We start from the raw sequence: 173,116 nt of genomic DNA, 5'->3' as shown, positions 1-173,116 counted from the left end.
AGAGTGCTCCCTGCCCCTCACCGGCAAGGGCTGCGTCGACCGCATCATCACCGACCTCGCCGTGCTCGACGTGACCAACGACGGCCTCGAACTGGTCGAGTTGGCGCCCGGCGTCACCGCCGAGGAGATCGTCGAGAAGACCGCCGCGAAGGTACGCATCCCGGAGGCAGCCAAGTGAGCCGCAACGTCAAGGACGTCTACATCGTCGACGCCGTACGCAGCCCCATCGGCCGCTACAACGGCGCCCTCTCGGCCGTCCGCCCGGACGACCTCGCCGCGCACGCGATCCGCGAACTGGTCGCCCGTACGCCTCAGTTGGACCCGTCCCGGATCGAGGACGTGTACTTCGGCAACGCCAACGGCGCGGGCGAGGAGAACCGCAACGTGGCCCGCATGGCGGGTCTGCTCGCCGGGCTTCCGACGTCCGTGCCGGGCGTCACCGTGAACCGGCTGTGCGCCTCCGGCCTGGAGGCCGTGATCCAGGCGGCCCGCGCCATCGCGGTCGGCGACGCGTCGATCGCCGTGGCGGGCGGCGTCGAGTCGATGACCCGCGCGCCCTACGTCCTGCCGAAGAACGACAAGCCGTTCCCGGCGACCAACACCGAGCTGTTCTCCACCACTCTGGGCTGGCGCATGGTCAACCCGAAGATGGAGCCGCAGTGGACGGTGCCGCTCGGCGAGTCCGCCGAACTCATCGCCGACAAGCACCGCATCACGCGCGAGCAGCAGGACGAGTTCGCGCTCGCGAGCCACCAGAAGGCGGCCGCCGCGCAGAAGAACGGCCTGTTCGACGCGGAGCTCGCCTCAGTGAGCATTCCGCAGCGCAAGGGCGAGCCGGTCGTCGTCGACGCCGACGAGTCCGTACGGGCCACCACCACCCTCGAAGCGATGGCGAAGCTCAAGCCGTCCTTCCGCAAGGACGGGGGCACGGTCACGGCGGGCAACGCCTCGCCGCTGAACGACGGCGCCGCCGCGCTGCTCCTCGTCGACGAGGAGGGCCTGAAGGCCACCGGACGCGAGCCGCTCGCCCGGATCTCCGCGACCGGTGTCTCCGCGATCGAACCGCACTACTTCGGACTCGCGCCGGTCGAGGCGACGAACCGGGCACTCGCCAAGGCGGGCAAGGGCTTCGGTGACCTGTCGACCCTGGAGCTGAACGAGGCGTTCGCCGCGCAGGTGCTCGGCTGCGTCGCCGAATGGCCCGAGTTCGACCCGGCGGTCCTCAACCCGCAGGGCGGCGCCATCGCCCTCGGCCACCCGCTCGGTGCCTCCGGCGCCCGGCTCGCCGGGACGGTCGCCCACCAGCTCGCCCGCAAGGGCTCCGGCGTCGGCGTCGCCACGCTCTGCATCGGCGTGGGCCAGGGCCTCGCCCTCGTCCTGGAACGTTAGGAAGGACCGCCCCATGGCTCTCACCCAGCACGACATCGACGCGGAGATCGCCGCCGCGCACGCCGCGTACGAGAAGCGGCTCGCCGACGGCGGTCCCGTCGAGCACCAGCCGCGCCGCGACTACGCGCCCTACCGCTCCTCCGTTCTACGCCACCCCAAGCAGCCGCCGGTCAACATCGACGTCTCCAAGGACCCGGAGCTGGTGGAGCTGGCCTCCCCCGCCTTCGGCGAGCGCGACATCACGGAGCTCGACAACGACCTCACCAAGCAGCACGTGGGCGAGCCGATCGGCGAGCGCATCACCGTCGCGGGCCGGCTCCTCGACCGCGACGGGCGGCCGATCCGCGGCCAGCTCGTCGAGATCTGGCAGGCCAACTCGGCGGGCCGCTACGCCCACCAGCGCGAGCAGCACGACGCCCCGCTCGACCCGAACTTCACGGGTGTGGGACGCACGCTGACGGACGATCAGGGCAACTACCGGTTCACGACGATCCAGCCGGGCCCGTACCCCTGGGGTCAGCACACCAACGCCTGGCGTCCGGCGCACATCCACTTCTCGATGTTCGGCTCGGCGTTCACGCAGCGGCTCGTGACGCAGATGTACTTCCCCGCCGACCCGCTGTTCCCGTACGACCCGATCATCCAGTCCGTGACCGACGACGCCGCGCGCCAGCGCCTGGTCGCGACGTACGACCACAGCCAGTCCGTCCCGGAGTTCTCCATGGGCTACCAGTGGGACATCGTGCTCGACGGCCCGAACGCCACCTGGATCGAAGAAGGGCGCTGAGCGACCACCATGACGAAGATCGACACCAGCAACCCGGACGCGGTGCTCCCCACCCCCTCGCACACGGTCGGCCCGTTCTACGGCTACGCGCTGCCCTTCCCCGGCGGCGCCGACATCGCGCCCGTCGGCCACCCGGAGACCGTCACGGTCCAGGGCTACATCTACGACGGCGCGGGCAATCCGCTGCCCGACGCGTTCGTCGAGATCTGGGGCGCCGACCCCGAGGGCAACCTCCCGCAGGTCGACGGCTCGATCCGGCGCGACCCGACGACCGGCGGCTACCTCGGCCGCAACGGCGTCGAGTTCACCGGCTGGGGTCGCATCCAGACCGACGTCAACGGCCACTGGTACGTGCGCACGCTGCGGCCCGGCGCGCGCGGCGACAGCGCCCCGTACCTGAGCGTGTGCGTCTTCGCGCGCGGACTGCTCGTGCATCTGTTCACGCGGATCTACTTCGCCGGCGACGAGGCGGCGCAGGAGGCCCTGGCGGCCGACCCGGTGCTCCAGCAGGTGGACCCCGGGCGGCGCGACACGCTGATCGCACAGCGGCAGGCGGACGGCACGTACCGTTTCGACATCCGCCTTCAGGGCGAGGGCGAGACGGTCTTCCTGGAGTTCACGTGACGTTGTTCGACCCCGGCAGCGAGGGCGCGCCCACCGAGCGCACCACGTCCGAAGAGGCCTTTCTGCAGGCCCTGTTGGATGCGGAGGCGGGCCTGACGCGGGCGCAGTCCTCGCTGGGCCTGGCGCCCGCCGAGGCCGCCGATGCCGTGACGGCGGCGGCTGTCGCCGAGCGGTTCGACGTGCGGGACCTCGCGCGTCGCGCGCGCGGTGGCGGCAATCCGGTGATCCCGCTGGTCGCGGACCTCACGGCGGCGGTCGACGCGGAGTACGCGCCGTACGTGCACCGGGGCGCGACGAGCCAGGACATCCTCGACTCGGCGCTGATGCTGGTCGCGGCGCGGACGCTGGACGTGCTGCTCGACGAGCTCGCCGTCACGGAGCGCGCGCTCGCGGGCCTCGCGGCGGACCACCGGGACACGGTCATGCCGGGCCGTACGCTCACCCAGCACGCCGTGCCGACGACGTTCGGCCTCAAGGCGGCGGGCTGGCGCTCGCTGGTCCTCGACGCGCGGGACCGGCTGCGGGGCGTGCGTGCGGCGCTGCCGGTTCAACTGGGCGGCGCGGCGGGCACGTTGGCGGCGTTCGGGGCGTACGGGGCGGACGACCCGCTCGCCCTCGTGGCGGCGTACGCGCGTGAACTCGGCCTTGCGGAGGCGGAGTTGCCGTGGCACGTGCTGCGGACGCCGGTGGCGGACCTGGCGGGGGCGCTGGCCTTCGCGGCGGGCGCGCTCGGCAAGATCGCGGCGGATGTGCTCGTGCTGTCCCGTACGGAGATCGGTGAGCTGGCCGAGGGTGCGGGTGGCGGTTCCTCCGCGATGCCGCACAAGGCCAACCCGGTCCGTTCCACGCTCGTCGCCGCCGCGGCCCGCCGTGCGCCGGCGCTCGCCGCGACGCTCTACGCGTCCGTGGCCGCGGAGGACGAGCGGCCCGCGGGCGCGTGGCACGCCGAATGGTCCACGCTGCGCGAGCTGCTGCGGGTGGTGGGCGGCGCGGCACGGGATGCCGCCGAGCTGGTCGACGGGTTGGTGGTGCGAGCGGATGTGATGCGGGCGCATCTGTCGACGACCGGTGGGGCGATCGTGTCGGAACGTCTTTCGGCGGAACTGGCGGGCCTGCTCGGGCGCGGCCCGGCGAAGGAACTCCTGGCGTCCGCCTCGCGGCGGGCCCGTGAGGAGGGCCGCCCTCTGGCCGACGTGCTGGCGGCCGAGCCGCTGCTCAAGGACGCGGACGTGAACGTGTCCGAACTGACCGACCCGTCGCGCTACGTCGGGGCGGCGGGTGCGTTGGTGGACCGGGCGCTGACGCGCCGGTGACATTCCCCCACCCCACCCCTTCCCGAATTCCCTGCGGGCGCGTGGCAGGGGTGGGGCCGCGTCGCACTGATAGCGATGACGCGCCACCCCGTGGTCGCGCTCGCGCAGTTCCCCGCGCCCCTGAAGGGGCGAACTGCGCGCACAGCCACGTATGACCCGTACCCGACGACGACCGAACCCCGCCAGCCCACGTCGACCCCTCGACCCACCGGGAGCCCACCCATGACCGCACCCCGTCTCCACCACCACGCCGAGGGCTCGCCCACCGCCCCCGCGCTCATCCTCGGGCCCTCGCTCGGGACGAGCCTCGCTCTGTGGGACGGCGTCGCGCCCGAACTCTCCAGCGCCCACCGCGTCGTACGGTGGGACCTGCCCGGTCACGGCGGGTCGGACGCCGGACTGATCAAGGCGGGCGCCACCGTCGGGGACCTCGCCGACCTGGTCCTCGCCCTCGCCGACGACCTCGGCATCGACCGCTTCGCCTACGCGGGCGTCTCCCTCGGCGGCGCCGTCGGCCTGCACCTCGCCGTGCACCACCCGGAACGCCTCACGAACCTCGCCGTCATCTGCTCCTCCGCCCACTTCGGCGGCGCCAGGAACTGGGAGGACCGGGCGGCCCTGGTCCGCAAGGAGGGCACCGCGGGTGTCGCCGAAACCGCGCCGTCCCGCTGGTTCACCCCCGGCTTCACCGTGGAACGGCTCGTGCGGGACAACCGGGACGCCGCCCCTGAGGGCTACGCCGCGTGCTGCGACGCCCTCGCCGCGTTCGACCTGAGGGACCGGCTCCCCGACATCGCCGTGCCGACCCTCCTGGTCGCCGGCCGCGAGGACCCCGCCACGCCGCCCGCCCACCTGCGCGAGATCGCCGACGCCGTACCGGATGCCGAGCTCGTCGAACTGGCCGGGGCCTCGCACCTGGCCCCCGCCGAGCGGCCGGAGGCGGTCGTCGGGCTGCTGCGCACCCACCTCGGGCAGTCGGCGAAGCGCGGCATGGAGGTGCGCCGCGAGGTGCTCGGCGACGCGCACGTGGACCGGGCGCAGACGCGGCAGACGCCGTTCACGGCCCGGTTCCAGGACTTCATCTCGCGCTATGCGTGGGGCGAGATCTGGACCGACCCGACGCTGACCCGCCGCGAGCGCAGCATGATCACGATGACGGCGCTCGTCGCCCACGGCCACCTCGACGAGTTCGGCATGCACGTCCGCGCCGCGCTGCGCAACGGCCTCACCCCGGACGAGATCGGCGCCGTGGTGCAGCAGTGCGCCGTGTACGTGGGCGTGCCGGCCGCCAACTCGGCGTTCGGCGTGGCCCAGCGAGTGCTCGCCGAGGAGGGCCTCGCCTGACCCCGACAGGCGTACGACCAGGGGGGTCACGTCCGGCGAACGGCCTGGCCCCTAGCCTGGACGCATGGCCACAATCCTGATCACCGGTGCCACCTCCGGCCTCGGCCGGTACCTCGCCTTCGAGCTCGTCCGCGGCGGGCACGTCGTGCTGGCCCACGGCCGCGACGAGAAACGTACGGAGACTCTAGTCGAGGAGTTGCGGGCAGGCGGTGGGCGCGCCGAGGGGTTCGTCGCCGACCTCGCCTCACTGGACCAGGTCCGCGATCTCGGCGCGCGCGTCGCCGCCGCCCACCCGGACCTCGACGTCCTGGTGAACAACGCGGGTGTCGGCACCGGTGCGCCCGGCTCGGGCCGCGAGGTGAGCGCCGACGGGCACGAGCTGCGGTTCGCCGTCGACCTGCTCGCCCCGGTGGCCCTCACCCGCGCCCTGCTGCCCACGCTGCGCGACAACGCACCGTCCCGTGTGGTGAACTGCGGCTCCCTCGGGCAGGCTCCGGTCGACTTCGACGACCTGGACTTCCGCAACGACTACAGCGGCACCGAGGCGTACTGCCGCGCCAAGTTCGCCCTCGCCGCGCACACCTTCGCCCTCGCCCGCGAGCTGTCCGGCACCGGGGTCAACGTCAACGTCATCCACCCGGCGACGTACATGGACACGGCGATGGTCCGGGAGGCCGGGGTCGGTCCGCTGAACACCGTCGAGGACGGCGCGGCGGGTGTACTGGAGCTGGCCGTCGGCGCGTTGGGCAGCGAGGCCTCCTCGGGGTTCTTCGACGGGGAGCAGCCGACGCTCGCCCACGCGGACACGTACGACCGCGAGGTCCAGGACCGGCTCGACGCGGAACTCGACCGGATCCTCGGCCCGTTCGGACTCTGAGCCCCCTTCAGGAGGCCCCCGCCACAAGGGAAAGCCGCTCGGCCTAGCGCAGTCCCCGTCCCGTCTCCAGGACCTCGCGCGCCCGTGCCGCGAGGCCGTCCGCACCGCAGGCGCGGGCCAGTTGCAGGCCGCGGTTGAGTTCCGACAGGGAGCGGGCCGCTATGCCGTACTCGACGCGGGCCACCGCGTGTTCGTACGCGGCGGGCGACGCCTCCAGGTACGCCAGGGCCTTCGCGTACAGCATGAGCTGGGTCTGGCCCGTCTCCAGCGCCGCGGCGCAGCGCAGGGCCTCGCCGATGGCGGTGTCGGTGCCGAACCGCTCGGCCTGCATGCGGGCCTCGGTGGCGAGTTGGGCGGCGCGGCGCGGGTCGGTGGGGGCGAGGGCGCGGGCCAGGTCGCAGGCCCAGGGCGCCATGATCGTGTTGTGTCCGCCGCGGGCGGTGGCCGCCTTGGCGGCGGTCTCCAGCTCGTTGATGCCCTCCTCCACCTCGCCGGTGGCCAGGAGCAGCCGGCCGCGGACGGAGTGCGCGTCGGGCAGCACGACGGTGGACGGGTAGGGCGGGCCGAAGGAGTACCGGTCGGCGACCTCGCGCGCCTCCGCCGCCTTGCCGCGGGCGAGCAGGGTGTCGATGAGCATGCAGGCCGCGTCCCAGTGCATGGGCAGCCCGCGGCCGACGCGGTCGGCGAGCCGCAGCCCCTCGCGCAGGAAGGCCTCGGCGTCGGTGAGCCGGCCGCGCCTGCGGTGCACGTATCCGACGAAGGCGTGGGCGAGCGCGAGGTGTCCGCCGCTCCAGCCCGCCGTCTCGTACGTGCGCAGCGCCTCGCTGAACATGCTCTCGGCGCGGTCGAGCCGGTCCGCGTAGACGTAGCTGACGGTGAGCATGGCGAGGACCTCGAAGCCCCACTCGGGGTCGGTCCAGCCGAGGCCGGGCGCCAGGCGGCCGTTGAGCATCGCGCGGTCGCAGCGCTCGACGACCTCCTCCGCGTTCTCGCCGCGCGTCATCGCGTCGAAGGCGCGCAGCGCCAGCAGGACCCGCTCCGGGTTGTCCCGGCCCGCGAGCCGGTCGGCGAGTTCGGCGAGGCGGCGCGAGCGGCCCGGCGAGTCCTCCTCGCCGGAGTGGATGCCCTCCCACATGAAGTGCATGGCCTGCAACCGCAGCCGGGCGGGGCCCGGTGCGAGCCGCTCCGCCTCCTCGTCGATCAGCCGCAGCGACTCCTCCAACTGGTCGTTGTGGACCAGCGCCTGGGACAGTCGGCACACCGCGTCGACGCGCAGGTCCCCGTCGAGCCCCGGCGTCGTGTCGAGCGCCTCCCTGAGGTGGCCGATGGTGGTGGCGGGCGAGGTGAGGAGCGTGGCGCAGCCCAGCTCGTACAGCACCTCGGGGCGGATCTCGGGCAGCGGCGGTTCCTGCAGCGCCCGCTCCAGGCAGCGGCGGGCGGCCTCGGGGGCGCCGACGGCGAGGTGCTCACCGGCCGCGGCGCGCATCTGCTCGACGAGCTCGATGTCGTCGTCCGGGTGCACCTCCAGCAGGTGCCGGGAGGCCGCGGCGGGCCCGTGCCCGGACGCGGTGACGGCCCAGGCGGCCTGTCCGTGCATCGCGGTGCGGGTGGCGGGCGGGATCGCGTCGTAGACGGCGGAGGCGATCAGCGGGTGCACGAACTCCAGGGTGCTGGCGTCCCCGTACGTGTCACCGGTGAGGATGCGCGCCGCGACCAGGCGCTCGGCGCACCGCCCCGCCTGCTCCGGGTTCATGCCGGCGAGCAGCGCGGCGAGGCCCGGCTCGATGCGGGTGCCGAGGATGGCGGCGGCCCAGGCGAACCGGGTGGCCTCGGTGCCGAGTCCTTCGAGCCGGGTGACGAGGCCGCGGCCGCGCGCCGACCTGTTCAGGACGCGCAGTTCGGCAGCGCACTCCTCGTCGGGGCTCAGCGCCGCGTCCTGCACCTTGGCCAGCAACTCGACGGTCTCGTACGGGTTTCCGCCGGTGACCGCCCACACCTCGCGGCAGAACGGTCCGTCGGCGTGCGGGCCGAGGGTGACGCGGGTGAGACCGGCGACGGCTTCGGGGGTCAGTTCGCGCAGCCTGGCGGCGCCGGGGCGGGCGGCGGCGGCCACCGCGTCCAGGCAGGCGGCGGCGCGCTCGCTCGGGGCCTCGCGCTGTGCCACGACGACGAACACGGGCAGGTCGTCGAGGCGCTCGGCGAACGCGGCGAGCCACTCCAGGGTCTCCAGGTCGGCCCAGTGCGCGTCGTCGATGAGCAGCACCAACGGCCAGTGCAGTCGCGCCAGTCGGGAGGCCGCGACGACGAGGCCGTCGCGCACGCCGTGCGGGTCGGCCTGCCGGCCGGTGGGCTCGGCGATGCCGAGGGCGGGGCCGGCGATGTCGTACCAGTCGCCGAAGTACTCGCGGGCCTCGTCCTCGGAGAGCGCCACGAGGGCGGGCTGCAGGAGCTGGCGTACGACGTTGAAGGGGACGGAGGTGACGGTCTCGCCGCCGCGCGCCTACCACACGGTGGCGCGGCCCGCCGCCATCTCGCGCACGTGCGAGAGCAGGGCGGTCTTGCCGATGCCGGCCTCTCCCTTGTAGACGACGAGGCTGCCCGCGGCCGCGGAGCCGCCGTACAGGTCGTCGAGGGCGCGCGCCGCGACGTCGAGCTCGGACTCTCGCTCCCACAGATGAGGGCCAGAGGGCGCGGCGCCGGCGTGCCGTCCCTGGGTCATCCCGCAGCCTCCCTTTCGTCTTCGTCTGATCTCTGTCCGTCTTCGTCTGTCGTGGTCGCAGCCGATCACATGGGGCGATCGACGTACTGGTCACGAGACTAGACCGCGCGGCCTGCGCTTCGTGGGGCGTCGCGACAGCCGGTGACATTTGGCCGGACTTGGGGGCCGGACGACCGCCCGGTAACGATCCCGACAGCGGGGCGGCCCCTCTCATCGCGTTTTCAGCCACGCCTCATACTGTTCCGTCCATGACGTCGCAGACTCCCGCAGGCTGGTATCCCGATCCGGGGCAGATATCCAACGGCCCGCGCACCGAACGCTGGTGGGACGGCGCCCGCTGGACCGACCAGACCCGCCCCGCCACCACCCCGCCACCGCAGGCGGCGCCTGCCCCGGCCCCCGCACAGGCACCCGCACAGGCGCCCGCCCAGCCCCCGGCACAGTTCGCACAGCAGCCGACCGCGCCCGGCGCGAATCCGGTGTATCCCAACTATCCCGGATATCCGGGCCAGTTGCCGCCGAAGTCGCGCGGGCGGGGGCGGATCGCGATCGCCGCGGCGATCGCGGTCGTGGTCCTGGCGGGCATCGGCACCGGCGTCTACGCGCTCACCTCGGGCGGTGGCGGCGACGGCAAGAACGACAAGGCGGGCTCCCGGTCGCAGAGCCCCGCGGAGCCGAAGGGCCCCGGCGCCCCCGACGACGGCGGGAGCGGCGGGAACGGCGACACCGGCGAGAGCCCGGCCCCCGACGCGCCACAGTCCTCCCCGCAGGCACCGCTGGACGAGGGGTACGCCACCGACGTCGGCAACGGCGTCGCGATCCCGGTCATCAAGGACTGGACCGGCACCGACGGCGCGGGCGTCGCGGGCATCACGGTCGGCCCGTACCCCTGCCCGAACTCGAAGGACGACGTCTGCGTCAGGGGCGGCGCGTCCACCTCGTCGGCGAAGCGCCTCAAGCTCGACGCGAAAACGGCGAAGGCCGCCGCGAAGGAGGACATCGCCAAGAACGCGAAGTCGTCCTACGGCGGCAAGATCTACCAGGGGATCACGAGCCACAAGCAGGTGTTCGCGAAGGCCGTCACGGTCGCCGGGCAGAAGGGCTACCGGGTCCGGTGGAGCGTCGAGACGAAGGCGGGCGTCGACGCGTGGGTCGAGTCGGCCGCCTTCCCCTCCCCCGCGAACCCCGACAAGCTCGTCGTGCTGCGCGCGGGCGTCGACGTCCCGCGGACCGCCGCGGAGAAGGCGAAGGGCCCGGACGCCGCGTCGATCGACAAGATCCTCAAGGGCATCAAGAAGGCCACGGTCACCGGCGACGGCGACGCCGGCGAGAACGTCTGAGCACCGTCCCGGCGCACCCGGCAGGCATGCGACCGGGCGGGTCCCCCTCCGCTCAAGGAGGAACCCGCCCGGCCGGGGGTGCGCGCCGCCCCCGTCCCCACGGTGCGGCGCGGGCAGACCACCGGTCGGTCATCCCTGCGACCGGCGGCCTCCCGTTCAGGTGGCCCGACCCTCCGGGGTCAGACCGAGCTGCGGAACCAGCGCGTGCTCGACGAAGCGGACCAGATAGCCCGCGTCGGCGTCGCGCCCTTCCAGGATCGGTCGGCTGCGCATGACTCCGAAGAGCTGCGCGGCCACATAAGGCAGCGCGGGATGGTCCGCGGCGATCTCGCCGCGCGCCACCGCACGCTTCACGATCTCGTCGATCGACGCCAGCTCCGGCTCGATGAGCGCCTCGCGCAGCGCACGCTTCAGCTCGTCGTCCTGGAGCGCGGCGTGCCCGAGTGCCTGCATGAGCGCGGTGTCCGGCTTCGCCTGCGCCGCCGCGTTGCGCGCGGCGGCCACGAGGTCTCCCGCGAGCGTACCCGTGTCGGCCGAGGCGAACTTTCCGCAGCGTCCCGCCCGCAGTGCGGCGGCCACGAGCTGCGGCTTCGTCTTCCACTGCCGATAGAGCGTGGACTTGCTGCAGCAGGCCTGCGCCGCGACGCCCTCCATGGTGAGGGCCCCGTAGCCCTGCGCCCGCAGCTGGTCGAGGACCACGTCGAAGAACTCCTGGGCCCGCTCCGGGCTGATCTTGGAGCGGCGCGAGGCAGTGGGCGCGGCCTCGGTGTCCTGTTCTCGCGTCGTCATGGCCCTCACTCCTCGGTCGGCTGCGGTGTAGATGAGATCACACCGGCCTATCGATACGCCAGTGTACCGGTACGCCACCGTATCGGTACACTGGCGTATCGATGAACGGGAACACGCGGGAGCCGGAGCAGCACGCAGTCCGGCCACCCCTGATACGCGAGCTGCTGCTGGTCGTGGGACTTTTCCTCGTCTACAAGCTCGGGCGGCAGCTGGCCAACGGCCACACCGCCGAGGCCTTCCACAACGCCGACCACGTGTGGAGCTTCGAGCGTGCCGTGCACCTGCCCGGCGAGGGCGCGGTGCAGGACATGCTGCTGAGCAGCGACACCCTGGTGCGCGTCGCGAACACCTACTACGCGTCCGTGCACTTCCCCGCCACGATCGCGCTGCTCGTCTTCCTCTACCTGCGCCGGCCGCGCCACTACCTGTGGACGCGGCGCGCGCTCGCCGTGCTCACGGCCGCCGCGCTCGTGCTGCACCTGACGTTCCCGCTCGCCCCGCCGCGGATGCTGCACGCGGCGCACCTCGTCGACACGGCGCAGGTCTACGGCCCCTCGGTGTACGCCGCGAAGCCCGCCACGGACACGATGGCCAACCAGTTCGCCGCGATGCCCTCGCTGCACTTCGGCTGGGCCCTGATGGTCGCGATCGGCCTGATCGCGGCCACCCGCTCGCGGTGGCGCTGGCTGTGGCTGCTGCACCCGGCGCTCACCCTCCTGGTGATCGTGGGCACCGCCAACCACTACTGGCTCGACACGATCGTGGCGACGCTGCTGCTTGCCGCCGCGCTCGCGGTGATCCGGCTGCCGCGCGCGGTCGGGACGACCGGCTTCTGGCGCCATCTGTTCCCGGTGCCCGCTCCCGCGAGCGCGCCGCGCGTCGTCGAGTCGCACCGCACGCCCACACCGTGGTCCCCGGCCCCGGCCGCGTATCGCACGCCGCCGGGCTCGCTGACCGTCGCCGACGTCCTCGACGCGGCGACCCCGACCCACATACCGGTCCCGGTGCCGACGACACCGGGCTCCACCTCCGCCGCGAACGCCCCGCGACCCGTACCGACCGGAGCGGCACGATGACCGCCACACTGCTCGCCGTAGCGCTCTCCCTCGTCTCCGCCGTCGCCTACGCGGCCGCGGCCGTGGCCCAGGAGCGGCTCGCCGCCACCTCCGGCTCGGGCACGCTGCGGCTGCTCGCGACGGGGGCCTGGTGGTGGTCGGTCGGCCTCAACGCCTCGGCCGCGCTGCTGCACGTCGCCGCGCTCAAGTACGGGCCGCTCACCCTCGTCCAGCCGCTCGGCGCGCTCACCCTCGTCGCGGCGGTGCCGCTGGGGGCGCGGGTCGCGGGGCGGCATGTCACGGCGGGCGAGTGGCGGGGCACGGCGCTCACGCTCGCGGGCCTCGCCGCGCTGCTCGTGACGGCGTCGGGCCCGGCCCCCGACGACACGCTCTCGCTGCCCGAGGCGCTCGGCGTGGCCGCGGTGACGGCGGCGTTCATCGGCGTGCTCTCACGGCGCGGCGCGAAGCCGGGCCTGCGGCACGCCACGGCGTCCGGGGTCGCGTCGGGCGTGGCGTCCGCGCTCACGCAGACCATCACGGTCGCGGTCACCGACCGCACGGGCCCGCTGCTCGACGTACGCGTCATCGCGGTGGCGCTGCTGGTGGCGGCGTTCGCGGCGGGCGGCCTCCTGCTCTCGCAGACGGCCTACCGCGGCGGCCTCGGCGCCCCGCTCGCGATGGTGACCCTGGCGAACCCGGTGGCGGCCTCCGTCATCGGCCTGGCCCTGCTGGGCGAACATCTCCAGGGCGGGATGGCAGGCCTGGGTCTTGCGGCAACCGGGGCGCTGCTGGCTACGGGCGGCGTGGTGCTCCTGACGCACACACACGAGACATCGGTGGATCAAGCAGTGCCGCCACATCAAGCCCCTGCGGCGATTGAGCAGCGGGGTCCGGGGCAGAGCCCCGTGGCCGCAACCCCGTAGGACCGCGACGAAGCCCGGTCACCCGAACCCGCGGGAGTCCTGCTTCAACGCCGTGTCCACGGTCAGCGCCGTCGCGACGACCAGGCTCAGCAGCGGCTCCGGGAGCTGGTAGTGCAGCTGCAGCACATAGTTGTCCGCGGTCGTGAACATCGTCTTCGCGAGCCCCTCCCACGTCTTCGTGATGCGCGCGACCTCGTTGTCCGCGTGGTCGACGATCGAGAAGTTCCAGGCCCGCCAGTTCTCCGCCTTGATCGCGCCGATCTGCCGGCCGTCCACGTTCATCGCGAAGTTGATCTTCCCGATGGCGTTCTGCTGGACGATCTCGCCGACCGGCGTGCCGTCCGGGCGCTCCACGAGCACCTTCGACTTGATGAACTTGGCCGGCCGTGTGAGCACCATGTGCGGCTGCCCGTACGCGTCACGGATCTCCAGCTTGTGCGTCATGAACTGGTCGACGCTGGAGACGAAGCGCAGCGCCTTCTTCATGGCGCTCTGGCCGATCTGGACGACCGAGCCCAGCTGGTTGCCGTGCTGGTCCATGACGCCGTACTCGTTCGTCAGCTCGATCAGCTTGGCCTTCTGGTTCACGACGAGGACCGGCTCGGTGAACAGCGTGCCGCCGCCCTGCCCGGCCCCCGCGACGCCCGCCTGGTGCTGCACCTGACGCTGGACGTCGGCGGCCCGCGCCTGTGCCTGGGCCGCGAACTGCTGCTGGGCGGCGTGCTGCGGCTGGGCGGCCTGTTGCGGCTGGGCCGGGGCCTGCGGCTGCGCGGCGTGCGTGTGCTCGGTCCACTGGGCGCCGTCCCACCACCGCAGGCTCTGGGCCGTTCCCCGGGGGTCCGGGTACCAGCCTGCAGGGGTGTTCGATTGCGTCGTCATCCGGGCACACTACCGCGCCGCGACACACAGGAATCCGGCCTCACACCGGCCTCACCGTGAGCCTTCCCACAGCTTCCGCTCGGCCTCCCGCGGGTCCGCCTCGGTGCGGCAGTCGCCCGCGTCGAACACCATCGTCGTCCGCTCCCCCGCAGGGTCGTACGCCGCCCAGCCCGGGTCCCCGGACGTGGCGAACGCGACCCACGCGCCGTGCACCGCGCGGGCCAGCTCCGCCGGGGCGTTCCCGCCGACGAGCGCCGCGTAGTCCGGGTCGTCGGCGCGGTCGAAGACGAAGCCCAGCTCCAGGGCGTGGCACGCGCCCAGCTCGCCGTCGAACTGGGGCGACCGCCAGGCGAACTCGTACAGGTGCGAGCCCGGCACGGCCTCCGCCAGGCGCACCGCGGGGATCCGCCAGAACCAGTCGGTGACGATCGCGTCGAGGAGTTCACCGGGGCTCGCGCCCGGCCGGCTCGCCCGGTACCCGTCCAGGTCGGCGCGGAAGGCCTCGGCTCCCCGCTGCACGCGCCTCTCGCTGATGGTGTGGAAGCGGCCGGTCGGCACCATGTAGAGCCGGTTCTCCTCGCGGTTGCTGCCGACGAGGAGGTCGACGCCCAGATCGGGCCCCGGCAGGGTGTGCTCGTCCGCGACCGGTTCGAAGACCATCCCGTTGAGCGCCGCGTCGCCCCACACCGCCGGGTCGGGCCGCTGCCGGAACTCGTCCGTCAGCGCCGCCTGCGCCGCGATCAGCTCCGGCAGCGGCACCGCGGCGAACGCCTCGGCGGTGTGCGGCACGCCGAGCCGCTCCGCCATCCGCTCCCCGATGCGGCGCGCGGTGTCGGGTCGTACGAAGTGGTGGCAGGCCCCGCTCTGCAGCACGGCGCGCCGGAAGAGGCCGCGGGCGCGCGGCTCGACGAGCAGCCGCCCGATGGCCACCGCCCCGGCCGACTCGCCGAAGACGGTCACCCGGTCCGGGTCGCCACCGAACGCCGCGATGTTCTCCCGCACCCACTCCAGGGCCGCGATCATGTCGAGCAGGCCGCGGTTGTCGGGCGCCCCCGGCAGGTGCAGGAATCCGTCCACGCCGAGCCGGTAGTTGACGCCGACGAAGACGACGCCGTCGCGGGCGAAGGCGTCGCCGCGGTAGCCGGAGGAGTTCGCGGAGCCGTTGGAGAAGGAGCCGCCGTGCAGCCACACCATGACGGGGAGGCCGGCGCCGGGGCCCGGTTCCGGGGTCCACACGTTCAGGTTGAGGCAGTCGGGCCCGTCCTGGCTCGTCTCGGGGATGAGCGCGTCGAACGGCGGGGCGTACGGGGCCTTGGGCGCGGTCGATCCGTACGCCGTGGCGTCCCGCTCCCCCGTCCACGCCTCGGCGGGATCCGGCGCGGCGAAGCGGCGCGGGCCGAACGGGGCGGCGGCGTACGGCACTCCGAGGAAGGCGGCGATGTCGTCCTCGGTGCGGCCGCGCAGGGTTCCCTGCCTGGTGACTGCGGTGGCGTCGGTCATGCGGTGGGGCTCCTCGGCGCTGTGGTGGGCGGTCGGCCACTCTTCTCGTACCCGCCGTCCACCGCCCCGTAAAGATCGCCGACGCGTCGTGTCGGCCACATCCGCCGTCGTCCGCACCCGTCGTCCGCACCCGTCGTCATCCGCACCCGGCGCCGAGGACCCATTCGCCGTCCTCGCCGCCGTCGGGCAGCGGGCCGAGGGGTTCGCCCGCGAGCCACTGCGCGACGGCGCGGCCGATGGGCTGCCCCGTCTCTATCTCGACGAAGCCGAACTGGCCGGACTGGTTGCACTCGAGGAACCACCAGATGCCGTCGGCGTCCTCGGCGAAGTCGAAGGCCCCGTACGCGAGCCCGGCACGGGTCAGGTAGGCCCGCACCGCGTCCGCGACGCGCCGGGGCACGGGTATCGGGCGCCAGGGTCCGGCTGCGTCGTCGAAGCGCACGTCGTCCACGCCGGGCTCCTCCTCGGGCCGATCCGGCGAACTCGCCGAGCGCGCGGCGAACAGCCGGTTGCCCACGCAGGTGAGCCGGATGTCCGCGGCCCTGCGCACCCTGCGCTGCAGCAGCGTCGGCCCGTTCGCGACGTCCCGGTAGTCCTCCCCCGGCCGCACACGGGTGGTCGGCACGGCGAGCCCGACGTCGTCGGGGTGCTTCCCGGAGACGGGCTTGACTATCAGGTCGGGGTAGCGCTCGGCGAACTCGCGGGCGGCGCGCGGAAAGGTGGTGATCAGCGTGGCGGGGACGGGCAGTCCGCAGGTGCGCGCCAGCCACAGCTGCCACGGCTTCTGGCGGGCCTGCCGGGCGGAGTCGGGGTGGTTCATCCAGCGCGCCTCGGTGCACCGCAGCATGCCGTACAGGGACTGCGAGGCCTCCTCGGTGAGCCAGAGCGAGGGAGTGAGGGAGCGGGCGGCGGGCTCGCCGGGGCGGCGCACCCAGATCGAGCGCAGTCCGCCCATGCTGACGACCCTGCCACCGACGGAGAGGTGGCCGTGGAACGCGCCGTGCGCGAACTCTCCCGACACGCCTACGCCGCCCGGCAGTTCGGCGGGGTCGAGGCGGAGCACGGGGATTCCATTGGCGTTCAATTCGACGACGGCCATGTCGGCCGTCACATCCTGTTCACTCGTCAGGATCAGCACGGTCATTTGCGCTGGGCCGTTCAGTCGTCGAAATGGGTTTTCGAACCCGCGGTGGAGGTGGTGGCAGCGAACTCTCGCAACACTCCGTAGTCGCGTGCAGCCACTGCGCCGTCGGCCAATACGTTCAACTGCAGCGTTGCGTCGTACATGTACGGTGCCCTGACCTCTGCCTCTGACGTGGGGCGGGCATAGTTCAGTGCGAACGGTCGCATGTGCTCTCCTAGTTGGGGGTCCGCCAAGTCAAGCGCATGGTGACTCTCCGGCGTCACACCTCCGGCCGTTTTCCAGGTCTCGTTTTGAGTAAGACGCATCACACCCCCGAAGAGTTCATTCCGCCACGCAGCGTGATGACGACACGTCAGCCAGGTATTGAGGGGCATTGCAGGGGCCTTTGTGGTCACTTCACCTATACGGCGCCTTTACAAGGCTTTACATCTCAGGGCGCGTTCATGCGGCGACAATCCGTCAGGATGCTCGAACGCGCCTTGTGCGCCCCCCTCATGAGGCAGGGTGATCTCCATGACCCGGCACAAGAAAAGGCACAAAAGACGTATTGCGCTGACCCTCGCGGCCACCCTGGGCGCCCTGACGCTCGGCGCGACCACGGCGTCCGCCGCGCCGACCTGGACCGAGACCGGCACCTCGCGCGTGAACTCGCTGACCGGCAGCCAGGGGCTGGCGAGCCGCGCCGACGGCACGCTCGTCCACCGGGGCCTCGCTTCGGTCCCGCTGGCCCTGCGCGCCAAGGGCTGGACGCACGTGGGCGACCCGGACGTGGCGGGTGGCTACACGTTCGACGCGTACCAGGGAAGCGACACGGCCACGAAGAAGATGTTCGCGGCGACGTCACCGGCCGGCGAGCGCACCACCTATGAACACGCCCTCGACCCGGGCGAAATGCTCAACAATTCGTTCGCGTCCGTCTCCCCCGACGGGCAGTGGCTGGTCTCCGGCGAGTGGGGCACGCGCGACCGCCTCCAGGTCTTCCCGACCCCGGTCCTCAACGCATCGGCGCCGAGCCCGGGCGCGAACCTCCCGCAGGCCGGGCAGATATCCCTCGACAAGCCGGTCACGAACATCCAGGGCTGCGACTTCACCGACGCGACCCACCTCCTGTGCTCGTCGGACGCCGCGACGAAGGAGGTCCTCGACATCACCCTGGACCGCCCCGTGGACGGCGCTCCCGTCACCGGCCACGTGAGCAGCGCGTTCGCGATCCCCCAACGCAGCGTCTGCAAGGGGGCGTTCGAGGCGGAGGGCATCGACTACGACGCGCAGCGTGGAATCCTGCGCGTGGAAATGGTGCCGCCCGCTCCGTGCCTGGTGACCACGGCCGTGATCGCGTACAAGCGGGGCTGAGCCGCCGTCACGGCCGTTCGCGGGAGCGGCGGCGTCCGGCGGGCACCGGCACGGGCGCGGCGCCGGGCACGACGGTGTTGGTGAGCGTGCCGATGCCCTCGACGGTGAGGGTGACCGTGTCGCCGGGCTCGATCGGCGGCGGGGTCCGCTCACCGCGCCGGCCCCACAGTTCGGCGAGGCAGCCGCCGTTGCCGCAGGTGCCGGAGCCGAGGACGTCGCCCGGCACGACGCGGGTGCCGCGCGAGGCGTAGGCGACCATCTCCTCGAAGGTCCAGCTCATGTTGGAGAGCAGGTCCTTGCCCACGGTATCGCCGTTGACCTCGGCGGTCAGCGCGAGGCGCAGAAAGCCGTCGGCGTCCCGGTACGGCTCCAGTTCGTCGGCGGTGACCAGGTACGGGCCGAGCGTGGAGGCGGTGTCCTTGCCCTTGCACGGGCCGAGGCCGACCTTCATCTCGCCGGACTGGAGGTCGCGGGCCGACCAGTCGTTGAAGACGGTGTAGCCGACGATGTGCTCGCGGGCCTGTTCCGGCGTCAGGTCGCGGCCCTCGCGCCCGACGACGGCGGCCACCTCCAGTTCGAAGTCCAGGACGGCCGAACCGGGCGGCACGGGTATCGCATCGCCCGCCGCGTAGATCGCGTGCGGGTTGGTGAAGTAGAACGTCGGGGCCGCGTACCACTGCTCGGGGACGCCGTCGGCGCCGTCCACGGAGCGGCGCACTCCCTCCACATGCTCCTCGAAGGTGACGAAGTCCCGTACGGACGCGGGCCGCAGCGGAGCGAGCAGGCGTACCTCGGACACCTGCGGTCCGGGCGGCCCGTCGAGGGCGGCGGCTCCCGCGTCCAGGAGTCCCGGCAGTCCGCCGGCCGCCGCGAGCACCTCGGTCAGCGGCCGGCTGCCGGGCAGCGGGTACAGCGTGCCGTCCTCCGCCACCACGGCGACGTGGCGGCGCTGTTGGTACTCGTACGAGGCAAGGCGCATGCCCGTTCTCCTTTGCGGGGGCGGATGTGTGGGGGCGGATGTGCGGGGGCGGACTCAGACCGGCGGGGCGACGAAGCAGCCGCGGTCGGGGTCGTTGAAGGACTCCTTGGCGACGAGTTCGTTCATCGGGTTGGCGGTGCCCCACTGGTCGGTGACCTCGGGCTGCGAGAAGTCGTAGACGTGCGGGTGCCAGGTGTCCTCGTCGAGCAGCTCCAACTCCGTCGTGTACTCGACGGTGTTGCCGTGCGGGTCGAGGAAGTACGTGAACGTGTTGTCGCCCGCCATGTGCCGTCCGGGACCCCAGATCTTCTGGTACCCGGCGCGCATCACACGCCCCGAACCCCTCATGTACTCGTCCAGTCCGCGCATCTCGAAGGAGACGTGGTGCAGGGCGGTGTGCGGGCCTTGGGCGATGGCCATGGAGTGGTGCTGGTTGCTGATGCGCATGAAGTGCATGACCTCACCCATGTGCGGGGAGCTCAGTGTGTCGGAGAGGGCGAAGCCGAGGTGGCGCTCGTACCACTGCCGGGTCCGGTTCAGGTCCGGGGAGTTGAGGACGACGTGGGACAGCTTGACCGGGATCGCCTCCTTCTCCTCGATCTTGCGGTGCTGTCGCACCTCGACGTCGGCGGAGACCTCGACGGTGCGGCCGTCGACGTCGAAGAACCGGAAGCCGTAGCCGCCGCCGGGGGTGTCGATCCGGCCCGGTTCGCCGAGCAACTGCACTCCCCCGGCCAGCAGTTGCTCGGCGAGCGTGTCGACGTCGCCGGCCGAGGCGGCCCCGTAGGACACGAGGTCGAGGCGCTTCTCCTCGGCCTTGCGGAGCCGGACCACGTACCGCTCGGGGCTGCCCTCGGCGGCGAGGAAGGAGATGCCGGAGTCCCCCTCGGTCCTGGTCAGGCCCCAGACACCGGAGTAGAAGTCGAGCTGCTTGTCGTAGTCGGGCACGGCGAGGTCGACGTGCCGCAGGTGGGTGAGCAGGCGTGCGCTCATGGTGGGGCCTCCTCAGGCGAGGTCGAGCAGGGCGGCCGCGGTGGCGCCGCGCACGGAGTGGAAGTCGTTCTCGGGCAGCTCGGCGTCGCGCAGCGCGCCGACGGGGTCCTCGGCGCCCATGTCGAAGGGGAAGTCGGAGCCGAGCAGCACCCGGTCGGCGCCTGCGACGCGCACCAACTCCCGCAGCACGTGCGGGTCGTGGACCAGCGAGTCGAAGTAGAGGCCGCGCAGGTAGCTGCTGGGCTTGCGGGCGCAGGCCTGTGCGTCGGGGCGGACCTTCCAGGCGTGGTCGGCCCGGCCGATGTGGGTCGGCAGGTAGCCGCCGCCGTGCGCGGCGATCACCTTGAGGCCGGGGTGGCGGTCGAGCACCCCGGAGAAGATGAGATGGGACAGGGCGACGGCGTTCTCGGTGGGCTGGCCGACCGAGTTGGACAGGTACCAGCGGTCGAGGCGCTCGTCGAGGGTGCAGCCGAAGGGGTGCAGGAAGAGCAGGGCGCCGGTCTCCTCGGCGCGGGTCCACAGCGCCTCGTAGGCCGGGTCGGACAGCTCGTGTCCGGGTGCGTGGCTGGACAGCTCGACGCCCACGAGGCCGCTGTCCAGGGCGTGTTCGAGCGCGGCGACGGCGAGGTCCGGGTGCTGCAGCGGTACGAGGCCGAGTCCGCGCAGCCGGTCGGGGGCGGCCGCGCAGTGGGCGGCGGTGGCCTCGTGGGCGAGCCGGTACACCTTCTCGGCCGTCTTGTCGTCGGCCCAGTAGTGGTAGTGCGAGGGGGACGGGCTGACGAGCTGGACGTCCACGCCCTGGGTGTCCATGGCGGCGAGACGGGCGGCCGGATCGGTCATGAGGGTGACGCGGGCGCCGACCATGGGGCCGTTGACGGCGAGGGCGTCGGGGCCGTTGCGGCGGGCGTCGAGGGCCTCGGCCTCGGCGTGTCCCGGCAGGCCCGCGACGAGGGCCTCCACCTCGGGCAGCAGCAGGTGGGCGTGGATGTCGACGGTCGGCGCGGTGGCCGGGGCGTGCGCGGTCGTGGCGTTCGCCGGATTCTTCGTGGTCACGGGCGGTCCTTCAGAACGGTCATGGTGCGGGCCATGAGCCCGGGCACGTCGGCGTCGCGCTCGCCGTCGAGCAGCCACTGCCCGAGCTGCACGGAGGCGTCGACGACCTGGCGCACGCGCGGCAGCCGGCGGGCGTGGAAGTCGGTCAGGAGCCGGTCGCCCCAGTCGGGGCGGGCGGTGAGGAGTTCGGCGAGGACCGAGGCGTCCTCCAGGGACAGCGCGGCGCCCTGGGCGAGGGTGGGCGGGCAGCAGTGCGCGGCGTCGCCGATGAGCACGGTGCGGCCGCGGTGCCACGGCCCCTCGATCAAGTGCCGGTCGAACCATGTGTAGTTGACCGCCGCCGGGTCGGTGATGTGGCGGACGATCTCGGGCCACTGGCCGCCGTAGCCCTGGGCGAGGCGGCGCATCTCGTCGGCGTACGACTCGGGCGGGATCGAGGCGCGGTCCCGCTTGTCCTCGACGACGTAGGCGTACAGGGTGTCGGGGCCCGTGGGGCAGTAGCCCGCGATGTAGGCGGTGCCGCCGTAGGCCAGGTCGGTGCGGCGGACGCCTTCGGGGCGCGGGGCGGCGATGCGCCAGATGGCCATGCCGGTCGGTTCCGGCCGGTCCTCGATGCCGATCATGGCGCGGGTGGCGGAGCCGAGGCCGTCGGCGCCCACCACGAGGTCGTAGCGGCCCTCGCCGCCGTCGCCGAACCGGGCCAGCACGTGGTCGCCGGACTCGGTCAGGGAGGTCACGGTCTCGCCGAGGCGGACGGTGGCGCCGCTCGCCCGGACCCGCTCGATCAGGAGCTGTTGCAGGTGCGGGCGCTGCATCCCGACGGTGGCCGGGAGGTCGTCGCCGCCGGTGTTGATGTCTTCGGCGACGTGCAGGACGGTGCCGTCGGGCGCGGTGACACCCACCGAGCCGAAGGCGAATCCGGCCTGCTCCACCTGCTCCCACACGCCCAGTTCCCGCAGGACCCGCAGGGCGTTGCCCTGGAGGGTGATGCCGGAGCCCGTGGTGGCGTTCCAGTCGCTCCTGGCCTCGACGAGGTCGACGGCCACGCCGGCGCGGCGCAGCAGAACGGTGATCGCGCTGCCGGAGGCACCGCCGCCGATGACGAGGACGCTACGGCTGCTGGGGTCGGTCATGGCAAGGTCTCCGGATTCACTTGACGGCGATCGGGTTGACGGGTGACCCGACGGCGCCGGTGATCGGCAGCGGTGCGGCGGTCAGCCAGAAGTCGTACGCACCGTCGTCGGCGCAGTCGGCGGCGAGGGCGTCCAGGTCCCACATCTCGCCGATGAGCAGCCCCATGTTGGGGATGACGACCTGGTGCAGCGGCTGGAAGGCGTGCTCGAACTCGTTGGGGCGCACCTCGAAGCCCCAGGTGTCGGTGGCGATCGCGGCGATCTCGGTGCGGTGCAGCCAGCCTGCGGTGGTGAAGGACAGTCCGGGGGCGGGACCCCCCGCGTAGTCGCCCCAGCCCTCGCGGCGGGCCCGGGTCAGCTGCCCGGTGCGGACGAGGACGATGTCACCGCGGCCGATGTGCACGCCGTGGGCCTCGGCGGTGGCGGTGAGGTGTTCCTCGGTGACGGCGAAGGCGTCGGGCAGTTCGCCGTCCGTGCCGATCGCGCGGCCCACGTCGAGCAGGACGCCGCGCCCTGCGACGTGCGGGGCCAGGTGCTCGATGCCGGTGACGAGGTCGCCGTCGGAGGTGACGACCTGCTCGGCCGGGCGGCCGTTCCAGGCCTTGCCGTGGTCGAAGATGTGGCCGAGTCCGTCCCACTGCGTGGAGCACTGCAGCGGCATGGCGATCACGTCGTCGGCGCCGCCGAGGCCGTGCGGGAAGCCCTGGTTGCCGAGGGCGGCGTCGGTGCCGGTGTCGAGCATGGTGTGCACCGGGTTGGTGCGGCGCCGCCAGCCCTTCTGCGGGCCGTCCATGTCGAAGCGCTGGGACAGGGAGAAGCTCGCGCCGCGCCGGACGAGGGCCGCGCCCTCGCGGCGCTTGGCCTCGGTGAGGAAGTTCAGGGTGCCGAGGACGTCGTCCGCGCCCCAACGCCCCCAGTTGGAGCACTGCTTGGCCGTCCGGGCGATCTCGCCCTCGGGGTCGGTGCGGTCGACGGCGCTCACGACGCGGCCTCCGCGACACAGCGGGTGCGCTGGGCGCCGAGCCCGGTGATCGAGGCGTCCATGACGTCGCCGTCGCGCAGCAGCCGGCCCCAGTGGATGCCGTTGCCGGCGGGCGATCCGGTCAACACCACGTCTCCGGGCAGGAGTTGGGTGGTCTGCGAGATGTAGGAGATGAGCCGGTCGACGCCGAAGAGCATGTCCTTGGTCGACTCGTCCTGCATGGTGTCGCCGTTGAGCTTCAGCGTGACCCGCAGGTCGTCGGGGTCGGCGACGGATTCGGCGGGGACGAGCCAGGGGCCGAGCGGGGTGAAGCCGGGGGCGTTCTTGGCGCGCAGCCAGTCCGTGCCGATCGCCTTCATGTCGCGGCGGAAGACGCTCGCGCGATCGGTCAGGTCGTTGGCGATCGTGTATCCGGCGACGTGGTCGAGCGCGTCCTCCCGGGCGACGCGGTGGGCGGGCCTGCCGATGACGACGGCCAACTCCAGTTCCCAGTCCGGCTGTTCGGCCCAGGCGGGCAGCACCACGTCGTCGTAGGGTCCGGTGATGCTGCTGGGCAGGCCGATGAAGACGTACGGCAGGTCCTCAGCGGCGCGCCGGTCCATGATCTCGGCGATCTCCGCGCGCGCCTCCTCGACGGTGCGCGGGTCGTCGGGGGCGCGGTGCGCGACTTCGAGGTCGATCACGTGCTGCCGGTAGTTGGCCCCCGACTGGAAGATCTGCCGCGGGGCGAGCGGCGCGTGCACGCGCAGACCGTCCAGCGGCTGCCAGTCGCGGGTGCCGTCGGCGGCCAGGGTGTGCAGGAGAGGCAGGTACGTGTCCCAGTCCTGGACGACGTCGAGCAGCGTCCCGGGGGCGGCGTCCAGGGAGCGCCGCAGGTCCAACACCCGCTCCGCGACCAGCAGTCCGGGGAAGTGGGGGCCGTCGTGGGCCGAGAAGGTGCCGAGGGCGAACGGGCCCGCGGGCCGCGCCGGTGTTGCCATGAGATTTCCTCCCGCTGTGGTGTGTCTACTCTGTCCTCCGAGGCAGAATCATGGAAATCAATCTTTGTTATGAGAAGCATCCACGCCATGGATACCCCCGAGCGGCAGCACACGAGAGGTGCGTGAGAGGCACGTGACGAACTCGCCCCGACTCGACCTGAACCTGGTCGTCGCCCTGCGCGCGCTGCTGGAGGAGCGCAACGTCACCAGGGCGGGGGCGCGCGTCGGTCTCAGCCAGCCCGCGATGAGCGCGGCCCTGGGGCGGCTGCGGCGGCACTTCGACGACGAGCTTCTGGCCCGCAGCGGCGGCTCCTACGACCTCACCCCGCTGGGGCTCGCCCTGCGCGAGCGCAGCGCGTCCGCCTGCGATCTGCTGGACCGCCTCTTCTCCACGCAGGCCGACTTCGACCCGGCGGCGGAGACCCGCGAGTTCACGCTGCTGACCTCGGACTACGGGGCGTTCATCTTCGGGGCCGCGCTGTCCAGGCGGCTGCACAGGGAGGCGCCGGGCGTCCGGCTGACGTTCCAGCAGACCGGCCCGACGGTGGTGGAGAACCCGGCGACGGCCCTGTCCACGGTCGACGGCCTGCTCATGCCGCACGGCATCATCGACGGCTTCCCCACGGTGGAGCTGTACGAGGACCGCTGGGTGTGCATCGTCGCGGACGACCACCCGGGGATCGGCGACACCCTCGCCCTCGACGATCTCGCCCGGCTCCCCTGGGCCGTCTACCAGCGCCCGTACGACGCGCCGGCCGCGCGCCAGCTCAACATGCTCGGCATCAGCCCGCACGTGGAGGTCTCGGTGCAGTCCTTCCAACTGCTCCCCCGCATGGTCGAGGGAACCCGCCGCATCGCGATGATCCAGGAACGCCTCGCCCGGGACGTCACGCAGTCCGCGGCCGTGCGCGTCCTTCCGTGCCCGTTCGAGGCGGTGCCGGTGCGGGAGACCATGTGGTGGCATCCCCTGCACGAGCAGGACGGCGCCCATGTCTGGCTGCGCCGGACGGCGATGGAGGTCGGCGCGTCACTGGACCCGTCCCGGGCCTGAGGGCCGGGCATCGTCGCCCTGTCCGGCCGCCCGGGTCAGATCATCTCCCGCATGGCGTCGATGACCTGCTGGAGGGTGGGGCGTTCGGTGGGCTTGTAGCTGAGCATGTGCTCGATCAGCTCACCGAGGGGGCCGTCGATGTTGACCGGCCGCCGGTTCCCCTCGACGACGGCCTGGCGCTGTTCGCGCAGTGAGGCGTCGTTGGGGTAGCTCACGGCGCGCCGTTGACGGGCGGCCATCAGCAGGCTCGCGCCGAATCCGTAGATGTCGCTGGCCTGGGTCGGGGACGCGAGACCTTCGTCGAGGATCTGCCGGGACAGTTCGGGGGCCTCGTAGTGCACGAGGCAGCCCTGGTGGGGAAAGTCGACCTCGTCGGGGACGGGCTTGCCCTGCGCCAGGGCGAGTTCCACGAGGTGGGTGCGGGCGGGGCCGATCAGGAAGTTCATCGGCTGTACGTCGCCGTGTGCCCAGCCCTCTGCGTGGACGCCGGCCAGGGCGCTGGCGCACTCCAGGGCCGTCACCACACTGGGGACCGTACCGTCCACGCGGTGCCGCTCCCACAGTTGCTGCAGGTCGGGACCGTCGCGCCACGGCTGGATGCACCACGTGCCCTGCTTCCAGCTGCCGCTGGGCACCGACGTGCCCAGGTGGTGGAGGACGGCTGCTTCCCGGCCGGGCTCGAGCGCGGTCCAGGTCCGGCCGGGAAGCCCGTCGGCGGCGGCGACGGGGAAGCCCAGCTTGACGGCGTAGCGCGCTGTGTCAGTCCTGATGTCCCACAGTGTCGAGCCGTGCCGGTTGCTGACCCGCGTGGCCTCGACGATGGGCGGGAGCGCATTCGTGATCTGGTCGGGAAGCTGCACGGCGGTGCGGTCCTTTCAACGGACTTACGGGCGAGGGCAGTCCGAGTAGCAGTGGGCGATACAGCTCGGTCATGAGGGGAATTCACCTCCTGTCGGCCGATCGGATGCGCCCCGACGCTGCGAAGATGAGCGGTTGCCTCGCACCGCCCCGTCCCGTCCGTGCCGGGCTCCTCAGCGGAGCGCGGTCGCGTTCGCCGGGGAACCCACGCCGCCCACGAGGTTGAGCGGCTTGACCGTCAACAGGCAGTCCCATACGCCGTGTTGACGGCTGTCATGGGTGAGGGCCGTGAGGTTCCAGAGCTCGCCGAGCGGCAGGCCCAGTTTCGCGATCAGTTCCTGGTGCATCATCCCGGCGTCCTCGGGTGCGCTCTGCCGGAAGTCGCTGTCGGCCGCGACGGGGAGGACCTCGACCGCGAACGTGTCGGTGGCCATGAGCGCGATGCGGTGGTCCCAGCACCACGCGGCGAACGCACGGCTCTGCGTGAAGCCGGTGGCGCGGCGGTGCTCGCGGGCGGCCGCGCGCTGTTCGGGGCTCGTGGTCAGATACCACTCGGCCCAGCCGGTGTGGACGAGGACCAGGTCGCCGGGTTCGACCGCGCAGCCCTGGACCGCCAGTGCCTCGTCGAGCAGGTCGGCGGTGAGGGCCGGGCCTTCTCCGTGGTCGAGCGGGGTGCCGCGGTCGCGCAGCAGTCCCTCCACGTCGATCACGAGACCGCGCCCGGCCAGCGGGTGCTCGGCCCACAACTGCACGCCCAGGGACGGCGTTCCGACGGCGATGTCGCTGTCGGGGACCCCGTTGTAGAAGCCGTGGCCCGAGGCGCGGCGGTGGCGCAGGCCGTCGATCTGGCTGGTGGCCTGGAGGTGGAAGTTGTCGAGGGAGTCGTCGCGCGCCTGGTCGTGCTTGGCGGTGATGTGGTGGTGCGGTACGCCGCGGGCCTTGGACATCGGCGGGTCGAAGGCGTCCAGGGCGTGGTCGAGGTTGAAGGCGCTGCCGCGCCGGACGCAGTCGGCGGCGCGGCGGATCTGGTGCGGGCCCGCGAAGTTGGCCATGCCGCGTTCCGGCGTCGTGGGGAAGAGATGCCAGCTGGAGCCGGGCGGGGCGTCGGTGCGACGGCTGAGTTCCTGGTACGTGGGCAGTGGCACGGGCGCACGGCTTTCTGTCAGGGGCAGCGGGCCGCGACGGCGGCGGCCGCCCGGCGTACCTCGCTGATGAGGTGCGGGTGGTCGTCCTCGGTGAGTTCGGTGCTGGAGCCGGTGACGCTCAGGGCGCCCAGCACCTCTTCCGGGGTGCGGATCGGCGCGCTGACGGCAGCGACTCCGAGGGCCCGTTCGTTCAGCGAGAGGGCGTACCCGTCCTCCCGGACCCGGCGCAGGTCGGCGGCGAGTTCGTCCGCGGTGACCTGCTCGCCCGCGATCCGGGTGAACGGGGTGGTGTCGTTGATGAAGGTGTCGAGTTCCGGCTCCGGGAGCCAGGCGGCGAGCGCCTTGCCCGCGCCGAGGTGGAGCGGGAGCTTCTCGCCGATGGGGAGTTGGTAGCGCAGCGGGTTGCGTCCCTCGACGCGTGCGATGAGTACGCGGGCCGAGCCGACGCGTACGTACAGGCTGGCCGCCAGGTGGGTGGTGGCGGCGAGTTCCTGGAGGACGGGGAGGGCGACCTGGCTGAGCCGGTTGGTGACCAGGAACGCGTGGGCGGTGGCGAGGGATGCCGGGCCCGCGGTGTAGCCGGTGTCCTCCTTGGCCGCGTAGCCGCGGTCGACGAGCACGTTGAGGATCCGCTGCGCGGTGGCGACGTGCAGGCCGGCGCGGCGGGCCACCTCGCTCAGGCGCAGGGGCTGGCGGCTGTCCTCCAGGACGCCCAGGACGTCGAAGGCCCGGTCGAGGGAGCGCATGGTGGAGGAGGACTCGGCGGGCATGGGGGCGGCTCCTGGATCGTCGGTCGGCACGCACGGACCCGATAAGACTTATCAGTCCGCGAGTGCGCGCCGTGCGTCAGGAGCCCGTTGCAGGTCAGTGCGTGGTGGCGGACGCCGCGGCCCGGGGCGCCTGAGCGGCCGGCTCGTCCTGCTGTCCGGCGTCCTGCTTCCCGTACGAGAGGACGAACGAGAGCATGCCGCTGATGCTCGCCGCGATGCAGGTGGCCGGTCCGGCGTCGGCGGCGACACCCTCCACCCAGGCGGCGTCGCCCATGACCATGCCGAGGGCCTGGCCCACGACGGTCACGGTGCCGCCGACGAGGAAGACGACGATGCTCAGCCGGAAGAGCGGTTGAAGGAGTCGTTGGGTCATGGGTCGGGTCATGAGCGGGCCTCCGGTTCGGGCGGGTTGGGGACGGGTCAGACGGGGAGGACGCCGGTGGCCACGGCGGCGCCGACGAGCAGGATGGGGACGCAGTAGTAGGTGGCCAGCGGCAGGAACGTTCGGGCCGGGTCGATGCCCGCGATGCCGCTGGCGACGTAGATGGGCGCCCCGGACGGGGGTGAGGCGCCTTCGGTGGACGCGAAGATGAGGACCGCGACGCAGGCGGTGGCCGGGGGCACCCCGGCCCCGACCAGCGAGGTGACGGCGACGGGCCCGATGGCGGCCATGGTGGCGGACGCCGTCAGCGGGATGGCCACGCCGACGACGAGCACTCCGACGATCAGCGCCATGACCCACTTCGGTGCCTCCACCCCGGCCAGCAGATGGGTCAGCTGCTCGGGCAGCCCGAGCTCGCCGAGGACGTTGGAGGCGGAGAACGCGGCGACGATCGTGACGCCGATGACGCCGAAGTGCGGGGCGGCGCCGCCGAGCACGTTCCACCACTCGCGGCCCGAGCGGGGCAGGTGGCGCCGCCCGAGGACGAGGACGGTGGCGATCAGGAGGACGGGGATCCAGGTGATGAGGCTGATCGCGTCGGACAGTTCGAGGCCGACGTGCAGATCGAGCGCGGCGCCGACGGGCCCCTTGGCCAGGGCCAGGGGTATCGCGATCGCCACGAACAGGAACAGGCTGGTCCAGCCGGCGCCCAGGCTGGCGCGCAGGGGCAGCAGGTCGGCGCGGTCGATGGGCTGCACCTTGTGGCGGCGCACCATGACGAAGGCGGCGACGAGCCGGTACCCGAGACACCACAGGCCGCCGATGGCCAGCGGAAGGACGATGTCGTCCGTGGTGGCGAGGGAGGCGACACCGGCGGAGCCCATGAGGATGAACATGGTGGAGCTGAAGGGGAAGGTGACCCCCATCCCGGCGCCGCCCGCCGCGACGGTGGCCGCGAGTTCACCGCTCACGTTCGACCGCTTCATCCACGGGATGGTGACCGAGCCGACCGCCGCGGTCACCGCGGCCCCGACGTGCGCGATGGCGCCGAACAGGCCGGCCGCGACGGTCGAGGTGTAGACCGGGCCGCCGCGCAGCCTGCCGAGGACCGAGTTGAGGATGCCCAGGAGGTGGTCCAGGACCGGGGTGCGGGCGAGCAGGTAGCTCATGAAGACGAAGGCGAGGGCGGCGAAGGTGACTTCCTCCTGCATCGCCTCGACCAGGCCGCCCCACATCACGTGCGCGATGTCCCCACCGGCGAACAGGCCGGTGACGAGGAAGCCGACGATGAGGGCCTCGCCGATGTTCCGCTTGAACACGGCGTTCCACACGATGATGGCCGCGATGTAGCAGCCCAGCGCCCATACGGCGATCACGATGTTCCTCCTGGCGTGGCCGCGGCGGCGGCGCGGATGTCGGTGCGCCGTCGCGCCTCTTCGGCCTCCACCTCGCGGGCGGCGGCCAGGACGGTCGCGGCTCGCTCGGCGGGGACGACGGCCACACCGTCGCCGTCGGCCGCGACGAGGTCCCCGGTCCTGCAGACGACTCCGCCGACCGCGACCGGGACCCCGACGTGGCCGGGACCGAACTTGTAGGGGCCTGCCGGAGTGACCGCGCGCGCCCAGACGGGGAAGCCCATCTCGGCGAGCACCTCGACGTCGCGCGCGGCGCCGTCCAGGACCATGCCGACCACGCCACGCGCTCGGGCGCGCTCGGCGATCAGCTCTCCGACCAGGGCACGGGAGATGTCCCCCTCCCCATTGACGACCATGATGTCACCGGGCTCGGCGATCTTGATGGCCTGGTGCAGCGCCTGGTTGTCACCGGCGCGGGTCCACACGGTGAGGGCGCGGCCGACGGTCCGGGCGCCGGGCCACAGGGCGCTGATGCCGGAGTCGAGGAGGCCGAGGCGGTCGGTCGCGTCCCCGATGTTCGCCGTCGCCAGCCCCGCGTACCCGGCGAGCAGTTCGGCGGTGACCCGAGAGGTGTCCCGCAGCCCTTCGGGGCGTGCGGCCAGGGTGTGTACGTGACCGATGGCCTTGGCGAGGTTCGTGTCGAGCCCGAGTTCGCCGACGAGGTCCGCGGCGGCGGCCGCCTCGCGGGCCCGCCGCTCACCGTGCTTGAAGGTCCCCTGGTAGAGGCGCTCCAGTGTGGCGTCGCCGTCCGCCAGTTCCGCCGCGACCTGCTGCCGTACCCACAGTTCGTCGCCTGCGGCGCGGCCCGCGTCCACGGCCTCGACGATGACGGCGCCGAGCCCCTTCATGAACAGGCTGCGCAGGAGCTTGCGGGCCGAGGCGGCGCCGGGGTCTCCCCCGAGGTCCTCGACGGGCGCACCCAGCGCGCCGAAGTAGTCGGCGATCACCGACGCACCCTGCCCGCTGGCCATCAGGGCCGTACGGTGCCGGTACTTCGGCACGGAACCGATCACCGACACATCGGCGAAGACCGCGGCCGAGGCGGCGCCGACGACCTCGGCGATCTCCCGCTTCAGCTCCGGTGCCGCGGCGTTCATGTCCGCGTAGACGGCGGTCGACGACAGATGTGGGGCGGCCTCCCGCGCCACGGCGAGCGCGGCCTTCGCCCCGGTCAGACCGAGTACGAGGTCACTGCCCCGCACGGCCTCCGCGAGGCTCGCGGCCCGCTCGACGCCTTCCGGCGTGGGCGCGTCGACCGGGTCGAATCCGACGACCTGCCAGCCCTGCTCCACGAATCCGGCCGCATAGAGCGCACCCGCCTCGCCCAGACCGATGATGCCTGCCCTCACCTGAACCTCTTCTCATAGAGTGATAAGGTCTATCACTAGACGCAGGAGGATGTTGCTTGGGCATGACGAGCACGTCAAGAGTTGACGAATGATCGATCAAAAGAGGCGTCGGGACGGCGCGGGTGGCGGCGCGATGCCGACCCGGCGCCGGGCACGCAAAAGGCCACCAGCGCGGCCCGGTGCGGTGCGGGCGCGGCTGGTGGCCTTGATCCCTGAGCAGCGCGTGGGCGCGCCGCTCACACGAAGTTCAGCACTGGTTGGGCACGTTGCCCGTCTCGCTCCCCTTCAGCAGGCCGCCCCAGATCCAGCTCGAACCCGAGCCGAGCAGGACCCACTTGTCGTGCGAGTAGCCGTTCTGCGTCACCCGCTGGCCGTGCGCCCAACAGATGGCGCTGAGCTGGTAGTTGGCGGGGACCGAGTAGTTGATGCCGCACTGGGTCGACGCGCAGCTGCGGATGTTCGCACTGGTCCACGTGTAGACCCACGTGTTGGCGACGGCCCGGTCGGCCGCCGCCGCCCGACCGTCCCCGCCGGCGGACACCGCCGCGGCAGTGGGCGCGGACAGGCCCGCGACGGCCAGCAGCCCCGCCGCGACCGTGGTGACGACCTTGGCTCTGAAACGCATGAGGAAACCCCCCAAGTGAACGCGATCCGCTGGGACATCCAGCGTGAAAGACGCTAACCGGCCCCAGTCGACCCAGTTAGTCATGTACTGGCCAAAACCTGACGGGGCGCGGCACCCCGCCCGGGAGGCGTGCGCCATGAGGCGGAGCAGGACGGTGGCGTTACTGGCGAGTTACGGATCGGGAATCTGCCCAATCCCTCGGCCAGGCCGACCGGTCGGCAGGGCGGGCTGCTGGACGTACGGAGACGGCGCCGGAGGGAGCAGCTCGTGATGCCGGCGGGGGGCGTGGGAGTGGGCAAGACCCGGCCGACGCTGGGAGGAGGCCCGCGGCGCCGGTCGTCGCACGGCGCGCCTGCGCGGACCGCGCACGGGCCGCGCCTCGGGGAACCCGGCGCTCCGGTCGGCGTGGACCGTGTCATCGATCCGGCCATCCTCTCCGGAACCCTCCACCTCCGGCCCTGAAAGGCCACACCATGCACTGCGACGGCTGCACCGCACCATCCGCCCCGACCGCCACGGCCACTACTACTGCGAACCCTGCACCTGCAAACACCACCGCTTCAAACGCCGCGCCAGTGAGGACTGACTCATGACCCGCGCACTCCGCACCGCCCGCGCCTACCTCCTCGCCGCGACCGCGCTCGCCGCCGGCGCCGCACACGTGGGCGTCACCGAATCCGCGTGGCACTGCCTCCCCGGCCTGTGCTTTGCCGCGGTCCTCGTCTGGTGCGCGCTGCGGTCGTACGCCGAGCACCAGGCAGTCCTCGCCGAGTGCAAGCAGGCTCGGCAGGCCGCGCTCATCGAGGAGTTCGACACGGTCCTGGCGTGCTGTCGCCTCGCGCACCACTCGGGCGGCTACGCCCATGGCCCGAACTGCATACTGTCCGCGGACGCGTTCGCCGAGCTGTACACCGCGTGCTGCGCCGAAGGGTTCGTATCGCGCGGTGTCCGGCACGGGCCCACGTGTCGGGTCAAATCGGCGCACAGCAGCGCCATATGAGCGGCCGAGCCCCCTTGGTGCGCGGCCTGACGACCGGTCGGCGCGAGTCCGGTCTCGATGATGTCGCCCGACTCGGCACGGCGGTTTGTGCAGCGGTCCTCGGAACCCGCCCCCAACGCAAGGAGCGGCAACTACCGTGAGACCGGAGGCGACCACCAACGGGGAGGACGTGGCATGCTGCTCGCAGCCGAAAAGGGCGACATCACCACGATCATCGGCGGCATCGCCCCGGACTGGGGCCCCTTCGGCGCCTTGGGTACCGAGGCCAAAACCATGATCCAGGTCGTCATGGCCGTCGCGATCCTGCTCTGCCTCGCCATCGCCATCTGGGGCGCCGCCAAGCAGCGCGTCGGCGCCACGGCCCTGCGCGACACGTTCAGCGCCGAGCAGGGCAAAGGCCTGATCATCGCCGGTCTGACCGGAGTCTTCATCATCGGCTCACTCGGCACGGTCTTCACCATCGTCTACGGCATGGCCGTCTGACCTGCACGAGGTGGGCCTTCGGCTCAGGGTCCGCGCCAGAGGTTGGCGAACGCCGCGTTCTCGATGGTGCGCCTCTGGCGTACGGCCTCCAGCTCCATCACCGCGTCGTGGACGGCGGCCAGCACCGTCGTCACCGCCTCGTCGTCGAGGTCGGGCTCACCGTCGCCGGATCGCTCGTCATCGATGCCGACGGTCGAGGCGAGGGCCGTCAGGACGGGTTCCTTCTCCTTCAAGCGGTCGGCCGCGCGGCGGCGCGCGGGCGTGTCGACCGATGCCAGGCGTTCCGAGCCGAAGGGAAACCGGCCGCTCCGCTGCGGCTTCAGCTCATTGTCCGCCTCCAGGGCGGCCTGGTACGCGGCAGAGAGGTCTCGGCCCCGGCGCCACAGCCAGTCCTCGACCCGCTCGTAGGGCGCCTGCCGGGTGAGTCCTGCCGCAGCCTCGCCCATCAACCGGTCGTCCGGCACCGGCTGTCCACCCGGCACGATGCGGTCGCCGTCCAGGTCGACCGCCCCCGCGCCGATGAGATCGATCAGCTCGGCTCCCGCGAGCGCGAGGGAGAGGTCGCCCTGTCCCACGGATTGCTTCAGGTCCATGGCGATGATGAACAGGTCCTTCGCCGTGGTCATGAACGGCTCCCCTCGGAGACTTCGACAGACAAAGGTACGCCCCCACCAACACGGCGGGGCGACTGTCACCATCAGTATCGCCCCACCGCGCGAGCGAAGCCCTCTGGCTGGAGTTGGGCCGCATGCGCATCGGCCGAGCACTCGCGGGCAGAGCCATGACCGCTCTCGTCACCGCGGGCTGCGGCGGGGCGGGGTCGCACGACGACGCCTCCCGCCCGGCGGCCACGGCGCCCCCGAGGAACGGCAAGCAGCTCCCCGTCGCGATCACCTCGGCAGAGCCAGGGCTTCTGACGGTGAAGACGCTGCTCGGCTCACTGCCGCCGGAGCCCGCCGCCGACGCCGCGTTCACCGAACGAGTGCTGTGGACGATGCGCAAACACACGGTGGCCATGGCCGGGGTACCGGGGCGGACCAGCGCCGAGTGCGAGGGCGGCAAGGTGAGCGAGCGGCCGGGCACGACCACGCGGTGCACCGTCACCTACAACGGCGTGAAGGTCCCCTGGTCCGTCCGTTTCGACGAGCCGGCCGGTGACCTCAAACCGTACGAGATCACCAACGCCGGCCGGGCCGTGCTGACGGCGAAGTCCGTCCACGGCACGTTCTGGAGGGAGTACCACCGGGTCAGCAAGCACCTGCGCTGCGGAAGGGTGCCGGACCTCGAACTCGTCGCATACGAACAGGACACCGGCCACCGCTGCCAGTACGCCTCGTCCGCCGACGGCAAGGCCCGATGGGTCAACGTCCCGGTGAGTGTGGGCGAGCACGGCGTCGTCTTCGACAACGGCCGCCCGGCCGGCAGCACCGCGAATTGATCCCGGAGCTGCTAGCCGTGGGTGATCAGGCTGCCGTCGGTGCAGTGACCGGCGTGATGGCCCACGTAGTCGCCGAGCACCGGGACGACGGCGACCTCCTGGAGGCAGGTGGCGGCAGAACTGAAGTTCCAGTTGTCCGAGATGCCGACCCCGGAACCCAGGTTGCTGTCGGCGTGGGCAGGTGCGGCGAGTCCGGTCGCGGCGAGGGCGAGACCTGCAACGCTGATGATCTTCTTCATGCCCGGCGAACGACGCAGCACACCGGATGGGCACGGGGACACCACAAGGGTTCACCTTCCAGAGCACCCTCACGACTTGTCCGGCACACCCGGGCACGGACGCCCCGCCACGGCTCGGGGGCTCGTGTGCTGCTACGGAACACCCCCTGCGCGGGATCCTGTCCGAGCCGTGCAGGGGCGGCGACGCCGGTCCGGGCCTGGCGGCTCGTCAGCGCAGGGTCTCGCCCTTGAGGTCGAGCAGCTCCGCCGCCGCGATCTCCAGTTGGGCCGGGTCGTGACGGGGGACCTCATCCGCGGAGACGGCGCCGAGGTAGAAGGTGAGGAAGGTGTCGAGCACGATCCAGTCGGGCCCGAGCTCAGCGATCTCCTCCAGGTCGCGCCGAATCTGAGCGACGGTGCCGTGCCCGGCGAGTCGCCCCTCCTCCGGAACCGGCTTCTCGGTGATGTGCAGCGGGATGCGCGGCGCGAGGGCGGGGGTGGGACGACCGGCCTCCTCGGCGGCGGCCCTGAGCTTGGGCAGCCGCTCACGCAGCTCGGCCGGGCCGAGACCGAACGGGTGCCAGGCGTCGCCGAAGCGCGCCGCCCGCCGCATGGCGGGGCCGTTGAGGCCGCCGACCCACACCGGCGGGTGCGGGTCACGGACCGGGGCGGGGCCGGTGGTGATGTCGGTGTAGTCCAGGTGCTCGCCGTGGAAGGAGATCAGCGGCTTGGTCCAGTGGTCCTTGATGGACGTCAGATACTCGTCGGTGATCCTGCCGCGGGCGGCGAAGTCGACGCCCAGCGCCTGGAACTCCTGCTCCGACCAGCCGACGCCCACACCGAACACGAACCGGCCGTTGCTCATCTGGTCGATGTTGGCCGCGACCCGGGCCGTCTGCAGCGGGTGCCGGTACGGGAGAACGATGACCGTGGTGCCCAGCTCGATGGTCGAGGTGCGGCCGGCGAGGTAGGCGAGGGTGGTGAACGGGTCGTAGAACGGCGGCGGGAAGACCGGCAGGGCCTCCTGTGGGAGCGTCACGTGGTCCGAGATCATCGCCAGGTGGTACCCCAGCCCCTCGGCCCGGAGAACCCAGTCCTCCATGGAGGCGGGGGTGGTGCCCGGCCCGTAATTGAGCACATTGATCCCGAACTTCACCGACGGGTCTCCTCTCGACGGGCGCACGGCATCACCGAGTGGCGAGCCCACGCCGTAGTTTTTTGGTCGGAGACGCCAGGCTAACCACGGGACGAGTCGCGGCACGAAGCGGGGGCGGGGAGCAAGATCCACGCAGTCGACTCCGGCAAGCCCGAGTTGACCTGCGGATACGCAAGAAGTGACGACTCGGTCAAACCGCGTGTGAGCAGGGAGTTCCCGCGGTTAGCGTCAGGATCATGACAGAGACGATCAAGACCGGGGCCCCGCCCGCTCGCCCCGTCCGCCAGTTGCTCGCCGCCTCCGTGGGCAATGCCGTCGAGTGGTACGACTGGTTCTCTTATACGGGCGCGGGGACAGCATACGACGGGGCGCTGTAGCAGCAAGTTTGCAGGTGAGGACACAATCTGGTGCTGCGCCCCAGTCGCACGTGTCGCAGGGTTTGACCAGCTCTGGCAGTCTCGATGCTGACCGCTTGCTGACTTTTGTGACATAGCGTCAGCTCAGGACGTGCGCCCCTCTTGTGCAGCACGGCCGCCCAAGTCGTCAGCGGCCCGCGAGGGCCGAAGTAGCCGGTCCCGGTACCGATCTCCAGCACCGTGCACCCCTCGATGGTCTCGACGTCGGACCGCATTCATGCGACGAGCGACGGAATCGTGGACGACGAAGCCGGTGCCCCGCTGTGCCGGAGGGCGAGCTGTTGTACGAGAGAGCAGTCATCGCTGACCGGCATGGCCACGATGGCTAACCCGAGTGTGACGCTCCGGCTTGTCTGCGGAACAGCTCGCATCAACCTTGGCCAGGTGTGCCTCTGCGCCATGGAATCGACTTGCGACCGGGGAGTGCCACTCGCGTGCCATACTCAACAACCAACTCACTTCTGTGAAGCATGGGTTGAACGCCTTGACGAAGGGACTGGGGGGATGGCGCTGGAGTTTCCCAAGTGGCGCGTGATCGTCGCGTCAGATTCGCGTGCGGCGGAGGACGTACACGGCGAACTGAGCCGCAACGGTTCCTGGGACTCACAGATCTCGGTGGAGTTGGAACAGTCGACATCGAGGTTCCGTACGGGGGACGCCACGATTCTCGTGGCCACCATCGCCGCAGTGAGCTCCGCCCTGACCGCGTTGGTGACCGGCCTCCTGGGACGCGGCGCGGCCAAGGAGGGGCAGCGCATCGTGATCGAGCTCGCGTCCGGGGCCAGGCTCGAGGTACCGGCGGGCATGGAACCGGCCGAACTGGACCGGATGCTCAGTCTGATTCGCGAGGATCCCCAGCGGATCCTCCTGCCGTGAAGCGAAAGGGGGCCCTGGGTGTACCCCTCCAAAGAAGCGAACTCGTACACGGAGGCGGGCGATTCCGCCTGGGACCGGTTCGAACGAACCCGCTCCCCGGCGGAGCTGAACAGCGCGATCTCCTCGTTCCGCGCCGCCGTCGCGGCGCTGCCGACCGACGACCCCGGACGCGTACCACATCTCTACCGGCTTCTCAGCGCGCTGCATCTGCGCTTCACGGAGACCAGGGACGCGGCGGACCTGGAACCAGCGATAGCCGCCGCGCGCGAGGCCACCTCCCTGGCGCGGAGGGACACCTCCTGTCTGTCGGCACTGGCGGCCCTACTCCTCGATCGGTTCAAAGTGGCCGAGCGAAAGGCGGATCTCGACGAGGCGATCGAGGTGGCCCGTACCGCGACGCGCCTGCCGCCCTCGCGACCGTCGGACGGCAGTGTCGCGCTGGCGAAGCTCGGCTCGACGCTGAGCGAGCGGTTCGAGTACCTCGGATCGGTCGAGGATCTGGAGGAGGCGATCGACCTCGAGCGCACAGCTGTCACACTGAGCCGGCCCGGTCCCACGCGCAAGCACGCACTCCACAACCTGGTCCAGAGCCTCCGTCGGCTCGGCATGGAGACCGGACGCCCCGAGGCGTTCGAGGAAGCCATTGCCGTCGCCCGGCGCGCAGTCAACGCCCGCCCGCGTGAAGGCAGCGACCAGGCCGTGAGCCTAGGCGGTCTTGGCGCCGCTCTGGCGGACCTCTGCGAGCTGACCCACACCGCGGAGGGGCTGGACGAGGCCCTAGCCTGCAGTCTGAAGGCCTTCGACATGACTCCCGCGGGCCATCCGGAGCGGCAGGCGTCTCTGGTCGGTCTGGTGACCCAGTTGGCCCTCAAAGCCCGTTTCTCGGGGAGCCCCACGCATCTGGACGAAGCCGTACGCCTCGCGCGCGCATCCGCCGCGAGCGCCCCCGCACGCACTGAGGCGCCCGACGAACTGATCCTCGTGGGGGCCTTGGTGAACAGGTACCAGGCGACCGGCACGGTCGAGGACCTCGACGAGGCCATCGTGCTCACCCGGGCCGGTATAGCCCGGATGAAGGACTACCGGCCCGGCCCCGAGCATTTCTCGAGCGTACTGTCCCAACTTCTGTTCCTGCGCCACCGGCAGGCCGGGGCCGTCGCGGACCTGGACGAGGCGATCCGCCATGAGCAGGCGCGACTGCAGGACCCGTCCCTTGACCGCAGGAGGCGTGCCAAAGTGCTCAATGCGCTGGGCCTGCTGCTGTGGGCTCGGTCCCGGCGGACGCGGGACCGGGACGGCATCGAGGCGTCGATCGCCCTCTGCCGTGAGGCGGTGGCGACCGGGGTCCACAGGTCAGACCAGGCGGTGCACCTGTCCAATCTCGGCAACGTCCTGTTGGCGCGGTTCGAGTACGTCGGCCGGCCCGAGGATCTGGACGAGGGGATCGACGTGGCGCGTCGTGCCGTGGTGGCGTCGACCGGTCAGGAGCCCGACGATCTGGCCCGATACCTCTCGAACCTGACGCACGCCCTGACCCAGAGGCATGCACGGACCAGACGCCCCGAGGATGTCGACGAGGCGATATCCGCGGGCCGCAGAAGCGTGTCGCTGATCTCCAGCAGCCACCCGGAACGCACCCGGTTCCTCGCCAACCTGGGTGACGCCCTTCGCGCCCGGCACGCGTCCACAGGCAACCCGGACGATCTGAGCGCCGCGACTGCGGCGGACGTCGAGGCCTCAGCCGTGGACACGGCTCCGGTGTGGCAACGTCTCGGGGCCGCGAAGACAGCCGCCGCCGACCTGGTCGCCGCATCCGAAGTACTGCGTGCGACGGACTTACTCCAGAACGCTGTACGACTCCTGCCGGACGTCAGCCCCCGCCGCTTGGCCCGCAGCGACCAAGAGTACGCTCTGAGCGGCCTGGCGGGACTGGCCGGCGAGGCGGCCTCGCTCGTTCTAGCTGATCCACGACTGCCGGCGGCGGACCGGCCGCGGCAGGCCCTGAGCCTGCTGGAGACCGGACGCGGGGTCCTCATCAGCCAGGCGCTGGACGGCCGCGACGACCTGTCCACCCTGCGTCTCAGACATCCGGAACTCGCCTCCCGTTTTGTCGAACTCCGCGATCTGCTCGACCAGCCCTGGGAGGCCGGCCCGTCATCGCGCCGTGCAGAGGCCGGCATTCCCACGGCCGCGCCACAGCCCGGAGGCGGCCGCGAACGTTACGAACTCGCCGCGGAATTCGCCGACACGCAGGCCAGGATCAGGGCGCTCGACGGCTTCGACTCGTTCGGTTTGCCCCCCGTCGCCGATGAGTTGCTCCGCGCGGCGCAGGCAGGACCGGTGGTCGTGCTCAACGTCAGCTCGTACGGGAGCCATGCCCTCTTGGTCACCCGGGACGGGGTCACGGCCATCCCGCTCCCGCAGGTCGACGAGGACGGTGTGGCCACCAAGGCCTCGGCGTTCCTGGCAGCCCGGCAATCGATCCTGATGGGGGACGCGGCGGCGGAGGAGCGGGGCGGGGCCCGGATGCTCACCGTACTGGAGTGGCTGTGGGACGCCATCGCGGCCCCTGTGCTGGAGGCGCTCGGCCACCGCACCAGGCCCTCTACCGACACGGAGACCTGGCCCCGTATCTGGTGGGTCCCCTGCGGCCTGCTGAGCCTGCTGCCGATCCACGCCGCGGGCCACCACACCACCGCGGACCGCGAGCGGTGCCCGCGCACAGTCATCGACCGCGTGGTCTCCTCCTACGCCCCGTCCCTGCGCACACTCATCCACACCAGGCAGACAACGTCACCCGCGCGACGTGGGCCGACGCTCCCGGCGCTGGTGGTGGCGATGCCGGCCACGCCGGGACTTCCCCGTCTTGGCCGCCTGCCGTACGTCACGGAAGAGGTGCGGGTGCTGCGCAGCCACCTGCCCGACCTCACCGTGCTCGCCGACCAGGACGCCGCGCTGAACGCCGTGGCGAAGCCGACGAAGGACTCCGTCGTCTCCCGCCTTGCCCACCACCCGATCGCCCACTTCTCCTGCCACGGCGCCACCGACCCGCACCAGCCCTCACTCAGCCGACTCCTGCTGCAAGACCACGAACACGATCCGCTGACGGCCGCGAGCCTGGCTCCAGTAGCACTGGACCGGGCGCAGCTCGCCTACCTGTCTGCCTGCAACACCGCGGCGACCCAGCCGGTCCGCCTGCTCGACGAGTCGATCCACCTGGCCTCGGCGTTCCAGATCGCCGGTTTCCCGCATGTCATCAGTACGCTGTGGGAGATTGACGACCAGCTCTCCGTGCGCGTCGCCGACGACTTCTATGCCCGGCTCCGTACGCCGGAGGGCGACTTGGACGTGAGCCGCGCAGCACAGGCCCTTCATTGGGCGGCCCTTCGCGCCCGCAGAGGGGACGGCACCGCGAACGCACCCCAGAACCCGTTCCTCTGGGCGTCCTATGTCCACATCGGCATCTGAACCCCGACGCCCCGGAAGTCAGTCGTCCTCGGACCGTGCCAACTGCTCCTCGAACCAGGCACGCCGACCCTCAGGACATTCCGTACGGAGATGCACCAGTGCCTGGTGAACCGAGTGCGTGTCGTAGCTGGACGTAATCACGCCACGCGACAAAAGGACGGTGAGCGTGTAACGGACCGATCCATCGCTCAGCCGCCAAAGCGTCTTGGACGCCTCCTCCTTGACGCGCGGCTCGGCCGTGGCCGAGGCCAGCAAATCGGCGAGGGACGGCAAAGTCAGCATCCCGTCGGGCGGCGCGCTGCGCAGACACTTCAGCACCACCTCGGGGTTGGGGTGGTGAAGGAAGATGTTGATCCAACTGGCGCGCAGGAGCGCCTGAGCCTGATCCCCACTGCCGATGTACCCGGTGTGACGAACGTCCCCTGGCCACACATACGGCAGTGTGCTCTGCCCGAAGAACCGTTCCACATCGATGGTCCAGGGTAGACGCAGCGGCGCCAAGCCCCACAGTTCGTCTCCCTCAGGGTTTGGGGGCAACGTGACCATCTGCTCCGCGTCGGGCCGGTCCGAAGCGGCAGCGCGCTCGACAGGGCCGATAGCGGTATGGACCACCGACTTCCCACCACAAGCCCGGCAGACGGTCGCAAGTGCCGTGCCGCCAGTCTGCGTGATGCCACTGCACACGGCGCACTGCAGCATCGAACAGGTACCGCAGCGCAGCCCTCCGCCCCTCTTCACCAGGACCGCGAGCTCGGCGTACGTCAGAATCAACGACACCGAGCCGACGTTCTCGTTGTCCTCATTGATTGGCAGCTTGTACGGGACGACGAAGAAGCCGCACCAAGCACACCGCGTGCCCGAAGGCGACGGGCTCCGGCTCTGCGGCCGCTCTCCAAACTCGATCAGCTCACCGTCGGACTCGCGGAACAAGTAGATGAGGTCCCGGCCAAAGTTGCCTTCCGGGGTCTCCACGATGTTGTAGACCAGCTCGTCCTTGACGTGAGCCCCACGAAGAAATTCCAGTGCGGCTCGCCGGCTCGGCCCGCCATAGACGTGGTAGGTGGCCTGGGCTGTCCGTTCGGTCTGCTTGAAACGAACGCCTCCCGGCAGCCGCTCGCCCTCCTTGCGCTCCGCCAACGACATGCAACCCCCGATGCAAGCGTGAACCCCGAACACTCCTAGTTTTAAGGGCAATTGAGATGCAGTCAACAACTCTCGACACCGGGAACCCATAGAGCACGCCGAGAGGTTGCCGCGTTGACCACGGCCGCACCGGGGGCCGGGCTGTCAATGCAGCGAAGAGACCTACGCCCGAGGCACGATCCCCAGGGCGACCTTGCCTTTGGTGGTGTTCAGCTCCTGCAAGAAGGCCTTGGAGATGTCCCCGCCGGGAAGCTCTCCCTTCCGGTCCATCCTGACCAAGATCGCCATCATCAGGTCGTTGCTCGGGACTGACGAACCAATCCGTGACACCGTGAGCTGGGCACCTTCGGTGTCGTGCCCCAAGTTGTTCTGTACGTACTCGGCAAGCGCCTGAACCTCATCGGGCCGAGGCGCCTCACCGTTGTGGATCACTATGATCTTGTACACCTTCATCGCATACAACCTTCTGTGGTCATAAAGGGCGAGTAGGTGCACAGTACCGTGATGGCCTTGCTACTGGAGGTGCCAACTAGCCTCAAGTTCGGGGGAGTTGGTGAAGGCTACTAGAAGAAGCCGCGAGTGGCACGGGGCAGCGCCTCGGAGGGTCGGACACTCCGCACCACCGGGACGGCCCACCGTCGGCGGCAAACACCCGAATCGTCTCCACCCTCATGGGGAATACGAGCTCCCCCGACTCGATTGATCACCTACGAAGGTCAAGTACGTCGGGGGAACAAGATGAGCAATCTGAAGGTCTTCAAGGTCAGAGGCCGGGGAGTCATCGAAGTGCCCGGGGAGACCGTCAGCGTGGAGGTCGAGCTGCAGCGGCTCGTCGAGACCAACATGGAGACGATGCTCGGCATCCGTTTCCTGGCCACCGAGCACCGCACCGGGCGCCACGGTGGCCGGATCGATTCGCTGGGTCTTGATGAGAATGGCACGCCGGTCGTCGTGGAGTACAAGCGGACCCGGGACGAAGCGGTCCTTGTTCAGGCGCTGTCGTACCTCTGCTGGCTGCAGGATCATCACCACGAGTTCGAGAACCTGGTGAAGGCCCGGCTCGGCAACGAGGCTTCCACGGAGATCGACTGGAGTGCTCCGCGGATCGTGTGTATCGCCGGAGCCTTCACCCACCACGAGACGGTGGCGGTGGAGATGATCCCTCATCAGATCGACCTGATCACGTATCGGCTCTTCAATGACTCTGTGGCCCTGCAGCTCATTGCGGCGACTGGCGGTACCAGGATCACGGCTCGCGGCAAGGCCTCGTCGTCAGCGCGAGCGGGCTCGGTGGCTCCCCAATCGGTCCAGCAGCGCCTCGACTCGTCACCCATGGAGCTGCGCGAGTTGTACGCGGATCTCGACTCTCTGCTCCTGTCGCACCGTGATGTACAGATGGAGCCACAGGTGCACTACTTCTCATACCGGCGGATCAAGAACGTCGCTACGGTGCGCGTCCAACCGAGGAACAGGCTGCTCGTGGTGAATCTGCGCCTCGACCCCGATTCCGTGGATCTGTGCGACGGATTCACCCGCGACATGAGAGGGCTTGGCAGCCTGGGCCTGCAGGGTGATGTCGTGGAGGTGCGCATCGCCTCCCGCGAGGATCTGGACCGCGCGACGGCCCTGATCCTGCGCAGCATCGAGGCCGATTAACTCACATCAAAAGGGGTGGCTGTTGTTCCACTGTGCAAGTGGAACAACAGCCGCTCCTGAGTTCCGTCCTGGTGGCCCCGTCTCACTGTCACTTCTCGGGCCCGGCCAGTTCAAGGTCGTCCTGCGTGAGGGCCCCACGCAGCCGGCCTTCAGCGATGTCGGCATAGTGACCCGACAGTTCGACGCCGATGAACTGACGCCCCTCGCGCAGAGCGGCCACTCCCGTGGTGCCTGATCCGGTGAACGGGTCAAGGACCGTGCCACCCCGCGGGCAGATCCTCACCAGTTCCTGCATGACCTCCACGGGCTTCTGGGTGATATGGACACGGCCCTTTCGGGGCTGGCTCGCCGTGTAGAGGCCGGGTAGATAGACAGGATTGCGGCTGGCGTCGACCGGCCCCTTGGTGCCCCAGACGATGTACTCACAGGACTGCTTCAGGCGCCCCTTCTGCGGGCGGGAGACCGGCTTGTGCCACGCGGCGATGCCTCGCCACGTCCATCCAGCGGCCTGCAACGCATCAGTGGTGGTGGGCAGTTGCCGCCAGTCGGTGAAGACGAGGGCGGTGCCGGACTCGACGGTGGCCCGGTAGGACTCAGTGAGCAGGAGGGTGAGCCAGAACCCGTAGGAGCGCTGGTCCCGGTTTTCGCCGGGGAAGTTGGCGAGGTCGTGGTCGGCGTCGGCTGAGGTGTATTTGGCGCGGGCGCTGCGGCCGGTGCGTTCGCCGCTGGTACGGCCTCCGCTGTTGTAGGGCGGGTCGGTGATGACGGCGTCGACGCTGTTGTCGGGAATGCTGGCGAGGGACGTGAGCGCGTCGCCTCGATGCAGGGTGTATGACATTGCGCGGTTCTCTCTGTTCGCAGGGGCCGTACGCGACCAATATTCATCCGCGGCCGCGCGGGACCGCCCATGTCGCACATAGAGGTGCGAATAGATCTACCGGGCGGGGAACCAGCGGGAGATTAACCGCGCGATCCGGCCGTACCTAACTACTACTGTCCCCACTCGCGAAGAACTGCTCCCGCAATTTGGATGCGTTTGGTGCGGACGGAATTCGTTCATACAGTCTCGCCATGTTCGACGGACGCGGCTGCGCTGCAACCCAGTTGAACTGTACCGATGTGTCCCACAATACGCAGCGGGCGTCCTTGCAGCGCCTCGAAATCAAGCACGATTGGCGGGGAGTTGATTGTCATGTGGTCTCTGAGATTAAGAGGGCGGCTGGCTGCCGTTCTTCCCCTGGGATGGTTCGGGCGCGCGGGATCTGGCCGATCCCGCGCGCCTGGGACCCCCGCCCCGATTCTCGGACTTGCATTGTTCCGACCGGCTCGGTCTGGGTGGCCTTCGACGAGAACGCCCGCACTGCGCCGCCTACGAGTTAGGAGTTGCTGATGCAGCATGTCCCCGCGCAGTTGTCTCCGGCATTGTCCTTTTCAGCTTGTGCTCCACCCCCGGGGCCTCAGCCGTGAAGACGGCCCCGGTCATGGTCGGCGCCGTGGCGCTCGCTCCACTCCTGCTGGTCGCGCCGCTGGGCATGGCGCTCGCGGGCGCCAAGTCCTCGCAGGCTGCCACTTGTTCACCGGGCGACGCGCAGGGGGTGAACCCTGCAGCCGTGGCCAAGCAGGTGAAATCGGCCCTTGCGGGACGCGGACGGGATTCGGCTTCGGTCCCGGGGCTCGACGATCCCGCCGAGCAGATCCCAAGCGCCAAAACCATCCTGGCCACTGCAGCTGCCATGAAGATTCCGCCTGAGGGGCAGGTGATCGCGCTCGCAACGTCTCTGCAGGAATCGGGACTTCGCAACCTCGACTACGGGGATCGAGATTCCCTCGGCCTGTTCCAGCAGCGTCCCAGCAAGGGCTGGGGAACGGCAGCACAAGTACGCGACCCGGTCCATGCCTCGACGAAGTTCTACGAGGCCCTGCTCAAGGTTCCGGGGTGGCAGTCCATGACGGTCACGCAAGCCGCGCAGGCGGTGCAGCAGAGCGGGTTCTCCGAGGCGTACGCCCAGTGGGAGCCAATGGCGAGGGCCCTACAGAAGGCCATCGCCTCGTCGCTGTCGACACCATCGAGTTCCGGTTCCGCAAGGACCGCAGGCGCGGACACGGCGAGCGCCCCTTCGGAGGAGCTGTCCGCCGAGTCCGCCAAGTGCGGCACCGGTGACGACGGGACCAAGTTCGGTGCCATCCCGGCCGGGTCTGTACCCGAGGGCTACAAGATCCCGGCCACTGCCCCGAAGTCGGTTCGCACGGCCATCCGTTGGGGTCTGGGGCAGCTGGGCACGCCGTACCAGTGGGGCGGCCAGTGCAGTGATCCGCGCGGCCAGGACCCGATGGGGCGCTGTGACTGCTCGTCCCTGATGCAGGCGTCGTACAAGGCGGGTGGCATCTCGCTCTCGCGGACCACGTACACGCAGGTCAAGGAGGGCAAGGAGGTCAGCGTGGATGCCCCCGAGCCCGGTGACCTGCTCTTCACCGAGGGGACGGCCGAAGTGCCGGAGCACGTCGGCATGTTCATCGGTGACGGCCTGGTGCTGCAGGCCCCGCACACCGGCGACGTGGTCAAGATTTCGCCCCTGGCCGACTGGCGCCCGGACGTGCTGGCTGCCCGCCAGATCGTCTGACCAGCGCCCCTCCTTCTCCTCTCCACCACTTCCGGGCCTTCGCGTGCCCGCGCCCAACATCTGACCCTGGAGTCCCAGTGAAGCTCATGCAGCACGCCCAGATCCTGGCCTACAACCCCGGCGTCACTCCGAGCGAGGGAGGCCTGCCCGGCCTCGACGTCCTGAAGAAGGTCATCAGCAGCATCAACCTGTTCGGCATCATCGCCGTGGTCGGCGCCCTCGCGATCTCCGCGATCGTATGGGCCTGGGGTCACCACAGCGGCGGCCACCAGGCCGAGGCCACCGGCAAGAAGGGCACCGTGGTGGCCGCCGGATGCGCGCTGCTGCTGGGCGCCGCCAACGGCATCGTCGCCTTCTTCTCGGCGATGGGGACGCAGGTCCACTGATGCCGAAGAAGTTTCCCGCCTCCACTGGTGAGCAGCTCTGGCGAGGGCCGTCGTCGGTGGGCCGTCGCGCGGCCATCGGGGGTGCCGTGCTCGCGGTGCTGCTGGCCGTCGCCTGCCTGGCCGCCTACCTGACCCGCGCCGAATCTCCGTCCACACCGAGGGCGGCGCCGCGGCCGTCGTCCGCATCGTCAAGCGCCCCGTCTCCCAAGCCGGATTCCGGTTCGGCGGTGACCGAGCCGCCGCGGACACGCGATCCGGTGACCTTCGCCAAGGCCGCTACCAGGGCCCTGTGGAGCTACGACACCCGCACCTCCTCCCATGCTCAGCAACTCGCCGCTCTAAAGCGGTGGATGACCGACGAGGACAAGGTCGCCGACTGGAAGTCGGTCACCGAGCAGGTGCCCAGCCCGGTGCTGTGGTCGCGGATGCACGACAACCACCAGCACGCCGACGCCGCCATCGGCGAGGGCCACTTCCCGCAGACCTTCAAGAGCGCCCTGCGCGAGGACCCCGGCGCGATCACCGACGCATACGTCTACGCGGTCACGGTCTCCGGCAAGCAGTCCATCGCCTGGAAGAGCTCCGGTGCCGGAGCCGAGTCCCGCTCCACCACCCTCGCCATCCAGTGCCGCCCCCACTACGACTGCGCGCTGGTCGGGGTTCTGCCGAACACCTCGCCGTGATCACGGCCCTCAACTCCGAAAAGGAGGTGCCCTCATGGGGGCGTGTGACCTTCCCCTGATGAACACGGTGTGCGACACCGTGGGCGGTGTCGCCGGCGCCACCGGCGAGGCCGTCACCGACGGCATCGGCGCCTGGATCGCCAAGTCGATGGGCGAAATGGCCCAGGCCGCAGCGGACTTGGCGACCAAGGCCGTCGACCAGACCACGGCCATCGACCTGAACGCCGAGTGGTTCCGGCACAACTACGAACTACTGCTGCCCATCGGGCTCGTGCTGACCGTGGGCACGTTCTGCCTGCAGCTCACCCGGGCCGCCTGGCGCCGCGACGAGCGTGCGCTCGCCCAGGCCGTCTACGGCACCGTGGCCGGCGTCCTGTTCGCGTTCGCCGCCATCGCCTGCACCACCGTGGCGATCACCGTGGTCGACGCACTCAGCACGGGCCTGTTCCAGGCCGCCAACACCTCGGCCGTTGAAGCGGTGCGCCGCATCATCAGGGTCAACGAGTTGGGCGCGATGTTCGGTCTGGGCTGGGGAACTCCCGCTTTCATCGCACTCGGCTGCGCCGTGGGGGCGTTCATGTACTGGGCGGTCATGATCGCCCGCAAGGTCGGCGTCCTGGTCCTCGTCTCGCTCGCCGTGTTCGCCGGGGCGGGCGGCGGCTGGGAGGGCGCCCGCCGTTGGCGGCGCGGCTGGATCGAAGCCACCAGCACCCTGATCGTCTCCAAGCTGCTGATGACCATCGTGTTCCTGCTCGGAGTGTCCGCTATGGGCAACACGCACGCCAACGACGGACTCGGCGCCCTCTCCGATGCGCTCGCGGGCATGGTCGTCATGGTGCTCGTGCTGCTGTGCCCGTACGCCACGTACAAGTTCGTGCACTGGGCGGCCGACGGCGGCGGCCACGACGACCTGCACCGAACCGGGGTGGCGGGTGTGGCGGTCGCGGCGGGCGCGGCGAAGACGGCGGGCCAGCTCGCCATGCAGGCCGGCACGGGGGCGCCCGCACCGCAGGGGCCGACGAATGTGCCGGGCCAAGGGGCGGGCGGGGCGGCCTCCGGGATCGACCCGACCGGTGGCTCGAGTGGTGGCTCGAGCGGCGACGCCCAGCCGAAGCAGACCCACTTCCGTTTCGGTGAGGACTCGAACGCCACCGGCGACAAGGGCCAGGCCCTGATACGCCGCCCCCAGACCGACGGCGACCGCGGTGTCCCCCTCATCCAACGCCCCGGCCAGGCAGCCGGAGGCACAGCCCCGGCCGCCTCCGCCCCCACTCCCTCGCGTGCGTCCGTCGCACCATCCCGGGTCCTGCACGAGGACCCGCCAGCGCCACGCTCCAGCTGGCCCGCGCCGCAGGGAGACGCCACACCGCAGAGCTGGGTCTATCCCACGCCCCCGAATGGACCTGGCTCCTAGCCCGCAGTGGACGTGGCGGCCGCAGACACCGCACCGTGCGGCCGCCACGCCGGGTCCTCTCCCCCACCGCTCACCGCTTCCGCTCTCCACTCGTGTTCCAAGGACGCCCTCGCAATGCTCTCTGACGCTCCGCACCCCGACGGTCCGGCGACCGTGAAGTTCCCGCACCGATCGCGCCGCGGCATCCTGCTCGGCCTCACCGCACCCCAGTTGATCGTCGTCGCGACCACCGGACTCCTGCTCCTCGCCGCCTTGCTCTCCTCCGGCGTGACCGGGGCCCTCGAGCTAACCCCACTGTGGCTGCTCGTCCTGGCCGGGGTATTCGTCCGGCACCGCGGGCGCGCGCTCGCCGACTGGGCACCGATCGTGACCCGTTACGTGCTGCGCCGCTTCCGGGGCCAGCTGCTCTGGCTCGCCCGACCCGCCACCCGGCCCCGCCGCGAGGGACTGCTGCACCTGCCGGGCACCGCCGCCTCATTGCGCGTCATCACCGCGCCGAACGGACGCTTCGGCGCGGTCCACGACCCACACGCCGGCACGCTGACCGCCGTGGTCAAGGTCTCCTCCCGCGCGTACGCCCTCCTTGACCCGGCAACCCAGTCCGGCAACGTCTCCGGCTGGGGCCGCACCCTGGCCGCGCTCGCCCGCACCGGACACATCGCCCGCGTCCAGGTCCTGGAGCGCACCGTCCCCGACTCCGGCGACGCCCTCAACCGCTACTGGACCGAGCACGGCGACCCGCAGACCCCGCTGGCCGGGCCGATCTACACCGACCTGCTCTCCGCCGCCGGCCCGGCCGCTGCCCCGCACGAGGCCTACGTGGCGATCGCTCTCGATCTGAAGGCGGCCCGCCGCCTCATCAACCAGGCCGGCGGCGGACTGACCGGCGCCTTCGCCGTCCTCGCCCAGCTCACCGCCAACTTCGACCAGTCCGCCCGCAACTCCGGGCTCGCACCGTCCGGCTGGCTGCCCGCGACCGAGATCGCCGCCGTGATCCGCACCGCCTACGACCCTGGGGCCTCCGCCGCCCTCGACCGCTGGTCCGACTCCGGCCGGCCACAGGCCGACCCCGCCGCCGCAGGCCCGGTCGTCCTCCTCGAGAAGGCCGACCGCATCCAGACCGACTCCGCCCACCACGCCACCTTCTGGATCGAGAACTGGCCCCGCATCGAGACCAACCCGGGCTTCCTGCACCAGCTTCTGTTCACCACCGGAGTCCGGCGCAGCCTCTCCCTCACCTACGCCCCCAAGGGACTCGATGCTGCCCTCAAGGACGTGCAGCGCAAGAAGGCCACCGTCATCGCGGACGCCACCGAGCGCGCCCGCAAGGGTCAGGTCGACTCCGAGGAGGACTCGGTCGAGTACGCCGACGTCAAGCAGCGCGAACGCCAGCTGATCGCCGGACACGCCGATGTCGCCCTGTCCGGCCTGCTCACCGTCAGCGCGGACAGCGACGAGCAGCTCAACGCCGCCTGCGCAGCGATCGAGACCGCGGCCGTCGCCGCCCTGATCGACCTGCGCCCGCTGACCTGGCAGCAGGCCGAGGCCTTCACCACCTCAGCCCTGCCGCTCGCCCGCCCGTAGCGCACCCGCACCACCGTTTTCCGCGCTCAACCGAAGGGCATCCCTCATGCCACCCGAGCCCCTGCCCGAACCGGCTGCGGACTTCGTCCCGTTCGCCACCGCCGCGCTCGACTTCCACCGGGCCATCAACATGCCGGTCGCCCAGGTCGCTGCCGAGCGCACCGAACTGGACGCCCTGCACGCCCACCTGATCGCCCTGTACGACCTGCTGGACGCGCACGCCGTACGCACCGCACCGGTCGCCCGCGCCGAGGGAGACCACCTGAGGGCCTGCCGGGTCCGGCTGTGGCAGGCAGGCGACCACCTGCACACCGCCTTCCACGCTGCCCCGCGCCCGGACTCCGGCCATCTTCCCAGCCGGGAGGCGTGCCGGGCCCGGCTACCCGAAGGCGCCCCCGCCTTGAGTATCTGCCGACGCCACCTGGCCACCGCCGCCCGCGTCCGCCGGGACCACACACCGGCCGATCTGCGCGACCCCTTCACCGGACTGACCCGCCACTGACCACCGGAGCTCCACCGCCATGCCCCTCAACTCGCCCCGCGCCAGCGCCAGCGCCAGCGCGCTATTTGTCCCCCGCAAATCCGACCGGCGCACTGCTCGTACGGCCCGACGCCAGTTCACCGCCGCCCGCGAAAAGGCCCGCGACGCCAGCCGCCCCGAAGCCCGCCGAACCTCCCCCGGCCACGACCCCGACCTGCGCGCCACCTATCCCCCCGCCGGCCGCCCCGGCCTCGCCTCAGCCCGCGGCGGCAAACTCGACCTCCCCGCCCACCGCATGACCACTGCGGTCGCCGCCGGCGCCTACCCCTTCCTCGCCGAAGGCGGACTGGGCGCCCAGGGCATCTACGTCGGCCGCGACGTGCACGCCGAAGCCGCCTTCACCTACGACCCGTTCGCCCTCTACGGCAGGCTCGACGGCTTCACCAACCCCAACATCCTGCTCGCCGGAGTCATCGGCATGGGCAAGTCCGCCCTCGCCAAGTCCCTCGCCGTACGCGCCGTCGCCTTCGGCTACCGCATCTACGTACCCTGCGACCCCAAGGGTGAATGGACGGCCGTGGCCCATGAGTTGGGCGGGCAGACCATCGCCCTGGGCCCCGGTCTCCCCGGCCGCCTCAACCCACTCGACGCCCCGGCCAAGCCTGCCGGCATCAGCGACGAGGACTGGGCGAGCGAGGTCCGCAAGCGCCGTCTCCTCCTGCTCGCATCGCTCGCCAAAACCGTCCTGCGCCGCGAGTTGCACCCCATGGAGCACACCGCCCTCGACGTCGCCCTCGACGAGGTCGTCACCCACGCCGAGGCCACCGGCACCACTCCCCTGCTCGGCCAGGTCGCCCACGTCCTCGGCTCCCCCGAACGCCTGGACGCCGCACTCGGCGAACCCTCCGGCCGCATCGGCCAGGCCTCTGAAGACCTCGCTCATGCCCTGCGCCGACTCATCCATGGTGATCTGGCCGGCATGTTCGACGCCCCCTCCACGGTGACCTTCGACCCGTCAGCGCCGATGCTCTCCATCGACCTGTCCCGCCTCGGCAGCGCAGGCGATGACACCGCGCTCGTGCTCGCCATGACCTGCGCCTCCGCCTGGATGGAATCCGCGCTCGCCGACCCCGATGGCGGACGGCGCTGGGTCATCTACGACGAAGCCTGGCGGGTCATGCGGCACGTCGCGCTGCTGGAACGGATGCAGAGCCAGTGGAAACTCTCCCGCGGCCTCGGTATCGCCAACATGATGATCGTCCACCGACTGTCCGACCTCCTGACCGCAGGCGACGCTGGGTCGCGTGGCCGCGCACTCGCCGAGGGCCTCCTCACCGACTGCTCAACCCGCATCATCTACCGCCAGGAAGCAGACCAACTCGCCGCAGCAGCAGCTCTCCTGGGTCTGACTGGCGTCGAGACCCAAGCCGTATCCGCTCTGACCAAGGGACGCGGACTGTGGAAGGTGGCCGGCCGCTCCTTCATCACCCAGCACCTGCTCCATCCCCGCGAACGCGAGCTCTTCGACACCGACTTCCGCATGGCGGCCTGACCCACTCAACCGCCGAGGGCCACGCCCTCTTTGGTCCCGCTCCTCCGGCTCACCCGGACACACTCTCTCCCCCGAGGACGGCTCTTCTTGTCTGCGTTTCTCGTCCTTCGCCGTGCTGCACGACGACTGGCCCGGTTCTACGTCACCGCCATCACGACCGGTTCCACCGAACGCCCCATTCCCTTGGCCACCGGCCCATTCGGCGCCCTCGATGAATCGCACCGCCTGGCCGACCGGGCGCTCGCCACACGTGCCATCGCGAGCCACCGTGGCTGACTACGCATGGATCACGCTGACCCGGCACGCCTACCTGGGCGTGACAGCCAGCGTCTCTGGTGACGACCACGAAGTGGCGCACGGTCTTCTCCTCGAGGCCGGGTTCTCCACGGAGCATCCCGAGTACGAGTACGCCTTGGGCGACGCGGAGCCGGATGTCGTCCAGCCCGCCCTCGACCAGCTCCACGCCGATGTCGTCGGCCACCATGTCGTCATCGATGACGTCGATCTCGGCCGGCTCCCGCCGATCGCCACGACGGCCCACCCACACATCGCCGTCGGCCATCACGCCCGCTACGGAGTCATCGCCTCAACCTCCCACAACAATCCTGTCGCGGAGCACATGCTGGGGCGGGTCGGCTTCAAGCGCCTGGCCGGCAGCAACATGTACACCCTGGCCGAGCCACACCGCGAACCGGTCCGGCGCGGCAGCCAGGCGGTCCAGTCTCTGCGGGCTGCGCGCTACAGCGTCACGTCCGATGCGGCCTATGACCTTCAGCCCGTAACCCGTCAGGCGCCGGCTTCGAACATGCCCTTCGACGCCTCCCCCGACATCGGCGATCACGTTCAGCTCAAGCCGAACTGGGTGCTCCGGCAACGGCGGGCGCAAGCCGCAACCGGTGTGTCCCCGGCGCGCAGCTCCGCCACGTCCCATCGGCCTGCGCTCGCTGCTGAGCAACGCTCCGCACCGACGCCCGCATTGCGAGCCCGTGCGCGCTGACCACCCACCGACACCGAGGAGTCCCGATATCAACCCGCACCAAGACCCCGACGTCGCTTTCGGCCTGATCCCGGATCTCGGCGTGGCCGCTGCCGTCGCGGACGACCGCCCTGTCCTCGACGAGATCCTCCGCGAGCACCGCTTCCTCTACTCACTTACCCGCGACGTCTATTTGCTGCCGAGCGACACCTCACACACCACCGCCGTCCGCGCGGTGGCCAGGGCAACCCGGGACTTCCAGGACAACGGCTTTTCCGTCGCCGCCGATCCCAAGATCCTGCGTTCGTCCGCTCCGCCGGTCGGCCTACTTGAAGGCACCTCCACTTTGAAGGAAGCCCCTGTGCAGGAACGCAGCGATGACTCGGCACCCGCGCCGTCCATGCGCGCGCGAGCCGCGATCGTGCCCTCACCACATCGGCGCGAAGACGGCCCGGACACCAACGCTCCGGCGAATCCTTCCGCCATCCGTCCCACCACACGACGCCGCACCCGTTAACCCGCCCCCTCTCTGCCTACAAGGAGTCCTGCACATGACTGTCAAGAAGGTGTGGACCATCGATCACGCCTGTGGCCACACCGCCGAGGCCGACCTGTCGGACCGTCCGGCCGATCGCAGGGCCGGCTATGCCCGCTGGCTCAGCGAACGAGACTGCGCCGAATGCTGGCACGCCTCCCGCAACCGGGACGACGCAGGCAAGGCCGAGTGGCTCACACAGAAGCGGGCGGAGGAACAGCTGGCCGCCGAGGAGTGGTCCGAGCAGTACCGCATGCCTCCGCTGGAGGGCACCGAGCGAGCGGCCGATTGGGCCTTCCGGTGCCGCCACCAGCTCGCGACCGCCGCCTACACCGCACTTGTCGTCGAGGGCACGACCAGCGAGGCGGAGTGGGGGGCGGTCGAGAACCTCATCCGGCAGGTGTCCAGCGCCAGTTGGTGGCTGGACCAGCGTGATGCCGCCCCCTCCGATCTGCCCGAACTGCTGGAAGCGGCCTCTGACTCCGGTCGGCCGACTGAGAACCCGCACTTCTGAAATCCCCACACCCCGGAGCCCTGTCGTGTCCGACACACCGACCATCACGATCACCCGCGAAGACGACGGCAGTGTCATCGCCCATGGCGGCGACGCCCTCGCCAACGCCCTGCTCGACCGCGCCGGCTTCATCTACGAACAATCCATCCGCACCTTCTGGCACCGCCTGCACTGGGACACGGGCCAGCAGCGCGAGAACCAGATAGCCAGCCACGCCGCACGGATGCTCACCGCCGTCGGCTACCGCGTCGATATCAGCCCCGACCTTTTCGTCGACACGGTGACGACGCCGTCCGGCCCACTGGGCAATCGCGTTTACGGCCATCAGATCCTCGCTCTGACCGATCAGCTCAACGGCGCCGAGACCTCCGAGGCGGCGGCCGTCCTCACCGACCACGTCCTCGATCCGCACGACGGAGTACTCGTCCGCCTCGGCGAGTTCTTCGAGGCCGCCGCAGAGAAGGCCAAGGAAGGCGGGAGCCAAGAGGGCTGGGACCTCGCGGACGACTTGACCGAGGCCGCCGCGACGCTGACCTCGCTCGGCGAGGACCTGCATGTCGCGACCGACCGTTTCAGGGCTCTCGACCGTCCGCCCCGTCCCAATTGGCAGGCCCAGCTCGTGAACTACTACACCGCCGCCTCGACCACACACCATCCCGGCGCCACCACGCCCAGTGAAGCTGCCGCAGCCACTCCACCCTCCGCCCCCAAACCTGGCCGAACCCGCTGACCTCCCTGGCTCCGACCACCCGCCACCACACCAGGAGATGCCCATCGTGAGCGCCAGAAGCCCCCGCCGGCCCCAAACCCCGCTCCTCTCCGCACCACCTCACGGGACCGCGCCTTGCCTCGTCCAAACACCACCAGCACACCCTCGACCACCACCGGCACCGACACCCTGCTGTATCTGCTGATCGCGGTCGCAGCGCTCGGCCTCGGCGGAGGAAGCCTGGCCTGGCTCTTCGGCAACCTCGCCAGTGCCGCGACCGGCGGTGGCCCTTGGCCTCCCTACGCTCCCGCAGCGGCTCTGCTACATCCGGTCCGGCTCTGGCCGCACCTCCCCCACCCGGCCGTTGTCGTGACGTGTTACGTCCTGCCCACGCTGGTACTCCTGGCTGTCCTGCTACTCGGAGCCAAGGTGTGGCTGCGGGTGCGCGGCAACTCGAGCGGCCTGGCCGACCATCGTGCGCTCGCCGATCTGCTGCCCCAGAGGATTGCCGCCAAAGCGATCGACCTCCGCCCAGGCCTGAAGGACACCAAAACGAAGCACGTGCCGCCGGACGACCGTGGCGTCCTGCTCGGGACACTTCTCCAAGGCACACGAGAGGTCCGGTCCTCCTGGGAGGACGTGATCGTCGCGATCATGGCTCCCCGGTCCGGGAAGACATCGGGACTGGCCATCCCCGCAATCCTGCGCGCGCCCGGCCCGGTCCTGCTGACCAGCAACAAGGCAGCTCGTGATGCCTTCACCGCCACGGCCGCCGCCCGCGCCGAAGCCGGCACGGTGTGGACGTTCGACCCGCAGCAGATCGCCCACGCACCACAGGACGTGTGGTGGGACATCCTCGCCGACGCCCACGACCTGACCGGCGCCCGGCGCCTGGCTGGGCACTTCGTCACCGCGTCCGTAAACGAGTCGAGCGCGGGTGACTTCTGGTCAACTGCCGCCGCGAACACCCTCACCGCGCTCTTCCTCGCCGCGGCCCGCGGCCGTCGCCCCATCACCGATGTCCTGGCCTGGCTCGCCTCCCCCGCAGACCGCACCCCCATCGACCTTCTCCAGGACGCCGAGCTCGACGCGGTCGCCGCCCAACTGCACGGCACGGTCGCCGGCGCGGTGGAGACCCGCGACGGCATCTTCGAAACCGCCCGCCAGTACGCCAGCTGTCTCCTCAACCCGTCCATCGCCGCCTGGGTCACTCCGCCCGACAAGACGTCGAAGATCCGGGAGTTCAAGCCCGAGGAGTTCGCCACCAGCAAGGACACCCTGTTCCTGCTCTCGAAGGACGGCGGCGGATCCGCTTCTGCGATCATCGCGGCTGCCGCCGACGCCGTGATGCGTACGGCTGTCATTCAGGCCGAACGCGACGGTGGACGCCTCGACGCACCCATGCTCGCGATCCTCGACGAGGCCGCCAACGTCTGCAAGATCGCCGACCTGCCGGACCTGTACTCACATCTCGGCAGCCGCGGCATCATCCCCATCACGATCCTGCAGTCCTACCGTCAAGGTGTACGTGTCTGGGGCGAAGCCGGCATGGACGCCCTCTGGTCCGCCGCGACGATCAAACTCATCGGTTCCGGCATCGACGACGCGGACTTCGCGGACAAGCTCTCCCGCCTTGTCGGCGAGCACGACGTACGAACCGTCTCGGTGTCCACCAGCGAATCCGGCAAGTCGACGTCGGTGTCCACGCGTCAAGAGCGGGCACTGCCGGCCGACGCGATCCGCGCCCTCCCCAAGGGATCCGCGCTGCTCCTGGCGACCGGGATCCGACCCGCGCTCCTCGACCTCAGGCCCTGGTACCGCGAGCCCGACGCCGACCGGCTCAGCGCCGCGTCCGCCGAGGAGACAGCAGCCATCACCGATCGCGCCCTGGCCAAGAGCCTGCGCCGCAGCCACTTCGGTCCGGCCGCGTGAAGCCGCTGCCCTGCCGCACTGAGCGGGCCAGACCCGGAGCTCCGCCCCGCTCCCCCGCCCCCGCATCTCTTAAGGCACAGTCTTGACCCACGTCGCCCCGCTCCACTCGTCCGCCCGAGGCTCTGGACGCCTCGCCGATACCCCCGTCGTACGCCACGGAGCCCACTGGTGGCTCGTCAGCTCGGCGGGCGCACTTCGTACATCGGACAAGGACTTCACCGACGAGCTCGATCGCCTCGCCGCCGACTTGCAGGCGGCCGACCGTGCCGTCGCCGCACTCCGCACCGTGCGACGCCCCATCCGCAAGGCACGGCCGTGACACCGCTCGCTCACGCCGAACAGGCCGTCCTGGGCGCGCTCTTCCTGGACCCCAGCCAGCTCGAGCGGCTCTCCGACTGGTTGCGACCGGAACACTTCGATCGTCCTGTGCACGCGACGTTGTACGCCGCGATGCTCAAGCTCCGGACGGAAGAGCACCCCGCGACCGCAAAGAAGGGCACGGGCCCTGTACCACTCTCCTGGATCACCGACACCGTCCACGAGGCGAGCCTCCACACCCGGGGCCTGACCGCGGTCTATCCGCACCTGCTGGTGTCGGCGTGTCCGCGCTCCGAGCACGCCCCCATGTACGGCCGCATGGTGCTGGAGGGCGCCATCCACCGCAGCGTCGCGCAGCACGCCGATCGCCTGCACCGGGTCGCCCTGGCCGACCTGGACGCCGGCACGGCCGACGAAACCGTGCACCAGACCCAAGTCCTTTCGCACGTGCTCGCCAAGATGGCCCGAACCTGGGGTACCGAAGCACGTCCTCTCCAGCCGACCGACGACCACCCACTTCTCACCCCATCGACGCCTCCGGTGACGGAACAGGTCCTTGCAGACGAGGAGTTCCTCCTGGGGTGCCTGGTCTCCCAGCCCGAGCAGCTGCTGGATATGGTGCCCTGGCTCCGCCCCGCCGACTTCGCCGATCGAGGTCATCAGCACATCTATCGTGCGCTCGGTGCACTGCACCACCGGGGCGAGCCGATCGACCAGCTCACCGTGCTGTGGGAAGCCCAGCGCCGCGGCGCACTGACCGACGGGACGCTGGATACCGAGCGGGTCCTGCGCATCTGCGACCCCCTCGCCCCTGGCGGCCCCGCCGCGCACTACGGCGAACAGGTCGTCACCGCCTCACTCGCCCGTACAGCCGCCACGGCAGCGCAGCAGGTGCGAGAGCTCGCCAGCCAGGACGAGTTGGCGCCGGGGCAGTTGATCAACTACGCGCTGTACGCTCTCGGCCCGCTCGACGACGCACGCCGCCGCCACCGCATGGCGAGTGGTACCGAGCCCGACCCGTCGCACTCCGGCCGACAGGACACTTCGCCTTCTCGGACGGAAGCAGCACGTTCTCGCAGTCGGTCCCATCATTCCAGCAGTCAGAGGCCGAGCCCTGCCGCAGCCGTCCCGCCGAACCCTCCACGCCCCACCCACCGGAGCCCGTCATGACCACTTGCAGCGACAGTCCGCCGGGGCCACTGATGGGCAGCCTCTGCTCCGGCTACGGCGGCCTGGACCTCGGTGTCCAGGCCGTCCTCGGCGGCGCTCTCGCCTGGCACGCCGAGCTCGATCCTGGGCCGGCCCGGATCCTGTCGCGACACTGGCCCACCGTTTCCAACCTCGGTGACATCACCACGGTGAACTGGACGGACGTTCCGGAAGTGTGCGTCCTGACAGCCGGCTTCCCCTGTCAAAGATGTCTCGGTCGCCGGCCGTCGGGCCGGACTGGTTGATGGCACCCGGTCCGGCCTGTGGTTGCACGTCGTCCGTGCCATCGAAGCCCTCAATCCCTGTCTGGTGGTCATCGAGAATGTCCGGGGACTCCTCTCCTCCCCCGCCGATTCCCCTGGCGACGTGGAACCCTGCCCGTGGTGTCTGGGAGACACCACAGGTCAGCCTGCTGTGCGCGCACTCGGTGCCGTACTCGGCTCCCTGGCCGACATCGGGTTCGATGCGCGCTGGTGCGTGCTTCGCGCCTCCGACGTCGGTGCCCCGCACCGCCGCGAGCGAGTCTTCCTCGCTGCCTGGCCTACCCAGCGAGGAACCCCTGCTGAAGACACCAACGAGCAACTTGGCGATCATCGGAGGCAGCCAGCATCCAGCGAAACGGAAGGAAGGTGGCCACGGCCCGAACCTCGCCGACGAGGTGGAGTGGCTGCTGCCCACCCCGAAGGCGACCGACGGAACGAAGGAGTCACCGAACCAGCGGCACGGCAACGGGGACTTGACCTTGCCGTCGGCGGCGGCCTCCCTGCAGAACACCGACCTCCCGTCCACGCCCTCCATCTACACGGGGCGACGACGTCGGAGGAGTCGGTCCATGGGCTCTTCTGCCGAGACACCCACTTTGTTCGAGCCGGAGGAGCCCAGAGCTGGGGGTCGTACGCGGCGGCCATCAGGCGTTGGGAGCGGGCGACACGTCCGGCGCCTCGGCCCACCGACGCGGATGGCCGACTCAGCCCGCTGTTCGTCGAGTGGATGCAGGGACTCGACGCGGGTTGGGTGACCGACACGCCGGGGCTGGGGCGACCTGCCCAACTGACCGCACTTGGCAACGGCGTTGTCCCGCAGCAAGCCGCGCACGCCCTACGGCATCTGAGGCCTCCGACCCCGGTCTGCTGCTCACACCGCACCACGACTGTGTGAGCAGCACGCGCTCTACCTCACCATCCTGGCCTGGCCAAACCCGCTCTTTCGCGGACCATCACCACCCCGAACATTCCATCTCGCAGAGGAGTAGCGATGGTTGACCCTGCTCAGGAACCCGAGCCGGTGCGCGTACCTGATCACGATCTCAACGATCTGGTCGCCACCGTCACGGGACTGGTCGCGGAGAGCCGCAAGCAGAGCGAGACGCTCGCTCGACTCACGGACGAAGGCGTCACCGTCGAGAGCGGTCAGGGCCCGGATACTGGCCTTTCTGGTGCGTCCGGCCCGGCGGATGCCAACGCGTCCGCCGGGCCCGTCCCCACTCAAGACGGCTCGTCATCGATCTTCATCCTCGCTCTCGACGGCAAGGCGTACGACGAGGAACTCGCCGCACTGACCCGCTGGGTTCATCACCTGCTGATACCGGTGTACGGACGCGAAGTCAGCACCTCGCGCCCGTGGTGCCGCCGGTGGCACGAGCACCCCGAGGCCGTCGCCCGCCTGCACGCACTGTGGCTGGCCTGGCAACAGCTCACCGACGTCGAAGCCGGCCTGGCTGGCCCGGCGATGTGGCACCGCGACCATCTCGACCCCACCATGTTCCAACTCAGGTCTCCCGACGGGCCGTTCGCTGCGTGCACTACCAGCTCCGCCCGCCCCAACCACCGGCTGCTCGCCGCACCCGACGGTGACCTGGCAGCCTGACATGGACGCCCCTTACGAGAGTCTGGAACACGACTACCGCCTCGCCGGCTTCCAGGCAGTTACCGAAGACGTCGAGGACAGCTTCGCCCGGGCCACCCTCTCGGACGACATGTTCGTACCCCTGGCGGCCCACCACACCGACGCCGGGCAGAACAGCTACCTCCTGTTCTACGACCGAGCTGCCATCTGGGGCACCCCTGGGGAAGCCGAATACGTCGCGTTTCACATCACCAAGCACCCCGAGCAGCGAACCTTCGACTTCGCCTTCGAGCGCGCACCCGTGCTGCCGCTCGCCCAGAACTGGCTCATCCGGCAGGGCTGTCCTCCTGACGCAACGCTCGCCGCGGACATCCATGGGCCTCGTCCTGCGGATGCCCTCACCGACCGACTCGAGGACCTGCTGCGCACGAACCCAGGCGACCGCTACGAGGTCCTCGACCACTACACCCACAACCCAGGTGCATCCGACTTCGGCACCGAGGTACGCACACTCGTCTACGACCATCACGTCGACTCGGCACCCGTCCCGTACCGACTGTTCCTCGAAGAGACCGACAAGAACTTCCACGCGTACACCGTGCGCGAGGGCGCCTTCCCCACCGTCACGGCTGCGCACGCCTGGGTCGCGGCCCGCGACACCTCGCTGCCTCCGGCCCCGGCACCAAACAGCACCAGCACAACGGCGCCGACGGCAACGGCGCCGACAACGCTCGCACGCCCGACTCCTCCGGCCGTGCCACCGACGACCGCCGGCACTACACCCCGGCCTGCCCCAGTACGCCCACGGCACGCACGCGGAGGTAAGCGGTGAAGGCAGCCCGATTCGCATTCGCCGCACACCCCGAAGCCCTCGCCGACCTGCGCAACATCCCAGAGAACATCCGCGACCTCGCGCTCTTGGAACTCCAGCACCTGGTCCATGGCAATGAACGCGGCGCACCACTGACCCGCGAGCTGGTCGGCTGCCACAAGGTGTACGTCGATCCCCAGACCCGCTGGCGCATGGTTGTCCAGTTCCGTGACGCCCCCGCCACGTCCCAACACCACCGGGAGATCTACCTGCTGGCCGTCGGTGAACGACAGGATCACACCGCCTACCGCCTGGCCGCACACCGCCTGCTACAAGAACGATCCACCACACCGACACACCAGCACAGGGCGCACGCAGCCCGCAGCCGCTCTCCGCGCGGCCCCCACGACAGTCCCCTCGGAGGCCACGTCGTCGACGCCTTCACGGTCTCCTGCCGCCGCGCACGCGCGCCCGCTCTCTGAACCCGCCCTCGGCGTACAGCGGTATCCAGACGTTGATGCCGCTCCGCCCTCACGCACGAGGTGACTGCATGCCCACCAGAGCTCCGTTCCGTCCTCTCACGCACGCTCGCGGCCCGCCCCTGCCGCCGCGGCGACGTCCGCGAGCGCCCTTCCTCGGAGGCCGTGATGTCCTCACCAGACCTGAACAAGCTGGCCCCTGACACTCAAGTCCTCGTCAGTCCGATCTACCTTGCAGGTCCCGGTTCCCGCGCGACAGTCCTCGACGTGCTCGACCACGCACCCGGCTGGACCAAGACCACCCCGTTCGACAACACCGATACGTACTACACCAGCCCATGCCAGCGCGTTCGTATCGCCAACACCGCCAACAGCTACTTCGGCGGCTGGACCATCACGTACGCGGAGGATCCTCTCGGCGTTCCGGACTGGATCACCACCTTTGACCGGGGAACACCGCAAGAGATCGTGGCCGGCTTCGCATCAACACTCGTCGACAGCCTGCCGAGCAACTTCCGGGACTACTTCAGCGACGGCCCGCACTACTCCGGCGACAGCCACGAAGACGTGTTCCGCCGCCACGACTGGCAGCTCGTGCGCGGCAGCCGTCCCTACTGGAACATCGCCGCGGACGGCCACGCAGGAGTCCGTACTCGTAGCGGCTGGATCCACGAGTACGACGAGCTGGTCTCCCCAGCCAATTCCATGTGGCGGTTCTCCGGTGGCGCGGACCCACGTCTCACGCCGAGCTGGCGAGCCTTCCTCACTCGCACCACCCTCCCGCATCTGCGCGCAGCAGCCGCAAACGTCATCACCAGCAGCCGGCCCGTCGCCCGACGTATCGACGAAATCCCGGAACTCCACCGCACGCTCGTGAACATCCAGGTGCCGGAGTCAGCGCCGGCCTCCCTGCTCAGTCAGGCCGCCTTGGAGCGCAGGTCCTCCGGGCAACAGCCCACAAGGTCAAAGACGACCGCTGCCCCAGCCCACTACATGCTCGATCACGGCCGATCCCGCCGCCATCGATAGATCCTCAGGACGCCACACTATGCCCCCACACGCACTCGACGGCGACTGCTTTGTGTCCCCGGTCTACCTGGCCGGCTCTACTCACACCGGCGACCCCGCCCTACAGCCCCTACTCGCCTGCGGCTTCTTCCTCACCGGCGACGAACTTGGCAACGTCTACGTCAACTCACCAGATCAGCGCCTGCGGCTCGGATACATGCCAGAGGGAGCGGACTACACCCTTTGGAAGGTCACCGCCCACCGACTCCCATTCGCGGAGCCAGAGTGGACGGCAACCTTCGATGCATCCACCCCCACGGAGCTGGTCACCGTCTTTACCTCGACGCTCGCCGACCTCTACCAAGGCGACGCGAACACCACACTCTTCAACCCAGGCCGCACGCCCCAGAACGGCTGGCGCCCACTGGAAGACACGGGCTGGCGGCACACCACCCACCAACTCACCAGGTTCCTCACCGCTCCTGACGGGCTGGCCGGTCTCACCTACTCGGGCAGGCAACTGCCTCGCTGGCACGAACTCATCGGTGAGCGACAGCGCTGGCTGCTGTGGGGCGGCGAGGACGGGTACCTGGATCGCTGGTACGCCACCTTCACTTCGAGGACGCCTACATCGCTCATCACAGCCACAACCACACGTCTGGCCAGCCCGGATCCTGTACTTCGCTATGCGCACGAAATCCCCCGCCGCAACCGTTCCACGGCGCGCATACGGCCCCTACGGCCGCAGACACCGACCCCGTTGGATGTACATCGTGCCGCTGCGGCCCGCGCCCACTCCCGTGGCCGTGCAGCCGTTGAAGCTGGCCCCCGCTCCCCTTCGGTTAGTCCCGGCTTCGCCTCGCCCACGAACGTCCACAGGCAACGTACTGGCACCATGCGCACCTGAACCGTCAACTCGCAGGGAAGCGATGGCTCCTTCAGAGGGAGTGTCGACACATGGGCCCAGCGAGCTCCTCGCCCGGCTTCACGGCAGAGGATCGGCAGTAAGTTCACGGTTCGCCCACAGCAGACCTGTTCTGCTGCTCTGGACTGGAGACGAGCCGCACGAGCATGCCAACGTACGAGCGGTTCGAAGAGCGGCAGGCCGAACAACGAATTTCTGTGCCACCGCATGTCGGATCACGTCTGTCCGTACGCGCGCTTCTCCCCACCCTGGAGGTCTTCTTGTCGAATCGACTCACCGTTGGACAACTACTCCGCGAGCTCCAGGAACTCGACCCGGATCGCGCCGTCTACCTTGCGATCAATCCCGACTGGCCATACGCGCACCACATCGACTACGTCCTTGAGGGCCCTCACCCATCCGCGACGGGTCCCGTGTACCTGGCAGAGGGTGGCCAAGCGTGGGTATTGCCCTCGGACGTGCGCGCCCAGCTCGGCTGGTCCTAGCCAAGAGGCGGATGCCGTCGACGACGAACACTGCCGAAAGCTGCAAAGCAGGGCGTCTCAGCGGCCGTGGGGCAGTGGAGGCAGTGGAGGCAGTGGCTCGGATTACACCTCGTCGTGCTCGTGCGCGCGCCCGCCCCGCCAATGGATGAGCGGCGAACCCCCGAGCACCATCCGCTCCGCATCATCCAGCCCGGCCCGGCGCATGAACTCGATCAAGTCGTTCTCCTTGTGCGCCAGGCCGAGTATGGCGCTGCCGACCGTAACCCGACGGCCTCCGGTCGATGACGGCGGGTGCACGACTATTTCTGGTGCCACACAGCCACCATGCCGCCGAGATCTGCGATTCGCGAGTCAGCATCACCGTTCATGCAGGGCGCATCGCCCCCCTTCGGTGCAGTTCTGCCCGCTGAGTAGCGCGCGCTGTTGGCCAGCCAGGACCCACGACAGATGTAGCAACCAGAGTCGCAGGTCAGGACGGCCGGGCCACTTCGCGAGCTGCCGGTAGGCCGGGGTCCGCTCCTGCATGTCATGAGGAAAGTGTCGCGATAGCAGGGCCAGAAATCTTCGGCGGAGACAGTCTTGCCATGAAGACGGCAGCATCGCCGCGCTCCTGCCTTGCCCAGATTCTCCCAGACTCACAGGAGGGTAGGGGTACCTCTCTGGCGGCACGGAGTTCCATGCTGCACCGGTCTTCTTGACGAGAGGGGCTGTCGGGCGATGTGTGCGCCATGTAAAGATCAGTGGCGCACATTAGTCCGATGAGAACTGGGGGGGAAATGGCGGACACGACAGCTCCGTTCGAGGCATCGGCGTCCGCGGTTGGTTACGTATACCAGCTCCGTAAAGCCCTTCATTCCTGCGTCGACCAGCACGGCCGCGGGCTGGACTGGTGCATCGCCATCGAAGCCGGCGACGACGTCGAGGAAGTCGTCGAAGGCGGCAGGGTCCTGTACCAGCTCAAGCACCGGGGCGCCGGCATCACCATGTCGGACTACAGCACGGACCTGTGGAAGACACTGCGAATCTGGGCACACGGGATCACCAACAAGCAGCTGGAGCTGGACGAGACGGACCTGTTTCTACTGACCACTGCCGACCTGACGGCCGGTTCCGCCGGTTATCTCCTGCAGCCTGTCGCCTCCGGCATCAGGGACGAGAGCGGAGCGCTCAAGGCGCTGGATGCGGCCCGGAAGGCTTCCACCAGCAAGGACAACAAGAAGGCGTACGAGGCCTTCGATCAGCTCTCAGCTGACGAGCGGCGCGACATGCTGGCCCGAATACAGGTCATCGGCAACGCTCCGGATGTCGACGAGGTAGAGCACTTGTTGCTGGAACGAGTGGTCTCCGCTGTGGGTCATGCCTACGCCAAGCCATTCCTGCAGCGCCTGGAGGGCTGGTTCTACCAACGCACGATCCGGCAGCTGCGCACGGACGAGATGGATGCGATCACGGGCGACGAGTTCGACCAGATCTTCACCGACCTACGCAATCAGTTCCGTCCGGAGAACCTGCCCATCGACGAGGACATCGCCGTCCTCGAACCCGATCCGTCGGACTACGCGAGCATGACCTTCGTCCGCCAGCTGGATCTGATCGACATCGGCAAGACCAGGGTCGGCATCGCGGTCCGCGACTACATCCGTGCCTTCACCCAACGATCCCGATGGTCGGACGACAATCTGTTGCTGCCCGGAGAGATCAGCAAGTACGAGCGCAGACTCGTCGAGGAATGGCAGGACCTCTTCGCGGAGATGGAAGACGACCTGGGAGCCACGGCGACGGACGCGGAGAAGGTGTCGGCCGCGAAGGAGATCTATCGGTGGGCCACGCGTGAGGCACGGCCACGTATCCGTATCGGATGCGACGAGCCGTTCGTCTCCAAGGGCTCCTTCCACATCCTCGCCAACGATCTACAGGTGGGCTGGCACATCGATTTCATGACGCGGCTCATAGCCGTCTTGGAGCCCGCAGGAGCAACCCAGTCGTGAACACGCTCACTGAATTCAGCCGGGAAGAACGTGCCCTGTACAATCCGGCGTTCACCGCACTCATCACCTGCCGTGCCGTCCAAGGCCACGAAGTCCAGTACAGCCGGCCATGCCCGATCGCAGTTGCCGTACTGTCCGCCGTAATGGCCCTCCAGCCGGCCGTGCGCCGCACCCTCCCGAGAACCCTCAACAGCGGGCTGAATCGTTGGCTGGAGGAGAACAAGGGCGTCAAAGTGACCATGGCGCAGAACGCCACCGCGTTGGCCGCCGTGGTCCGCCCAGGCTTGCTCCTGGCCCTGCAGAGCAACAGCCTGCGCTGCGACGAAGAAGGCCAGCTCACCGTGGCGCCGGGACGGCTCACCAAAGCGATCAACAGCGCGACGGACGAAATCCAGGCCATCCAGAAAGCGGCCCACTTGCTGGGGCGCTGGCTCCCCAGCACGGGCAGCCTCAGCACCGTCATGACACTGCTAGGAGTCCGGCCTTGACGTTTCAGATCAGCGCCATCTCGATCTACAACGAAGACGGCCGTATCCGCACCGTCCCCTTCAAGACCGGCAAGCTCAACATCATCACCGGCGACTCGCGGCGCGGAAAGAGCGCTCTGCTGAACATCGTCGACTACTGCCTGGCCAGCAAGGACTATGTCATCAAGGGCGCGGCCCTGCGCAACTTCGTCCAGGTCTTCGCCGTCACGCTGGTCAAGGGTCAGCAACAACTGTTCGTCGCACGCCCCGCCCCAACGGGCAAGGCCGCCACCGCCACCACCATGTGCATCATCTCCCAAGCCCTTGGTGCACCGCCGCCGCAGCCCTCCGAGCTGTCCTTCTCCACGCCGCTCGACATAGCCAAGGATGTCCTGTCGGAATTTTCCGGTATCGACAGGACAGTGCGAATTCCGGCTGTCCGCAGTGCTACCCCGATCTCCCCATCGGTGCGCCATGCACTCTTCTTCTGTCTGCAGAAACAGAACGAGGTCGCCAACCCGGACCTGCTGTTCCACTCACAGGGCGAGGAATTCCTGCCGGCGACAATCCGTGCGATGATCCCCTACTTCCTCGGTGCAGTCGATCCCGAACAGGCTCTACTGGAAAACCGGCTCCGTCTGCTGCGCCAGGAACTCGCGCAGATGGAAACGGCGGTGGCTGCTGCCCGCAGTCTGTCGCCAGCTACCGGGCAGGCACTGGCCCTAGTGACCGAAGCCATCGAGGCAGGTCTGCTGGAACCGTTGTCGCCAGAGGAAACGACGGCAGAGAGGGCGTCGGAGCATCTGCGCCGCGCTGTCGCCGAGGCCACCCCCACGCAGACGCCTGAGGCCGGAGAAGATCCGGTCGCGGCTCTTGTAGAGCAACGCCGGGAACTGCGCGAGCGGCATGGACGTGCGCGCGCTCGCATAGCCAATCTAAAGCGGGCCGCACGGGAGAACAGCGATTTCCTCGTCCAGGCGGCAGAGCAACACGCCCGTCTGGCCACGCTCAGCCTCTTCACTCCTGCCGACACTGCGGACCAAGAGCCGCGCTGCCCGGTGTGTGACAGTCGTCAGCCGCAGTTGAGCCAGGTCGCAGAGGTCATCAACCGTGACCTCGGCCGACTCGACGCCGACATGACCGTCATCGGCAGCGACACCCCCGAGATCAACGCTCTGATTGCAGCGGAGGAAGGCACACTCCAGGAGATCCGCAACGCTATGAGCCGCAATCAGGAGCAGCTGGATACGCTGACCGCTGGCCAACGCGCCGTGCAGGGCCAGGGGGACGCCGCGCGACGTGCCGCGCTCGTCCAGGGCCGCATCAGCCTCTTCCTGGAGACGGCCGGACGCCATGTACAAGGGCCTCAAGTCGTAGATAGGCGCGAAGAAATCCGCGCGAAGATCGCAGAACTTGAGGAGACCATCGGAGCCGGATCACGAGATGATCGGCTCAACAGCTTCGTCTCCCGGATCAACACGAAGATCAAGGACAAGGCCGTCGCTCTTGACCTCGAACACATGGAGTCGCCCATCCGCCTAGACCCGCGAGGTCTGACCGTGGTCGCGGACACATCGCGCGGACCGGTCCGCCTGGCCGACATGGGTGGCGGAGAGAACTGGCTCGGCTACCACGTCGCCACCTTGCTCAGCATGCACGAGTGGTTCTGCGAACAGCGAAATCCCGTGCCCCGTCTCCTTATCCTCGACCAACCGTCCCAGGTCTATTTCCCCGAAGACGCACCAGACGGCACCGCCTTGGCCGGACCCGACAGAACTGCCCTACTCAACCTCTATAAGACGATCCAGGACACGATCGAAGCCCTTGACGGAGACTTCCAAGTGATCGTGATGGAGCACGCAGACCTAGACGATGAACTCTTTCGCAGTTCGGTCGAGGCACGTTGGCGACGCAGCAACGGCCAGGCTCTCGTACCCCAAGACTGGATCACCGAAGATATCGATGACGACTGATGGTTCCGCTCGATCTTCGTGCAGTGCTCAGTTCCACCGCCATCAAGCGGTGTGTCTCTGGCGGCTGTTGGGGCAAGGACGGCAAGAGACGAACGCACTTACCGCCGCTGCCTGGAGTAGCACCACCAAACAGCACTTCAGCCACCGAATCGCTCATGATCGGTCGGTAGGGCCCCTGCGGTTCACCCGACTGAAGCTCCACCGCTGGTGGCTCCACTCAGCAGCCCGTCTTTCAGTGTGGGACCGGGACGGCAAGATGGAGCCCACCGATAAGGCCTGTCAGTTCATGTATTCAAGCGCGCACGCTACTGGGTAGAACGAATCATCACGGTGAGCCGCGGAGATGCCGGTGACGGCTGGCTGTGGCCGATGTCCTCGTACCCCCACGACCGGTACAGGGCGTGCACCTTCCCGTCCCCTGCCGCCTCGTTGACCATGAGCGTGACGTACGGCTCTTCCCGACCGGCCAGGAGCTCGTCGTGGATGCGGCGCGAGACCCCCGTGCCTCGCCAGCCCGGGCGTACGCCGATCTCCTTGAGGGCGATCGCGGGCCGTGCCGTGAACTTCTCGCCCGGTGGCGGGCTGGTGCGCTGCCAGTAGCGGTCGCCGTCCTCGATCCGGTTGCCGTAGGCGTAGCCGACCGGGTGGCCGTCCTCGTAGGCGAGCACGGCCTTGAAGCCGGGTTCCGTGCCGTGCCGGTCCAGGCGTTCCCCGAAGGACGTGACGGCGTAGTTCGGTAGGTGCAGGAGTGGGGCGCGTACTTCGGCGTACACATCGAGCAGGTCGCCGCGGGCAGCGTCCAGGTCGGTGAACGTACGGAGTTCGATGGCGGGTGCCGAAGTCATGCGGTGGGCCTCCATGCGGCGGTGTGCTCGGTCCAGTTGTGCACGCTGGTGCTGCCCGGTGCGGTGGCGCGCAGGGCAGCGCTGAACTCTTGCAGCATGCGGGAAACCCTCGCGTGCTGGGTAGCCGCTTCGGCCGGCACGCTCATCGCGGTGTGCGTGGCGGCCTCGACATCGCCTTGGGCGAGTTGGGCGTGCGCCAGGCGGCTCGTCGCGATGGCGCGGGAGCGGCGCATGTGGGGTCGCAGGGCGACCAAGCATCGGTGCGCGTGGAACTCGGCCGTGGCCCAGTCTCCTGCGGCGAGGTAGGCGCTCAGGGCGAGCGAGTGCAGCTCTGCTTCGTCGTAGAAGGCGGTGAGCCAGACGGGGCGGCGGTCGTCCGATGCGCGCGCGAGTGCTTCCTGGGCCTGGTCGAAGGTGCGGCGGAGGTTGCCGCGCTCGTGGGCCACGCCCTGGATGGCCATCTGCCGGGCGATGCCCAGCGAGGCGAACATCGGGTCTCGGCGGTTGATGTGGAGGCTGCGCGCGACGTCGTTGGCCGCGCGGGCGTCTGCGGGGCGCCCGAGGTGCCGGTAGAGGCTGCCCGCGTGCGACCAGATGCGGAACTTGATCGCCTGGTCCCCCGACAGCTCGGCGAGCGTCTGTGCTTCGCGCATGTGGGTCATGGCGTCCTGGAAACGACGACCGTCGATCGCCGCCCACATCGCCGAAGACCGGAACGACGCCGCCGCGGCGTACAGATTGGACCGTACGCGCTGGGTGGCTGACCCGGAGTTCTGCAGGTTCAGGGCTTCGTCGGCCATGCGTGCCGCGCGCTGCTCGATGTCGCGCTGACCGCCACGCTTGTGATCGCTGGCGATGACGGCCGAGAACTTGTCCTGCAGCCCCTGGACGTCACTCATGCCGATCCTGCGTGTTGAGCTGTTGCCGGGTGCGGCGGCGGCTACGGCAGCAGAAAGCGTGCCGGCGACCAGCGTGCGACGGTGCATGGGGTCCTCGTCCTCCTGCCATGGGGCGGCCGTGGACGAAGGCCGGCCCCGTGGCATGAACCCTAGTTCCATTGCGTCGCGGCCGGTGACGTCCTCCAACGCCTTGCGCGTAGCAGCATTGGGCCACTTCACTCGCCCGGACCGCCAGTCCCTGACTTGCCGTCCGTCGCATCTTCCATGCCGCCCAGTGAGGCGCTCCAGGGCCAGATTTACCGCGTTCGCAAGGCTATTGGCGCTGTAGCCGTGCTCGTCCATCCACGCCTCAAGGACCGCGTTGCGCGTGGTGTCCATGCCCGCACCGTAGCCCCGGCACGTACGCATCGTCAGGTAAATGGGGAGTCAAAAGCCCCTAGGTTGCGCTCCTGAGTGGCGGCCCACATCCCCTAACTCTGAGCACCTGTAGGGGAGTTCTGTATGGGGCAAGGCGCGAAGAGCCGCTTCTCGACGACCGCGCGACACCCTGACGAGCAGGAGCCCCCACATGACCTCCTCCCATCGCCGACCGGGCTATATCGCCACGGTCCGCAGCCGTCAGCCGCACTCCCCCCGTTCCGCCACAGGGCAACGGCCCCACGCGTGCCGGTTCCGGGATGGTCGCCGACCACCGACGCAGTCGCGTCTCTGCGGCCGGCTACTCCGGTCCGCTCGCCACCTCTGGAGGGGACACCGATGATCACTGATACCTCCAGACTCGCCGTGGCGAACCCTGCGTACGCCCACCGCGCCTTCGAGGCTGCGTTCGTCCCCGATCCTGCGTTCGTCAGCTCCTGTCGACGGATCACGGCCGTCATGCTGCGCCTGTGGGAGGTTCCCGAACCTGCGGTTGAGAACGCAGTCCTCATCGTGTCCGAGCTGGTCACGAACGCCATCGAGCACGGTGGAACCGAGACCGCGCTCCGAGTGCGCCTGTCACCGAACGAGCTGCACGTCGAGGTCAGCGACGGCAGCTCGAACCCGGCGGTGCTGCAGACCCCCGCGGACAACGACGAATCCGGGCGCGGCCTGTACCTCGTCGCGCTCCTCACCGATCGTTGGGGAACCAGCGACTGCGGCACGACCACCTGGTGCACGCTCCGCCTCCCGACAGGGAGGACTTGATGACTACCGCGACCACCACCTGGCCTGAGCGTCCCCCACTCCCCCTGCGGGAGCCGGACTTACGGCGGGTCATCAACGCACTGGCCCGCTCACTCGCGGACGACCGCATCAGCGACACGATCTATGACGCCCTCAACGAAGCCTTCGACGAGGCAGCCAATCTCACCCCCGAACAGCTGCTGCCACTCGCCAACGCCTTGCGCAGCGCGGCCCGCCAACTCATCCACATGGCCCCGTACCGGACAGTGTTCTGCCCCGCCGCACAGCTCGCTCACCTGCGTGACCTGCACGACGATCACCCAACCCATGAGCACGCTCTCTCGTACGTTCGTCGCTTCGCCGTCGCCATCAGCGCGCTCCTCGACGAGATGGAGGAGGACGCATGAAGAACCTACGTTCCTGCCCACGAGGTCCGCGTGAGCGCCTAATTCCGTGCGCTCGTGTGCGTGGATGCGACGAGATGGCGACGGCTGCCCCACTCACCCCGACTCCTGTCTGGCGGCCTGACGCCTAGCCAGGCCGCCAGACAGGCACCAGCTCTCGAGGCCGACGGCCTCCCCCGGCCTCGGGCATCTCCTGCCCCATCGCACGACCGTCCGCCAGCGCACCTCCCCCACAGCTCTCCACACGTACGGACTCCCCCCTGATCTCCGGAGGTCTCCACCATGCCCTTGCCCGTCGAGTTGCCCACCCCCACTGTCCCCGAAGGCCGCGCCGACCAGACGGCGCTGCGCAACTTCGCAGCGCTACGCGGGCAGTTGCGTGTGTCGTTCACGCCCCACTGCAACGCCGCCTGCTGGTTCTGCCACAACGAGGGCGACGTGCCACCCCCAGAGACCCGCCGCGACCGCACTCACAAGCCCCGCGCGAGGCAGTTCGACGCCGACGCATTCGTGCAGACCATCACCAGCCTCATGGCGTCCGGCCTCAAGCGCGTGTACTTCACCGGCGGCGAGCCCCTGACCTCCCGCTGGGCGCGACCGGTCCTGGAAGCACTCCCGGAACCGGCCGCGGACGCCTCGTACACGCTCATTACCAACGGGATCCTGGTCCGCCGCAATCAGGAATGGCTCGCCCAGACACCTCTCGACAAGGTGAAGGTGTCGCTGCACTACTTCTCCGACGAGTCGCTGCTGGAGATCGCGCAGGTGCCGCAGGGCATCGGCGTGATCCTCGACGGGATCGAGGCCGCCCGCGAGGCCCTGCCGCGTGTCGAACTGAACTGCCTGATCCAGCGGCAGAACGCGCACGAGGTCCGCGCGATCCTCGACTACGCACTCGAGCGCCGCATGCCGGTGCAGTTCATCGAACTCGTCGACACCAGCTACAACCAGCCCGGCGCGTCCGCCGCCGTCTCCGCCGACGGCGTCATCCGCTACCTGCGCACCCTCACCAGCGACGAGCACACCGAGATCGCCGGAGTCGGACAGGGGCGCCGCGTGTTCCGCGTCGACGGCATCGAGATCGACGTCATCCACCGCGACCTCGGCCGCCACCACGTCGGCCAATGCGGCACCTGCCCGGCTCGCTCCCAGTGCATCGAAGGGTTCTGGGCGCTGCGCGTCGACCACGCCGGCGGGCTCCAGCCGTGCCTGCTGCGCGACGACCTGCGCATGGACCTGCGCCCCCACCTCGACGACCCGCAGGCCCTGTCCGCGGCCGTCGCCCGCCATGTCACCGCCTTCACAGAGGGAACCCTGTGACCCAGCCGCTGCCCGTGGCGTACCAGCCGCGCACGTACGAGTACGACGGCCCCGACCAGCCCTTCATCGTCCTGGAGGGCGTCTCCGGCATCGGCAAGTCCACCCTGGCCACGCGCCTCACCCACAAGCTCCAGGCGACCGGCCTGCACACCCTGCCCCGGCCCCACAACGACTGGTCGAAGGACATCAACACCCGGCTGTCGCCGCTGCCGCAGCTCTGCTTCTACCTGTCCGGCCTCCTGCACGCCTCCGACCGAGTGCGTTCCTCCCTCAAGGTGAGCCCGGTCATAGCCGACCGCTACGCGTCCTCCGTGCTCGCCTGCCACGCCGCCGTGCACAACATCGGCATCGAGCAGGTGCGCCAGCTCGCCGCCCCGTTCCTGCCCTACCTGATCCAGCCCACCCACACCTTCTACCTGCACTGCTCGGAGGAGACGCTGCGCGCCCGCATGCGCACCAAGCGGGACCTGAAGCAGGACGACACCGACCTGTTCGAAGTCCCAGGCCGCCTGAAGCAGTTGCTCTTCAACTTCGAGGCCGCCGCCAAAGAAGACCCGAGCGCCGTGTGGATCGACACCGAGGGCAAGAACCCCGACCAGCTCGTCCACGAGATCACGCAATCCCTGGAGAAAGTCCGTGCTTAACCCCATCGACGCCGCGGCCGTCCTGCGCGACGGCCGCGCCGCCGGCCTTCACCCGTCCCAGATCCACCCGGGTGTCGCCTGGTGGCTCGGCGCATGTCTGGTCGTCACGCTGGAGGCAGACCAGGTCGCCGTCGCACACGACGGCGGGAACCTCGGCACCGAGTACGCCCGCCGGTTCGTTCGCGGCGCGATCAACGCCCGGCACTACCGATGTCACGTCACCTTCTTCGTCGAGGCGACCAGCCGGGAGACGCTGCTTCAGCAAGCACAGGAGATGGGCGGGATGCCCAGTGCTCACATCACTACCAGCGCGGCCGGCGAGGTTTCTGTCGCCTTGTTCGACGCGGAGGGCAGACCCCTCACCGAGGAGTCGGGCCTCGCTGCCATCCGAGGCCTGATCGAACACGATCGCGTCCCCATCCCCGTCAACGACAGCAGCCGGGGGACCTACGAGATCAGAGGAGAGGAGGGCAACGCATGACCATCGACGCCACCAAGGTCATCACCTCTGGCACGCCGATTCTGTTCGTCACCCTGGACTCGCTGCGCTATGACGTCGCCGCCGCGGCGCTCGAAGAAGGCCGCACGCCTCAGCTCGCCCAGCTCCTGCCGGGCGGGCAGTGGGAGCGCCGCTGGACGCCCGGCACCTTCACCCTGCCCGCGCACATCGCGTTCTTCTCCGGGTTCCTGCCCAAGCTGCCCACCCCCGAGCAGCCACCCCGGCTGTGGGAGTGCCGACCACCCGCCTTCAAGACCGTGGACCCGCGCACGTTCGTCTTCGACGCTCCCAACCTGCTGTGCGGGCTCAACACCCACGGATACCGGACCGTATGCGTGGGCGGCGTCACCTACTTCTCTCGCGAAACGCCGCTCGGCAGCGTGCTGCCCGACATGTTCGACGAGGATCATTGGCGTCCCGAGTTCTGCTCGCCCGACCCGGACTCCACCCGACACCAGGTCGAGCACGCGCTCACGCTCGCCAAGACGCGCACCGCGACGTTGTACCTGTTCATGAACGTCAGCGCCACGCACGTCCCCCACGGCCACTACCTGGGCCACAGCGCAGACACCGCCGCCTCCCAAAAAGCCGCCCTCGCCTACGCCGACGCTCACCTCGGCCGCCTCATCACACAACTCACCGCAGACGAACCATGGCTGATCATCTTGTGCGCCGACCACGGCGATGCCTTCGGTGAGGACGGCTTCCACGGACGCGGCATAGCTCATCCCGTCGTCACAACCGTGCCTTACTCAGCTTGGCTGGCCTGACCGCTACGCTCTCGCTCCATGAGCGATGCACCCATGCGTGACGCCTCCGTGGTCGTAGCGATCGACGACATGAACAAGGTCGCGATCCTCAGTGCCGACTTCCCCGATCACGGGGGCGAGTTTCTGTTCTTGCCCGGCGGCCGACGCGAGGCTGGCGAGGATTCGGAAGCATGCGCGCGGCGTGAGCTCAAGGAGGAGGCAGGCGTCACCGCGGCATCCTGGGCCCACCTGGGTGGCTACGCCATGACGCTCGCCTCAACCGCCAGGATTGATCTGTTCCTGGCGAGCGGCCTATCTCTCGGGCCGCAGGAACTCACCGACAGCGAGCAGGACTTCAAGCTGGATTGGTGGCCCCTTGACGCAGCTCTCGCTGCCGCCGAGAAGGGCCGCTTCCTGCTGCCCGCGGGGCCACTCGCCCTGCTGCTCGCCGCCCGTGCCGTTGCTTGACCGCCCACCTAAAACTCACCACGTCGCCATCCGTGATGAGGGGGGTTCTCCTCGGCCTCGACGACGCACGGTGCGTGCGCGAGGACGGTGACCACCACGACGCGGCGGAGAAGGCCCTCACGGTCTGGCAGGGCCTTCCGGACGGCAAGAGCGTCCTCGGGCCCGCAACGAGCTGATCCGCGACACGCTCCCCGGGCTGCCGCTGCCCGCCTGGGGACGACCGCAGGACGTGGAGAGCACCACTTGCCAAGCGAGGATGCTGTCTGGCGAGCCCCGATAGGCCTAGCAGACACTACTTCCGCGCCACGGCCCAGACCAGGCCCATCTGCGTCCGTCCACGTAGCCAACCATCAAGCACCATGCTGTTTGGCCTCCGCTGCCGCTGATGTCATCCGCCATCGTTCGGCTCCCGCTTCAGAAGGCGTTCCTCAAAATCCCGACCTCAGATCTCCCATGGAAAGGATCAGACTCTGGGGCCTATTTACTAGTGCAGGCACATGTAGACCTCACGGTAGACGTACGACCCGGAGACCCAGCCCGTGACGCCGGTGGCCTTGTCGGTGATGTAGTGCCAGTTGCCGTGGGTCTTGCGGACGGTGAACTTGTGGCCCTTGTAGAGCACACCGCGCGCCGTGGAGTTGCTGGTCGCGTGGGCTCGGATGGTCACGGCCTTCGCGTGGACCATCCATGGTCCACGACGGTCGCAGTCGCCACCGGGAGACGGCGAGACTGTGGGGTGGGACGGTGCGGCGATGGCGCTCGTGGCGGAGACGACGGGGGTCGCGAGTGCTCCGAGGATGGCGACGGAGGCGGCAAATCGGGAAGTGCGCATGCGGATTCGACCTCTGCGTAGAGATGAGAACTTGCCTAAGCAGCCGCAGGCGGTTGCCGTGCGGACTACGGGCAAGAATCCGGAGGATCCGCGGTTTCTCGCGACCGGTGATTGCGTGATAGCTTCCGCGCGCTTTCGGCTTGGAAGGCACACGAGCCCGGACTGCGAATCGAACCGTTCACGAGTTTCGACAGCACCGACCGATGCCGGCGGTCTACGCACGGCGAAACGTGATTGGGGGTAGCCGCAGAGCTGCCTTTGTCCGATGATCAGCGGATGCATCCGCTAAAGCACGGCTACACCAACCGCACTCTCGCCGACGGTGCTGTCGTGGAGAAGACCTACGAGGGCCCCGATGCTGAGCTCAGGCTCCGTCGTGAGCACGCACTGCTGACCCAACTGCAGGGCCGGGTTGCCCGTGCTGCCGGTGCGGGCAACGACCGCGGCCACGCTTACTCTTGGCTTCCTGGCCGGTGCGCCCGGCCAGGAACTTCTGGGTGCCGGTCAACCAGAAGCTGTTTTGGCGAGCTGTGGAGAGCTGCTGCGCCGTATCCACAGAACTCCACCGAGCGTGTTGCCAGAAGACACGCAAAGCACAACCAAGGTGCTTGTGCACGGTGACTTCGGCCCCAACAACGTGCTGATCGATCCCGACACCTTCAAGGTCACCGCGGTGGTCGACTGGGAGTTCGCCCACCTCGGGGATCCGGTCGACGATCTGGCCTGGTGCGAGTGGATCGTCCGCACGCACCACCCCGCGCTCCGCGCTGCACTCGGTCACCTCTTCCGGGCGTACGGCGGGGAGGTACCGCCCTGGCCTGTCCGCAGGGCGGCCATGCTGACCCGGTGTGAGGAGCTGCGAAAGTTCTGCGACCGATGGGAGCCGGACGGTCCAGGTGTAAGGCTGTGGCAGAAGCGCGCCGCCGCAACACCGGACTGGCAGGAGTAGTCCGGGGTCCGGCCCCGGCGAAGCGGACCGACACTGTGACACACCACTTGCTCTGGAAGCGCTGCCGGTTCTCGTGAACATCGAACACCTGGTTACTTGAGTACCTCCCGAAGTCATGAACGACTGCTGCCGACACTCGTGAAAAAAGCCACAAGGGGGATGTCTTGAGCACTCACATCGCTCCCCAAGCATTCGTAAGAATTCCTTGAAGGCACAGGACTGAGTGACTACACGGGACGCGGCTCGGTGAAGTATGTACCAGCAAGGGAGCCGTCATAGCCCATGGCCTGCGCACCTGCCTCCAGGCTTGGATGACTCCGGCCACCAACGTCAATCATGGCTTCGTAGTCCGCGCGGGTCAGCTCGGGCTCAACCCATTCGTGGGCGCAGCGGCAGCGAATGCGGATGGTGCTGCGGTCGCAGATGACCATCCAGTCACGTCGCGCTCCGCAATTCGAGCACATCACCGGGATGCCCGTGACGCGGATTTCCTCGGGGTGGTTGGTGGCACGCAGGCGGATGATGCCGTCCCCGAGTTTGGTCTCCTGCCGCAGGCGCAGCAGCAGATCCTCGGGGCCGGTATCGGGCGACGCAGCTGGTCTGGGTGTCTGGATGTTCTCGCTGAGCATGGGCCTTGCTCTCCTCGTTCTCTTGTTGACCAGCCGTAACAGGTTTTGACCGACGCAGTCCAGCCCTTTGGTGTGCCGTCAGTTCCGGTGCCCGGGACGGCGGGGATGCTCTGTGTCAGGACGCGGCGTTGCGGTCCTTATCGGGACGTCGGTGAAGTGCGACGGTGCAGATGGTTGCGCACGGGGCGCCGCCGTAGGTGGTGGCGTTGGTGTGGCGGGCAAGTGGGCGATGCGGCGCAGGCGCCACACGAGGACGTCGGAAACGCTGTCAGCCGTGACCAGCTCACGCCATTCAGCGGCTTGGCGGAGGAGTTCCTCTGCGTGATGACCTGCCTGTTCGGCCTGTTCCAACGTGGCGGCGAGGGCGCCCCAACCGGGCTCGCGGCGAACGGAGTCGACGTGTTCGGGCAGGGCCTCCTCGATGGTGCGTGCATAGCGGTCTCGTTGGGGCGTGGGGAGTTGACGACCACGTTCCCGCATCACGGACATGGGCGTGGTGGCGGCAATGCGGTAGGCGGCGCGGAGATGCTCGGCGGCCTGACGGGCGGCGGCGGCTTGCTGGGCGTGGCCGCGGGCCGAGTGCCAGCGCATCGCGGCGACGGAGGCGAGGACCAGAGTGGACAGGAGCATCGCGGTGGTGCCACCGTCTTCGCCCTTACCGAGGGCGTTACCCGCGTGGATGATGCCGCGTGCGGCTGCGCGCAGGGCTCGATGGTCCGCGTGTTCGGCGCGGATGTGGGAGCGGGTTGCTCGTTCGAAGGCGCGGGCGGCTTTGGCGAGTTCGTCGCGCGTTGGGGTGGATGCCGTCTGGGCGACGGCGTCCAGGAGCGTGCCGACTCCGACGAGGTGTGCCGCCCCGCTGGCGCCCTCTTGGCCGGCGAGTTGAGTGACGGCCTCCTCAACGACAGGCGTAGCAACATGGCGAGCATGCGCTGGACCGGCGACGAGACCCGCTGCCGAGGACAAGTCCTCTTCAGCCACACCGTCCTGCAGCCGTCGGCGGATCTGCGGCAGCGAGAGGTCGGGCGCGAGACGCGAGCCGGGGAACCAGATCGGCTCTCCCATGCGATTGCGGTCACCTGGCAACGCGACCTTGTAGCCGAGGGCATCACCGGAAGGCCCGCGGCGAACTTCGAGGCGGAGTCCGGCCTCTGCAAGGCGATTGAGAAACTCGGCTTCGTCCGCGGCTCCAGCGAGTGCCTGGCGGACGCGTTCGCGGAGGGTTTCACGAACCGGTTCGCGGCGGCCGGTTCGTTCCGCCTTGGCACGTTCAGCGCTGGTGGGCCGCTGGGCGGCAGTGCGGTCGCCCTCGTTCAGGACCTGCAGGCCCCACTCCTTTTCGATCTTGCGGCATTTGGCCTGGGCTCGGATGCCGTCCTGGTGACGCCGTGGGCTGCGCCCGTCCTCACGTTTCAGGGTGGCGACGATGTGGATGTGGTCGTCGGCGTGGCGGACGGCGACCCACCGGCAGGCTTTGTCGTCGCCGTACTCGGCGATGCCGGTGGCGTGGACGATGCGGCGGGCGACTTCGGACCACTCGTCGTCGCTGAGGTACCGGTCCCCGGGAGCGGTGCGGACGGGGCAGTGCCAGACGTGCCGGGCCGGACGCTGATCCTCACGTACTGCGAGGACCGGGAGGTCCAGCGCGTCGGCGAGTTGCTTCAGCGTGGCAGCTGATTCGCGTCCTGGATCGGGGGCGAGTTCCGGTATCCAGGCGGTCACAAGGTGCGGGTCGATGTGTTCGTCTCGGCGGCCTGGGCCGTAGAGATAGGCGAGGAGGCCGTACGTACGGCCTCCGGTGGAGATGTCTGGGACCACCGCCTTTACCGCCGGGCCAGCTCGATGGCAGCGGCCTCGACGCGCGCAGCCGCGCGCAGGACACGTGCAATCGCGTCGTCCGCGTACTCGGCGTGGCCACCAGAGTTCAGGACGCGGGCCACTTGGTTGAGGTTGTTGCCGACGCGGGCTAGTTGGGCACTAGCCGTCATCAGCTCTTGGACGCGACCTCGCTGACCCAACAGCCAGGTTTTCGGACCGCCTTGGGCCTGAGCGACAGCGACTGCGGCGTCCGCGATGAACCCGGCGTCCTTGAGGCCTACGTATTCGGCTGCGCGGTGGACGAGTTCGAGTTCGTCGCGCGTGAGGCGGACGCTGCGGACTTGGTCGCGGTAGATGCTCTGGCGCAGGCGTGGGCGCGTACGTACGGGGGCGTCGTCGCGGTCTTCTCCGCCCGGCTGCGATCCGCCCTCGGTCGCAGCCCCATCGTCCGACGCCTCCTGGTGCCGGGCCTCCCCCGCCTCCCCTGGGGCGGGGGCAAGCCCTTCCGAAACTCCTCCGCTGCCCGTGGCTGCGGAGGAGTTTCGGAAGGTACAGCTTGCTCGGCTTCGTGCCGGGCAGCATCCCTCGCGCAGCTCGGAGGGGGTGCGGGAGCTCTCGCCAGCTGTCATCGGCGCAGTCCGGGAGCAGTTCGGCGTACATCGCGCAGGACGTCGATGACGAAGTCCATGGCGAGGGCGGGGTGGTGGAGAGTGAAGGGCCTGCTCTCGAGCGTGCGTTGCACCGTCCAGGCGCCTTCCGGGCCTGGTTCGGCGCGGTACAGGTGACCGTATTTCGTGAGCACGCTTATCCAAGCGTTGGCTTCGGCGCGGCTGGCCGGTGTGGTGCGCATGGGGGGCGTCTCCCAGGATCGAGTGATTGGGCGGCAGGGGCGGGGCGCGGGTTCGGTGGTTGATCCAAGGCGCCCCGCTGACCGACAGGCGGTGTCAACCGCTCGATGCCTTCCTGAGTTCGGCTTCCTGCCGCAGGAGTCGCATCAGATTGGTCAGCCGGTCATTTCCCAGGCCGAGATCGTGGCTTCGGATGGCGTCCCCGACGACCTTCCGGGTGAGGCGTCCAGCCTGAGTGACCGCGGGACGAGCGATCAAGAGCAGTTGCTCGTCCGTTACCGCCGGGGGCTTCGGGTTCGGGTCATGGTTGTCCAGGCGGTTGGTGTGTCCGGCCTTCGGCAGGGTCAGGGGCATCGGCGTGTGGGGTGGGACGGCGGCCGGGCGGGGTCTGGTGGGCGACTGACCGCCCATGTCACCCAGGTGACCGTCGTGTTCCGGCTCAGGTTCGGTCCGCTTGTCCGTGAGGTGTCCGGACGGTGAGTTGTCCGGCGCGGTGACCGACTCGGTGTCCAAGCCCCCGTGGTTCAATGTGCGACCGGTGTCCGGAGAGAACCGTCCGGCCGTGACCGGCGCCAGGGTGTGGCTGGCGTCTGCAGGGCCTTCGGACGCTCGGTGTGCCCGGACAGTCGCCCTGTCCGGAGACCCGGACACCTCAGCTTCGGTCACTCGGCGGGCGATCAGGATGTAGAGGTGGACGGCACCGGCCAGGGCGAGTGGGGCCAGCGTGGACAGGACTCCTACCGTGACGTCGCCGAGACGGAGACCATCGCCTTCGCGGTGCTGCTGGTTGAGGCGGACCGCGTGCAGCGCGTTGGCCCAGATACTGGCCGCAGTTGCCGTGCCGAACAGGAACCACACGTAGCAGCGAGCCGCGAGCGGGGCTGTTCGCAGGACCAGCAGGGCTCGCACCCCGTAGGCGATGAATCCGTCGATGACGAGAGGGAAGATGAAGGTCAGGATTCCGCGGATATGGATAGCGGTGGCCATCTGCTGCAGTGCGTCGTAGGAGAGGGCGCATCCTGCCGCGCCGAGAGCGACGATCGCGGCGCGGTCCCAGCTCGTTATCCGCGTGTGGAGGAAGTTGGCGTCGTTCACGCGGCTGCCCCGAGGCCGTCCTGGTAGGGCGGCAGCGTGGACGCGGCCGTCCAAGGTGCTCCAGCCTCCCCCGCCGGACCGTCGAGTTGGGCCTCCTCCACCGTCCGGTTGCGGATCTCCCGGCGCGTACGGCGGTACAGCTTGTCCGCGTGCTCGTCAGTGATCTTGAGCAGCCAAGCGAGGCGCTCGGGCGTGACGCCGGACTGATAGGCGGCTCGGACGACGGCCCGGCGTTCGCTCTTGGTGAGGTGGACGTCGCGGCCGGCCAGGGTGGCATTGACGCGCGCGTAGTCCTGGCGGTGCTCCAACTTGCTGTGCAGCAGCTCGCGTTCCTCTTCGGTCATTCCACCGCGGATTCCTTCACGGTCTCCGTTCTCGAGCGCCGCGTCGAGGCAGGTGCGGCGCACGGGGCACTGAGCGCAGTAGGACTTGGCCTCGCGGATGCGGTCCATCTCGTCGGGTTCGGGAAAGAACAGGTCGAGGTCGACCGGGTGGTGGTGTGTCGATCGGCAGGCGGCGTTCTCGTGCCAGGACTGGTCGCCGAGGAGGCGGGGCGTGCTGGGCTGGAGGGGGTCCATGTGGGCGTCTCCATTCGGTCCCGAGGCAATTTTTGGCAAGGCGGGACCCGAGCGTTGGTGCGTGGGGCGGCGAACGAGGTGCGTTCGCGGGTGGGTTCAGCGGGGGGCGGAGGCGCGTAGGCGCTCGGCTGCCAGGGCTCGTCTGCGGTCGGGGCCGTCGAGGATGACCTTGTCGGTCATCTCGGTGAGGCGCGATGCGACCCGGTCGCCGATGTGTGCGCGGAGGTCACTCATGCCGAGGTTGGTGGTGATGAGGGTCGGGAGCATCTCGTTGTAGCGGCGGTTGATCAGCCGCATCGTGAGCTCCTCGGTCCATTCGCTGTTCTTGGCGGCGCCGAGGTCGTCGACGAAGAGGAGCGGGCAGCGGGCCAGGTCCATGAATTCGCGCTCCCCGTCCTGGCCGGGGCGCGGGCGCAGTTCCGCGTACAGGTCTGCGGCGGTGATCGCCTTCCAGCGGAGCCGTACTCCGGCGATGAGGAGCGAGCGGATCGCGCCGTACGCCTGGTGGGTCTTGCCGGTTCCGGTCGTTCCCGCGATCAAGAGGGAGCGGCCCTGGGCGATGCCGGGCCGACCACCGGGGCCCGGGCGTCCGGCCTGGGCGACTTCCCGCACCCATGAGGTGACGGCCGGGTGGTCGGCGAGTGCGCCGCGGTAGCGGGGCGGGATGCGGGAGTCGGCTGCCTGGAGGGCCGGGAGCGGCTCGGGGCCTTCGTCGGGTTCGGCGGCCGGGTCGATGCCCTTGGCGGTGAGGATGCTGGCGAGGCGGCGCGCGAGGCCGCCGACGGGCTGGGCGTCGTAGTCGCGCATCACAGCTCCTCGGCGTAGGCGGCGGCAGGGTCGGCGGGGTTGGCCCAGGGCCGGTGGGCGGGGACGTTAGGCCGGGATTCCGGCCGGGCAAAACCTTCGGCTGCGGCGTTCATCGCCTCGTGTGCCAGGCTCGGCAGGGTGCTGGGGTGCAGGCCCTTGGCGCGGTGTCGGGCCAAGGTGGCGCGTATGTGGTCCGGGCGGATCCCTTCGGTGAGGAGCTTGGCGGTCTCGCGGCCGAGGTGTCCCAGGACGTCGCGGGGTGGCCGGTGTGCGCAGCCTGCGACGTACTCGGCCATGAGCTGCTGGGTGGTGGCGGTGCTCTGCGCGGGGACGCTCGCGTCCCCCGAAGGGGATGTAGTTCCTAGATCCAGGTTCCTAGGTCCAAGATCCGGGGTGTGAGTGCTCATCGGGTGCTCGTCGAGGGCTCCGTGAGGGCTCACTGAGGCCTCAGCAGCAGGCTGTTGACCTGCGTCTTCGGGATGGCCTTCGCAGCTTCTTGCTTGGTGTGATGTGTTGGCCGGTGTTCCCCGCCCGCTCGCTGAGTCCTCCATGAGGGCTCCGTGGACGGTGAGGGGTTCGGGGGTGCCGACAGATGGTGCGTCGTGTCGCGGGCATTGCGGGGTGCGTACGCCGCTGGGGCGGTTGATCTTCTGGTGCTTGGACCAGGTGACGACGTGCAGATACGCCTTGCCATCTTCTCCGGTATACCGGCAGATCAGATCTTCGGCGGCCAGTTGGATGAGGTCGTCCTCGACGCCCATGGGGCCGTGGCCGGGCCGCAGGGACCAGAGCATTCCGGCGATGACGGCGGGCTGGTCGCGGATGCGTCCGCGGTCGTCGACCTGGGTGAGCAGGCCGAAGAAGGTCCGTTCGGCGCTGACGGAGACGGCGGCCAGGGATTCGGAGGCGAAGGCCTCCGGCTTGATGGTGCGGATACGGGCCATGAGTCAGCGGGCTCCGCTCGCGACAAGCCTCAGGCCTGTGGCGCGCAGGAGCGGGCCGGTTGCCAGGGCGAGGACGTGGTCTTGCGTCCAGTCCGCCTCGGGGCAGGCACGGATGATCCAGCGGGCCGCCGTACGCGCTCGGAGTCGGTTCAACGGTATGCGGCAGCCATCCGCGTCGTAAGCGCTCGCGTAGGGGCTCGGCCAGTTTCGGGCGGGCTCGCGAAGGGTGATGCGGAAGGTTCGGGCGCCGGGGACCATCTCCGCCAGGAGCCGGGCCAGACGGTGACGGCCAGCGCTGACGTGTGCGGCAGCGTGCTCGGGTACGCGGGCGGTGCGTGCACTTCCTGTGTGTTGTTCGGGCATGCGAGAATTCCTCACTCGTAGGTGGAGTGGGACGGCCGTTCTCGTCGAAAAGGCCAGCCGACCTGCTCCGGTTATGAATCCGTCTCCCCTATGGGGTGGCGGCCTCGGCGTCCGGAAGGTGCGAACTTCTGGGCGCCGGTTTTATTTCCCCCCGGCGGGGGCGCCCTGGCGGGCGTCTGGGTAACTCCAGTCGGGCTCCTTCACGTTGGGGCGGCTCCGCGTTCGCAGCCGAGGGACCAGCAACATATGCGTGGTGCCCTCGACGCTCCAGCGGACAGCCCGCCTCGATCCACTTCGACGCCAACTCGACATCTCCGCCCCATCGAACGAGGGGGTGCAGGCGTCAGGCAGCCGGTACTGCCCTCGTCGGAACGAGTCGCCGCGCGCGGCGTAGGACACGGATCCGACATGGGCAGGCGGGCGGCGAAGGGTGTAGGTTGAACACCTTGATTCGCCAAACTGAACCTATCCCGGTTTGAGCGTCGGATCAACATACTGAAATTTCCGCGATTTAGAGAACCAGCTTCGGGAGAGCCCTCCGATGGCCCCTCGTCACTTCGACCGCGACCGGGTGCGCGCGCTGCGGCGCGCTCGGAACATCACCCAGAGTGAGCTGGGCGAAGCGGTGGGCGTCGGCGACTCGACGGTGGCCAGCTGGGAACTGGGTTCCTCCGCACCCGACGGCGAGAAGCTCCCCGTTCTGGCGAAGTTCTTCGGCCTACCCCTGGACGAGCTCTTCCCCCGCAGGTCGGGCGATCTCCCCGATCTCGCCGACCTGCGCTGCGACGCCGGCTACAGCCAGTACCAGACGAGAGAGCTGATCGGCACAAAGAGCTCAGGTCCGGTCGCCAATGCGGAGCGCGGCAAGCGCCGACTCAACGAGAAGTTCCAGGAGACGCTGGCGAAGGCCTACGGCGTGAGCCTGGACGAGCTGCTCGCGGCACAGGAGCGATCGTTCGGAAACGAGGTGCCGGCCCCGGCGAGCACCCCGGTGATGCCCCGAACGGTCGCCGAGAAGATCACGTATCTGCTGGAGCACTCGTATCCGGGCACCCAGACACCCCCCTCGGACGCGGAAATCGCCGAGGCGGTCAACGACCACGCCGGGGCGCAGATCCTGACATCAGACGGCTCCCGGGCCCTGAGATCCGGGGACGACACCGACCTGTCGCCAATCGTCACCGAGGGCCTCGCCGAGCTGTTCGGCGTCTCCCCCATGTACTTCCAGAACGACGACACCGTTGCCCGTCAGGTCGTCGAAGGATTGCGCATGCTCGCCGCTGTACGCACAGGAGCCGTGGGGCGGGTCGCCACACGAGGGCTCGGCCCCGAGGGCATGTCGGACGAGCTGCTGGCCTTCCTCAACCAGGTCGTCGAGGAGATGGCCGATCGAGAAGTGCCCGGGACCGACGGCCCCAGGCACTGAGTAACCCCACTCTTTTTGGTGTCTCCCGCTTACGCGTTGGCGCCGAACTCGTGGTGCCTGCCCGCCGCGACGACCCTCTCGACAGACTTCAGCGCGCCCAGATCGGCGAGCGGATCGCCGTCGACCACGAGTACGTCCGCGCTGTAGCCGACGGTGAGCTGCCCGGCGACATCGCCAACTCCCAGCGCCTCAGCGGCATCCGCAGTGGCCATCGCGAGGATGCGGTCATTGGGTACGCCCAGGTGCGCGTAGAAGGTGAGGCTGGAAGGCAGGCCGTCGAAGCCCGCCCGCTGCACACCCGCGTCCGTGCCCGCGATGAGTCGCGCACCCGCCGTGGCCATCTGCCGCACCGCATCGAACATCGCCTCCGCGCGCTCCTCACCGAAGAACTTCGGCAGCATCGGCCAGTGCGGACTCACCGCGGGGCAGACGTAGATCCCCTTCTCGACGATCTGCTTGAGCACGTCCTCACGGACCTCGAACCCGACGGCCGTCATCCAGGTGCAGTGCTCGATCGTGTCGACGCCGGCCTCGACCGCGGCGGTAATGCCGTCGACGCCGTGCGCGTGTGCGGCGACAGGCAGTCCGGCGCGATGCGCCTCCTCCACCAGGGCTGCCAATTCTTCATGGGAGAACTGGGATTCCCAGCTCTTGGCGCCGCCCTTGGTGAGGCCTCCGCCAGTCTCCATCACCTTGATGACCTTGGCGCCAGCGTCGATATTGCGCTGCACAAGACCGCGCACTTGGTCCGGTCCGGAGACTTCGCCACCGAGGAACCAGCAGTGGCCATCGGGCGGGGTGACGGGCGTGGCCGCCGAGACGATGCGCGGACCCATGGCCCGGCCCGAGGCGACATCCTCCGCGAGACGCAGAGCGAGGCCGTTGCGGTCGCCGAGGTCGCGAGCCGTGGTCACACCTACGCCCAGAAGTTGCACGGCATGGGCCCGCATGTCGGTGAACAGCGCCTCGTCGTCCTGCCCCTGGAGGGTGGCGACCGGGTCCGCGCCCGCGTCGAAGCACAGGTGCACGTGGGCGTCGATCAGGCCGGGCAGCACCGTCCCGTTGGGGTGGATGAACCGGGACTCGTCGGGCCGGGCCTGGCGCTCCACCTCTTCGCGCGGACCGACGCAGGCGATGACACCGTCACGGACGAGAACGGCTCCGTCGGCGATGACGTGCCGGTCGGCTCCGGCCAGAACGCGGGCGGCGGTGATGAGCATGTGGGGGTTCCCTTTCGCGAGTGGGGGCGGTTCAGTGGGTGGAGCGCAGGGCGTCGGACAGGGCCAGGAGTTCCTGAATTTCGGCCTCGCGGTTGCGCTGTCTCGGGATGACGGCCAAGGACCGGGCGGGCATAGGCTTCTCGGTTGAGTTCATGTGGTCACGTACGGCGCTGCGCACGCGTCGCGCGACGAGTTGAGGGTCGTCGCTGAGCGGACGGCCGTCGCCTGGCACCAGGTAGGGGCTGATGGCGACGAGCCCGTCACGGCATTCGACGATGCGGCGGTGGTGGCGCCGATGAACACCACGTGCACGCCATCGATCCCGGAGGGACGACGACCGGGGGCTGAGCACTGTGTGCGGGGCGGCCTCCGCCATCAACATCCACAGCGGTTCGAGCCGCGCGAGTTCGCGTCGATGCCGCAGCCACAGCCGACAATGCGACAGTCGGGCACGGACACCCGGATACGTAATGCCGAACACGAAGAGGAGGGTCGAGATCACGAGAAGCACGGCGACCGCGGCCAGCACCGATTCGGCGATGTCGCCCCCGCGCCACCTCACCGTGACGATGACGGCCCGGATCGCGCATGCGACCGCCATACCGAACATCCCTGCCCCGGCCGTCCACAGCCCGGTCGAGTGCGGCTTCGCCGACGCCCGCGCATAGCGACGCGTCCACAGCGCGGCGGCGCTCAGGGCGTACATCAGATACAGGCCGGTCACGAGGTAGAAGAAGGCGACCTGCCCAACCGTCATGTCAGTGGTGGAGAAGCTTCCGGCCAGGGCCTGGTGAGGAACGGTCGCAGCGGCGACGCAGACGGACGCCGCGACCGCGGCGACGACGAGGCCCTCGACGCGGGCCCGACGCCGCCCGCCGCCCTCATCTGCGGACGCGTACAGGTAGAAGCACATCAGGAAGTACACGGTGGCAAGGAGCAGTACGTTCTGCACTAGTTTGGCAGTGCCGTGTCCGGCCACTGTGTCGAATCCGGTCGCCCCGCCCGGCATCGCAAACGGGTACGACATCGCGGCGCACGCCAGGCAGAGGGTCACCGAGCGCAGGGACCGGTCCTGCGGCGCCTTGGACAGCTGGTAGAACTTCCAGCCGACGGCCGCGACCAGCCCAACCAGGAAGAGGACGGCCATCTACAGCCACCCCTGGTGATCTCCGAGGGCGGCCTGCACTCGGCGCACCGACGGGTCGGTGCTCCTCTGGTCAGGGGAGACGCGGTCGAGGATCGTCGCCCACTCCCCCACGATCGTCGCGACGAGTTCGGCCTCCTGCTCCTCCTTGGTGTCGTACGAACACCGGTGGAGCGCGCGGTGGATCGCATCCGCCTTGAGCCCGGGAAGGAGCGCCTCCCATACTGCGGTGCCCGGCGGCCCCGGATGGTCGGCCAGGATGTGCCCGAGTTCGTGCAGGACAATGTGGTCCTGGTGATGCGGAGTGGTCTCCTTCTGGAACACGATCACGTCACTCGCCGCCATCTCGAGCCACGCGCCGAGCGGCCCGCCGCTCGGCAACGGAAAGGCCCGCAACTCAATGGGGCGGCCTCGGCGACGGGACAGCGCCGCGCACAGGTCCGACACGCTCAACGGCGGCTGGACATCGAGCGAGCGCAGAAGTCGGCGAATCCGCCGCTCCAGGTCACGACCACGGACGTTCCCCTCGGGACCCCGCTGCCGCAGGCCAGGGAGTGATCGCGCCGTGTTGCCGTCCTCCGAGTCCTGCCTGCCAAGCAGACTCTGCAGCGAATCGGTTCTGGCTGTACGCCACCACATGGACATGGCCGGTCAGGCTCCCTTACTCATGCTGCTGTGCATCAGTAATCCTGCACATCCACTTCCGCCACTAGCGGTGGCGCTACTAAGAGCACCCATTCTCGCGATGACCGACACGCATTCGGGATGTCGCTCTCTGCATATGCCAACCCGCACACATAATTGGACATAGCACCCATATATGTCCGTTCGAGAGGCAGGTAACGCCAACACGTGAGTGACGCAGCCCATACACGCAAGCACTCGCTGTCCCCCGAGCTAGGCCCCTTGCTCCGCCGTTGGCGAGAGCGCCTGGACCACCGCCGCATTCCTGGTATCGATTCGACGCGCAGGCGCTTGAAACCGGGGCTGACCCAGGATGAGGTGGCTTCCCTCACTGGCGTTGCGAGCTCTTGGTATCGCCAGCTGGAGGGCGGCAGCCCCCGCCCCGTGTCGGAGCAGTTCGTACAGCGTCTGGCCATGACGTTCAGGCTCGACGAAGCCGAGCGAGTCGTCCTCTACCAACTGGCGCTGGGACACGCGCCACCTCCGGCGGAGGGCGGACTTGACCAGCAAGTCGATGCGCATCTACAGGCGGTACTAAATACGCTGCTCCCGCATCCTGCCTACGTTTCGAACCTATGGTGGGACATCGTCGCCCACAACCAGCCTCAGGAGGACTGGTTCCCCTGGTTGCCGTATGAGCGCAACCTGATGCGGTTCGCGTTCTTGTACCCGGAAGCGCGAGATCAGCTCGTCAACTGGCGCGAAGATTGGGCTATTCCCTTTCTCGCACAAATCCGGTTCGCCATTGCCACGCATCCCGACAACCCGCAACTCGCCCGGCTCCGCGACGACATCCTTGAGCGAAACGCCGAAGCTCGCGAGCTCTGGTCCACACAACAGGCGCAGGCCCACCCCGACGGCGACGAGCGTCGATTCTCGCTGCCCTACCACGACGGCGAGGAAATTCGTGTTCGTATCATGGCCTTCGCTCCGATGAGCAAGCAGGATCAACGCCTTGTGGTACTGCTGCGCTTGTAAAAGCAGCAGTCCACCGTGGACGGCAGACGAAGAGCCGGCCAGCATCGGCTGATTCCGTCTGTCTACTTCGCGAAGCAGGACGCCGCGTCACCAAGATCTCGTTAACGTTCCGTGCCGCTATCAGCTCTCGGCACAGTAGGTGTGACTCTTCGTTCTCGCCGCCGGGCAGAGTCCCAGCGGGCACACCCCTGTGCCTACTGGGTCCCGCTCTCCTCAAGAACCGGCGCTGACTTCGCCTTCGGCACCGACGGGGACACTGCATCATCCGCGTCACCATGGCCGCGCCTCGGCCCACCTCAAGGTGCGCACCCGTCGGCAGCATCTGGGCGTCTGTCGGCCTTCCCACTCGCCCTCCAGAGCGACCTCTGCCATCAGGCGGCTCCGCGGACCGTTTACTACACCCAGAACCGAAGTCTTAAGCACGGGTTAGATCTGCCCACGAGGCCTTGGTTGCCCGGCGGACAATCAGTCAAGCTGCCTGCGACCTGCGGTGATGCGGGATCACTTCAGGAACCCACACCAAACAGACGGGAGAGCTCTGTGTCCACGACAGGCGCGCGGGCCGCTACACGCAGTCCGTGGAAAGCCATCATCGGTGGCTCGGTCGGCAACATGATCGAGTGGTACGACTGGTTCGTCTACTCGACCTTCTCCGTCTATTTCGCTTCGGCGTTCTTCCCCGAAGGCGACGCGACATCCCAACTCCTGCACACCGCGGGCATCTTCGCGGTCGGCTTCTTCATGCGTCCGGTCGGCGGCTGGCTGCTCGGACGCCTAGGTGACCGCAAGGGGCGCAAGACCGCTCTGAACGTCACCGTTCTCCTGATGTCGCTCAGTGCCCTCCTCATAGCCGCCGCCCCCACACACGGCCAGATCGGCTACTGGGGCGCGGTCATCCTGCTGCTGGCACGGATGCTCCAGGGTTTGTCCGTGGGTGGGGAGTACGCGGCCAGCGCGACATACCTGAGCGAGGCAGCCCCGGCCCATCGTCGCGGCTTCTTTTGCAGCTTCCAGATGGTGTCGATGAAGGTCGGCCAGCTGATCGGGCTGAGCCTGCAGATCGTGCTCCAACGGACCATGTCGGACGAGACGCTGTCCTCCTGGGGCTGGCGCATCCCCTTCATCCTCGGCGCTCTGGGCGCCGCGGCCGTGTTCTACCTCCGCCGCAGTCTGGTCGAGACCGAGTCCTTCGAGCAGGCCGTCGAGGAGACGGGCCGGGAGAAGGAGCGCGGCACGCTGCGCGGCCTGTGGGAGTACCGGCGCACGGTGGCGCTCGTCGTCGGGTTCAGCATGGGCGGCACTCTGGCTGACTACACGTACTCGACGTACATGACGAAGTACCTGTCCAACAGCGCCGGGCTGAGCAGGACCGAGGCCTCCCTCGTGAGCTTCGTCGCGATCCTGGTCTTCATCGGGGTCCAGCCGCTGGCCGGCGCCCTGTCGGACCGGATCGGCCGCCGGCCGCTGCTGATCACCTTCGGTGTCGGCGCGATGCTGTTCACCGTCCCGCTCATGACGGCACTGGGGCATGTCTCGACGATGAGTGGCGCACTGCTGCTGATGATCGCCGGGTTGCTCATCATCAGCGGCTACACCTCGATCAGCGCCCTGGTGAAGGCCGAGTTGTTCCCGGCACGTATTCGCTCGCTGGGCGTTGCCTTGCCCTACGCACTGGCCAACGCGCTGTTCGGCGGCACGGCGGAGTACGTGGCGCTGTGGTTCAAGAACGCCGGCATGGAGTCCGGATTCTTCTGGTACGTGACCGGCTGCGCCGCCATCTCACTGATCGTGTATCTCACCATCCGCGAGACGAAGGGGGTTTCGTTCTCCAAGGCCGAGGATCCCGGGTCCCGTACGACTGAAGTCGCGGCATAGCCTGGTCGCCATGCGTGTGCGTGTGCTGCTGATCGAGGACGACGAGCGGCTCGCCGACGCCCTCTCCTTGGCCCTCTTCGAGCGCGGCTACCTGGTCGAGCGGGTGGTACGCGCCGAAGAGGGCCTGCGCCGCAAGGACATGGCGGATTTCGTGCTCCTCGACCTCGGACTTCCCGACATGAACGGCCTGGACATGCTCAGAAGACTGCGCCGTGTCTCGGCCATTCCCGTAATCGTGCTGACCGCGCGAGGTGACGAACGAACCGTGTTGCAGGGCCTGAGTTCCGGGGCAGACGACTACCTCACCAAGCCGTTCCGCGTGAAGGAACTCCTCGCCCGCATGGAAGCGGTCCGCCGCCGCACCCGGCAGGCTCCGCCGATCGCGCAGGAGGCCGAACCTCAGACGGTGGAGGTGGGGGACGTCCTGATCGACCTGGCGGCCCGCACCGTCACCGTGGCGCATCAGGGTGTTCCACTGACGGCCCGTGAGTTCGATGTGCTCGCCCTGCTGGCCCGCACCCCAGGGGTGGCCCGGAGCCGCGAGGAGATCATGGATGCCGTCTGGGGCGACGCCTTCCTCGCCGCCTCGCGTTCGCTGGACGTCCATGTGTGGGGCATCCGCACCAAGACGGGCCGGCCCGATCTGATCGAGACGCTGCGGGGCGTCGGCTACCGCCTGGCACAGTGATGCGTCGTCGGCTCCTGGTCACCTATCTCGCCCTCATCGGCGGGGTGCTGCTCGCCCTGGTCCTGCCGTTCGGTCTGGCCTACGCCCAGGAACGCACTGCCGAGGTGCTGCTCTCGAGGCGCGCGGACGCCACGCGTCTCGCCGACCTAGCCGAGCAGGCCATTCAGGAAAGCGACACGACCGTACTGCGGTCCGAGGTCACCCGGTACACGGCGCTCTACGACGCTCCGGTCGAGGTCCGCCGCGGCAACGGCCGCATCCTGGTCGAAGCGGGCGGAGGCGTGGCCAACAGTGCGGGGCCGTTCCGGCGCGCGCTGGCCGGCCGGACCACCGAACGCCTCCCGCTGATCACGCTGTTCGGACCGGGCCGGGTGGTGATCGCCGAGCCAGTGGGCAGCGACGCACGGGTGACCGGCGTGCTGCTGCTGGCCGCTCCTACCTCCGATGCACGGTACGACGTGGCCCGTGTCTGGCTGCTGCTGGCGGGCGGCATGTTGACGGCCTTCGCGGTGGCCGTCGAGGCCGCCCGCCGGCTCGCACGCTGGACGCTGCGGCCGGTCGCCGAACTCGATGCTGCCACCGAGGCCATCGCGCGCGGGCGCATGACCGCGCGTGCCTCCGGCTCCGGTGGCGGACCGTCCGAACTGCGCCGGCTGGAGAACCGTTTCAACGACATGGCCGATGCCGTGGCCGCCGCCATGGAAAAGCAGCGCGCGTTCGTCGCGGACGCGTCCCACGAGCTGCGGACACCTCTGGCCGTACTGTCACTGCGTCTGGAGAATCTGCGGGCGCACGTGGCCGCCTCCGGTGCCGAGCGCTACGACGAGGTGATGCTGGAGTTGAACCGGCTCGAGATCCTCCTGGAGGATCTGCTCACACTCGGACGGATCGAAGCGAACGGGCCGGCGCAGGCCGGGCATGGGGAGCTCGTGGCCGACCTCAAACGCCGACTCGACGTATGGCAGGAGGTTGCGGACGCCAGCGGACTGAGTCTACGGACCGAACTGCCGAGCGCGCTCCACGCCCGTGGCCCGGCCGAGACCCTGGGACGGATCACCGACATCGCCGTCGACAACGCGATCAAGTTCGTTCCGCGCGGCGGGCACATCAGCGTCACCCTGCGGGCCGGAACCGCCGCTCACGGGGAGTTGGTACTCACGGTCGCAGACGACGGGCCGGGGCTCGATGACGAGGAGCTCACGGCCGCACGGAACCGCTTCTGGCGCTCCTCACGGCACGGCGGCATCGACGGCAGCGGACTGGGCCTGGCGATCGCCGACGAACTGGCCCGCGCGGCAGGCGGCACGCTGGACCTGCTCCCGGCCCAGCCGCAGGGCCTGGTAGTCCGGTTTCGGCTCCCTGGCGGCCTCGACTGAGCGGACATCAGCCGTAGGCGGTGCGGTAGTAACGCGCCGCACCCGCGTGCAGCGCCACCGGACCGGTACCGATGGCATACCTCTCATCCAGATAGGCACCAGGCACCTCCGGCCCGGGCAGCGTCAGCCGCGCAGCGAACATCGCTCTGATGACACGGTAGGCCACCTCGGCCGGCAGACCGGACCGGGCCATCAGATAGGTAGCCACCCCGACCGTCGGAACTTCCGTACGCTGCCCGTAGGTTTCTGCGGGCACAGACACGTCGACGTAAGCTGGCCCGTGCTTGTGTCGCAGGCCCCTGGCCAGCCCGCCGAGCGGCACGAGCACGCCGCGCCGTTCGTCGGCCAGTTCCCGCACCGCGCGCGCGGGCACCGCGCAGGATGCGAAGAACGCGTCGATCTCCCCGCGCCGCAGGGCACCGGCCGAGTCGTCGAGCCCTAGGTAGCGCAGTTCCCGGGGCTCGACACCGGCTGCCGACAGCACCCGCTGCGCGACCGTGACGGTGCCCGATCCCCTCACGCCGACCGACACCCTCAGTCCGGCGAGGTCGGACACGGTACCGACTCCTGCACGCGTATCAGCCACTAGATGGGTGTAGTTGAGGTAGATCCGGGCCAGCGCCGAGACCGGTTCCGCGACAGGGAAGGCGCCGGCCCCCTCGAAGGCGTCCGCGGCGCTGTCGCCGAGCGCCAGAGCCAGATCGACGTCGCCGGTGCCAAGCAGCCGTAGGTTGTCGACGCTTGCAGATGTATTGCGGACGCGGAGGTCCAAGGACCGGTCGTGTGCGTTGATTTCCCGCGTCAGACGCCTGCCGAAGACTCCGTACGGCGCGCCCGTCACCCCCGTGGCCATGACGATCGGTCGCCGACCGCGCCACGAGGTCCGTACGGCAGGAATGGACGCGGCACCCACTGCCGCCAGGACAAGCAGCGAGCGCCGGGCTGTCGGGGAACGAGCGGTCACGCGGTGAGCGTAGCCCTGCGAACCGGCGCCCTCCCCCCTGTGGGTGCCGAATATTACGTTGGTGCAGTTCAGCCCTGCTATCGCGCCGACGACAGCGGTCGGCAATGGTCTCTGCCCATGCTCGTTCGCCTGGCCTGCATCGCCGTCTCCCACGTCTTCACCGCCCTGCGGCTGATCCCGATGAACGACCACGGCAAGGACATCGAGATCCTCGCGCTGCGTCACCAGCTCGCCGTCCTGCAACGTCGGCGGCAACCAACGCCCCGGTTTTCAGGCGGCCGACCGCGCCTTCCTGGCCGCTCTCCTCGCCCCACTGCCACGAACCGCCCTGCGCCGCCTACTCAAGGTCCTCGACACCCTGCAGGACCTCCTGACGTGCTGGACCGGTACCTGCACCACCTGCGGCCAACCACTCACCAGAGCAAGAACCTAACGAAGCGCTAGTAGACCCGACACCACGCAGCTTCAAGATCTTCAAGGCAGTACCCACCCGCAGCAATCAAGCACACACCCACGGAGTGAAAACAAAATCGTTGACAATTCTGTTCGCCTAGATTTAGCGTCGACACGCACTCACTCAGGGAGGGCACATGCCGGAGGAAGCCCGTCCGGGCTCCGGAGAGCAGGCCAAGCAGTACGCGCTCGATCAACTGCGGAAGGCGATTCTGCGCGGCGAGATGTCACCGGCCCAGCGGCTGGTGGAGAACGAACTCGCCGAGCAGTACGGCGTGACGCGGGCGAGCATCCGGGCGGCGCTGCTCGAGCTGGCCTCGGAGGGCCTGGTCGAGCGGATCCGCAACCGCGGCTCGCGGGTGCGGGTCGTCACGGTCGAGGAGGCCGTGGAGATCACCGAGTGCCGCATGGTGCTCGAGGGGCTGTGCGCGGCCAAGGCGGCTCAGGAGGCCACCGACGCGCAGCTCGACGAGCTCGCCGGGCTCGGTGACGCCATGTCCAAGGCGGTGGAGAACGGTGACCCGCTCACCTACTCCGACCTCAACCACGGGCTGCACGCCCGTATCCGGGAGATCTCCGGCCAGCACACGGCCGTAGGGCTCCTGGAGCGGCTCAACGCCCAACTGGTGCGCCACCGCTTCCAGTTGGCGCTGCGTCCGGGGCGTTCGCAGCAGTCCCTGAGCGAGCATCTGGCGATGATCGAGGCGATCAGGGCCAGGGACCCGCAGGCGGCCGAGAGGGCCGTCCGCGCCCACCTCCGCAGTGTGATCGACGTGTTGAGCGCCGACTGACGCCGCATCGGGGGCGGGTGCACACCTGTCACCAAGGAGATGCAGCATGACCAACGGCCACGCGCCCGCCACCGGGACACCACGATCGACCCTGGTGGTCACCGCGCACGCCGGGGACTTCGTGTGGCGGGCGGGCGGTGCCATCGCGCTCGCCGCCGCCCGCGGCGAGAAGGTGACCATCGCGTGCCTGACCTTCGGGGAGCGCGGCGAGTCCGCCAAGGCGTGGCGGGAGGGCAGGAAGCTCGACGAGATCAAGGCGCTGCGCCGCGACGAGGCGGAGCGCGCCGCCGCCACCCTCGGCGCCGACGTCCGTTTCTTCGACGCCGGTGACTACCCCCTCGTGGAGACAGCCGAGCTGACCGACCGGCTGGTCACGGTCTACCGCGACACCCAGCCCGACGTCGTCCTCACCCACCCCGTCGAGGACCCGTACAACGGCGACCACCCGGCCGCCAACCGCACGGCGCTGCAGGCCCGCATCCTCGCGCAGGCCATCGGCTACCCCGGCGAGGGCGAGATCATCGGCGCCCCGCCCGTCTTCTACTTCGAGCCGCACCAGCCCGAGATGAGCGGCTTCATGCCCGAGGTCCTCCTGGACATCACCGAGGTCTGGGACACCAAGCGCAAGGCCATGGAGTGCCTCGGCGCCCAGCAGCACCTGTGGGAGTACTACACCGACCTCGCCGTGCGCCGGGGTGTGCAGCTCAAGCGGAACGCCGGGCCCAACCTCGGGCTCGCCCACACGACCATGGCCGAGGCGTACATGCGCCCGTACCCGCAGATCGCGAAGGAGCTCGCCTGATGCCCGGCGTCATCGTCACCGACCCGCCCAAGGCCGACCCCAAGGACGTCGAGGCGCTCGCCGGATACGGCGTCGCCACCATCCACGAGGCCATGGGCCGCACCGGACTCCTCGGCCACCACCTGCACCCGAACCAGCGGGACACCCGCATCGCGGGCACCGCCGTCACCGTGCTGTCCTGGCCCGGCGACAACCTCATGATCCACGCGGCGATCGAGCAGTGCGCCGAGGGCGACATCCTCGTCGTCACCACCACGTCCCCGTCCACGGACGGCATGTTCGGCGAGCTGTTCGCGACCGCGCTCCAGAAGCGCGGTGTGCGCGGCATCGTCACAGGCGCCGGGATCCGTGACACCGCCGAACTGCGCGAGATGGGCTTCCACGCCTGGTCGGCGGCCGTCTCCGCGCAGGGCACGGTGAAGGCGACCGCCGGCAGTGTGAACGTGCCGGTCGTCATCGGGGGCGAGACCGTCCGGCCCGGTGATGTCGTCGTCGCCGATGACGACGGTGTGGTGGTCGTGCCGCGCGAGCGCACCGCCGAGGCCGCCGAGAAGTCGCGGGCCCGCGAGGAGAAGGAGGCCGCCACCCGCGCCGCCTTCCTGGAGGGCCAACTGGGCCTGGACCGCTACGGGTTGCGCGACACGCTCGAGCGGCTCGGCGTCGAGTACCGCACTTACGAGGAGCACACCTCGTGACCGGGGCCGAGGGGCTGCGCTGCACGCTGATGCGCGGCGGCACCTCCAAGGGTGCCTTCTTCCTCGCCGACGACCTGCCCGCCGACCCGGCCGCCCGCGACGACCTGCTGCTGCGCGTGATGGGCAGCCCCGATCCGCACCAGATCGACGGCATCGGCGGCGCCCACCCGCTCACCAGCAAGGTCGCGATCGTCAGCGCCTCGCAGGACCCGGACGTCGACGTCGACTACCTCTTCCTCCAAGTGGGCGTCGACGAACCGGTTGTGTCGGACCGTCAGAATTGCGGAAACATCCTTGCCGGCATCGGCCCGTTCGCCGTCGCGCGCGGACTGGTGCCCGCGGGCGAGGAGGAGACCTCGGTCCGCATCCGCATGGTGAACTCGGGCGACCGGGCTACGGCGACGTTCCCCACGCCGGAGCGCCGGGCCCTCGGCGTGCCGGTGGCCGTGGCCGTCGAATTCCCGCCGGGCGAGGGTGCGTTGCTGTCCACCGGGCACACCCGCGACACCGTCGCCGGTATCGAGGTGACCTGCGTCGACAACGGGATGCCGACCGTGCTCGCCCCTGCCGAATCCCTGAAGGTCACCGGATACGAGGATCCAGGGGAGCTGGAGGCGGACGCCGAGCTGGCGGCACGCCTGCATGAAATCAGGCTTGCAGCGGGTGAGTTGATGGGTCTCGGTGACGTCTCCGAGGCCACCGTCCCCAAAGTGACCCTGCTCGCCCCGCCCCGGCACGGCGGCGCCGTCACCACCCGTACGTTCATCCCCGTGCGCTGCCACACGGCCATCGGCGTGCTCGGCGCGGCCAGTGTCGCCGCGGGCCTGCGGATCGAAGGAAGTGTGGCGGCCGGCATCGCCCAACTCCCCACCAAGGGCGACCGGGTGCGCATCGAGCACCCCACCGGCTCCACCGACATCGAAAGCAGCCTCACCCACGGCCCGGACGGACAGCCGGTCGCCGAGCGCACCGCCGTCGTCCGCACGGCCCGCACCCTCTTCGACGGCACGGTCTTCCCGCGCCCCGCACCCACCACAGGAGGTTCCCGATGACTCCGCCGCTCGGCGACATCGCACACATCGGCCACGCCCAGCTGTTCACCCCGGACCTGGACGCCAGCGTCGGCTTCTTCACCGACTTCCTGGGACTGGCCGTCTGCGGCCAGGACGGCAACAACGTCTACCTGCGCGCGTTCGACGATTACGAGCACCACAGCCTGGTGCTCACCGCCCGCGAGCAGCCCGGTCTCGGCCGACTCGCGCTGCGCACCTCCAGCGAGGAGGCGCTCCAGCGGCGCGTCAAGGCGGTCGAGCAGTCCGGCGGCACCGGCCACTGGGTCGAGGACGAGCCCGGCATCGGCAAGCTCTACGTCACCACCGACCCGGACGGCCACGAGCACGCCCTGTACTGGGACAGCGAGCACTACCGAGCCCCCGAAGAACTGCGGCCCGCGCTGAAGAACCAGCCGCAGGCCAAGCCCAACCGAGGCGTGGGCGTGCGCCGCCTGGACCACATCAACTTCCTGGCCTCCGACGTCCTCGCCAACGCCGAGTACCAGCAACAGATCCTGGGCGCCCGGCCCACCGAACAGATCCGCCTCGACACCGGCCGCGTCGCCGCGCGCTGGCTGACCTTCACCAACAAGTCGTACGACGTCGTCTACACCGAGGACTGGACCGGCGCCAACGGCCGCCTGCACCACATCGCCTTCGCGACCGACAACCGCGAGGACATCCTGCGCGCCGCCGACCTCGCCATCGACAGCGGCGTGTTCATCGAGACGGGCCCGCACAAGCACGCCATCCAGCAGACGTTCTTCCTCTACGTCTACGAGCCCGGCGGCAACCGCATCGAGCTGTGCAACCCGCTCACCCGCCTTGTCCTCGCGCCCGACTGGCCACTGATCACGTGGACCGAGGAGGAGCGCAAGAAGGGCCAGGCCTGGGGCCTGAAGACCATCGAGTCCTTCCACACCCACGGAACCCCACCGATCAAGCCCTGACCCGAGCCTTGGCCCCAGAGGTGGTGGCTGACCGCCCCTGGGGCCAAATCGTTGCCGAAATTGTTAACAAAAGCGTTGACGAAGCAGTCATGGCTTCCTAACGTCTACGCCACAGCGAGCTCGAGGCTCCCAGCGGAGTCAGCAGCTCAGGGGCACGCTCCGGCCGTCTCGCATCCGGCCGCGCGAGCCGCACCGCCACGCTCCCTACGCCCTTGCAGCCTGGGACCAGGCCTCGTCCTGTCGTCCCGCACGAGAGGAAACAACGATGTCCTCCTCCGCCACCTCCCCGCTCGCCCAGGCGAGCAGGCCAACGGCCCGCCGAAGCCGAAACGCTGTCGTCGCCCTGTGCTGGGGACTCGTCCTCCTGGACGGCATCGACACGTTCATCTATGGCTCCGTACTCCCCAAGATGCTCGGCAGCCACAGCCTCGGGCTCGCACCCGACGTCGCAGGCACGATCGGCAGCTGGTCCAATTTCGGCATGCTGCTCGGCACGATCCTGTCGGGTATGGCGTCGAACTGGATCGGGCGCCGCGTCACCGTTTTCGCCAGCGTCGCAATTTTCACTCTGGCCACGCTCGGCACCGGCTGGTCACAGTCCACTGGCCAGTTTGGCTTCTTCCGCTTTGTGTGCGGCTTCGGCCTCGGCGCGCTGCTGCCGATCGCGATCTCGTACGGCATGGAGTTCACCTCGCGCGGCCGCCGCGCCCTCGCCACCGGCATCATCATGACCGCACACCAGACCGGCGGAGCCCTGGCCCCGCTGATCGCACTGTGGCTGGTCGAAGACTTCGGCTGGCGCTCGGCCTTCATCGCCTCCGCGATTCCGGCCCTGATCCTGCTGCCGATCGCCTACAAGATGCTGCCCGAGTCGCCCACCAACCTGCTCACCCGCGGCCGTCACGCCGAAGCCGGGCAGCTCGCCGCCGACTTCGGCACCGAGCTGCCCGAGCCGAAGGAGCGCAGCACCGACAAGCTCGACGCCCTGAAGAATCTGTTCCGCGGCGGCCAGTGGACTACGACGCTCTGCTTCTGGCTCACGTCCTTCGCGGGCCTTCTCCTGGTCTACGGGGTCGGCCAGTGGCTGCCGAAGATCATGGTCGACCTCGGCTACGACACTGGTGACTCGCTCCTCTTCTCCACGTTCCTGAACGTCGGCGGCATCTGCGGCATGCTCATCGCGGGCCGCACAGCCGACAAGATCGGCCCGCGCAAGGTCGTCATCGCCTGGTTCATCCTGACCGCGGTCTTCGTCTACCTCATGGGCGTCAAGATGTCGATCGGCCTCCTGTACACGGTCGTCTTCTTCGCCGGGCTGCTGCTCTTTTCCGGCCAGACCATGGTCTACGCGACGGTCGGCACCCACCACAACGACGAGGACCGCCCCACCGCCCTGGGCTGGGTCTCCGGAATGGGGCGCTTCGGTGCCATCTTCGGCCCGTGGATCGGCGGTGCGCTGATCGCGGCGGGCAACGCCGACATCGGCTTCACGATGTACGCCTGCGCCGCTCTGATCGGCGCTGTGATGATGTCGCTGGCCGCCCTCACAATCAGGACGCGCTCGGCGCAGCGCTGACGCCGCATGGCGGGCCGCGTCACTTCAGCGATCCACCCGACGGAGCCCGCAGCGCCCGCTCAAAACCAGTGAGACCGCTGTCGCAGATGCCCTATCCGGAACCTCCGCAAAGGCGCCCCGGATCGTCGAATCCGTGGTCGAACCCTCGCGACGCGAACCGGTCGGCGGTGACGCGCTCCTGAGCCGACCGCGCCCCCTTGAATAGGCGTCGCCGAACGCGAGCGCTCGGCCACTGACGCCGACAGCACAGGTTGCGCCCACCACCACCTCCCGGCCGGGTACGCCGGAGGGCAGTCGGTCCACCGCGATTCGAGGTGAGGTCGGGTTTGAGTGCGGCCAGACGGTGCCGTCGGCGTCCCGCCGTTTCAGATTGCCGGCCCAGCCTGGCATCACCCCTCATCACGATCGCCACCTCCACCGTCTGCAGACGCGGCGAGGGGAGCCCCTCGGCCAGGTCTCCTCGCCCCTCGGTATCGCGACCTCATCGGCCTTCCTGAGAATGTCAGCACAATTGTTGTGCAGATTGTTAACACAGCTATAGCGTGCACGACGCCTTGCACCCGAGACATCCGGCGAACCACTCGGTACTCAATGAGGAGACTTCATGCAGCGGCTCTCCGCGTCGCCACGACGCACCGCTCTTGCCCCCACGAGACGTCAGGAGGGGCACACTCCGACCCGCAAGCGCCGCCTGCGCGGTATGGCGATCGTTGGCTCGCTCGCGCTGACGGCGCTCGCAACGCCGGCCTCGCTCGCGGTCGCGTCCGGCTCGCACGAGCGCGGCCATGTCGTGGACTCACAAGACGCGGCGCTGGCGTTCGACAGGAGCGCCTACACGACGATCACCGTCACGGTCGACGACCAGCCGGTGAAGGTGCGTTGGTACAAGGAGCTCTGCTACGTCGCCAACCCGGTCGCCGCCGCCGCGCAGCAGCCCGGGATGGGCGGCACCACCACCATCAGCAACACCCGCTGCGGCTACGAGAGCATGAACGTGTTCGTGCCCGAGAGCGCCTTCGGCGACCAGCGGGCGCCGATGTACTTCGCGGTGAACAACTCCGGCTGGATGGCCAGTTACGTCAGGTCGAGCGTCACCGCCGGCGCCACCTACAACAGCTCGACGAGCAACGTCGGTGCGGCGCTGAAGGCCGGCTACGTCTTCGTCGACGTCGCGAACCGCAGCCGTGGGCTGGTGGGCGCGGACGGTTCGTCGCCGGGCAAGGCGCCGGCGGCGGCGGTCGACGCGAAGGCCGCGGTGCGCTATCTGCGTCTCAACGACGCCGCGATACCGGGCAGTTCCGAGCGGATCGTCGTCAACGGCACCAGCGGCGGCGGCGCGCTCTCCTCCATCCTGGGTGCCTCCGGCAACGACAGCGAGTACGACTCCTACCTCAAGGCGATAGGTGCGGCCGGCATCGATGCCAAGGGCCACAGCACGCTGCGCGACGACGTGTTCGCGGTAAACGCGTACTGCCCGATCACAGATCTCGGCAACGCGGACGTCGCCTATGAGTGGCTCTACAACATCCTCGGCAGCCGAGATGAGACCAGCTCGAACGCGCACCCGGCGGACGCGGCGGCGATCGCGGCCAAGTTCCCCGCATACGAGAAGAACCTCGGCCTGCGCAACCCGGACGGCTCGAAGCTGACGGCCGCCACGATGCTGGACACCATCAAGAAGGAAGTCGTCCGCTCGGCGGAGACGTATCTCAAGGCCGACTCTGCCAACACAATCCCGGCGCTAGGCGAGGACTTCGTCATCACGTCCGGCGGTCCCGGCGGGGGCGGCACGAAGTCGTACGTCAATGACTGGCTGGACGTCGACAACGCCGCGAACAAGGTGCGCTCCGTCGACATGACGAAGTACCTGAAGTTCGTCGCCACCCAGGCCACACTGAAGACGACGCCGGCCTTCGACGCGGTGGGCGTGTACGGCAACACCACGAGCGGCACCGAGACCAACCTGTTCGGCCCGTACGCCCAGAAGTACATGAACTACACCGAGTTCAGCTGGGACCACAACAACGTCCCGGGCGACGGCAGCGGCCTCGACGACACCGGACTGACCTGGAAGCAGTACACCGCCAAGAAGTCCACCACCGTGGACGACCAGATCCACCTCATCAACCCGATGGACTTCATCGGCACCAAGGACGCCGACACGGCGCCGCACTGGTACGTCCGCAACGGCACGCGGGACCGCGACACCTCCTTCATCATCGGCATCAACCTGGACCGCGCGCTGAAGACGGACCCGCAGGTCGGAGACGTGGACTTCCAACTCGCCTGGAACCAGCCGCACGCCGGCAACTACGACGTGCCCGAGGCCATGGCCTGGATCGCCAAGGTCGTGAAGAAGGCCGGAGACCCGCTCGCCGGCGGAGACCGCAAGTAGGACCGGTGCTCGGCCGGTTCCCCGGCCGAGCACCTCTCGTCCCGTCAGGCGCCGGTCCAATCGGGCAGGAACCGTGTGACGTCGACGTCCTGGAACGGGGCGCGGACGAACTTGTCGCGCAGTTCCCAGGGCACGGTGCAGTCGAAGATGACCTTCGTCGAGATGCCGTGGTCGGCGTTGGTCCACAGGAACTCCGGGTCCGCCGACGGATCCAGTGGATGGCAGCGGACGCCGGGGATCGGGATGACGGAGCGTTCGGCCTGGAAACGGGTGGTCATCGCCCACAGCACGTCGTCGGTGTCGAAGATGTCGACGTCGTCGTCGACCAGGATGACGTGTTTCATCTCCGGGAACGCCCCGAACGCCACGATGGCGGCCTGGCGTTCGCGGCCCTGGTCGTTGTGGTCGCGCTTGTGGATCTGCAGGATCCCGACGTACTTGCCGCCGCCCGCGGGGTGGGCGTAGACGTTCTTGACGAGGCCGGGCAGGGCGTCGTCGAGGGCCTGGGTGAGCGAGCCCTCGGTCGGGATGCCGGCCAGGCTCACGTGCTCCTCGCCGGGGCCGACCAGCGTCTGCAGGATCGGGTCGGTGCGGGTGGTCACGGCCTTGACCTTGACGACGGGCAGCGAGGGGTTGGCCACCCCGTCGTAGCCGGGGAACTCGGGCATGGCGAAGCCGGTGCCGGAGTGCTGGTCCTCCGCGACGCGGCGGCCAGGAAGGATCTCGCCCTCAATGACGATCTCGGCGGACGCGAGGGCGTACTCCTCGACCGTCCTGGCCTTGACCAGTTCGACGGGCGAGCCCTTCAGGCCGCCGGCGAACTCGAGCTCGTCGAACCCGTACGGCGTCGACGGCGGCTCGAACGAGATCGCCATGTACTCGACCGGCGAGATGCCCATCGAGATGGTGATCGGCATCGGTTTGTCCATCGCCTCGTACTTCTCGTACATGAAGCCGATGTGCCGCCCGGTCTGCATGAAGACCGACAGCTCGTCCTTGTCCTGCACGCACAGACGGTGGATCGTCACGTCGTGCTTGCCGGTCTCGGGATCCGTTCCGCGCAGCACCGCCATGCAGAAGTACGGTCCGGAGTCTTCGGGGGTGTTGGTGGGCGCGGGCAGGAGTTTGCGGATGTCGAAGCCGGGGTCGGAGGCGAGGTGGACCTGTTCCTGGCACGGGGCCTCGTCGACGATGAGCGGGTCCTTCGCGTGCTGCATCGCGTTGAGCATGTGCCGCCCGAGCTGTTTCACGTCCGCGCCCAGGAACGTGGCAATGCGTTGGCGCGCGGCGAGCACGCCGACGATCACGGGGATGTCGTAGCCCTTGACGTTCTCGAACAGCATGGCCGGGCCGACCCTGGTGGGGCGGGTCACCGTGCCGCCCGCGCCGACCTTCTTGTAGACGCCGGCGAGTTCGGCGGTGGGGTCGACCTCGACGGAGGTGGAGACGAACTGGCCCGGCTGCCGCTTCAACAGCTCGATGCCCTCACGCAGGTCCTTGATCGGTGCCTTCGGCGCGGGCGCGGTCCTGTCGCTCATGCGTCCAGCCTTTTCGTGAGAGCGGTCAACTGGTCGAAGAGCGTGGCAAGTTCGCCGTCTCGCCGCTCCAGGGGCGCAAGTCCGTCCTCCGCGAAGTCGGTGAAGAGCGAGAGCGCCACGCAGGCGCGGACGTCGAGCATCTGAAAGTTGGCCACGATCTGGCGCCACTGCTCCACCGCGCGCACGCCGGCATCGGCGCCGTACGAGACGAATCCGACCGTCTTGCCTGCCCACTCCGAGCCGAGCGAGTCGAACGCGTTCTTGAACGACCCCGGCACCCCGTGGTTGTACTCCGGAGTGATGAAGACGAAGCCGTCGCATGCGTCCACCGCCCGGCTCCACCGGGTCACGTGGGGGTCGTCGTACTGCTTGTTCGCCGCACCGGGAACCGTCGCCGAGGTGAGCGGCGGGACGCCGAACTCCTTGAGGTCGAGGAGTTCGTACTCCGCGTCGGCGCGCTGGGTGACATGCGCCTGGACCCAGTCGGCAACCGTCTTGCCCCTGCGTCCTTCGCGGACGGAACCGATGATGATCCCGATCTTCATGCGTCCTCCCCCGCGGGCTCGCCCTGCGGGCCGCTCCTTCGGGCGCTGTCCCGAAGGTCCTGATCCCAGCGCGGGAAGACGTCAGTGCGCAGACCGAACTGGTCGAGGGCGCGGCCCACGGTGTGGTCGATGATCTCCTCGATCGTCGACGGCCTGGAGTAGAAGGCCGGGACCGGCGGGAAGACGGTCGCTCCGGCCTCGGTCACAGCCGTCATGTTGCGCAGGTGGATCAGGTTGAGCGGCGACTCCCTGACGAGCAGGACCAGCGGTCGTCGTTCCTTCAGCGTCACGTCGGCGGCGCGCGACACCAGCGACGACGTCACCCCCGAGGCGATCTCCCCCAGGGTGCGCATCGAGGTCGGGGCGATCAGCATCCCTGACGTCTGGAAGGACCCCGACGACAGCGGCGCACCGACGTCCGTGTGGTGGTGCACGACGTCCGCACGCCCCTCGAGGTCGTCCTTGCTCAGGTCAGTCTCGTAGGCCCGCGTCAGCGCAGCCGACTTCGACACGACCAAGTGGGACTCGATCCCCAGCTCACGCAGGATGTCGAGCGCCCGCACGGCGTAGACGATGCCCGTGGCGCCGGTGACACCGACTACCAATCGGGCGGGTTCCTCGGTCCTGGCCACCATGCGGCGCTCCGTTCTCGCTGGGTCGGGCGGCGTCCACCGCACCGGGGGCGAGGAGCGGAATCAACCATACCCACCTTGTCCACATTTACCCCACTTCTTCAAGGCGGGCGTGCGGGCATGTACGGAGCGGGGAGCTCCCGAAGGGTCAGATTCCGGCCGACCCCGCGCACGAGGCACCGCCGCTCCCCCTGCCTCCGGGTACGGCGGTGGGGTCGGCGAGGATCCGCGCGCGACCCGCGGCGATGGCACCGTGCAGCGCCGCATCAGGGCCGAAGACGCCGGGCGAGACGGCCACGGGAAGCGAGGGGAACGCGGCGCGGCGGGGATCCATGCGGACCTTGACGCCCGGCAACAGCCAAGGCAGCCACTCGGCGAGATGACCTCCGAGGACAATGCGCTCGGCGTCGACCATGCCGATGATCGACTGAATCGCGGCACCCAGGGCACGCCCGGCCCGATCCAGAGCGGCCAAGGCCCGAGGCTCTGACGATTGCAGGCGTCGGCCGAGTTCGGCCAGGGCGGCGCCACTGTCGTGCGGTGCGGCACGTTCGCCGAGCCCGGCGGCATCGAGGACGGCGCGCGTGCTGATGTATGTCGTCAGGCAGCCGGTCGCGCCACACCGGCAGGCAGGCCCGTCGAGGGAGACCGGGATGTGGCCGAGCTCCCCGGCCAGGCCATAACTGCCGTGATGAATACGTCCGTTGATGATCAGGGCCCCTGCGACACCGGCGTCGGACTTGACATAAGCGACAGTGCCGCCGGGATCGTCGCCCGCCGCAGTGAGGGCGTGCTGCTCGGCCAATGCCGCCATGTTGGCGTCATTGACCACATCGACGGGGCAGGACTGCCCGGACAGCCGGTCCGCGACGAGCGCAGCCAGCTCCGGCGCGTGCCAGCCGCGACCCGGGTCGTCAGCGCGCGCATCCGTGACCGGCCCTGCCATGGCGATCACCAGGCGGCCCGGGTGCACACCGGGGGCCGCGGGCACGGACTCCGCGACAGCGGCGGCGACGGCGTCGGCCATCTCCTCGCGCGGCCCGAACGGCCCCTGGTGGTGCGCCAGTTGTCGAGCCCCGTCGGGCGGGCCCGCGAGGCCCGCCGTCATCACGGTGATGTGCTCCCAGGTCACGTGAACAGCCGTGGTCCGTACCCTTTCGGGCACCAGGCGCAGCAGTCGGCGCGGCCGACCCCGGGCGCCCGTGACGGCAGCGCCCATCTCCTCCACCAGCCCGCGTGCGACGAGGTCGGCGACGAGCGCGGTCACCGAGGCGTGCACCAGGCCGGTGCCGGCCGCGACCTCGGTGCGCGCGCAGGGGCCGTGGTCGGCGATGTGCCGCAGGACCAGGGCGAGATTGCCGCGGCGGACGGCCGCGGAGTCGGCGGGGATGTTCACGTCCTCGATTCTGCCTGCTCGCGGCGGGTGCGCGTACCTTCATCGTCTTCTAATTTTTCAACCATTGAAAATAATGGGTCGGGTTCCGCACACTCGACTCGGACGGGCCCAGTACCTCCGTCCCGGCCGCACATCGTCCGACCCATGTGACCCCCGCACACGCAGCAACGCGTTTGCCGCGATGAGGAGACAACCGTGAAGCACAGGGCAGTGAACCGCAGGACCGTCGTCATGGGGATCGGCGCCACCGCCGGCGTCGCAGCCATCGGCGGTTTCGCCCTGAACGCACAGGCGGAGAACAGCGACACCGAGAGCGGATCCGGCGCCTCGGGGGCGTCGGACGCGCTGGTCTTCGACAAGGACGACTACACCGAGAAGACCGAGACCATCGCCGACGCCTCCGGCACCGACCGCGAGGTGACCTATCGCTTCTACAAGCCGCGCAACTACGTGACCCACCCGGTCGACGACACCCACCAGAGCCTGTGTGTCAGCGTTCCGGTGAAGATCGACGGCAAGGCCGTCGAAGCGAGTCACGCACCCATCGTCCTCGCGAACGCGGTGGGCGCCTACATGTCCTCCAGTGTCGCGAAGGCGACCGGCGTGGGGCAGAACGCGCTGGAGATGACCGGCATGGGCGGCTCGTCCGGCGGGGCGCCGAGCGGTATGCCCAGCGGGATGCCGTCCGACGGTGCCGGCGGCGGTCCGGGCGGCGGCGCCGGAGCCATCAACGGCATGGTCAACCTCGCCGAGCTGGCCCTCACAGCCGGTTACGTCGTCGTCGAACCCGGAGCCCGCGGTCGCAGCCTGACCACGTCGGACGGCACGTACTACGGCACCGCGCCGGCCGCCATCGTCGACCTCAAGGCCGCCGTGCGCTACGTACGCTTCAACAGGGGCCGCATTCCCGGGAACACCGACCGGATCGTGTCCACCGGCACCAGCGCGGGCGGCGCCCTGTCCGCGCTGCTCGGAGCCTCCGGCGACAGCAAGCTCTACGACAAGTACCTCAAGGACCTCGGCGCGGCCGGCGCCTCCGACGCGATCTACGCGACGGGCGCGTGGTGCCCGATCACCGACCTGGAGCACGCGGACGGTGCCTACGAGTGGAACTGGGGCAGCAACGCCACCCAGTCCACCGGCAAGGCCGTCGACCAGAGCATCTCCAAGCAGTTGCAGTCGCAGTTCGCCGAGTACCAGGCGTCGTTGAAGCTGCACGGTCTGCACGGCTACGGCCCGCTGACGGCCCGCAACTACGAGGACTACCTGCTCAACCAGTACATCCAGCCCTCGGCCACGGCGTACCTGAAGGGCCTGTCCAGCTCCGACCGTGCCACGTACCTCGCCAAGAACACCTTCATCACCTGGAAGAACAACAAGGCGACGTTCACGTGGGAGGACTACCTCACGCACGTGGGAGCGCGCAAGAAGACCGCGCCAGCCTTCGACACCTTCGACCTGTCCGCCGCTGAGAACAACGAGTTCGGCTCGGGCACCACCGAGTCCCGCCACTTCACCGCCTACGGCCAGAAGAACGACACCACCGGGCTCACCACCAAGCGCGTCGACAGCGACATCCCGGCACTGCTCGACCTGATGAACCCGATGCACCACCTCGGGAAGAGGAACCCGGGCCGCTCCAAGCACTGGTGGATCCGGCTGGGCACGAGCGACACCGACACCGCGTTCACGGTGTCCGCCAACCTGGCCGCCGCCGCGGCAGGCCTCGGCGACACCGTCGACCACTCCTTCTACTGGGACAAGGGCCACGCCACCAACGAGGACCCGGGAGATTTCCTCACCTGGGTCGCCCAAGTGACCGGCTACCAGGGCTGACCTGGGTACGGGTCAGGCTTCGCCGAACGACCGAGCGATCACCAGGGCCGACCGCACCGCATGCGCCACGCTCGTGAGCGTGGGGTTGCCGGCGGTCGGCGTCGGGATGACGCCATTGCCTCCCACGAAGAGGTTGTCGAAGCCCCAGACACGGCAGGAGGGGTCGCACACCGACGTGCCGTCCTCGGCGACACCCATGCGGAACGTGCCCTGGTAGTGCAGCGAGGACCCCGGAGGCATGAGCATGGGCTCGCGCCCCGGCGCGAACCGGCCGAGCGTGTCGGCGACGCGTTGCTGCACGGCCGTGACGCGCGCGATGTCGGCGTGGTCCTTCTCGGTGAGGGTGTATTCCGTATGGACCTGCGGCAGCCCGAAGCGGTCGGTCTCCGTCTCCGAGAACACCAGCCGGTCGTCGGCCGAGATGTCCTTCGGTACGAAATAGCCCATGCCGATGACCTGCGTGCCGTCGTCCTTCGGCCCGTCCGCGAGCGCGATGGGCGAGAGGTCCATCTGCATGAGCTGCCCGTGGTAGGGGTGCTCCTCGGAGAACGGAACCCAGTGCACACCGACGAGCGGATCGGCCACGCGGTTCGCCGCGTAGGCGCCCGGCACCTTCTCCGGGTCGAGGGCCACCCCCGCCATCACCTGGGTGTGGTCGTTCAGATAGCGGCCCAGTGCGTCCGGGCGGACACCCGAAGCCCACAGCAGCTGGGGGGTTCGGATGCCGTCACAGGCGACGACCACCACCTTCGCCTCTTGCGAGTAGGTCTCCCCCGTGCGCAGGTCCTTCAGGCGCGCACCGGTCACTCGGCCTTCCTCGACGAGGAGTGAGCGGCACAGTGTCTCGCTGCGCAGTTCGAAGGTGTTGGGCGGGTCGGTCGCGAGGCGGTCCAGCACGATGTCCGTGCCCGTCCAGTACAGCGTCCCGTCGGGCTTGACCGTCACGGCCAGCGGCATGGGCTGCACTCGCCGGTCGAGGGGCAGTTCGGCGTCGAACTCCTTGACGAGCGCGGAGCACACCGCCTCGCCCACGGGGCTGGTGGCGAAAGCGTCCTGGGTCACCTGCAGGATGTGCTGGGCCCGCTCCAACGCGGTGCCCCATTCCTGCGGGTCGATGAACTCGGGCAGCTCTGTCCCGTGCGGCCACGGGCACGCGCCGGTCCAGTGTGCTGCCATCCCGCCGACGCATGTCGACATGGCGGCGGCGTGCATCGCGGTCGGCAGCATCGAGGCGGCCGCCCTCGGGTCGAGGTAGGCGGTGCCGGGCCGGGCCGTGTCGGGCGTCGGAGGTCTGCCCTCCGTGGCGATGATGCGGGCGATCTCCGCCTCGTCGGCGTGCTCGGACTGGGACTTGGCCTGCGCCCAGCGGCGCTCTTCGACTCCGGCGATGTTCTTCACGTGCACGCCGGGCACGGAGGTGAGCTGTGGGCCGGCGTCCACGAGCAGGATCGACAGGTCCGGGTTCTCCTCCGTGAGCACGCGGGCGTAGGTCGATCCGATGGGACCGCTGCCGATGATGAGTACGTCCGGCATGAATCTTCTCTCTGTCCGCTCTCTGTCCGACGGGTGGAAGGGGCTGTTGCCGGCTCAGGCGCGCAGCAGCCTGCGCATGAAGGCGTGGTGGCGGCGCACCTGCTCGCAGCTGTCGACCTCGAAGGCGTCCTGGATGAGGCGCTGGCCCTCGTACTCGCTGTCGAGGGAGCCCGTGTAGCCGCTCGCGGCGATGGTGGAGAGCACGTCGGCGTAGGGAATCGCCGCCTCCGCCCCGTCCGCGATCTCGTAGAACTTCGCGTGGACGTTGCCGACGTAGGGCATCAACGCCTCGAGGTCCGCGACCGAGTTGGCGCGCGGGCCGAACGCGCCGGAGTGACCGGCGAGGGTCCGTGCCGCCTCATTGCCGCCCATCTCCCGTACGTGCGCGACGACTTCGCCGGTGGAGCGTGTTTCGGCGAACGCGCCGGTGATGTAGTCGAGGATCTCCTCGCCGACGCCGCGGCGGCGTGCCTGGGCCAGCAGCGCCTGCGGCATCTGCTGGCAGAACACTCCGAGGTCGAGCGTGAAGCCGAGGTGCTTCGTGCCGGTCTTCTCTATGAGGTCGACATAGGACGTCGTGAGGGGTCCGCCGAGTCGCACCGGCGCGTGGATCTCGGGGAGGATGCGGATGTCGAGGCGCTCCGCGTCCGGCAGCGCGGCGCACACGAGTTCCGGCGCGGCGTCCTCGACCGGCCCGGTCGTCGGGCGGATGGCCGGGAACCCGAGCCGCTTCGCGAGCTCCATCTGGGTCACGAGCCGGCCGACCGCCTCCTCGTGCGAGAGCTTTCGGTGACCGGCCTGGGCCACATCGACGAAGGTGTCCATGACGGTCGGGGTGAGGCCGTGCAGCTCGATCAGCCGATGCCACTCGTCGATCCACGCGGTCGACGGCTCCGGGTATCCGGGCATCATCTGCTCGGGCAGCAACTGCACGCCCGTGGCACCGATCGCGGCGACCTCCGCGACGGCGTCCGCGAGCGTCATCCGGCCGAGGAAGTACTCGTACTGGTAGCTGTAGAGGCTCACTCCGAGACGCTGCGTTGCCGGCTCCTGCACGGGGTCGACGATCGTCATCGAGCGCTCACCGTGGCTGACGAACCCGGGGGCTGGCATGTAGGAGGGGAACACCGTCTCCGACAGACGGATGGCGTGCGGTCCGGGTGGGAGCGCCGTGCCGCTGAGCACGCTGATCGTGGCCCGTGCGCCGTACTCCCAGCGCACCTGCTCCTCGCCCGCCATCTCGTCGAGGGTGTATTCGCGGCCGTCGACGGTGAATCGGATGTCCTCGCGGCGGCATGGCTCGCCGTCGACGCTGACCGCCAGGTTGCTGACGATCGTCAGCGGCACGCCGCGGTAGTAGCCGATCCGGGCCTCGAAGGCGAAGCCGACCACGCGGCCGTCGCGGGTGACCGGGCGGAAGCCCTGGGTCTCGATGAGGTGGTTCTCGTTCATTTTCGGCTCCTGGTTGGTGTGTCGGTTCTCCGTGCCTCCGCGGGCGACCGGCGCTACGCGTCGCCACCGGCCGCCGTCGCACGCATCGCTTCGAGCCGGGCGGTGTTGGCGTCGTTGTGTTCCTCGCTGATGCGGTAGAACGCGAGTGGGACCACGGTGAGGATGAAGGCCGCGGCGGGGAACACGTTCGCGACGACGTTGATACCGTCCAGCACCTCGGCCGTGGGATGCGTGCCCGCGGCGTAGCCGAACGCGCCGAGCAGAGCAACGCCGACGGACGCGCCGACTGCGGTTCCGACCTTCTGCGCGAAGCTCACACTCGCGTAGCCGGTGCCGTCGCTGCGGATGCCTGTGCGCACCTCGCCGTCGTCGATCGCGTCGGGCACCATGCTCATCATGATCGCGATGCTGAAGTTCGCGATGCCGTAGACGGCCGACAGGGTGACGACCACCCACAGGTTCGACCAGCCGACGATCGTGAGCAGCAACAGCGCCGCGGCCGATCCCAGCGAGCCGATGATCGCGAGGCGCTTCTTGCCGACGCGGCGTGCTATGGCGGGGTTGGCGAAGGCGACGATGCCGACCACGCCGGCGAGCGACGGCACCATCATGAGTGGGCCGATGAGGTCGGGCCTGCCCACGTTGTTGATGAGGTAGTAGATCACCGTCGACATGCGGCCGAAGAAGCCCAGCATGACGAGGAGGAAGGCGACGGCGAGAGCCAGCAGCGAGCGGTTGCTCATCAGTGCCGTCAACGTGGACTTCGGCGTCGCGCGCTCGCGGCGTACCGGCGTGACGACTTCCTTCGTGCGGAAGAACAGTGCAAGGAACAGCACGAGCGAGAGCGCGCCCATGACGAGCGCGGTCAGCGTGTAGCCCCTGACCGTCATCGCCCCGCCCTTGCCGCTGAATTGGATGATGAGCGGCGCCGAGACGAGAGAGATGAGCACCGCTCCGACGTTCGTCCCGATGAGCCGGACCGAGTTGAGGGCGACACGGTCCCGCGTGGATGGTGAGAGCACCATCGAGAGCGAGCCGTAGGGCACGTTGACGACGCTGTACACGACACCGAGCACCATGTACGTGCCGATCGCCCACCCGAAGCCGGCGCCGCCGTTGCCGAACGGCGCCGTGAAGGTCAGCACGACCATGACGGCGAGCACCGGCGAACCGAACAGGATCCACGGGCGAAAACGCCCGAACCTGCTGCGGGTGCGCTCCGAGAGCCCGCCGATCAGGGGGTCGACGACGGCGTCCAGAATGCGCGCCGCGAGCATGAGGACGGCCACCGCGCCCGTGGCCAGGCCGACCGAGTCCGTGTAGAAGACCGTGAGGTAGCTCGTGCCCAGCGACCACGCGAGCTGGCTCGCGACGTCACCCATCCCGTAGATGGCCTTGGTGCCGAAACCGAGATATGCCCGGTCGTTCACATCTGTTGAAACTCGGCCTTCGTCGGCCTGGCTTTCGATGGTCATTGGCCTCACCCCATTGTGGTCGCGTTACCGGTTTCGGCCGCGTAACTGTCAATTCCGATGTCTCGCCCAGGCATGGACGCAGAGGGAATCTGCGATCCATCCGGGCACCTTCCGCATGCCGAGCAGGACGACATGCGGATCAGGGCCGGGATTCCGGCACACGCATTTGGTGGATTTCCGCCGACGGCGGGCTATCGCCGGGCTTCGATCAGGCTGAGTTGTTCGAGTATCGATCCTGGCCTTTTGCGCCCCATGAGGTGCTGCAGGAACGAGGTGTGGTCGAGGACCAGGTCCCGGAACGGCTGCAGCGGGGCAGGTGTGTGGTGGAACAAGCGCCCGTTGCGGTAGGCCAGTTCGGTCTGCCACGCGGTGTGCGCCTTGCGGGGTTCCTCGTACTCCGTGAGCGCCGCCGCCACCTGTGAGAGGTCGGTCAGGTTGCGGCCCGCGAGAGCCCTTCCGAGGAAGTAGCCGTCTTCGATGCTCATGCCCGCGCCGTAGGCGGCGTACGGAGAGGTGGGATGTGCGGCGTCCCCGACGAGCGTGACGCGGCCGAGCGACCATGTGGGGATCGGTGGCCGGTCACGGAGCAGCCACGTCTGCACGCACGCGCTGTCCGTGGAGGCGACGAGCTTCGGCATCGGACCGGGGAAGTTGCTCATCAGCCGCGCGGCGTGGCCCTTCAGGTCCGCCGGAGCCGGCTCTGCGGGGTCTTGGGCGCCGACCACCCACCACTGAAAGCCGTCCCGGCCCTCGTGCCGGATGCTCGTGTGGGACCCCTGCACGGCCCGGTCGTGCATGATCACCGCTTGGCCCGGCACCGCGCCGGTGTCCTCGGCGAAGGTGTAGCCGCCGATGAGGCGGAGGCGGTGTTCGCGCACGGGGCCGTCGTTCCAGAGCGTCTGCCGCACGATCGAGTTGATGCCGTCCGCGCCGACCAGGACGTCGAATTCCTCGGCGGCGTCGTCCTCGAAGTGGAGGACCACCTTCTCGGGGTCCTGCTCGACGCGGACGACGTTGCGGCCGGTGTGCAGGACGCCCGTAGGGAGCGCGGCGAGCATGCGCTCGTACAGCTCCGGGCGGAGCAGCCCGATGAAGGTTCCACCGAATTCGCGCTCGATCTCGGGCGGAAGTGCCACCTTCGCCCTCAAGTGGCCGCGAGCGGAGCGCAGCTCCTGGCGGCACGGCGCGCCCAGGTCGTCGGTGTCGACGCCGAGGATCTCGAGCGCTTTCAAGGGCGGCGGCCAGAGGTTGAGAATGTTGCCGGCCGGCTTGGCCTCGGGAAAGCGCTCGAAGAGCGTGACGTCGTGGCCCGACTGCGCAATGGACATCGCCGCTGCCATTCCCGCCGGCCCGCAGCCGAGGACTGCTACGCGCCCGGATGCTTCTGAGGTGCTCATGGCGGCTCCATGTCGGTGAAGTTTCCAGGAACTTACAAAGCCGACGGTTCCCCGACTATCCCGAACGTGCGGCACCTGGCCACATCCTGCAGTGGTGTCCGCCCACTGCTGCCGGGCCGCGGTGACTCCGTCAGGCCATGGGGCGCAGACGCTCCGGGGGCTCTCCGTTGAACGCTGCCGTCAGGATCCTGTCGAGGCTGCCGCCGCTCACGCGGCGCGGGTTGGCGTAGGGCGCGGAGAGCGCCTGCTCCCTGACCGTGGCCAGGCCCGCCGGATCTGCGCCCAGCTCGCGCAGGGAGGCCGGTGCTTGGAGTTCCTGGTTGAGCTGCCACAGCCGGGCCGGCGGATCGTCGTGGCCCAAGGCCTGCCTCATGCGGGCGCGGGCTTCCGGTGCTTCCTCCAGGTTGAAGGCCAGTGTGTGTGGCAGCAGCACGGCATGGGTCTCGGCGTGGGGCAGGTCCAGGCTGCCGCCCAGGGCGTGGCACAGCTTGTGGTGCAGGGACATGGTCGTCAGGCCCAGGCATGTTCCGCTGAGCCACGCCGCGTAGAGGGCTGCTGACCGGGGCCCGTCGGCCGTCGGGTCGGCGACCACGGCCGGGAGGGCGGCGGCCATCGCGCGCACCGCTTCCTGGGCCATGAGATCGGTCAGCGGGGAGCGGTCGGGGGCGTAGAGGGCTTCGGCCGCGTGGGCCATGGCGTTGAGTCCGCTGGTGACCGACACGCCGGCGGGCAGGGTGTGCGTCAGGTCGGGGTCGTACAGCACGGAGACGGGGCGCACTCTTTCGGCGCGTCCGGTCGTCTTGGTCTGCCCCTCGGTGATGCCCCACACGGGTGTCATCTCTGAGCCGGAGTAGGTGGTGGGGATCGCGACGTACTGGAGATTCGCCTCGAGTGCGAGGGCCTTGGCCAGGCCGATCGCCGAGCCGCCCCCGACGGCGACGCATGCCCGGGCTCCGAGGGAGGCGGCAGTCTTGCGTGCGGCCTCGACGGTGGGCCGGGGCACGTGCATGCGTGCCTCGTCGAAGACGCCCACGACCGTATCGGGGAGTTCGGCGGCAAGCCGGTGGGCGAGTTCGCGACCACTGTTCGAGCACAGCAGGAGTACGGGGCTGAGCACCGATGCGGCCAGTTCGTCGCCGAGCGTGCTCAGGCTCCCCGCGCCGAAGCCCACGTGCGTGGGCTGTGCGGGGACGGTGAAGTGGCCGCCGCCGACATCCCCGTTCATGCGGGCTCCCCACCCCGGGCCGGTTCGAGCACCAGGTCGATGTCGGCATGGGCGAACGGTCCGGGCAGGCCGTGCCGGGCGGACTCCTCCGCGTCGTCGATGCGCCGGAACTCGCGGATCAGGCTGCTCTTGACCGCGAAGACCGCGTCCGACTCCAGGTAGGGGCTGTCCGCCACGAAGATGTGGGTGGTCACGGGAGAGTGGCCGTCGGCCGTCGCGATGAAGTGGATGTGCGCCGGGCGGTACGGGTGGCGGCTGGTGGCCAGCAGGAGCTGGCCCACGGGGCCGTCGGTGGGGATCGGGTAGTGGGAGGGGACGACCGTGGTGAACCGGAACCGTCCCTCGTCGTCCGTGGTGAACAGGCCCCTCCCGTTGCCGGGCGGCAGGACGTCCGGGCGTTGCACGTCGTAGAAGCCGTCCTCGTCGGCCTGCCACACGTCCACGCTCGCCCGTGCCAGGGGCGTGCCGTCGGCGGACAGGACGCGCCCGGTGACGAGACACGGCTCGGTCTTGCCGACCTCGTCGATGCTGGCGCCCAGTTCCCGCCGCGGCGACTCGGTCATGTGGAAGGGGCCGAGGACCGTGGCTTCGGTGGCTGCGGACGACTTGCGGTGGTTGATGTTCTCCACCAGCGAGGAGACACCCAGCACGTCGGAGAGCAGCACGAACTCCTGACGGGTGTCGTCGCAGGTGTGTCCGGTGGCCGTGAGGAACTCGACGGCCTTCTCCCATTCGTCGAGGGTCGGTTCCATCTCGCGGACCGCGGCGTGGAGGTGTTTGACGAGGATGGACAGGCAGTCGCGGAGCCTGGGGTCGGGTGTGTCCACGAAGCTGGCGACAGTGGCGTCCGTGAGGGTGGTCTCGTCGAGGTCGGCGGACGGTGCGGACCCGGTCATGATGTTTCTCCTGTCGGTGTGCTGGGCGCGAGCCGGCCCGCACCGCATGCAGGGGAGGCCTGACAGAAGCGGTGCGGGCCGGCGGTCTCACATCGGGGGCGCGACGAACAGGCCGGGGTCGACGTCATTGAAGGAGCGGCCGGCGACGAACTCGTTCATCTGGTTCGCCGTGCCCCACTGATCGATGATCTCGGGGTTGGTGAGGTCGTGGATGGAGGGGTGCCAGGTGTCCTCGTCGACGAGTTCGAGCTCCGTCGTGTACTCCACGGTGTTGCCCACCGGGTCGAGGAAGTAGCTGAAGGTGTTGTCGCCGGCGTGGTGGCGGCCGGGGCCCCACACCTTCTCGACGTCGCCGCGCAGCATGCGGCCCGTGCCGCGCATGAACTCGTCGAGGCCGCGCATCTCGAACGAGGCGTGGTGCAGGGCGACATGCGGCCCGCGGGCGATGGCGAAGCTGTGGTGGAGCGCGTTGCAGCGCAGGAACCACATGAACTCGCCCTTGGAGCCGATGCGGAGGGTGTCGGACAGCCGGAACTCCAGGTGCTTGACGTACCAGGCGACGGTCTGTTCCGGGTTCGGGGAGTTCATCACCACGTGCGACAGGCGTACGGGGATCGACTCACGTTCCTCGATCTTCCGGTGCTTGCGGGTGGCGACGTCGGCCGAGACCTCGACGACGCGGCCGTCGCCGTCGAAGAAGCGCACGCCGTATCCGCCGCCGGGGGTCGTGAGGGGCCGCGGTTCGTGCACCATCTTGACGCCCTGGCCGATCAGCTTCTCGGTGAGCGTGTCGACGTCGGCGGGGGTGGCGGCGCCGAACGAGACGAGGTCCATGCGCTTTTGGGCGTCGCGCCGCAGCCGCACCACGTACTGCTCGGGCGAGCCCTCGGCCGCGAGGAAGGAGACCCCGTTGTCGTTGTGGGTCTCGGTCAGGCCCCAGGTGCCGGTGTAGAAGGCGTGCTGGGCCTCGAAGTCCGGCATCGCGATGTCGATGTGCCGCAGGTGTGTGATCAGGTGTTCGGTGCTCATCTCAGGAGCCTCCCTTGGTCAGACGGGCGGTGAGCCAGTCGGTGATGGTCGGCATGACCGGTCCGGTGCCCATGTGGCCGCCGGGGAAGAGCCGCGCGGTCTTCGGGTCGCCGTGGCGCAGGCTGAGGTGGATGTCCTCGGCGCTGTTCTGCCGGTCGTCGATTCCGTTGACCAACAGCAGCGGGGCGCTGGGCCGTTCGAGGATGCCCTGGTCGAGGAGGGAGAGCCGCGGGCAGGCCGCGACGTAGTCCTCGAAGGTGCGGCCGCCGAAGATCCGCGAACGGGCGGCCATCAGGTCCATGAGGTACGAGGAGGCGTTGCGGGACTTCTCCTGCCACTCGGGCTGGAAGGTGAGGTGCACTCCCCCGCCCCAGTTGACGGCCGCCGTCAGCTTTTCGCGGTGGGTGTGGGCCAGTTTCATGGCCCAGTAGCCGCCGAAGGAGAGCCCCAGGGCGGCGCAGCGCGACGCGTCCAGGTCGCTGTTCTCCAGCCAGGCGAAGACCGGGTCCCACTGCCGTTCGGCGTCGGGTCCGGCCAGGACCGGGGACTGCCCGACACCGGGCTTGTCCATGTGGAGGGTGGCGAAGCCGCGCTCGCGCAGCTTCCGGCCGCGCGCGTACGTCTCTTCCTTCCAGACGTCGATGCCGCCCCACATCATCACCACCGGCGGCCGCTCGACACCGCGGGGCCTCGCCACGAAGAAGGAGACGGTGTCTCCTTCGTTCTCCCGCCCCTCGAAGGGGACGGTGACGTGCTCGACCGGCGGGTCGTCCAGTGCTGTCGCGTGTGCGAAGTAGGTCCGTGCCTGCACGTAGGCGTCGAGCTTCGCGGGGTGGACGGGCGAGGGGTAGCGGCCCAGGAAGGCGAACTGGTAGGCCTGCCACCAGGCTTCGCGTGCCTCCGTCAGGTCACCGGTCTTCTCCTGGTTCCTGGCGCGGTCGGCGAAGTCGGCGGCGATGCCGGTCCAGTGCCCGGCCCAGGCGACCGGGTCGGTGCCGGGCAGGGCGTCGATGGCTCGGCGGGCCGCGGCCTCGTCGATGGCGTTGAAGGGGTTGCGGCGCTCCGCGAGATGGGTGCGGAGCCAGTCCTGCGCGTCGGGCAGGGTTCGGGTCAGGTCAGCGCTCACGGGGAATCACCGGCAGTAGCAGTCGGGACGGGTAACGGGTGTTGTGGTGGACGTGGTGCAGCGTGGTCCGGGAGCTGCCGACGTGGTACGGCACGTACTCGGCGTTGGTGGCGCCGGCCACGCCGGTCGGGGTGTCCATGCTGGAGATCTCCAGGCAGATCCGGTGTCCGCGGCGGAACTCGTTGGCGGTGGCGAGGATCTCGATGTCGTACTCGACGACCTCTCCCGGCTCCACCGGACGGCGTGCGGCGCGGGTGAGCTTGTGGAACGGCTTCCACTGCGTGGAGCGCTGCTCGTCCAGGGCGCGGTTCGACGCCTTGAGCCAGCCGCGGGTCAACTCCCGCTTGGGCAGGTCCTCGTCGATGTCGCGTTCGCCCTCGCGGACCGTGCGCACCGAGGGATCGGGGCCGACGTCGGAGAGGGTGACGATCCAGTTGGTGTCGTCCTGGTCGATGGCGGCGAACAGTTTCAGCACCGCGGGGCCCGCGATGGTGAGGTCCTCGCTCAGCGGTTCCGACAGGTAGCGCAGCGTCGATACCTGTCGGGTGTGGGTGAGGGGCATCTGTACGAACGAGTCGGGCGGGACGGTGTCGTCGGCGGAGGCGGGCGTGAAGGGTGTGGGCTTCAGCCGCTCCCAGCTGTTGAGGTAGAAGGGCGTCCACTGCGTCTCGGGCAGCGGCCAGTCCTCGCCGGTGCGCCACTCGTTGGCGCCCGTCACCCAGTAGCGGACGGCCGGCTCATCCATGACGCCGGTGTCCATGCCCTTGAGCCAGTGGTCGTACCAGCGCAGGATCTCGCCGTGCAGGCCGTGGAAGGGGCGCTCCAGGTGGGCGGGGCCCGCGAAGAGCATCTTCTTGGGCGACGTGTCGAGGTGGCGCCAGTAGGTCTGCGCGCCCTGCAGATGCGTCTTGTACGTGTAGGCGTACCAGCCGGATCCGGTGTAGACGGGGATGTCGATGTCGGCGATCTCGCGCTCGCTGCGCTCGACGGTGCCTTCGGGCTCGTACGGGTCGATCAGCACGTTGAAGTAGGCCGGCAGGTGCTGGCCCTTCATCGTCAGCACGTTGTACAGGTGCGGGTGGAGCTTGTAGTCGTCGTTGTTCATCGCCTCCTTCCACAGGCTGTCCTTCTCGGCGCTCAGTTCACCGGGGGCGCCCTTGTCCTGGTGGAACACGCCGAAGTGGGAGACGAGGTAGCGGAACAGGTGGACGACGCCGCCCGGGTACTCCTCGCGGAAGCCGCCCAGCGTGCCGTACGCGCCGCGCGGGTCGAACGGGAAGATCGCCTTCAGGTGCGGGGGCCGCTGCCGGGCCACGTACATCTGCTCGGCGCCGAAGCCGGAGATGCCGACCATGCCGACCTGTCCGTCGCACCAGGGCTGCTGCGCGATCCACTCGATCAGGTCGTAGGAGTCCCACGTCCGCTCCCCGCCACCCTGTGACTTGCCGATGGCGCGCGGGGAGCCGATCACGTGGATGTAGCCGCGGGCGGTGAGAAAGCGGGTGTCGCCGGCCTCCTGCGGGCCGCACCACAGCGGGGACCAGGAGGGCTGCGGCGGAATCGTCTCCGCGATGTCCGGGCCCTGCAGGTCCTTGTTGTAGATGGCGAAGGCCAGCAGGGCGGGCAGCGGCGTCTCGGTGCGCGGGCGGTAGATGTCCACGCAGAGTTCGACGCCGTCGCGCATCGGGACCCGCACGTCCCGCTCGGCGATGAAGTCGTCGTACTCGGCTGGGCGGTCGTAAGTCGTCGGCAGGGTCTCGGAGTTGAGCGGCAGTGCGACAGGCCGGTGCGAGGCGGTCATGGGTAGTACACCTTCATTTCTACGGCCCCCGGCTCAGGGGGCTGGCATCGGCTCGGGATCAGATGGGCTGAGCCATCACCTGATGGCAGCGGTCCTGCACCTTGTGGGCTTCACCGTGGTGGCCGTCCCGCTCCAGCTCGGCCACCTGCACGGAGGTCTCCACCACGAGTCGGCAGCGCTCCCGGCGGCGTTGCTCGAACGCGTCCAGCGCGAACTCGACATCCTCGTGCGATCCGAGTTCCTCGGCCAGCACGAGGCTGTCCTCGATCGCGAGTGCGGCGCCGCTGACCAGTTGGGGGGACGGCGCGTGCGCCGCATCGCCGATGATCACGACGCGGCCCTGGTGCCAGGGAGCACCCACCACGCCGGCCTGCACCGGCCTGCGCACCACGAGCTCCGGATCCTTGATGGTCTCCGCCATCTCGGCGACCTTGCCGGAGAACACGCCCAGCAGATCCCGCATGCGGTCGGCCAGTTCCTGCTGCGGAAGGACACCCTGGTCCGCGTAGTTCTCCGTGACGAAGGCGTACGCCTGGTCACGGGAGATCGGGATCAGTCCCGCGTTGTGCACGGGACCGGCGAAGGTGTGCAACATGGTGGCCCATGCCGGACGGGGCACGATCGCGCGCCACACCATCTGGTTCGTGTACTCGGCATGGGGCGGGATGCCGAGCATGCCGCGTACCTTGGACCGGATGCCGTCCGCGCCGATCACGAGATCGACGTTTCGGACGGTGCCGTCGGTGAGCCGCACAGTCACACCGTCGGCGGTCTGGTCCATGGCGTCGATGCTCATGCCCGTGCGCAGCACGGCGCCCCTGGCGGACGCTGCCTCGCGCAGGATCTCGTGCAGCGCCCCGCGGCTCAGACCGGCGAACGCCGGCAGCTCGGGGCCCAGCAGCAACGGGAGGTCGATGACGCCCCTGGCCTCGCCCGTGGCATCACAGTTCGCGATCTGCGTGATCCCGAAGCCACGGGCGATGCAGGATTCCGCAAGCCCGAGACTGTGCAACGCCCGCAGCGAAGGACCCGTCAGGCTCAGCCCCCAACCGGTCACGGTCCAGTCGGAGTTGCGCTCCGCCACCTCGACGGAATGACCCCGGTCGGCCAGCGCGATGGCCGCGGCCATCCCTGCGATTCCCCCTCCCACTATGAGGACTTGGCGGCGTGCGTCGTCGCGCGCATTCATTCGGCCTCCATCGGCTGATTGCTTGATGGGCCGACCGTAGAACCGCGTGAGCGTCACAACTATCCGGATCGTGTGGCGGCTGTCCGCATCGTGCGCCGAGGTTTCCTGCCCTCTTTACGCAGGTCAGAGCAGTAGCCGGGGGGCGGCTTCCCACCCTGGCCGCCCCTGTGCGGAAACCGGAGCAGTGCCGCACATTCGGGATAGCGGGGAATTCGTGCCCCGATGTAGCGTCTCGCCCCGACCACCTCATTTGGAGGCTCTCTGAATGCTTTGCCGTCCCACGGCACGAGGCCCTCGGGAGATCCGGGCGGGCCCGGGACACGTTCCCGTCACGCCTTCCGAGCGGTGTCCGAAGGCAGGACGCCGTAGCGTTTGCGATAGACGGCGGAGAACCGGCCCAGGTGGGTGAAGCCCCAGGCGAACGCGACATCGGTGACCGAGCGGCCGCTGGTGCACAGCTCCTCGTGCACGTGCCGCAGACGCTGTTCGCGGACCCATCCCATCGGGGTGTCGCCCACGCCCACCTGGAAGTGCTCGTGGAGTGTGCGGACGCTGCACCCCACGGCCTCGGCGATGTCCGAGACGGTGAACGGCTCGGCCAGGTGCCGCTCCGCGTACTCGAGCGCGAGGCGCAGGATGCGCGAGCGGCCGGACGAAACGGCCGGTCGGGCCAGCGCGTCGGAGTAGTTGTGCTGATGCATGGTCAGCAGTGCGGCCACGAGCGTGCGGATGTGGTGCAGTTGCACGGTCGGCTGGTCGAAGAGGCCTCCGGGCAGCTGGCTGGCCTGGGAGAGCATGAACCGTACGAGCGCCGCGATCCCGGCGCCGGCGGTGCCCGTCAGGTCCAGCGCGGGAGCGAACTGCACAGGGCGTCTGGGCTCCCTGCCGAGCAGTGCCGTGAGTTCGGCGTCGACCACGGAGCGATCGATCTTGATCCCGATGGACTCGGTGGCGTGCGCGCCCGGTGTCAGCCGCTGCCGGGCACCGGCCGGCATGATGACGGCTGTGGTCGGGTCGTTGACGATGCGTGCGTCGCCGGCCTCCGACAGCACGGCTCCGCTGGGTGCGAGGTTGAGGTAGTAGGGGCCGGTGCCGGCCGGTGGGGCGATGCTCACCGCCAGGCCCGAGCGAAGGTATCCGACGGTGAAGCCCTCACCGACTATCGCCCGCAGTTCGTACTGCTGCCCCTCGCAGCCGGGCGCGGTCAGCGCCACGGTCGGCGCCCCGTACGCCTGGTTGATGGCCGCGACGAACTGCTCGGGGTCGGTCGAGCGCACCAGGGGGAAACGGCCGAGGATCTCGGTGTCCGTGTCGGGACGCTCCGTCGGCGGGTGCGCGTAGGCGTTCGTCATCGGAACTCCTGTGGTGCTTCTGCGTGCCGAGGCGACAACCGGTGTCCTGCGATGCGGTGTCGCGACTCCTGGAGAGCGTGTTTCAAGCAAGTTATGCTGTTAATAAGCGCAAGTCAACGAAACAGAGACGGAAGCCTCGCGAGGGGCCGACGGACGGACCCGCCCCATGCCCCTTCAGACCGCAGGATCACGGGCCGTCTCCCGACGCCTCACGGCTCGCATGCTCGAGCACATCCGCACGGAGACGGCCACCACACGCAGCGAGTTGGCGGAGCTCACGGGACTGAGCCGCTCCAATATCGCGGAGCGTGTGGGTGAACTGGCCGCTCTGGGACTGGTCGTCGAGGCGGGCACGGCGCGCTCGACGGGAGGCCGCGCTCCCGTTCGGCTCCGGTTCAACCACCTGGCCGGCTGCGTCGCCGCCGTGGACATGGGGACCACCCGGGTCAGAACCGCGATCACCGATCTGCACGGTCGCACCCTGGTCGACGACCTCTTCGAGTGCAGGGTGTCCGAGGGGCCACAGGCATCGCTGGCCGCGGTCGAGAAGTCCCTCGAGGCCCTGCTCGAAAGCAGTGCCGTGGCGGGGATCCCGCTGACCGGCATCGGTCTCGGCTTCCCGGGGCCTGTCCAGTTCGCCAGCGGACACCCCACCTCGCCGGCATCTGCGCCCTCCTGGGACAGCTTTCCCGTCCGTGAACAGTTGGCCCGGCGATTCGGGGTCGATGCGTGGGTCGACAACGAGGCCAACATGCTCGCGCTGGGAGAGCTTCGCCGCGGTGCCGCCCGTCGGGCCTCGGACGTCGTCGTCGTCAAGCTCGGCACCGGCATCGGGGCGGGCCTCGTCTCGGGCGGACAGCTGCAGCGGGGGCACCTCGGAGGGGCCGGGGACATCGCGCACGTCTCGGTACCGGGGGCCACGTCCGCCCGCTGCTCGTGCGGCAGGGCTTCGTGCCTCACCACGGTCGCCAGCGGTGCGGCCCTGGGCCGTACGGCCGTGCTGCTGGCCGAGTCGGGCGCCTCACCCACGTTGCGGGAGCTCGTGACGGCGGGCCGTACGCCCACCGCGGACGACCTCGCGCAGGCCGCGGCCGGCGGAGATCTTGCCTGCATCCGGGCCATCGAGGCGTCGGCCGGCCATCTCGGCCATGTCCTGGCCACGCTCGTCAACGTGCTCAACCCCGAACTCGTCCTGCTGGCGGGCCGGGTGATGGAGTCCGCCGACCTCGTACTGCCGGTCGTACGGCGGACGATCTATGCCGAGAGCACACCACTCACCACACGGGCGCTGCGCATCGAGCGCTCGGCGCCGGACGGCCACTTCGGCATCTGCGGCGCGGCACTGACCGTCGTGGACAAACTGCTGGAGCCCGAGCGCCTGGGGGCCTGGCCCGCAGAGCGGAGCCAGGCCCTCGAAGCGATCAATCACTGAGCATCCGTGGTGTTCCCCACCGGCTCCGCGGGCGCGACCCCACCGTGCCCCGGCTCCACCTGTGCGTTCACCGACAACGGACGGCGCCGCAGCAGGAACACGGCCGCGACACCCGCCAGCAGGCCCGCGAGGGCGCAGCACTTGATGGCACCGTCCAGCCCACCGGGCACGGAACCCAGCGCCCCGACGGCGATGGGCGAGAGGAACTGGCCGAAGTAGAAGGCCGAGGTCCAGGCCGCCGTCCCCCTCCCCCTCTGGTCGAAGGAGAGCCGGGCGGTAGTGCCGATGAGCAGGGACGGGAGCAGAAAGCCGCAGCCGACGCCGGCCACGAACGCCCCGACCGTCACCGCGACCCAACTGCTCCCTTCACTGATGAGCACAAGCCCGAGAGGGCCGACGACGAATGCCGCGATCAGGAAGCGCCCCGCGCCGTGCCGGACCCACCGCACGAAGGCCAGCGACCCGGCCACCACTCCGGCGTTGGCGATGGCCGCCGAGGCCCCGATCGAGCCACTGCCCACGTCGAGGTCGTCGAGCACGAAACTGAGCTGCACCTGCAGCACGAAGAACAGACAGGCCGCGCCCACCACGGTCAGGGCCAGCAGCGGAGCCAGGCTGCGCCAGGGAAGGGCCCCCACCCGACGGCCGGCCGTCCCGGTCGCGGCGGGACCGGGGCGGGGCTCGCGGAGTGTCAGCACCATGGCGGCGAAGAGCGGCAGTGCCGCGGCGTAGACCCAGATGGGGCTGCGCCACCCCGAAGCGCCGAGCGCTCCCCCGACGGCCAGGATGCCGACCGCGGCGACGGACGTGATCACCGAGTGCCAGGACATGTAACGGTCCCGCCGTGCACCGGTGAAGTAGTCGCCCAGCAGCGTCATGGAGGTCGTCATGACCGCCGCCTCGACGACGCCGAGCAGCAGCCGGCTGAGCAGGATCAGCGGCAGGGAGTCGAGCCACAGCGGTGCGGTGCCGACGATCGCGTAGGCCAGCAGGGCACCGAACAGCAGCCGCGTCCTGCCGAACCGGTCCGTGACCGATCCGGCGAGCGGGCCGAGCACGGCGATGCCGAGCGCCGGCAGGGTCATCAGCATGGGAGCCAGCGTGTCGATGCCCGATGCGTCGGCGAAGGCGCGCTCGAACTGGGGCAGCACCGGGGCTATCAGCAGCGACCCGAGAACGGATGCGCAGGCGGCGGTCAGGAGAAGGGCCGCGTGCATCGTTCCCGGCCGCCAGGCCGGTGACGAACGGGCGGAGGGGGCTTCGGACGGGCTCATCGGCTGCGGCTCCTCGAGGACGGGCTGTTCAGGCGAGGGGCGACAGTAGGAACGCGGCGGCGCGACCACTATCCAGGGCGTGCGCCGAGTGGCCGATTCCTGCGAGCACTGCATCCGGGCATGCCGCGGGTCCCGGGTATCGGACTCCACCGACACCCATGAGGCCGTGGTCCGGCACCATGAGGCCGAATCATCGTTGACTAATGCCGTGACGCGACAATAGTCTTCCGCAAGACAGCGTAAGAGGCCAGGGGATGTACCCGCCCTCGATCCATCGCACCGATGGCCATCGGCCCCGCAGGCAAGCGCCGCACCGGCGCCACCCCGCATCGAGCCGCCATGCGCCGCTAGGGAGCAACCCGATATGACATCACCGCACTCCGCGCAGCGCGGAGTGAGCACCACCGACCCCGCACAGCCCGTCGAGACCGTCGACGTTCTGATCGTCGGCAGCGGGCCGACAGGGTCCGCGTACGCCCGCGTCCTGGCCGACGAGGCGCCCGGCGCCCGCGTGCTGATGGTCGAAGCAGGCCCGCAGGTCTCGTCCCCCCGGGGCCGCCACGTCAAGAACATCACCGACCCCGAGGCGCGCGTCGCGGCACAGACCGCCTCCCAGGGGCCCGACCGCAGTGCCCGCGACGGCGACCCGGTCCACTCGCGCCCGCCCGGTGTCATGGTGCGGCCCGGCACGTACCTGCTGGGCGGCAAGGCCTCGGGTGTGCCCGGCGAGGACGGTTCCGCCGACGGCACGGTGGGCATGCCGGGGGCCTCCCTGTCGACCAACGTCGGTGGCATGGGGGCGCATTGGACATGCGCCTGCCCGCGCCCCGGCGACGGTGAGCGCATCACCGACATTCCCGCCGCCGAGCTGGACACGGCGCTGGGGCGAGCCGATGAGCTCCTGAACGTGACCACGAGTGCGTTCACCGACGCACCGTTCGCGGAGGAGGTGCGCAAGCGCCTCGGTGCCGAACTCGACGCGGGCCGGGAGCCCGAACGACGGGTGCGGACCATGCCGCTGGCGGTCGACACCTGGTCCGACGGCAGCAGGCACTGGTCGGGCACCGATGTCATCCTCGGCGATCTGGCCGAGAAGGACACCGCCTCCTTCGAGTTGCGCCCGGACACACTGTGCCGCCGGCTGCTGCTGGAAGACTCGGCCGCGGTCGGCGCCGAAGTGCAGCACCTGCCCTCCGGCCGCCGGACAACGGTGCGCGCACGGTGGGTCGTTGTCGCCTGTGACGCCCTGCGCACCCCCCAGCTGCTGTTCGCCTCCGGCATCCGGCCGGCCGCGTTGGGGCGCTATCTCAACGATCAGCCGCAGATCGTCGTCGCCGTCCGGTTGGACCCCACCATCCTGGCCGCGGCCCGCGAGACGGCGGCCGTTGAGCGCCCGGACGCCACCTTCAACCCGGTCAGCGGCGTCAGCTGGGTCCCGTACGACCACGAGACCCACCCGTTCCACGGCCAGGTCATGCAACTCGACGCCTCCCCCGTCCCGTTGGACGAAGAGGTCGAACCCGGCTCCATCGTGGGTCTGGGGTGGTTCTGCGCCAAGGACGTGCGCGCGGACGACCGGGTGGAGTTCAGCGAGACGGAGATGGACGGCTACGGCATGCCGGCGATGTCCCTCCACTACCGGCTGACCGATGTGGACCAGGAACGCATCGAAGCCGCCAAGACCGCGGCCGCGCGCGCGGCCCGGCTGCTGGGCACCTTCCTCGACCCCCGCGGGCCCCGGCGCCTGCCCAGCGGATCGTCGCTCCACTACCAGGGCACCGTGCGCATGGGGTCGGCCGACGACGGCACGTCCGTGTGCGACACGTACAGCCGCGTGTGGGGAACCGACAACGTCTATGTCGCCGGGAACGGTGTGATCCCCACCGAGACCGCCTGCAACCCCACTCTGACCTCGGTCGCGCTGGCGGCCCGGGGCGCACAGGACATCGCCCGCCGGTACCACGAGGAGAACGCACATGTTTCCTGACCGCCTCATCGTCCCGGAAGAACTGGGAGTCGAGGAAAGTACTGCCGGAACCACCGCGGTCACCTTCCGGGTACGGCTGCCGTGGTACCGGGCCCTGCCCATGGACGGCCTGCACCTCTCGGGCATCGCCCTCGACGGCCGGCCGGTCGGGCCCGACCGGCTCGACGTGGAGATAGACGGCGCCTGGATGCCGTACGAGAAGGTGGCGGGCCTGCGAGACGCGTGGTGGTTCGTCCTGGACCCGCTGCGTGTCCGCATCCGCGGTCTGCAACAGGTCGCCGAGGGAGACCACGAGGTGACGGCGACCGTCGGGGCACGCGTTCCCTACATCGTCCTGGGCACCAAGGCCCTCGTCATCACCGAGACCCTCACCCGAGCCCTCCCCCGGAGCACAAGGAGCGCCGCATGAGCCGCCAGTTGCCGAAGCTGAGCGTGACCGCCTACAGCTTCACCCCCCAGTACCACGGCCTGGAGCTGTCCTTCGAGGACGTCGTCCGCCGCATCGGCGATCTCGGTATCGGTCCCGGCCTCGAAATCGTCGGCTTCCAGAGCATCAAGGGATTCCCCGTCATCCCGGACGGCTTCGCACGTCAATTCCGCGGCCTCGTCGACGAGTACGGTCTCGAGCCGTCGTGTCTGGCGGTCAACGCCGACCTGGGGCTGCTGCCCGACCGTCTGCTGTCGCCGCAGGAGATGGCCGACTACCTCGCCCCGCAGGTACGCGCCGCCGCCGAACTGGGCTTCCCCACCGTGCGGCTGCAGAAGCCCGCCTCTCCCGAAGCCGTTGAACTCCTGCTTCCTGTCGCCGAAAAGGCTCAGGTCAAGATGGGCTTCGAGATTCACGCGCCCGACAGTGTGCACAGCGACTGGGTCATGGCTCTGCGTGAGCTGTACGCCCGGCTCGACTCCCCCTACCTGGGCTTCATCCCGGACTTCGGTTCCAGCACCCGCCGGGTGTCCCCGAGCGTGTGGGAGGAGTACCGGCGCCGCGGTGTTCCCCAGGAGGCCCTGGACACACTCAACGCGCGGTGGAACGAGATCCACGGCTCCGACCAGCGCCCCTCGGAGAGCGAGCTGATGGGCGAGTTCTCGGAACTCGCCAACTCGCTCGGCCTTGGCTCCTTCGCCCATCCTCTGGCGATGTTCTGCGCCGGTATCCACGGCCACCAGGACCCGCAGGACTGGGCGGAGATCGGCCCTCAGATCATCCACGTGCACAGCAAGTTCTTCGCGTTCGACAAGGACGGCGACGAACCCGCGATCCCGCTCGGCGACCTCCTCAAGGTGCTCGTCGACGTCGGCTACACCGGCTATCTCAGCAGCGAGTGGGAGGGCTGGCACTGGGACCCGAGTCCCGATGCCGCCGAGATGGTGCAGCGGCACCACGAACTCAGTCGCGGCATCCTCGCGTCGCTGTAGCCGATGTGGCGGAGACGAGTCGACCGGCCGAAGGGCCGGAGCAAGGAGCAACCGTGACACCACCACCTCCCGGGCGCCGTGCGCGCGGGCCCCGGACCGCGCTGCGCGTGCAGGTGCGGCGGGTCGAGCACCTGACGCCGCGCATGATTCGGATCGTGTTCGGCGGCGACAGCCTCGCGGGGTTCGGCGTCGGCGAGTACAGCGACCACTACGTCAAGCTGCTGTTCCCCGTGCCGGGCGCCGACTACCCGGCCCCCTTCGACCTGGGACGCATCCGAGAGGAGCAGCCCAGGGACCAATGGCCGCGCATGCGCACATACACCGTGCGGCACTGGGACGCCCGGGCCCAGGAGCTGAGCGTGGACTTCGTGGTCCATGGCGACGAGGGCCTCGCCGGCCCGTGGGCCGCGCAGGCCACGGCCGGTGACGAGCTCTACCTGGTGGGTCCCGGGGGTGGCTACATGCCTCGCCCCGAGGCCGACTGGCATCTGCTCGTCGGCGACGAGAGCGCGCTGCCCGCGATCGCCGCGTCTCTGGAGTACCTGCCCTCCGATGCGGAGGCGTACGTGTTCATCGAAGTGGCCGGCCCCGAGGAGGAACTGGAACTGGCCTGCCCGGGCAAAGCAGTGATCCACTGGCTGCACCGCGGCGACAGTCTCGTGGGCGAGAAGCTGGTCCCCGCGGTTCGTGCCCTTCAGGCACCCGCAGGTCGCCCCCATGCCTTCGTCCACGGAGAGGCGGCCTTCGTCAAGGAACTGCGCGGGCTGCTGAGGACGGAGTGGAAGGTGCCGCGCGAGCAGCTGTCCGTCTCCGGCTACTGGCGCGCGGGCCACGACGAAGACGGTTGGCAGGCGTCGAAGCGACAGTGGAACCATCAGGTGGAGGAAGAGCAGGAAGGATCTCCTTCAGCCGCCTCATGACATAGCCGTCATGACATAGCCGTCGCCGGGGCCGCAGCCGATCCATCGGCTGCGGCCCCGCGCCGCGTTGATCACCCACTCCCCCTTCCGCCCGACTCGTCGATGCTAATGTCGCATGGCGGCAGAAGAGTGGAACTGGTGACGCATTGAGGAGTGGGACGATGGCAGCCAGGAGCGGGGCGGGAGCCGGCCCGGAGGACCTCTCACAGTCCTTGCTGGACATGTTGCGGTTCTCGGGGCCTGCCACGAAGCCCATGTTGACCGCACGTGCCGGGGCGGGCCGCACCCTGGTCACACAGAAGATCAACGAGCTGATCGACGTGGGACTGGTGTCCGAGGACCGCGTCGGCCGGTCCACCGGTGGGCGGATCCCGCGCGAGGTGCGCTTCCGCAGCGAAGCGGCCGCGGTCCTGGGCATCGAGGTGGGCAGCTCCAGCCTCGATGTCGCCATCACCGACCTGGCCGGCCGACCCGCCGTCACTCATCACGAGCCGTGGGACATCACAAAGGGGCCTGAAGCAACCCTGGATCGCCTCGAGCAGATCGTGAACCAGCTCCGCGACGAACCCCAGGCGCCCACCGTGCCGCTGGTCGCGGTCGGTGCAGGGCTGGCCGCCCCGGTGGAGTTCACGACCGGCAGGCCCATTTCCCCGCCCTACATGCCCGGTTGGGACGGCTATCCGGTGCGCGACCGGCTCTCCGACCGGTTCGGAGTCGAGGCCTGGGTGGACAACGACGTCAGCGCCATGGCCTTGGCGGAACTGCGCGCGGGCAACGCCCAGGACACGTCGGACTTCCTCTTCGTCAAGCTCGGCCTCGGTATTGGTGCCGGCCTGGTCTCGGGCGGTGTGCTGCACCGTGGTGCCGACGGCTGCGCCGGGGACATCGCCCACATCCCGGTGGCGACGAAGTCTCCGGCACTGTGCCGCTGCGGGCGCCAGGGATGCCTGGCCGCTCACGCGAGTGGCGCGGCGCTGACGCGCGAGGCCCGGCGTCTCGCGGACAGCGGCGAGAGCCCCTATCTGGCGGCCTTGGCAGCCGAGGGCACGACGCTGGAAGCCGCCCATGTCACGGCGGCCTCGCAGGCAGGAGACCCGGCGGCGACCGAACTCCTGGCACAGACGGGCCGATTCATCGGAACCGCCCTCGGCACGTACGTGAGCTTCTTCAACCCCTCGCTGGTCGCGATCGGCGGGGCGGTGTCGCAGGCCGGTGACATCCTGCTGGCAGCCATCCGTCAGGCGGTCTACGAGTTCTCGCTGCCGCTCGCCACGCGCCACCTGCAGATCACACCGTCCGACCTGGGCGACACGGCGGGTGTCGTGGGAGCCGCTTGTACGGCTCTGGATGCGATGCTGCGTGCGGACCGCCTCGCCTGGTGGGCGGAGCAGCCGCTGAAGAACTGACGGCGGGCCCGGCCGCCCCCTGCACGGCCGGGCCCGTGACGATGCACCGTGTCAGTCCGAGGGTTGGGCGAACACCGCGTCGAAGCGCGTGTCCGCCGGCGCGAAGTCGAGACCGCGCAGGAACTCCAGACTGGCCGGTGCCCCTTCGTCCCGGGACATGCCGGCGTCCTCCCACTCGACCGACATCGGACCGTCGTAGCCGATCGCGTTGAGCATGCGTACGCAGGCCTCCCACGGCACATCTCCGCGGCCCACCGAGACGAAGTCGAAGCCGCGCCGGGGGTCGCCCCAGCTCAGGTGCGAGCCGAGGACGCCAGACCGTCCGTCGAGCTGGATCTTCGTGTCCTTGCAGTCGACGTGGAGGATCCGGTCCCGGAAGTCGTGGATGAACGCGCGCACGTCGACGCGCTGCCACATCAGGTGCGAGGGGTCCCAGTTGAACCCGAAGGCGGGGTGATGGTTCACCGCTTCCAGCGCACGCTGAGCGGTCCAGTAGTCGTAGGCGATCTCGGACGGATGCACCTCCAGGGCGAACCGCACGCCCTGCGCCGCGAACGCATCCAGGATCGGGATCCAGCGGTCGGCGAAGTCCTGGTACCCCTGCTCGACCACGTCCTCCCCCACCGGCGGGAACATGGCGACGTAGGGCCAGATCGCGGACCCGGTGAAGCCCACCACGACGTTGACTCCGAAGCGGCGTGCCGCCTGCGCGGTGACTTTCATGGTGTCGGCCGCCCGCCGTCGGACCCCCTCGGCGTCCCCGTCGCCCCACACCGATGCGGGCAGGATCGCGCGGTGGCGGGAGTCGATGGGGTCGTCACAGACGGCCTGGCCCACCAAGTGTGCGGAGATCGCCCAGCAACCCAGCCCGTATCGGTCGAGGATGGCCCGGCGTTCGGCCAGATAGGCGTCGTCGTTCACGATCCGGTGCACGTCGAAGTGCCGCGGGTCGCACGCGATCTCCAGGCCGTCGAACCCCCAGTCCGCGGCCTTCTTGGCGATCTCCTCGAAGGTCAGATCGACCCACTGTCCGGTGAACAGGGTGTGAGGACGGGACACGTTGACTCCTTTGCGCTGTCTCGCTGGTGACATCAGCTGCCGGTTCGCCCGCATCGCCTCCGCGCCCCAGCACCTATGCACTGTCACTGATCGACGAACTTAAGTGATGACATACCCGCATGCGCCGCTACTGCGTTAACCTCTTGCCAGCCTGCGGCAAAGTTAAGTCGCACCCCGACGTAAGTCAACGGCCCGGGCCGCACTGGCCAACTACTTGAAGAAGGGGAATCACCCATGCCCGCCCCATCTCGCTCACCGGCCAACGGTCATGACGCCGTGACCGGCACCCTGCTTCGCCTGGTTCGCTCCGAGCCCACCGCCACCCGTGCCTCGCTCATCGAGCGCTCCGGCATGGGCCGGACGATCGTCACCCAGCGGGTGAACGAGCTGATCGACGCCGGACTGCTCGCAGAAGCCGGCATGGACAAGTCCACGGGCGGCCGCGCACCCCGCACGGTCCGTTTCAGGCGCGAGGCTGCCTGCGTCGTCGGCATAGAACTGGGCGTCTCCGGCCTCGGGGTGGCGCTGACCGATCTGGCAGGCCGCGCGCTGGGGTTCCACGAGGAGGCCTGGGACGTCACCCGGGGGCCCGATGCGACGCTCGACCGGATCGACTCGATCATCGAGACGCTGCTCGCCACCCACCGGCCTCCGGGGACACCCATGGTCGGCATCGGCATGGGCCTGCCCGGCCCGGTGGAGTACCTCTCGGGCACCCCCGTCGCCCCGCCGATCATGCCCGGCTGGGCCGGTTATCCCGTGAAGGAGCGCCTCACCTCTCGTCACGAGGTGGGCGCCTGGGTCGACAACGACGTCAACGTCATGGCGATGGGCGAGCTGCAGGCGGGAACCGCCGCAGGGGTCCGCGACTTCCTCTACGTCAAGGTCGGCACCGGCGTCGGCGCGGGGCTGGTGTCCCGCGGGCGCCTGCACCGGGGAGCGGGCGGCGCAGCCGGGGACATCGGGCACATCGCGGTGGCCGACGCCGCCCCGCTGCCTTGCAGATGCGGCAAGCGCGGTTGCCTGGAGACCCTGGCCGGTGGCGCCGCTCTGGCCGCGGCCGCCTCTGCCAAAGCGCAGGACGGCGACAGCCCGTTCCTCGCGGCACGGCGCGAGGAACGGGCCGACCTGACCGCTCGCGATGTCGCGGACGGAGCCCGATCCGGTGACCTGACCTGCATCAGTCTGCTCAAGGCAGCCGGCGAACAGATAGGGCGCGCACTGGCCGCCATGATCAACTTTTTCAATCCCTCACTGGTCGTCATCGGAGGTGGTGTCGCCCTCAGCGGTGACCTCCTGCTCGCCGCCATCCGGCACAGGGTCTACGACCTCTCGCTTCCACTGGCCACACGGAGCCTGCGTGTGGAGATGTCCGCACTCAGCAATCAGGCAGGCATGATCGGCGCCGCCTTCACAGCGATCGAAGAGCTGCTCTCGCCGCAGCAGTTGACCGCCTGGACACACCACCTCACGCACACCTCCCTGCCGCAGCAAGCCGCTACGGCCTGAACCCCCTTCCCCCACGCCACCGCACCAAGGAGCACCCATGTCCCGTCCCCTCAAGGCAGGCATCATCGGCACCGGTTTCATCGGAGGCGTGCACGCCCGTGCCGCGCGCCAGGCCGGTGCACACCTTGCGGGGGTGGTGTCCTCCACCCCCGAGCGATCCCGAGCCGCGGTCGATGCCTTGGGCGCCGGCCGCGCCTTCGCGTCGTCCGAGGACCTCATATGCGACGACGACATCGACGTCGTGCACATCTGCACCCCGAATCATCTGCACGCCCCACTCGCGACCCGGGCCCTGGCCGCGGGCAAGCATGTCATTTGCGAGAAGCCCCTCGCGCTGAGCGCGGCCGAGGCAGCCCGTCTGGTAGCGGCGGCGGAGGATGCGGGACGCGTGGCGGCGGTGCCCTTCGTCTATCGCTACTACCCGCTCGTCAGGGAGGCTCGGGAGCGGCTGCACAGCGGGAAGGCCGGGCCGCTCAGGCTCATGCACGGCAGCTACCTGCAGGACTGGATGTTGCGCGAGGACGACGACAACTGGCGTGTCGACGCGGCGTTGGGCGGCGCCTCCCGGGCCTTTGCCGACATCGGCTCGCACTGGTGCGACCTGGCGCAGTTCATGGCCCAGCAGCGCATCGTGCGGGTCAGCGCACGCAGGCTCGTCGCTCATTCCGAGCGACGGCGGGGGGAAGGCGCGGTCTCCTTCGCCAGCGGCTCCGGCGCGGCAGGGACGCCCACCTCCGTGGACACCGAGGATGCCATGTTCGTGCACTTCGAAACGGGCGACGGCGTGCTCGGGTCAGTGACCATCAGCCAGGTCTCCCCGGGGCGCAAGAACCGGCTCTGGATCGAGCTGGACGCCGGAGAGGAGTCCCTGGTCTTCAACCAGGAAGAACCAGAGACTCTGTGGTGCGGCCGCAGGGAGTCAGCCACCATCCTGTGGCGCGACCCTGCCCAACTCTCCTCTGCCGGGGGCCGGATGACGACGCTCCCCGCAGGACACCCCGAGGGGTACGCGTCCTGCTTCGACGCCTTCGTCCGCGACACGTACGCGGCAATCGCCACCGGGGACATCCCGGAAGGCCTGCCGACGTTCGCCGATGGACTCGCGGCCGCCTCGATCACGGACGCGGTGCTGGCCTCGGCGGACAGCGAGCAGTGGACCGAGGTCGACCAGCACACGCCACACGCAACATGAGCATCACTACAGCCAGCTGGGAAGCTCCGGAAGTGTTCCGCCCGACACCGCTCGTAGCCGCGGACCGGCGAAGCCACGCGTCAGCCAGCGTGCCAGGTCCGCCGCCGGTCCCTCGACCACGTTCCCCGACGTATCGGCCGTGCCCTCGTCCTGTGCCCCGTCGGTCGCCCGGACAGAGACATCGACGGACTGGGCCCCTCGGCGACGGACGAGCACATCGTCGATCAGGACGTCTGTGAAGTCGTCGGGGAAGGCACCGAAGTCGCCTCCGCCCGGCAGATCACACGCGTGGATCCACACCTCCCGACAGCGCAGCCAGGGGATCGTCGTCGCCGGGACCGTACGGCCTTGGGCCGTGACGACCGACGTCCGCCAACGTTCATCATCGATGCGCCCGAGCGCGGCCGACAGCCGGTCCTGCTCATCTACGATGAAGTCGCGCAGGCGAGCGGTGGACCATCTGGCTCCGGTCTCGATCTCTTCCGCCCGCGCCGACGCGTCTGCGTACATGGGTGTCTCGATACCTGTCTGCGCCCAGTCGGCGAGGCGGGTGAGCGCTCGTGCGTTGTGCCCGACGTGGGAGAGCAGATGCTTGCCCGTCCAGCCCCGCAGCGCCGTCGGCCCCGCCAACCCGGCATCGTCGATGCCCTTCAGGCAGGAGACGAAATACGCGTGGCCCTCAGTCATCCACTGCAGACAGACGGAAGGCGCGCCGTCGGTCACTTTGCCGCGCCCCTGACCGGGGTGACGAGTTCGCCGATGCCCTCGATGCGGGTGACGACGGTCTGGCCGTGGCGGAGGTAGCGCGCGGGCTTGCGGGCATGGCCGACGCCGCCGGTGGTGCCGGTGGCGATGATGTCACCGGGGTTGAGGGTGATCATCGTCGAGATGTAGCTGACGAGATCTGCCGCGTCGAAGACGAGGTCGCCGATCGTGGACTTCTGCATGACCTCGTCATCCACGATGCAGCTGATCTCCGCGTCGGGGGACAGTTCGTCCGGGGTGATCAGACAGGGGCCGAGGGGGGTCGTGGCCTCCCAGGTCTTGCCCTGCAGCCACTCCTTGGTCCGGTACTGCCAGTCGCGCGTGGTGATGTCGTTCAGGATCGTGTAGCCGGCGATCGCTGCCTGGGCGGTCTCGCGGTCGGCCCGCCGGACGCTGCGGCCGACGACGACGGTGAGCTCGGCTTCCCAGTCGACCGCGTCGGACTCCGGCGGCAGGGTCAGCGTGTCGTTCGGACCGATCAACGCCTCGGGGTACTTGGCGAACAGAGTGGGGTACTCGGGGAGGTCGCGGCCCATCTCGGTGATGTGCGTGGCGTAGTTGAGGCCCACGCAGACGATTTTGCCGGGGTTCGGGACGACCGGAGCGAGGCGGTCGGCCTCGACCCGGACGAGGGGGCCTTCGGCAGCTGCCACGACCGACTGCCAGTCCTCCCGGCGCAACAACTCCCCGACGTCGCCGGGTCCGATGTCCACGTATCCACCGTTCTCAACGCGTGCGACCCGAAATCCGTCCTCGGTACGTACAGTTGCGAGCTTCATGCCTGGTTGCCTTCCATGTTGGTGCGGTTGAGGTGGAGTCGCTCGAAGACGGGGGTGTCGCTGAACCGGAACAAATCAAGACCTTGATCCGTGGCCAGGCTCAGCGGTTGCCAGGAGGGGACGGCGAACAGGTCGCCGCGTTCGACACTCCACGTGGTGTCGCCCACGGTCACCTGTCCGGTGCCGTCGAAGACCTGGAACACGGAGGAGCCGACTTCCTGGTGCGCGGCCGTCTCCGTGCCATGGGCGAGACGGTGGAACTCGGTACGCAGCGTCGGCAGGATGTCGTCGCCCGTGGTCGGATTGGTGTACCGGACGGCGGCGTGGCCGGGTTCCACCGTGACGGGCTCGCCCTCCGCCTCCAACGCCAGTTGCTCGGCAAGCGCACGGTCCGTGTACTCCCAGCGGTAGGCAAGCAGCGGGGTGGCAGGGGTGGGATCAAGGTGTGTCAGCGGGCGTAGCCCGGGGTGCGCCCAAAGTCGCTCGGAACGGGAACGTTCCGGTGCTTCGCGGGTCTCGACCTCGTCGGGCCCGAACTCGAAGAAGGTCGCCTCGGTGTAGTGCTGAAACGGGATGTCGAGGCCGTCGATCCACGCCATCGCGGTGTCGCTGCGGTTGTGGTGGCCGTGCCAGTTCCAGCCGGCCTGCGGCAGGAAGTCACCACGCCGCATAGCCACGGGGTCTCCGTTCACCACGGTCCACACACCCTCGCCCTCCACGACGAAGCGGAAGGCGTTCTGGGTGTGGCGGTGGACCGGGGCGTCCTCCTGCGGGTTCAGGTACTGGATCGCCGCCCAGAGCGTCGGCGTCGCGAACGGGCTGCCGCCCAGGCCCGGATTGGCGAGCGCGATGGCGCGGCGCTCACCGCCGCGGCCGACCGGCACCAGTTCGCCCGCCTGCTCCGCCGCCGGGAGCAGGTCCTTCCAGCGCCACAGGTGGGCGAGCGCCTTCGACATCGGCTGAGGCGGCATCAGGCCGCCGATCTCCGTCCACAGCGGGACGAGGAGCTGCCGCTCGAAGTCACGGTAAAGGCGCTCCAGTTGAGGGGTGCGCTTAGGTTGATCGGCTGAGTCCATGGCCTGGATGTGCACCGGTGACTCGACAGGTGGCATGTGAATACTCCCGAGTTCCTGACGGCCATTGCGCCGTCGACTCCGTCTGAATGCCGAATGCCCGCATCCTCGCCACCTTCCTGCTCTACGGGATAGGTTTTTCTGCTGTGAAGAATGAACCGCCCTATCCCATCGCCTCCGTCGACCACGCCCTCCACCTGGCCCTCCTGCTGCGCCAAGAAGGGCCGCTGCGGGTGAGCGAGGCGGCACAGCGCCTGGGGGTCTCCGTATCGACGGCGCACCGGCTGCTCGCCATGCTGGTCTACCGGGAGTTCGCACAGCAGCTCCCCGACCGCCGCTACGAAGCTGGCAACGTACTTCGCCCGACCGCAGCGACCGAGGCCCCGGTCGCGCTGCTCCGCCAGGTGTCTCTGCCACACATGGAGGACCTCGCCCGCGACGTGGGGGAATCGGTCAACCTGATCGTGCTGACCGGAAGCGAGGCACGGTTCATTGCCACTGCTGAGGCCGAGCAGGTTTTGCGAGTAGGAAGCAGGGCGGGACGCACGCTGCCGGCTCATCTCACGGCGGGCGGCAAGGTACTGCTGTCGTCCCTGTCGACGGAGGCCGTCAAGGCGCTCTATGAATCGGATGCCGCCGAGGACTCCGCAGTGGACGTGCCCCGCCTGTACCGCGAACTCAGCTTGATCCGTAAGCGCGGATTCGCGATCAACGATCAGCGCACCGAGGCCGGCCTCACGGCCGTTGCCGTCACGGTCCAGGACGGGTACGGCCAGGACGTGGCCTCGGTGGCGCTGGCGATGCCCAGTGTCCGTTTCGCCAAGGAGCGGCTGGCCGAATGCGTGAAGGCGCTGCACGCGACCGCCGCGAACATCACTCGCGGACTGACATGAGGGGTCGGTGAAGCTGCCGGCCCAGCTACGTCCGCCGGCTGTCGTTCATCGCCTGCCTCCCACTGCGAACTGGGTGAGGTCCTGCCCGGCCGTCACTCTGCCTGTGAACGTCTTGCGTACGTGCTTGACCCAGGTGTCGTCCGTGACCGCACGAGCATCGCCGGGGGCGATGTGGCTGAGCACAACCTCGCGTACCCCGGCGCTGGAGGCGACCCGCCCGACCTGCTGCGGCGTCGTGTGAGCCTGCTCCATGTGTTCCATGAAGCCGGGTCCGTAACCGACGATGGTGTCCGCGTTCGCGGAGAACCAGTCCAGGTCGACGACCTCGTGGACAAGGATGTCGCACCCGTCGGCGAGCCGGGCCACGTTGTCGCTGAACCTCGTGTCACCGGAGAAGGTCACTGCCCCTTCGTCGGTGTCGAACCGGAAGGCGAACGATGGGAACACCCGACCGTGCGGTACCAGGATCGCGCTGACCTTAACCCGGTTGTCCTCGAAGACGCGGAAGGGCCGCATCGCCGGGGACGTGTGCGTCGCCGATGCCTTCGAGCCGGCGGGAAGCGCGATGTCACGTGCCTCGAACAGCGCCTGGTGGTTGGTCTGGGCACCTTCCTCGGTGTTGCGGATGTTCATGTCGTACGCGTAGCCGGCCAGCAGGCCGCGGAACATGTCGGCCGTTCCGGGGGTGGGGTGCGCAGGGTTGACCAGAGGTACCGACTTGCCGCCGTAGGGCTCCGGGAGCGCGCCCGCCCGGCCGGGGCCGTGGATCGGTATGGGCCGGCTGAGTGCCCCAGGGGTCGTCCAGAGGAGATTGAACAGGTCAAAGAGGTGATCGGAGTGCAGGTGGGTGATGAACATTCCGCTCAGTGATGCCGCCTCCAAACCGGCCTGGCCGAACCTTCGGGCGGTCCCGAGCCCCGCGTCGATGATGTAGGTGCGTTCTCCCACCACCAGGACTGAGCCGATACCGGCCCTGCCGGGCGTGAAGGCGGGGCCAGAGGCGGTTCCAAGGAGGATCAGTCGGGTGCGGGAGCCATTGGCGTCGCCGGACAGTGACGTGGGCTCGGCGGGAGCAGCCGTGGTGTGGCCGTTCGCCGAAGCGATGCCGGTGCACATGCTCCACGCGGTTGCGGTGGCTGCGGCCAGTACGCCCACGGCTGCCCGTCGGGAAGGGAGGGTGGCAGAGGAGCAGCAGTGCTCGATTCCGGGCACGGAGGACTCTCGCTTTCGGCTCAGGAAGGTTCCGGACTGCGGCAGCGCAGTGTTCGGCGCGCGGGCCGGAGGACCGACGCGTGGATGCGCGTTACGGGCAGGAATGTGCGGCACACGAAGGCGGATGGGTTGGTGCAAGCGGCGGCCGCCCAAGGGTGACTTCTCGGCCGTCGCTTTGGGCGCGAGGGCGACAAGGCAGTTGGAGAGCGATGACGAATCCGAGGGAGGCCGCCGTCCTGTGGAGGCGGCCGGGGTTCGGAGGCTGAAGTTTGGCCTGCCGTGCGGCGAAGCCAACGGGCTATCACACGGCGCCACACAAGCAGGAGAAGAGCGGGCGAAGGATCGCCAGCACAGCTTGGAAGGAGACCGCGTTGCGGCCCCTCCCAAGCGCGTACAGGCCACGGGCCCGGATCGCCTAGTCCGGCAACGTCCCGCCGATCAGGACGAACGCAAGCACGCACGGCTCCTGCGAACGGTTGGCCCAGGCGTGTGCGGTGCCGCGCTGGACGAGGACGTCGCCGGCAGTCATGCGGACCTCGGTCTCGTCCAGCACCGCCCAGATCTCGCCGTTCAGGACGATTGCGTAGTCGATGGACTCCGTTGTGTGGAAGGCGAGCGGCTTGACCTCCTTGCCGTCCGCATCGAAGCGCCACTCCTGGTCGGGGGGAAGCTCCAGGATTCGGAAGACGGAGCCGTTCTTCGAGGGACCGACGTTGCGCGCCTCGTCACCGGCGACCGGGTCGGTGTAGGGAGATGTGTTGTCCGCCGGGCTGCTCTCGGTCCGCCACACGTCTGTCGCTACATACGTCGGTGTAGCGTGCCCGACCTTGCCGCGCACGACGCTGTCGTCGACGATCGTCGATCGGCCGTCGGCATTGACTCCTGTGACCAGGCGACGGACCTTTCGGGTGGTGGCCGCGGGTTCCACATCGGCGGAGAAAGGGTTGTACGCGCCCAAGGGTTTCTCTCCTCTTGCGGGATTCGGTGGCGACTCTGTGCCGCCGGTTCGATACGCCGGTTTTCAGGCGACGGACCGGCGATGTTGACAGACCGACCCCGAGCGAGCCATCCGCTTCCTGCGAGAGTTGTCCGCAGCCTGCGGTGGACCGAGAACACACCTGCGGCAGGAGACGTCAGGACAGACCCGCGGACTCCTCCTCGGCCAGCCTGATCAAGCACTCACGGAACCACCGATGGCCTGGATCGCGATCGGTCCGCTTCGTCCAGGCCATGATTTCGGTGATCGGCTGGAGTTGCGGGATCGGCGGCTCAAGCAGTCGGATCCCGGCAGCACTTCCGATCTTACGTGCGAGTCGCTCGTGGACCAGCGTGACGAGCCTCGTGCCGCTCAGTAGGAACGGCGCCATGCCGAACCCCGCGGTGATCTCGGTGTTGCGCGGCACGCCGAGGAAGTCGAGCTGCATCTCCGACAGGCCCCGCAGATGTCCCGAGGACGCTGCCAGGTACGGGAGCGTCGTGAACTGCTCCAGCGTGATCTCGTCGCCGACCTCGGGGTGATCCTTGTCGACGGCGACCAGGTAGCGGTCCTGGAACAGCACCCGGTGCGGGAATTGCTCATGCTCCTCGAAGGCTTCCCTCGGCATGACCAACAGGTCCGCCCGGTGGCCACGGAGTTGCTCGGCGAAGTCGTCACCCGTCGGGAAGATGTTCAGCCGGATTCCGGGCGCCTCGACGGACAGCCGGGCGATGAGGGGCTGGAGGAACGTCATCGTCAGGTAGTCGTTTGCGATCACCGAGAACGTGCGCTCGGCCGTGGCCGGGTCGAACGCCTCGCGCTGGGACAGCACGATCTCGATGCCAGTGAGCAGTTCACGCACCGGGCCGACCAGCGACTCGGCCAGGGGCGTGGCGACAAGCCCGCGCCCCTCCCTGGTCAGGAGCGGATCGTTGAAGAGTTTCCGCAGGCGGGACAGGGTCGATGACATGGCCGACTGACCGATCGAGAGCCTGTGCGCGGCATGGGTCACGCTTCGCTCGATCATCAGCATGTCGAAGGCGACCAGCAGGTTGAGGTCAACGCGTCGAAGGTCCACGCCACCACATTAATTGATTTCATCAATGCCAAGCATCATCAGGAATTGTTTGTGCACGGTGATCGGCATCACTACGTTCGGATTAACGACGCGTGAACGCGTATTTCGTCGCCGCTGTCGCCGCCACCGAACGAGGAGAGAACGTGACGAAGCCTCTGATCACCCATCTACGCCATGTGGCGATTGCGGCCCCCGACCTCGACCGCCAGCTGGCCTTCTACCGCGACCTTTGGGGTCTGACCACTGTCGAGTCGGACTCCGGCGTGCAGTTCCTCGCCGCCGAGGGGTCCCCCGAGAACTACATCCTGCGCCTGCGGAAGGACGACCAGAAACGGCTCGACCTGGTGTCTTTCGGTGCCGCCACCCCGTCGGACGTCGACACCCTCGCGGCGCAACTGGCCCAGCAGGGCGTCCAGATCGTCCACCCCCCGAAGAAGATCGACACTCCCGGTGGGGGCTACGGATTCCGGTTCTTCGACGGCGACGGACGCGTGGGCGAAGTCTCCTCGGACGTCGCCACCCGTGATTTCCGTGTCATCGAGGAGCGCGAGTCGATCCCCGTCCGTCTCTCGCACTTCGTGGTCAACTCCCCCACCCCTGAGGCGACCGTCGACTGGTACGTGAAGCACCTCGGCTTCAAGCTCTCCGACACCCTGTGTCTCGGCCCCCGAGGCGACTTCATGTGGTTCCTGCGCTGCAACGACTGGCACCACTCCTTCGCCGTCGCCCGCGGCCCGCACGTCGCGGTCCACCACGTCTCCTTCGAGATGCGCGGAATCGACGAGTACCTGCGCGGCACCGGCCGGATGCTGCGTGAGGGCGTCCAAAAGATCTGGGGGCCCGGTCGCCACAAAGCCGGTGACAACACCTACTCCTACTTCCTGGACCGCGTCGGGAACTGCGTCGAGTACACCACCGAGCTCGAGACCGTCGACTGGGACCAGCACCACCCGTCCGTCTACGACGTGACGAAGCCCGACTTCATCGACCAGTGGGGCACCGCGAACCAAATGAACGAGTTCGTGGCCAAGCAGCAGTTCAACGACCCCGACCGCGGCGTGTTCGTCGCGCCCCCGCTCTGACCGCTTCCCAGAACAGGAAGTCATCGATGACTCCCACCAACGACCCTCCGCCGTCGACGCCGTTCTCCACCCCTCTGCATGTCCTTCTCGACCGGGTCGAGAAGGACATGCAGGAGGACCTCGTCCCGGCCGAGATCTTCAACAACGACGACGTCTTCACGGCGGAGATGGAGCGGATCTTCACCAACACCTGGGTCTTCGTCGCCCACGAGAGCGAGATACCCAAGGCCGGTGACTTCGTCCAGCGCAGGATCGGGCTCGACCCGGTCATCGTGACCCGCGACGGCAAGGGCGGCATCAACGTGCTGTCCAACTACTGCCGTCACCGCGGCACCCAGGTGTGCCAGACCGACGCGGGCAACTCCCGCTTCTTCACATGTCCCTACCACGGCTGGACCTACGCCAACGACGGACGCCTGGTCGGCACGCCACTGATGCACCGCGCGTACGGCGAGCCACTGGACCCGAATCAGTGGAGCCTCAAGCGCGCACCAAAGGTCGAGAACCGCAAGGGCTTCGTGTTCGCCTCCCTGTCCGAGGACGTTCCTCCGCTGGAGGAGTGGCTCGGCGGCGGTGGTTGGATGCTCGACCTCATCACCCAGCTGCACCCGGACGGCATGCGGGTCGCGGGTCCGCCCGAGCGGTACATCGTCAACGGCGACTGGAAGACGGCTGCCGAGAACTTCGCCGGCGACGTTTACCACCTGCCAACCCTGCATGCCAGCGTCCAGGAGATCGACCTGCTCGAAGGCATCCAGGCCACCTGCGAGATCGGCCGGACCTACGAGTTCGAGAACGGTCACACCTTCATCGGGCACGCCTGGACACAGGCCATCGATCCGAGCTTCACGTTGTGGGGCTACCCGGAGGAGTACAAGGAGCAGTTCGACCTCGCCTCCCTGGACGAGACCCAGAGGTTCGTGGTCAACCACGAACCTCCCACCGTGGGGACCATCTTCCCCAACTTCAGCTACATCCGGTTCTTCTCCCCGCTCCCGGACGGCCCACCGGCGGTCGTCACCAGTTTCCGCCAGTGGCAGCCCGTCGCTCCGGGACAACTGGAGCTGTGGAACTGGCAGTTCGTGTGGAACTTCCAGGACGAGGACACTGCACAACGGGACTACATCGGCGGCCAGTACCTCTTCGGTTCGGCCGGCATCTTCGAGCAGGACGACACCGTCGCCTGGGAGGGGGTCCAGCGTGCCGCCGCCAGCCCATGGATGCGCAAGGAAGGGCTGAAGTTCAACTACAAGCAGGGAGAGAACTCGCCCGTCGACGACACTCCGGATCCGAACTGGAGGGGGCCGGGCGTCCACCGCAACACCGGCTACGGCGAGCACGTGCAGTTCAACTTCCTTCGCCAGTGGCTGCGCACCTTGAAGGGCGAGACGGCCACCGGCGACGAGACCACCGAAGGGACGCCGGTATGAACGCCGCCGAAGCCCCGGACACCCTCGCGGTGCCCCCCTCGACGCACACCCTCGTGGCGCAGTTCCTCGCACACGAAGCACGGCTCCTGGACGAGGCACGCGAGGAGGAGTGGTTCGAACTGCTCGACGACGACCTGTTGTACACGGTGCCATCGCGTCAGTCGACCGCACCGCGTGACATAGAGGTCGACCGGTCCGCCTGGCGCATCTGCGACACCAAGGCACACATCCGCACCCGGATCGCCCGGCAGAACACCGGCCACGCCTACTCCGAGGTACCACCCTCCCGCACCATGCGGCTGGTAGGCAGCGTCGAGGTACAGCAGACCTCCGAAGCCGATGTCGTCGAGGCATACAGCTCACTGCTGCTGTACCGACAACGCGGGATCGACACCCATTTCGACCTGATCCCCTGCCGCCGCAACGACAGGATCCGGCTCACGGCCGCGGGCCCACACCTCCTGGCGCGCGAAGTGATCCTGACCGAGACCAGCCTCAAAACCGCAAACCTGGGAGTGTTCCTGTGAGCCGCGTGACCGTCGACCCGGGGCGTTGTACCGCCTATGGAATCTGCGTCGGCATTCACCCCGATGTCTTCGCCGTCCCGCCCGGCAGCCCCGTCGCCGTCATCACCCGCGATGTCCTCACTGAGGATGATCTGGAAGACGTCGAGGAGGCCGTACGGGCCTGTCCGGCCCAGGCTCTGCACCTGGTCGAGGGCTGATCCATGAGCCGGGACAACGACGGCATCGTGATCGTCGGGGCGTCGGCCGCAGGACTGTCCACCGCCGACGGCCTGCGGGAGGGCGGGTACACGGGTCCGCTCACCGTGCTGGACGAGGAGGAGGAGCCAGGGTACGACCGGCCGATGCTCTCCAAGAGCCTGCTGGCCGCCAAGGAACATGCGACGCCGTTCGCGCTGCGGACGCAAGATCAACTCGCGGTCAAAAACATAGACTTGATCGCCGGTCACGGCGCCAGAGGGCTGGACATCGACCGCCGCCTCGTGGTGACCAACTGTGGTGAGGCCATCGGCTGGCAGCACCTCGTCATCGCGACCGGCGTCACCGCGCGCCCGATCGTGACGACCGGCGGCACGCCCCTGCCGACTCTGCGGACGCGCAGCGATCTGGCCGCCGCCAGACAGCTCGCGACTAGCGGGGAGCCGGTGACACTCGTCGGAGGTGGGTTCATCGGCCTGGAGGTGGCCGCGGCTCTCCGCTCACGCGGCGTCGACGTGACGCTGCTGTGCGCGAATCACCTGCCGCTCGCCGGATCCCTCGGGGAAGCGGTCGCCGTCTGGCTGCACGGTCTGCACCTGGCGAACGGAGTCGAATTCGGCCTCGGTTCCGCCACGAGCCACGTGGAGGAGACACCGCAGGGCTACAACATCCACCTCGCCGACGGCCGCGTGCACCAGGCTACGAACGTACTCGCGGGCATTGGCGCGGAGCCGGCCACCGACTGGCTCGTCGGATCGGGCGTCCAACTCGACCACGGTGTCGTCACCGACGCGGCCGGTCGCACGAACGTCGACGGCGTGTGGGCCTCCGGTGACATCGCCTGCCGTTGGGATCAGAGCCGCCGTCGCCACCGGCGCTTCGAGCACTGGACCCACGCCATCGAGCAAGGACGTCGCGTGGGTCTCAACATCGCCCGCGGTGAGGCCACCGCCCACGATGCGGTCCCCTACGTCTGGACCGAGCAGTACGGACTGACCCTCCACATGCTCGGCGAACGCCGCCCCGGCGACACCGACATCGTCGTCGAGGGCTCCATCGCCGCCGGCGACTTCGTCGTCGTCCACGGCACGGACGACGAACTGCACGGCGCCACGATCTGCGGCCGCGTCCGCGCCCTGCGGACCTACAAGAAGCTGCTCCGTGCCCGTGCGTCGCTGAACGACGCGCTGGGCAGCGCGGCGTCCGCCTGATCCCCACTCTTCGAAAACCCCCAGCAAGGACCCCTCATGCAGATGCTCGACAACCATGTCGTCCTGATCACCGGCGGCGGCTCGGGTCTCGGCCTCGGCCTCGCCCGTCACTTCTTCGAGGAAGGCGCTCAGGTCGCCATCCTGGAGATCTCCGCCGACAAACTGACCGACCTCAAGGGCGAGTTCGGCGACGACGTGCTGCTCGTGCGCGGCGATGTCACCCGTACCGAGGACCTGATCGCCTGCCGCCAGGCGGTCCTGGACCGCTTCGGCCGCATCGACGCCCTCGTCGGCGCGCACGGCATCTTCGACGGCAACATCCCCCTGCGCGACGTCCCCCTGGACAGGGTCGAGTCGCTGTTCGACGAGGTGTTCCACGTCGACGCCCTCGGCTACATCCTGGCCGCCAAGGTCTTCGTGGACGATCTGGAGAAGACGGGCGGCTCCATCGTGCTGACCTCCTCCACCGCGGCCTACGCCGCCGACGGCGGCGGACTCTTCTACACGGCGGCCAAGGGCGCGGTGCGCAGCGTGGTCAACCAGCTCGCCTTCGAGTTCGCTCCGCAGGTCCGGGTCAATGGTGTCGCCCCGTCGGGAATCGCCAACAGCCAGCTGCGCGGCCCCAGTGCACTCGGCCTGGAGAACAACAAGCAGTCCGACATCCCCAAGGAGGACTTCGAGGCGCAGTTCGTCAGTCTCGCGCTGCTGCCGACCCTGCCGACCCCGGAGGAGTACGCGCCGCTCTATGCCTACCTCGCCTCCCGCAACAACACCACGATGACCGGGCAGACGATCGTCGCCGACCAGGGCGTGTTCAACCGCGCAGTGATCAGCAACGGCACCGCCGACCGCGTGGGGAAGTGACCATGTTCCGCTACTTCCCCAACAATTACGTATGGAGCCTGTCGGTCAGCATCGCCATGAACTGCGGCGGTCAGATCGGCGAGGTGGAACAGATCTGCGCCCCGCTCGTGGACGCGGCCAAGGACGGCGACGACGCCGGCACCGAGAAGTTCTTCCAGTCGTGGTGCGCGTTCGCCGACGGACTCGTGCGCGATGCCGAGCGGAACCTCGCGGACGGGCATGCGCTGTCGGCCGCCGCACGCTATGCCCGCGCCTCGGTCTACTACCTGGTCGCCGAGCGCATGCAGAGCCGGCACTACGCACCGCGCGAGGTCGCCTACCGCAAGTCCGTCGAGACCTGTCGGCTTGCGATCGAACACGGGAGGGAGCGCGCCGAGTTCGTCGAGATCCCCTACGAGGACACCTCGTACCCGGCGCTCTTCGTCCCCGCCGACGGCGAGCCCCCGGCGAGCGGATACCCGGTCATGGTGTTCTGCAACGGCCTGGACTCCATGAAGGAGATGCTGTTCCGGCTCGGGCTGCCGAGGGAGCTCGCGCGCCGCGGCATCGCGACGCTCTGCGTCGACCAGCCGGGCACCGGCGCCTCGCTGCGCGAGCGGGGACTTCCCGCGATCCACGACAGCGAGCGCTGGGCCGGTGCCGCGGTGGACTACCTGGAGACCCGGCCGGACGTCGACCGCACCCGCATCGGCATGAGCGGCGTCTCGCTCGGGGGCTACTACGCGCCGCGCGCGGCCGCCTTCGAGAAGCGCTTCAAGCTCTGTGCCGTCTGGGGCGCCAACTACAACTGGGGCGAACTCCAGAAGCGCCGTCTGCAGCGCGAGGGCGAGAACCCCGTGCCGCACTACTGGGACCACGTCCAGTGGGTGTTCGGCAAGACCGACCTCGACGACTTCATGGCCTTCGCACCCAGCATGACGCTGGAGGGCGTGGCCGAGCAGATCACCGTCCCGTTCCTCGTCACGCACGGCGAGGACGACCGGCAGATCCCGATGGAGTTCGCCGTGCCCGAGTACGAGAACGCCGTGGGCAGCCCCGACCGCCACTTCAAGGTGTTCGGCCGCGCCGAGGGCGGCTCGTCGCACGCCGGCGCGGACAACGAGTCCGTTCCCTCGCACTACATCGCCGACTGGGTCGCCGACCGCCTCTGAAAGGGAGCCATGACCACTCCATCCCCCGCCCCCGGCTGGACGATCGGCACCGACGTCGGTGGCACGTTCACCGACCTGTGGCTCCGCTCCCCCGACGGCGAGTCCTGGGTGTGCAAGTCCCCGACCACCTCCGACGTGGTGACGGGTGTGATCAATGCCGTCCGTCTCGCCGCCGAGACCGTCGGCCTCGACACCAGGGAACTGTGCTCCCGGATCACCCGGTTCGGGCACGGCACCACGGTCGGCCTCAACTCGCTGCTGACCGGGCGCTCGGCGAAGACCGGGCTCATCACCACCGCCGGATTCGGCGACGTCCTGGAGATCGGCCGGCTGCGCCGCGGCACCGCCGGCCTGCAGGGCCTCGACCTCGGCGACTACCACCTGCGCGGCCAGGTGGCGCCGCTGGTGCCCCGCCCCCAGGTCGTGGAGGTGACCGAACGCATCGACTCGGACGGCACCGTCCGCACCCCGCTGGACGAGGCCAACGTGCTCGATGCGCTCGGCCGCCTGAGCGACCTGGGCGTGGAGGCCGTGGCCGTCTGCCTGCTGTGGGCCACGGAGAACCCGGCCCATGAACTCGCCGTCGCCAAGCTCGTCGAGCAGAAGCTGCCCGGCGCCTTCCTGTCCCTCTCGCACGAGATCGCGCCCTCGGTGGGTGAGTACGCGCGCGCCTCGACCACCGTGGCGAACGCGGCGCTCGGCCCGGTGCAGGGCCGCTATCTCACCCTCCTCGAGGAGCAGCTGGCCGCGCTCGGCATGACCGCCCCGATCATGATGACGACGAGCGCGGGCGGCGTGGTCCCCGCGCGGACCGTCACCGAGCGGCCGGTGTCGAACCTGCTGTCGGGACCGGCGTCCTGCGTCGTCGCCGGGCAGAAGCTCGGCGCGGAACTCGGTGCCCCGAACGTCCTGACCATGGACGTCGGCGGCACCAGCTTCGATGTCGGCGTCGTCGCGGACGGCGTCGCCCTGATGAGCGACGAAGTCACCTTCGGCGGCGCCGACATGCGCGTGCCGAGCATCGACATCGCCTCGATCGGCGCCGGCGGCGGCTCGATCGCGGCGGTCGAGGGCGGGGTCCTGAACGTCGGACCGCGCAGCGCGGGCGCCGAGCCGGGTCCGGTCTGCTACGGCAAGGGCGGCACCGAGCCGACGACCACCGACGCCGATCTGGTCCTCGGGGTGCTCGACCCGGAGCAGTTCGGCAGCGGCGGCATCGTCCTCGACCGTGAGGCCGCGAAACGGGCCATCGCGGGGCGCGTCGGCGCGCCGCTCGGGCTCGACGCCGTCGAGGCGGCCAGGGCGATACGCGTCGTCTTCGACAACGCGATGGCCGACCTGCTGCGGGCCGTCACCATCGAACGCGGTCACGACCCGCGGGAGTTCACCCTGGTCGCCGGCGGCGGATCCGGCCCGTCGCACGCGTGGGCGCTGTGCCGCGAGGCCGGCCTTGCCGGCTTCATCGTGCCGCCGACGGCCACGGCCCAGTCGGCGTTCGGAGCCGGCACGTCCGATCTCAAGACCACGTCGTCGCGCACGTGTTACCGGCGTGTGCTCTCGGAGGTCGGCCCGAGCGCCGAGGACGCCCGCGTGGTCGCCGACGCCCTCGCGGACACGAGTGCGCGTGCTGTCGCGGCGCTCCCCGACCCCGCGCTCGGCACGGTCACCCACACCGCGTCCATCCGCTACTTCGGCCAGGCCCACCACGTCGACGTCACGGTGCCCACCTCCCCGGACGAGGATGCCCTCGCGGAGCTTCTGCGCAGCTTCGAGGAGGAGTACGAGCAGTTGTGGGGCAAGGGTTCCGGCTTCCGGGAAGCGGGCTTCGAACTCCTCTCGGTCCGTTCCGTGGCGGCGCTTCCGTCTGCCGCGGCGGACGGGCACGGCACCGGTGAGCCCTTCACCCGGCTCGGCACGCGTCCGGTGGTGTTCGACGACGCCGCGCACCCCGACGAGACCGTCGTGTACAGCGTCCGGCGTCCCGCGGCCGGTCAGGAGATCGCCGGTCCCGCGCTCGTCCAGCTCCCCGGCTGCGTCGTGGTGGTCCCCCCGGACGGGGTCGCCACCACGGACGCACTCGGCCTCATCCACGTGAAGGTGAACTGACATGACCTCCGCAATCGAGGTGGCCCCCGTCTCCTTGGACGACGCGAGTACGGACCCGGTGATCCGCCAGGTCGTCCGCAGCAGGCTCATCGCCATCACCGACCAGATGCGGCTCGCGCTGCAATCCGTCAGCGGCAGCCCGACGGTGACGGAGGCGAGCGACTTCTTCACGGGCATCTACCTGCCGGACGGCGCGTTCGTGACCATGGGCCACCAGGTGACCTTCGAGGCTCCTCCGGTGGGCTCCCTCATCCGTCACCTGCTGGGCAACGGCACCCGGCTCAAGGACGGCGACCGCATCATCGGCAACGACCCGTTCATCGGCGCCCTGCACCAGAACGACGTGCAGATGTGCGCGCCGTTGATCGTCGACGGCGAACTGCTCGGCTGGGCGGGGGTGATGGCGCACGAGACCGACATCGGCGGCATGGACTTCGCCTCCTGGTCACCGAAGGCCACCGAGGTGTGGCAGGAGGGGTTGCGCATCCCGGCCGTCAAGCTGGTCGACGGCGGTGAACTGCGCCAGGACGTGCTCGACATGATCCTCACGGCGTCGCGCCTGCCGGACCAGGTGGGCCTCGACATCCGGGCTTTCATCGCCACCCTGAACGTCGCGGCCGAGCGCCTCACCGAGCTCTGCCGCCGGTACGGCAAGTCCACCGTGCTCTCGGTGATGCACACGATGGTCGACGACGCCGAAACCCTGGTCCGTGCGCGGCTGCGCGAACTGCCGGACGGCGTCGTGCACACCCGCGACTTCCTGGAGCACGACGGCAAGCAGAACCTGCTCTTCGTCATCGACTGCGTCCTGACCAAGCGCGGTGACAGTCTCCACTTCGACTTCTCCGGCTCCTCCCCTCAGGCCAACGGGTTCGTGAACTCCTCCCGCGCGGGCCTGGCGGGCGGCGTCGCGGGCGCGGTGATTCCGACCCTGGGCTTCGGCATCCCCTGGAACGAGGGCCTGTTGCGCCCGGTGGAGATCTCGGCGCCCGACGGTCTCGTGTGCACCGCGGTGCCTCCGGCGCCGGTCGGGTCCGCCACCGTCGAAGCCGTCTGGACCGTCAGCAACGTCGTCTCCGCGGCGCTCAACCGGCTGCTGCTCGCCTCGCCGAAGTACGCGCACCGTGCCCAGGCCGTCAGCAGCGGCACCATGGCGACCTTCAACCTGTCCGGCCGCGACCGGCACGGGAAGGTGTTCGGCCTGCACCTGATGGACCCGCTGGCCGGTGGGTTCGGCGCGTTCGCCGACCACGACGGGCAGAACGCGGCCGGGCCGATCAACGCGCCGTGCCCCTCGATCGCCGACGTGGAGGTCAACGAGCAGAAGAACCCGCTCTTCTACCACTACCGGCGTCTCGCGCCCGGTACCGGCGGCGCCGGTCGCCGCCGTGGCGGGCTCGGCGCCGAGGTCGGCATCACCGTCTCCGTGCCCCGGGCCGAGGCGCTGGTGATGACGCACGGGGCCGAGGTGCCGAACTCCGTCGGGCTGGGAGGCGGCCTGCCCGGCTCCATGATCAACCAGCGGTTCCGGGCCGGCGAGGGAAATACCCAGCACCTCGGGCCGAAGCCCGGCTCCTTCCCGATGACGCCGGCGGACCTGTTCGAGGTCTCCTGGCAGGGCGGCGGCGGCATCGGTGATCCGCTCGACCGCGACCCCGCCGACGTCCTGGACGACATCCACTACGGCCTGGTCACCCGCGACGAAGCCCGGGAGACGTACGGCGTGGTGCTCGACGGGGACGGCGACGCGGTCGACGAGACCGCCACGTCGGCCGCCCGCCGCCAGCGGCGTGCCGCCCGACTGGGCGTCGAACCGGCGGCCGTCAAGGATCCGTTGCCCGTCTCCGAGGCGGCCTCCGACGGCACAGTGCGACTCGGCGACCGTCTCCTGCTCACGCGGGCCCCGTCCACCGGGCAGGTCCAGGTCCAAACCCCCGAGGGTGTCGTGCTCGCCACCGACTCGACCCGGTGGCGCGAGGGCGCACACCGCTTCGCTCTGACGCTGCCCCGTTCGGTCGGCGCGACCCTCCACTCGGACCTGACGGTCACCGGATGGGCCTGTCCCAGCACCGGCGCCCTGCTCGCGGTCGACGTACATCTCGCCGACCAGGAACCGTTCCACGACCTCGAACTCGACCTCAGCCCGCTGTGCTGAGCCGGGACGACCACGGGAGACATCCGATGAGCCGAAAGATCATTCTCACGATCGCCCCGACCGGCGGCATGGCCACGAAGGAACAGAGCCCTCACCTGCCCGTCACTCCGCAGGAGATCGCCGATGACGTGGCCCGCTGCTGGGAGGTCGGCGCGAGCGTCGTCGCCGTCCACGCCCGCCGCGAGGACGGCCTGGCCACCTGTGACCCCGATGTCTACTCCGAGATCAACTCCCTGATCCGGGCCCGGACGGACATCGTCATCAACAACTCCACCGGGGGCGGCATCCACGGCGACATGCCGGTCCGTCTCAGCGACGAACTGTGGGAGCTGGACTGGCACCAGAGGATCAAGGGCATCGAGGGCGTCAGCTGCGAGATGGCCACCCTCGACTCGCACACGATCACGGCCAGCACCCCCGAGCGGGAGTATCTCGTCACGACGACCCCCAAGCGCACTCGCTGGCTGCTCGATCAGATGACCCAGCGCGGCATCAAGCCGGAGTGGGAGGTCTTCAACCTCGGGCACATCATGTCCGACTTCACCACCCTGACCGCCGAGGGCCTCGACTCCCCGCCGTACTACTGCAACATCGTCCTCGGCGGCCAGCGCGGCTTCCAAGGCGGCCTGCCGTACACCCCCAAGATCCTCCAACTGCTCGTGGAACACCTGCCGGAGGGAACGGTCTGGGGTGTCTCTGGCATCGGACCGACCCAGCTTCCGGCGACGACCCATGGCCTGCTCCTCGGCGGCCACATGCGAGTCGGTCTCGAAGACAACCTTTACTACTCGCGCGGTCGGCTCGCCACCAACCTGGAGCTGGCGGAGCGCGCCGTGCGCATCATCCGCGAACTCGGTTACGAGATCGCCACTCCCAGCGAGGCACGCGACATGCTGGGCCTCAAGCAGCTCGACGAGGTGACCACATGAGCGTCTACACCGCCTCTGGCATCGTCGCCTGGTCCGATACCGATGCCTCCGGCCGTTACCACTACACGGCGGCGTACCGGTGGGCGGAGAACACCGAACACGCTCTGTACCGGGAGGTGATCCCGGACATCGACATCGGCAGGTTCCCTCGCCGCGCCACCGCGGCCTCGTACCACCAGCCGCTGATGGCGGGCGATGAGTACACCGTCAGCCTCGAGGTCGAACATGTCGGGAACTCCTCCATCACCTACACCTGGGACGTCATCGGCCCGAACGGCGTCTGCGTGCGTGGCGAACACTCGGTCGTCCACGTCGACTTCGAGGGCCGCCCGACCACCGTTCCCGAGGCACTGCGGAAGCGCCTGGCGCCGTCGTCGGAGGCCGCGTGATGGACAAGGTCCTTACCTCCACCGCCGAGGCGGTCGCCGACATCCGCTCCGGGAGCACCCTTTCGGTGGGCGGGTTCGGGTTGTGCGGCATCCCCGCCGTACTGATCCGCGCCCTTCTCGAGACCGGTGTCGACGAACTGGAGACGGTCTCCAACAACGCGGGCGTGGACGACTGGGGTCTGGGACTCCTTCTCAGCGCGGGTCGCCTGCGCCGGGTGGTGGCCTCGTACGTTGGCGAGAACAAGGAGTTCGCCCGGCAGTACCTTTCCGGAGAGCTGGAGGTCGAGCTGACCCCGCAGGGCACGCTCGCCGAGCGCATGCGGGCCGGCGGTTCGGGCATCGCGGCGTTCTACACACGCACCGGCGTGGGCACCCAGGTCGCCGACGGCGGCATGCCCTGGAAGTACGCGGGCGACGGAACCGTCGATGTGGCTTCCCCGGCCAAGACGGTGGCGACCTTCGACGGCATCGACCATGTGCTCGAGCACGCCATCGTGGCCGACTTCGGCCTGGTTCGCGCATGGAAGGGCGACAGGCACGGCAACCTCGTCTTCAAGGACGCGGCCCGCAATTTCAACCCGCTCGCGGCCATGTGCGGACGCACCACGATCGCCGAGGTGGAGCATCTCGTCGAGCCCGGCGACATCGACCCCAACGAGGTGCACCTACCTGGCGTCTACGTCCATCGGGTCGTCGCCCTCACGCCTGAACAGGCTGCAGACAAGCGAATCGAGAAGCGGACTTTGCGGCCCGACGAGACGTGGGGCACCGGAGACAAGGAGGAATCCGTGCGATGAGCTGGACACGCGAACAGATGGCCTCGCGCGCCGCCGTAGAGCTCAAGGACGGCGACTACGTCAACCTGGGCATCGGTCTCCCGACCATGATCCCGAGTTACGTCCCCGACGATGTGGAACTGGTGCTGCAGTCGGAGAACGGCATCCTCGGAACGGGCCGCTACCCGACCGAGGAAGAGGTCGACCCGGATCTCATCAACGCCGGCAAGGAGACGGTGACGGTGCGCCGCGGCGCGAGCTTCTTCGACTCCGCGACGTCCTTCGGGATGATCCGCGGCGGCAAGATAGACGCGGCAGTGCTCGGCGCGATGCAGGTCTCCGCCGGCGGCGACATCGCCAACTGGATGATCCCCGGAAAGGTGGTCAAAGGGATGGGCGGCGCGATGGACCTGGTCCACGGCGCCAAGAAGGTCGTTGTCCTGATGGAACACGTGGCCCGTGACGGCAGCCCCAAGATCGTGAACGAGTGCTCCCTGCCCTACACAGGCAGGGGCGTCGTTCAGCGGATCATCACGGACCTGTGCGTGCTGGACGTCACCCCTGCCGGCCTGCGCCTCGTCGAACTCGCCCCGGACGTCGCTCTCGACGAGGTCCGAGCCAAGACCGAACCGTTGGTGCTCGATTCCATCGCCCGGGATACGAGCCACACATGAGGAGCGGCCCGCACGGCTGGACGGACAGCCGTGCGGGCGCATCGCGGACCGCGTTCAACATCACCGCGCGGACCGAAGATGGTCGACGAGCATGTACAGCACTCGCCGCGTCGACGGCCAGTAACTCGCTGTCATTCAAGTGCTCGAGCGCCACCGCCTACAAGTGCCGGACGAAACTCGAAACTGCGGTTCAGGGTGTCCGATGCGGACTCGCGGGTTCGGTGGCAGTGACTCATATGAAGAGACTGCACGAGATCACCGAGTGGCTATGGATACACGGGTTCAGTACCCGTATCCCTGAGTGCCTCCTTTCCGGTCATATAGCGTTACGAATACGCCACCTTTTGCGCTGCTCTCATGAACACTGGGGCGCGAAGGGCACAGATGGGCCTCGTTGCTGCAAAACCGCAGAGATGAGGGTGATCTTGGACGTTTCAGGGGAACTGGCCACAGTGGGGACGGCTGCCGCGTCGGCGTTGGTCGTGGCCATGGCGGGGGATGGATGGCGTGGGTTCCGGACCTGGCTTGGGCGCTGGTTCGGGGACGAAAGCGACCGGCAGCTCACCCGACTCGACCGCGACCGCGAGGCACTGCTGTCCGCGCCTGAGGGCGAGCGCGAGGACCAGGCCGCCGACCTGTCGGCCGCATGGGCTGTGCGACTACAGGACGAGGTGGACGAGGCCCCTGAGGCGGGCCGTGAGTTGCTCGCGTACGTGAAGCAGTGGCAGGCCGAGAACGCGCATGCAGCACCACAGGTGGGGGCGGTCGGTCAACGGGCAAAGGCCAAAGGGAAGTCCCGGATCACACAGGTGGGCCGGGATCAGATCACCGTGCGCCCGGAGCGACGATCGTGAGCGCCGGGGGCAAAGACGCCAAAGAGCAGGTCCGGCAGGAAGCCGAGGCGTCCGAGAATAGCGTGATCACGCAGGTGTCTGGGGACTACGAGGAGCACCACCACCGCTACGTGCGCGAATGGCAGTATCTGAAGTCTGTGGCTGTCGACGCGGAAGAGGCCCGACTAGTCGACCAAGCCTACGTCCACGCAGAGGGAGATTCCCCGTACGGGGAGCGGCAGGTCGCACGCGGAGTCCGGCTACTCAACTCGACGATGGGACGGCACAACGTCCTCGTGCTCACGGGCCCCGCCGACACCGGGCGCCGGACCACAGCTATGCGCGTGCTGCGTGACGCCGGGGTGGAGCCGAAGAACCTCCAAAGCCTCACCCTGGACTGGGACCGCCCGCGCACTGAACAGCTTCCCACAACACCTCAGCACGGCTTCGTACTTGACCTGTCCGACTACAGCAGCCTACCCAGCGACTTCTACGAAGGTCTGGGCAGCTACCAGGAAGAGGCCCTCTCTTCCGGAGCCCACCTGGTGATCCTGGCCACCCCAGCGGCCTGGCGGCCTCGCAATCTCGCGAACGTCCCGCGGATCGAGCATGTGGCCCCTCCCGCACTGGCCGTGTCCAGGTCGCATCTCAAGCAGCTCAGGGCCGAGCGGTTGCCCTGGCTGGAGGAGGCCGCCGATCTGGCCCGACTGCTGACTCCCGCCACGGCCCCCGACGATGCTGTCTGGCTCGCCGAGCTCATCGCGGAGGCAGGCGACGACGGTCAGGGCGAGGTGAAGGAAGAATTCGAGGGATGGCAGAGACATCTCCTGCAGTGGTTCAAGGACCACGACGACGCGGAGCATCTCCGTGACCGTGCGCTGCTCATCGGGACGGCCTTGCTCGACGGACTCCCTGCGGATGTCGTCATGGCCGCCGCTGACGAACTCTTCAAGCAAGTGAAGGGGAAACTGCCACTCGGTGGCGCCTTGGCCGGCCCCGACCTGGAGGCGCGCCTTGAGATCATCGAAGCAGAACGAACCGAGAACGACGGACTGTCGCTGAGCGACGTGCGCCACGGCCTGGACGAGGCGGTGCTCGCGCATGTCTGGGTCCAACGTCCGCATCTCCGCGGCGACCTCCTACGCTGGGCCTCGCAGATCACTACGCCGAAGGGCATCGCCGCGAAGTACCGTCCAAAAGTAGCTGCGGCGCTCACACAGTTGGCCACGGGGCCTGGAGGCCAGGCGGTCCTGGGGATCGTCAAGGAATGGATCGCCACGGGCAGCGAGCCACAGCGCCGCCTGGCTGCAGGCGTGCTGGAGAGCACTGCCATGCATCCAGGGGTCGGTGTTGCGGTTCGGAAGTACCTCTACGACGCCGCCGGCCAGGAGAAGTTGAGCGAAGCACTCGCCCAGACCGTGGCCGAGGTATGTGCTGGCCAGCTCGGGCACGAGTACCCGCGCGTCGCGCTGACCCGACTGCGAATCCTGGCAGGACGCAGCGACCAGCGTGGAGCGCAGGCCGTCGCGGAGGCAGTACGCGACCTGGCTACCGAGCCGGATCTCCGGCCACTGGTCCTGGGCGAGATAGTCGACTGGGCCGAGAGCAACGACGCCAGGATCCGAGAGGCCGGCACACGAGCGTTTCTGGCGCTGACTGAGCTGGCCGGCGAGGCACCACTCGCCCTGGCACTGGTGGAAGATCTGCTCGCCGAAGACGGGCCGGGAATTGAGGACCACGTCTTCGTACGAGGATGGCGCGCGGCCTGGCGCCATGAACCCGCGGCTGAAGCGGCCAAGAAGTCGCTGGCCACCTGGCTGGACACGCCGTCGGTACCCAACAGCCATGCGGTGAACATCGCTGTAGAGGTCTTGAACGGCAGCAGCATCGACGCACGCGCAGCCGATCTACTAGTAGGCCAGAGCGCGACAACGCCTGAGGGGCGGAATCGCCGCGTTCAGGTATTCAACCGGATCCTGCCCCCTGCCACAGAGGAAGCTCGACCATCCAACAGAGCCGAAGATGTCGGCGAACAGGTTGAATCTGACGGGGAGTTGAACGAGCCCGCAGCATGAGTCTGTTCGCCCGGCGCCGCAACGTCCCAGAGCCGGGGCCATTCGAGCAAGAGACGGCGTCGGCCCCGGCCACCCTCGATACGGGAACCCCCTTCAGTCTTCGCGACGAGCGCGCGCCAAGTCGCATACCAAGCGTCAACTTCACCGTCTCCATCAGCGGCATATGGAGCCTCGATGGCTCTGCCTTCCAGCACCACGCACCGGACGCTCTCGCACGAACCCATTTGCGTGGACACACAACTCGCATTCTCAGACGCCACAGCGTTCTGGAGATACCAGCGGCCCAGGACGCAGTCAACGCTGTCATCGCACGACCACTCACTCCCGAACCAGGCCTCACCGTGCACGGCGAGGCCTGGCTGACACTGTCGGACGCCGATCTGTCCATTGCAGAGGAGCACCTCAAGCGCACCCAGCATGGAGATCTGGAACGGGAGGAGATGCGACGCCGCATCGACTTCCTCCGGAGCGTCCTGTCCGACCCCGACCAACGCACCGTCTGGTGGATCGACCAATACCCGGAGCGACTCGCCGAGCTCCATCAAGTACAGGAGGCGACTGCAGGCGTCACCCCGCCGCGCGATCACACCCACAACACCGTGGAGGACGAAGTCGCCCGGTTCGTCGATCAGTTGCTCGCCGAGATGCGAACCCCACAGCAGCGCGAAGTCTTCCTGCGGGCCCTCACCCAGACCCTGCGCGCGCTCGGCAGTACAGACCTAGAGCACGCCGCAGCCCGTTTGGCGACCTCTCCCTCCGCCCGACCTGGAGCAGACACGACATGAACCTCCACGCGAGACGCTGGTTACTCGCACCGATGCGCCAGTGGCGCACCGCCCGCCTCATTCACCGACACGGGCCATCACTCGACTACGACACCGCCTGGGCCCTGGTCACCCTGTCCCGCAGCCCCGATGAATTCGCGTTCGTGAAGCAGGCTACGCGCGAGGCAAGACCGATCCGCGAGGCGGGGTTTCACTACGACGACTGGAACTCACTCTCCACCCGTGAGCGCACACGCAGGCAGCGTTGGCTCAAACGCCACGGCAGCACTCCGCTTCAGCAACTGCAGGTTGATGAACTGCAGTTGGTGAACGCTGGACTCCGGGTGGTCGAATGGGGTCCGGCTCCCGGCTGACCTCGCCCCAGCACAATCAGCTCAAGCTGTGATCGGCGACCGCCGCCAGTGCCAGCTGCCATCCTGTCGGACACCAAGGGGGTGTGCTCCGATAGACACTCAGCATGTGCGACGCCCCGCCCGAGGAATCCGATCACCTGCGTTCAGAACTCAGCCACGTGGCGTACCCCTACCAGGTCTCCTCCAGCCGGACCAAGTCGCACTTCGCGGGGACGCTGGCCTCCCGCACCGAATCTGGAGGTCCCATGCCCCCGCAGTTCATGGACGCCAAACAGACTGCCGAATACCTCAACATGTCCGTCACTTGGGTCTATCGCGACGCACCACGACTGGGCCTCTCCGCCTACAAGTTCGGTGCCGGCAGGAACGCAAAGCTGCAGTTCAAGGTGTCCGACGTCGACACTTGGGCTCGGCAACAGCGCCTCGGGTGACCCAGTAGTGGCGCCGGAGCCTCGCCGCCAGGCCTCCGCCACGGTCAACCTCAAGACCTCGCCCATGGGCGAGGTCTTCGCCGTCTCCATCAGGCCGCAAGGTCGTGCAGACCTCGGTCGAGAAGCCGCGCAGCCCGGCCGACCGAAGCCGGCATGAGATGCCGGTAGATCCGGAACGTCACCTCGATGCTTTTGTGTCCCATCCACTCGGCGACATCGGTGATGGGGATGTTGTGCGCCAGGCAGTTCGCCGCGAAGAAGTGCCGGTACCCGTAGATCGACATGCCTTCGGGAATGTCCACCTCCTTGCCCGGCAGCTTCCGGTACCAGATGTAATTGATCGTGCTGTGGTTCATGTGCTTCGCACGTGTCCCCTGGAGGACATAGCCGTCCTCGGTGGTTCCGTGCTGTTCGACGAAGCGTTCGATCGCTTCTCGGATGCTGCGTGGCAACGGGACCTCACGAAACTGCCCGCGCTTCCTGTGCTTGAGCTTCTCAAGGCTCTTCGTCCGGTAGTGGACCTGCTCCGTGACGCGGTAGACGTCGTCGGCCACGATGTTGTTCACGTTCAGGGCCAGCGCCTCTCCATTGCGCAGACCGCAGCCGGCCATCATGTCCACGAACATCGAGAAGCGGTCGTGGTTGGCTGCCGCCTTGATGTCGGCGATCTGCTCCTTGGTGGGCACGATGGCCCGCTCGGCCTCGTACTGCGGCGCGTCGACGTCCTGCAGGGGATGCTCGTCGATCGCACCCTTGCGGTGGGCGTCGAGCAGGAGCGTCTTGAGGAGGACGTAGACCTTGTACTGGGTGGGATCGGGTGTTCCGAGGCGCTCCATCGTCGTCAGAAAGTTCTCCACCACCATCGGGCTGAAGGTCTCCACACGCCTTGATCCGAGTTCTGGGATCAGGTGGTTCCGCGCCAGGTGCTCGTATTCGTACGCCGTGCCGTACGCGAGACGTCGCTGGCGCCCCATGTAGTCGCCGACGAAGTCCTCGAACCGCATCTGCCCGTAGTGGCGTACGAGCTCCGCCTTGGACGCCGGCGTCCTGGACTTCCGCGCGTACAGCTCGACGAGCCGCTCCTTGGCGGCGTCCTGCGTGCGGAAGCCGGACTCTTCCCGCTGCTTGCCGGACGCATCGCGGTAGCGGATGAAGTACGGGTGCTGGCAGCGGGTGGGCTGGCTGCAGCTGCACGGCTTGGCGAAGGTGCCCATGCCGCGGGCGAGCTGCTTGGGGATGGATGGCAATGTACTGACCTCGGGCTCTTGCTGACCTTTTGCTGACTCAGCGCCCGTGATTGTGGTTGCGATCTACGGCCGCGCCAAACGGCGCGGCTCGTCGGCCGGGGCGGTGCGGCCCGAGTGACATCAATGTGTCGACTCGGTCAAACCGCGTGTGAGCTGGGAGTTTCCGGGGTTAGCGTCAGGATCATGACAGAGACGATCAAGACTGCGGCCCCTCCCGCTCACCCGGTGCGACAGCTGCTCGCCGCCTCCGTCGGCAATGCCGTCGAGTGGTACGACTGGTACGCGTACACGTTCCTGGCGACGTACATCGCCGATCAGGTGTTTCCGAAGAGCGCCGACAACTCGCTCGTGCCGTTGCTCTCCACCTTCGCCGTGTTCGCGGTCGGGTTCTTCATGCGGCCGGTGGGCGGGTTGCTGATGGGGACGGTTGCCGACCGGCACGGGCGGCGGGCCGCGTTGACCGTGACCATTCTGCTCATGGGCGGCAGCAGTCTGCTGGTCGGGATCACGCCGACGTACGCCTCGGTGGGGGTGCTCGCGCCCGTGATCCTCGTGCTGGCGCGGCTGCTCCAAGGGCTGTCCGTGGGTGGGGAGTTCGCCGCGTCGACGACGTTTCTCGTCGAGTCGGCGGGGCCGCGGCGGCGCGGTCTCTTCTCGTCCTTCCAGTATGTGTCCACGTCCATCGGGCAGTTGATCGCCTCCGGTGTCGCCGCGCTCCTCGTGGCCACGCTCGCCGAGGGGCAGATGGACGGCTGGGGCTGGCGGGTGCCGTTCCTCGCGGGGGCGGTGCTCAGTCTCGTCGGGTTCTGGATCCGGCAGGGGGCGCAGGAGACGCGGAGCGAGGAGCACGAGCGGCCGGGGCTCTTCGACGCGCTGCGTCAGTACCCGAAGCAGTCGCTGCTCATCTGCGGCATCACGGCGGGCGGCACGCTCGCGTACTACACGTGGACCTCGTACCTGCCGACGTACGCGGAGCTGAACACCGACATCGACAAGTCGCAGGCGCTGACCGCGGGGACGATCTCGCTGGCGTTCTTCGCGCTGCTGCAGCCGGTCGGCGGGATGCTCTCCGACCGCTTCGGGCGCAAGCCGCTGCTGCTGTTCTTCGGCCTCGGATTCGCTCTGCTGAGCGTGCCGTTGCTGCACTCGCTGACCGGTTCGTTCGCCTCGCTGCTGTTCGCGCAGTGCGCCGGCATGGTGCTGCTCACGGGCTTCACGTCGATCTCGGCGGCGGTCAACGCGGAGATCTTCCCCGCGCGGGTGCGGGCGGCCGGGATCGGGTTCCCGTACTCGCTGACGGTGGCGCTCTTCGGCGGCACGGCGCCGTACATGGGCACGCTGTTCAAGGACCTGGGGCACAGCGGGCTGTTCCCCTGGTACGTCGCCGTGCTGTGCCTCGTGTCCTCCGTGGTGTATCTGCGGCTGCCGGAGAGCGCCCACAAGGAGCTGGAGCGCTGAGGGCGGTCAGCTCCCCGACGGCTGCGCGACGCCCGCGGGCCGCCGCTCCCCCGAGTCCGGAACCGGCACCGGGGCCGCGGCGGCCCGCATCATCACGCAGTCGAACTCGAGGACCCGGCCGGAGCCCTTCTCGCGGGTGACCGGGTACATGCCGGTGACCTCGAAGCCACGGATCTCGTAGGCGGCGATGGCCTCCTCCATGCGCGGGCTGCCCTCGTACAGGCGCAGCAGCGCGACCTCCGACTGAAGACCCACGAATTCGCCGATGCGCTCCCCCGCCCCCGCGAAGACCTCCAGGTCGTACCCCTGCGTGTCCATCTTGAGGTAGGGGCGCGGGTCGCGGATGCCGGCCAGGGCCTGGTCCATGAGGCCGTCGAGGCGGCTGACCTGGATTTCCTCCGTGCCGCCCTTGGTGAACCGCTTGTACGCCGCGTTCCCGTAGTCGCTCGGGGAAAGCAGTGAGTTCATGGTGTTCCACTCGACGTACATGGGGCGACGTTCCTCCGAACGGCCGAGCCCGCACGGGAAAATGTGCCAGTCCGGATCCCCCGATGCACGAGCACGCAGCTTCTCCAGGAAGCGCGGAACGGGCTCGAAGGATACGATGCGGCCTTTGTAGCCGAACTGCCTGAGCCGTTTTCCGTACTGTCCGACGTTGGCACCCACGTCGAATACGCAGTTCACTCCGTAGTGGTCGAGCATCTCGGCGACGTGACGACAGCAGAGATAGTCGGACGCCGACTTCTGGAAGTCCCCCTCCGCCAGGAGCGACTTCCGCCGGTCGACGACGAGATGGGCCCCCTCGCCGAAATTCGTACTGGTCCACTTCCCGTGCCGCCGGTGCACAAGGACCGCAGCTCCGGGGGCGAGGTCGATGACCTGGGCGCCGGTCCGGGTGAGGCCGTTCAGCAGTGTCCGGTACAGAGAAGCCATGTCCGACACCGTGACAGAACCGCCCCGGAACCCGGTCGTGGTCCGGCCGGTTTCACCCGAAGCAGCGACCCTCCGCATTCCGTGCGATGTTCATATCGCCGCGCGACCATGGATGTGCGTTTCCTGTGAAATAAGTAAACGCTGCTAGGTTGCGAGGCATCTCCTCGGAACTGGTCCGAGCGCACGGATTGAACCATCACATGATCCCCCTAAAAGTCACGGTTATCGTTCCGACCCACAACACCGGCGAAGACGCCCTGGTGGGAATCAACGCACTGCGGAAACAGTCCATGCCCCGCACGGACTTCGAAGTGCTCTACGTGGACGACGGCTCGACGGACGACACCGTCGCATTCCTGGAAAGGGAATTGGCCGGCGAGGACAACATGCAGGTCGTCCCGATGACCAACTCGGGCTGGCCCGGCCGCCCCCGCAACACCGGCGTCGCCCGCGCCCGCGGCGAGTACGTGCACTTCGTCGACGACGACGACTGGATCGCCCCGCAGGCGCTGGAGCGGCTGTACGCCCGCGCCAAGGAGACCGACGCGGACATCGTGGTCGGGCGGATGGCGGGGCACGGGCGCGGCGCTCCGCGGGCCCCGTTCGCCCGGCCGCTGGCGCGCGGTTCGGTGCGCGAGAACCCGGTGCTGCTGGGCAGCATGACCGTCCACAAGCTGTTCCGCCGGCAGTTCCTCCTCGACCACGACCTGCGCTTCGCGGAGGGCCGGGTGCGGCTCGAGGACCATCTGTTCACGCTGCGGGCCTATCTGCTGGCCAAGCAGGTCAGCACCGTGTCGGACTACACGACGTACCACTGGGTGCGGCACCGCGGCGGCAAGCACAACATCAGCTACACGCCCATCGAGCCGGGCCCCTACATCGACTCGGTGCGGCGCATCATCGCGCTGCTGCACGCCCCGGACACACACATCGAGGACGAGGACCTGCGGCACCGGTTCACCGCCAACTGGTACGGCAGCAAAGCGCTGAAGCGGCTCACCGGGAAGGGCTTCCTCGGTCAGGAGGAGGAGCGTCGCGCGGACTGGCGGCAGCACGTCATCGATCTCGCCGCCGAGCTGCCCGCCGCCGTCGACCGCCACCTGCCGGAGCGTCTCCGCGTGCTGTCCAGGCTCTGCCGGGCCGGTGACCACGAGGCGATCCACGCCTACGCCCGCTTCGAGAGCGAGGTGCGGCACCTGCCGAAGGTCGAGGAGACGGCGTGGCAGGACGGGGTGCTCCGCGTCCGGACGCGTACGGCGCTGGTGCGCACCGACCCGGAGACCGGGGAGAGCAGCCCGCTGCTGTTCCGCCGCACGGTGCACACGACGGCGTCCGGCAAGAAGCGGGTGCGGTGGACCTGGCAGCCGCCCGCGCCCCTCGACGCGCTGCCCGGCATCGCCCCGGCGCTCGACTTCACGCAGCCGCTCAAGAAGGCCAAGGCGCAGGGGCTCGTGCACCACAAGGCGGGCGGCACCCAGCTCGTGGTGACCACGGGGACGTCCACGTTGCAGCCCACGCCGCACGCCGCGGACCCCGACCTGTGGGAGATGCACTGGGCGACCGACTGCACCATCGACCCGGGCGGCGTCGACGAGGTCTCCGGTCCGCTGGAGCCCGGCGCGTGGCAGGTGTGTCTGCGCCTGAACGTGGGCGGCTGGCTCAGCTCACCGCGCCTGTCCGGGCTGAAGGTCTCCGTGCCGGACCCCGACAAGCCCGCACCGGTCGAGCGGCCCCGGCCCGCGCCGCAGCGGCATCCGCTGCACGGTGTCGCCAAGATGGCGGTCCCGGCGCTGCGCCGCCTGCTGCCCGCCGCCGCGTACCTGGCGCTGCGCGACCGGTACCGGCGGCTGGGTGCGCCCGGCCGGGAGCCGGGTCCTGTGTCGGCCGCGCTCGACCAGCTGCAGCGGGCCCCGCAGGGGCGGGCGCTCAGTGTTTCCAGTAACCGCAGAACATGATGCGGCCCTTGGGCACGCCCTGAGCCACCCAGTGCCGGCGCAGCCCGGTGGCGAGCCCCGACTCCCCGACCGCCCAGCCGTACAACGGCTCCTCGGGGAGCGGCAGTTGGCGGGCCCGCTCCAGGGCCGTCGCGCCGGGGACGGCCGACGGCGCGTCGTCCCGGTCGACCCAGACGACCTCGACGCCGGGCGGCGCCGTGAGTTTCTGGCGGTCCTCGGCGGACGGCACTTCGGCGACGGCCCAGCCCTCGGTGTCGGCGGGCAGTGAGGCGAGGACCCCGGCGAGCGCGGGCACGCCGGACTCGTCGGCGGCGAGGGCGACGCGGCGGACTCCGTCGGGAAGATTGAAGCCGGTGCCCTCGTCGACGAGGACGACCACGTCGCCGGGGGCGCAGGTGCGGGCCCAGGTCGCGGCGGGGCCCGCGGAGGCATCGGCGTCGCTGTCGTCGTCGTGCCCGTGAAGCACGAAGTCGACGTCGAGTTCCGCGCCTTCGGGGCCTTCGGCGCGGTGGGCGCGGACCGTGTAGTTGCGCAGGACGGGGCGGGTCTCCTTGGCGCCGCCGAGGAGTTTCAGGTAGCTGAGCGCCGTCAGCCGGTCCGGGATCCGGTCGAGCGAGGCGGCCGCGTCGGGGCCCGCGGGGAGGAAGAGGCGGAACCACTGGTCGTAGCCCATCGGCCGGAAGTCCGCGATGTCGCCGCCACCGAGGGTGACCCGGACGAAGTGCGGCGAGAGGCGTTCGCTGCGCAGGACGTGCAGCCGCAGGGGCTGCGCCGACTCGGGCTTGACGCGGGTGGCGGTGATGTTGCCGCGCTGCATGGCGACTCCGTTCAGCGGTGCGCGCGGGCGGCCGCGACGTCGAGGAGTTCCTGGATCCGGTGGCCCACTTCGTGCGGGCCGATGGCGGGCGCGTGGAAGCCGACCCGGATGTCGTCGTGGGCCCCGGCACCTTCGGGTCCGAGCGCCCCGGCGCCTTCGGAGCCCTGCGGTTCGGCGCGTTCGAGGCGCAGGACGAGGCCGCCGCGGTCCAGGCGCACGGGCCGGATGTCCTGGACATCGGACAGGTCCGCCCCGGCGACCAGTTCGGCGAGTTGGACCAGCAGGTCCGCGTGGCCGGTGTCCAGGTGCGAGAGCAGTTCCGCCTCGACCCCGGCCAGCGGGTCGGGCGCCGAGGCGGCGAGTTCCGTCATGTCGAGGACGCGCACCGAGTCGTCGCCGGAGAACGCGGCCCGCGCGGGGCGGAACACCAGGGTGTCGGGGCCCGCGACCGCGAGGCGCCCGCTGAACGCGAGGCGGGCCCGCACCCGGTCGCGCACGACGACGGGGGCCACGTCGGTGAACTCCGCGTACGCGGCATGGCCCGAGTGCGGAGCCGTGGCGAGTGCCTCGGTCAGCCGCGCGTCGGCGGGGTCGAGCAGGATCAGCCGGGACGCGGCGTCCACGGCGTAGAGCCCGACGCAGTCGAGTCGCAGCCGGGCATCGGGCGTGGTCAGGGTCAGGGTCAGGGTGTCGGCCGCGGCGAGGATCGTCCGCGCCCGCTCGGCAGGGGTGAGCTCCGGGTGCGCCACTGGGTTGACCATCTCCACTCCAAACTTAGGTAAGGCTCACCTTACCCACACGGAGGCCGTGGAGTCACCCCAGGGGCACCGGTGACCCGGAGACCACGGAAAACCGGTACCTCCTGCCTACAACTCCCGTACCTCATAAGGAAGCCGGGTCCCGGCCACCTCGACCACCGCGCCCTGGCGCAATCGGTACGTCGCGGCCGGGCTCCCGTCGAGCCAGTGGCCGTCGGTGAACCTCATGCGTCCGTCCCCCGCGGGACGAAGGTGAGCCGGGCGAGGCGGACGTCGCCGCGCAGCCGGACGCGCAGTTCGCGCACCCCGGTGGCGGTGAAGGCGGCGTCCACGGTGACGTAGTCGTACGGTCCGCCGGTCGCGGGCACCTCGACGCGGCAGTCGTCGGTCAGCTCCACGGAGCCCTCGCCCGCGACGTCGAGCCGGACGCGCGAGACACCTCGTGCGCCGAAGTCACAGTCCTTGTAGCGGAGTTCGCCCGTGCCGGTGACGGCGTCGCCGTGTGTCTTCGTGCGGTCGACGATCTCGATGCCGCCGTGCTGCTCGTCGTACGTCGCCGCGTCCAGGCCGTCCGTGGCGACGGGACGCGGCAGGGGCCGGTCGCCCTCCACGCGCAGTGTCTCGGTGAGCCTGATGTCCGCGCTGGAGGCACCGACGAGCAGTTCGTACGTGCCCTCGGCGACGCTCCAGCGGCCGCGCGCGACGTCCCAGTGGCCGAACTCGGCGAGCGGCACACGGAACGTGACGCGCTCGGACGCGCCCGCGGCGAGCGTGGTGCGGCGGTGCGCGAGGAGCTGTCGGCGCGGGCGCGGCACGGCGGCGTCGACCGCGCGCAGATACAGCTGCGGCACCTCGTCGGCCGGGCGCGGCCCGGTGTTCGTGACGGTGAAGGTGACCTCGACGGTGGTGTCGTCAGGCCGGCACACGAACAGCGCGTCGTACACGAACCGCCCGTAGGTCAGGCCGTGCCCGAACGGGTAGAGCGGTGTGCCCTCGTAGTAGAGGTAGGTCTGGCGGGAGCCGATGACGTCGTAGTCCAGGAGTCCGGGCAGGTCGGTGTCGGCCGCGTACCAGGTCTGCGGGAGCCGGCCCGCCGGGCTGACGTCGCCCGCGAGCACACGGGCGAGCGCGCGGCCCGCCGCCTGGCCGCCGTGCGCGGTCCACAGCAGGGCAGGCAGCCCGTCGTGCGCGTCGGGGACGGCGTACGGGTACGAGGAGACGAGGGCCAGCGCCGTGCGCGGGTTGGCGGCGCGGGCGGTCTGCCACAACTCGGCCTGTTGCGGCGGCAGTTCGAGGGTCGTGCGGTCCTCTGTCTCGCGGCCGTTGATGTGCGGGTCGTTGCCCGCGACGACGATCACCACGTCCGCCTCGGCCGCGACCCTGGCCACGGCGGCGGCGCCGCGCTCCACGACGTCGAGGTGGAAAACCGTGCCCTCGTCGGCAACCTTGGCGCCGTCGGCGGCGACCGACACGTACCGACCCGTCCCGGCGTGCTTGAGGAGGTGACCGCTCCCGTGCGGTTCGAGCGTGTACGTCTCCTGGACGATCCAGCCGCCGGGCCGCTCGGCGGAGGCCCGTACGTATCCGTCGTCGGCGACCGAGAGGTAGCGGCCGTCGGGCGCGCGGAGGGTGAGGACGCCGTTGCCCCAGTCGATCAGGGCGAGTTCGGTGCCCTCGGCCTGCGACACGTCCAGCGGGGGCAGGTCGGTGCGGCCCGCGACCAGGGCCGGGTCCAGGGCGGCGGCGCTCGCGCAGGGCGCCGCGGCTTCCGGCGCCTCGGGGACCCGCAGCCAGCCGTCGGCGCACCGCAGCCGCACCCGGTCGACGCCCTCCGCGTACGTCACGCGGTCCACGCCGAACCGCTCCCGCAGCCCGTCGAGGGGTGTCGAGCGGTGGATGAGGGTGCCGCTGTACCAGTCGGTTCTGCACGCGTCGGCGAGCAGGCCGACGACCGCGATCCGGGCGCCGTCGGCGAGCGGCAGCAGGCCGTCGTTCTTCAGCAGCACGACCGCCTGCTCGGCGGCCTCTTGGGCGAGCGCGCGGTGGGCGTCGGTGTCGAAGTCCCACGCCCGGTCGAAGGGGTCGATGTCGGCGAACTCGCCGAGCCGGGCCCGCACGTCGAGCTGTCGGCGCACGGCCCCGTCGATGTCGGCCTCGTCGATCAGCCCCTGGTCGTACGCGCGGCGCAGGCGTCCGACGATGGTCGAGGAGTCGGTGCCGTGGTCGGTGAAGCTGTCGACGCCGGCCTTCAGGGCGGCGGCGACGGCCTCCTCGTGCGTGTCGAAGTAGTGCTCGGAGTCGACGAGGTTGCTGGGCGCGCCGGCGTCGGAGCAGACGAGCAGCTCCTGGTCGGTCCAGGTCCGCAACTGCTCGCGCAGGTGCGGGGAGACGTGGTTGGGGCGGCCGTTGACGAGGTTGTAGGCGGGCATGACACCGGCCACCGCGCCCGCCTCGACGGGCCGCCGGAATGCCTTGAGGTCGTACTCGTGCAGCACGCGTGGGCGCACGGAGGCGTTGGAGGTGTCGCGGTCCGTCTCGTTGTTGTGGGCGAGCCAGTGCTTGAGGACGGGGGCGGTGCGCCAGTACGCGGGGTGGTCGCCGCGCAGTCCGCGGGTGAACGCGGTGGCGAGCGCGGCGGTGAGGTGCGGGTCCTCGGCGTAGCCCTCCTCGTTCCTGCCCCACAGCGGGTTGCGCAGCAGGTTCACGACGGGCGCCCACACGTTGAGGCCGACCCGGTCGTCGCTCCGCCGCATGGCGCGGGCCTCGGCGGAGACGGCGTCGCCGATCCGGCGCAGCAGCTCGTCGTTCCAGGTGGCGCCGAGGCCGACGGCCTGCGGGAAGACGGTCGCCGCGCCCATCCACGCGACGCCGTGCAGCGCCTCCTGGCCGGTGCGGAACGCGGCGAGGCCGAGGCGCTCCACGCCGGGCGTGAACTGGTGCAGGAGCGCGATGCGTTCGTCGAGCGAGAGCCGGGCGAGCAGCTCGTCGACGCGCTTGCCGTCGGGGGGCGGTGCGGGCAGTTCGGTCACAGGCGGATCCCTTGGCCGGAGGAGCGGTTGACGGAGCGGTCGACGAGAGGAAGCAGGCCGCTTCGAAGCGCTTCGATGCTCCGTACCGCGGTCATCAGGTGTCAAGTAGGCGGACGCGAAAGCCCGTTCAGGATTTTGACGCACTTGTCTTGTCGCCGTGGGAGCGCTCCCTTAACCTCGCTGCAACATCGAAGCGCTTCGACATTTGCGCGACGCGTGCTCCCTGAAGGGTTGCTCCCATGACGCCGAACTCCCCTGCCTCCGCGCCCAGTCGGAGAAGCTTCCTCGCCTCCACCGCGGTCGCCGCCGTCGCCGTGGCCGGCGGCGCGCCGCTGCTCACCGCGTGCGGCGGCGCCGCCGAGACGGGCGAGGGGACGACCTCCGGGAAGTCGGCGAAGAAGCTGCTGCCGACGTACGCGGCGCGCTCCATCGTCACCCCCGACATCGCGTCGAAGAACGGCTCCTGCGTCGGCTTCACCGGCAAGGTGGAGCTGTCGAAGCTGGAGACGTCGGTGCCGAAGAAGCTCGGCACCGGGGGCAAGGTGAAGATCATGGCCCCGTTCTGGGGGCCGCCGCCGCAGGCCGACTGCGAGTACTACACCGCGCTCAACGAGGCATCCGGTGTGCAGGTGAGCTGGCAGAACCAGGACGGCAACACCTACGGCGAGAAGATCGGCGCCGTGCTCGCCTCCAGTTCGCTGCCCGACGTGCTGATCGTGCCCGGCTGGGAGCTGTCCGGGAAGATCCCCGCCGCGCTCGTCGCGAAGATGATGGACCTCGGCCCGTACCTGGCCGGGAGCAAGGTGCGCGACTACCCGAACCTGGCGGCGATCCCGGAGGACGCCTGGCGGCGCGGCATCTTCGGCGGCAAGCTGCGCGGCATCCCGTACCCGTACTCGTACCTCCCGAACATCGCGCCCTTCTACCGCAAGGACCTCTTCGACAAGAAGGGCTGGGAGCCGCCGAAGTCCGCGCAGGAGTTCCTCGACCTCGCCAAGGAGATGACCAGCAAGAAGGCGGGGGTGTACGGCTGCGACGACATGAAGTGGTCGGCCTTCAACTTCTTCGGTTCGCTCGGCGGCAGCGAGAAGGCGCTCGGCTGGAAGCTGGAGGGCAAGAAGCTCGTCAAGCGCCTGGAGACCGACGAGTACCTGGAGGCCCTGGAGTGGACCCGCAAGCTGTTCGCGGCCGGGGTCGTGCACCCGGAGGCCAAGTCGCAGACCGGTGACGGCTCGCTGCGCTTCACCGCCGGCAAGGTCATGATGTACAACGCCGACATCACCGCCTGGTACGGCAAGAGCGCGGAGATGCAGGGCAGCAAGGCGTTCCCCGACTTCGAGATGGCCGCGATGGACATCTTCGGGCACGACGGCGGCGACCCGAAGCTGTACGCGGGCACCCCGGCCAACGTCTGGGCGTTCCTCCGCAAGGACGCCTCCAAGGAGACGGTGAAGAACGCGCTCGCCGCCGCCAACTACGCCGCCGCGCCCGTCGGCACCAAGGAGCACATGCTCGCCTACTACGGCGAGGAGGGCACCCACTTCACCCTGAAGGACGGCGTCCCGACGAAGACGAAGAAGGGCAACGCGCAGGCGCTCAACACCTGGCAGATGCTGTCCGGCCCGGCCCCCTTCTTCGCCTATCCCGACCTGCCCGAGGTCACCAAGGGGATGGTCGAGTGGCAGCAGCGGACGGGCGAGCACGTCACCAAGTCGGCGTTCTACGGCATGACGATCGTCGAGCCCTCCCGGTACGCCACCCTTGAGGACAAGTTCGAGCAGCTGGAGGACGACTTCGTCCGCGGCAACAAGAAGCTCGGCGACGTCCAGCAGGCCATCAGCGACTGGAAGTCGCGGGGCGGCGACAAGCTGCGCGACTGGTACAAGAAGCTGCTCGACGAGAACGGCGCGGACGGCGGCGCCGCCTGATGGCGCTGCAAGCCCAGCGCCCGCCCCGGACCGCCCCCGCCGACAAGGCGGTCCGGATCCGGGAGCGCCGCCGCAGTGGGAAGGCGCGCCCGGCCGACGGAGTCACCCGGCGGACCCGGCTGCGCCGCGACCGCACGCTCATCCTGATGACGGTGCCGGTGATCGGCCTGCTCGTCGTCTTCAACTATCTGCCGCTGCTCGGCAA

The 173,116-nt window shown here is 69.2% G+C and carries 163 protein-coding genes and 1 pseudogene (1 of these 164 only partly in view); 96 read left to right on the top strand and 68 right to left on the bottom strand.

Annotation, left to right across the window (positions count from 1 at the left end):
- From ACY34M_RS23300 to ACY34M_RS23270, 7 genes are all read left to right on the top strand, one after another.
- On the top strand, positions 1–178 hold a 178-nt coding region (locus tag ACY34M_RS23300; RefSeq protein WP_462719971.1), incomplete at its 5' end, for a CoA-transferase.
- A complete protein-coding gene (locus ACY34M_RS23295; protein ID WP_462719964.1) occupies positions 175–1,389 on the top strand; it encodes a thiolase family protein in 1,215 nt (404 codons plus the stop codon). The genes ACY34M_RS23300 and ACY34M_RS23295, both read left to right, overlap by 4 nt.
- A gap of 13 nt (positions 1,390–1,402) precedes the next feature.
- A complete protein-coding gene (gene pcaH / locus ACY34M_RS23290) occupies positions 1,403–2,176 on the top strand; it encodes a protocatechuate 3,4-dioxygenase subunit beta (RefSeq protein WP_462719963.1) in 774 nt (257 codons plus the stop codon).
- 9 nt (positions 2,177–2,185) lie between these two features.
- A complete protein-coding gene (gene pcaG, locus ACY34M_RS23285) occupies positions 2,186–2,800 on the top strand; it encodes a protocatechuate 3,4-dioxygenase subunit alpha (protein WP_462719962.1) in 615 nt (204 codons plus the stop codon).
- On the top strand, positions 2,797–4,113 hold the full coding sequence (pcaB, locus tag ACY34M_RS23280; protein ID WP_462719961.1) for a 3-carboxy-cis,cis-muconate cycloisomerase: 1,317 nt from the start codon (positions 2,797–2,799) through the stop codon (positions 4,111–4,113). Before pcaG ends, pcaB begins: the two co-directional genes overlap by 4 nt.
- Positions 4,114–4,335: 222 nt before the next feature.
- Positions 4,336–5,457: a bifunctional 3-oxoadipate enol-lactonase/4-carboxymuconolactone decarboxylase PcaDC gene (pcaDC, locus tag ACY34M_RS23275; protein WP_462719960.1), complete on the top strand. Its 1,122-nt coding sequence runs from the start codon at positions 4,336–4,338 to the stop codon at positions 5,455–5,457.
- 64 nt (positions 5,458–5,521) lie between these two features.
- Positions 5,522–6,334, top strand: coding sequence for an SDR family NAD(P)-dependent oxidoreductase (locus tag ACY34M_RS23270; protein ID WP_462719959.1), 813 nt, complete (start codon positions 5,522–5,524; stop codon positions 6,332–6,334).
- A gap of 43 nt (positions 6,335–6,377) precedes the next feature.
- Here the strand turns inward: ACY34M_RS23270 and ACY34M_RS23265 are convergent.
- Positions 6,378–9,053: pseudogene (locus tag ACY34M_RS23265) on the bottom strand (ATP-binding protein).
- Positions 9,054–9,301: 248 nt separating this feature from the next.
- Between ACY34M_RS23265 and ACY34M_RS23260 the strand changes: the two are divergent.
- On the top strand, positions 9,302–10,393 hold the full coding sequence (locus ACY34M_RS23260) for a DUF2510 domain-containing protein (RefSeq protein WP_462719958.1): 1,092 nt from the start codon (positions 9,302–9,304) through the stop codon (positions 10,391–10,393).
- Between the two features lie 156 nt (positions 10,394–10,549).
- On the opposite strand, the gene ACY34M_RS23255 is transcribed toward ACY34M_RS23260, so the two are convergent.
- Positions 10,550–11,182: a TetR/AcrR family transcriptional regulator gene (locus ACY34M_RS23255; protein WP_462719957.1), complete on the bottom strand. Its 633-nt coding sequence runs from the start codon at positions 11,180–11,182 to the stop codon at positions 10,550–10,552.
- Positions 11,183–11,283: 101 nt separating this feature from the next.
- Here ACY34M_RS23255 and ACY34M_RS23250 point away from each other — a divergent pair, with 101 nt between their 5' ends.
- Together ACY34M_RS23250 and ACY34M_RS23245 are read left to right on the top strand one after the other, a co-directional pair.
- The gene (locus tag ACY34M_RS23250; protein WP_462719956.1) at positions 11,284–12,258 is read left to right on the top strand and encodes a phosphatase PAP2 family protein; all 975 of its coding nucleotides are present in this window, start codon (positions 11,284–11,286) and stop codon (positions 12,256–12,258) included.
- On the top strand, positions 12,255–13,160 hold the full coding sequence (locus tag ACY34M_RS23245) for a DMT family protein (protein WP_462719955.1): 906 nt from the start codon (positions 12,255–12,257) through the stop codon (positions 13,158–13,160). The genes ACY34M_RS23250 and ACY34M_RS23245 overlap by 4 nt, the downstream gene beginning before the upstream one ends.
- An 18-nt stretch (positions 13,161–13,178) precedes the next feature.
- Here the strand turns inward: ACY34M_RS23245 and ACY34M_RS23240 are convergent, their stop codons facing one another.
- The 4 genes from ACY34M_RS23240 to tgmA all read right to left on the bottom strand — a co-directional run bounded on the left by ACY34M_RS23240 (position 13,179) and on the right by tgmA (position 16,889).
- Positions 13,179–14,039, bottom strand: coding sequence for a phospholipid scramblase-related protein (locus ACY34M_RS23240; protein ID WP_462719954.1), 861 nt, complete (start codon positions 14,037–14,039; stop codon positions 13,179–13,181).
- A gap of 51 nt (positions 14,040–14,090) precedes the next feature.
- Entirely contained in the window at positions 14,091–15,539 is a 1,449-nt protein-coding gene (locus tag ACY34M_RS23235) for a carboxylesterase/lipase family protein (RefSeq protein WP_462719953.1), read from the bottom strand.
- A gap of 136 nt (positions 15,540–15,675) precedes the next feature.
- On the bottom strand, positions 15,676–16,683 hold the full coding sequence (gene tgmB, locus ACY34M_RS23230) for an ATP-grasp ribosomal peptide maturase (RefSeq protein WP_462719952.1): 1,008 nt from the start codon (positions 16,681–16,683) through the stop codon (positions 15,676–15,678).
- 14 nt (positions 16,684–16,697) lie between these two features.
- Positions 16,698–16,889 (bottom strand): putative ATP-grasp-modified RiPP, encoded by a 192-nt coding sequence (gene tgmA / locus ACY34M_RS23225; protein ID WP_462719951.1) that lies wholly within the window; start codon positions 16,887–16,889, stop codon positions 16,698–16,700.
- Positions 16,890–17,196: 307 nt separating this feature from the next.
- Here tgmA and ACY34M_RS23220 point away from each other — a divergent pair, with 307 nt between their 5' ends.
- Positions 17,197–18,036 (top strand): hypothetical protein, encoded by an 840-nt coding sequence (locus tag ACY34M_RS23220; RefSeq protein WP_462719950.1) that lies wholly within the window; start codon positions 17,197–17,199, stop codon positions 18,034–18,036.
- A 7-nt stretch (positions 18,037–18,043) separates the two neighbouring features.
- Here the strand turns inward: ACY34M_RS23220 and ACY34M_RS23215 are convergent, their stop codons facing one another.
- From ACY34M_RS23215 to ACY34M_RS23190, 6 genes are read right to left on the bottom strand one after another with little or no spacing between them, the layout of a single operon-like run.
- The gene (locus ACY34M_RS23215) at positions 18,044–19,015 is read right to left on the bottom strand and encodes a fumarylacetoacetate hydrolase family protein (protein ID WP_462719949.1); all 972 of its coding nucleotides are present in this window, start codon (positions 19,013–19,015) and stop codon (positions 18,044–18,046) included.
- 54 nt (positions 19,016–19,069) lie between these two features.
- A complete protein-coding gene (locus ACY34M_RS23210) occupies positions 19,070–20,008 on the bottom strand; it encodes a VOC family protein (RefSeq protein ID WP_462719948.1) in 939 nt (312 codons plus the stop codon).
- Between the two features lie 12 nt (positions 20,009–20,020).
- The gene (locus ACY34M_RS23205) at positions 20,021–21,061 is read right to left on the bottom strand and encodes an amidohydrolase family protein (RefSeq protein ID WP_462719947.1); all 1,041 of its coding nucleotides are present in this window, start codon (positions 21,059–21,061) and stop codon (positions 20,021–20,023) included.
- On the bottom strand, positions 21,058–22,194 hold the full coding sequence (locus tag ACY34M_RS23200) for an FAD-dependent oxidoreductase (protein WP_462719946.1): 1,137 nt from the start codon (positions 22,192–22,194) through the stop codon (positions 21,058–21,060). The genes ACY34M_RS23205 and ACY34M_RS23200 overlap by 4 nt, the downstream gene beginning before the upstream one ends.
- A 16-nt stretch (positions 22,195–22,210) precedes the next feature.
- Entirely contained in the window at positions 22,211–23,176 is a 966-nt protein-coding gene (locus ACY34M_RS23195) for a cyclase family protein (RefSeq protein WP_462719945.1), read from the bottom strand.
- Positions 23,173–24,156 carry a fumarylacetoacetate hydrolase family protein gene (locus tag ACY34M_RS23190; RefSeq protein WP_462719944.1) on the bottom strand — a complete coding sequence of 328 codons (984 nt, stop codon included), beginning with the start codon at positions 24,154–24,156 and terminating at the stop codon, positions 23,173–23,175. Before ACY34M_RS23190 ends, ACY34M_RS23195 begins: the two co-directional genes overlap by 4 nt.
- A 133-nt stretch (positions 24,157–24,289) precedes the next feature.
- Here ACY34M_RS23190 and ACY34M_RS23185 point away from each other — a divergent pair, with 133 nt between their 5' ends.
- On the top strand, positions 24,290–25,207 hold the full coding sequence (locus tag ACY34M_RS23185; protein ID WP_462719943.1) for a LysR family transcriptional regulator: 918 nt from the start codon (positions 24,290–24,292) through the stop codon (positions 25,205–25,207).
- Positions 25,208–25,242: 35 nt separating this feature from the next.
- On the opposite strand, the gene ACY34M_RS23180 is transcribed toward ACY34M_RS23185, so the two are convergent.
- The 7 genes from ACY34M_RS23180 to ACY34M_RS23150 all read right to left on the bottom strand — a co-directional run bounded on the left by ACY34M_RS23180 (position 25,243) and on the right by ACY34M_RS23150 (position 31,751).
- Positions 25,243–26,067, bottom strand: a complete 825-nt coding sequence (locus tag ACY34M_RS23180; RefSeq protein WP_462719942.1) for a protein kinase family protein — start codon at positions 26,065–26,067, stop codon at positions 25,243–25,245.
- Positions 26,068–26,238: 171 nt separating this feature from the next.
- The gene (locus ACY34M_RS23175; protein ID WP_462719941.1) at positions 26,239–27,210 is read right to left on the bottom strand and encodes a cyclase family protein; all 972 of its coding nucleotides are present in this window, start codon (positions 27,208–27,210) and stop codon (positions 26,239–26,241) included.
- 17 nt (positions 27,211–27,227) lie between these two features.
- Positions 27,228–27,980, bottom strand: a complete 753-nt coding sequence (locus ACY34M_RS23170; protein WP_462719940.1) for an IclR family transcriptional regulator — start codon at positions 27,978–27,980, stop codon at positions 27,228–27,230.
- Positions 27,981–28,074: 94 nt separating this feature from the next.
- Complete coding sequence (locus ACY34M_RS23165) at positions 28,075–28,365, bottom strand: hypothetical protein (RefSeq protein ID WP_462719939.1); 291 nt, start codon at positions 28,363–28,365, stop codon at positions 28,075–28,077.
- Positions 28,366–28,400: 35 nt separating this feature from the next.
- A complete protein-coding gene (locus tag ACY34M_RS23160; protein WP_462719938.1) occupies positions 28,401–29,738 on the bottom strand; it encodes a TRAP transporter large permease subunit in 1,338 nt (445 codons plus the stop codon).
- A complete protein-coding gene (locus ACY34M_RS23155) occupies positions 29,735–31,126 on the bottom strand; it encodes an RraA family protein (RefSeq protein WP_462719937.1) in 1,392 nt (463 codons plus the stop codon). Before ACY34M_RS23155 ends, ACY34M_RS23160 begins: the two co-directional genes overlap by 4 nt.
- Positions 31,127–31,373: 247 nt before the next feature.
- The gene (locus ACY34M_RS23150; RefSeq protein WP_462719936.1) at positions 31,374–31,751 is read right to left on the bottom strand and encodes an SH3 domain-containing protein; all 378 of its coding nucleotides are present in this window, start codon (positions 31,749–31,751) and stop codon (positions 31,374–31,376) included.
- Positions 31,752–32,340: 589 nt separating this feature from the next.
- Here ACY34M_RS23150 and ACY34M_RS23145 point away from each other — a divergent pair.
- Both ACY34M_RS23145 and ACY34M_RS23140 read left to right on the top strand, forming a co-directional pair.
- Positions 32,341–32,751: a hypothetical protein gene (locus ACY34M_RS23145; protein WP_462719935.1), complete on the top strand. Its 411-nt coding sequence runs from the start codon at positions 32,341–32,343 to the stop codon at positions 32,749–32,751.
- Between the two features lie 174 nt (positions 32,752–32,925).
- Positions 32,926–33,234 carry a hypothetical protein gene (locus ACY34M_RS23140; protein ID WP_462719934.1) on the top strand — a complete coding sequence of 103 codons (309 nt, stop codon included), beginning with the start codon at positions 32,926–32,928 and terminating at the stop codon, positions 33,232–33,234.
- A gap of 23 nt (positions 33,235–33,257) precedes the next feature.
- Here ACY34M_RS23140 and ACY34M_RS23135 read toward each other — a convergent pair whose 3' ends face one another.
- Entirely contained in the window at positions 33,258–33,860 is a 603-nt protein-coding gene (locus tag ACY34M_RS23135; protein WP_462719933.1) for a GOLPH3/VPS74 family protein, read from the bottom strand.
- Positions 33,861–33,982: 122 nt separating this feature from the next.
- On the opposite strand from ACY34M_RS23135, the gene ACY34M_RS23130 reads away from it, so the two are divergent.
- Complete coding sequence (locus ACY34M_RS23130) at positions 33,983–34,672, top strand: hypothetical protein (protein ID WP_462719932.1); 690 nt, start codon at positions 33,983–33,985, stop codon at positions 34,670–34,672.
- Between the two features lie 11 nt (positions 34,673–34,683).
- On the opposite strand, the gene ACY34M_RS23125 is transcribed toward ACY34M_RS23130, so the two are convergent.
- The gene (locus ACY34M_RS23125; protein ID WP_462719931.1) at positions 34,684–34,953 is read right to left on the bottom strand and encodes a hypothetical protein; all 270 of its coding nucleotides are present in this window, start codon (positions 34,951–34,953) and stop codon (positions 34,684–34,686) included.
- A gap of 166 nt (positions 34,954–35,119) precedes the next feature.
- On the bottom strand, positions 35,120–36,046 hold the full coding sequence (locus ACY34M_RS23120; RefSeq protein ID WP_462719930.1) for an LLM class F420-dependent oxidoreductase: 927 nt from the start codon (positions 36,044–36,046) through the stop codon (positions 35,120–35,122).
- Positions 36,047–36,282: 236 nt separating this feature from the next.
- Between ACY34M_RS23120 and ACY34M_RS23115 the strand changes: the two genes are divergently transcribed.
- The 3 genes from ACY34M_RS23115 to ACY34M_RS23105 all read left to right on the top strand — a co-directional run bounded on the left by ACY34M_RS23115 (position 36,283) and on the right by ACY34M_RS23105 (position 40,806).
- Entirely contained in the window at positions 36,283–36,423 is a 141-nt protein-coding gene (locus ACY34M_RS23115) for a hypothetical protein (RefSeq protein ID WP_462719972.1), read from the top strand.
- A gap of 543 nt (positions 36,424–36,966) precedes the next feature.
- Positions 36,967–37,338: a hypothetical protein gene (locus tag ACY34M_RS23110; protein ID WP_462719929.1), complete on the top strand. Its 372-nt coding sequence runs from the start codon at positions 36,967–36,969 to the stop codon at positions 37,336–37,338.
- 18 nt (positions 37,339–37,356) lie between these two features.
- Positions 37,357–40,806, top strand: coding sequence for a CHAT domain-containing protein (locus ACY34M_RS23105; protein ID WP_462719928.1), 3,450 nt, complete (start codon positions 37,357–37,359; stop codon positions 40,804–40,806).
- Between the two features lie 18 nt (positions 40,807–40,824).
- Here ACY34M_RS23105 and ACY34M_RS23100 read toward each other — a convergent pair whose 3' ends face one another.
- Both ACY34M_RS23100 and ACY34M_RS23095 read right to left on the bottom strand, forming a co-directional pair.
- Entirely contained in the window at positions 40,825–41,949 is a 1,125-nt protein-coding gene (locus ACY34M_RS23100; protein WP_462719927.1) for a hypothetical protein, read from the bottom strand.
- Positions 41,950–42,111: 162 nt separating this feature from the next.
- Positions 42,112–42,402, bottom strand: coding sequence for a hypothetical protein (locus tag ACY34M_RS23095; protein WP_462719926.1), 291 nt, complete (start codon positions 42,400–42,402; stop codon positions 42,112–42,114).
- 285 nt (positions 42,403–42,687) lie between these two features.
- On the opposite strand from ACY34M_RS23095, the gene ACY34M_RS23090 reads away from it, so the two are divergent.
- Complete coding sequence (locus ACY34M_RS23090) at positions 42,688–43,605, top strand: DUF5655 domain-containing protein (protein WP_462719925.1); 918 nt, start codon at positions 42,688–42,690, stop codon at positions 43,603–43,605.
- An 88-nt stretch (positions 43,606–43,693) separates the two neighbouring features.
- Here the strand turns inward: ACY34M_RS23090 and ACY34M_RS23085 are convergent, their stop codons facing one another.
- Positions 43,694–44,443 (bottom strand): DNA-methyltransferase, encoded by a 750-nt coding sequence (locus ACY34M_RS23085; RefSeq protein ID WP_462719924.1) that lies wholly within the window; start codon positions 44,441–44,443, stop codon positions 43,694–43,696.
- 643 nt (positions 44,444–45,086) lie between these two features.
- Between ACY34M_RS23085 and ACY34M_RS23080 the strand changes: the two genes are divergently transcribed.
- The 24 genes from ACY34M_RS23080 to ACY34M_RS22965 all read left to right on the top strand — a co-directional run bounded on the left by ACY34M_RS23080 (position 45,087) and on the right by ACY34M_RS22965 (position 68,500).
- The gene (locus ACY34M_RS23080) at positions 45,087–46,226 is read left to right on the top strand and encodes a C40 family peptidase (RefSeq protein ID WP_462719970.1); all 1,140 of its coding nucleotides are present in this window, start codon (positions 45,087–45,089) and stop codon (positions 46,224–46,226) included.
- 86 nt (positions 46,227–46,312) lie between these two features.
- On the top strand, positions 46,313–46,612 hold the full coding sequence (locus tag ACY34M_RS23075) for a DUF6112 family protein (RefSeq protein ID WP_216721970.1): 300 nt from the start codon (positions 46,313–46,315) through the stop codon (positions 46,610–46,612).
- A complete protein-coding gene (locus ACY34M_RS23070; RefSeq protein ID WP_462719923.1) occupies positions 46,612–47,295 on the top strand; it encodes a hypothetical protein in 684 nt (227 codons plus the stop codon). Before ACY34M_RS23075 ends, ACY34M_RS23070 begins: the two co-directional genes overlap by 1 nt.
- A gap of 34 nt (positions 47,296–47,329) precedes the next feature.
- Positions 47,330–48,709: an SCO6881 family protein gene (locus ACY34M_RS23065; RefSeq protein WP_462719922.1), complete on the top strand. Its 1,380-nt coding sequence runs from the start codon at positions 47,330–47,332 to the stop codon at positions 48,707–48,709.
- Between the two features lie 114 nt (positions 48,710–48,823).
- Entirely contained in the window at positions 48,824–50,293 is a 1,470-nt protein-coding gene (locus tag ACY34M_RS23060) for an SCO6880 family protein (protein WP_462719921.1), read from the top strand.
- A gap of 46 nt (positions 50,294–50,339) precedes the next feature.
- On the top strand, positions 50,340–50,795 hold the full coding sequence (locus ACY34M_RS23055) for a DUF6238 family protein (RefSeq protein WP_462719920.1): 456 nt from the start codon (positions 50,340–50,342) through the stop codon (positions 50,793–50,795).
- A gap of 19 nt (positions 50,796–50,814) precedes the next feature.
- Positions 50,815–52,326: an ATP-binding protein gene (locus ACY34M_RS23050; RefSeq protein ID WP_462719919.1), complete on the top strand. Its 1,512-nt coding sequence runs from the start codon at positions 50,815–50,817 to the stop codon at positions 52,324–52,326.
- A gap of 268 nt (positions 52,327–52,594) precedes the next feature.
- The gene (locus tag ACY34M_RS23045; protein ID WP_462719918.1) at positions 52,595–53,323 is read left to right on the top strand and encodes a hypothetical protein; all 729 of its coding nucleotides are present in this window, start codon (positions 52,595–52,597) and stop codon (positions 53,321–53,323) included.
- Complete coding sequence (locus ACY34M_RS23040) at positions 53,313–53,819, top strand: hypothetical protein (RefSeq protein ID WP_462719917.1); 507 nt, start codon at positions 53,313–53,315, stop codon at positions 53,817–53,819. Before ACY34M_RS23045 ends, ACY34M_RS23040 begins: the two co-directional genes overlap by 11 nt.
- 34 nt (positions 53,820–53,853) lie before the next feature.
- Positions 53,854–54,351 (top strand): hypothetical protein, encoded by a 498-nt coding sequence (locus ACY34M_RS23035; protein WP_462719916.1) that lies wholly within the window; start codon positions 53,854–53,856, stop codon positions 54,349–54,351.
- 25 nt (positions 54,352–54,376) lie between these two features.
- Positions 54,377–55,081, top strand: coding sequence for a hypothetical protein (locus ACY34M_RS23030; protein ID WP_462719915.1), 705 nt, complete (start codon positions 54,377–54,379; stop codon positions 55,079–55,081).
- A gap of 114 nt (positions 55,082–55,195) precedes the next feature.
- Positions 55,196–56,992 (top strand): type IV secretory system conjugative DNA transfer family protein, encoded by a 1,797-nt coding sequence (locus tag ACY34M_RS23025; protein WP_462719914.1) that lies wholly within the window; start codon positions 55,196–55,198, stop codon positions 56,990–56,992.
- A gap of 82 nt (positions 56,993–57,074) precedes the next feature.
- Positions 57,075–57,311, top strand: coding sequence for a hypothetical protein (locus tag ACY34M_RS23020; RefSeq protein ID WP_462719913.1), 237 nt, complete (start codon positions 57,075–57,077; stop codon positions 57,309–57,311).
- Complete coding sequence (locus ACY34M_RS23015) at positions 57,308–58,480, top strand: DnaB-like helicase N-terminal domain-containing protein (protein WP_462719912.1); 1,173 nt, start codon at positions 57,308–57,310, stop codon at positions 58,478–58,480. The genes ACY34M_RS23020 and ACY34M_RS23015 overlap by 4 nt, the downstream gene beginning before the upstream one ends.
- Positions 58,477–58,764 carry a DNA cytosine methyltransferase gene (locus ACY34M_RS23010; RefSeq protein ID WP_462719911.1) on the top strand — a complete coding sequence of 96 codons (288 nt, stop codon included), beginning with the start codon at positions 58,477–58,479 and terminating at the stop codon, positions 58,762–58,764. The genes ACY34M_RS23015 and ACY34M_RS23010 overlap by 4 nt, the downstream gene beginning before the upstream one ends.
- Before the next feature lie 22 nt (positions 58,765–58,786).
- Complete coding sequence (locus ACY34M_RS23005; protein WP_462719910.1) at positions 58,787–59,677, top strand: DNA cytosine methyltransferase; 891 nt, start codon at positions 58,787–58,789, stop codon at positions 59,675–59,677.
- A gap of 96 nt (positions 59,678–59,773) precedes the next feature.
- On the top strand, positions 59,774–60,385 hold the full coding sequence (locus ACY34M_RS23000; RefSeq protein ID WP_462719909.1) for a DUF4913 domain-containing protein: 612 nt from the start codon (positions 59,774–59,776) through the stop codon (positions 60,383–60,385).
- A gap of 1 nt (position 60,386) precedes the next feature.
- The gene (locus ACY34M_RS22995; protein WP_462719908.1) at positions 60,387–61,196 is read left to right on the top strand and encodes a hypothetical protein; all 810 of its coding nucleotides are present in this window, start codon (positions 60,387–60,389) and stop codon (positions 61,194–61,196) included.
- Positions 61,193–61,657 (top strand): type II toxin-antitoxin system RelE family toxin, encoded by a 465-nt coding sequence (locus tag ACY34M_RS22990; protein ID WP_462719907.1) that lies wholly within the window; start codon positions 61,193–61,195, stop codon positions 61,655–61,657. Before ACY34M_RS22995 ends, ACY34M_RS22990 begins: the two co-directional genes overlap by 4 nt.
- Positions 61,658–61,822: 165 nt before the next feature.
- On the top strand, positions 61,823–62,683 hold the full coding sequence (locus ACY34M_RS22985) for an SPDY domain-containing protein (RefSeq protein ID WP_462719906.1): 861 nt from the start codon (positions 61,823–61,825) through the stop codon (positions 62,681–62,683).
- Between the two features lie 19 nt (positions 62,684–62,702).
- Complete coding sequence (locus tag ACY34M_RS22980) at positions 62,703–63,569, top strand: SPDY domain-containing protein (protein WP_462719905.1); 867 nt, start codon at positions 62,703–62,705, stop codon at positions 63,567–63,569.
- A 1,279-nt stretch (positions 63,570–64,848) separates the two neighbouring features.
- Positions 64,849–66,060, top strand: coding sequence for an ABC-three component system protein (locus tag ACY34M_RS22975; RefSeq protein ID WP_462719904.1), 1,212 nt, complete (start codon positions 64,849–64,851; stop codon positions 66,058–66,060).
- Positions 66,057–66,548 carry a three component ABC system middle component gene (locus ACY34M_RS22970; protein WP_462719903.1) on the top strand — a complete coding sequence of 164 codons (492 nt, stop codon included), beginning with the start codon at positions 66,057–66,059 and terminating at the stop codon, positions 66,546–66,548. The genes ACY34M_RS22975 and ACY34M_RS22970 overlap by 4 nt, the downstream gene beginning before the upstream one ends.
- The gene (locus ACY34M_RS22965) at positions 66,545–68,500 is read left to right on the top strand and encodes a DUF3732 domain-containing protein (protein ID WP_462719902.1); all 1,956 of its coding nucleotides are present in this window, start codon (positions 66,545–66,547) and stop codon (positions 68,498–68,500) included. Before ACY34M_RS22970 ends, ACY34M_RS22965 begins: the two co-directional genes overlap by 4 nt.
- A gap of 305 nt (positions 68,501–68,805) precedes the next feature.
- Here ACY34M_RS22965 and ACY34M_RS22960 read toward each other — a convergent pair whose 3' ends face one another.
- Positions 68,806–69,345 carry an N-acetyltransferase family protein gene (locus ACY34M_RS22960; protein WP_462719901.1) on the bottom strand — a complete coding sequence of 180 codons (540 nt, stop codon included), beginning with the start codon at positions 69,343–69,345 and terminating at the stop codon, positions 68,806–68,808.
- Entirely contained in the window at positions 69,342–70,622 is a 1,281-nt protein-coding gene (locus tag ACY34M_RS22955; RefSeq protein WP_462719900.1) for an XRE family transcriptional regulator, read from the bottom strand. Before ACY34M_RS22955 ends, ACY34M_RS22960 begins: the two co-directional genes overlap by 4 nt.
- Before the next feature lie 378 nt (positions 70,623–71,000).
- Here ACY34M_RS22955 and ACY34M_RS22950 point away from each other — a divergent pair, with 378 nt between their 5' ends.
- The 8 genes from ACY34M_RS22950 (at position 71,001) to ACY34M_RS22915 (ending at position 75,668) form a co-directional block, all read left to right on the top strand.
- A complete protein-coding gene (locus ACY34M_RS22950) occupies positions 71,001–71,429 on the top strand; it encodes an ATP-binding protein (protein ID WP_462719899.1) in 429 nt (142 codons plus the stop codon).
- Positions 71,429–71,815 (top strand): hypothetical protein, encoded by a 387-nt coding sequence (locus ACY34M_RS22945; protein WP_462719898.1) that lies wholly within the window; start codon positions 71,429–71,431, stop codon positions 71,813–71,815. The genes ACY34M_RS22950 and ACY34M_RS22945 overlap by 1 nt, the downstream gene beginning before the upstream one ends.
- 279 nt (positions 71,816–72,094) lie before the next feature.
- Positions 72,095–73,132, top strand: a complete 1,038-nt coding sequence (locus ACY34M_RS22940; protein WP_462719897.1) for a radical SAM protein — start codon at positions 72,095–72,097, stop codon at positions 73,130–73,132.
- On the top strand, positions 73,129–73,776 hold the full coding sequence (locus ACY34M_RS22935) for a dTMP kinase (RefSeq protein ID WP_462719896.1): 648 nt from the start codon (positions 73,129–73,131) through the stop codon (positions 73,774–73,776). The genes ACY34M_RS22940 and ACY34M_RS22935 overlap by 4 nt, the downstream gene beginning before the upstream one ends.
- The gene (locus ACY34M_RS22930) at positions 73,769–74,257 is read left to right on the top strand and encodes a hypothetical protein (RefSeq protein WP_462719895.1); all 489 of its coding nucleotides are present in this window, start codon (positions 73,769–73,771) and stop codon (positions 74,255–74,257) included. Before ACY34M_RS22935 ends, ACY34M_RS22930 begins: the two co-directional genes overlap by 8 nt.
- Positions 74,254–75,045 carry an STM4013/SEN3800 family hydrolase gene (locus tag ACY34M_RS22925; RefSeq protein WP_462719894.1) on the top strand — a complete coding sequence of 264 codons (792 nt, stop codon included), beginning with the start codon at positions 74,254–74,256 and terminating at the stop codon, positions 75,043–75,045. The genes ACY34M_RS22930 and ACY34M_RS22925 overlap by 4 nt, the downstream gene beginning before the upstream one ends.
- Before the next feature lie 18 nt (positions 75,046–75,063).
- Complete coding sequence (locus ACY34M_RS22920; RefSeq protein WP_462719893.1) at positions 75,064–75,492, top strand: NUDIX domain-containing protein; 429 nt, start codon at positions 75,064–75,066, stop codon at positions 75,490–75,492.
- Between the two features lie 35 nt (positions 75,493–75,527).
- Positions 75,528–75,668 carry a hypothetical protein gene (locus ACY34M_RS22915; RefSeq protein ID WP_462719892.1) on the top strand — a complete coding sequence of 47 codons (141 nt, stop codon included), beginning with the start codon at positions 75,528–75,530 and terminating at the stop codon, positions 75,666–75,668.
- A gap of 308 nt (positions 75,669–75,976) precedes the next feature.
- On the opposite strand, the gene ACY34M_RS22910 is transcribed toward ACY34M_RS22915, so the two are convergent.
- On the bottom strand, positions 75,977–76,324 hold the full coding sequence (locus tag ACY34M_RS22910) for an SH3 domain-containing protein (RefSeq protein ID WP_462719891.1): 348 nt from the start codon (positions 76,322–76,324) through the stop codon (positions 75,977–75,979).
- Positions 76,325–76,928: 604 nt separating this feature from the next.
- Here ACY34M_RS22910 and ACY34M_RS22905 point away from each other — a divergent pair.
- Positions 76,929–77,273 carry a phosphotransferase gene (locus ACY34M_RS22905; protein WP_462719890.1) on the top strand — a complete coding sequence of 115 codons (345 nt, stop codon included), beginning with the start codon at positions 76,929–76,931 and terminating at the stop codon, positions 77,271–77,273.
- Between the two features lie 227 nt (positions 77,274–77,500).
- On the opposite strand, the gene ACY34M_RS22900 is transcribed toward ACY34M_RS22905, so the two are convergent.
- The 8 genes from ACY34M_RS22900 to ACY34M_RS22865 form a co-directional block, all read right to left on the bottom strand.
- Entirely contained in the window at positions 77,501–77,902 is a 402-nt protein-coding gene (locus ACY34M_RS22900; protein ID WP_462719889.1) for a hypothetical protein, read from the bottom strand.
- 78 nt (positions 77,903–77,980) lie between these two features.
- Positions 77,981–79,720, bottom strand: a complete 1,740-nt coding sequence (locus ACY34M_RS22895) for a relaxase/mobilization nuclease domain-containing protein (RefSeq protein ID WP_462719888.1) — start codon at positions 79,718–79,720, stop codon at positions 77,981–77,983.
- Between the two features lie 5 nt (positions 79,721–79,725).
- Entirely contained in the window at positions 79,726–79,890 is a 165-nt protein-coding gene (gene mobC / locus ACY34M_RS22890) for a plasmid mobilization relaxosome protein MobC (RefSeq protein WP_462719887.1), read from the bottom strand.
- Between the two features lie 455 nt (positions 79,891–80,345).
- On the bottom strand, positions 80,346–80,570 hold the full coding sequence (locus tag ACY34M_RS22885; RefSeq protein ID WP_462719886.1) for a hypothetical protein: 225 nt from the start codon (positions 80,568–80,570) through the stop codon (positions 80,346–80,348).
- 94 nt (positions 80,571–80,664) lie between these two features.
- Positions 80,665–81,663, bottom strand: coding sequence for a DUF2637 domain-containing protein (locus ACY34M_RS22880; protein WP_462719885.1), 999 nt, complete (start codon positions 81,661–81,663; stop codon positions 80,665–80,667).
- Positions 81,660–82,241: a WhiB family transcriptional regulator gene (locus tag ACY34M_RS22875; protein WP_462719884.1), complete on the bottom strand. Its 582-nt coding sequence runs from the start codon at positions 82,239–82,241 to the stop codon at positions 81,660–81,662. The genes ACY34M_RS22880 and ACY34M_RS22875 overlap by 4 nt, the downstream gene beginning before the upstream one ends.
- Before the next feature lie 96 nt (positions 82,242–82,337).
- Positions 82,338–83,048 carry an ATP-binding protein gene (locus ACY34M_RS22870; protein ID WP_462719883.1) on the bottom strand — a complete coding sequence of 237 codons (711 nt, stop codon included), beginning with the start codon at positions 83,046–83,048 and terminating at the stop codon, positions 82,338–82,340.
- Positions 83,048–83,992 (bottom strand): hypothetical protein, encoded by a 945-nt coding sequence (locus ACY34M_RS22865; protein WP_462719882.1) that lies wholly within the window; start codon positions 83,990–83,992, stop codon positions 83,048–83,050. Before ACY34M_RS22865 ends, ACY34M_RS22870 begins: the two co-directional genes overlap by 1 nt.
- Positions 83,993–84,896: 904 nt before the next feature.
- On the opposite strand from ACY34M_RS22865, the gene ACY34M_RS22860 reads away from it, so the two are divergent.
- On the top strand, positions 84,897–85,781 hold the full coding sequence (locus ACY34M_RS22860) for a helix-turn-helix domain-containing protein (RefSeq protein ID WP_462719881.1): 885 nt from the start codon (positions 84,897–84,899) through the stop codon (positions 85,779–85,781).
- Positions 85,782–85,810: 29 nt separating this feature from the next.
- On the opposite strand, the gene ACY34M_RS22855 is transcribed toward ACY34M_RS22860, so the two are convergent.
- Genes ACY34M_RS22855 through ACY34M_RS22845 form a run of 3 tightly spaced genes read right to left on the bottom strand, consistent with a single transcriptional unit; the run spans position 85,811 to position 88,790 of the window.
- A complete protein-coding gene (locus tag ACY34M_RS22855; protein ID WP_462719880.1) occupies positions 85,811–87,001 on the bottom strand; it encodes an amidohydrolase family protein in 1,191 nt (396 codons plus the stop codon).
- Positions 87,002–87,032: 31 nt separating this feature from the next.
- Positions 87,033–88,148 (bottom strand): MAB_1171c family putative transporter, encoded by a 1,116-nt coding sequence (locus ACY34M_RS22850; RefSeq protein ID WP_462719879.1) that lies wholly within the window; start codon positions 88,146–88,148, stop codon positions 87,033–87,035.
- Entirely contained in the window at positions 88,149–88,790 is a 642-nt protein-coding gene (locus ACY34M_RS22845; RefSeq protein WP_462724122.1) for a hypothetical protein, read from the bottom strand.
- 207 nt (positions 88,791–88,997) lie between these two features.
- Between ACY34M_RS22845 and ACY34M_RS22840 the strand changes: the two genes are divergently transcribed.
- The 4 genes from ACY34M_RS22840 to ACY34M_RS22825 all read left to right on the top strand — a co-directional run bounded on the left by ACY34M_RS22840 (position 88,998) and on the right by ACY34M_RS22825 (position 93,746).
- On the top strand, positions 88,998–89,807 hold the full coding sequence (locus tag ACY34M_RS22840; protein WP_462719877.1) for a helix-turn-helix transcriptional regulator: 810 nt from the start codon (positions 88,998–89,000) through the stop codon (positions 89,805–89,807).
- A gap of 612 nt (positions 89,808–90,419) precedes the next feature.
- Positions 90,420–91,682, top strand: coding sequence for an MFS transporter (locus ACY34M_RS22835; protein WP_462719969.1), 1,263 nt, complete (start codon positions 90,420–90,422; stop codon positions 91,680–91,682).
- A gap of 16 nt (positions 91,683–91,698) precedes the next feature.
- Positions 91,699–92,370: a response regulator transcription factor gene (locus ACY34M_RS22830; protein WP_462719968.1), complete on the top strand. Its 672-nt coding sequence runs from the start codon at positions 91,699–91,701 to the stop codon at positions 92,368–92,370.
- Entirely contained in the window at positions 92,370–93,746 is a 1,377-nt protein-coding gene (locus tag ACY34M_RS22825; protein ID WP_462719876.1) for a sensor histidine kinase, read from the top strand. The genes ACY34M_RS22830 and ACY34M_RS22825 overlap by 1 nt, the downstream gene beginning before the upstream one ends.
- Positions 93,747–93,753: 7 nt before the next feature.
- Here the strand turns inward: ACY34M_RS22825 and ACY34M_RS22820 are convergent, their stop codons facing one another.
- Positions 93,754–94,935 (bottom strand): TAXI family TRAP transporter solute-binding subunit, encoded by a 1,182-nt coding sequence (locus ACY34M_RS22820; protein WP_462719875.1) that lies wholly within the window; start codon positions 94,933–94,935, stop codon positions 93,754–93,756.
- A gap of 365 nt (positions 94,936–95,300) precedes the next feature.
- On the opposite strand from ACY34M_RS22820, the gene ACY34M_RS22815 reads away from it, so the two are divergent.
- From ACY34M_RS22815 to ACY34M_RS22785, 7 genes are all read left to right on the top strand, one after another.
- Positions 95,301–95,954 (top strand): GntR family transcriptional regulator, encoded by a 654-nt coding sequence (locus tag ACY34M_RS22815; RefSeq protein ID WP_462719874.1) that lies wholly within the window; start codon positions 95,301–95,303, stop codon positions 95,952–95,954.
- Between the two features lie 46 nt (positions 95,955–96,000).
- Positions 96,001–96,756: a PIG-L deacetylase family protein gene (locus ACY34M_RS22810; RefSeq protein WP_462719873.1), complete on the top strand. Its 756-nt coding sequence runs from the start codon at positions 96,001–96,003 to the stop codon at positions 96,754–96,756.
- Entirely contained in the window at positions 96,756–97,451 is a 696-nt protein-coding gene (locus tag ACY34M_RS22805) for a 4-carboxy-4-hydroxy-2-oxoadipate aldolase/oxaloacetate decarboxylase (RefSeq protein ID WP_462719872.1), read from the top strand. The genes ACY34M_RS22810 and ACY34M_RS22805 overlap by 1 nt, the downstream gene beginning before the upstream one ends.
- Positions 97,448–98,503 (top strand): 4-oxalomesaconate tautomerase, encoded by a 1,056-nt coding sequence (locus ACY34M_RS22800; protein WP_462719871.1) that lies wholly within the window; start codon positions 97,448–97,450, stop codon positions 98,501–98,503. The genes ACY34M_RS22805 and ACY34M_RS22800 overlap by 4 nt, the downstream gene beginning before the upstream one ends.
- Complete coding sequence (locus ACY34M_RS22795) at positions 98,500–99,453, top strand: catechol 2,3-dioxygenase (RefSeq protein ID WP_462719870.1); 954 nt, start codon at positions 98,500–98,502, stop codon at positions 99,451–99,453. Before ACY34M_RS22800 ends, ACY34M_RS22795 begins: the two co-directional genes overlap by 4 nt.
- A gap of 265 nt (positions 99,454–99,718) precedes the next feature.
- Positions 99,719–101,029 carry an MFS transporter gene (locus tag ACY34M_RS22790; protein WP_462719869.1) on the top strand — a complete coding sequence of 437 codons (1,311 nt, stop codon included), beginning with the start codon at positions 99,719–99,721 and terminating at the stop codon, positions 101,027–101,029.
- Positions 101,030–101,729: 700 nt separating this feature from the next.
- A complete protein-coding gene (locus tag ACY34M_RS22785) occupies positions 101,730–103,424 on the top strand; it encodes a subtype B tannase (protein WP_462719868.1) in 1,695 nt (564 codons plus the stop codon).
- A 44-nt stretch (positions 103,425–103,468) separates the two neighbouring features.
- On the opposite strand, the gene ACY34M_RS22780 is transcribed toward ACY34M_RS22785, so the two are convergent.
- The 4 genes from ACY34M_RS22780 to ACY34M_RS22765 all read right to left on the bottom strand — a co-directional run bounded on the left by ACY34M_RS22780 (position 103,469) and on the right by ACY34M_RS22765 (position 107,535).
- Positions 103,469–104,962: a UbiD family decarboxylase gene (locus ACY34M_RS22780; RefSeq protein ID WP_462719867.1), complete on the bottom strand. Its 1,494-nt coding sequence runs from the start codon at positions 104,960–104,962 to the stop codon at positions 103,469–103,471.
- Positions 104,959–105,507 carry an NADPH-dependent FMN reductase gene (locus tag ACY34M_RS22775; RefSeq protein ID WP_462719866.1) on the bottom strand — a complete coding sequence of 183 codons (549 nt, stop codon included), beginning with the start codon at positions 105,505–105,507 and terminating at the stop codon, positions 104,959–104,961. The genes ACY34M_RS22780 and ACY34M_RS22775 overlap by 4 nt, the downstream gene beginning before the upstream one ends.
- Positions 105,504–106,142 (bottom strand): UbiX family flavin prenyltransferase, encoded by a 639-nt coding sequence (locus tag ACY34M_RS22770; protein WP_462719865.1) that lies wholly within the window; start codon positions 106,140–106,142, stop codon positions 105,504–105,506. The genes ACY34M_RS22775 and ACY34M_RS22770 overlap by 4 nt, the downstream gene beginning before the upstream one ends.
- A 145-nt stretch (positions 106,143–106,287) precedes the next feature.
- On the bottom strand, positions 106,288–107,535 hold the full coding sequence (locus tag ACY34M_RS22765) for an ROK family transcriptional regulator (protein ID WP_462719864.1): 1,248 nt from the start codon (positions 107,533–107,535) through the stop codon (positions 106,288–106,290).
- 231 nt (positions 107,536–107,766) lie between these two features.
- On the opposite strand from ACY34M_RS22765, the gene ACY34M_RS22760 reads away from it, so the two are divergent.
- Entirely contained in the window at positions 107,767–109,371 is a 1,605-nt protein-coding gene (locus ACY34M_RS22760; protein ID WP_462719967.1) for a subtype B tannase, read from the top strand.
- Positions 109,372–109,383: 12 nt separating this feature from the next.
- Here the strand turns inward: ACY34M_RS22760 and ACY34M_RS22755 are convergent, their stop codons facing one another.
- The 11 genes from ACY34M_RS22755 to ACY34M_RS22705 form a co-directional block, all read right to left on the bottom strand.
- Positions 109,384–110,904, bottom strand: coding sequence for a GMC oxidoreductase (locus tag ACY34M_RS22755; RefSeq protein ID WP_462719863.1), 1,521 nt, complete (start codon positions 110,902–110,904; stop codon positions 109,384–109,386).
- Positions 110,905–110,958: 54 nt separating this feature from the next.
- Positions 110,959–112,356: a C-glycoside deglycosidase beta subunit domain-containing protein gene (locus ACY34M_RS22750; RefSeq protein ID WP_462719862.1), complete on the bottom strand. Its 1,398-nt coding sequence runs from the start codon at positions 112,354–112,356 to the stop codon at positions 110,959–110,961.
- A gap of 53 nt (positions 112,357–112,409) precedes the next feature.
- Positions 112,410–113,831 (bottom strand): MFS transporter, encoded by a 1,422-nt coding sequence (locus ACY34M_RS22745; RefSeq protein ID WP_462719861.1) that lies wholly within the window; start codon positions 113,829–113,831, stop codon positions 112,410–112,412.
- A gap of 191 nt (positions 113,832–114,022) precedes the next feature.
- A complete protein-coding gene (locus tag ACY34M_RS22740; RefSeq protein WP_462719860.1) occupies positions 114,023–115,228 on the bottom strand; it encodes an FAD-dependent oxidoreductase in 1,206 nt (401 codons plus the stop codon).
- Positions 115,229–115,358: 130 nt separating this feature from the next.
- Positions 115,359–116,453, bottom strand: a complete 1,095-nt coding sequence (locus tag ACY34M_RS22735; protein ID WP_462719859.1) for a maleylacetate reductase — start codon at positions 116,451–116,453, stop codon at positions 115,359–115,361.
- On the bottom strand, positions 116,450–117,349 hold the full coding sequence (locus tag ACY34M_RS22730) for a dioxygenase family protein (protein ID WP_462719858.1): 900 nt from the start codon (positions 117,347–117,349) through the stop codon (positions 116,450–116,452). Before ACY34M_RS22730 ends, ACY34M_RS22735 begins: the two co-directional genes overlap by 4 nt.
- Positions 117,350–117,436: 87 nt before the next feature.
- A complete protein-coding gene (locus ACY34M_RS22725) occupies positions 117,437–118,378 on the bottom strand; it encodes a VOC family protein (RefSeq protein WP_462719857.1) in 942 nt (313 codons plus the stop codon).
- 1 nt (position 118,379) lies between these two features.
- A complete protein-coding gene (locus ACY34M_RS22720; protein ID WP_462719856.1) occupies positions 118,380–119,504 on the bottom strand; it encodes an alpha/beta hydrolase family protein in 1,125 nt (374 codons plus the stop codon).
- Positions 119,494–121,305, bottom strand: coding sequence for a CocE/NonD family hydrolase (locus ACY34M_RS22715; protein ID WP_462719855.1), 1,812 nt, complete (start codon positions 121,303–121,305; stop codon positions 119,494–119,496). The genes ACY34M_RS22720 and ACY34M_RS22715 overlap by 11 nt, the downstream gene beginning before the upstream one ends.
- A gap of 58 nt (positions 121,306–121,363) precedes the next feature.
- Positions 121,364–122,494 carry an FAD-dependent monooxygenase gene (locus tag ACY34M_RS22710; protein ID WP_462719854.1) on the bottom strand — a complete coding sequence of 377 codons (1,131 nt, stop codon included), beginning with the start codon at positions 122,492–122,494 and terminating at the stop codon, positions 121,364–121,366.
- A 329-nt stretch (positions 122,495–122,823) separates the two neighbouring features.
- The gene (locus ACY34M_RS22705; RefSeq protein ID WP_462719853.1) at positions 122,824–123,846 is read right to left on the bottom strand and encodes a helix-turn-helix transcriptional regulator; all 1,023 of its coding nucleotides are present in this window, start codon (positions 123,844–123,846) and stop codon (positions 122,824–122,826) included.
- Positions 123,847–124,066: 220 nt separating this feature from the next.
- Here ACY34M_RS22705 and ACY34M_RS22700 point away from each other — a divergent pair, with 220 nt between their 5' ends.
- Positions 124,067–125,278, top strand: coding sequence for an ROK family transcriptional regulator (locus tag ACY34M_RS22700; RefSeq protein WP_462719852.1), 1,212 nt, complete (start codon positions 124,067–124,069; stop codon positions 125,276–125,278).
- Here the strand turns inward: ACY34M_RS22700 and ACY34M_RS22695 are convergent.
- A complete protein-coding gene (locus ACY34M_RS22695) occupies positions 125,272–126,552 on the bottom strand; it encodes an MFS transporter (protein ID WP_462719851.1) in 1,281 nt (426 codons plus the stop codon). The genes ACY34M_RS22700 and ACY34M_RS22695 overlap by 7 nt on opposite strands.
- A 364-nt stretch (positions 126,553–126,916) precedes the next feature.
- Between ACY34M_RS22695 and ACY34M_RS22690 the strand changes: the two genes are divergently transcribed.
- The 5 genes from ACY34M_RS22690 to ACY34M_RS22670 all read left to right on the top strand — a co-directional run bounded on the left by ACY34M_RS22690 (position 126,917) and on the right by ACY34M_RS22670 (position 132,284).
- Complete coding sequence (locus tag ACY34M_RS22690; protein ID WP_462719850.1) at positions 126,917–128,539, top strand: GMC oxidoreductase; 1,623 nt, start codon at positions 126,917–126,919, stop codon at positions 128,537–128,539.
- Positions 128,529–128,948, top strand: coding sequence for a C-glycoside deglycosidase beta subunit domain-containing protein (locus tag ACY34M_RS22685; protein ID WP_462719849.1), 420 nt, complete (start codon positions 128,529–128,531; stop codon positions 128,946–128,948). Before ACY34M_RS22690 ends, ACY34M_RS22685 begins: the two co-directional genes overlap by 11 nt.
- Positions 128,945–129,958, top strand: a complete 1,014-nt coding sequence (locus tag ACY34M_RS22680; protein ID WP_462719848.1) for a sugar phosphate isomerase/epimerase family protein — start codon at positions 128,945–128,947, stop codon at positions 129,956–129,958. The genes ACY34M_RS22685 and ACY34M_RS22680 overlap by 4 nt, the downstream gene beginning before the upstream one ends.
- A 53-nt stretch (positions 129,959–130,011) precedes the next feature.
- The gene (locus ACY34M_RS22675; RefSeq protein WP_462719847.1) at positions 130,012–130,878 is read left to right on the top strand and encodes a siderophore-interacting protein; all 867 of its coding nucleotides are present in this window, start codon (positions 130,012–130,014) and stop codon (positions 130,876–130,878) included.
- Positions 130,879–131,132: 254 nt separating this feature from the next.
- A complete protein-coding gene (locus ACY34M_RS22670; RefSeq protein ID WP_462719846.1) occupies positions 131,133–132,284 on the top strand; it encodes an ROK family protein in 1,152 nt (383 codons plus the stop codon).
- Positions 132,285–132,335: 51 nt separating this feature from the next.
- Here the strand turns inward: ACY34M_RS22670 and ACY34M_RS22665 are convergent, their stop codons facing one another.
- A complete protein-coding gene (locus tag ACY34M_RS22665; RefSeq protein WP_462719845.1) occupies positions 132,336–133,343 on the bottom strand; it encodes a sugar phosphate isomerase/epimerase family protein in 1,008 nt (335 codons plus the stop codon).
- 276 nt (positions 133,344–133,619) lie between these two features.
- Here ACY34M_RS22665 and ACY34M_RS22660 point away from each other — a divergent pair, with 276 nt between their 5' ends.
- Both ACY34M_RS22660 and ACY34M_RS22655 read left to right on the top strand, forming a co-directional pair.
- Positions 133,620–134,852, top strand: coding sequence for an ROK family protein (locus tag ACY34M_RS22660; RefSeq protein WP_462719844.1), 1,233 nt, complete (start codon positions 133,620–133,622; stop codon positions 134,850–134,852).
- A 37-nt stretch (positions 134,853–134,889) separates the two neighbouring features.
- Entirely contained in the window at positions 134,890–136,044 is a 1,155-nt protein-coding gene (locus ACY34M_RS22655; RefSeq protein WP_462719843.1) for a Gfo/Idh/MocA family protein, read from the top strand.
- 6 nt (positions 136,045–136,050) lie between these two features.
- On the opposite strand, the gene ACY34M_RS22650 is transcribed toward ACY34M_RS22655, so the two are convergent.
- The 3 genes from ACY34M_RS22650 to ACY34M_RS22640 form a co-directional block, all read right to left on the bottom strand.
- Complete coding sequence (locus ACY34M_RS22650; RefSeq protein ID WP_462719842.1) at positions 136,051–136,767, bottom strand: maleylpyruvate isomerase N-terminal domain-containing protein; 717 nt, start codon at positions 136,765–136,767, stop codon at positions 136,051–136,053.
- Positions 136,764–137,522: a fumarylacetoacetate hydrolase family protein gene (locus tag ACY34M_RS22645; RefSeq protein WP_462719841.1), complete on the bottom strand. Its 759-nt coding sequence runs from the start codon at positions 137,520–137,522 to the stop codon at positions 136,764–136,766. The genes ACY34M_RS22650 and ACY34M_RS22645 overlap by 4 nt, the downstream gene beginning before the upstream one ends.
- A 62-nt stretch (positions 137,523–137,584) precedes the next feature.
- Positions 137,585–138,700: a cupin domain-containing protein gene (locus tag ACY34M_RS22640; RefSeq protein ID WP_462719840.1), complete on the bottom strand. Its 1,116-nt coding sequence runs from the start codon at positions 138,698–138,700 to the stop codon at positions 137,585–137,587.
- 50 nt (positions 138,701–138,750) lie between these two features.
- Between ACY34M_RS22640 and ACY34M_RS22635 the strand changes: the two genes are divergently transcribed.
- Positions 138,751–139,554, top strand: coding sequence for an IclR family transcriptional regulator (locus ACY34M_RS22635; RefSeq protein ID WP_462719839.1), 804 nt, complete (start codon positions 138,751–138,753; stop codon positions 139,552–139,554).
- Between the two features lie 45 nt (positions 139,555–139,599).
- On the opposite strand, the gene ACY34M_RS22630 is transcribed toward ACY34M_RS22635, so the two are convergent.
- The 3 genes from ACY34M_RS22630 to ACY34M_RS22620 form a co-directional block, all read right to left on the bottom strand.
- Complete coding sequence (locus ACY34M_RS22630) at positions 139,600–140,919, bottom strand: MBL fold metallo-hydrolase (protein ID WP_462719838.1); 1,320 nt, start codon at positions 140,917–140,919, stop codon at positions 139,600–139,602.
- Between the two features lie 262 nt (positions 140,920–141,181).
- Positions 141,182–141,724 (bottom strand): cupin domain-containing protein, encoded by a 543-nt coding sequence (locus tag ACY34M_RS22625; protein ID WP_462719837.1) that lies wholly within the window; start codon positions 141,722–141,724, stop codon positions 141,182–141,184.
- A 175-nt stretch (positions 141,725–141,899) separates the two neighbouring features.
- Positions 141,900–142,820, bottom strand: a complete 921-nt coding sequence (locus ACY34M_RS22620; protein ID WP_462719836.1) for a LysR family transcriptional regulator — start codon at positions 142,818–142,820, stop codon at positions 141,900–141,902.
- Between the two features lie 143 nt (positions 142,821–142,963).
- Between ACY34M_RS22620 and ACY34M_RS22615 the strand changes: the two genes are divergently transcribed.
- The 18 genes from ACY34M_RS22615 to ACY34M_RS22530 all read left to right on the top strand — a co-directional run bounded on the left by ACY34M_RS22615 (position 142,964) and on the right by ACY34M_RS22530 (position 160,786).
- A complete protein-coding gene (locus ACY34M_RS22615) occupies positions 142,964–143,902 on the top strand; it encodes a VOC family protein (RefSeq protein WP_462719835.1) in 939 nt (312 codons plus the stop codon).
- Between the two features lie 26 nt (positions 143,903–143,928).
- Positions 143,929–145,332, top strand: coding sequence for an aromatic ring-hydroxylating oxygenase subunit alpha (locus ACY34M_RS22610; protein WP_462719834.1), 1,404 nt, complete (start codon positions 143,929–143,931; stop codon positions 145,330–145,332).
- Positions 145,329–145,859, top strand: a complete 531-nt coding sequence (locus ACY34M_RS22605) for an aromatic-ring-hydroxylating dioxygenase subunit beta (RefSeq protein WP_462719833.1) — start codon at positions 145,329–145,331, stop codon at positions 145,857–145,859. Before ACY34M_RS22610 ends, ACY34M_RS22605 begins: the two co-directional genes overlap by 4 nt.
- On the top strand, positions 145,856–146,056 hold the full coding sequence (locus tag ACY34M_RS22600) for a ferredoxin (protein WP_462719832.1): 201 nt from the start codon (positions 145,856–145,858) through the stop codon (positions 146,054–146,056). The genes ACY34M_RS22605 and ACY34M_RS22600 overlap by 4 nt, the downstream gene beginning before the upstream one ends.
- A gap of 3 nt (positions 146,057–146,059) precedes the next feature.
- Positions 146,060–147,265: an NAD(P)/FAD-dependent oxidoreductase gene (locus tag ACY34M_RS22595; RefSeq protein ID WP_462719831.1), complete on the top strand. Its 1,206-nt coding sequence runs from the start codon at positions 146,060–146,062 to the stop codon at positions 147,263–147,265.
- Between the two features lie 36 nt (positions 147,266–147,301).
- Positions 147,302–148,129 (top strand): SDR family oxidoreductase, encoded by an 828-nt coding sequence (locus ACY34M_RS22590; protein WP_462719830.1) that lies wholly within the window; start codon positions 147,302–147,304, stop codon positions 148,127–148,129.
- 2 nt (positions 148,130–148,131) lie between these two features.
- Positions 148,132–149,280: an alpha/beta hydrolase family protein gene (locus ACY34M_RS22585; protein WP_462719829.1), complete on the top strand. Its 1,149-nt coding sequence runs from the start codon at positions 148,132–148,134 to the stop codon at positions 149,278–149,280.
- A 9-nt stretch (positions 149,281–149,289) separates the two neighbouring features.
- Positions 149,290–151,386 (top strand): hydantoinase/oxoprolinase family protein, encoded by a 2,097-nt coding sequence (locus tag ACY34M_RS22580; RefSeq protein WP_462719828.1) that lies wholly within the window; start codon positions 149,290–149,292, stop codon positions 151,384–151,386.
- Between the two features lies 1 nt (position 151,387).
- A complete protein-coding gene (locus tag ACY34M_RS22575; protein ID WP_462719827.1) occupies positions 151,388–153,541 on the top strand; it encodes a hydantoinase B/oxoprolinase family protein in 2,154 nt (717 codons plus the stop codon).
- Between the two features lie 26 nt (positions 153,542–153,567).
- Positions 153,568–154,470, top strand: a complete 903-nt coding sequence (locus ACY34M_RS22570; protein ID WP_462719826.1) for a beta-keto acid cleavage family enzyme — start codon at positions 153,568–153,570, stop codon at positions 154,468–154,470.
- Entirely contained in the window at positions 154,467–154,859 is a 393-nt protein-coding gene (locus tag ACY34M_RS22565; protein ID WP_462719825.1) for an acyl-CoA thioesterase, read from the top strand. Before ACY34M_RS22570 ends, ACY34M_RS22565 begins: the two co-directional genes overlap by 4 nt.
- Positions 154,859–155,656, top strand: coding sequence for a CoA transferase subunit A (locus ACY34M_RS22560; RefSeq protein ID WP_462719824.1), 798 nt, complete (start codon positions 154,859–154,861; stop codon positions 155,654–155,656). The genes ACY34M_RS22565 and ACY34M_RS22560 overlap by 1 nt, the downstream gene beginning before the upstream one ends.
- On the top strand, positions 155,653–156,309 hold the full coding sequence (locus ACY34M_RS22555) for a CoA transferase subunit B (protein ID WP_462719823.1): 657 nt from the start codon (positions 155,653–155,655) through the stop codon (positions 156,307–156,309). Before ACY34M_RS22560 ends, ACY34M_RS22555 begins: the two co-directional genes overlap by 4 nt.
- Positions 156,310–156,734: 425 nt before the next feature.
- The gene (locus tag ACY34M_RS22550) at positions 156,735–157,163 is read left to right on the top strand and encodes a hypothetical protein (RefSeq protein WP_462719822.1); all 429 of its coding nucleotides are present in this window, start codon (positions 156,735–156,737) and stop codon (positions 157,161–157,163) included.
- Positions 157,160–159,217 (top strand): hypothetical protein, encoded by a 2,058-nt coding sequence (locus ACY34M_RS22545; protein WP_462719821.1) that lies wholly within the window; start codon positions 157,160–157,162, stop codon positions 159,215–159,217. The genes ACY34M_RS22550 and ACY34M_RS22545 overlap by 4 nt, the downstream gene beginning before the upstream one ends.
- Positions 159,214–160,002 (top strand): hypothetical protein, encoded by a 789-nt coding sequence (locus ACY34M_RS22540; protein WP_462719820.1) that lies wholly within the window; start codon positions 159,214–159,216, stop codon positions 160,000–160,002. Before ACY34M_RS22545 ends, ACY34M_RS22540 begins: the two co-directional genes overlap by 4 nt.
- Positions 159,999–160,355, top strand: a complete 357-nt coding sequence (locus ACY34M_RS22535; protein ID WP_462719819.1) for a hypothetical protein — start codon at positions 159,999–160,001, stop codon at positions 160,353–160,355. The genes ACY34M_RS22540 and ACY34M_RS22535 overlap by 4 nt, the downstream gene beginning before the upstream one ends.
- A 104-nt stretch (positions 160,356–160,459) precedes the next feature.
- Positions 160,460–160,786: a helix-turn-helix transcriptional regulator gene (locus ACY34M_RS22530; RefSeq protein WP_216718566.1), complete on the top strand. Its 327-nt coding sequence runs from the start codon at positions 160,460–160,462 to the stop codon at positions 160,784–160,786.
- An 89-nt stretch (positions 160,787–160,875) separates the two neighbouring features.
- Here the strand turns inward: ACY34M_RS22530 and ACY34M_RS22525 are convergent, their stop codons facing one another.
- A complete protein-coding gene (locus ACY34M_RS22525) occupies positions 160,876–162,033 on the bottom strand; it encodes a tyrosine-type recombinase/integrase (protein ID WP_462719818.1) in 1,158 nt (385 codons plus the stop codon).
- Positions 162,034–162,216: 183 nt separating this feature from the next.
- On the opposite strand from ACY34M_RS22525, the gene ACY34M_RS22520 reads away from it, so the two are divergent.
- Complete coding sequence (locus ACY34M_RS22520) at positions 162,217–163,491, top strand: MFS transporter (RefSeq protein ID WP_462719817.1); 1,275 nt, start codon at positions 162,217–162,219, stop codon at positions 163,489–163,491.
- A gap of 6 nt (positions 163,492–163,497) precedes the next feature.
- On the opposite strand, the gene ACY34M_RS22515 is transcribed toward ACY34M_RS22520, so the two are convergent.
- On the bottom strand, positions 163,498–164,424 hold the full coding sequence (locus ACY34M_RS22515) for an FkbM family methyltransferase (RefSeq protein WP_462719816.1): 927 nt from the start codon (positions 164,422–164,424) through the stop codon (positions 163,498–163,500).
- Positions 164,425–164,624: 200 nt separating this feature from the next.
- Here ACY34M_RS22515 and ACY34M_RS22510 point away from each other — a divergent pair, with 200 nt between their 5' ends.
- Positions 164,625–166,379 (top strand): glycosyltransferase family 2 protein, encoded by a 1,755-nt coding sequence (locus tag ACY34M_RS22510; RefSeq protein ID WP_462719815.1) that lies wholly within the window; start codon positions 164,625–164,627, stop codon positions 166,377–166,379.
- Here ACY34M_RS22510 and ACY34M_RS22505 read toward each other — a convergent pair.
- From ACY34M_RS22505 to ACY34M_RS22495, 3 genes are all read right to left on the bottom strand, one after another.
- Positions 166,351–167,196, bottom strand: coding sequence for a siderophore-interacting protein (locus ACY34M_RS22505; protein WP_462719814.1), 846 nt, complete (start codon positions 167,194–167,196; stop codon positions 166,351–166,353). The genes ACY34M_RS22510 and ACY34M_RS22505 overlap by 29 nt on opposite strands.
- An 11-nt stretch (positions 167,197–167,207) precedes the next feature.
- Positions 167,208–167,957 carry a DUF2470 domain-containing protein gene (locus tag ACY34M_RS22500; RefSeq protein WP_462719813.1) on the bottom strand — a complete coding sequence of 250 codons (750 nt, stop codon included), beginning with the start codon at positions 167,955–167,957 and terminating at the stop codon, positions 167,208–167,210.
- 221 nt (positions 167,958–168,178) lie between these two features.
- Positions 168,179–170,983 (bottom strand): glycoside hydrolase family 3 C-terminal domain-containing protein, encoded by a 2,805-nt coding sequence (locus tag ACY34M_RS22495; protein WP_462719812.1) that lies wholly within the window; start codon positions 170,981–170,983, stop codon positions 168,179–168,181.
- 239 nt (positions 170,984–171,222) lie between these two features.
- Here ACY34M_RS22495 and ACY34M_RS22490 point away from each other — a divergent pair, with 239 nt between their 5' ends.
- Together ACY34M_RS22490 and ACY34M_RS22485 are read left to right on the top strand one after the other, a co-directional pair.
- A complete protein-coding gene (locus ACY34M_RS22490) occupies positions 171,223–172,911 on the top strand; it encodes an extracellular solute-binding protein (RefSeq protein WP_462719811.1) in 1,689 nt (562 codons plus the stop codon).
- On the top strand, positions 172,911–173,116 hold the 5' end (the start) of the coding sequence (locus ACY34M_RS22485; protein WP_462719810.1) for an ABC transporter permease. Its footprint extends 820 nt past the window's final position; only the first 206 of its 1,026 coding nucleotides appear in the window; it begins with the start codon at positions 172,911–172,913; the stop codon falls past the right edge of the window. Before ACY34M_RS22490 ends, ACY34M_RS22485 begins: the two co-directional genes overlap by 1 nt.

This window comes from Streptomyces sp. EDA2-14 (genome assembly GCF_054963755.1).
Note: the sequence above shows the minus strand (reverse complement) of the source record. Positions and strands in the feature narration are given on the sequence as shown.

What these genes read in the sequence shown, in the direction of transcription:
- pcaH (WP_462719963.1), top strand. Translation starts at nt 1,403, where the DNA reads ATGGCTCTCACCCAGCACGACATCGACGCGGAGATCGCCGCCGCGCAC.
- pcaG (WP_462719962.1), top strand. Translation starts at nt 2,186, where the DNA reads ATGACGAAGATCGACACCAGCAACCCGGACGCGGTGCTCCCCACCCCC.
- pcaDC (WP_462719960.1), top strand. Translation starts at nt 4,336, where the DNA reads ATGACCGCACCCCGTCTCCACCACCACGCCGAGGGCTCGCCCACCGCC.
- ACY34M_RS23270 (WP_462719959.1), top strand. Translation starts at nt 5,522, where the DNA reads ATGGCCACAATCCTGATCACCGGTGCCACCTCCGGCCTCGGCCGGTAC.
- ACY34M_RS23260 (WP_462719958.1), top strand. Translation starts at nt 9,302, where the DNA reads ATGACGTCGCAGACTCCCGCAGGCTGGTATCCCGATCCGGGGCAGATA.
- ACY34M_RS23255 (WP_462719957.1), bottom strand. Translation starts at nt 11,182, where the DNA reads ATGACGACGCGAGAACAGGACACCGAGGCCGCGCCCACTGCCTCGCGC.
- ACY34M_RS23250 (WP_462719956.1), top strand. Translation starts at nt 11,284, where the DNA reads ATGAACGGGAACACGCGGGAGCCGGAGCAGCACGCAGTCCGGCCACCC.
- ACY34M_RS23245 (WP_462719955.1), top strand. Translation starts at nt 12,255, where the DNA reads ATGACCGCCACACTGCTCGCCGTAGCGCTCTCCCTCGTCTCCGCCGTC.
- ACY34M_RS23240 (WP_462719954.1), bottom strand. Translation starts at nt 14,039, where the DNA reads ATGACGACGCAATCGAACACCCCTGCAGGCTGGTACCCGGACCCCCGG.
- ACY34M_RS23235 (WP_462719953.1), bottom strand. Translation starts at nt 15,539, where the DNA reads ATGACCGACGCCACCGCAGTCACCAGGCAGGGAACCCTGCGCGGCCGC.
- tgmB (WP_462719952.1), bottom strand. Translation starts at nt 16,683, where the DNA reads ATGACCGTGCTGATCCTGACGAGTGAACAGGATGTGACGGCCGACATG.
- tgmA (WP_462719951.1), bottom strand. Translation starts at nt 16,889, where the DNA reads ATGCGACCGTTCGCACTGAACTATGCCCGCCCCACGTCAGAGGCAGAG.
- ACY34M_RS23220 (WP_462719950.1), top strand. Translation starts at nt 17,197, where the DNA reads ATGACCCGGCACAAGAAAAGGCACAAAAGACGTATTGCGCTGACCCTC.
- ACY34M_RS23215 (WP_462719949.1), bottom strand. Translation starts at nt 19,015, where the DNA reads ATGCGCCTTGCCTCGTACGAGTACCAACAGCGCCGCCACGTCGCCGTG.
- ACY34M_RS23210 (WP_462719948.1), bottom strand. Translation starts at nt 20,008, where the DNA reads ATGAGCGCACGCCTGCTCACCCACCTGCGGCACGTCGACCTCGCCGTG.
- ACY34M_RS23200 (WP_462719946.1), bottom strand. Translation starts at nt 22,194, where the DNA reads ATGACCGACCCCAGCAGCCGTAGCGTCCTCGTCATCGGCGGCGGTGCC.
- ACY34M_RS23190 (WP_462719944.1), bottom strand. Translation starts at nt 24,156, where the DNA reads ATGGCAACACCGGCGCGGCCCGCGGGCCCGTTCGCCCTCGGCACCTTC.
- ACY34M_RS23170 (WP_462719940.1), bottom strand. Translation starts at nt 27,980, where the DNA reads ATGCCCGCCGAGTCCTCCTCCACCATGCGCTCCCTCGACCGGGCCTTC.
- ACY34M_RS23165 (WP_462719939.1), bottom strand. Translation starts at nt 28,365, where the DNA reads ATGACCCGACCCATGACCCAACGACTCCTTCAACCGCTCTTCCGGCTG.
- ACY34M_RS23150 (WP_462719936.1), bottom strand. Translation starts at nt 31,751, where the DNA reads ATGCGTTTCAGAGCCAAGGTCGTCACCACGGTCGCGGCGGGGCTGCTG.
- ACY34M_RS23145 (WP_462719935.1), top strand. Translation starts at nt 32,341, where the DNA reads ATGACCCGCGCACTCCGCACCGCCCGCGCCTACCTCCTCGCCGCGACC.
- ACY34M_RS23140 (WP_462719934.1), top strand. Translation starts at nt 32,926, where the DNA reads ATGCTGCTCGCAGCCGAAAAGGGCGACATCACCACGATCATCGGCGGC.
- ACY34M_RS23135 (WP_462719933.1), bottom strand. Translation starts at nt 33,860, where the DNA reads ATGACCACGGCGAAGGACCTGTTCATCATCGCCATGGACCTGAAGCAA.
- ACY34M_RS23130 (WP_462719932.1), top strand. Translation starts at nt 33,983, where the DNA reads ATGCGCATCGGCCGAGCACTCGCGGGCAGAGCCATGACCGCTCTCGTC.
- ACY34M_RS23115 (WP_462719972.1), top strand. Translation starts at nt 36,283, where the DNA reads ATGACAGAGACGATCAAGACCGGGGCCCCGCCCGCTCGCCCCGTCCGC.
- ACY34M_RS23110 (WP_462719929.1), top strand. Translation starts at nt 36,967, where the DNA reads ATGGCGCTGGAGTTTCCCAAGTGGCGCGTGATCGTCGCGTCAGATTCG.
- ACY34M_RS23100 (WP_462719927.1), bottom strand. Translation starts at nt 41,949, where the DNA reads ATGTCGTTGGCGGAGCGCAAGGAGGGCGAGCGGCTGCCGGGAGGCGTT.
- ACY34M_RS23095 (WP_462719926.1), bottom strand. Translation starts at nt 42,402, where the DNA reads ATGAAGGTGTACAAGATCATAGTGATCCACAACGGTGAGGCGCCTCGG.
- ACY34M_RS23090 (WP_462719925.1), top strand. Translation starts at nt 42,688, where the DNA reads ATGAGCAATCTGAAGGTCTTCAAGGTCAGAGGCCGGGGAGTCATCGAA.
- ACY34M_RS23085 (WP_462719924.1), bottom strand. Translation starts at nt 44,443, where the DNA reads ATGTCATACACCCTGCATCGAGGCGACGCGCTCACGTCCCTCGCCAGC.
- ACY34M_RS23080 (WP_462719970.1), top strand. Translation starts at nt 45,087, where the DNA reads ATGGTCGGCGCCGTGGCGCTCGCTCCACTCCTGCTGGTCGCGCCGCTG.
- ACY34M_RS23075 (WP_216721970.1), top strand. Translation starts at nt 46,313, where the DNA reads ATGCAGCACGCCCAGATCCTGGCCTACAACCCCGGCGTCACTCCGAGC.
- ACY34M_RS23070 (WP_462719923.1), top strand. Translation starts at nt 46,612, where the DNA reads ATGCCGAAGAAGTTTCCCGCCTCCACTGGTGAGCAGCTCTGGCGAGGG.
- ACY34M_RS23065 (WP_462719922.1), top strand. Translation starts at nt 47,330, where the DNA reads ATGGGGGCGTGTGACCTTCCCCTGATGAACACGGTGTGCGACACCGTG.
- ACY34M_RS23060 (WP_462719921.1), top strand. Translation starts at nt 48,824, where the DNA reads ATGCTCTCTGACGCTCCGCACCCCGACGGTCCGGCGACCGTGAAGTTC.
- ACY34M_RS23055 (WP_462719920.1), top strand. Translation starts at nt 50,340, where the DNA reads ATGCCACCCGAGCCCCTGCCCGAACCGGCTGCGGACTTCGTCCCGTTC.
- ACY34M_RS23050 (WP_462719919.1), top strand. Translation starts at nt 50,815, where the DNA reads ATGCCCCTCAACTCGCCCCGCGCCAGCGCCAGCGCCAGCGCGCTATTT.
- ACY34M_RS23035 (WP_462719916.1), top strand. Translation starts at nt 53,854, where the DNA reads ATGACTGTCAAGAAGGTGTGGACCATCGATCACGCCTGTGGCCACACC.
- ACY34M_RS23010 (WP_462719911.1), top strand. Translation starts at nt 58,477, where the DNA reads ATGACCACTTGCAGCGACAGTCCGCCGGGGCCACTGATGGGCAGCCTC.
- ACY34M_RS23000 (WP_462719909.1), top strand. Translation starts at nt 59,774, where the DNA reads ATGGTTGACCCTGCTCAGGAACCCGAGCCGGTGCGCGTACCTGATCAC.
- ACY34M_RS22995 (WP_462719908.1), top strand. Translation starts at nt 60,387, where the DNA reads ATGGACGCCCCTTACGAGAGTCTGGAACACGACTACCGCCTCGCCGGC.
- ACY34M_RS22985 (WP_462719906.1), top strand. Translation starts at nt 61,823, where the DNA reads ATGTCCTCACCAGACCTGAACAAGCTGGCCCCTGACACTCAAGTCCTC.
- ACY34M_RS22980 (WP_462719905.1), top strand. Translation starts at nt 62,703, where the DNA reads ATGCCCCCACACGCACTCGACGGCGACTGCTTTGTGTCCCCGGTCTAC.
- ACY34M_RS22975 (WP_462719904.1), top strand. Translation starts at nt 64,849, where the DNA reads ATGGCGGACACGACAGCTCCGTTCGAGGCATCGGCGTCCGCGGTTGGT.
- ACY34M_RS22960 (WP_462719901.1), bottom strand. Translation starts at nt 69,345, where the DNA reads ATGACTTCGGCACCCGCCATCGAACTCCGTACGTTCACCGACCTGGAC.
- ACY34M_RS22955 (WP_462719900.1), bottom strand. Translation starts at nt 70,622, where the DNA reads ATGGACACCACGCGCAACGCGGTCCTTGAGGCGTGGATGGACGAGCAC.
- ACY34M_RS22950 (WP_462719899.1), top strand. Translation starts at nt 71,001, where the DNA reads ATGATCACTGATACCTCCAGACTCGCCGTGGCGAACCCTGCGTACGCC.
- ACY34M_RS22945 (WP_462719898.1), top strand. Translation starts at nt 71,429, where the DNA reads ATGACTACCGCGACCACCACCTGGCCTGAGCGTCCCCCACTCCCCCTG.
- ACY34M_RS22940 (WP_462719897.1), top strand. Translation starts at nt 72,095, where the DNA reads ATGCCCTTGCCCGTCGAGTTGCCCACCCCCACTGTCCCCGAAGGCCGC.
- ACY34M_RS22925 (WP_462719894.1), top strand. Translation starts at nt 74,254, where the DNA reads ATGACCATCGACGCCACCAAGGTCATCACCTCTGGCACGCCGATTCTG.
- ACY34M_RS22920 (WP_462719893.1), top strand. Translation starts at nt 75,064, where the DNA reads ATGAGCGATGCACCCATGCGTGACGCCTCCGTGGTCGTAGCGATCGAC.
- ACY34M_RS22915 (WP_462719892.1), top strand. Translation starts at nt 75,528, where the DNA reads ATGAGGGGGGTTCTCCTCGGCCTCGACGACGCACGGTGCGTGCGCGAG.
- ACY34M_RS22910 (WP_462719891.1), bottom strand. Translation starts at nt 76,324, where the DNA reads ATGCGCACTTCCCGATTTGCCGCCTCCGTCGCCATCCTCGGAGCACTC.
- ACY34M_RS22900 (WP_462719889.1), bottom strand. Translation starts at nt 77,902, where the DNA reads ATGCTCAGCGAGAACATCCAGACACCCAGACCAGCTGCGTCGCCCGAT.
- mobC (WP_462719887.1), bottom strand. Translation starts at nt 79,890, where the DNA reads ATGACGGCTAGTGCCCAACTAGCCCGCGTCGGCAACAACCTCAACCAA.
- ACY34M_RS22885 (WP_462719886.1), bottom strand. Translation starts at nt 80,570, where the DNA reads ATGCGCACCACACCGGCCAGCCGCGCCGAAGCCAACGCTTGGATAAGC.
- ACY34M_RS22875 (WP_462719884.1), bottom strand. Translation starts at nt 82,241, where the DNA reads ATGGACCCCCTCCAGCCCAGCACGCCCCGCCTCCTCGGCGACCAGTCC.
- ACY34M_RS22870 (WP_462719883.1), bottom strand. Translation starts at nt 83,048, where the DNA reads ATGCGCGACTACGACGCCCAGCCCGTCGGCGGCCTCGCGCGCCGCCTC.
- ACY34M_RS22865 (WP_462719882.1), bottom strand. Translation starts at nt 83,992, where the DNA reads ATGGCCCGTATCCGCACCATCAAGCCGGAGGCCTTCGCCTCCGAATCC.
- ACY34M_RS22860 (WP_462719881.1), top strand. Translation starts at nt 84,897, where the DNA reads ATGGCCCCTCGTCACTTCGACCGCGACCGGGTGCGCGCGCTGCGGCGC.
- ACY34M_RS22855 (WP_462719880.1), bottom strand. Translation starts at nt 87,001, where the DNA reads ATGCTCATCACCGCCGCCCGCGTTCTGGCCGGAGCCGACCGGCACGTC.
- ACY34M_RS22850 (WP_462719879.1), bottom strand. Translation starts at nt 88,148, where the DNA reads ATGGCCGTCCTCTTCCTGGTTGGGCTGGTCGCGGCCGTCGGCTGGAAG.
- ACY34M_RS22845 (WP_462724122.1), bottom strand. Translation starts at nt 88,790, where the DNA reads ATGTCCATGTGGTGGCGTACAGCCAGAACCGATTCGCTGCAGAGTCTG.
- ACY34M_RS22835 (WP_462719969.1), top strand. Translation starts at nt 90,420, where the DNA reads ATGATCGAGTGGTACGACTGGTTCGTCTACTCGACCTTCTCCGTCTAT.
- ACY34M_RS22825 (WP_462719876.1), top strand. Translation starts at nt 92,370, where the DNA reads ATGCGTCGTCGGCTCCTGGTCACCTATCTCGCCCTCATCGGCGGGGTG.
- ACY34M_RS22815 (WP_462719874.1), top strand. Translation starts at nt 95,301, where the DNA reads ATGCCGGAGGAAGCCCGTCCGGGCTCCGGAGAGCAGGCCAAGCAGTAC.
- ACY34M_RS22810 (WP_462719873.1), top strand. Translation starts at nt 96,001, where the DNA reads ATGACCAACGGCCACGCGCCCGCCACCGGGACACCACGATCGACCCTG.
- ACY34M_RS22805 (WP_462719872.1), top strand. Translation starts at nt 96,756, where the DNA reads ATGCCCGGCGTCATCGTCACCGACCCGCCCAAGGCCGACCCCAAGGAC.
- ACY34M_RS22795 (WP_462719870.1), top strand. Translation starts at nt 98,500, where the DNA reads ATGACTCCGCCGCTCGGCGACATCGCACACATCGGCCACGCCCAGCTG.
- ACY34M_RS22790 (WP_462719869.1), top strand. Translation starts at nt 99,719, where the DNA reads ATGTCCTCCTCCGCCACCTCCCCGCTCGCCCAGGCGAGCAGGCCAACG.
- ACY34M_RS22785 (WP_462719868.1), top strand. Translation starts at nt 101,730, where the DNA reads ATGGCGATCGTTGGCTCGCTCGCGCTGACGGCGCTCGCAACGCCGGCC.
- ACY34M_RS22780 (WP_462719867.1), bottom strand. Translation starts at nt 104,962, where the DNA reads ATGAGCGACAGGACCGCGCCCGCGCCGAAGGCACCGATCAAGGACCTG.
- ACY34M_RS22775 (WP_462719866.1), bottom strand. Translation starts at nt 105,507, where the DNA reads ATGAAGATCGGGATCATCATCGGTTCCGTCCGCGAAGGACGCAGGGGC.
- ACY34M_RS22770 (WP_462719865.1), bottom strand. Translation starts at nt 106,142, where the DNA reads ATGGTGGCCAGGACCGAGGAACCCGCCCGATTGGTAGTCGGTGTCACC.
- ACY34M_RS22760 (WP_462719967.1), top strand. Translation starts at nt 107,767, where the DNA reads ATGGGGATCGGCGCCACCGCCGGCGTCGCAGCCATCGGCGGTTTCGCC.
- ACY34M_RS22755 (WP_462719863.1), bottom strand. Translation starts at nt 110,904, where the DNA reads ATGCCGGACGTACTCATCATCGGCAGCGGTCCCATCGGATCGACCTAC.
- ACY34M_RS22750 (WP_462719862.1), bottom strand. Translation starts at nt 112,356, where the DNA reads ATGAACGAGAACCACCTCATCGAGACCCAGGGCTTCCGCCCGGTCACC.
- ACY34M_RS22745 (WP_462719861.1), bottom strand. Translation starts at nt 113,831, where the DNA reads ATGACCATCGAAAGCCAGGCCGACGAAGGCCGAGTTTCAACAGATGTG.
- ACY34M_RS22740 (WP_462719860.1), bottom strand. Translation starts at nt 115,228, where the DNA reads ATGAGCACCTCAGAAGCATCCGGGCGCGTAGCAGTCCTCGGCTGCGGG.
- ACY34M_RS22735 (WP_462719859.1), bottom strand. Translation starts at nt 116,453, where the DNA reads ATGAACGGGGATGTCGGCGGCGGCCACTTCACCGTCCCCGCACAGCCC.
- ACY34M_RS22730 (WP_462719858.1), bottom strand. Translation starts at nt 117,349, where the DNA reads ATGACCGGGTCCGCACCGTCCGCCGACCTCGACGAGACCACCCTCACG.
- ACY34M_RS22725 (WP_462719857.1), bottom strand. Translation starts at nt 118,378, where the DNA reads ATGAGCACCGAACACCTGATCACACACCTGCGGCACATCGACATCGCG.
- ACY34M_RS22715 (WP_462719855.1), bottom strand. Translation starts at nt 121,305, where the DNA reads ATGACCGCCTCGCACCGGCCTGTCGCACTGCCGCTCAACTCCGAGACC.
- ACY34M_RS22710 (WP_462719854.1), bottom strand. Translation starts at nt 122,494, where the DNA reads ATGAATGCGCGCGACGACGCACGCCGCCAAGTCCTCATAGTGGGAGGG.
- ACY34M_RS22705 (WP_462719853.1), bottom strand. Translation starts at nt 123,846, where the DNA reads ATGACGAACGCCTACGCGCACCCGCCGACGGAGCGTCCCGACACGGAC.
- ACY34M_RS22700 (WP_462719852.1), top strand. Translation starts at nt 124,067, where the DNA reads ATGCTCGAGCACATCCGCACGGAGACGGCCACCACACGCAGCGAGTTG.
- ACY34M_RS22695 (WP_462719851.1), bottom strand. Translation starts at nt 126,552, where the DNA reads ATGAGCCCGTCCGAAGCCCCCTCCGCCCGTTCGTCACCGGCCTGGCGG.
- ACY34M_RS22690 (WP_462719850.1), top strand. Translation starts at nt 126,917, where the DNA reads ATGACATCACCGCACTCCGCGCAGCGCGGAGTGAGCACCACCGACCCC.
- ACY34M_RS22685 (WP_462719849.1), top strand. Translation starts at nt 128,529, where the DNA reads ATGTTTCCTGACCGCCTCATCGTCCCGGAAGAACTGGGAGTCGAGGAA.
- ACY34M_RS22680 (WP_462719848.1), top strand. Translation starts at nt 128,945, where the DNA reads ATGAGCCGCCAGTTGCCGAAGCTGAGCGTGACCGCCTACAGCTTCACC.
- ACY34M_RS22670 (WP_462719846.1), top strand. Translation starts at nt 131,133, where the DNA reads ATGTTGACCGCACGTGCCGGGGCGGGCCGCACCCTGGTCACACAGAAG.
- ACY34M_RS22655 (WP_462719843.1), top strand. Translation starts at nt 134,890, where the DNA reads ATGTCCCGTCCCCTCAAGGCAGGCATCATCGGCACCGGTTTCATCGGA.
- ACY34M_RS22640 (WP_462719840.1), bottom strand. Translation starts at nt 138,700, where the DNA reads ATGCCACCTGTCGAGTCACCGGTGCACATCCAGGCCATGGACTCAGCC.
- ACY34M_RS22635 (WP_462719839.1), top strand. Translation starts at nt 138,751, where the DNA reads ATGCCGAATGCCCGCATCCTCGCCACCTTCCTGCTCTACGGGATAGGT.
- ACY34M_RS22610 (WP_462719834.1), top strand. Translation starts at nt 143,929, where the DNA reads ATGACTCCCACCAACGACCCTCCGCCGTCGACGCCGTTCTCCACCCCT.
- ACY34M_RS22605 (WP_462719833.1), top strand. Translation starts at nt 145,329, where the DNA reads ATGAACGCCGCCGAAGCCCCGGACACCCTCGCGGTGCCCCCCTCGACG.
- ACY34M_RS22595 (WP_462719831.1), top strand. Translation starts at nt 146,060, where the DNA reads ATGAGCCGGGACAACGACGGCATCGTGATCGTCGGGGCGTCGGCCGCA.
- ACY34M_RS22590 (WP_462719830.1), top strand. Translation starts at nt 147,302, where the DNA reads ATGCAGATGCTCGACAACCATGTCGTCCTGATCACCGGCGGCGGCTCG.
- ACY34M_RS22585 (WP_462719829.1), top strand. Translation starts at nt 148,132, where the DNA reads ATGTTCCGCTACTTCCCCAACAATTACGTATGGAGCCTGTCGGTCAGC.
- ACY34M_RS22580 (WP_462719828.1), top strand. Translation starts at nt 149,290, where the DNA reads ATGACCACTCCATCCCCCGCCCCCGGCTGGACGATCGGCACCGACGTC.
- ACY34M_RS22575 (WP_462719827.1), top strand. Translation starts at nt 151,388, where the DNA reads ATGACCTCCGCAATCGAGGTGGCCCCCGTCTCCTTGGACGACGCGAGT.
- ACY34M_RS22570 (WP_462719826.1), top strand. Translation starts at nt 153,568, where the DNA reads ATGAGCCGAAAGATCATTCTCACGATCGCCCCGACCGGCGGCATGGCC.
- ACY34M_RS22565 (WP_462719825.1), top strand. Translation starts at nt 154,467, where the DNA reads ATGAGCGTCTACACCGCCTCTGGCATCGTCGCCTGGTCCGATACCGAT.
- ACY34M_RS22560 (WP_462719824.1), top strand. Translation starts at nt 154,859, where the DNA reads ATGGACAAGGTCCTTACCTCCACCGCCGAGGCGGTCGCCGACATCCGC.
- ACY34M_RS22555 (WP_462719823.1), top strand. Translation starts at nt 155,653, where the DNA reads ATGAGCTGGACACGCGAACAGATGGCCTCGCGCGCCGCCGTAGAGCTC.
- ACY34M_RS22540 (WP_462719820.1), top strand. Translation starts at nt 159,214, where the DNA reads ATGAGTCTGTTCGCCCGGCGCCGCAACGTCCCAGAGCCGGGGCCATTC.
- ACY34M_RS22535 (WP_462719819.1), top strand. Translation starts at nt 159,999, where the DNA reads ATGAACCTCCACGCGAGACGCTGGTTACTCGCACCGATGCGCCAGTGG.
- ACY34M_RS22530 (WP_216718566.1), top strand. Translation starts at nt 160,460, where the DNA reads ATGTGCGACGCCCCGCCCGAGGAATCCGATCACCTGCGTTCAGAACTC.
- ACY34M_RS22520 (WP_462719817.1), top strand. Translation starts at nt 162,217, where the DNA reads ATGACAGAGACGATCAAGACTGCGGCCCCTCCCGCTCACCCGGTGCGA.
- ACY34M_RS22515 (WP_462719816.1), bottom strand. Translation starts at nt 164,424, where the DNA reads ATGGCTTCTCTGTACCGGACACTGCTGAACGGCCTCACCCGGACCGGC.
- ACY34M_RS22510 (WP_462719815.1), top strand. Translation starts at nt 164,625, where the DNA reads ATGATCCCCCTAAAAGTCACGGTTATCGTTCCGACCCACAACACCGGC.
- ACY34M_RS22505 (WP_462719814.1), bottom strand. Translation starts at nt 167,196, where the DNA reads ATGCAGCGCGGCAACATCACCGCCACCCGCGTCAAGCCCGAGTCGGCG.
- ACY34M_RS22500 (WP_462719813.1), bottom strand. Translation starts at nt 167,957, where the DNA reads ATGGTCAACCCAGTGGCGCACCCGGAGCTCACCCCTGCCGAGCGGGCG.
- ACY34M_RS22490 (WP_462719811.1), top strand. Translation starts at nt 171,223, where the DNA reads ATGACGCCGAACTCCCCTGCCTCCGCGCCCAGTCGGAGAAGCTTCCTC.